Source organism: Pedobacter caeni (genome assembly GCF_900129215.1).
GTDB classification, from domain to species: domain Bacteria; phylum Bacteroidota; class Bacteroidia; order Sphingobacteriales; family Sphingobacteriaceae; genus Pedobacter; species Pedobacter caeni.
The window spans coordinates 346,028-576,713 of record NZ_FQUQ01000002.1 but is presented as its reverse complement, the minus strand read 5'-3'; the positions used below and the strand labels follow the sequence as shown (position 1 = coordinate 576,713).

Sequence of the window (230,686 nt, the reverse complement as noted above, 5' to 3'; positions counted from 1 at the left end):
GTAAGGCAGCAAAGAAGCCATATTTAATGGTTTCCTGTTTGATCTCGTCCACATCAAAGGCAAAGCCGATTGTTCCGGCAGTATCTACAGGGATTTTATAGTCCGTTGTTTTGCCGGCACGGCTCACTGTAAAATCTACAGTTTTTCCTTTGTATTTCTCAACCTGTTCCCTAAGGTCCACATTCCACTTCACAGGAACATTGTTAACCGCCAGGATCTTATCGCCTTTCAACAGTCCTGCTTTAGCGGCAGATTTTCCTGCAATCACACTGTCTACTGTAGTCGTCAATAGCGGTGCTCTGCTGATGAACTCTTCAATTCCCAGATCAGAAACCTTGTTCAGGATGTTATCCGGAACTTTAACATCTAATGTTTTGTTGCCACGAACCAGCGTCAGGGTCGTATTACCAAGTAATACTTTAGAACTGATCAACTCATCAAAACGGATCACTTTTTTACCATTAACAGCAATCACCCTATCTCCTCTTTGCAGACCGATTTCTTTACCAATCACACCGGGATTAATTCCGTTCATTACTGAACTGTTTGGAATATAGGTTTCCCCATATTTGAAGGTCATCATCCAGAAGATGAAAATACCCACTACAATATTGACAATTACACCGCCTAACATGACGATTAAACGTTGCCAGGCTGGTTTAGATCTGAATTCCCATGGTTGTGCAGGTTGTTTCATCGCCTCCGTATCCATAGACTCATCTATCATTCCTGCGATCTTTACATAACCACCAAGAGGCAACCATCCTATTCCATATTCACAATCACCACGTTTGAAACTAAACAATTTGACGCCCCATGCATCAAAAAATAAATAAAACTTCTCTACTTTAATCCCAAAGGCACGCGCCGCCAGAAAATGTCCTAATTCGTGTAAAATTACCAGTATCGATAACCCCAGGAGTAACTGGGCAGCCATAATCAATCCGCTCATATCTTCTATTAAATGTTTTTATTTTGATTGTTAAAATTCTATTTTGTTACTAGTTGGTTGGCAAATATACGGGTATGTACATCCGTTTCTAAATAATTATTCAGCCCTGGATCTTCAATAAAGCCCATCTCTTCCATACATTGCTGAATCACATCACTCATTTGTAAAAAGCCAATCTGATCCTGTAAAAACGCGTTCACCACCACCTCATTTGCAGCATTAATGATGCAAGGCATGTTTCCACCTTTTCTTAATGCAGTGTAAGCCAGATCAAGATTTCTAAAGGTATCATTATCCGCTTTATAAAAGCTAAGTTCAGGATAGTCCAGAAAGTTAAAACGCTTAAAGTCCGAGCTTATTCTATGCGGATAAGCCAGGGCATAATGGATCGGCAACCTCATATCAGGTACCCCCATCTGGGCTTTCATGGAACCGTCTTTAAATTGTGCGATGGAATGGATAATGGACTGTGGGTGTACGATCACATCAATCTGATCGGCCTCCAGGTCAAATAACCATTTCGCTTCGATCACTTCCAGCCCTTTATTCATCAGAGAAGCGGAATCGATCGTGATTTTGGCACCCATTACCCAGTTTGGATGTTTCAGGGCCTGAGCCTTGGTTACATTGGCCAGGAATTCCCGGTCTTTCCCTCTGAAAGGACCACCGGATGCCGTCAGGTAGATTTTTTCTATAGCGTCATTCCCCTCGCCTACCAGACACTGGAAAATCGCAGAATGTTCGGAATCTACAGGAATGATGCTTACCCCATGTTTTTTCGCCAGTCGGGTAATCAGATCTCCCGCTACCACAAGTGTTTCCTTGTTCGCAAGGGCGATGTCTTTTCCTGCCTCAATAGCGGCAATGGTTGGCCGTAAACCTACTGAACCTACAATTGCAGTCAGCACCATATCCACCTGAGCCAAAGACGCAGCTTCACATAAAGCCTCTTCTCCTGCCAGCACACGGATTGCTGTTCCCGACAACGCAGATTTTACCGCCTGATATTGATTTTCATCACCGATCACCACCAAATCCGGCAGGAACGTTAACGCCTGACTGATTAACAATCCGGCATTTGATTGAGCGGTCAGCGCTGAAACCTTGTATAATTCAGGATTTGCCTGAATTACAGCTAAGGCCTGAGTTCCTACAGAACCCGTAGCACCTAGTATTGATATATTTTTCAATTAGATTCTCCCTGTTGTTCGTCTTTATGACGAATTGTAAAACTACTTAAATCATCTGCAATCTTCCTGTCATTTGATAAACGGGGAACTTTATTTTGTCCGCCAAGCTTACCTTGTCCCCTCATATAGCTCACAAATGCATCTTTTTCGAGAGAACGGATGATTAAAGGTTGCAGTATTTTTCCTTCAATGAGGTCAAAATAGTAAATATTCTTCTTTTGCAAAGCCTGATCTACCTTTTTACTAAAAGCCAGAAGATCTTTCGGTGCAGCAGAAAATTCTACAAACCACTCATGGTAAGGCAATTCACCCTGTGGGGTACTCACCTGCGGGGCAACCGTAAATTCGGTGATACCTACCCCTTCTTCATTGGCTACAGATAAAAGTGCATGCTCCACTTCTTCCCCGATCACATGCTCTCCGAAAGCAGAGATGAAATGTTTGATCCTGCCCGTCACCATGATCTTATAAGGATCTTTGGAAACAAACTTAACGGTATCGCCAATGCTATATCCCCATAACCCGGCATTTGTATTCAGGATGAGTGCATAGTTTTTTTCCAGCTCCACTTCCCCCAGACTTAAACGTGTTGGCTCATCATTATAATATTCATCCGCAGGAATAAACTCATAAAACATCCCTGCTTTTGCCAATAACAACAAACTTTTGTCCTGCTGACTATCCTGATAAGCAATAAATCCTTCAGATGCAGGATAGGTTTCAATCGCATCAATCTTTCTTCCGATACTCTCTTCAATCTTGGCGCGGTAAGGTTCGTAATTTACCCCTCCATAAACGAAAAGACTGAATTCCGGAAAGATATCTTTGATCTTTTTTCCGCCGGATTTCTCCGTCAGTTTATCAAAATACATTTGTACCCAGGGCGGAATCCCCGAGATCAAAGTCATGTTCTGATGAAAAGTTTCTGAAACAATTGCATCTACTTTCTCTTCCCAATCTTCAATACAATTGGTTTCATAGGAAGGCAAACGGTTTTTCTGTAAATACTTAGGCACAAGATGGGCAACGATACCCGACAAACGGCCTACATTGATGCCATTCTTTTTATGCATTACCGGACTTCCCTGCAAAAAGATCATCTTTCCATTGATGAACTTTACCTTGCCCGTTTCATGGATATAAGTTAATAAGGCATTTCTGGCGGCTTTAATATGCTCAGGCATAGATTCCTTAGAAATAGGAATGTATTTGACACCAGAGGTTGTACCCGAAGTCTTGGCAAAATATTGCGGTTTACCTTTCCACATCACACCCACCTCACCTTCAACTACCCTGTCGATATAAGACCTTAATCCTTCATAATCCCTGATGGGTACTTTCTTTTTGAAATCTTCATAATTGCGGATATTTCCGAAATCATGGTCCTTACCGAAAGCCGTATCTTTCGCGGAGTCAATGAGCTGTGTCAGAATATTTTGCTGAGCACTTACTGCATTTTTTTTCCATTTATTGATGCCCTTAACAACAAGAGCAGCAAACGGTTTACTTAATGCCGCTTTTAATCCCATAAACGAGTATTAAACTATATTGTGTAAAATGTCCGGATGTTCATCTCCTTTATATTCCTTTACCATTCTGCGGTAAGCCACGGTAACCAAGGCAGTCGAAAACGGAACCACTATGAAGGAACTGAAGATCGCAGTGAATAAAGAAACGTAAGAATAGATTTCATAATTGAAGATGTAGCTGATCAATTGAAAACCACTCACCACCACAATGTAAAAGAACCCAAAGACAATTGCCTGAATCAATACAAATCCACCCAATATAAAGAGCAGTTTCACGAAGTTTCCTTTGGTTGTTGCCAGGCTGAACTTGATCGACTCAAAAGGATGTACATGTTTGTCTATGATAAAGAAAGGAAAGAAAATGATCCTGATGAACGTAAAGAAGATGCTCAAAACAGCGATCGCTACCGCAACGTTGACAATGATTTTTCCGGCATGATAAAAATTATTGATGATTCCCTGGCTAACTGCAAATTTCAGGATCAGGTCCAGGATATACAATACAGGGAGTAAGAGGATACCCACAAAGAAAATACTGATTCCAAAATACACAGTTCCAATCAAAAACCTGATGATCTCTGTTCTTGTAGGCAGCGTATCAATGATACGGATATCTGCATCATCCTGTCTGTCCAGTAACCGAAAGATATATTTCAGCAAAGAAAGGTTCACGATGCAATACAATAAAACGAAGATCAGTAACATCACCACCCTCACTAAAGTAGGTAGCTCTCCCATAAAAAAAGCCATGAAAGTAGAGGTGGATACCGTGATGAAAACCAGGAAACACAAAGTGGCTATAGAGAAGTAATTATCACGCGTTACCGTCCAGGCCTGCATAATTACATCCTTAACTGTAAAAGTACTCTCTTTTAAAAAATTTATCATTGTTGCTTAAATACTATACGCTTAAAAAAATCTTGTATAAACCCTAACCCATAAGCAGTTAGTTGAATAAACGATGCAATTATACTAAAAAATGCAACCTTTAATGACTTTGTAACTTGCCATGCATGAAAAAAGATCATCATAAAGTATACCAGTAATATAATCCTGCTGATATTGCCCAAAGGTACTGATATGAGGTATATTAACGAACCGAATATAACAAAACAGACAAATGCTGCCGGGAAGAAATGTACTAATTTCAACTCGGAAGGAAAATGTTTATAGATATTGATCCTTGCCCTTCCGAAAAAGTGTAATTGTTTGTAAAACTGACCAAAACTCGTTCTTCTTTTATGGAAAACTTTAGCCGCAGGGATCAAACCGATCTTAAATCCATTTTCATGAATCCTGATGCTGTATTCAATATCTTCCCCTAAACGGGTGAGGATAAATCCACCCACCTTTTCATACACTTCGCGGGAAACACCCATATTGAAGCTTCGGGGATGGAATTGTCCGATGTGCTTTTTATTGCCCCTGATTCCACCTGTTGTAAATGGGGAAGTCATGGCATAACTGATTGCTTTTTGTACCGGAGTAAAACTCTCATGCGCCGCATCCGGTCCGCCATAAGCATCCAGCTTATGCTCAAACAGGTAATTTTTCACGATTTCCAGGTAGTCTTCCGGAATCAGGCAATCGGAATCAAAAATGACAAAATAATCGCCTTTGGCCCGTTCAAAGCCGTAGTTCCTGGCAAAGCCCTGCCCTTCATTGGGTTTAAAGAAATATTTTACATCAAGTAACTGCTCATATTTCTGTACAATTGCCTTTGCATCATTGCTGGAACCGTCTTCAATCACGAGTACTTCAAACTGGGTATAGCTCTGATGCGTCAGCGTATTCAGCAACTCATCAATTTCCTGAGGTCGGTTGTATAGTGGTATAATAATAGAAAAAAACATAGATTAAAGAATCTCCTTTTCTATCAGGTAAGCATTTCTTTCAGATGCATTACGTGTAACCAACTCTGCCACAAAACCCGTAAGGAATAGCTGTGAGCCCAATATGATGGCCACTAATGAAATGTAAAACAATGGCTGCTCGGTCACATCTCTTTTATAAGGGATCAGCATAGCAATATGATAGAGTTTCTCTCCAATCAGCCATAAAGCCATAAAAGTTCCCAGAAGGAAGCTGAATACACCCAATGAACCAAAGAAGTGCATTGGTCTTTTACCAAACTTACCTACAAAGAAGATCGACAACAAATCCAGGAAGCCATTGATAAAACGGCTCAGTCCGAATTTAGTCACCCCATATTTTCTGGCCCTGTGTTCTACCACCTGCTCACCGATCTTTTTGAAACCGGCCCATTTGGCGATCACCGGAATATACCGGTGCATTTCTCCATACACTTCAATGGTTTTCACCACATCATGACGGTATGCTTTTAGTCCGCAGTTGAAATCATTCAGTTGAATTCCCGACATCTTTCTCGTCGCGGCATTGAATAATTTGGTAGGAATGGTCTTGGTAATCGGATCGTAGCGTTTCTTTTTCCATCCGGAAATGATGTCCAGCTTCTCCTCTTTGATCCTGCGGAACAATTCCGGAATCTCATCCGGACTATCCTGCAAATCGGCATCCATGGTAATCACCACATCACCCTGTGCCGCTTCGAAAGCAACATTCAAGGCCGCAGATTTGCCGTAATTCCTTCTGAACTTAATGCCCTTTACAGCATCAAACTGAGTTTTTAAGTCCTCAATTACCGCCCATGAGGAATCTGTACTTCCATCATCAACAAACAGGATTTCATAAGAAAAGTTATTTTCTGCCATTACCTTGGCAATCCAGGAAGTCAACTCAGGAAGAGACTCGTCTTCATTATATAAAGGAACTACAATAGAAATATCCATGACTTTAATAACGTGCTACAAAAAAAGCAACGTGCAAATTTCATCAAATAAAATGATAAAACTGCACGTTGGCTATTTATAAATATATTGCCTTGGGGTTAAAATTTCGCTTAACCCGCTTCAAAAGGTCTGTCTTTCTTAAAAATGGCTGCACCAATCAGGCTCACGATCAATCCAACGATGGTATAGGTGATCGCTGTTCCGAAACCAATAAATAAGCCCATATAAGGACGCATCATCTCGATTCCTTTAATTTTCTGTTCATCGCCATCAGCCTGTTCTAATGCAACGTCCATCAATTCCGCTATCGCCGATTTATCAACAAAATAATAGATGATCTGCAAAAGGAAAAGAAAAAAACCAGCATAAGCAGCAGTTCTGAACCCCGCAGAAAATGCACGGGAAAAGGAAATATATCCTCCCAGTTCTTTCTTATGATTGGTCTGTACATAAGCAATGGCCAAAAAGAAAGGAACATAAGACAACAGCTGACTCACTACTTTCGATCCTGTAGATAAGTTCGGGTTTGCCCCGTTAATATTCAGGAATTTAAAAATAAAGATCAGGACAAAAAAGTAGATGGCAAATGCCAGTGCTGCCTGTAAGGCCAGCTTATTCGGTTTCTTCTCTAATTCTAATAAATTCTGTTGCATTGAAAAGCTTTTAAATGGTTAGTTTTTGTTAAAATTAGCAATTAACGTATAAACTGCAACATCGAACTCTTTGTTCGGGCTATATTCCTGTAAATCTGTGATCACTTGTTCACTCTCTTTTGGCTGATGGAAGAAGGCCATGAAAGGAATAAATAATTCTTTCATTTCATCTCCTATTTCAATCATTCCAACATGGCTGCAGATGTCTTCGATACTGCTTTCTACCAGGTTCTGGTTGCTGATCAGGTCTTCATAGATATGGAACTCGTCCTGGAACTCATCTTCTTCTACCAGTAAGAATTCTTTCAGGAAGTCGCCCAGCTCTGGCTTAATGCGCTCATCATGACATTCATTGATGTACAACAACAGATTCAAAAGCTCAGTACCCCTGTCAATCGTCTCCTCTTCAATATCTGCCCACTCATCCGATTCCAGGTAATCTTCTTCCAGTTTCTTCACATCATTGGCGAAGAAATTGATCATCAATAGATCAAAGAATACTTCTCTCAATTCCTCAAAAGCAGGATATTCGTTAAACACCTCATCGAACTCCTCTACTTTTTCAAGGAATCCAAGATCCTTACTAAATACTTCGATCAACCCCTCTTCTAATTTGATGGAATCTTTTCCAGATACCGCAGCAAATTTATCTAACGACGCAATTAGCGCTGTTCTTACATGATTATCCATATGATTGTAATTGTTTGTTGTTATATACCAGTTGAACTTTACCGGTTAGTTTTTTATTCAAAAGCGGCGTATTTGCTGATTTTGACTGATTGTTACCTGTATTGTATTCCCATTCCTTTGCAGGATGATAAACCGTAAAGTTGGCCGTTTCATTTTCTGCAATCACAGGCACAGGAAGCTTTAATAATTTGCGTGGATTGATGGATAGCTTTTCTGCGATCTGACCAGCATCCAGTCCCGCTTTAATCAATAGTGGCAGAACCGTTTGCAAGGCGATGATCCCATAAGAAGCGATTTCAAACTCTACTGCTTTAAATTCGATCTCCTGCGGACGGTGTTGTGAACATACCGCATCAATAGTCCCGTCTTTTAAGCCATTCAATAAAGCCTTGATATCTGATTTACCACGCAAAGGAGGTTTCACCTTATAATTGCTATCGAAATCATTTAAGAGTTCTTCCGTAAATACCAGGTAATGTGCGGCCACATCACAGCTGATCTTCACCCCATCTTTTTTTGCTCTTTTTATCAACGCTACCGATCCGGCAGTAGTGATATTGCTGATGTGCAATGGCGCATCATGATAAGTAGCCAGGAAAATATCCCTGCTGATGTGCATTTCTTCGGCCAATGCAGGAACACCTTTCATACCTAACAACACACTGGTTTTACTCTCATTGATTTGTGATTTACCCGCAATGGATTTATTTTCCGGATGAACCATCATCAGTCCGTTAAAGCCTTTTACATACTGCAACGCACGGCTCATGAATCCATCATCTGTGATCGGCTTGCTGCCATCAGAGAACGCAATGGCCCCGGATTGCTGCATATCGTACATCTCTGCCAGCTCTTTACCTTCCAGATCATGACTTACCGCACCAACCGGCAATACATCTACCAGGTTTCCTTTTGCTTTATTGAGGATATAGGCCACCTCTCCTTTGGAATGAACCACAGGTTTGGTATGTGGCAAAACAGCCAGTCCGGTAAAACCTCCCGACATGGCAGCTTTCGTTGCCGTTTCTATATCTTCCTTCGTTTCGAAACCCGGATCACCGATAGAGCAGTTCAGGTCAAAGAACCCGGGAGATAAGATTGCACCTGTTCCATCAAAAACTTCTTCCTTGTTTGCAGGCTTCAGGTTATTCCCAATAGCAGTAATCTTGCCCTGTTCTACACGTACATCACAAGTTTTTTGATTGAACTGGCTGTTTGGGTCGGCAATAGTTACGCCAGTGATGAGAAGATTCATGGTGTTTGTATGTTTTTTGTTTTATTAAAAAATCGGATCAATAGTATTTCAATGGCTAAAAAAACAACAGCCAAAATTAGGCAAAGTTTCCATAACTCTATGCTGTTATTTTTTGCCTGGATATTTAAAGACAAAGCATCTTTCTGAGAATTGTAAAGGGCAATCTTTTGCTTACCAAATAAGTCAGTCAGGTTCTGATCACTTGCATAATGCATGTCAGACTCTTTCCTGTTGTCATTAAAAGCGACTACAGCCAGTACCGAATCTGCTTTCTTTAAATCATAGAAGCCAGGTTTCCGAACCTGATCTGCAATATATAAGAGCGTCTTTCCTGGTGTTTGTCTGACTTCCGGAATGACTTCTGCCCCATCAGATTTTAAAGTCAGCGACTGGTTCGCCCCTAAAGAAATCTTCTGATGCTCCAGCAGATCACTTTCTCCGGAGGTATAATACAAAGGCTGTTCTTTAACACTTGAAAAGGCGATCTTGTACATCATCGGCACAAATACAGGGTGTCTGGACAAATTCCCGTCTTTAGGATCCAATGAACTGGCCGATAAATATATTTTGCCTGCTCCGGCAGGATACCTTGCAAAAAGGAATTGCCCAAGAGGCAATTGTAAAATCCCTTGTTTTCCTCCTGCATTTCTTTCCAGGTAACTGAAATACCGGGTCACGACAGGAAGGTCCATATTTGCAGGAACCTGATCAAACACATCCTTGAAAACAGGATCTTTCAATTCGATACTGCTCGTAATGGCAGGTCCGGAATTGAGTTGTTTTACAGCAGGTAAAGATAAAGCAGTTAGAAATGGGGTATACACCACACCGTTGGCATCAAGATCAGGAAAGATCACTACGGATCCACCGTTTTGCACATAACTTTTCAGTTGTTGTGCCAATCCTGAAGAAGGTTGTTTCAATCCACTGAGCACAATCAGGCTATACTCCCCAAAGCTGGAATACTTGATATTCGCTTCCGGCATCTCGCTGAGCTTGAAATAAGGATCAGCAGCAAACAAAGAAGAAATGAATTTCTGTGAAGGGTCCCCACTGATGTTTAACACCTTCATTTCTGTATTCACCTGGAAGCTAAAATTCAGGGCATCGTCAAAAGTGAGCGGAAAATCCTTGATAGACAACACTCCTTTTTGCCATCCTTTTTGTAATCCGCTAAAGGACAAAGTATCTTTTACAGATTTACCTGCTGCAACTTTGGTATTGCTGATGGCTTTCTGCTGATTGTTGATCGTTAATTTTATAGGAATATCTGCGGCATCTTCTTCTCCGTAATTGTGGAGCTGAACCACCAGCTGTTCTGCCTGATTGGGTTGATGTACCGGAGAAAGGCTCCATACACTGTCAACCGAAATATTGGGAAGGCTGTTTGCGTTTAATTTAATTAAGGAATAACGGATGTCTTTATCCGCCTGAACCGGTTGTATACCAACAAAGCTTTTCTGGAAATCAGAAAGCAGGTAAGCGATCTGATTCCTGTTTGTGCCACTTTCGCGTTGTAACCTGTTGATGACCTGTTGCAGGCTTCTGCCCGCTGAGGAAATCTTCAGTTCATCCAAAAGCTGTATAAATTCTTCTTTATTGACTGCCCTTTGATGCTTTCCTTCAAAATCATTACTGAGGAGCAGGAACTGATCGTTGAGCTGATAGGCCCCGGCAATTTCCTTAGCCTTCCTTTTGGCCTCATCGAGCAAACTCCCCTCCTTGTTGACCGTCTCCATACTGTAAGAGTTGTCAATATAGATACTGATCAGGTTTCGTTTTCCGGAATCACCTGCAGCCGACAATGGAATAAATGGCCTGGCGAAAGCAAGGACCAAAAACACCACCGCCAGGATCCTGCTGATCAGGACGAGTAAATGCTTTAGCTTTTCCCTGGAGGAGTTCTGTTCTTTGGCTTCCTTTAAGAATTGTACATTACTAAAATATACCTTCTTGAATTTCCTGAAATTAAATAAGTGAATTGCAATAGGAATGGCTATTGCCAGCAGTGCGAAAAGAAAACCTGGGTATAGGAAATTCATTAAAAACCAAAGGTAGAACTTTTACATGAATTTTTTCATAGCCAGCCATAAAGTTTCATCTAAACCATACACATCCGGTCTGAACTGGATGCTTCCGTTCTGCGACCATGCCGTGATGTAGTTGATTATCAGCGGCACAGGCTTTTTTGTTCCAAACCAGGTAGGTTTTAATTTAAATAAATTTACCGTATCTGCTTTCTTGGCAAGTTTCTTTCTGTAAGCATTCATCCTGTTGGTATCCAGTGGAGGAAGGTTCACTTCCATCCTCAGCTGATCGTATTGATATTTATCACGAACCAGGTTCTGCGCAAACTCCAGCGGCTTTTCTACGCGCACACAACCATGACTAATGGCACGGTTGGCTCTGTTAAATCCATTCTTGTTATTGGTATCATGCAGGTAAATGCTGGACCCATTGTCAAAGATAAACTTAAACTTCCCTAAAGCATTTCCGTTTCCTGAGCCTTGTTTAAACTGATAAGGTAAACGCTCTCTTGAATAATTGCTCCATTGAATGGTATCAGGTTCACCCACTATTTTTCCGTTACGGTATACATTAATGTTACTGTTCGAAAGATAATAAGGGTCTTTGCGGGCCATCCAGTAAATTTCATTCCTTGCAATACTCACCGGAATGTTCCAGATCGGATTTACCTGAATAGAATTCAGTTTGCTGTAAAGAATTGGTGTTTCGTGATTCTTAGGTTTATCATCCAGATTTCCGGTTTTTGCATACCTGGCAATCTTCTCAGCATATCCTTCTTCTCTTTTTCCACCCACACATACTTTCATATGGCTCACTGTATCTTCTTTATTAAACCAGGTAAGTGAAAAATCAGGAATGTTCACTTCCACATACTCCTTACCCATCTCGGGCAACTTCCACCTCAAACGTTCCATATTCACCAGAATGGTTTTTGCCTGATCACTTTTGCCCTGACCATCTGCTTTTAAAATATTAAACCTGCGTTGAAGTGCCAGGTATTGTTTGGAAGAAGGCTGAATATCTTTCAGCAGTTTCCCCAGATCTTTGGTGGCCAGCGCAGCAGACATACTGGCACTATCCGGACGTTTTACCGGCACATAGTACCTGGAAAAGATTTTACGTGGGTTAACCACCCCAAAATTCATGTAATTGTCATACTTGATGAGGGCCTCCGCAGCATTGAGCTCCAGATCAGCAATGACCGGATACACTTCTTCAATTTTTTCAAATTTATTCTCAGAAAGTTCCTTTAAAGCCGCTTCCAATTGTTTCTGACGGAAATTATCAGGATTAAAACCATGGTTTTCGCTTTTCCCGATATAAGCTTCCAGTGTATCCAGGGTCCCGACAGGGAAATACTGAGTCACCAGGCGGGGCTCATAATTATGGTTTACATAGAAGTTCTTTACTGTATTCGGGTTAGACAATTTGGCCTTTAACGAGTCATAGTGTTTCCTAAACACTACATTATAGGCAGCAGTATCAAAGTCTTTATATAATTTTCTGTCGAAATGCTCCGAGAGGATTAAACCGACTTCAGGAGTGTCTTTAAACCAGGAACAGCCATTTAACAGTAAACAAAAGGGGATCAATAAGAGTAACGCTTTTTTCAAGATGGTATTTTTTTGCAAAACTAGATGTTAATTATATTTATTGAAGCGATATAATCAAATAAAATGCCATATATATTTTGATTTGTAATTTGTATCTATATATTTGCAGCTCCACAACATGCTAGTCATTGTTGATTAAGGACTTAAATAGAATTATGAATCAAATTTTGAACCATCACTTACATTTGCACCATCGCCTGTCGGCGATGTATATGTAATGTTTTGTACTTCAAAACTTGTTTCGGAACTATCTTCTTGTCCAATAATCAATAAATTTCAACACAGCATAATTGAAAACACTTAAAATTGCTATCCAGAAATCTGGTAGACTAAACGAAAAATCAGTAGAGATTCTTAAAAATTGTGGTTTATCATTTGAGAACTACAAAAGCTCCCTTATATCCACCGTTACCAATTTCCCTTTAGAAATCCTTTTCCTTAGAGATGATGATATTCCTGAGTATGTTCAGGACGGCATCGCCGATCTTGGAATTGTAGGCGAAAATGTCATTGTAGAAGCTGGTGCTGAAGTAACTTACCTTCAGAAATTAGGCTTCGGAAAATGTACCCTTAAGATTGCCATTCCCAATGAAAGCAGAATCACAGAAATTGCACAACTGGAAGGCAAAGCAATCGCCACCTCTTATCCGGTGATCCTGGAGAAATACCTGAAAGAGAATCATGTAAATGCGGATATCAGAACCATCTCCGGTTCTGTAGAAATCGGTCCGGGATTAGGATTGAGTGATGCGATCTGCGATATCGTTTCTACCGGAGGAACCTTAAAAAGCAACGGATTGAAGCCTTTTTCGGAAGTGATGAAATCTGAAGCGGTCCTGATTGGAAGTAAAGGTTCGGAGTTGCTGCCGGAAGTTCAGGAATTGCTGCAGAGAATTCTGTCTGTTTTACGTGCTAAAGAAACCAAATATGTGGTGCTCAATGTGGCGAAAACAAACCTGAAAAAGGTGGTCGACTTATTACCGGGTGTAAAAAGCCCAACCGTAGTTCCATTGTTTGATGAAGAATGGGTGGCCGTTCATTCTGTAATTGCAGAGCACGACTTCTGGGAGAAGATCAACAGCCTGAAAGCTGCCGGTGCACAAGGAATCGTAGTCATGCCAATTGAAAAAATAATCGCCTAAAATCTAATGAAGACCTACAGCTATAAAGACTTATCTAAACAGGAAATCGAAAAGCTCTGCTTAAGACAACTCGAAGACGATAATAGCATCCAGGACCGTGTAAAGAACATTGTGGAACGGGTTAAAACGGAAGGTGATGCCGCCTTGCGCAATTATGCACAACAGTTTGACCAGGTTTCTTTAACACAGCTTTACCTTGGTAAAGAAGAAATTGAAAGCATTGCATCAACTATTCCTACTGCAGAAAAAGCAGCCATTGATACTGCTTACCAAAACATCAGAGCCTTCCACGCTGCACAAGCCAATTCAGAAGCTAAAATAGAAACCATGCCAGGTGTGACCTGCTGGCGCGAATCCAGAGCGATAGAACGTGTAGGACTTTACATTCCTGGTGGAACAGCAGTTTTACCCAGTACCTTCCTCATGCTTGGCATCCCTGCCGTATTAGCGGGTTGTAAGGAAATCGTGGTCTGCTCTCCTCCCCAAAAGGATGGAAAGACCAATTGCTACCTTGCCTATTGTGCATTAAAATTAGGTATAGAAAGAATTTACCTTGTTGGAGGTGCACAGGCTGTTGCGGCAATGGCTTATGGTACGGAAAGCGTTCCTAAAGTATACAAGATATTTGGACCGGGTAACCGCTATGTCACACAGGCCAAGCAACTCATCCAATCTACAACCATGACGGCTATTGACATGCCGGCAGGGCCATCAGAGGTTTTAGTCCTTGCAGATGAAACCGCCAATCCGGCCTACATCGCATCAGACCTTTTGGCTCAGGCGGAACACGGAACAGATAGCCAGACGATTTTAGTGGCTACTTCTCAAACCATCATAGAAAATACATTAAAACAGATTGAGTTACAGATCCGGGAGCTTCCAAGAAAAGACATTGCAGCAAAAGCTATTGAAAACTCCTATGCAGTTCTGGTGGACAGTCTGGAAGAAGGAATGGCCTTCAGCAATGCCTATGCTCCGGAACATCTGATCTTATCCACTACCGGGTTTGAGCCCCTGATCCCCTTGATCTACAATGCCGGATCGGTATTTCTGGGCAACCTGACTCCCGAAAGTGCCGGAGATTATGCTTCGGGAACCAACCATACCCTGCCCACAAGTGGTTTTGCAAAGGCTTATTCAGGAGTATCCCTGGATTCCTTCCTTAAAAAGATCACTTTTCAGCACATTACAGAACAGGGTTTAACCAATATCGGACAAACTGTAGAGGTCCTGGCGCAGGCCGAAGGCTTACAGGCACACAAGAATGCAATCACTATTCGTTTAAAATCATAAGATGGATATCAATAACTTACAACGGGAAAACATCAAAAACTTACGCCCCTACTCTACTGCAAGGGACGAATATAAAGGACAAGCCAGCGTTTTTTTAGATGCAAACGAGAATGGCTATGGCTCTCCGCTTGATCAGAATTACAACAGGTACCCTGATCCGCTGCAACTGGACCTTAAAGATGCACTGAGCAAAATTAAAGGTGTACCTATAGAAAATACCTTCCTTGGAAATGGAAGTGACGAAGCAATTGACCTCCTCTTCCGCGCCTTTTGCGAACCGGGAAAAGACAATGTGATCATTCTTCCTCCAACGTACGGCATGTATGAAGTATCGGCCAATATCAACAATGTTGAAGTCCGCAAAGTAAATCTTCTGCCAAGCTTCCAGCTGGACCTGGAAAAAATAGCTGAAGCCATCGACGAAAACACCAAGCTGATCTTCATCTGCTCCCCAAATAACCCAACCGGAAATTCTATTATCCGCACAGATATAGAAACGGTTCTGGCCAATTTCAATGGACTGGTGGTGATCGATGAAGCCTATATCAATTATGCAAAACAACGAACCTTTATTCCGGAATTAACGGAATATCCAAACCTGGTGATTTTGCAAACATTTTCTAAGGCCTGGGGCCTCGCCGCACTCCGTTTGGGAATGGCATTTGCCGCCCGCCCGGTGATCGATATCCTGAACAAAGTGAAACCTCCATATAACATCAACCAGGCCACACAGGACCTTGCTCTGAAAGCATTGGAAAACATCGGACAGGTGAACGACTGGATCAAGGTAACCGTCTCAGAAAGAGAAAGCCTGAGCCAGGAATTAGCCAGTCTCCCACTCGTAAAAAAAGTTTACCCTTCGGATGCCAATTTCATACTAATTGAAATCATTGATGCGTTGAAAACATATGATGAATTGGTAGAACAAGGCATCATTGTCAGAGACCGCTCTAAAGTAACCTTATGCGAAGGATGCCTTAGAATCACCATAGGAACCACCCAGGAAAATCAGATTCTTTTAGAAGCTTTGAAAGCGCTTAACCAATAAACCATGAAGAAAGTATTATTTATTGACAGAGATGGCACCCTCATTATAGAACCCGCTGATGAGCAGATCGACTCTTTTGAAAAACTGGAGTTCTATCCAGGATCACTGTATTACCTCTCAAAAATAGCGAAAGAGCTGGATTTTGACCTGGTCATGGTGACCAATCAGGATGGACTGGGAACAGACTCCCACCCAGAAGAAAGCTTCTGGCCGGTACACAACTTCGTCATGAAAACCTTTGCCAATGAGGGCGTAGTCTTCAGCGAAGTCATCATCGATAAAACCTTTGCACATCAAAATGCACCAACCAGGAAACCCAATACAGGATTATTACAGCATTTCCTGGAAGAAGGTTACGACCTGAAAAACTCTTTTGTAATCGGCGACAGGATCAATGATGTCGTTCTGGCAAAAAACCTTGGTGCAAAAGCCATCTGGTTGTCTAACAATCTGGACCTTGGCGCAAATGAAAACCTGGATAAAATAGAGACCCTTTCGGAAGTAATCGCTTTGAGGACCCAAAACTGGGAAGACATTTATACCATGTTAAAAGCAGGAACAAGAACGGTTCACCATGAAAGAAACACCAATGAGACTAAAATCAGTATTGATATTGACCTTGATGGCACCGGAAAAGCAGACATCGATACCGGTCTGAACTTCTTTAACCACATGCTGGACCAGATCGCGCGGCATGGCAGCATCGACCTGAAAATCAAAACCAATGGCGACCTTCATATCGATGAACACCATACCATTGAAGATACCGGAATCGCCCTTGGAGAAGCCTTTGCAAAAGCAATCGGCAACAAATTAGGATTGGAACGCTATGGCTTCTGCTTACCTATGGACGATTGCCTGGCCCAGGCAGCAATAGACTTTGGCGGAAGAAACTGGATCGTCTGGGATGCAGAGTTTAAACGTGAAATGGTAGGTGATATGCCGACAGAAATGTTTTTCCATTTCTTTAAATCCTTCAGCGATGCTTCAAAATCCAACCTGAACATCAAAGCGGAAGGAGAAAATGAACACCATAAAATTGAATCCATCTTTAAAGCCTTTGCAAAAGCAATTAAAATGGCCATTAAAAGGGATGCAGAGAAATTAGTCTTACCAAGTACTAAAGGCGTATTGTAATGATAGGAATTGTAAACTACGGTGCCGGCAATATCTTTTCCCTGACTTCGGCCCTGGAAAGACAGCACCTCCCCTATGGAATGGTCAATACCGAAGCTGATCTGGATAAATATACCCACATCATCATTCCCGGTGTGGGCCATGCGGGTGCAGCCATGAAAAAGCTGGAAGATACCGGCCTCGTAGAACCCATCAAAGCATTAAAAAAACCGGTTCTGGGCATCTGTGTAGGTATGCAACTCCTGACTGCCCATTCGGAAGAAGGAGATGCCACGATGATGAACGTTTTTCCTTTACAAACAAGGTTATTCAATAAGGATCAGGGAATTAAAATTCCACATATGGGATGGAATAACATCGATCACAAAAACAATCCCTTGTTCGAAGGTGTTGAAAACCTGACACAATTTTACTTTGTGCATTCGTACTTTATTGAATATAACCCTACTTTTGATATTGCGACTGCAAATTATGGGATGCCATTTTCTGCAGCAATACATAAAGATAATTTCTATGGCGTACAGTTCCACCCGGAAAAATCCGGTATCGCCGGAGAGCATTTATTAAAGAATTTTTCAAACTTAAAACAGTAAGATGTACATTATCCCTGCTATTGATATTTTAGATGGAAAAGTGGTTCGCCTGAGAGAAGGTGACTATAACCAGAAAACTGAATATGATGTTTCCATCGCCGAAATGATCGAAACCTACCGCTCTAATGGTACAGAGTTCATACATATAATTGATTTAAATGGTGCAAAAGGTGATTTCAGCAACCAGAAAGCACTTTTTGAAATCATCAGTAAGACAGATATGCGCGTACAATACGGCGGTGGTATCCGGACAATCGAACAGGTAACGAACTTATTAGATGCCGGAATTCATCGGGTTATTGTAGGTACTCAGGCCATTACCAACCCTGATTTCCTTGCAGAACTGAGCAAAGAAGTAGGCAAGAAGTACGATTACGCAAACAGAATTGTCATCGCTATTGATGTTTTGGACGAAGTGATCAAATACTCCGGATGGATGGAAAGCTCGCCAATCAAACTGATGGATTACGTTGATAAATGTTTACAACTGGGCTTCTTCCGCTTCCTGTGTACAGACATCAACAAAGATGGCAAACTGGGTGGCGCAGCAGTAGACTTATACAAGAAGTTATTGGAGCACTCTCCTTTCATTAAACTGATCGCTTCAGGTGGAATCAGCTCTATGGAAGACATTGAGGAACTGGCCAAATTAGATATCCGTTCTGTGGTTGTAGGTAAAGCCATCTATGAAAACAGGATCTCTATTGATGAGATCAAAGACTGGAACCTAAAGCAAATGACTTCCCTTTAAGCCGATGCTGAGCAAACGTATCATTCCATGTCTGGATGTTAAAGATGGCAGAACGGTTAAAGGCGTAAACTTCATTGACCTTAAGGATGCCGGAGATCCGGTAGAACTGGCCTGGCAATATGCGCAACAGGGAGCAGATGAACTGGTATTCCTGGACATCACAGCCACCCATGAACGTCGTAAAACGATGATCGAAATGGTGAAATCCGTTGCCCGCCAGCTGAACATCCCTTTTACGATCGGAGGAGGAATCACGACGGTTCAGGATGCAGAAGCCTTGCTCAATGCAGGTGCTGATAAGATCAGCATCAACTCCGCAGCAGTCAGAAATCCGGAATTAATCGAAGAACTGGCCAAAAACTTTGGCGTTCAGTTCGTGGTGGTTGCTGTAGACACTAAACTGGTTGAAGGACGCAATATGGTTCACCTGAATGGCGGCCGGCTGATCACAGAACTGGAAACAGAAAACTGGATCCGCAAAGCGGAAAGCCTGGGTGCAGGAGAAATCCTCCTCACCTCGATGGATCATGATGGCACCAAACAAGGCTTCGACTGCGGTTTACTGAATACCATCACTCAAATGATCAACATTCCCGTGATCGCCTCCGGTGGCGCTGGAAAGGTAGAACATTTCATAGAAGTCTTCGAAAAAACAGGCGTAGATGCTGCCCTTGCAGCTTCGGTATTCCACTTCGGTGAGATCCCTATCCCCGACCTGAAACAAAAATTAAAATACCACAATATACCTGTAAGGTTATGAATATAGATTTTGAAAAAACGGATGGGCTGGTCCCTGTAATTATACAGGATGAACAGACCCTGGAAGTTTTAATGCTGGGCTACATGAACCAGGAAGCATGGACAAAAACTCAGGAGGAAGGGAAAGTAACCTTTTTCTCGAGGTCCAAAAACCGCCTGTGGACCAAGGGTGAAGAAAGTGGGAACTTCCTGTTTGTCAAAGAAAGTCATATAGATTGCGACCGCGATACGATCCTGATCAAGGCCAGTCCGGTAGGCCCAACCTGCCATACCGGAAGCAGAAGCTGCTTCAAAACAGATTACAACCAAAACTTCCTTTTTGAACTGGAAAGTATCATCTCAGACCGCTATGAGAATCCTTCAGAAGAATCTTATGTGAACAAACTGCGCCAGAAAGGATTAAACAAAATTGCTCAGAAAGTTGGTGAAGAAGGCGTAGAAACTGTTATTGCTGCGCTTAACGAAACCGATGAGGATTTTGTAAATGAAAGTTCTGACCTGATTTTCCACTTATTGGTTTTACTGAAAGAAAAAGGAAAAAGCCTGACCGAAATCGCACAGAACCTCGAAAAAAGACACCGCAAATAAATTATACATGCTACAACATTTACAGACCCTCAACGGACACCAGAATCCTATTTATGCCCTTGCCAATTCCCCTAAAAAGAACACCTTCTTTAGTGCAGGAAATGATAAAGGAGTAGTAGAATGGTCATTGGAAACCATGAGTTTTGTAAAAGTTCTTGTTCCGGTGCAGAGCTCCGTATATGCTTTGCACCGCTACGAAAACCTGTTGTTCATCGCACAGCGAAGCGGCCTGATCCTGGTATTTAACCTGGATGAGGAAAAAATAACAGCGACCTTAAGCTTTCACCAGAAAGGGGTCTTTGATTTAAAAACCATCCGTTACAAAAATGAGCTGGTCAGTACCGGCGAAGATGGAATGCTTGCCGTTTGGTCTTTAAAGGACTTCTCTTTATTGTATCATTTCCCAATCATCGCACAAACTGTCCGTTCCATTGCCTTGAGCAACGACGAAAAGGAAATTGCCCTGGGTGGCAAAGATGGAATGATCCGGGTTTATCAGTCGGAAGACTATAGCCTGATCCGGGAATGGACCGCTCACAAATTACCAATTACCGCGCTGCAATATTCCCCTGCGGGAGATTACCTCATCTCCGGCAGCCGTGATGCACAACTGAAAGTATGGAGCCTGCCTCAATACGAACTGATCAATAGCATTGCTGCACATATGTTCAGCATCTATGCCATTGCCTTTCACCCTACAAAGCCCTATTTTGCCACCTGCAGTCAGGATAAAGGTATTAAACTCTGGGGAAGTCAGGATTTCAAGCTTTACAAAATTCTGAGCCTCGAAAAGAATACCGAAGGTCATTTCCACTCGATCAATAAAACGATCTGGAGCGAGGACGGCCGTTTTCTGATCTCTACCGGCGACGACAGACAGGTAATGGTCTGGGAATCAAAATAATGCCATTTTCTTTCAAAAAACTAAGAAAAGAAAAGGAAGATTGTTTAATTTGGTGTAAACAACCTACAGATCATGGCTAAAGAACATCAATACAAAACCGCAGTTACCTGGACAGGGAATAAAGGATCCGGAACAATGGATTACCGCTCTTATGATCGGAATTATGTGATTTCAATTGACCATAAAGCCGACCTTTCCGGTTCATCAGATTCTGCATTCTTAGGCGATAAAACCAAACACAATCCTGAAGACCTGCTGGTTTCTTCCCTTTCTTCCTGTCACATGCTTTGGTACCTTCATTTATGCTCACAGAACGACATTATTGTCATGGATTATAAAGACAATGCAGTGGGTATCATGATCGAAGAACCCGATGGAAGTGGCCGTTTTACGGAAGTCACCTTAAATCCTGTAGTGACCATCACCAATAAAGCAGACATCGGCAAAGCCAATTCATTACATGAACAGGCCCATAAAATGTGTTTTATAGCCAATTCATGTAATTTTCCCGTAAAACATCAACCACAGTGTGTGGTGGAAGGGGCATAAGTCTATTTAATTACAATTTTCTTCATTCCCTCCCTGCCATAAAACACAGGGAAATACATCATTTCTGCTTTGGCGGGATTTAAACTATAATTCCCCGAATACCTTGGCATCAGTTCAATATTGAAGGTATACTTCCCTTGCTTGAGTTTTGTACAAAAGATAGAGGTCTTATGTTTAAAATATTCCCTATAGGTTTCTACACCCCAGAAGTTCTGCAGTTTATTTTCATAAGAACAGCCTGCAGGAACAGGGATTTCAATCATCACATAATCGGCATCAGCCCTCACCTCTACTTCTACTTTTAAAGTCGTAGGAATCCCTGCCTTCAGCTTACTCACCGTACTACCCTTCTGATCAAACCATGTTTTTACAGAAAAATCCTTACTTACTTTTTCAGGTTCGGGATTATTGAATTGCTGGTAAGCGGTGAAATATACCGGTGCGCCCCCCTTCTTTTCTAAACTCAATTTCTTTGTACTCAACACCTGATTAAAGGGAAAGACACTGATCTTTTCTCCGCCATTTAAAATGATACTTGCCGGCTCCGGCTTTTTCCCTTCCACCATTAACTCCGGAAGAATCGTCTCCAGGATCAGTGAAGATTCGTAAGTATTTCGCCATTGCCCGTCTTTTCGTTGCTCCAGAAAATAACGATGTATGCGTTCCAGTTCGTTTTTATAATGACCATCAGCCTTCAGCAGTTGATACGCAAGGAGGGTATTTTGAATACTGTTGTCCCAAAACCGGTTGCTTTGATCTCCCCAATATATACTTCCAAACATGGTTTCCTTTTTCATGTTCAGCAACCAGTTCAGATCCACAGTAATCCCCGCCTTTTGTTTTAGTAACATCAACTGAAGCTGTTCATATAATGGCTGTTTCCATTCCGCGGCTTTTAATTGTCCTGCATGCTGTTCCTCTATGGCATGGATCCAATCCTTCAGTTCATATTTATCGTCCATCAATAACAATAACTTCAATCCATAAATCTGGTCAAAGTTTTTAGTGTTACTCATTTTATTCCTTAAGTAACTTCTCAATCTGTTCTTATCCAATTCTACTTCATATCCTTGTTTTTGTGCTTGTAGTAAAGCTTCCACCACGTGTAAACTGATCCAAAATTCTTCGTCACTATTCTTCCACCAGCCCCAGGTTCCCTCTTTACGTCTGTTCTGTGCCAACTTTCTCAGCAGCTCTTTGATGTTTTTTTCTTCTTTAAAACCTTCGCCTAAATACTTTCTGACAGTCTTCTCCATTAACAAAGCTTTTAACTTGGAAGCCAACTGCTCATTACACAGGTACTCGTAACGCCGCAACCGATCCATTTCATCCAATAGCGTTGGAAATACGGAAGCTTCCGCCCGAAGGCTTACTTTACCCAATGCTTCATCAAACAGATAGGTAATACTGGTGTCTTTATTCAACGCATTAAAATACCCTTTGGTTTCCAATACACCTCTTGACAGTAAAGGGATTTTACGAAGTTCTCCATCAGAGTACCCGTTCTCCTGCTGCATGAAGTATTCAAATTTCAGGCTGTCTGCTCCCTTTGCCACAATAGACATCGTATCAATTTTAGCATTCTTAAACTTCACATTGCTTTTCAATAGCACGGCATCATTGAATTTGAAAGTTCTATTGGCCTCTTCTTCCGTATTCCCATAGTTCATTAACTTTCCGATCACCTGGATGCTGTCGCCACTCAAGGCAAATTGAGGGGAGACAAAATTTGCACTAAGTATTTTAAATGACCGGATATTCGTTTCTGTTTGTCCTCCCTGTCTTCTTCCGTTCAGGGCAATCACCCGGGTAGTCCAGCTGGTGATATCGTCAGGAAACTTCACCTTAAAGCTTGCTTTACCTTCTTCATCCGTCACTAAACGGGGCTGCCAAATGGCGTAGTCCGAAAACTTAGACCTTAGGTCCGGTCCCTGAGACAGCGTACCTTCAACGTCTTTATTTAGTCCTTTATTCCCTCCCTTAGTCCTGATGATGATTACCCCATTGGCCGCCCTACTTCCATATATGGCAGTAGCTTCTGCATCCTTCAGGATATTCATATCTTCAATCAACAAGGGATCTACGGACGACAGATCTCCACTGAATGGTAGTCCATCGACAATGACCAATGGCTTTTTATCCGCAGCCAGCGAATTGTAACCCCTGATCATAACTTTAGCTGAGGCCCCGGCATTTTTTCCAATATAGACTCCGGCTACCCGTCCGCTCAATGACAACATCGCTGCAGTGGAATTATTTTTACGCACAGTTCCATAACCAGTAATTACCACCTCACTTAAGGAACGCTGATCTTCTTCCAGCATAACAAATCCGACATTTCCCTGCTGAATCGGGACTTCCTTAGTCATATACCCAATGAAACTAAAAAGTAACCCTCCTCTTACCGGCACCTTAATCCTGAATGTTCCATCAACAGCCGTTGTAGTCCCATAGTTTAATCCCTTAATATTAACCCATACTGCAGGAATTCCCGTTACACCATCAGCTTGAACAACCTTACCCCACATCTCATAAATTAAACCGGAGGGATCAAAAAACTTATAATTTATCTGCTCATTTATTCTGTTTTCTGTCAGGAGTCTCCGGTTTTGCCCATCAGCTGCCCCAATTGATTTTAGCTCCTGATCTATCTGAATACTCATTTTATCTGCTGGTACCACCTTCATCCCCTTCCATTCAAAAAAGTTTTTCCCGCCCTTTTTAATGGCTACCTGTTCGGCTACAAAATAGCTGTTGTCTTTCAACAGGTACATGATGCGGTATTTCCCTTGCTCCAGCGCAGAAAAATAGCTGGTATTTCCCGGGTAAATCTGTAAAAAATCAGCTTGGTCATATCTGGAAATGATGATATTTTTAACGTAAGGCAATTCTGCTTCAAATGAAGTTTCCAGCACCATTTCCAGTGCTCCTTTTTCCGGGCTTTTACCGGACGAATTGTGAAATAATGTTGTAGTACGGCTCCTCAGGTTGAGGTAATCATCCCAGAGACTATCAATTTCCTTTTTATTGGTGGGAAATTGTCTGTAATTGTCATTCTCTCCTTCTGCTTTATCATTGAGCATTCTCTTTAAACCATATAAATAGGATTGATTTTTTTTCCATTTGGCCAGCTCAGCTAAAGTGCCGGGTAATTTAGTATAATCAGATTCATAAGATTGTTGTTTGATCAGTCCTGGTAAAAAAGTATAAGTATATCCCCATTCCTTCAGAAAATTATGTGCGGTACTGCCAGATTCAAAACCAAGGAAGTTCTCATGGAAAGGACCGGCAAGCAAATGTTCTGTACGCTGCACAGAGGAAGGGTTATTCAATAACACAACCCTGTCCTCCGAACTAACGGTTGTTTTCTGTCCGGAAAAATTATCGGCTACCCGGATCATATACTGAGACAGCTGTAAGGTCTCTGCTTCTGTGAGTTTTACCGTTGCAGGTACAACTTTTGCCTGTTGATTTGACTCCTCCGCATTGATGCTTAAAATTGTCTTTTTCCCCTTCTGGAAGTCATAGCCATTCAGGGTAATCAGATGGCTTGCCGTACGAAGTTTCAGGTTATGCTTTCCCGGGCTCAGTTTAAACGCATAACGTTGTACCTGATCTGCCTGACTAAAATACACCGGTACACCATCTACATAAATGACATTTACAGGCTCGATTTCTCCTCCCTTAACGGCAAAAGGGGCAACAAGTGTCATTCCCTCAACACTATCTTCTGCGATGGCATAAATACCTTTGGTCTGGCTGAATTTATAATATTGAATGGTATCCAGTCCCAACTCTTTCCCCCATTTTTCCCAGTTTAACTTTAAATCACCATCAGCGCTGATGTCTTCCGTTTCAAATGAAGCTTTCAATTTGCGTGCAAAGAAGTGTTTCCCATAATCCGGGAGTGAAAAATCCTGACTATTTTTAAACTTTGAAGTATAAGCATAAGCGGTCAGGTCTGTAGAACTTACCGGAAGCCCCAGCTCATCTGTCACTTTCACCTGCATGCTCAGGCGCTGTCCCGGATAGACTACATCGGGTGTGAGGAGTTTCACATTTAGCTGCCCAGGGGTATAAAAAGCACTATTTTCCATACTTTTCTCCTCTCCTCCCCATAGGTAATTCAGTCTGATATGACCGGCTTTAAGATGGGTATGTTTAACCATGGTATCTAAGCGGACGGCATATCCTCTTAGCAGCACCTCATTTCCGGAAAATACCGTGTACCAAAAAGGAATCCGGTGTTCATTGACAACAGATAGCTTAAGAGAATCTTTAGACTGGAATGCAGAAATATTGATGCCAGCTGCAAATTGGTTCATAGATAAACGCTCCTTGAAACCATCTGTTGTTTTCAGGTGATATGCTGTTGCCAAAGGATTAATTCTAAAGGCAGCCGGAAGCTGTATGTAGCTGGAGTCCTGCCTGTAATAACTCTCGTAAGTGGTGTGCAACATCGCTTTCTGAGCAACAGGTTTCCCATCTATAAGGTAATTCAAATACAAACTATCCCCTTTAAACTCGGGTTTCAGTTCTTTTTTTTCCCTGAAATACTTCAGCTCAACTGTGCTTTTTCTGCTTTCATTATTGCTATTGAGAAATGCGAAGTTCAAACTGAAATTGAGATCCGCCTGTGGAAAAATACTATCCGGTAATATGAGTTTAGTCTCGCCTACCGGATCCAGGACAATACTGGTTTTCCATAAAGAATCTTTCACGAAAACCTGTTTGTCACGGTACCTGATCACGGATTGGGTCAGTGCAGTCACTTCGACTCTTCCATCAGGAACGGCCAGGTCATTTTCATCACTTGCCTTTATAAAAGCAGTCACCGGCCTTCCCGGACGGTGTTCCTTCCGGTCTGTCCGTACGGCAAAATTGATGGCTTTCAGCTCATAGTCTTCATATCTAAAGTCTTTTGAATATACATACTCCCAATTCTTTCCTTTTTTTTCCCATAAGGAAATCGTGTAATAGTTATCCAGCTTCAAATCAAGACTGTCGGAAAGTGCAAAACTATATTCATAACCCCCGGCCCGATAAGGTTTCAACATCGTGATCAGTTTCTTATCATTAGCCGATGCGGAAGTTCCGATTTCCACTTTCAGCTGTTTATCATGCAAGTCCCTTCCTTTCTGATCCAGGAGGTATGCTTTAAATTTCAGCGTATCCAGGGGTTTAAACTTAGGCTTATTGAACACCATGTACCCTTGATAATCTGGCTTTTCGTCCTCATCGTCCTCATCATAATCCCCATCGGGGTTAAAAAGTTTTCTCAAGGGCATCCAGGTATATTTTATCGGACTCCGATGTACCAACTTCCTGAAAAAGAGATTGCGGTAATGATAGTTCTCTTCAATGTTATAATTGAAATAATTATTTATGCCCTCATGTCTGATCGTGATCACCCCTTTTCTACCTTGATGACCTGTGCGGTACAACTGATGCAGATGGTCATATTTAACCGTTTTACCTCCATCAATCGTCACTACAGCATGCTCAATCAGACTCCCTTTGGAGTCGGAAACGATAAACTGGAAATCCTTTCTGTTATTAATGAACTGAAGATTCACATTGTAAACAGGAACAACCTGATAGACCAGTTTATTTTTCATGGCCTTCACATGAAGGTAATTCCCAAAAGCCATTTTTTTATCCGGCTGAGGGAGCTTATAATTAGAGATCGAATCTACCAATGTGTGAAAAAAACCATCATTAATCACAGATTTGGATCTTGAAGCAATTTCATAAGTTTCCTTATCGGTTAACTTATAGATATAAGTATAAGCACCCATTGTCGCACTATGGCTTAATTTCCGCTGCGCAAATCCAAAATTGAGGGTAATGAAAACAACGATAACCGAGAGAAAAAGAGACCTCATTAATTTAGCTTTAAAATATAGATTCAGTAAATCACTGATTCCATAAAAATAACAAATTAATCGGCTTAATTTCTTAGGTCTTTATTTTTTTAATCTCTTTCCTGTTTAATTTCACACAGGTTTACCGGGAAGACTTTCTAATCTCTTTTGAAATTCGAAATATTCCTTTTCAAGTCACAAAAATTCCATACGATGAAGGTATTTACCGGCATTTTCGAGTCTTAAATATTAATTTCAGTTTTTCCCTGATAAGTATCTCATTAACCACCATCATCTTCTGGCAGTTGGCTTTCCTTGCCGGAGTACTCAGCGGATGGACAGAGAGAAATCCCGGTAATCGCCGGAATTAAATAAAGCGTTTAATGATTCTCAGGCGGTGGGTATATTTTCCGAGCTCCACATTGTAGATCCCCTGATCATCGATAGGATCTATCCTTACTTTCCCTGAAGCATGAATAATTTCGTTTGCATTCAGCATGATGCCTACATGAGTGATTCTACCTTCTTCATTATCGAAAAAAGCGACATCTCCGGCTGTTGCTTCTGGCAGGAAATTAACATCTTCACCTTGTTCTGCCTGCTGCCAGGCGTCCCTTTTCAGTTGGATCCCGTTTAGCTTAAAGACGATTTGAACAAATCCCGAACAATCCAGTCCGAATAGATTTCTCCCACCCCAGAGGTAAGGTACATTTTGAAAAAATAAGGCATTGGCCACAATGTCATCAGCAGTATAAAAAGTGCTGATTTTTTTGGGGGTGAACATGACCATAAATTTCTGGGAACCCAGGTAACAAAAACCTTCGTCTAATGAAGGAAGGTTGCTGCCCGGCGACAGGAAGTATTTGCTGCCAGCTTCATCAATCACAATACTGGCCAGTTCTGCAGGAACCACATGATCACAATCGTGGTTCTTAACGTACTGTTCAAGGGACAGTTCAGTGAGCTGTCTAAAGTCCATCCAGCCTTCATATCCATCATAGGCATTGTATACACACCACCACTTTTCCTTTTTTTCCAATACCTCTACATGATCTCCAAAAAGCAATTGGGAGCTGATTTCTGCCTTATCAGAGGCTTCAGTCCTTAGGGGAGCAACTGCTACCCGGCAAATTCCGTATTCTTGTTCCATATAAAACGTTAGTGTGGTGCTATAAAATTACGCATAACTGTGTAAATAATACAATTACTGTTCCCTGATTTTTTCCAGATAAGAACAAGCCTTATATCCTTAGTGCTTAACGTATTGGACTCAGCTCATTACTTCCTCTTTTTTTATGCAGCAGAAAGGAAATCTGAATATCATCATCAGCTGTCCTGGCATGAATAGCGGAGAGGTAATCCTGGTACATCCCCTTGACGGGCTGTAAGGCCAGCACCTTTCCTCCGGCGTACAAAACCAGTTTAAAATCTACTAAAGGCAGGATCTCTCTTTTTTCCAGTACTGTTCCTTTCATTTCACTCCATCGTGCTTTCGAATCAGAGGGCTTAGTCCAGTAAAACGCTTTGGCCAGATCAAGCTCCTTGTCATACATCAAATCCGCATAAACGTTTACCTCTTTATTGATGAGCACCTTTCTGAACCTGTTATAGGCCAATACCGCTTCTTTCAATAATTCCTCCTGATTTTCCTTACTCAGGTCTTTGGAATTATCCCAACCTTCCAGCTGGTACGGAACTATTGCTTCAAAGCTTCCTTTAAACTCATAGAATTGTTGTCCGCTACGCAGGTAACCTGCTGTTCCCGCTTTATTTGGGGCCACAAATTCAAAAACGGGTGTAAAGTCTTCCATTGGTCCGTCAAACTTCCGGTACATCACTTTAACGGCTAGTTTAGAGGCATCAACCAGACTTGCAGACCAGCTTCCATCAGAAAGTTGGGGTGGAAACATGCGTATGGTTATGTTTTGTTTTCCGGTAGCCAGAATATGATCATTCACCGGAATGCGCTGTTTGTTCACACTGCCAAACATCAGATACCGTTGTAGTGGTATATCGTTAATCAGAATCTCGTAACCGCAGGCATCCTGACTAAATTCCAGTTCATACCAGGGCTGATCATTAAAGGTTTTTACCTGTTTATAAATATCCAGCATTTTCTGATCCTGATCTTGTTTTTTCAGGGCAGTACCAGAAGTGCTCTTTTCCTGGCAGGCACCGAAACCAGATAGCAACACCATACTTCCCAATATTAATTTTTTCATTTCTCCTGTTTACAACATACTTAAATACCTGTTTGGGCCATATTTCTAATACACCCTCTTCTGTTGATGGATATATCGGTTAATTCTTAATTTTCTTTGATAAAAACCGTTCATGGTTTTTCCTTAAATCATCATTAAATTCCCTGTTTACCAGTTCATCATTGACCTTTCCGTTGCCATTTTTATAGGTTTTATCCATTTCTTTCTCCCCCGCAGCAGCCAGCTGAACAAGATTATTAGCCACAAATCGTCCATTTTCCTTTTTCCTCGGAATGATGAGATTAGGCAAGGATTCCAGATAAATATTCCATTTTCCTGCATCCTTCACCGCATACAATACCTGAACATAATCGACCTCTGCCAGAGGATCTTTATCCTGGTTCAGCAGCAGTAAATATCCACGGTCATTATGGCTATTCAGAAAAACCCGGTCGCCAATCTTCCATTGGCTGGTTTGAAGGAACTGAACGCCTGATATTCCTGCTGAAAGCCATGACCTCAACTCTTGTCCTGCGGCAATTTTAACTTCTTCGCTTCTGACCTTATCCATTTCTATATGCGCTTCAGCAGGCTTGTTTTTCTTTTTATTCCCACAACCGGATGTACTGAACAAAAGTAAAATCAGCGCAGCTATTAAAGTACTATTTTTAGTCATCCCAGCTCGTTAAAATCAGTTATTTCTTCTTTTGGCTCATTTGAATTTCTTTCCCATTCTGAAAAAGGGTAAGCCTTTTTTGCTTGCTAATTTTATCCTCGCTGAACTTTATTTTAGCTTCCACAACCGTATAGAAAAAGGTATCATTAGATTCCGGGTAGATCGCAAATTCACCTTGATTTGTTAGTCTGGCAAATAAGTGATTCCCTTCAGCTCTCACCTGCATATTATAATCAGGATAGTTTTCAAAAAAGTAAGTTCCTTCAAATCCTTTGAGTTCAGCAGCAGCAACCCTGATACTTTTCATTCGGACTGTTTTTTTAGGAATCGATGGCTGTTCGCCATCCAACACTGCAGTCACTGCGGTCATCAATTCATAGACCCCTGTCATATTGCTATAATTACACAACAAGATAATTGTTCTTTTCTCCAGAGTGTACCGGACAATTAAACTGGTATACCCACCAAATCCTCCGGTATGAAACATATCCTTACTTTCTAAAGAATCTGTTCTGATCACCCAGCCAAACCCGAGCGGCATCTCAGGGCTCAAACTAGCGACACCTTTAGAACCTATCAATTTTGTAGGAAGAAAAGCATCTTTTAGCGTTACCGCACTGACCAGTTTCGTCGTGTATAAGGCCTGGTCCCATTTAAACAAATCTTCCACATTGCTACTAATCCCATATGGTCCATTTACACCATCCAGGATATTGGTCATGTGTGCGGGTTGATCATCCGTTTTAACATAGCTGTTTTCTGATGCATCCCAGACATAATCGGACGCATAGTTGCTAATTTTTTCGGCTGTAGAAAGTCTGGAATACACTTTGGTATGGTCCATTCCGGCAGGCAAAAACACATTTTTTTTCATGTAGTTGGAAAAAGTCATTCCCGAAACCTTTTCCACAATAGAAGCCAACAACAGATAATTCGTATTTGAATAGGCTGTTGAGGTTCCAGGAGCAAACTGAGCAGGAGCTATTTTAGACTGAAACCGGTCAATAATGTCCTGATTAAAATTATTTTTGTTCACATCGATGTCCTTGCTACCAAATCCTAAAAATTCAGGTATTCCGGAAGTATGTGTCAGCAAATTTCTAATCGTTACCCCTTTATAAGGCAGGCCTGGGAAAAACTTTTGAAGCGCATCTTCATAACTGAGCAAACCTTTTTCTTTTAACTGCATAATCGCCATTGCGGTAAATTGCTTGGAAATGGAGGCCAGTTCAAACACACTTTTCGTATCCAGCAGTCTTTTTTTCTCCTGGTCAGCATAACCATATGCTTTCATAAAAACAGGTTTCCCTTCCTCTGCAACTAAAACACAGCCATTAAAATTCTGGTCAAGGTACAAGGTATCAAATAGCGCCTTGAGTTTTGCAGATTTATCCTGAGCATAAGCAGGGCATTTTAAAAATAGTAACCCGGCAAAAATTGCAATGGGCAGAAATTTCATTTTCATATAATGAGATATAGTGTGGATATAAATTGCTTCAGAAATATCGGCATTTATCCCAACAAAGCCAACATTGATCATTCCTTTATCTCTGACTTAACAAACAATTCAGGAGCATTCAGGTTATTATTTATATTTCGTATTTTTATATAAACCATAATTTGTAAGATCATGAACCTAAAAAAGATTTTAATTGCTGTCGACAATAGTACCTGTTCTGAAAAGGCGGCCAAAACAGGTTATGAGATCGCAAAGACTTTTGGTGCCGAAGTGGCACTGGTCAACATTATAGAACCTATTCCAGCCAATATCAATCCGGATCTGACCCTAGCACCTGTTTTTTTGGAGACTTACGACAATAGCGAGGAGAACAGCCATATGCTTCTGAAAGAAATAGAATCAAAATATAGCCTGGGCATCCAGACGACCTACCTCAGTGTGATAGACAGCGCTGCACATGGCATCATCCAGCAATCCGATGAATGGGGATCCAACCTGATTGTGATCGGGACTTATGGCCGCACCGGCTTATATCATTTTCTGATGGGAAGTGTGGCAGAGCATGTGGCCAGAAAATCAGCATGTCCTGTACTTATTGTACCCAACAAGTACGAGGACAAAGATTAATCACTTATTTTTTTGTGCATTTGATATCACATCCTGGATTAGCTGCACGAAACTTCGCTTCCACATCACTGGTTCCATCTCCAAGACCGGTGCTACATTGTTTCGAGGTTTTAGTCTCGCCACCTGAGCAGTTTGCAGTACATTCCATACATACTTCTTTCTGTTTTTTACAAGAAAAGGTAAGGAGCACGCTCAGGCTCGCTAATACAGTTAAAATTAATAGTTTCTTTTTCATAGGTGTGTTTTTACATCATAGGTTTCAAAACAAACCTATAGAAATATAAACACAAACACAATACATTTATAGGAAATATAATTTCTCAAAACGCATCCCAAAAAAAGAATGATCAAATAAAAAGAGGATATCTTTTGGACATCCTCTTTTCTTTATCTTCAGTTTAAAGACTAATTTTCCTGATGTAACCAGGCCTTTTTAGCCAATAATTCGTCTTCAGTTTCGCGGATATCTTCATCATCAACACAACAATCCACCGGACATACCGCTGCGCATTGAGGCTCATCATGAAAGCCTTTACATTCTGTACATTTATCGGAAACAATATAATAAACCTCATCAGATACTGCTTCCATCGCAGATTCTGAATCAATTTCTTTACCTCCGAAATCGATAATGCCATTTAAATTGGTACCATCGGAGAATCTCCAGGCCGTGCCTGCGTCATAAATCGCATTATTGGGGCATTCAGGCTCACATGCTCCACAGTTAATACATTCGTCTGTTATTTTAATAGCCATGTCTTCGTCTATATCTAATGCTAAGTTTACCTTTGCAATGCAAATATAACACATAAACTTTAAAATATTTGGAATATGCCAATGCTTACTGCTGAAAAACTAATTATTGCATTCAAAAAACTTAGTTCATTTATTGCCCATCCCGATCCTGAGTTTAAAAATTTAATTTTATCAGCTCCAAACAGCAATGCCTGGTTCACGGTTGAAGAGGTGGAAAAGGCATTAAATGCCCTGAATAAGATGCTCGATGAGGCTGATATCGAAACCTGGTTCAAAGACATTAAGGTGAGCGATACGCCAAAAAAGGTAGGATTAATCTTAGCCGGAAATATCCCTTTAGTGGGCTTTCATGATGTAATTTCGGTATTGGCTACAGGAAATATTGCCTTGATCAAGCTGTCTTCCTCAGACGACAAGCTCCTTCCTGCCCTACTGAAACAACTGATCTCCATAGAACCATTATTAGCCGATCGCATTGTTTATGTGGAACGTCTTAAAGATTTTGATGCAGTAATTGCTACCGGAAGCAACAATACCTCCCGGTATTTTGAATTTTATTTCAGCAAGGTGCCCAATATCATCAGAAAAAACAGAAACAGTGTTGCCGTGCTTACGGGAAAAGAAAGCAGGGAAGAAATCGCCATGCTGGGCCATGACATCTTTGACTATTTTGGTTTAGGCTGCAGAAATGTATCCAAGCTGTACATTCCTGAGGATTACGACATCAAATATTTCTACGAGCCGTTGGAGTCCTTCCAGCCTATCGTAAATCACTTCAAGTACAATAACAATTACGACTACAACAAATCTATCTATCTGGTCAATGCAGCTACGCATTACGATAATGGATTTTTACTGCTAAAAGAAGATGTAAATATGGCTTCGCCATTGGCAGTGCTCTATTATGAGCGTTACCGGAACCTGGAAGAAGTTCAGGAAAGGTTAAATCAGGAGGTGGAGAACATCCAATGTGTCGTTTCAAATGCAGATTTGAACATAAACACAGCGGTACTGGCACCAGGCCAGAGTCAGCATCCAAGGTTATGGGATTATGCAGACAACATCAATACGATCAGCTTCCTGAACGGGATTTAAAAATCGTCCCGAATTTTATAACAATGGACAAAGACACATTTACCGAAATAACAAGGAAGTAAGGTATCCTAAAAATGAGTATATTATAGCTTCAAACAGAAACTACAATTATAGCAGATGAACTACAAACGGATACCAATAAGCACATTAAAAATACTTTGTATAATCTTAATTTCTATTTCGGGTTTATCGTGTCAGCAACACCACAAAGAAGTCGTTATTTTTGGACAATTTCCTTCTGTTGCCAACGCAACAGTCTCATTTTCAAAACAAGATGATTCAGGTGATCCGGTTCAAGTTGTAAATATTAAAAATAACAGGTTTAGTATAAAAACCAATCAGTTAAAAACTGGTTTTTATCACATAAATATTAGCTGGCCAAATCCACATCCCGATACAACATTCACTCGGGGATCCAGGAAAAGATTTATCAACGGCTCCATCATCACTACTATAAATTTATACATAGAACCAGATAAGGCAAATGAGTACGAAATATTACTTACGAATAAGTCATCACCAACAGATTTACTAAAAGACATTACGAATAAAAATGCCTTTTCTAATATTTCTGCTAAAGTCAAATCGGCTTCTGTAAATGGTCAGCTATATGATTTTTTCAACAACAAACACAAGGCCTATAATATTGCTCACCAAAAATTAAGAGATAGTTTATCCCACTTGGCTGACCTTGCTTTAGCAAAAGATGATATGGTTAATTATACCGCCCTGACTAACCAGGCGACCAGTGTATGGGCGAAAGAGTTGTTGCCAAAAATGTTAGTAGAATACCGTGAAAATTATTATAAGAATTTGTCCTCTGTAATCGTGCCTTACTTAATATCCCAAACCACGGATCTGCAAGAACATTATCAGGAATATACTGATATATTAAACAAACTAAGTGGAGAGGCTGCTGAATCAGATTATACCAAAGCATCGTATAAACGATTGGAAGCTTTTAAAGTAACCGGGTTAAAACAAAAACTGCCAAATCCCGTAGGGCATCTGCCCAACGGACAGGAATTTATATACCAGCCCAATCAATCTAAATACACATTGATAGAATTTTGGGCATCATGGTGCGGCCCATGCAGAGCCACTAATCCAGATCTTTTAAAAATTTACAGTGAATTTAAAGATAAGGGATTTAATGTTATTGGAGTTTCTATTGATACTGATAAAAGTAAGTGGTTAGATGCAATTAAAGAGGATAAATTGACCTGGACAAATGTATCAGATTTAAAAAATATGGCCAATAGTGACAATACCAGTAGGTTTAATGTAGTGGAAATTCCTCAAAACTTTTTAGTAGATCACGAGGGGAAGATCGTCGCAATAAATATCTATGAGGATAACCTGCAAAATAAATTGAAAAATTTGTTGTCTAAATAAAGCTGAAGACCAAAAACGATAAAAAACCAGCTCCTGATACGCTTAAAGGATACCAAAGCAACGAAAAAGAGTCTGAGCATTTTATAAAATGCTCAGACTCTTTTTCGTTTAAATCGTTAAAGGATTATACAAGTACACTAAATACGGTAAAAGAATCTATTCTCCATTTTGTTCCATAACCGGATACTTTCACTTCAATGTCATACTCCACTCCACTTACCGCATCTATGACATGCTTTTTAAAGGTATCAAGAATGATTGTTCCTCCTGAATGATTTGCCAGATCCAAAGCGATATTCGTCAGGCCCGTTCCATTAATAGAAACCTTTACGTTATAAGGCGGAGATCCCGGAATGTTATAATTGAGGGTAGCCGTTGCAGTCTGGCTGGTGAACGGAATACTGATGGTCTGTGTTTCTACACCAGGTGGCAGGAAACTAACTTTTGCCTTGGGAACTGCACTTAGTTCTTTTGGGGCGGTAAAACTACTGGCAATCATCACAATTGCTAAAGCACTGCTTAATCGAAAAAAAGTTGACATCTTCATTTTTTTGTTTAGTATAGGGTTTTACATTTTGTTAATTCATCTCAAAAAGCATTTCCGTTCTTCTAACGATGGTTAAAAGAAAGGCCGGCTTCCGGAACGGGAAAATCCGGCCATTTCATATTCAACTAACCTGTTTTTTTAGCATATCCTTCCGGAATGTGTTTATTTTTTGGTGACTTTCAATTTCAACTCATAGATGTATTTTCCTGGTTTATTGATCTTGGTACTGAAACGAATATTCGCACTTACCGCTTCTTTTGTATAAGTACCATAAGGTGTTTGTACTGGCGGGAACCATCTTTTTGTATCTGCAGTATCTATTGATGCGATATATTTATCATACATACGGTAATAACACAGGATACCATTCGTTTTGTCATCCCAATAAGGATCAGGGAACCTTGTGGAAGCAAAATAATCATACAATATTGCGGTATCAGTAACCGTGGTTTTGTAAGCAAATGTCCTCAGGTTATTGAAAAAAGCATTTCCGTTAGGTCTGTTTTCCAACGCTTTTCCTGGAAAAACAGCTCCGTTTTTATCAAGAATTTTCAGGACAACCTGATTTGGAAAATCAGCAACACGCCTGATTTTCAGATCCACAGTTGTTCCTTGTCCGGTCTCAGAGTTGATCCACTGGTCATCAAATGTAAACCTGATTCCTGTTTCTGTTCCTGCCTTAACAGCGATAAAATAAGGTACAGTGGTGTATTCGTAATCTATGGACTTATTCAGTTTGATCGTACATATTCCCATATAGGTTTTGGTTCCATTCGCGTTCTCTACTTCCAGATCGACCAGATAATAACCGGGAGCAATATTTTCTGTTGCATTGGTAATTACAAACTGACCACTGCTTTCCAAAACTGTTAAAGGCGTTTTCAGTACCGTATCACGTTTAGCTTTGATGATGGCCGTCGTAGTATCCGTTAGCGGATTAAAAGCAGATTTCCAGATGGCTACTTTAAACTGCTTAAAAAAGGCTTCTTCCCTCTGCCCGGTAGCCTTGTTCCTGATATTTAACAACCTCACTTTGAGGGGAGGTGTAGAGTTATCGAGCACGACTCCGTTAGTCGTCAGGGTTTGTCCCTGAAAGATGACAAGAGTATCGGCCATATAGCGTAAATTCTCACTCAGATACCCTACAGGTGTTTTTTTACAGGCAATGATACTGGCCGTTCCTATCACCAGGAATATCCAGAATATATTGATATACTTTTTCATTTGATTATATTTTTTTAGCGGTTATGAAGCGATCATCATGGCTTCATTTAATCGTTTAGCTGGTAAAAATTTATTGTTTAAAAGACCAGATATGGTTATTTGCCAGTACATGGACTACTCCGGTATTCGTAATGATTCCGGTGGTCTGACACAGGCCTTTAATATCTTTCAGTTTAACATCTCCACTTGGATCTACTTTCGCGCCATCCTTAAGGATATCTTTTGCACCCAGAATTTTGTTCAGGTAGATGTATTCAGGTCTGTTGGTAATTACGCCATCTACGGTGTACTGGTTTACGACTTCAAGTGAAACATCAAGTTTTTCACCTGGCACGGAAGTCTGGAAAGCCGTACCTGTAGCGTTCAGGTCGCCTCTTACAATACGCTGTGGGAAGAAATAAATCCCCATAGAATCACGGAGCATTTTAGGTGTAAAAAACTTAAACAAAGAATCCAGTGTATAATTCAATCTTTCGTCTTTTTTACGCGCCTGTTCTCTTTTGGCATTTAAGTAGTTGGTAATCGTAAAGTTATTGGGCACAAAAAAGGTCCCCGGACTGTTGATCAGGTCTTTCATCCCGGCCTTATCAATGATCATTAAAGTAGTATCAAACCTTTTGGTATAGTGACTTTTCAGAAAATCATAGGTGGTCATGTCTACTTTCTCATTGCTCAAACCTCCATCTATAATTGCATCTTTCTGACAGGCCATTACCAATAAGGTCATGGTAAAGGCTACGATCAGCAGGTAAGTTGTTTTTATCTTTTTCATCTTTCTAAATATTTGATTGTCCACCTCAGTTAATTGTTTTGCCACCATTGGTTCTGCCCGATAAGTCTGTTTGTGTTTACAATTCCATTGTCAATCGGCCATAAATACCCTTTGTTTCTAAAGCGGTCAAGAGACATCCATGGAGGGAAAAAGGCAACACCACCGGTGCCATAAGTTCTACCTGTTCTGACCATATCAAAATAAGTATGTCCCTCACCAATTAACTCTCTCTCACGTTCCTGGAAGATATCGCGTTTAAGGAACAAGCCTGAATTATTCAGCTCGGCTACCCCAGCTCTTTGTCTGATTTTGTTCAGTTCAATACGGGCCTCTCCATCTCTGTTCAACGCGTTTAAGGCTTCTGCTTTTAAGAGGATGATATCTGCCAGTCTGAAGATAATCAGGTTACTCTCCGCACGCATATCAAAAGTTCCACCGGAGCCAACATTCTGGATATCTTTGTATTTAACCAGATTGGGCTTAACATCAGTGGCATTACGATAACCCACAAATTCAGTTAAACGGGTATCATCTTTAGTGTAAATAGAAGACAACATTGCAGGTACCAGATAATAAGTCGGGTTTATATTAGGCATTCCTTTAATCAGGTCACTGCTGATCGTAATAAATGCAATAGAATTTGCAATGTTCGCATCATAACCACTGGATTCGTTATTACTGTACTTATTGGTGATCACAAAAATGTTCTCTTTTGCATTTGTATTTGCAAAAACATCTCTGATGTTTCCTTTTGGCTGAAGACTGATCAGGTCAGGTCTGCTGGTAATAGAATCGGTATACAATACTGTTTTCTGATAATCGCCATTCCAGGCATAAGCATGCGCCAATAGCGCTAAGGCTGAAGCCTTACTGGCCCTGAAGCGTTGCCCCTCATTTAATCCTTCCCAGGTTAACAATGCTGAGGCTTTTGTGGCATCGCTCAACACCTGTTTCATGATTTCCTTTTCATTAGTTCTGCCAATAAGTATGGCCTGATCAGCTGTAGTCACGGCCTGAAGCTGTAAAGGAAGATCGCCCCAAACCCTGGTCATATAGAAATAAGATAAAGCTCTTAAAAAGTAGGCTTCACCCAACAAATAGTTTTTTCTTCCTGCTGCAAATTTGCTGTCGTCTATTTCTGCTGCTTTTGCCAGGATCAGGTTCGTCTGGCCAACAATCTGGTACCAGTTAGTCCAGTTTTGTGTTCCATTTTCTTTATAAGGGATCCGAAACCTACCGGCATATGGATATTGATCATTTGTTGCATCCGAAGCAAAAAGTCCGGATGGCGCATCTCCCCACAAAAAGAAAGCGTTTTGATTGAACAAGCTTCTTCTCAGCAGTGCATAGCCCCCAAGGGCAGCTCCGTTAATGTCAGATTCAGATTTCCAGTAGGCGCCTTCATAAGTCGCATTTTCCAAATCATTCTCCAATGCCTTTTTGCATGAAAAGTTAAGGCTGATGATCAGCACTAATAATCCTGTTGCTATTGTGCTATATTTTATATTAAAAATTTTCATTCGAAATCAGTTTAAAATCCTACCTGTAAACCCAATGTATATTTTGAAGGAACCGGATAGCCATCTCCATAATCGTATCCTCTGGCATCTACCTGTTCCGCATCGATTCCTGAGAATTTCTGGAAGATGTGTACGTTATCCCAAGTCGCATATAAACGCAAATTGTCAATTTTCGCCCCTCTTAACCAGCCAATCTTTTTGGTATCGAAACTGTAGTTAAGGTTGATGTTTTTGATACGGATATACCACCCTGGCTCTACAAATAAGGTCTGTCCGGCTCTCCAGGCATACAATCCCATATTTGGATTCAAAGCAGGAAAATCTGCATTGTCTCCCGGTTGACGCCAGTAATTATATTTGCTGATATCTGAAATTGATGCTTTCGCGAAATCTTCTGGATTACCGTAAAACAAGCCATTAGACAACCTGCTTGCCAGGGTATTGTTGACAATTGTACGTCCGAAGGTAAATGTGGTCAGGACCTGTAAACCCCAGCCTTTATATTTAAAAAAGTTAGTAAAACCACCAGTAACTTTAGGGTTCGGATCTCCGTAAAATGTTTGGTCATCCCTACCCTGCTCATCTGAAATCTGGTAATCACCATTGGTATCACGCCATTTTGGATAACCCAATACCAGCTTGCCCCATTTGGTTGCACCAATTGCACCGGTAAGCGGATTCACCAGTAAATCACTTTCATTGTTAATTACCCCATCGGTAATGTACATTCTATACATATTTAATGGTTTTCCAACGATGTATACAGAAGAACCATAATATAAGTCACGGTTACCATTTGGCAACGAGGTCACCATATTTCTGTTAAAGGACATATTGAGGGATGGCATCCATGAAAAATCTTTCCCCTTAATTGCCGTTCCGTTCAGACTGATCTCCAGTCCTGAGTTTCTTACCCCGGCAGCATTGCTGAAAGTATTCTGATAACCGGAATACTGAGGAATCATGATGCTCAGCATCTGTCCGGAAGTATTTCTGGTATAAGCATCAATGCTAAAACTCAAACGGTTCTTGAACAAGGTTGCATCAAGGCCTAAGTTCCAGGCATCTGCCTGTTGCCAGGTGATGTTATCATTGGTAATTCCATTGTAATCCGGAATGATAACTGTTCCTCCGCCATAACTGGTTGCACCGGAACCGGTATAACTTCCATTTGAAGTATAGGAATTATAGCGGGAATTGTCGTCAATGCTACTCTCATCTCCTGTGCGTCCCCAGCTTAGTCTTAGCTTAAGTTCATCAATCCAGGTTAATTTTTTGACAAATTCCTCATTTGAAGCCAACCAGCCTACAGCAAGGGAAGGAAAACGTCCCCATTTGTTGTTTTTTCCAAATCTGGATGAAGCATCAGCTCTGAAAACGGCATCAAAAAGGTATCTGCTATCATAGTCATAATGAAGTGAGCCTAAAAATGAAAGTTTTGCATAAGTTGATAAATCTGTAAAACCGAAAAGGTTGCCATTTGGAATTCCATTAACCACCTTAATGTTGTCATTAGGAACTCCTGCTCCCCGGATGTTCGTTCTCTCATTTCTTCTTTGCTCAAATTCCTGAACAAAACTAGCTGTGATGTTGTGAACTTTGTCCAGGGTTTTTATCCATAACAGGTTGTTGGTAATGATATATTTTTGTCTCAGTGTTTCATAAGATTCCGCATAAGCCAGTCCGTTCTTTTCAAGGAAGGATGGAGAGGAGTAGTCCAGTTTGGAAGTGGTATAATTCACTGCACCACGTGTACTTAAGCGAAAGCCATCAAGAAAGGAAAACCTCAACTCTGCACTTCCACTTAAATCATTGTTTACGTTATCGTTTCGTCTGTAATCATAAGGATTTAATACCGCATCCCGATCAACCCCAGTAAAGCTTAATAGCGATGAAGGCATATCGATAGGACTTATTCTGAATACATTTCTGTAATTGTTCGGATCAGGCTTTTCAGATCCCACCAGGCGATTTCCATGAGAAGCCCTTAAGCTGGTTACCAATTCCAGATTTTTACTAAAATTGATCCCTACATTACTGTTAAAGGAATAACGTTTGAAACCGGTATTGATCACCACTCCTTTCTCATCATAAAGCCCACCGCTCAAACGGTAATTGAAGACATCAGAGCCACCGGAAGCAGAAATATCATAGTTATGTATGGCGCCCGACTGGTAAAATATGCCCTGATAATTGTTATTGTTATTGAAAGCCGGATTCAGACTGTCCGTTAACATCTGAGGAACCCTGTCCCGCAATTGGTTATAAGTTCCATAGTTATAAAGCAGGTCCATTTTCTGTCTGCGTTCTGCCGCTCCGATCAGTGTACTCACTTCCTGAGGTTTTTGAGTATAGCCATGGTAAGTATTAAAGCTGATTCTTGGTGCACCGACTTTTCCGCGTTTGGTTTTGATCAGGATCACGCCGTTTGCAGCTCTGGATCCATAAAGCGCTGCCGCAGAAGCATCTTTCAGTACATCGATTGACTCTACATCATTCGGGTTAAGCGTAGCCAGAAAGTTCGTTCCTGTAGCATCGAATGACCTGATTTCGTCATCTCCCAAAGGAATACCGTCCATCACATATAGCGGGCTGCTATATAGAATATCAGGGTTGTAATCATTTGATGATCTTGGGATATTCGTATTACCACGAACCACCAAGGATGTCCTCACCCCAGGCTGACCACTAAAATTCTGAACGTTTACTCCAGGTAGTTTACCTTGTAAAAGGATATCCACACTCGCTGCGGGAAGGTTCTCAATGTCCTTACCGGTAAGACTGGAAACAGAAGAGGTTGATTTCTTACGGTTTAAGGTAGCATAGCCAGTTACAATAACCTCACTCAAATCGTTGAGATCTTCTTTCATCACCACATTCAGGGTGGTCTTTCCTTTAACGGCAACTTCTTTTCTGACGTATCCGATCATACTAAAAACCAGGATATCATTATCATCTACAGTGGCCTTAAAAGCACCGTTCCCGTCAGTACTGCTCACCGCTGATTTTTTACCCTTTATAGAGACCGTAACACCTGGCATAGGTATACCTTTATCATCTTTCACAGTACCCTGTATTACGACAGGTACGAGTAAGGCTGAAATTTCAGGGGACAGGTTATTTTCGGATTTATTGTTTATTTTAAAACCAGGCTTGCCTTCTGAGCTCAGGTGAACGCCCTGTAGCAAGAACAGCGTTATACAAGCCTTTGTAAAAAGCAGATTACACTTCATAGAATCTTAATTTTAAGTTGGTTAGCGGTTTTTTTCTGTTTGAGAATGCGATATTTTTCGGCCAAAACATCCCCGGGACTGTAAAAACAATCCTGTCAGATGAGACAAATCGGCCATAAGCTCTCCCTATGGGCGAAGCTTAACAGTTCTCAGTTTTAAAAAATTAAATGATCTTTTTTTAAGGGATGTAAGTAGCTTTTGCCTAGCTACAATGCTTGTTTAGGGCATTAGTTGAGTCGAAATTTTTGCATAGTTTGGTCGTGGTTAAGTTTAGGTTGTAGTTGAATTATCTCTTATTATTTTATGTCTGTCCTATATTGGTCGATATAGTCAGACACCCCCATTGATCAGCAGCTTATGTCCTGCCTTTCATTAATCTAATGTATTGTTAAAGCAACGTCATTTAACAAATTTTAACAACACAAACGTTTGCATTGCTCCATTATTAACTCTATAGGCACAGTAAAGACCGAAGTTTCAGTAAATCAAAAAGAAAAATATATATCAAAAACCGCAAAAAAAAATCTAAAATAATAACAGCTTAGGTATGGAAAATGCCATTTGAAAAAATGATCACGCCAATGCTACACAAACGGTTGTTTTCCATAAAAAACGCAGTTTTGACTCCTAAATCAATAGAAATCTGCATACTGGACTTATTTAAAGATATTTAGGGAGAAATCAATAAATCCACTAATAATGACAGCGAAACGAGCCAGGTTACACAAAAATTAGGTCAACATGCAGGATCTTCATCATCAGCTTTATTTCATTTCTTTATAAGTAAGAGAGGAACAGCAACAAGGAAAAATTCCAGCCCCATCCCCAACAGTGTACAAATTAGATAAATACGGGAAAGCCCTTCATTTCTCAGTTTGAAATACTATTTTTGAACAAAATGTATGTAATCAAAGTAAAAGGCATTGCCAAAATTCCTGACTATGTGCAGTTGAGGGATGATAAATTCACTTTACTCGCCTATTTCAGGGTCGACAGACCTGATAAATCCCTGGATAAATTAGGTTTAGGCGATAAGCTGCCTTATATTATGAATTTTGTGAATGATTTGCCTTTCGGACAAATTGCTAAATTAGATATTTAAACATGGCAGAAAACGCAGTTATAAATTTAAAGAAGGTAGATGTATTCCAGCAAAAACACCTGGTCTTATCTAATGTAAACCTGAATGTAGATAAGGGAGAGTTTGTTTTTCTTATCGGACAGACAGGATCTGGTAAAAGTAGTTTACTAAAGATCATTTACGGCGACCTTCATATAGGAAATGGTGAAGGACAGATTGCGGGCTTTGATCTAAAAAACCTGGCCATTAAAGATGTTCCTTATCTGCGCAGAAAACTAGGTATTGTATTTCAGGATTTTCAATTGCTGACGGACAGAACAGTAGAGAAAAACCTGGAGTTTGTATTGAAAGCTACCGGATGGAAAGATGCCGCTTTAATTCAGGAGCGTATTAAAGATGTACTGGAGAAAGTAGGACTAAGGTCTAAAATCAGAAAAATGCCGCATGAGCTTTCCGGCGGAGAGCAGCAGCGTGTGGTTATTGCCCGTGCTTTACTGAACAACCCGGAGATTATCCTTGCCGATGAGCCTACAGGAAACCTGGATCCGGATACTTCCGAAGAAATTGTAATGTTGCTGAAACAAATCAGTCAGAGTGGTACCTCGGTATTAATGGCGACCCATGACTACCATATCATCCGTACTTTCCCATCCAGAATCATCAAATGTGAGGGTGGTATTGTGCATGAGGATGCACAAATCGTGTAAACATAATCCTGACAAAAATATTCCTAATCAGCCATTCTGGTCAGTCTTTTCTACTTAAAGCTGACAGCATGGCTGATATTTTTTATTGGCAAACCTTTTGAGTTTAGATCCAAAAATTCTACTATACCATGTTTAGCAAGAAGAAAAAAAACGACATCGAAGATCCTATTGTGGAAAATACTGCTGATGAGCAGGTAACCAGCGAGCAAGCCGAAGAAAGTGCAGATGCCGCTTCAACTGAAGAAGTTCAACCAGAAATCTCAGCTGAGGAAAAATTACAACAAGAAGTTGCTGCTTTAAATGATAAATACCTGCGCCTGTTTGCAGAGTTTGACAATTATAAACGTCGTACTCAAAAAGAACGCGTAGAGCTTTTACAGACTGCAGGTAAAGACGTGATCATCTCCATGCTTCCGGTACTGGATGATTTTGACCGTGCCAATAAGGCCATGGACAATGCAACGGACATCACTCCGATCCGTGAAGGTATTGCTTTGGTTCACCATAAATTAAAAAGCGTATTAGGACAGAAAGGCCTGAAAGAAATGGAAAGCATCAGCACTCCTTTTGATACAGACCTTCATGAAGCGATAACAAAGATCCCTGCTCCGAATGAGGAGTTGAAAGGAAAAGTTATAGACGAATTAGAAAAAGGGTACACTTTAAACGACAAGGTAATACGCTTTGCCAAAGTCGTAGTAGGTAGTTAATATTTTATGAGCAAAAGAGATTATTATGATGTGCTTGGCGTATCCAAGAGTTCATCCGCCGAAGAGATAAAAAAGGCATATCGCAAACTGGCCATCAAGTTTCACCCGGATAAAAATCCGGATGACAAGACGGCTGAGGATAAGTTTAAGGAAGCAGCCGAGGCTTACGAGGTATTAAGTAATCCGGAGAAGAAACAACGTTACGACCATTATGGTCATGCCGGTGTTGGTGGTGCTTCGGGTAACGGCGGCGGATATGGCGGCGGCGGCATGAACATGGAAGATATTTTCAGCCAGTTTGGCGATATCTTTGGCGGCGGCGGCGGCAGTCCATTTGATAGCTTCTTTGGCGGCGGCGGTCAGCAGTCCCGTGGTGGCAGACGTGTAGCAAAAGGTACTAATCTGCGCATTAAAGTAAAACTTACCCTGGAAGAAATTGCCAACGGTACAGAAAAGAAAATTAAAGTCAACAAACAGATCACCTGTAAAACCTGCGATGGATCAGGTGCTAAAGACCGTAATTCGGTAAGCACCTGTCAGACTTGCGGGGGAAGCGGAGCGGTACGCAGGGTTACCAATACGATATTGGGCCAGATGCAAACCACCTCTACCTGCCCTACCTGTAACGGTAGCGGATCACAGATTACCTCTAAATGTACTTCTTGTCATGGTGAAGGCATCGTTCGCGGTGAAGAAACCATTACCATTAACATCCCTGCGGGTGTAAGTGATGGCATGCAGCTGAGCATGAGTGGAAAAGGTAATGCTGCCCCTAACGGAGGAATCCCGGGAGACCTGATCATTCTGATTGAAGAAGTTGCCCATGAAACCCTGAAACGCGAAGGAAACAATGTGGTGTATGACTTACATGTATCGATCATCGATGCAGCCTTAGGTTATAGCGCAGAAGTACCGACCATTGATGGCAAAGCAAAAATCAAAATCGAACCAGGTACCCAAAGTGGTAAATTGTTGCGTTTGAAAGGCAAAGGCCTTCCTGAGATCAATTCTTATCACCGTGGTGATCAGATTATCCACATCAACATCTGGACCCCTAAAGCGTTAAGCTCGGAAGAAAGAAGCATGTTGGAAAAGTTGAGGGAGTCACCGAATTTCAAACCTCAGCCAGGTAAGAATGACAAGAGTTTCTTTGAGAAAATGAAAGAATATTTCGAGTAACATTTACTCCTGAAAATAGAAAGGGTCGTATCATTAAAAAATGACACGGCCCTTTTTTATTGGTCTTTTCTGTAACATTTTAACAAAAACCGATACTAACTTAACGACTAATAAAACTAAAAGATGCTCATTATCAAGAATATTATTAAGCAATACGCGAACCACCGCGCATTGGACGATGTCAGCCTGCAAGTAGAAAAAGGTAAGATCTTCGGTCTGTTAGGCCCAAATGGTGCCGGGAAAACTTCCCTCATCAGGATCATTACCCAAATCACAGGTCCCGATAGCGGAGAGGTCCTGTTCAACGGGGAACGCCTCAATGTGGATCACATTTCCAAGATTGGCTATTTACCGGAAGAAAGAGGTCTATACAAAAAAATGGAAATCGGCGAACAGGTGCTGTACCTCGCCAAACTCAAAGGACTAAGCACTGCGGAGGCCACCAAAAGAATCAGGTATTGGTTTGAGAAGCTGGAAATGGCCGATTGGTGGAGTAAAAAAGTAGAAGACCTGAGTAAAGGAATGCAGCAGAAAGTCCAGTTTGTAGCTACAGTACTGCATAAACCCGAACTCATCATCCTCGATGAGCCCTTTTCCGGTTTCGATCCTGTAAATGCAGACATCATCAAGAATGAAATCCTGGAATTAAACAGAGAAGGTGCCACTTTTATCTTCTCCACTCATAGAATGGAATCTGTGGAAGAGCTTTGCGACAACATTGCCCTCATCCACCGCTCCAAAAAGATACTGGATGGCCCGGTGAAGGACATCAGGGAACAATACCGCAACAATACCTATTGGCTGGAATATGAAGGCGATTATCAATTGGAAAACTCAAAAGAACTCTTTGAAGTTTTACACACTGAACACATCGACGGAAAGACCAAAGTAAAGATCAAAATCCGGGAAACGCAAAACCCTAACCAGGTACTCAGCGCCTTAATTCCCCATGTATCTATCAACCGTCTGGACGAGGTAATCCCTACCATGAACGACATTTTCATTCAAAAAGTAAAACAATCCTAAGCGTCATGAACAAAATCTTACTCATCATACAAAGAGAATACTTATCCAGGGTAAAAAAGAAGTCGTTCATTATCATGACGCTCCTTACCCCGCTCATCATTGCCGGTTTTTATGGACTGATCATTTACTTCTCTATTCAGGGGGTCAAAGGAAGCTTTAACAAAGTAGCTGTTGTAAACCAGAATACTTCATTAACAGAGAAACTCGTTCCCACCAAAAACATAGGCTATACCTATGTGAAGGAATCTCTGGAGCAGATGAAGGCTGATTTAAAAACCACGAAATACGATTACATCCTTTACCTTCCGGAATTTGACATTAAATCCCCGAAGGGCATACAACTCATTGGCAGCAAGCAAGCCGGACTCTCCCTGAGCAACCGGGTATCCGGCGACATCAAAGAACTCATCCGTACCCAGAAACTTAAAGCATCCGGTATTTCCCAGACTGAGCTGGACGGCTTAAAAACGGAAGTAGAGATTGACACTAAAAAGATCGGGGAAACCGGGAAAGAAGAAGATTCCAGTGCAGGTGCCAGCACCATTATTGGTACCGCAGCGGGAATATTCATGTTTATGTTCATCCTGCTCTACGGCATCCAGGTGATGCGTGGGGTGATTGAAGAAAAAACCAGCAGGATCATCGAAATTATGATTTCCTCGGTAAAACCATTCCAGTTGATGATGGGCAAAATCATTGGCATCGCCCTCGTGGGGCTTACCCAGTTTATCCTCTGGATTGTGCTGACCGCTTCGATCTCTACCCTGGCTGTAAAAGCTTTTGTGGGCAAAGATGCCATTGCACAAACGAGCGCTGTAGCCATGAAAGCAAAAGATGGGACAGCGATCTCTCCGGTAGTGAATACTCCTGTAGACAGTCCTGTATTGTCCATGCAGAAAAGTCTGGCCAGTCTGGACCTGACCAAAATCATTCTTGTATTTATTTTCTTCTTTATTGGTGGTTATTTATTCTATAGCGCACTCTATGCCGCCATTGGTTCGGCCGTCGATTCAGAGACGGAAACCCAGCAGTTCATGATGCCCGTAATGATGCCTTTACTGGTTGGTTACGCCCTTTCTTTAAGCGTAGTAACCAACGATCCTTATGGTCCGATTGCTTTTTGGTTGTCGATGATTCCATTTACCTCCCCTATTGCCATGGTGGTTCGTTTACCTTATGGTGTTCCGGACTGGCAATTGGCATTATCTATGCTGATCCTTGTGCTCGGATTTATTGGTACCGTTTGGCTGGCCTCCAGGATTTACAGGGTGGGCATCTTAATGTACGGCAAAAAGACCAGTCTGAAAGAAATGATTAAGTGGTTTACCTATAAAAATTAAAATACATGAAGGTTGCTGTTATAGACCTTGGAACAAATACCTTCCACCTGATCATTGCGGAACTTTCTGCAAAGGAGCCTGAAATATGCTATAAAACCAATCTTCCCGTGAGGCTTGGCGAAGGAAAGATCAACGACAATTTCATCATCCAGGAGGCTTTCGAAAGAGGCCTCCTGGCACTGGAAAAATTTAGCCTGATCATTAAAGAACATCAGGTTGAATTGGTAAAAGCCACGGCAACTTCTGCCATCAGAAGTGCAGAAAACGGAATCAACTTTGTTAAAGCCGCTAAAAATTATGCGGGGATCGACATCAATGTGATCAGTGGTGATGAGGAAGCCGGATACATTTTTAAAGGAGTCAGGGCTACAGGACTGATCAACCAGACCTCCCTCATTATGGACATCGGGGGCGGAAGCACCGAATTTATCATCTGCACTCCAGAAGAATTACTCTGGAAGAAAAGCTATAACATCGGGGCCGCGCGATTGATGCAGGCCTATTTTCATTCCGACCCAATCAATGAAGCCGATCAAAATGCGATTACACGTCATTTAGATAGCGAATTAAGCGATTTAAAGGAAGCATTGAACTTGTACCAACCCAAACATTTAATTGGCTCAGCGGGCGCATTTGAGACCTTTACCGGCATGCTGTACCCGGAGTTGAATCTGAAAGAGATCAAGCACTATGCCATAGACATTCCTGCCTACCAGGCATTGTCGGCAACCTTCATCGCTTCCAGTCATGGGGAAAGGGAAAAGATGCCCGGACTGATCCGTTTAAGGGTGGATATGATTGTCATGGCTTCCATACTGACAGATTACATCTTATCAGCAGGAAACTTTGAACAACTCAGTTTATCTACCTACGACCTGAAGATGGGCGTACTGGCAGACCTGCAGGCTTAAACCAACCAGCTGCTATCAGCTAACGCTTTATACAGCTTTTCTGTAGGCAAGCCCATTACATTGGTATAAGAACCGATGATCTTTTCTACCGCGATCAGGCCAATCCAGTCCTGGATACCATAAGCGCCGGCCTTATCCATTGGGTTGTAGTTTTTGATGTAATAACTGATCTGTTCAGGGCTCAAGGTATTGAAGAACACCTCCGTGGTATCATAAAAAGAACGCATCTTTCCATTGTGGGTTAAACTTACTCCGGTATATACCTGATGGTTGGTACCCGAAAGTTTGGTCAGCATTTCTTTAGCATGGTGTGCATCTTCCGGTTTTCCCAGGATCTCTCCATTATAGGCCACAATCGTATCTGCGGTCACGATGATACTTCCTTTACTGTCTTCATCAAATGCCTTCGCTTTCTTTTCTGCAATGTATACTGCAATTTCGGCAGGAAGGAGTTGCTCCGGGTAACTCTCGTCTACCTCTTTTAAAACGACTTTAAAATCGAGGTTCATGGCGCTTAACAATTCTTGTCTGCGGGGAGATTTGGAGGCCAGGATAATAGGAAGTCTTTGCTGATACATATTTAGATATTTGTGCAAAAATAGCAAAAGCGGCCAAAGGCCGCTTCTGTTATTTGCATTAATTGTCTTTTATTGGTTTCCGGCAGGTTTCTCGCCATCCCCTCTTCCCCCTCTTTTCATTTTATCTTTACGTTCTGCTTTTATGGTTTCGTAAGTTTTTTTCTGATCTTCCGTCAGCAATGCGCTGATTTTTGCATCCGTCTCATCACTTAATTTTTTCATCTCCGCCCTTCTTGCATCTTTATCACCTGAACCGGCTTCGCGTGCTTTGTTTACCGCGTTGGCCTGTTCCAGAAAAATAGCAGTTGCTTTGGTTTTCTGGTCATCATTCAAGCTGAGTTTCTTAGTTAGGTTTTCCGCATTCTTTTGGGCTCTTTCTTCAGGGCTTTTCATTTTACGGCCACCATCTTGTTGTGCTTGTGCGAATGTAATTACACTGAATAACAGTCCGCAAATCATCAATAATCTTTTCATAGGTTTCTAATGTTTTCTTTTTAAAACTGGTGTTATTGTTTTTTAAAGATTAGAGGGGCCGGAAGAGATTTAGTTTAAGCTCCTAAAAGTAACATACATGTTACAAAAGAAAAACAGAAATTATTTCCCGGAATCTGCGGCAGAAGGATTTTCATCAAACCATTTTTCCTGCACCCGGAGTGCTTTTTCGACGATGTCCCTTACGGCAGTTTTACCTCCGGTATAGGGCGATATATATTCAGAAATAGCTTTAATTTCCGGAACAGCATCTGCCGGACAGGTAGGGAGCCCTACCAGTTGCATGACTTTAAGATCAGGGATGTCATCTCCCATGTATAATACTTGTGAAGCATTGACCTGGTATTTCACCAGGAAATTCTGAAAGACCTGTACTTTATCAGAAACGCCCAGAAAGATTTCCTTGATGCCTAAACCTTCAAAGCGTTTTTGCATGGCCTGTCCTTTTCCACCAGAGATGATACAAACATGAAAGCCACGTTTTACCGCCAACTGAAGGGCATAGCCATCTTTAATGTTAAATGTCCGCAAAAACTCCCCCGAATCCGAGGCTAAGATATCACCATTGGTTAACACCCCATCTACATCGAATATAAATGTGTTGATCTCTTTAAGTTTTTGCAGAAACATCAGGCCTAGTCTTGGTTATCTCTCCATTCATAAACCCAGGCAGACTGGATTTGCTCCAGGTGGCCTTCAGTACTTTCCTCTTTGGTTCCTTTAAAATTAGGTAAGGACAATACCCATTCTAATAATTCAGTAAACCTGATACGGTATATTTTGGCTTCATTGAACTCGTCCCCAAATTTCTCATATAACTCCTGAGCGATGTCTTCGTGGTCGTTCCAATAAATTGGTAAAGCAAATTTATCTTGCATATAATGTTTGTTTGTTAATTAATGGCCTAAAAACTCGGACTGATCCGGGATGGTTACTTCAATATCTCCGCTGATCACTACACACTGACAACCCAGTCTGGAGGTAATTCTAGGGCGAACCGCACGGTCAATAAAATCTTCTTCCTTATCGGAAATTTCCTGGATATCGTCCATTCCTTTAGTCACATATACATGACAAGTACTGCAACCGCATACACCCCCGCAGTTGTGTTGTAATTCTATTCCGTGATCATGGCATACATCAAGAACCGATTCTCCTCCTGCTATAGGAAGCTCTATTGGTTCTTTACCCTGCTCTTCAAAATTTATCTTTAATTTAAAAATACTCATAATTAGGTCTCAAAAATAAGCAGCAAAAACCGCAATTACACGATTAATGTGTTTTTTTAATGCTTTTACTTAAAGTTTCATAGATATCCTTCAATTCAGGCATATCTTTCAACAATTCTTTATGTTTTACTATTGTCTGTTCGTCGTTGCGAATGGCCGGCCCGGTCTGTACATCGGCAGGAAAAGCATCCTGTACCTTTTCTGCAGTTTCCATGATCAGGGGCCTTAAAATCTCAAAATCAAGATCGTTTTTTGCCAGGATATCATTGCTAAGGGCATACAGATGGTTTACAAAATTACAGGCAAATACAGCGGATAAATGTAAGATCCTTCTCTTTTCACTATTCACTTCATATACCAGCGGACTCAACATCCGGGCAATGGACTTTAAAGCGTCCAGTGTCTCCTGATCTTTCGCTTCTATACAAAGCGGCACATTTTTAAAGTCAAGGGCCTTTTGTTTGGAGAAGGTTTGCAAGGGATACAATACCCCGAAGTTCATCCCCGACTCCGCGAAAACATTGATGTCTGTAGCGCCAGAGGTATGGGCCACAATTCCCTGTACGGCATTTAATGCCTCTACAACTTCCGGAATCGCATCGTCCTTTACCGCAATGAGGTACAGATCAGCTGTGGGATCAATCTTCTTTAAATCAGAAATTGGCATTGCTCCCGTTGCCTTAGCCAGTTCAGCAGCATGGTTCTGGTTTTTACTCCAGACCTGCATAAGCTCCGCTCCATTTGCTTTAAAAGCATTTGAAAAATGTGTGGCCACATTACCAGAACCAATACAAACTACTTTCATCTCTTTGGGCAATTATTTCTTAAACAGCTTTAACTTCTTTTTGTCTTCTGAGGATGGACAGTAAAAATCCGATCACCATCACGATTGTTCCGGCCCAATACAAATTGATATAAGGGAACTCGATCGATTTAAATACCACCCAGTCTTTTGCCTGCTGAGGCTTTTCAAATACCTGAAGCTCTACTTTTTGCTGATCAGGAAGTACTTTCGTGAACCTGAACCTTAGTCCGAGTTCATCGATGTTGCGTGCAAAATCAAAAGTATTGTTTCCTTTTACCAGGAAGATTGGTTCTGTCTTATAAGTCTTTCCATTCACCACTACTTCCAGTGGCAAACCTACCGCAAGATCACCTTCGGCCAATGCCAGGCTTTTCGCTTTTGGCTGATTGTTTAGTCCTTTAACAGTAATCACCCCACTGCTGGTATGCAAGGTATCACCAGTGCTTACCTGTACAATTCTTGGTGCTTTATAGTTTTCTTCCGGATTGGCATCTTCCTCATGGTTACCCTTCATCTGCTTTTTATCAGGTGCACTGGTGATGTGGGTATACACATCATAAGTCAGGTAATGTTTGGTATCAGGAGAAGCGATCAAGCCCATTTTTTCATTGGCCTGAACATGAGGGTTCAATTCAAAATCTTCTTTCAGCTTTCCTGTTTCTTCATCGTATACCTTAAAATTCAAGGTATATATCGTGTTCGGGGCAACAGTGGTATCTCTGGTATAAGTAACCGTATACCTGCCCATTTTCTTAGGCTCGTTTTTATAGAGTACAATGTTTTCTCCTGGTTTCTCTGCTTTTTCAAAGTCTTTCACCGGAATGAAGTTTGTTGCATTCAGGGAGATCGGTTTATTTGTTGCTGCAGCAACCAGGGCACCAATCAGTAACAAAGCAAAACCCATATGCGCTACTGCTGCGCCTACCAGTTTACGTTTCCCGCCAAATGCCTGTCCGAGGATTCTTGCATTGGCAAGGATCGCAAACACACAGCTAAAAGTAAGCAGGATGTACATTAAGTTTGTATAGATATTGGTCAGGTAAACAAAACCTGCGGTAATGACTATCGCAAAAAGGATAGAAGCAATTAAGCTGCTGTAGAACTTACGGATATCCGTTCTCTTGTATTTCATGAACTGAGAGAAACCGGAGATAATGGTAACCAGGATGGCGAAAGGAGCCTGCCATTGGTTATAATATTTGATGGCATCTATCGGAGGAGCAAATTTAGTTCCGAAGGCCGCATTGAATACAGGCACAGAGGTCGAGAAGATCACCTGGATACAGGCTACGGTAACGACTAAGGCTCCGATAAACATCCAGAATTCTCTGGAATAAGTTTCTTCATCTTTATTTGTGATCGGCAATTCTTTCCATCTGCTGATGAGCAGGTACACCGGCAGGGCCAGGAATACCACATTGTATAAGATCAGGTGGCCAAACATGCCCAGATCGGTGAAAGAGTGAACAGAGGTTTCTCCAAGGATACCGCTTCTGGTCAGGAATGAGGCATACAATACCAGCACAAAGCTGATGATCACCAAAATGATCGCAGTAAAGAAGGAATGTCCTGTATTTTTGAAGGCGATCATGACGTGAACACCTGCAATGAGGGTAAGCCATGGAATGATCGAGGCATTTTCTACCGGATCCCATGCCCAGAATCCACCGAAATTCAGTGCTTCATAGGCCCAGAAAGAGCCCATAATGATTCCTGTACCCAGGATCATCACCGCAAACAGTGCCCATGGCATTGCTGGTTTAACCCATTCTTTATATTTCCTTTGCCATAGACCTGTCACTGCATAGGCGAAAGGAACAATCATACTGGCAAAACCAAGGAATAAGGTTGGTGGATGGATCACCATCCAGTAATTCTGTAATAATGGGTTCAGTCCTCTTCCGTCGGTAATGAACTTCAGGTAGTTTTTATAGTTTTCCGGATCAGCAAATACGACCGGAGCCATATCTTTCAGGTTTACGGCATCCCTTAACAGGATAAAAGGCGAACTTCCGATTCTTTCTCCAAAGATCTCTACACCCAATAACATCGAGGTTAGAAATACCTGTGAGAAAGCCACAATGGTCATTACGCCATTTTCCCAGGTTTTCGCTTTCCAGATCAGCAGTCCGCCAAGCAAAGCCTGCCAGAAAGCCCATAGCCAGAAACTTCCCTCCTGTCCTTCCCAGAAAGCAGAAACGATATAATATACCGGAAGTTCTTTGGAAGAGTGGGAATAAACGTAATAATACTCGTTATTGTGGTTTAAGATGAGGTAGAATAAGGTGATTCCTATGCCCAGGATACTTACCCAGTTGATTAAAAACGCAATCCGGCCTAAACGTGTCCATGATTGATTTTCAAGATCTTTATTCTTTGTTGCAAAAAAATAGGCTATTGCAGAGAGTAAAGAAGCGGCAAACGCTAGAACAATAAAGAATTGGCCGATTTTACCGGGCAGGAGGTTCTCTCCAAAAAATTGTATATCCATTAAGATTAGTTGTATTTTATTACCTGACCGTCCTTTTTCACTTCTACAAGATCATTGTTGTATTTAGAAGGACATTTCATTAATATTTTTGAAGCATAAAAGGTATCATCTTTCATTTTACCGATTAAAACTAATTTTTCTGAACGTTCGAAATCCTGAGGTTTTGTGCCGTTATAAACTACTTTGTTGACCATCCCTTTTTCGTCTTTCATGTAGAAAGCAAAATGATTGGCATCTTTCTGGGCATCATAATACATCCCTTTCGCTTTTTCCCAATATCCCATGACATGGAATTCGCGCGGATCTTTTGCAGCTTCGGAGAAAGTAGAATAGTTGCTTGTGCCGGCATTCAGACTGATTAAGAACCCTACACATAACGCTATTGTAATTAAACCAATAATTGCACTTTTTCTCATGATGCTAATAAAATTTTAGAATGGTACAAAGATAAAAAATATAAGGAGGTAAACTCTTTTAGGGCTGTTCAAATCAGTTTGATGACCATTTATTGATAGTTCTCTGACAAAAACGCTAGGTTTGAAGCAGTTCCTTCCTGAAAAACAGTCGTTTTCCAGGATTTCAGGTACTCAGATTTGATCAATCCGGGCATTTCCCTACGGAGTTTTTCCACTTTTGGCCTGGAGATTTTCCGGATATAGCTATCCCATAAATTACGTTTATAGTAATCCTGGTGTTCCATTTCTGCCGGATAAATGATTTTAAAGGGGAGCAACTCGGTTACGACCTGATTTTTCCCGTAAACTGAGGCTTCCAGCTGGTCAATTACCCGACGAATGGCCCTGTATTCTTCCGGCGAACGAAAAAAAGCGATAGAGCGGTACTCAATTCCCAGATCGGGGCCCTGGCCATCTACCTGGGTAGGATCATGTGCATGAAAGAAGGCTTCACAAAGTTGCTCAAAAGAGATGACCTTTGGATCGTAATAAACCTGAACAGCCTCTGCATGTCCGGCTGTTTTTGACACCACCTTTGCATAGTCCGGATTGGCGCTGGTCCCTCCGGCATAACCACTGATCACCCTGTTTACGCCTTTCAGTTCAATCATCGCTTCCTGTAATGCCCAGAAACAACCTCCGGCAAAGGTAGCCAGTTGTTCTCCTGTTTCAGGCTTTACGATGACTGCAAAACCATTTTTACTTTCCAGTTGCTGTTCAGCCGGACCTGAACTGCAGGCCATGATCAGCATCAGTAACAAAAGAAAGCCTGAGTTCGGTATCCGCATCATTGAAAATCCTCCAGATTGATATCTACAAGATACGGGAATTCAGGGGAAGAAGATTTTCAGTAAAAACAGTATGAAAGAAAAATGACAAAAAAAGAGAGGGTAATAGTTGGCCATTTTTATAGCCAACTATTACCCTCTTCTGTATTATCGTATGGGTATTGCCTACGGCCAGATACCAAGGTTCATATAAGATATTGCGATCTTATCGATTGAACCTACAAATGCAGCTGTTCTTAAAGTCTGAATACCAGGTTTATTCATTAATGTTTCTCTGATCTCATGGTAAGAGTGAATCATGGTATCTTCCAGTCCGGAGTTTACCAATTCCAGCTCCGAAGCACCTTTAACAATCATTAAGCGGTGTTCTGCAGGAATACTTTTACCAGTAAGGCTTTCCAGTGTATTGATCAGGTTTCTGTTAGAGTTTTCAGCATAACGGTTTTCCATACGGCCAAAAGCTACGTGAGAAAGGTTTTTCAACCACTCAAAATAAGATACGGTCACACCACCGGCATTACAGTACATATCAGGAATGATCATACCACCCATTTCGGTGAAGATTTCTTCGGCTTCCGGAGTACAAGGTCCGTTTGCACCTTCAGCAATAATTTTAGCTTTAATATTTCTGATGTTATCAGAAGTGATCTGATTTTCCAATGCTGCAGGAACCAGGATATCACATGGTTGCTCCAGGCCTTCCATAGAATTCTTAAATTCTGTAGCTCCCGGGAAGCCTAAGATTGATCCTGTTAATTTACGATGAGCAAATACTTCGTCGATATTTAAACCATCAGCATTGTAGATCGCTCCTTCAAATTCACAAAGACCAACAATTGTTGCTCCGAATTCAGCTAAGAATTTCGCGGAGTGGTAACCTACGTTACCTAATCCCTGTACAATCACTCTTTTATCACCTAAACCAGCTGTAAGGCCGATTTTCGCCATATCTTCTCCTACACTAACACATTCTCTGATGGCGTAAGCCACACCACGTCCGGTTGCTTCCTTACGTCCGCGGATACCGTGTAATGCAATTGGTTTTCCCGTCACACAACCCAAAGCATCTAACTGACCCGGGTTCATCGTCATATAAGTATCTGCGATCCAGCTCATTTCACGCTCACCAGATCCATAATCAGGAGCAGGAACGTCAATGCCGGGACCAATAAAGTTCTTTTTAATTAATTCTGTAGTATAACGACGGGTGATGTTTTCCAACTCTCCAACGGTGTAGTTTTTCGTTGTAATTTTAATACCCCCTTTAGCACCACCGAAAGGAACGTTGACAATCGCACATTTGTACGTCATTAAAGCAGCCAGAGCCATTACTTCATCTTCGTTTACCATTTCGCTATAGCGAATACCACCTTTTGTAGGACTCATGTGGTGAGAGTGTTCTACACGCCATGCATCAATAACCTCGAAACCATTTCCTCTACGGATAGGGAACTGGAAACGATACACACTGTTACAAGCTTTGATTTGGGTTAACAAACCCTCTGGATGGGAAGTGAATTGGGCGGCATTGTCAAAATTCTTGCAGACATCTGCAAAAAAATTTGTCTCGTTTGCTGTATTAGCCATTAGTTGTTATTTATGAATTGAATATAAGTTCGTATCCTAATTAGGTGCAAAATTGCATTAAAAAAAACCATTAATGCAAATACAGAATTACTTAGTGTAATCGAAACACCACATCATAAAACAAGCAAAAACAGGGCCTAAACGATTTAAAATTAGATTTTAGCCGAAGTTTTCTTTTCTATTTTTTTTAATCTTTTTTCTATCGTAAATAGAAACAAAAGCAAGCCCAGTAAGATTAGCAGTACGACTGCCACTACAACGTATATTTTACCCGATGCATACAGGCTATCTGTAATGGCTGAACCTTGTCCCTGAGCAAACAATTGCATCGTGATCATGAGCATTAAAAAGGTTGCTGTAAATTTTTTCATTAGTATATGATATATATTTATTGTTCAATGGCAATGAAACCGTGAATATTTTATTTAGCGCTGTGCTTTTTCAAGTACACGAAGCCTGTACAGGATGGTATAGATCCAGTAGCCGATCAGGATCCAACCCAAACAGGCAGGATAGAATACCATTCTCATGCGGCTATCCAGGTCGTAAGCATTAAAACCAGGATTTCCTCCATCTCCAGGGTGCAGGGAATCGGATAATCTTGGCAATACAAAAAGTAATACAACCATGATCGGGAAAGCAAATATGTTATAAATGGCGGAGATCTTCGCCCGTTTTTGTTCTTCATCAATGGCATTCCTCAGAACGAGGTAAGCAAAATAGAGCAGGATGGCAATGGCAGCAAAGTTTTGCTTCACATCAAAGCTCCAGGCTTGTCCCCAGGCAAATCTTGCCCAGATCATACCGGTGGTTAATCCCAGAATACCAAAAACTACGCCGGCGTTAACACTCTCAACAGCCTTAATATCGTCATGAGGATTACTGCTGCTCAGGTATTTGATGCTGTAAAAAACCGAGGTACTAAATAATACAATCATGCTGAACCACATCGGAACGTGGAAATAAAGGTTTCTGATGCTTTCACGTATGATAGGTAAATCAGGTGTTTTAATCAAAAAACCTGCAATTGTTGAGTAAATCACCAACACTGCTCCTAATATTTTCCACCAGCTCTTGTACATTGATCTAAAAATTTAATTTTTTCAATTTGATTAAGCGTCAAATGTAAAGAGAAATTTGTCTACTTCTTTATAATTAAGCCAATAAACACAAGGGCTTTAAAGTTCAAATGAACTTAAATGACGGAGACATTACTCAATCTACCCTGATCATCAATCGCTCCTTAAGAAAAAGAGCTGACACAGAAACGAATAATCGTCACAAAAAAGTTGCAAAATTAAAATCAGTTGATTTAACTATATGTAAGCCATAAACATACTAATCATGAAAATAGTCACACACAAAAGGCCAAAAATATTTTAAAACTATATATTTAATAATTATATTAAACTATTAATTACAAACAACGTACTGATAAAAAATATACAACCCTGAATATCTTTAAAAGATTTTAACGCCCAGGTCCCTATTTTCTTTTTCTGCCGCAGAATACTTTCAGATGCTAAAATTAATGTAATAAGTCTTTTCAACAGTTTATTCAGCTTTTCGATAATAAAAACTACAGCCCCGGCTGCAATCCGGAACAAGAAAGCAATACATTGACTAACCAGATTATCCTTATGTTAAAACTGAAAAATGCTCAGACACTGAGCAAAGCTGACGTGAAAAATCTATCAGGAGGCACAGCAAATGCAAGAAAGCTGCCTTGTTTCGATACCTGCGAATTATGCTAAAATTCATCCATTTAAATCTTACAATCATGAAAAAAAACAATTTAAACAAACAAGGAAAAAAACTAAACCGAAATGAGCTTAAAGAGGTAACAGGCGGAATCAGACACAACCCGAACTGTCCTCCATCCTGCATGGATCAGGATCCGGGTGGCTTCCGTTGCCCCGATACCATGGACTGCATAGAATACAGCTGCGGAGAAAATGAATACGGATATTATTGCGCATAAAAACCAATTCAAAAATAAAAACTAAAAGTTATGACATCCCTGAAATCGAACTACCCGGCTAAATTGAGCAGAAATGAGCTGATACGAACCGATTGGAGGAGGCAATGTATGCAGTAACGGGATCTGGGTTTCCACCTGTACCTAACCAGTATTTTTTCAACTAAACTTAAATTTCATGTTAAAAAACAATTCAAAACCACAAAACAATCAAAAATTAAACCGGACCGATCTTAAAAATGTAATGGGCGGAGGAGGTCCTATTAATCACTGTCCGGAAGCCTGTTTTTTTGACGAGAACCTTCCCGGTGGCAGCAGTTGCATTGAACCACTTGAATGTCGTTTTTACCCTTGTGAAAGAGGAGGCACCATGACCTGTCAGTAAAAGAGACAGCCATTATCAAACTATTTTAACGCTCTTTATTCATCAATTTCTCACCAAAAAACATTTTAAAAAACCAATTATTATGTTGACAAACAATTCAAATCCGAAAGGAGCTAAAAAGCTCAGCAGAAACGAACTTAAAAGTATAACCGGAGGAACAGGAGCAGCAGTACAAAATGCATGCGGCTCATCAGGCTGTACTTATCAGGAAGGAGGCATTACAAAATATGGTTGCCCGCAATATTGGACCTGTCTCGTTTACAACTGCAGTAACAATGAAAAAAGGTATAGTTGCAGACTTCAGTAGCGCTCAATTTTAATCCTAAAACCCTAAAAATTAAAACTATACTTAAAAAGAAAGGTTCGCTGCCGGAGTGGCATAGCATAAATAGAAAGTTCATTAGCATTGGAGCTGCTCTGCGAATACTGGTCCTGACCAACTACATTGATGCACTGTAACTCAAAAGACCCGGCGATTTTTTTGGGAGAATATCTCAGGCTGATGTCAAAGAATTCATTTTTAGTTTGCTGCTGAAGGGATTGGTTAAAGTTTACCATACTATAATTAATCTGGTAGAATAACCTGCTATTAACCCTATGGGTCCACTCGGCTCTAACCTTATGACGCTCCACTACAGTTTCCAGCCGTTGATTTAACGACTGCTGGTGATTGATCGTCTGCATAAAATCGTAAATAACTGCGAGGCTGATCCGCGCTGATATTTTTTTTCGCAGGGAACTTCCTGCGTTCAACTGTATCGCTTCAAACGGGTTAACCTCGTTGTTGTAAACAGTATTACCCTTTTGCAGGTTAAGGTTTGCCCGGAATGAAACATTAGTGCCGATAAAAAAAACATATTTAGATAGGTTAGCGCCAAGATTATACTGCTGCATCCTGTTATCAAAGTCTATCGCAATGGCCCTGGTAAGGCCCCTGTCAATCATAAAAGAGCTGATATAGTTTTGTTTTGAAGACAGGTAGCTGAGCTCAATATTGTAAAAAAACATGTTGATCGGCCTCCGGAAAGCATACCTGGCGGACAGGTTCTGATGATCAGTCCTGGGTAGTGGGATATCATTAGAATTGAATTGCCTGAAATTAACCAGCATCAGCCCGGAATACACGTCTTTTATTTCGCCAAATGCCGTTGCCGATGAATAATCCAATTGTAACTGAGAAAACTTTCCTGCATTCATACGAAAGGAAAGCGCAGGGTTTGGGTTGAAGTAATTCTGTTTTGACTCCACTTGCTTAACGTGATCCTGATAAGTGATCAGATTTAAACCAGGAGCTAAAGATAAGTTAAGCGATCCATTTTTAAACTGATAAAGGGCAGACAAATTCCCCTTGAGTTCCAGATGCTGAAAACCAATATCATTGCGAAATTCCGGACCTGGTAAACGCTCCTCTCCTGTCAAACCGGTAACTCCAAGATGACTGAAGAGCCGATTTTTTTCCAGCGCAAGTCCGGCAGAGGCAGAGATGACCAGCTGATCTATTTTTTTCCGCAAAGCAATATTTTGCTCGATAACCAGGTCCTCTGTTAATACCTGCTGAGCCGCTTTTAAATATTCCGCTCCGCCATTTAACAGTTGCTGATGAATTCCCGGCGAGATCAGTAGCTGCTCATCGTTCTTCTGGTGCTGGACTAAACTTCTGTATTCAATAAGGCTTTCCCTCCCTAATGCTTTGACCACAGTAGTCAGATTACTAAGTGAGTGATAGTACGCAGGCTGACGCTGCTCAAAAGGCTGGTCATTTTGAGTGGTCTGACCATTTCTTTTCCACCTCGGCATCTCTAAACTTGTCTGCGAGCGGAAGTAAATATTGCGGCTGTTTTTCTCTAACTGCACCTTGGCATTCCAGCTCTGCTGCCTGTAGGTATTGTCCTGATGTTCATCGTAACTGATGGTATCTGCACTGGCTAAAAAATAAGCCAGGTGGTTGCTGAAACGGTACTTACGTTTGAACTGAGATGAGGAAAGGTTCAAACGCATCGTCCAATCTCTCCCTAATGATAGCAGGGGATTGATACTGCCGGAAAAATCATTATTCATCAGGTAATACTTCTGCTGGACATCAGGAATGATTTCGCTCTGCATGGAAAGGTAACTCTGAGACCTCCTGAGCTTCAGTTCAGCAGATGAGGGCTCCCCGACTTCTTCCATTTCATTCAGCAGATCCAAGCCGATGTTGTTGGCTTTAAATGTGGAGATCGCCTTGCTCTTCTTTTTAAACATCAGGCTTGAAAGCTCGCCAAAGTAAGCCCTGTTTCCTGCACCAAGCTGGGCAGTATTGGTAATGATTGTTCTGGCAGTGTTACTCAAGGTCAGATTTATCGCCACATCATCACTCCTCACATACCCTTTGAGTGCTTTAACCGGCTGATCTGCCTCAATAACCTGCAACTGATCTACTGCACCAGCCGGGATATTTTCAGTTGCCAGTTTATAGTTTCTATCCAAAAGGTTCTCCCCATCGATATAGACTTTGGAAATCCGCTTTCCATTAAAGCTAATCCCACCCTTTTCATCAACCTGAATACCAGGCATTCTTGCGATCACATCAGCAATCACCCGGTCCTGGTTTTCTCTGAAATGGCTCACGTTATATTTTATCGTATCTAAAGATTTACTGACTGGACTCCCGGACTTAATCGTCACCTCCTGCAATCTGGTCACATTGCTCACCAGTTTAACAAATAGTTCTCCCCCTCCGGCATTTTTTAAGGCAAGAAGAAAAGGCTTAAAACCGATGGCAGAAACTTTGATTGATAAGTCAGCTCTTTGGGGGATTCCGATATTGAACCTGCCCTGATCATCCGTTCCGGAAAAGACAACACCGGCACCGCTTTGATCAATAATAGTAACGGATGCGGAGGTAATGGAAACTCCGGTACTATCACTGACCGACCCAAAAATCCTGGACTGCCCAAAACAGAGCGCCATCTGCAGTGAAAGAAATAAAAACAGGGAAAAAGCTCGCTTTAGCATGCTCCTTATTTATCCAGTTCCAGAGGAAAGTTTAACTTGAAGCCACTTTTCGAATGACTTGCAGCCCCCGCATTATTCATCAGCAAGGTAACAGTTGCAGGATCAAAGGCATCCATATCCAGGTTCTCCGTAGAAGCCTTTTCCATGCGGTCATATTGGGCTACAGTGGTTGAGGTAAGCGCTTTAGGCAAATCTATAGAAATTCCTTCCGGAAGCTTTCCAGACAGGGATAGCCCGGTACAGCTAAAGGAGATGCGGCCACTTTGGTCATAGGCCTCCAAGATCAACCCAGGAAGGCCATTGAGTTTCCATGGTCCAAAGGCAGCCGGAATATCGGTAGTAAACCACGCAGTATATACCCGGCCTTTCCACAGGCCGGTAGCTTCCTGACAAGTATGTCCAAGAATCTCTTTGGTTTCAGCAGAAATCTTCCAGTCGATTTTGTCTTTATCTGTGGCAATCAAATAATCGTTACCGTTAAAGTTCTTAACGATGGCCCGTTTATGGTTATCCGCATATATTCGTTCCGGGGTAGTGGGCACAAAAGTACCCATATCGATCTCCTCTCCCTCACGCTCTTCAGCAGCTTTGAGTATTGCGCGGTTCACAGAATCCTGAGTATGTTTGGTCTGGCTTAGGTAGACACTTCGATCAGCATTGAAGGCGAGGAGGAACTCCTCAGTCCAGACATTTGCGCTTCGGGTAGAATCCCTGATATGACTAAACCGGTAATGAGCTATCGAAACGGGCGGTAAATGGGTATCCCTGATGCTACCGGTAAAACCGCAGAGCAGGCAAAATACAATTGCCCATAAACCCAGATTATAATATCTTTTCATATTTACTAAAGTTTTAAAAGGCCATCCTCCTTTTATTTTGATTATGGCCATCCGGAAAAGACTTTGTCTTATCCGGATATCCAGGTTTTTTCCTTAGGCTAATGAATAGCCCTAAGCAAACACCATAAAATTAGTTGCAGTTCTGGTTATTAAAATGGTTCCAGATACCGCTCATTACTCCCGGGGCGTTTACCGCATCGTTGTAAACATGTACAATCACATCACCACAGGACAAATGGAAAATATATGCCGTTGTTCTTCTTCTTAGTTTTGTACTTTTCTCAGTTGCTTTTTTCTCCACCGCTGTTTTTTCTGAAGCGACTTTTTCAAAAGCAATTTTTTCCGGAGCGTTTTTAGATAGATGTAGGGTCTTCGATGGGGTTCCCTCAGATGCCATGGCACTAAAGCCCATTACTGTGCACACTAATGCGATAAATAAATGTTTCATAGTTCTTTTTTTAAGTAAATGATTAAAATTTGTTTTTAAAAAGGCGGATGGCCTTTGTTTTCAAAATCGAATCTCCAAAGAAAACTATCAGTAAAAAATACGGAACCCACATTCGGCTGACTTCAGCTCACATTCGTAAGAGAAAGTGAAAAATTTGCAAAACGAAATAATTGACCTGAACATTCGTCCCGGCTTATTCCCGGAACAGGCGGGTATAGATTCAAACCAGCTGAATATCGAGATAACCTTCCCCATGATCTCAGGGGCGTAACAGGCTAATAAAACTGCTTAACGGTCTCTATGGCTCCATTCCCTTCGTTCACAAACAGGTAAACAAAGCCATTGTCCCGAAATAACGCACAATCTTTAATTTCAAACTGCCCTAAAAAGAATAAAGGCTGACTGTCTTTTATGATCCATTGAGGATTCTGAACCCATTTTGGAGCTTTACCATGGTAGCGAAACATTTCATTGAAACGGGTTTTAACTGCGAGTTTTATTTCCGTTTTAGTCTTCAGGCCTTCCCTGACCGGCAAAATATAGTGTTCAATAAAAGTCATATCGGCATCTACATATTTGGGCTGAGCATCCAGGATCAGGGAATGTATTTCCTCATATTCTTTATAGGCCGAAAAAGAAACGTTCTTTTTTGTTAAAAACAGCTGAAGGAATCCTTGTGCATTATAGCAACCGGCGATGGTTTTAAGGTTTTGTTCTGCGAGATAAAGAAAAGGACTGGTCTCAGAGAGGTAAGTTCCATTCCAATTGATTGAATCATCAGACAGCAAGGTTTCTAAAGCAGGGTTTTCAATCAGTGCAGCTTCCAGTTCAGCACCTTTCAGTTTTCCTTCAACAAAATCTTTTAAGAAAAGCAGCTCTTTTTCCATATTTAAAATCTATCAGACCACAAACCAGACCTCCAAATCAAGGGAATATCAGATACAAACCCCGCCTGCACTCATTCGGCGGAGGTATTAATCTCTCCAGAGGTAAGGAAAAAGAATCAGTGAAACCGCCATCACCAATGCATTGATGATCAGCAACAGACCAATCTCGTCCATACTTACACTCCTATCCAATCCATCTATGGCATTTTTAGTGAGCTTAATCAATACGATCAGGACCGGAATCACCACCGGAAAGCTTAGAATTGCCATCAGCATCCCGCCGTTACCTGCTTTGGACGCAATGGCAGAAACCATAGTAAAGATGGTAGAGAAGCTCAGACTTCCCAACAGGGTTGCCACAATATATAAGCCCAGATCTTCCGGCACATAGTTAAACACCATGGTATAAAAAGCCAGTGCAATCACCGTGAGCAGCATCATCAGCAACACATTATAAATGGTCTTTGAAATGATCAGTGCCAGCGGGCTTGCGATGGTATAAATGTACAGCTGCCTTCCTTTGCTTTCCTGAAGAAAACTTTTGGAGACGGCATTGATCGAAGCAAACAGCATGATGATCCAGAATAAAGCATTCCAGGTAATCTTTTCTACACTTACAAAAGATAAATAGCAGACAAAAACCGTCGACACTACATACAGGAGAACGCCATTTAAAGCATATTTAGAACGCCATTCCAGCAGCAACTCTTTCTTAATTAAAAACTTTACCTGATCTATTAAATTCATGCAGCCGCAAAGATAATTCTTAATCCCCGATCTTTTATCTTTGTAAATTAAATATCCATAATATTGTATTCCTATGAATATTCAGTATTGCAGTATTTTACAAAGCCCGGTTGGTCCGGTCAGCATCTTTGCTGATGAACAATTTGTGCAAAAGATCACCTTCAAGGAAGACCTCATTACTGAGCCGAATGAAAACGAGATTACACGGCTTGCCGAATCCCAGTTAAAGGCCTATTTTGAAGGAGATTTAAAGGTTTTCACTTTGCCGATCAAACAACCGGGAACCACCTTCCAGCAGGAAGTATGGGCCGCTTTGCTGACGATAGATTATGGAATTACCCGCTCCTATTTGCAAATGGCCAAGCAGATGAACAATGTACTTGCCATCAGGGCGATGGCAGCGGCAAATGGGAAAAACGAATTGGCGATAGTAGTCCCTTGTCATAGGGTAATAGGAAGTGATGGTACTTTAGTGGGTTATGCCGGGTCTCTATGGCGTAAAAAATGGCTGCTGGACCATGAACGCGAAGTCAGTCAGCAGGGACAAATGACCTTAAAATTCTAAGCACATGAACCAATACCTCGACATCATACTAAGAAGCCTTGCCGTCTATGCTTTTATGCTGGTGGCCATCCGTTTAACCGGAAAAAAGGAACTGTCTCAACTCAACACGACTGATGTAGTACTCATTCTTTTGATCAGTAACGCTGTTCAGAATGCAATGGTAGGGAACAATACCAGTCTTACCGGAGGCCTTGTTGCCGCCGCCGTTCTGTTTGCCCTTAATTATGCCTTAAAAAAGCTGATGTTCAAAAGTAAAAAGTTCAGGGAGCTTCTTTCGGAAAAACCGGAAATCCTGATTCACAACGGGGATCTTGATTTCGCCACGCTCAGTAAGCTAGACATCAGCAATGAAGAATTACGCGAAGCGATGAGGGAACATGGAGTAGAGAAATATAAAGATGTAAAACTGGCCATGTTCGAAACTGATGGGAATATCAGCATCATCACAGGTTCAGGAGATTTAAAGCAAACTCAATATAAACGCAAGAAGAAACACAAAACCCTGGGTTCGCTGAATTAAGCTCCGCTTACTCCAGAATCAACACCTCCTGCTGAATTACTTATACATTTACCTTCCTTTATTTCTTCAAATTTTCCTTCTAGTAAAAGAATAAAAGCAACGGCATCAAAATCAAGAAAGCGGTCTTTATATTTCAATATCATCTCTTTAAAATATAGAGAAATATCATCACATAGCGCCTTTCTTGTTTCATCTTCTGATAAATCTTCATATTTATCTATGACAAGCATTTGGTCTATAATAAGTTTATCATCCTTCTTAATGTACCTCGAAAACGATTTTAAATTACCTGCTTCAATATTTTTCAGATGAAAAAATCTAAGAATGGTACCAAGTGCAATATGACTATATTTTGGGTCAAGTGTAGTTAATTTGACAGAAATTGAATCTTGCCAAGAGTAGTTATTTAAACCATCAATAATGTAATCTAAAACCTTTTGGTTCGTAAACGCCTTTTCGGCTGTCTTTCCTCCTTGAGAATCATAAGTGATTTTTAAAAAAATTCCCATAATATATTAAATATCAATGATGTGTTTTATTTCGATTCCCTTTTATTCCTGATAAGTAATGTTTTAATAACCTTACTTTTGCCAAACCTCAATTTCAAGCTTTTTATCACATTGCCAAAAAACCACAAAACGATTGTAAAGCTTTCACTTACAATCGTTTTGCATGTTTTTAATCTTTGAAGTGTATTTACTGAAAATTTATTTTAATAATTATACTGCCGCTCCCTCAGGAACAGGAGGATTCAGCACAACAATTTTAGGTCTCCTTACCGTAATCAAAATAAACGTACCTGCAAGGATCACATACCAGCCCCATTTATATTTCACCATTCCCGCAGCCAGGTTCACCAGCTTTTTGAAGTGAAGAAATCCAAAAGAACCATGAGCCTTGAAATAGATTCCAACAAGGGTAATGGCCACCAATACAATTCCAGCCCATCCTGCAAATTTAATCAGTCCGGCTTTTTGAGTAAAAGCACCCAGCAGCCCTATTGCCACCAACACATAAAAAGCGATGGCCAGCGTCTGGTCTAAATCGAAATAGTTCCAGTTGCCGATAATCGGAATGCGCAACAAGGGGCAAATTCCACCAACTGCCATGATCACGGCACCTATAATTCCCTGAGCTCTCATTTCTTATTGTTGTGTATTGATTCCCATTTTATCGGCAAAATGCGCGCAGTAATCGCGCAGATCCTCGATGATCAGTTTTTCTCCTGTCGCTTTAAGGAAGCTATCACCCATGGTTTGCAAGGTCTCATAAAAAAACCTTTTCATTTCGTCTACAGGCATGTCTTTAGTCCATAAATCGATGCGCATAGAGTTCTTATAATTATGATCCCAAAGGGCCAGCATCATAGATTTTACCGGCACTTGCTCCTGGCTTTTCGAGTCTGTAGATTCCCAAAGGATATTGTCAGGTACATTGTTATCATCTAACTGCACCGTAATTTTAATTTCTGCTTGTTTCATTTAATATATGCTGACTTTTATAATAAAAACTAAGATGATGGTGAACACAATAAAGGCACATTCTATGGCCCATATTTTTTTAAGCTCAGGAATAAACTTCCTGAAAATCTGATCGGAGATAAAAGAAACCAGGACAATTAAAAAACTAAACCACATTAATATCTTTGTCAGGTCGATTGTTTTTTCGGATGGTGCAGGTGATTTTTCAAACATCATCAACACAGCAATCACCAGAAAGATCGCAGAAACAATATTAAGCGGTGTCAGTTTTACTTTCAAGTCCTCTTTGTTTACTTCCTTTTTTTGAATTTCTTTGATTTCCAGGCAGGAGTTTTATTTTTATTCTTCTCCCTTTCTGCGGCGGCAATAGCTGCTGCATGTTTTTTCTCATGGAAGGCTCCTTTAAACTCAGGATCATCTTTACGTTTCTGATCATCAATAGCCCTGTTAATGGCCTGACGTTCTTCGTAAGGGGTCTCTTCCACGAAAACTTCCGTTGGCAAAGGTACTACAGGAATCTCCTGTCTGATTAACTTTTGTATTTTCTCAATGTAATATTTTTCCGCTGGTGTGAAAAAGGTCAGGGCATCGCCTTTGGCATAAGCCCTTCCTGTACGACCAATACGATGTACATAATCTTCGATAATGATCGGTACATCAAAATTGATCACATGAGAAACCTCAGAAACGTCAATTCCACGGGAAGCCACATCTGTAGCCACCAATACCCTGACATTTCCTTCTTTAAAACTATTGATGGAGTTGATCCTGGTATTCTGTCCTTTATTTGCATGAATTACCCTTACTGCATCGGCACCGAATTTACGTTCGATGAAGCTAAAGATGTTGTCCGCTACAGTTTTGGTTTTACAGAAAATGATCAGTCTTTTAAACTCCTCATCATTTTTCAGCAGGTGCTGCAACAGGTTGATCTTTGTTTTTAAATTGGGAACCTCATATAAGGTCTGAGTAACGGTTTGAGCAGGTGTGGCCTGTAAACCAACCTCAATAACGGTAGGGTGTTTCAGGAAATCTCCGGCAATTTTTTGTACCAGATCGCTCATTGTAGCAGAGAACAGCAGGTTTTGACGTCTGCGTGGAACTACTTCCAGGATGCGGTGAATAGAGCCGATAAAGCCCATATCCATCATTTTATCCGCCTCATCTAACACCAGGAATTTTAAATACTGGGTATTGATGTGTCCGGCCAGATAAATATCCAGGAACCTTCCGGGAGTGGCGACAATGATATCAACTCCGGCTTTAATCTGTTCGATCTGTGTTTTCGGACCAAGACCACCATAAACCACTACGGTACGGAGGTCTGTATATTTAGAGAAAATTTTGATGTGTTCAGTAATCTGCATCGCCAGCTCTCTTGTAGGAGCCAGGATCAAGGCACGTGCAGCATCTCCCTGCGCGTACTTCAATTGCATTAAGATCGGCAAAACATAGGCTGCAGTCTTTCCTGTTCCGGTTTCAGCAATGCCGAATATATCCTGTCCTGATAAAACAGGCGCAATTGCTTTCTCTTGTATTGGGGTGGCATGAGTAAACCCAGCATCAGCTACAGCATTTAATATCTGGCGATTAAGGTTAAACTCTTCAAATGTTTTGGGCATTTTGCAAATATACTATTATTTACAGGATCAGAAATTACATTTTTACGGAACCTTGTTTAAAGCCCTGATCATGTCCTCTGCATCAGTGACCACCTTGGCGATCAACCCCTTTTTATCGATAATGAGGTGTGTTGGATGTCTTTTGAGATTTCAGCAACCGGGACCACCGGTTTTCCTGCTGTGTTTTGTTGTGCCCGAACGCAAACCCCAACGAACAAGAGCAATAATACCCATGAAAATGCAATGTTTCTTCTCATTTTTGATGCTTATCTTCCATACTAAAGTTACCGATACCAATCTAAGTATTATTTATCATGACAATTCTTTTTGAAAATCATAAAACCAGTACTTTTATATATCTATACAATTGATTATGGATTCACAATCCTAAAACCGGGTTTAAGGCTTCTTAAAACCTCCAAGAATACAAATGATGAAAAAGAATCTCTTCCGCCTGCTGACCACTGGTTTTCCTGCTACCCTTGCGCTGATCATCACTGCCAGCACCACTTTACAAGCTCAGGAATTATACCTTCCCCGAAACATCAAGGCTGCTTACGATAAAGGAAGCCGTTCTAAAGACGGCAAACCGGGAAAACAATACTGGCAGAACCAGGGGAAATACGACATGACCATACAGGTTACCCCGAACACCAAAATGGTGGAGGGAACAGAAATGATAAAATATACCAATCACAGTCCCGACACCCTTCATCAGGTGGCCATCCGTTTTGTAAACAACCTGCACAAGCCCGAGGCACCAAGATCAGGTTATGTGAGTCCGGATTTTCTCAGCGCCGGACTGAACATTAAGTCATTTGAAGTAAACGGTCAAAATTACACAATAGACAGTAAAGACTGGGGTACGGTAGAAGAAGTACCACTTAAGAGCGCCATCCTTCCTGGTCAGACCGCAGTTTTCAACATCAGCTGGTCTTATCCCCTGTCTAAACAGAGTGGAAGAGAAGGACAGCTGGACAGTACCACCTTTTTTGTGGCTTATGCCTTTCCAAGAATCTCCGTATACGATGATTACAATGGCTGGGATATGATTCCTCATACCGACCGCGCAGAGTTTTACAATGATTTCAATGATTACCATCTAACCGTTAAAGCACCAAAAAACTATGTGGTATGGGCTACCGGTGATCTGCTGAATCCGGATGAAGTCCTGCAACCCCTTCCTGCAGAAAGATTAAAGAAATCTTATACCAGCGGGGACATCATTGCCATTGCTACTGCGGAGGAAATGGCAAAAGGACAAGTGACCCAACAACGGGAATGGAACAGCTGGAAATTCAAGGCAGCACATATCACAGACATCACCTTTTCCCTGAGCAACCATTACCTATGGGATGCTTCAAGTGTGGTGGTTGATGCAAAAACCAACAGACGAGCCAGTGTACAAACGGCCTATGATGCAAAAGCGAAAGACTTTGCACAGGCAACCGGCTGGTCAAAACAAGCTTTAGACTGGTTTTCAAATCATTGGCCGGGTATTCCCTACCCTTTCTCAAAGATGACTGCCGTTCAGGGCTTTGCCGACATGGAATATCCGATGATGGTAAACGATTCCAGTACTCCTGATATGGAGTTTTCCCAGTTTGTACTGAACCATGAAATTGCACATACCTATTTCCCTTTTTATATGGGCACTAATGAAACCAGGTATGCCCATATGGACGAAGGCTGGGCAACGACCCTGGAGTACCTGATCGGAACAGCACAACTGGGTAAAAAGAAAGCGGATGATAATTATAAGAAATTCAGGGTAAACCGGTGGATCTATGATCCTGCTACTGAGGAAGACCAACCAATCATTTCCTTATCCACACAGGTATCGGGTACCGGATATGGCAACAATGCCTATGTAAAGCCCTCCCTGGCGTATTTAGCACTGAAAGACATGCTTGGCGATGTGGCCTTCAAAAAGTCGCTCCATGCCTATATGGAACGCTGGAATGGCAAACATCCTATTCCCTGGGATTTTTTCTACACCATCAATGCTGTTTCGGGACAAAACCTGAACTGGTATTGGAACAACTGGTTTTTCAGCAACAATTACATCGATCTGAGTATTGCTAAAGTGAGCAATACAGGCTTAAAATATCAGATTTCGCTTCGCAATACCGGCGGTTTTGCTGTTCCTTTTGATGTTAAACTCAGCTATAATGATGGGACTACTGAAGTGTTTCATCAGACACCCGCCATTTGGAAAGCCAATCAAAAAGCAGCGGTTATTTCTTTAAATGCGAAGAAGGCAGTGTCAGAGATCAACCTTAACGGAGGAATATTTGTAGATGCAAACGATAAGGACAATACCTGGAAAAGTAAATAACAAATTTTTTATTTAAGTTTGAGGTCATGAACACCATTCTGATAAAAGCGGCCTCAGTGGTAAACGAAGGCCAGATCTTTGTTGCTGACGTACTGATTAAAGACGGATTTATTGAAAAAATTGCGCCAAATATCCAGGCGGAAGGAGCAAAAGAAATTAACGCGGAAGGCTTACACCTCTTTCCTGGGATGATTGACGATCAGGTCCATTTCAGGGAACCGGGTTTAACTGATAAAGCAGACATCTTTACGGAAAGCATGGCGGCTGTAGCCGGAGGAATTACCTCCTGGATGGAGATGCCGAATACCGTACCCAATACGTTAACCCAGGAATTACTGGCCGATAAATATAAAATTGCCTCGGAGGTTTCCTTAGCGAATTACTCCTTCTTTATGGGTGCATCAAATGATAACCTTGAAGAAGTATTGAAAACTGATCCGAAGAATGTTTGCGGAATTAAGGTATTCATGGGCTCTTCCACTGGAAACATGCTTGTTGACAATGAGAAGGTGTTGGAAAACATTTTCAAAGACGCCCCCATACTCGTTGCCACCCATTGCGAAGATGAAAAAACCATCCGGGAGAACATGGCAGCTTACAAAGAGAAATATGGAGAAAACATCACCATAGACATGCATCCGCTCATCAGAAGTGCAGAAGCCTGTTACATCTCTTCCTCCATGGCTGTAGAACTTGCAAAAAAATACAATACCCGTTTGCACATCCTGCACATCTCCACAGCAAAGGAAGTAGCCCTTTTTGATGCAATCACCCCATTAAAAGACAAAAGAATTACTGCTGAAGCCTGTATACATCACCTCTGGTTTAGTGATCAGGATTATGCCGCAAAAGGCAACTGGATCAAATGGAACCCTGCGGTAAAAACAGCTCAGGATAGAGATGCCATCCTGAAAGGGGTATTAGATGGCCATATTGACATCATTGCAACTGATCATGCACCACATACCATCGCAGAAAAAGAGCAACCTTACCTGAAAGCCCCTTCGGGAGGCCCATTGGTACAACATGCCCTTTCTGCTTTACTGGAAATGTACCATCAAAAGAAAATTACACTGGAACAGATCGCTGAAAAAACGGCTCATAATGTAGCTACCTGTTTCAATGTAGACAGAAGAGGTTTCATCAGAGAAGGTTACTGGGCGGACCTGGTATTGGTTCACCTGAACGATCCGGTAAAAGTAACCAGAGCCAACCTATGGTACAAATGCGGATGGTCTCCTTTTGAAGGACAAACCTTTCAGGCAGAGATCACCCATACCATCGTTTCCGGAAACCTTGCTTACCAAAAAGGCAAGTTCATGACCAACGAAATTGGAAAAAGATTATCCTTCAACAGGTAATGATATTAAAGGATAAACCGCGAATCAAACAGTTTATCCTGCTGTTCCTCCTGTCGGGATTGATCTATCTCGCCGGGATGAACAGCATTTTTATTGAAAAGGTCTATTCTGAAGGTTTCTATCCTGTAAGTTCGGTCATTCAGCGTTTCATCAGTGCTGTTTTTCCTTTTGCCCTGGGAGATTTCCTGTACTTCCTGCTGGTGCTCTATATGCTGAGGAGCATTTATCTTTTTTTCAAAAGGCTTTCTCAAAAGAAACTACTTGCTGCCGACCGCATCAATGTTCCTTTACAGTTGCTCAATTTCTTTTTGATCTTATACCTGGTCTTTAAAATCCTTTGGGGGCTGAATTATTCCCGTCCCTCCATTTCTAAACAATTGGGGATCGCGAACGAAAAATACACTACTGCAGAGCTGATTTTACTGGGTGAATATTTCATCGATCAGTTGAATTCATTTGAACACCTGAAAAAACAAAGCTACGGTATTGATGAGCTGGAAAGCAAAGCAAAAGCAGCTTACGACCTGATGAAAAATACGCATCCTTTCTTCCAATACCGTAGTCCTTCTGTTAAAGCCGTATTGAACAGTTGGGTGGTGACTAAAATTGGCATAGAAGGCTATTACAATCCCCTTTCGGGAGAAGCCAATGTGAACATGAGGCTGCCTGCCGTTTCCCTGCCTTTTGTGACTTGTCATGAGATTGCACACCAGCTCGGAATCGGAAGAGAAGACGAAGCCAATCTGATCGGTTACCTGACCGCCATCCACAGTACAGATGAAAATTTCCGTTACTCTGCAGCTTACAATATGTTAAGAAGCATTTTATTTGAGATCAGGATCAAATCCCCTGAAGGCTATAAACGTCTTTATGCCACCATCAATCCGGAAACAATTAAAGATTTCAAGACCGAAAGGGCCTTCTGGCAGAAGTATAACAGTGATATGTATGGTTATATGGGAATCGCCCTGGATGGCTTTTTAAAGCTCAACAACCAGCCTAAGGGTACAGACAGCTACCAGGATATCGTGATCTGGTTGTATAATATCCATAAAAAAGAGCTGATTCAAAGACAGAAGCTCAAAACATTACAACCTTAACACAAAAAAACCTTAAAACATTCCTAAATTTGCCAGACTATGGCAAAGATATCCATTAACCTGGCAACAGGCTCCCTGCAACAAGAAGAAATCATCGTCGGCATTGACCTTGGTACCACCAATAGCCTGGTGGCCTTTATTAACCCTGATAAAAAACCTCAGGTAATTAACGATACCGGAAAGGGCTTATTGGTACCTTCAGTGGTATATTTTAATGCCAAAGGAGATGCACTTGTAGGAAATGAAGCCAAAGAGTTTTTAATCACAGATCCTGCAAACACCATTTTTTCTGTAAAAAGATTATTGGGCAGGTCTTATAAAGATGTGGCCGGTCATCAGGATACCTTTTCTTATAAAATCATAGATGATGAAAATGATTCGCTGGTAAAAATTAAAGTCGGTGATAAATTTTATACCCCAATAGAACTTTCTGCCGAGATTCTTAAAGAACTGAAAGCAAGAGCTGAACATGCGTTGAAAACGCCTGTTAACCGTGCCGTAATTACTGTCCCTGCTTATTTTAACGATAGCCAGCGACAAGCAACAAGGGATGCCGGTAAACTGGCAGGTCTGGATGTATTAAGAATCGTGAACGAACCTACTGCAGCCAGTCTCGCCTACGGACTGGGTCTTGATCCCAATCAACAGAAAACAATTGCGGTATATGACCTTGGAGGCGGTACTTTTGATGTCTCGATTCTATCTATACAAAACGGCATTTTTGAAGTCTTATCGACCAATGGAAATACCTTTTTAGGAGGAGATGATTTTGACCGTTCTATCGTTCATTACTGGATAGAGAAAAATAAACTGGATGCAGCAGTTCTGGCTCAGGATTCCGGACTGATGCAGTCCTTAAGGCTAAAAGCAGAAGAAGCAAAGAAAGCACTGAGCAGTCAGAACCTGTTTAATGAGCAGATTGGCGACATCTGGTGTACTTTAGATAAACAGACTTTTGAGCAACTCATTGCGCCAAAAGTTGCCGAAACCCTGAACTCCTGTAAACAAGCTTTAACAGACTCCAAATTAACTGCTGCTGAGATTGATGAAGTGGTGCTTGTGGGCGGTTCGACAAGAACGCCATATGTAAAAGCGCAGGTTGCAGAATTCTTTGGCCGCTATCCGCACGACCAGATCAACCCGGACGAAGTAGTTGCTCTCGGAGCAGCTATCCAGGCCGATATCCTTGCCGGAAACCGCTCCGACATTCTTTTATTGGACGTTACTCCCCTCTCTCTTGGTATTGAGACGATGGGTGGACTGATGGATGTGATTATCCCAAGAAATGCAAAAGTTCCTACAAAAGCAGGAAGACAGTATACCACCTCTATTGACGGACAGGTGAACATGAAGATCTCTGTTTTTCAGGGAGAGCGTGACCTCGTACAGGAAAACAGGAAACTAGCGGAATTTGACCTGAAAGGCATTCCTGCGATGCCTGCCGGATTGCCGAAAGTAGACATCAATTTTATGCTCAATGCTGATGGAATTCTAACCGTCCAGGCAATAGAATTGAGATCAGGTGTAAAACAGGAAATCGACATCACGCCAAGTTATGGACTAACGGACGATACCGTGGAAAAGATGCTGATCGACAGCATCACCCATGCTAAAAGCGATGTGGAACAACGCATGCTGATTGAAGCCAGAAGTGAAGGTGAACAATTGGTATATACTGCAGAGCGCTTTATTGAAAAGCATGGCAGCTTCCTGACCGCAGCAGAAATCGCGGATACCGGAACACATATCAAGGCACTAAAAGCTGCTTTGGCAAAGGCAGAAAAGGACGAGATCCTTAAAAAAGCCGATGAACTGAATGAATTTACCCGTCCATTTGCCGAGCGCGTAATGGATGTGGCAGTATCTTCTGCCATGAAAGGGAAAAGCATAGATAAATAACCAACGGTAGGTTCGTTTATATAGTTTTACAGAGATGAAGTACTTATTTATCTCTGTAATGCTATGTGCGGGAGCCATACTCTGTTGCTCCTGGGGATTCTACGCCCATAAACGAATCAACTATCTCGCAGTATTTACGCTCCATAAAGGCCTCAATACTTTTTACAAGTCGAACATCAGGTACCTCAGTGATCATGCGGTAGACGCCGACAAACGACGCTATGCGGACTCTGCTGAAGCCGCGAGGCATTATCTGGATGTAGAAGTTTATGAAACACATATAGACAGCATCCCCAGAACGTATAAGGATGCGTTAAAAAAATATGGTGCAGCCCGGCTGAACACTCATGGGTCCCTGCCCTGGCAAATTCAAAAATCGTATCATCAGCTGGTCAATGCGTTTAAAAACAGGGATTCATTAAAAATCCTCGTTTACTCTGCATATCTGGGACATTATATCGCAGATGCACATGTACCCCTGCATACCACGGAAAATCATAACGGACAGCTGAGCAACCAACACGGCATTCATGCCTTCTGGGAAAGCCGTTTACCTGAGCTCTTTGCCGAAAAGTACAATTACAGGGTTGGAAAGGCCACATATATAGAAAATCCGCTCCGGGAAGCCTGGAAGATCATCAGTCATAGTCATGGTCTGTTAGATAGTGTGTTGATGCTCGAAGCAAGGCTCAGCAGCAGGCTCCCTGCTCACCGGAAGTACAGCTTCTCAAAAAGGAACCAACAGGTGATCAAACAATATTCGTTAGGCTATTCCTCTGCCTACCATGAGGAGATGAACCATATGGTGGAAAGACAAATGCGGGCTTCCATTCTGGCTACCGGTTCCTACTGGTTTTCGGCATGGATCGATGCCGGACAGCCGGAATTGCGCAACCTGGTCCAAAAAAATGGTCTTCTTCAGACCGGAAAAGGGCTGAAGAAGACCAAAGAAGTTATGATAAAGGACAATTGATCGGGCGTGAGCCTTAGCTCTCGATGACATCCTTAGGTTTAATCCTGCTTTTAATTGCGGCATAAATTACCGGAGCAAAAGTAACTACTGCGATCGTGATGATCACGATAGAGAAGTTATCCCTGATCACCGGAATCTGTCCCAATAAGAAACCTGCAAATAATAAACTGCCAATCCAGCCAATACCACCTACCACATTGTAATAGGTAAATCTACCAAAAGGCATTTTCGCTACTCCTGCAACAAAGGGTGCAATCGTCCTGAAGATGGGAAGAAAGCGACTAAACATGATTGCTTTTCCACCATGCTTCTCAAAGAATTCATGCGATTTATTGTAATATTCGAGCTTCAGAATTTTATTTCCTTCTTTAAACACTTTTACACCAAAAAAGCTTCCGAGCCTGTAATTGAGGCTGTTCCCCAGTATGGCAGCAACAGTTAAGAGCAGGAACATGACCCAGATTTCCAGACCTGTACCTCCTTTGGCAATGAGTGCACCTACTGCAAAAAGCATAGAATCACCAGGCAGGAATGGGGTCACCACAAAACCGGTTTCGGCAAAAATAATTAAGAAAAGAATAAGATAAGTCCATGTTTTATAATCACTTACCAGCTTTACCAAAGCTTTATCGGTGTGTAATATAAAATCTACCAGTTGTGAGAAAATTTCCAATTTGTATAAATTAAGCCCAAAATTAAGAATATCATGGCAATAACCATGCTGTTATTTATTAAGTAATGTAAAATTAATTTGATGTGTAGTAAAAGGCTCTGAGATCGGTAGATGCATTTCCACCCAACCATATGGTATAAATTTTATCCGCTACAATCCCAAAATCAATCTCCGGACTGTTGGTAACTCCTGTTGCTGTGACCGTAAACTTCGTACCTGGAGGTACCTGAAAATAATTGGTAATCTTCCCAAAGCCCAATGCGGGCTCCAATGGAGTAGTGCCTCCGCTAATGCCAATGCTAACAGAATTGTTCAAAAAGCTATTGAAGTGCATAAACCTCACTTTAGCTTTTCCTGTTTCCGGAGCAGTAAGGTTCTCTCCAATTCCATAAGCTGCCGGTTTTTGCTCCAGATCTTTAATCAAAAAGATCGTATAATTACCACCGATTTCGAGGGATCCCGAAGTGCCACCAGTAACTGCATTGGTAGCCTCGTCAGCAAAAACAAAGTTTCTGCCACCCGATTGTACTGTAGATGAAGCAGAAGTCTGCCCGTAAACAATTGATGTCATTCCAAGTTTCTGTCCGTCGACGAAAAAATTCTGAGAAGCAACACCGGAAGCGGCATGTACATACCTCAATTTAGCTTCCCCAACAGGAGCAGGTTTTGGCGTTTTTAAGCAAGAACTTAACACCACGATTAAGCTCAGACCGATAAAGAATATCTTTTTCATAGCAATAACAATTTGATTATAAAGTACTTTACAAAAAGAAGGCTTGGTCAAAAACCAAGCCATTCGAATATATTCTAATTTAATTTTAGTTGTAGTTGTTCAACATTACCGGCATCACCAACATCAGCACATCTTCGTTTTCGTCATTTGTCTGTGGGATCAGTAATCCTGCACGGTTAGGCGTAGAAAGTTCCAGAGTTACTTCTTCACCACTTAAATTGCTCAGCATCTCGATTAAGAAACGGGCATTAAATCCGATTTCCAGATCTTCACCTTCATACTGACAGCTTAAACGCTCGTGTGCCTCATTGGCGAAATCCAAATCCTCAGAAGAGATGTTCAGTTCGCTGCCATTGATTTTTAAACGGACCTGATGCGTCGTTTTATTGGCAAAAATAACCACCCTGCGTAGAGTGTTTAAGAACAAAGCACGGTCAATTACCAGTTTATTCGGATTGTTGGCAGGGATTACGGCTTCATAATCAGGATAACGCTCATCAATTAAACGACAAACCAGGTTGATATTTTCGAACTTAAAAAAGGCACTTGTTGCGTTATAATCCACAGAAACATTTACTTCTGTAGAAGGAAGCGCTGCTTTTAATAAAGTCAATGCTTTTTTTGGAAGGATGAAAGAAGAAGATTTGTCTCCTTTGCTGTCCATTCTTCTGTACCTTACCAGTTTATGTGCATCTGTTGCTACAAAAGTAATGTGTTGTTCAGACAGCTGACAGTATACACCAGTCATTGCCGGGCGTAACTCATCACTGCTCACCGCAAAGATCGTTTTGGTAATTGCTTCAGTTAATACGGAAGCAGGCAGGTTTACAGAAGAAGCATTTTCTACTGTTGGGATTTTAGGGAAATCATCACCATTTTCTCCACTTAGCTTATACTTACCATCACCGGCGCTGATTTCAATAGAAAAGGTATTGTCATCAATATTGAAAGAGATCGGCTGATCAGGTAATGTTTTTAAAGTGTCTAAAAGTATTTTTGCCGGCACAGCTACTTTTCCGCCTTCTTTAGACTCCACCGGTAAAGAGGTCGTCATGCTGGTTTGTAAATCAGTGGCAGATATGGTTAAACTTCCGTCTTTAATTTCAAAGAGGAAATTTTCCAGTATTGGCAATACAGTACTACTGCTTGACGCGCCGTTTACCGTTTGCAAATGTTTTAATAACGTTGATGTGGATACAATAAATCTCATAGTATGATCTTGTCAGTTCTCAAAAATATAAAAATTACCTCGCATACTTATGTTTACGGTAATAATGTTGAAAAATTGCGAACGATATTAACAATAATAAAGGTAAAGCCATATTGATCAGTTGCCATTGCAGCTTTTCTGTACGCAGAGCTGCTTTATCCAATAACCTGATCTTAACCTCCTTATTGCGCAAAGTAATTAAATTATCATCATTTGCGAGGTAATCTGCAATATTTAACAACAATGCTTTATTTCCATAGCTTTTTTGGGTGTACCTGTCGAAACCCAATGGAAATGCAGAGCCATCCTTGGTACTCAGCTGGTTTTTAAAAATATCTCCGTCGCCGATCACGATCATTTTTGTCGGTTTACTGACCGGAGGAAGTGGATAATTTCCGGTAATCCCTGCCGGAACTGCCCGGTTTAAAAAGACAGAAGGGAAAGCACCTTCGATCAGTACACCCAGCGATTGCGGAACACTGGCATAATCGCGTGGATCAGGCTGTTCCGCCACCATTTGCAGAGAAAGTAATTTCGGTGCATTGAATAGCTTATTGAATGGCGAAGAACGGAGGATCACGGTCTTTTTCAAACCTTTCACTCCTATCGTATCTACGGTACTGCTAAACTCCCCTCTTATGGCATCGATGTTCCTGACCAGGTTATGTGCAGTATCCGGCAACAGCAGAGGATAATACACCCATGGTGCCAGTTCTATTTGTCCCTGCTGTCCCATGCTTAGTGGAATCTCGACACAGTTCGCATCAGCGAGCAGGTTATAATTCACACGGGCACCATACATGAACAGCATATCGTCTATATTGAGTTTTTTATTGAAAGCCAGCTGTTCTCCCGAACCTTTTAAGCTGTCCAGGTCTGCACTTACCTGATCTATTGTCCAGACTACCCTGCCCCCTTTCATGACGAAATAGTTGAGCTTATATTTTTCGGCTTCCGTAAATTCCTTTTGTGGTTTTGCAATGAAGAGCACTTTCAATTTATCCAGTCCGCCAGCATCAATGGTGCTCAGGTTTACCCGCCCTACTTCATAGCTTTCTGAAAGGCTGCTGATGGCATCATTTAAGTACAGATCTGATAATTCCCCATTTCCTTCGGTAAAACCGATCCGGGGATGGTCATTGCTCAGTACCTTCTGAATGGAAGAAGTAAACAGGTACTCCAGATTCTGAATGGAATTATTGATATTTTCCTCATAACTTCCCGCAGCATTCAGGTTTTGCAGCAACCTCAGCGGAAGCTGACGTTTTTCTGTCTCCAGCATCGCCATTGGAAAAACCATTTTCTGTGCGAAACCGGCATCATTTTTTATGTTAATCGTAGTAGGTTCAATGCCCGACTGGTATAAATGGCTGATCACCGTATCCTGTTCTTCAATGGAAAGCCCGGAAATGGGGTCCCTGAAAATTACTTTTATTTCTTTCCCTGCATAGGCTTTATAATCCACCAGCAGGTCTCTGGTTGCATTTCTAAGTCTTTTAAAAGGAGCAGGAAGTTCCCCTCCCTCCAAAAACACAGTAATCGTAATTGGTTCGTTAATCTTTCCCAGAATGGCTTTTGACTTTGGGGTAAGGGTAAAGCGTTTTTCCTTTGTAAAGTCGATCCTGGTGTAGCAGTATTGCGCCAGGATATTGAGTAATATCAAACCAGCTATAAAAACGAGTATGCCTTTTTTACCTACCATTTCCGGCCTCCGATCGTTAATTTAGTCAGGCCCAGAAACACCATGATGAAAGTAAGGAAGTAAACCAGATCACGGGTATCCAATACGCCCCTGCTGATCGATTGATAATGTTCGTTTACACTTAAAGACAGCAATATATTTTCAATAGCACGGAAGCCAAAAATCTGGCTCATGGCATCAAAGCCACTATAAGCGATGAAACAGAGGAAAACGGCAATCGCAAATGCGACCACCTGGTTTTTTGTAATCGAAGAAGCAAAAATGCCGACAGACAGGAAAGAAGCGCCCAACAACAATAAACCAAGATAAGAACCAATGATCGCTCCGGTATCAATATTCCCTTTTGGTAAGGCCAATTGGGATATAGAATAACAATAAATCAAGGTAGGAATCAAGGCAAAGAGCACCAAAACAAAGCAGGCCAGGTATTTCGCCCCAATAATCTGCCAGTCTGTAAGCGGCCTCGTGGCTAACAGGATATAGGTACCCTCCCTCCTTTCTTCAGCAAAAGAACGCATGGTAATGGCAGGAATAAGGAAAAGAAATAAAAAAGGAGCTAAATTAAAAAAGCTGCTGAGTTCGGCATATCCGTATTCCAGAATGGAAGTATCCGGAAAAAACCACAACAACAAGCCGGAAGCCAGGAGAAAAACCCCAATAGTAATATAAGCCATTAAGGAGTTCAACAAGCTAAATAATTCCCTTTTAAATACCGCGTACATGCATTTTGATTAACGATGCCGAAGTTAGAAAATTAAAAATTATATCCTGCCCTAATGCCAATAAAAGAACGGGTACTACTGCTTCTTGTCCAGCTTTCATAGCGAATGCCAACATCTACAGCTCCCTCATTCGATACCGGGAAGGATACACCCAATGCAGGCACATAAATAAAAGAAGTCCCTGAACCGTTTCCACTGGCAGTAGAAATGGAAACGCCCAATTCTGCACCACCATAAATGTTTTCGGAAAGAAAATACCTCGCTCCTGCTTTTATCGGGATAAAACCTTCCCTGTATTTAAGGTTTAAAATCGTTTTCTTACCGTTGAGTTGCAGATAGCCCACGTTTCCGGTAATGCTTAAATTTCTGGAGACTGGGTGCTGATACAGGATAGAACCTCCTACCCCAAAATTTGTCTGATCTCTGAAACTTCCCATAGGGAAAGCAAAGTCGGCACCAATCCCGAATTTTGGCGCTGCAGGAGCATCACCAGTTTGCGCTTTTGTAATGGTTAGTGTTGTAAATGAGAGCAAAACAAGGAGTAATCTTTTCATATATGGAATAAAACTGGAAGCCCAAATATATAGGAAAGTTCAATGAAATAAATGATAAAATCCAGCTTAAGTTTGCAAATTTGAACTACTGTTAAGATCATATGATTTGGCGCATGATGAATACGATGATATTGATGCGGCATTAATACCACATTTTGAAATATAGCTTAGATAATTGATTACTAACTAAACAAGATCATGAGGACTTACAAAGTATTGAAAACTGAAACAGAGTACAAAGAAGCACTCGACAGAACCATTAGTATTTTTCATGCTGAACCTGATGCCCCTGAATTTCAGGAACTGGAACTGTTACTTGTTCTGGTAAAAGATTATGAGGACAAAAATATAGTAATTCCTACTTTAAAAGCTATAGAAGTAGTAAAGCTAAAAATGGAGGAAAGGGGGTTAAAGGCCAAAGATCTGGAACCTATTATAGGATCAAAAGGCCATGTATCTTTAGTTTTATCAGGAAAAAGAGAACTCACTTTAAAAATGGCCAGGGCATTACGCACATTTTTGGGGATTCCTCCGGAAGTATTTCTGCCGGAAATGGGCTGATCTTTTTTAAATAAAAAGGGTGATTTGAATAGAATCCAAACCACCCTTTTTATTTTAATCTGGTATTTTGACTACAAACCGAAGTTAAATGCAGCTCTGATTCCAATAAATGAAAGTGAACCATCATTTGACCATCCTTCATAACGGGCACCTAAATCAATCGAAGATTTATCCGCTACTGGAAATTCTACACCAACACCAGGTGAATAAGCAAACATTGTAGAACTACCTTTTTTAGTTCCGAATGCAGCACCTAGCTCACCGTTAATATAAAAATTTTCGGCTAAAAAATATCTTGCACCCACTTTAACTGGCACATACCCCATATTGACAGTCCCACCAATAAACGGTATTTCTTTAGATTTAAAGCTGATGTAACCGGCGTTTGCAGTTAAATTCAAATTCGGGGCAACTGGGTGTTGGTACAATAATGAACCACCAAATCCAAGTTTCCATCCATCTGCAAAATCACCAATTGGGAGTGCGAATTCAGCGCCTATACCTAACTTAGGGCCGTTCATTGCAGCGTCTTTTTGTGCACTAGCATTTGTGAATGCGAAAATACCTGCAATTGCTGTTAGTAAAAATAACTTTTTCATGTGTTTGAGTTTAAAATTTATATTACTGATATAAAATCTAACCCTTAGATACAAAAACTTGGCCAATCGTTACAAGCTCTTGAAAAAAAATTAATCAGGAGGTCAATTTTCGGAAAATATCCTCTAAAGAAGTCATTTTGTGTTCTTTTTTAAGATCAGTTATTGTCGCATTAGCTACAATTTTTCCCTTGTTAATGATGATCACTTCATCACATATCGCTTCTACTTCCTGCATAATATGGGTGGAAAGGATCACTGTTTTATCTTTTCCAAGCAATTTTATCAGCTCTCGGATATCCGTTAGCTGGTTAGGATCCAGCCCTGAAGTTGGTTCATCAAGGATCAATACTTCCGGATTATGGATAATTGCCTGCGCCAATCCGACCCTTTGCCGGTATCCTTTAGACAACATCGAAATCTTTTTATGCTGTTCAGGGGCAAGTCCAACCTTTTCTATCGTTTCTTTTACGCGCAATTTTGCATCTTTCAATTGATAGGTATTCGCAACGAACAATAGAAACTCCTGCACATACATATCTGTATACAGCGGAGTATTTTCAGGTAGATAACCCATCATTTTTCTGACTTCCAGACTTGCGGTCTGTGTATCAAATCCACAAATCTTTGCCCTGCCTGAACTGGGCTTCAGGTATCCCGTCAGCATTTTCATAGTGGTTGACTTCCCAGCTCCATTCGGACCTAAAAAGCCTAAGATCTTTCCTGGTTTAGCTTCGAAGCTAATTTCGTCTACTGCTTTCTGCTGACCATAATGCTTGGCCAATGCGCTTACCTCTATGCTCAATTTACTTTACTTTTTTAATGTGTACAGAACTGATCTTTTTATCTTTTCTGTATTGGTTCAGTTCTTTTCCTGCCATCACAAGGTTATCTGTAGAGATCATATCTGCTCCGCTATTGGCGTACATATAATAATACTTCGTGTTTTTGCGGGCCATTGATCGTTTGTCTAAGTTACCCATTGTCCCCATAATACATGGAATTCCTTCCTGATGTAAGGCCCAAAAATCTTTTTGATCAAATCCCCGGGTTCCAACAAAAGCCACCATTCTATCGTAGGGAACTCCCTTTGATTTTAAGCGTTCCAGGTCGTTGGTATATTTAGCGGAAACAGAAATCATCAGGTCGGGAGCCAGTTTATGGACTTCAACAGCCTGGTTATCATTGTAGGTGATGACGATCGAATTCGATTCAGATTTCGTTTTACGGACTTCTTCGATAATTTTTGCGAAAGGGACTCCTCTCTTCACATCGATGGTAAACAGAACCTTTCCTTTACCCCAGCTTAATACCTCTTTTAAAGTCGGAATCTTGTAAGACGTTAACGTTCCAAAGTTATCTTTCAATTGTAGTTTCTGCAATTCTGCATAGGTATGGTCCCTGATGAAGCCAGTCCCATTACTCGTTCTGTCCAGTTTGTCATCATGCATGATCACCAGTACAGAATCTTTGCTCAATGATACATCAAACTCAATGACTACCGGCTGATAGGTAGTTGCATTTTCGAAAGTTGCAATACAATTTTCAGGAAAACCCTTCATCGGGCCTCCCCTATGCGCGCTGATCAGTGGATATCCAGGTGTCTTTCTATTCAAAAAGGTCCTTAATTCCTGAGCGTTTCCAAAAGAAATGTAGTTTTTTGTTTGTGCAGTGCAGGATACGGCAAGCAAAAGAAAGCCTGCCAGAAGCAGATTAAATGGTTTCATGTTCAAAAGTAGGAAAATTAGGCCTAAGCAAGCCTATCCCAAACATTTTTTATAAGGTTCAGCCTGCATTCGCTTTGCGGTTAAAGAAGCAGAAGACAGCTTGCAGAAAGCCTCGTTTTAAGCTCCATATTTGCTCGTTGCTCACCCGCCTTTAACACGCTTCCGACCGAGTCTGCACCGAGTATAGACCGAGCTTAGACCGAGGTTAGAGCGTGTACAGGTAAAACCGTATTAACACCAGTCCGGAAGCAAAAAAATATTTTGCCCTTTACGGGTATTACGGATATAGGTTTACATAAAAAACCATCCCTATTTTCTGATATTCCTGACAGAGCTTTACATTGGCGACACTTATATATGCAATGTATATACGCTCCGTACATTCTCCGGGGTTGGAAGGTAGTTGAGAGGTAGGTGGAAGATATCTGAGAGGTAGTTCCATAGTTCTTTTGCCTTTCAACTACCTCGCAACTACCTCTCAACCCCCTCCCAACCCAGGGGCTTTCAAGGTGCATTTCCAATTAACAGACATCCATCTTTTCAGGCGAATTATTGTTTTTTGGAATCATCTGATTTCTCGTAGGAGATTTATTTGTTAATCTTCTATATTTGCATCATTATGGCAAAGAACACTAACGACGAACAATTTAAAAATGTAATATCACACGCCAAGGAATACGGTTTTGTATTTCAAAGCAGCGAGATTTATGATGGGCTGAGTGCTGTATACGATTACGGACAGCTAGGTGCTGAATTAAAGAACAACATTAAAACTTATTGGTGGAAATCCATGGTTCAGATGCATGAGAACATTGTAGGAATAGATTCTGCGATCTTTATGCACCCGAAAGTATGGAAAGCCAGCGGACACGTAGATGGATTTAACGATCCTATGATCGATAACAAAGATTCTAAAAAACGCTACCGTGCCGATCAGTTGTTAGAAGATAAAATTGCCCGCTACGAAAAAGACGGAAAAACAGAAAAAGCTGCAAAATTGCAAGCAGATATGGACGAAGCTTTACAGGCAGAAGACCTTCCACGTTTGAAATTATTAATTGAAGAACATGAGATCGCCTGCCCGGTAAGCGGAACTAAAAACTGGACAGAAGTACGTCAGTTTAACCTGATGTTCAGCACTCAGTTTGGCGCCATGGCAGAAGGCTCTGACGAAGTATATTTACGTCCGGAGACTGCACAAGGTATCTTTGTGAACTTCTTAAACGTGCAGAAATCAGGAAGAATGAAAATTCCTTTTGGAATCGCACAAATCGGAAAAGCCTTTAGAAATGAAGTGATTGCCCGTCAGTTCATCATGAGAATGCGCGAATTTGAACAAATGGAAATGCAGTTCTTTGTACGTCCTGGTGAAGATGCCAAATGGTTTGCTTACTGGAAAGAAGCCCGCCTGAAATGGCACCAGGCATTGGGTACCCCTGCAGAGAAATACCGTTACCATGACCATGTGAAACTGGCACATTACGCCAATGCTGCTACGGACATCGAATTTGAATTCCCTTTCGGATTCAAAGAAGTAGAAGGTATTCACAGCCGTACTGATTTTGACCTTACCCAACACCAGAAGTTCTCTAACAAGAAAATGCAATATTTCGATGCAGAACTGAATGAAGAGGGAAAACCTTATGGAAACTATATCCCTTATGTGATCGAAACTTCTATTGGTTTAGACCGCATGTTCCTGTTAACAATGATCAATGCTTTTGAAGAGCAAGACCTGAGTGATGGAGAAAAGCAAGACAGCAGAACTTTACTACGCTTACATCCGTGTTTAGCACCAGTAAAAGTAGCCATCTTCCCATTAACTAAAAAAGATGGATTGCCGGAGAAAGCAAGAGAAATCATGAACAGTTTAAAACTTGATTTCAACTGTATATATGAAGAAAAAGATGCAATTGGAAAACGTTACCGCAGACAAGATGCAATCGGTACTCCTTTCTGTCTGACGATAGATCACCAGACCCTGGAAGACGATACCGTAACCATCCGTCATCGCGACACCATGGAGCAACAACGCATAGACATTAAAGACCTGGAATCATTGATTTCAAGCAAAGTAAGCTGGAGAAATTTATTGCAATAAGCAAAAGGATCTTATTTGATATAAAGGCCGGTGTTCGCAATAACACCGGCCTTTCTTTTTACTTCTTCAGGATCCTGCTCAGCGTATATTCCCAATTCATTCTGGCAATATTCAATACCGAGATATGCTGAGGGCATTCGACCTCACAGGCTTCCGTATTGCTGCAATGGCCAAATGCTTCAATATCCATTTGCGCGACCATTGAAAGCACTCTTTTCCCGGATTCCATTTTACCTTGTGGCAATTTGGCAAGGTGTGCAATTTTTGCAGAAGTAAACAAGGCAGCACTTGAATTTTTACAGGTGGCTACACAGGCACCGCAGCCAATGCAGGCTGCAGAGTCAAAAGCAGATTCGGCCTGTTCATGAGTGATCGGAATGCCATTTGCCTCTGGTGCCTGCCCCGTATTTACAGAGACAAAACCTCCGGCCATAATGATCCTGTCGAATGCAGAGCGGTCCACCCTAAGGTCTCTCTTCACAGGAAAGGCTGCGCCACGGAACGGCTCCACATAAATCGTATCTCCATCTTTAAACTCTCTCATGTGTAACTGACAGGTAGTGAGGTGAGGAATTGGCCCGTGGGCACGTCCATTGATCATCATTCCGCATTGCCCGCAGATGCCTTCCCTGCAATCGTGATCGAACTCTACAGGACGATCGCCATTCAAAATGAGTTGTTCATTCAGCGTGTCCATCATTTCCAGAAAAGACATATGCGGGATCACCTGATCCAGTTCGTAACTCACCAGTTGACCCGGACTCCCGGCATCACTTTGTCTCCATATTTTCAAATAGATTTTCATAGGCCGTTTTAATTACTTGTAACTCCTCACGGTTAGTTCAACATTTTCAAAATGTAATGGTTCCCGAACGAGCAGTTCCTCTTTGTCTGCCCCCTGCCATTTCCAGGCAGATACAAAACAGAATTGTTCATCATTTCGCAATGCCTCCCCTTCCGGAGTCTGGTATTCTTCCCTGAAATGGGCTCCACAGGACTCTTCTCTTGTTAAGGCATCCTGACACATTAATTCTGCGACTTCCAGATAATCACTGATGCGGCCCGCCTTTTCCAGCTCCCCATTCATTTCATCGTCTGTTCCGGGTACTTTGAGGTGCTGATAAAAATCTTCACGTAGCTGTTTGATTTCATGAATCGCATACATCAGGCCTTTCTTACTTCTCGACAAGCCACAATAATCATACAGCAGCTTGCCCAGGATTTTATGGTAATGATCTGCGGTTTTGGTACCGTTAATGGCCAGTAATTTTCCAAGATGTGCCCTCACCTGTACTTCCGCATCCACAAACTCCTGTCCATCTGTAGGCAACCTCTTCGAATTAATTTCGCCTGCAAGGTAATTAGAGATGGTATAAGGGGCAATAAAATAACCATCTACACAAGCCTGTAATAAAGAGTTTGCGCCAAGCCGGTTTGCACCATGGTCTGCGAAATTTGCTTCACCGAGGGCAAACAATCCGGGAATGGTGGTCATCAGTTCATAGTCTACCCACAGGCCTCCCATAGAAAAATGTGCCGCCGGAGAAATCATCATCGGTTCGGTATACGCATCTGTTGCCGTAATTTTACGGTACATATCAAACAGGTTTCCATATTTCTCTTTGATCTTTTCTTTTCCCTGTTCTTTGATCGCTTTGGAGAAATCAAGATATACTGCATTCAGCTGTGGGCCGACCCCAAAGCCTGCATCTATCCGTTCTTTGGCTGCCCTGGAAGAAATATCCCTTGGTGCCAGGTTTCCGAAAGCAGGGTAACGGCGCTCCAGGTAATAATCCCGTTCATCTTCAGGAATGTCATTGGGTTTTCTTTTTTCGGCAGTTTGCAGGGGTACCCAAATCCGTCCGTCATTTCTTAATGATTCTGACATGAGGGTCAGTTTACTTTGGTAATCTCCCGATTGGGGAAGAGAGGTGGGGTGTACCTGAGTCCAGCTCGGGCAGGCCATAAATGCGCCTTTTTTATGTGCCCTCCAGATGGCAGAAGCATTGCAGCCCATCGCTAATGTGGACAAATAATAGATCTTGCCAAAACCTCCTGTTGCCAGAATCACTGTATGCGCACTATGGCGTTCTATTTCCCCTGTATCCAGATTTCTGACAATGATTCCTCTTGCTTTTCCATCAGCAATAACCAGGTCCAGCATTTCATGACGGGTATAAAGTGTGACCGTTTTTGCCGCGGCCTGCCTCATCAATGCCTGATAAGCGCCCAATAACAGTTGTTGTCCGGTTTGCCCCCTTGCATAAAAAGTACGGCTCACCTGAACTCCCCCGAAAGAGCGGTTATTTAAGTATCCGCCATATTCCCTTCCGAAGGGTACCCCCTGAGCAACCGCCTGGTCTATCAATTGAGCAGAGCACTCCGCCAGCCGGTAAACATTAGCCTCCCTTGAGCGAAAATCCCCGCCTTTAATCGTATCATAAAACATACGATATACACTATCCCCATCATTTTTATAATTCTTTGCCGCATTTACACCTCCCTGTGCAGCAACGGAATGTGCCCTTCGCGCAGAATCCTGAAAACAAAATGATTTCACGTTATAGCCCATTTCGGCCAGCGATGCTGCTGCAGCACTTCCGGCAAGTCCGGTACCGACTACGATGACATCCATCTTTTTTCTATTTGCAGGATTCACCAGTCGGGCGTGGTCTTTATAAAAACTCCATTTGTCTTTTAATGGGCCCTGGGGTATTTTAGCATTCAGTTCCATAAAACATGTTGGGTTAAGTAAATATAAATGGGGATGATGGCGAATCCAATGGTAATCGCATAGCTGTAACCGATCGCAAATACCCTGATCCAGGAAACATATTTTGGGTGATAAACACCCAAAGAGCGGGCCGCGCTAAAAAATCCATGCAACAGGTGATAACCCAGTGCAAACATAGAAAGCACATAGAAGAGCACATACCACCAGTCCTGATAAGCAGCGATCACAATGGTGTATAAATCTTTATGACCGGATTCATCCTTAGGCAAACTGCCAAACTTATACTGGTACCAGAAATCTTTAAAATGAAACACCAGGAAAATCAGGATCAGCGTGCCCAGAATTCCCATATTCCGGGAATACCATTTACTGGAGGCCCCTCTTTTGTCTACCGCATATTTACCCGCTGTTTTCCGGTTAGAAAGGGTAATGAGCAAGGCATCCAGGCAATGAATGAGAATTGAAGCGTACAATACATAAGAAATGATCTTAATGAAGATATTTCCCGAGAGCAAATGAGAATAGCTGTTAAAGCTTTCTTTTGCCTGCTCCGGAGGCATGAGCAACTGCAGATTTCCCAGGAGATGAATCACCAGAAAGAAACAGAGAAATAACCCTGTCAAAGCCATCAACGTTTTGCGCAGCAGTGTGGAAAGCACCTGTTTTTTATCCATAATCCCTCCTTAATATATACCGATCACCTTCCACCATAAACCACCAATTCCCATCCAGATGATCAAAAAGACAATACTCAATATAAATCCCCGGGACCACCAGTCTTTTACGTCGACAAAGGTGCTTCCGAAAAATACTGGTGCCGGCCCATGGCCGTAATGGGTTAATGTTCCGAATATGCCCCCGCAAAAGCCAAGAGATAAAGCCAGCAACATGGGTGGAATGCCTACTGCAACCCCTACTCCCAATAAAGCGGCATACATGGATGCCACATGCGCCGTTGCACTCGCAAACAGGTAATGACTGTAATAGTAAACAAGAATAATGATCGGGAAGGCCATGGTCCAGCTCATCCCTCCTATTTTCGCTTTTACCAGGTTGCTGAACCATGGAATCAGGCCCAGCTGATTCAGCGCACTCCCCATCATCACCAATGCAGAAAACCAGACGATCGTGTCCCATGCCCCTTTCTCACTTTTCACATCTTCCCAGGTCAGCACTCTGGAAATTAACAGAAACACCAGGCCGATAAAGGCTGTTGTGGTTGCATCGATTTTAAATAGATCACCCGTAATCCATAAAAACAACAGCACAAAGAAGGCGGTAAGCATGAGCCATTCATTACGTGTCACTGCCCCCATTTCTTTGAGTTTCTCTGTCGCCATTTTTGTAGCTCCATTGGTAGATTTAATTTCAGGGGGATAGATTTTATACAAAATATAAGGAACGGCAATCAGGGAAATGATGCCCGGAACAATTGCCGCCCACATCCAGGACATCCAGCTGATATGGATTCCAAGATCTGCAGCAAATTTCTGACACATGGGGTTGCTGGCTGTCCCGGTGAGGAACATCGCAGAAGTGATCAGATTGATGTTATAGCTGTTGAGTGTAAGGTAAGCTCCTAATTTGCGGTGGGTTTCCGGTTGTTCCGGAACCGAGCCAAAATTTAAGGCCATGGATTTCATGATGGGATAAATAATCCCGCCCCCTCTGGCCGTATTGCTTGGAATTGCCGGTGCAAGTACCAGATCTGCCAAACCAAGTCCATAGCCCAACCCAAGAGAACTACGGCCAAATACCCGGATAAAAAGATAGGCAATGCGGCTTCCCAATCCTGTTTTTATAAAGCCTCTGGCAATAAAGAAAGAAATTCCGATCAGCCAGATGACCTTATCTCCAAAACTACTTAAAGCAAGGGAGATGGACTTTCCCGGATCTCCGGGTGCGAGGACCCCGGACAAGGCTACCGTCGCAATAGCAATCATAGACATCGTCCCCATGGAAGCTGCTTTAAGGATGATCCCCAGGATCGTCCCCAGAAAAATGGCCAGTAAATGCCAGGCTTCAGGCTTCACACCTTCCGGTACCGGCAAAAACCAGATAATTACCCCAAAGGCCAGGGTAACCAGCATCATTTTGTAGTTAATTTCTTGCATAAGATTGGGATTTTAGATTAAAATCTGGCCTGCACCTGGCAGATCACTCTGTTTGTATTGTATTCAATGGTATTTGGAATGCTTTTCTGAAACCTGTCCATCTGTAAGCCTAGCTGCACCCGAATCGCATAAGCCTCAGCAAAAGCGGCGCTCAGCATAGGAATATAGCTTTGTCTGGCGTTCCCGGATTGTTTAAAATCTGCATCCAGGTATTCATAGCGAAAGGCAAATTCCAGGTCTTTCAGTCGTGTATTTTTAAAACTGTAACTCACATTTGGAAGTACATAGATCCCCCTCATGGCATATTTACTAATGGGAATCAATGGTTCCGTTTGCGCAAAGAACTGCTGACTGTTGATGCCTTGTTTATATTCAGAAATAAATTGAATGCCCCATTTTTCGTTGAGCTGCTTTTTATAATCTACATCCACTCCATAGGCCCAGATTTTCTGACCCATATTTTTCCCTGCACCAGCACTCAAACCTAAATGCGTTTGTTTTGTCAGTCCGAAAACCAATCTGGCGGGAAAAATTTTCCCATCGTCGTTATCTACAGTATTCCGGTTATTGCCATTAAACACCCCTATGGAATATTGAATAGGAACAGCTATATCTTTGATCTCTCCAGAGAAACTGGCCCCAATCTGGAAGCTTTGCCAGCTGTTACCACCAAACAGGTAATACTGATTTGAATAATCTATGGACTGTACAAAATCTACAGGGTAATTGTCTTCCTGTCCGAATTGCGGGCGGAATTGCCCGAATTGAAAGTTCACATAATCGTTAACGCTATATTTAATAAAGGCATTTTCGAGCACCTTATTCTGAGGATTACCAGTAAAATCACCAAAGTTGACGAGGATAACGGCATTGATGCGATCGCTGATGGTAGCATTGAGTTGTAATCTTGCCCGTTTGACAGAAAAAGAATTGTGTGCAAACTCTCCCTTTTCCGCATGGTGTAACCCTTTTACATCCACATCGTCGTCCAAAGAATAATTAAACTGACTTTGGAGCATTCCGGAAAAATTAAGCTTGGTTTTGGAAGTGACGGGAATGTCGATCCCCTGTGCCCGGATCATTAAAGGGCTTAGAAATAAAATGAGTGCGATATAAAATACCGGTTGATTAAGCTTCATAGAGGATGATTTCATGTATTCTTGACCAGTCCAATCAAATTAATCAAAAAAAATGAAACTCTAAGCTTATTTCTATTAATTATAAGAAAACAAAATAAGAATAATGTTGCACTATTGACAGTACAGCTCATCTATAAACACAGTAAAAAGACTGAACAGGTATATCCGGAATAGGAAATGACACAAAAGGAAAACGGGGAAGCCTCGTCCGAAGCCTCCCCGTTTAAATTAACGCTCTCACATATATAGACGCTCATCTATTCAGATTATTATATCAAGGCAAAAATATTTTCTATATTTTTCTTACAAACACCATTTGGAACCAGTTAAAACAGGTTTTATAGAATTCAGATCCACCCTATTTAAAATTAATCCAGATAAATTTGTTCTTTCCAAAAGGAGAAAGTACATTTGCCGCCTATTAGATTAAGTCTAAATAATCCAATGAAACACATCTACAAACTACTCAGCTTTACGCTGCTCTTAATTTTATCTGCAAATACCTTTGCACAACTCGCATCAGCCCCGGCAAGGGGAAGCATTACTGGTAAAGTAAGCTCCAAAGATGGCAAACCAGCGGGATACGTTAACGTTCAGATCGTCGAAAATAACAGAAGAACGCTGACAAAAGAAGATGGAACTTTTAGCTTCCACAACCTAAAGACAGGCGAATACACCATAAAAACTTCCTATGTGGGCTTACAGGTACAATCTCAAAAAGTAACAGTCAATGAAGGACAAACTTCTACGGCAGACTTTATCCTTTCTGAAAACTCTTCGGAATTGAATGAGGTGATCATCGCAGGTACGCACAGTCAGAATCTGAAACCAGCTGCTATGGGTAAAATTGCCATTGCACCAAAAGACCTTCCGCAGTCCATTCAGATCATCAGCAGTCAGACGATCACAGATCAGCAGGCGAGCAGGTTGAGTGATGTATTGAAAAATGTAAATGGCATTGCCCTTGGAACAACAAGGGGAACTACCGGAGAAAATTTCTTCGCCAGGGGTTACAGCCTTGGAGCCAACAACTATTTTAAAAACGGAGCCAGGACAAATTCCGGGTCTTTACCTGAAACCAGTACGCTCGAAAGCATAGAAGTGTTAAAAGGTAGTGCCGCATTACTTTATGGAAATGTGAGCAGTGGGGCAGTGATCAATATGGTTACCAAGAAACCCAAATTCGAATACGGTGCTGAAGTTTCTATGCGTGCAGGCAGCTACGACTTTTATAAACCTAGTGCCGATATTTACGGCCCTATCAGTAAAGATGTTGCCTTCAGGGTGATCGGAACCTACGAAAATGCCAAGAGCTTCAGAAATACCGTAAAGTCCGACCGTTATTATATCAACCCTTCTTTACTGTATAACATCAGTGAAAAAACAAGCCTTTTAGTTCAGGGTGATTATCTGGAATACGACCTGACCCCTGATTTCGGTATCGGGTCTCTGGCAGGCAAAATCCCTACTACAATTGGACGTTCTGCCTTTTTCAATACCTCATGGGCCTATAACAAAGGAAAGCAAGCTACCGCATCAGCGGAGTTAAACCATCAGTTTAACGCCAACTGGAAATTAAATGCAATTGGATCTTATCAATCATTCGATAGAAACTACTTTTCTTCAGAGCGGATCCAGGCTTCTGATATCGGTGATTGGGAACGTAAGTTAAGTCGCCAGAAAACAGCGGAAGACTATTATACCGGACAAATCAACTTAAACGGGATATTCAATACCGGTTCGGTAAAACATACTTTATTGGTAGGGGTTGACGGAGACAGGTATATGAACCTAACGAATACCTTTGACTTATCTACCGCTGCCTACGATAAAATCAATACCCTCGACCCTAACAAGTTTGTCCCAAGGACAGACATGCCGGTTACCCAAATCCTTTCCTCATCAAAGACCCCTACTGATCGTGTTGGCCTTTACTTCCAGGATTTAATCACTTTATCAGAAAAATTTAAAGTCCTTGCAGGTCTTCGTTATTCTTATCAGGCAGCAGGAGTTCCGGAAATACATACCGTAGCTACCGGTGAAACAGCCAAATCAACAACAGTTCGTGCAAGATACGAACAGGCTTTCTCACCAAGGGTAGGTCTTGTTTATCAGCCTTTAAAAACCACCTCTGTTTTTGCAAGTTATTCCAATAACTTCTCTCCAAACAGCGGTGTAGACATCAACAATGCCAACATGAAAGCTTCGATCATTGATCAGTACGAAGTAGGTGTTAAAAATGAACTTTTCGATGGAAAAATTACGGCTAACCTCTCTTTATACAAAATCATTAACCATGATTTCGTACAATCAGTAGTGCTGCCGGGTGGCGCCACCTCCCCGGCAAAAGAGTTTGCCGGACAGACCACCAGTGACGGATTGGAAATCGACCTTTCAGGAACCATTGTTTCAGGATTAAATTTCCTTGCCGGCTATAGCTACAACTTTATGCGCTATACCAAAACGCCAGGACTACCTCCAAATAATGTGGTTGGAGAACGTATTGTAGGAAATACTGCACATACAGCAAACGGAACTTTATTTTACACCTTCCATGAAGGAGCAGTTAAAGGCCTTAAACTTGGTGCTTCTGCATTTTATACCGGTAAACGTATGGCAGGATGGAACAATACCTATGCAGACCTGACGAGCCCTACAGGCTCACGCCTGATTCCTGTCGGAGATTTCACCACATTTGATTTCACAGCGGGATATAGTTTCAAAAAACTATCACTTCTGGCTAAGGTTTCCAACATCGGAAATACCTTAAACTATTATGTTCACGAGAACTATAGCATCAACCCTATTCCTCCAAGACAATTCATGACAACAATAAGCTACAGATTTTAAGCGCAGCTTAGCATAAAAGAGAAAAGGATGTCCCCAAAAGACATCCTTTTTCTTTGTCAGGCAATCCTGTACTTCTTTAAATAATAAGATACAAACCATACAAGATGGCCGGTTTTTTGCGTTAAAGCGCTGATGAAAATACTCACACTTACCCTTTGTCTCTTACTTCCTCTGTTCTCTTCCAGTTCTGTTCAGCAATGGGATCCTGATGACAGCTGGACAAAAGAAGAGTTAAGAATGGCAAACACAGCGGGTGATGCAGATTACCTCACTGCTGAAGAAAAGGATATGGTCATTTATCTGAACCTTGCCAGAATGGATGGGGCAAGATTCTTCGACACCTATTTTCAGGAATTCGTAGACCTGCATAACCGCCAGATGCAGCAGTATGGAAATTACGATGAGGTAAAAGTGAGCAGAAACGACAGTTACTACAAAAGTTTACGCAGGGACCTGGAAAATGTTAAGAATTTACCTGTGTTCTGGCCTGATGAAGCGCTAAGTATTGTGGCAAAACAACATGCAAAAGACCTGAACAGAAATAATTTTGCAGGACATACTTCCAAGGATGGACGTACGGTTAACCAGCGGATCGGAAAGATATATCCCAATAAATCCAATGGGGAATGCCTGGCTTTCGGCTTTACTTCCGGCCTCGCAAATGTATGTATGTTACTGCTCGACAAGGGGGTTGCAAACCTGGGCCATAGAAAACTCATCCTCAATACCTCTTCAAAACTAAATACTGTAGGCCTGAGCATTCAGCCGCATAAACGCTACCGGTATTGTGCAGTAATCGACTTTGTATCCCTGCCCGAATAATTATTTACAATTAAATAACCTGGAATTGCTTTGAATTGATGAAAAAGGTGCCGAGCTTTGCCCGATGAAAGCAAGTGAGGGTAAATACATAACTGTATACAGGCGTTTCCGAAGATATGTAAGAGACAACTATGCCTTTGGCTTTGTTTTTCAGAGTACCTGTCGGGACTTTATTCTCTCCGCCCCGAATCTTTCACCATAAGATTTTTGATTCAGGGGCCCGTTCATTTATCAAAATCACCATTTAAATCATACTGAAGGCTGATGACCATTCATTCATTATTCCTGTCAGTCTGATCATTTTTCTTTTATTTATTCTCAATTTATGAAACAAAAAGAACTTCGTTCCTTACTTGGAACAGTATTTCTTTGGATCGCCTTACTAGGCATTGTTGCTTTAATCGTAAACGCATTTTATCAGAAATCTGCGTTCTACCTATTGGTTGCCTTGCCAATTATTCTGGTCACCGCACTGGCTTACGACCGATTTCAGTCGAAACATGCTGTATTACGCAATTATCCGGTGATTGGCCGCTTACGTTATTTCTTTGAATCGATCCGTCCGGAGATGCGTCAGTATTTCTTCGAATCGGAATTGGATGGAAAACCTTTCAACCGTCGCCAGCGCTCTATTGTATATCAAAGAGCAAAAAATGAAAGAGAAACTGTAGCCTTCGGGATGCAGGTAGATCCATATCAGGAAGGATACGAATGGGTTTCTCATAGCATTTACCCTAAAAAATTAGCCAATATGGACCTGAGGGTAAAAGTTGGCGGACAGCATTGTCTGCAACCTTACGACCTGAGCATCCTGAACATCGGCGCAATGAGCTTTGGTGCTTTAAGTAAAACGGCCATCCAGTCTTTAAGCAATGGGGCCAGTCTCAATAAGTTTGCCCACAATACCGGAGAAGGAGGAATCAGTCCATATCACGTTAAAGGTGGCGGCGATCTGATCTGGCAGGTAGGTACAGGATATTTCGGATGCAGAGATGCAGAAGGAAAGTTTGACCCTGCGCTATTCCAGAAAAACTCCAAAAGAGAATATGTAAGAATGATTGAGCTGAAATTATCTCAGGGTGCAAAACCGGGGCATGGTGGTATTTTACCTGCCGCGAAAAACACTCCTGAAATTGCAGAAATCAGAAATGTGGTAGCCGGAACAACCATTCTATCCCCGCCAGCACATAGTACCTTCTCTAATGCAACGGGATTGATGCGCTTTATTCAGCAGCTGCGTGAGCTTTCTGGGGGTAAACCAGTAGGTTTCAAGTTATGTATCGGAAGCAAACAGGAATTTGTGGACATCTGTGAAGCGATGTCGCTGACCAGGATCTCTCCCGATTTTATTACCATTGACGGTGCTGAAGGTGGAACAGGAGCAGCACCTCTTGAATATACGGATTATGTAGGAATGCCTTTACTGGATGCCCTTGCTTTTGTCAACATTACACTTAAGAAATATGGCCTCAGGGATGACATTAAGCTCCTTGCTTCCGGAAAAATCATCACCGGATTTGACATCATGAGGGTCGTTGCCCTTGGAGCGGATGCCTGTTACAGTGCGAGAGGAATGATGATGGCCTTAGGTTGTATTCAGGCCCTGAAATGCGATAGCGGTAAATGTCCGGTAGGTATCGCCACTCAGGATAAGAGCTTGTTTAAAGGAATTGACGTGACCGATAAAAAACACCGGGTGGCCAATTTCCACAAAAACACGGTTCATGCTACGATAGAGTTAATGGAAGCCTGCGGCTTTGATACCCTGTCTGAGATTAAACCGGAACGTTTCAACAGAAGGATTGACACGACAAAAACCTTGAACTTCAAAGACATTTACTTCTCTTAAGTAAATTCCAATCGGTTTAAAAATTATAAAGGGGGCTATTTCTTCAAGAGGAAATAGCCCTTTTGTTTTCTTCCCGCATCTCCGCTTTAACTCATATACATTCCGCATATTAATTAATCATCAATAAATCGTTATCAATACCTAAATTTGCGGTGCTAAAATGAAAACTTTGAAAATAAAAGATACTACAGGGCTGAACCTATATCTGGTACTGGCCTACCGCTTCTTAATATTGCTGTTCCTATATACCCTTTGTAGAATTGGCTTTTATATTTTTAATCAGGGTCTTTTTCAAAACATCACGCTTCCCAAATACCTGTATATCCTTTGGGGTGGACTAAAGTTTGATACTTCTGCCTTAATTTACATCAATATCATTTACATCCTATTGCATGTGATCCCCTTCCCTTTTCGCTATAATGAAGGCTTTCAAAAGTTCTGCAAGTGGCTGTTCCTGATCAGTAACAGCATCGGTATCATCGCCAACCTGATTGATTTCGTCTATTATAAATTCACCCTAAAGAGAACTACGGCAACCGTATTCGGCCAGTTCAGTAATGAGCAGAATAAGATGAAGTTGTTCGGGGACTTCTTAAGAGATTACTGGTACCTGCTGGTTCTTCTTGCAGTATTCATCTGGGGTTTTAGCAAGCTCTATCAATTGGTGAAGGTTAAAAAAACCGTGAAATTTACATGGCCGGTCTATCTTTTACATACCGTATTGATGGTTGCCATTGCTTTAATGTGCCTTACAGGTGTCCGTGGCGGATGGGGCTTTGGCACAAGGCCAATCACACTCAGCAATGCCGGTGAATTTGTAGATACTCCGGATCAAATGGCCCTGGTGCTCAATACGCCTTTCGCAATTATCAGAACCCTTAAGGTAAGCAAGTTAAAACCTTTAAATTATTATGATGAACAAACGTTGAATTCCATTTATACGCCTATTCATCAGCCGGTAGATACCGGTAATTTCAAAAATTTAAATGTCGTCTTTTTGATTATTGAAAGTCTCGGCAAGGAACATGTGGGCAGCCTCAACAAAGATGTATTGAATGGCACATATAAGGGCTATACCCCTTTCCTGGATTCTTTGGTTAGCGAAAGCTTTACTTTTAGCCATACCTTTGCCAATGGACGTAAATCCATTGATGCCCTGCCTTCGGTCATTACCGGAATCCCTTCTATCAATGAGCCATTCGTACTTTCCATTTATTCCAGCAATAAAACGACGAGTGTTGCCCAGCTTTTAGGAGAGAAGGGTTATGAGACTGCATTTTTTCATGGCGCACCAAATGGTTCTATGGGTTTCTCTTCCTATACCCACCTTGCGGGGATTAAAAAATATTTCGGAGAAAATGAGTACCAGAAAAAGGGAGACTCTGACGGTACCTGGGGGATATGGGATGATCCTTTTATGCAGTTTATGGCCGATGAGATCAATACCTTAAAACAACCGTTCTTTGCCAGTTTCTTCTCTTTATCTTCTCATCATCCTTTTCGTGTTCCGGATGAATATAAGGGCAAATTTCCCAAAGGGCCGCTTCCTGTACAGGAACCCCTGGGTTATACCGACATGGCCCTGCGCAATTTCTTCAACAAAGCCGCAAAAATGCCATGGTATAAAAACACGCTGTTTGTGCTCTGTGCAGACCATGCGACAGTATCTTACTTGCCTGAATACCAGAATACTCCGGGATATTTCTCTATACCAATCCTGTTCTACCGTCCGGGAGGAGAGCTAAAAGGAAAAGCAGACCGACTCGTTCAGCAGCTGGACATCATGCCTACCGTATTGAACTACCTGCATTATGATAAACCGTATTTCTCTTTCGGTTTTGATGCATTTGATAAAAAAACGGATAACTTTGTGGTGAACAATAATGACGGTACTTTCAATTTTTATATGGGCGACTATTACCTGGTCAATGACGGAAAGGAAAACCTGGCCTTGTATAATTTAAAAACAGACCGCCTGGTTCAACACAATATTCTAAAGACAGAACCCTTGATTGCAGAAAAACTCGAAAAGAACTTAAAAGCCTTCAAGCAGCAATACAACAACAGGATGATAGAGAATAAATTAACCTACAAATAGGCATGCGCAAAGCATTATTAAGATTAATAGATTTCTTTTATCCTCCTTTTTCCCGCTGGTTATCCTTGCATACGTTCCGGTATCTGGTATCAGGGGGGACAACTGCAGCTTCCGGAATTGTGGTGTACTATATCGCCTATAACTGGATATTACAACAGAAGGATGTCCAATTATCCCTGCCTTACCTGCCCCGGCTAATTACGGCTCCCGTTGCTGCATTGGCTATTGAATCTCTAATTACCTTTTGTATTGGTTTTATCCTCAATAAATACCTGATATTCACAAAATCCAATCTGAAAGGGAGAATCCAGTTGTTCCGTTATGCTTCTGTCTTTACCACCAATATCCTGCTGAATCTTGCCATGCTGAAAGTCCTGGTCGAAGCCTTTGGTTTTTATCCGACAATTTCAAAAATCATCATCACAACGGTGCTCACCGTGTTCAGTTATTTTTCCCAGAAGTACTTTACATTTAAAGTCAGAAAATAATACAACTTGTCTGTTTACCGTTATTTTTATCAAATCTACCTCTGTTTTTTTAGGGGAAGGGATAGATTTTCTTATATTAGGCTCGATACTAAACAACACACGTAATGAGTGATTTTAATGACTTTAACAATCCACAAGTAGCTAAGCTTCCAAAGCATTTAAGGCAATTTATTGTAGAGCAGCATTACGAAAAATATACGCCAATCGATCAGGCTGTTTGGCGCTATGTAATGCGCCAGAACTACAGCTACCTGAAACATGTAGCGTATTATCCTTATATCAAAGGCTTGCAACGTGCAGGTCTGAGTATAGAGTATATCCCAAATTTACAAACCATGAATGATAACCTCGGCAAAATAGGCTGGGGTGCGGTTACCGTAGACGGATTTATCCCTCCTGCAGCATTCATGGAATACCAGGCTTACAAAGTATTGGTGATTGCGGCAGATATCCGTCAGATCAACCATATTGAATATACACCGGCTCCGGATATCATCCATGAGTCGGCAGGACACGCACCGATTATTGCGGATGAAGACTACAACAGTTACCTGAGCTATTTTGGCTCTATAGGTGCTAAAGCGATGTTCTCTTCAAAAGATTTTGAGCTTTACGAGGCCATCCGCAACCTTTCTATCCTGAAAGAATCTGCGGATGCACCTGAACAGGAAATTGCAAAAGCAGAAAAGCACTTACAGATCGTAGCCGAGAATATGGGCGAACCTTCTGAAATGGCATTATTGGGCCGTCTGCATTGGTGGACCGTAGAATACGGCCTGATCGGTACACTGGAAGAACCTAAAATTTATGGCGCAGGCCTGCTTTCTTCTATCGGAGAAAGTTCCAGCTGCATGAAAGATGATGTGGTAAAAAAATGGTATACCATAGATGCGATCAATGCACAGTACGACATCACCAAACCGCAACCACAACTATTTGTGACAGAGACCTTTCAAAACCTGATTGACGTTTTAGAATCTTTTGCAGATACCATGGCCTTCAGACGCGGTGGTGCAGAAAGCCTGGCAAAAGCCATTGAATGTAAAAATCCGGCAACAGCGGTATACAGTTCCGGCTTACAGGTGACCGGTGTTTTCAGCGATATGGGCATGAATGGGGATGATGAGCTTACTTTTATCAAAACCACAGGACCATCAGCCCTGGCAGTAGAGGGCAAACAACTGGAAGGACATGGTAAACTTTACCATAAAGATGGCTTCTCCTCTCCCGTTGGCCGCTTAAATGGCATCGTACTGGAAAACCAGAGTCTTGCTGAACTTCAGGACCTGGGCATTGCCACAGGGAAAGCTGCAGACCTGACTTTTGACAGCGGGATTCACCTGACAGGAACGGTAAAGGAAATTCTCCAGCATGGTGGTAAAACCATACTGATCGCTTTTGAAGGTTGTACGGTTAAAGAAAGTAATGGCAATGTGCTTTTCCAACCGGAATGGGGCACTTATGACATGGCCATAGGAGAAAAAGTAGTTTCTGTATTTAATGGTGCAGCAGATAAAGATGCTTACGAAGAAGTCACTCACATTAGTGATAAACAGACGCATAAAGTTTGTTATGATGAGAAAACTCAAAAGCTCCATGCCATTTATAAAGCGATCCGTACGATCAGACAGGAAAAAAGAGATTACGAACAGTGTATTGCCTTATTTGAAGAACTAAAGACAGAACACCGTTACGACTGGCTTGCTGCTTTAGAGATCCTGGAAATCATTTACCATAAAAAACTGGATACTGAACTTGAAAAAGAACTTCGGGTATACCTGGAACTAAAGGCTGCCAATGAAGCAGATCACCGTAAATTAATCACAGATGGTTTACATGTGATTGAAAACCCGGTGAGCCAATTGATTACTGAAGAAGATTAGATGAATATAGTACTGACAGGTGCAAGCAGTGGAATAGGCTTTGAAGCCGCCCTGGAATTTGCACTGAATAAAGACAACAAAATCGTATGTATTGCCCGCTCTGCGGACAAACTGCGTAAATTACTGGAAATCGCAAAAGGAATCAATCCGGATTGCGTATTACTTCCTGTAGAATTTGACATTGTAAATGATGATTATGCCGCACTGATTCCTTTCTTAAAAGAAAGATTAGGTACGGTAGATATCCTGATCAACAATGCAGGGGCATTGGTCAACAAACCTTTTCTGGAAACCGGTGCAGCCGATTTATACCAGATGTTTGAAAGCAATGTGGTTGGACATTTTAATATGATCCAGAACCTGCTTCCTTTAATGGGTTCAGGGAGCCATATTGTGAATATTGGCAGTATGGGAGGTTTTCAGGGCAGTGTTAAATTCCCTGGCCTTGCGGCCTACTCTTCCAGCAAAAGTGCGTTGCACACCTTGACGGAATGTCTGGCTTTTGAGCTGGCTGAAACCGGCATAAAAATCAATTGCCTGGCCCTGGGTTCTGCGCAGACAGAAATGCTGGAACTGGCATTTCCTGGTTATCAATCGCCGGTAATGGCTTTCGAAATGGGGAAATATGTAGCGGATTTTGCAAGGACAGGACATAAGTTTTTTAATGGAAAAGTGCTTCCTGTAGCCGTAACCACCCCTTAATCATCAAGTTATCAACATTATAAACAGGCTAAGGATATTTTAATATCTTTAGCCCTATAATATGAAGAAAAGCATAATTCTATCCCTATTTCTTTCCGTTAGTGTTTTTGCAGCAAAAGCGCAAAACACGGTAGCCGTTCAATATCAGGAACTGCTTTCCAAAATCATAGAAACTACTCCTGCATTACCTGCTGATAAACCAAAATCCATGAACCTGGTGATGGAATATGCGAAAACCATGATCGGTATTCCTTACCGTTATGCTTCCAGCAATCCCAAAAGAGGTTTTGATTGTTCTGGTTTTGTGAGTTATGTGTTTCAGAAATTCGGTTTTAACGTTCCCCGTTCTTCCAGGGAGTTTGCGGCTAAAGGCGAAGCTAAAAAACTGGAAGATGCACAGGTGGGTGATGTGATCCTGTTTACAGGTAGCAATAGCAGGGTTCGTCGTGTAGGTCATGTGGGTATTGTCTACGCTGTTGAGGGAGATGAGATCAAATTCATCCACTCTTCTTCAGGCCATGCCAAAGGAGTGACCGTAACGAGCTTAAATGATGGCTTTTATAAAAAGCGGTTCATGAAACTGGTTAGTATTTTAGAATAGCTCGATTTAGCGCTATAGCAAAACCACTTTTAGCGCTTCATTCACATTCCCTTCTTTCAACCATTGTTTGGCCAGCTCATGGAGTTCGCGCTCGCGGTTGCCTGCATCGCCAATGGTGGCATCCAGGACTTCTTTTACGGCAGCATGATGCATAATGGCATCGATTTCCTCGGCTGAAGGCAAGTGCTCTACATTTCCAAGCATGCCAAGGTCATTTCCACTCAATACATAGGAATTTCTTACTGCCGAAGGCAAAGCATCCACTCCTATTCCCAATGTCGTTAAAGGTTTTGCAACCTTGAACAGGTTTTCGGGGGTTACCCGGCAATACCAGTCTCCACCCAAACGCGCCACAAGATCAATCTTCGCCTGGTCGATCTTACCATCTGCATCCAGGATTTCTTCTTTAATATGGATCAGTTTTACCTCAGCAAGGATCAGGTTTCCTGCACCCGGATTTTCTCCAAGATGGATCACTTCCCTGATGGTACATTCCATCTGAACAGGCGCTTCGGCTACTCTTGGTGGTTTCACCAATTGAGAAGGCAGCATGGTAAAACCCGACTTCTCAAATTCATTCACTCCCTTTGCATATTCTGTACTGGCCAGGCTCATTTGCTGAACCATCGGATAGTTGACAATATTGATCACACATTCCTTTACTTCCAGCACATTTTCCAGCGTATGTTTAGTGGTATTGTCGCGCACCCTCCTTGCAGGTGAAAAGATACACAGCGGAGGATTGGTACTGAACATATTGAAAAAGCTAAATGGGCTTAAATTGATGTTTCCATCCTTATCAATTGTGGTCGCAAAGCAGATGGGCCTTGGTGCAATTGCATATTGCAAGTAGTTCTGCAACTGGGCAGGAGTTTGTGTGGTTACGTCAATCGTCAGCATAGTCTTTTGTTTTAGCCCGAAGTTTGGGGCTAATTGTAATTTTTTAACCCGATAATTTACCCCGTAAAGAGCGGTACTCCTTACGGGGATGGTTTTATTTTTTCTTTAAAGCAAGGATAGAGAAATCTGTATCCACTTTTTTAATGATATTACTTAAATGTCCGAGGCCGGTCACTTCCATCTCGACCACATCGCCATCCTGCAACCACTGTGGTTTAAAATCAGGATTGTTCAATAGACCGGTTCCGTTTAGTTCCAGGAAGCATCCTGTGCCTACCGTACCTGAGCCAATCACATCACCAGGCAGAATGTCGACACCATAAGCGCAACGCTCTACAATCTCTGCAAAGGTCCAGTCCATATCTGCCATATTTCCGGCCGATACTTCCACGCCATTTACAGTACAGGTCATTTTAAGGTCGTATGCATTTCCGGTATGGCCGGGTTTAGCCGATACTTTATATTGTTCAAGCTCATCGGGAGTAACCAGCCATGGGCCGATTACGGTAGAGAAGTCCTTTCCTTTTGCCGGGCCTAAGTTCAACAGCATTTCCTCCATTTGCAGGGTTCTTGCACTCATGTCGTTCATCACCATATAACCAGCGATATAACCGTCTGCTTCCGCAGCAGTAATATTTCTTCCTTTTTTACCGATCACAATGGCTACTTCCAGTTCAAAATCAAGCTTTTGGAAATGATCGGGCATACATTCGATCTCTCCCGGGCCCTGAATGGCATTATGGTTGGTAAAATAGAAGATGGGATACTGATCGAACTCAGCGATCATATCTACCTTACGGTTTCTTCTTGCTGCAGCTACATGCTGACGGAAGGCGTATCCGTCTCTGCAGGAGGTTGGATGTGGCACCGGAGCAAGGAGTTCGTAGAAAGCTTCCTCTTTAGGTTCAATCGCACCCGACTTAATTTGTGCATCAATCTTTTTTGCACGATCCATCAGTTCCTCTCCGCCCGCTAAGAAAGCATTCATCTCATCCGGCAATTGCTTGTCGCACGAGTTCAGATTATAAATATGTCCGTTTACAAAAACACCCAGGTGTTCTCTGTCTTCTGTTTTATAGGATACCAGCTTCATATGCTCAGTTTTTTATGTAGTTGTTCAAAGCTATATAAAAATACAGCAACGATGGGTATAAAAAAATTTTCTCCATTAAATCTCTTTTATTGTTTGTTCATTACTAGATTATTTCATTAATTTAGCTGACGCAAACAAAATGATACAACACCTCACATATCAGAATCAGGTAGCCAGACAAGCATTGGCCGACTTCCGGTATGCGATGCTTTCGAAGATCATTTTTGCTCAATACTCCATTTAGCTTTTCCCGCTACTTTTATAAAACGTTTTCCGCGTTTTATCGTTATTAATATATATCATTCTAACCAAAATAACCTACTGCTATGCCTATTTATCATACCTTAGGAACCATTCCTGCGAAACGCCATACCGTTTTTAGAAAACCAGATGGCAATTTATACGCAGAAGAACTAGTTTCTACTGAAGGGTTTTCAAGCTTATATTCATTGGTTTACCATTGTCACCCGCCAACCATCGTAAAATCCCTTGGGGAACCTTACTCTGTAGAGCCAAAAATCGCCCGTGAAAAACACCTGCGCCATACCAGTTTAATCGGGTTCAATGTGAAACCGGAAGACGATTACCTGGAAAGCAGGAAACCGGTACTGGTGAACAGTGACCTTCACATTTCCCTGGCCGCACCAAGAAAATCCATGACCGATTATTTCTATAAAAATAGTCAGGCAGACGAGGTGATCTTTATTCATGAAGGCACAGGAACACTAAAAACAGGCTTTGGTAAAATCCGTTTTGCTTATGGCGATTACCTGGTGATTCCAAGGGGAACGATTTACCAGATGGAGTTCGATGATGAGAAAAACAGGCTTTTTATTACAGAAAGTTTCAGTCCGATCCGCACGCCAAAGCGTTACAGGAATGAATACGGGCAGTTAATGGAGCATTCTCCTTATTGTGAGCGTGACATTAAACGTCCGACAGACCTGGAAACAATTGATGAAACAGGTGATTTCAAGGTCCTGATCAAAAAACAAGGGTTGATGTATCCTTATATTTATGGCACTCATCCTTTTGATTTTGTAGGCTGGGACGGATTCCATTACCCATGGGCTTTTTCTATCCATGATTTTGAACCGATTACAGGCCGCCTGCATCAGCCACCTCCCGTACACCAGACCTTTGAAGGGCATAACTTCGTGATCTGTTCCTTCGTTCCACGTAAATACGATTATCACCCACTTTCCATTCCGGCACCTTACAACCATAGCAATGTGGACAGTGACGAGGTATTGTATTATGTAGATGGTGATTTTATGAGCAGAAAAAGTGTGGTAAAAGGACAAATCACCTTACATCCGGGTGGTATTCCTCATGGACCGCACCCTGGAACAGTAGAAAAATCAATCGGTAAGGAAAGCACACAGGAGCTGGCCGTAATGATCGACCCTTTCCGTCCGTTAATGCTGACCGAAGATGCCATTAACATTGAAGATGAAAGCTACCACAAAAGCTGGCAGCACAACGTAGAATAGTCAGATAAAAACGTAGAATAACCAGATAAAAGCGTAATAAAAAACATTTAATCATGAGTACACAAACATTTGCAGAAAAGATTGCTAAAGCACCTGATTTCCTTCCGATTAACGGAACGGATTACATAGAATTCTATGTAGGAAATGCAAAACAGGCTGCACATTATTATAAAACAGCATTTGGTTTTCAGTCCGTAGCTTATGCAGGACCAGAAACAGGAGTTCGCGACCGCGCTTCTTATGTTTTACAACAAGGAAAAATCAGACTGGTACTGACTACTGCCATGAAATCTGACAGCCCGATTGCAGAACATGTGAAAAAACATGGTGATGGGGTAAAAGTTCTTGCCCTTTGGGTGGACGATGCCTACAGCGCATTTGACGAAACCACTAAACGTGGTGCAAAACCTTATATGGAGCCGGTTACCAAAACTGATGAACATGGAGAAGTGAAGATGTCCGGTATTTATACTTATGGCGAGACCATCCACATGTTTATTGAGCGTAAAAACTACACCGGTACTTTCATGCCCGGCTTTACGGAGATGAAAAGCGATTACAACCCAACAGAAACAGGTCTTTTATACATTGACCATTGTGTGGGAAATGTGGGCTGGAACAGGATGAACGATACCGTGAAATGGTATGAGGAAGTGATGGGCTTTGTGAACATTCTTTCTTTTGATGACAAGCAGATCAATACCGAATATTCGGCCCTGATGAGCAAGGTAATGAGCAATGGGAATGGTTTTTCAAAATTCCCGATCAACGAACCTGCCGAAGGAAAGAAAAAATCGCAGATCGAAGAATATTTAGAGTTTTATGAAGGCGAAGGGGTGCAACACATTGCAGTGGCAACAAAAGATATTTTGGCTACTGTAAAGGACTTAAAATCTCGAGGGGTTGAGTTTTTAAGTGCACCCCCTGAAGCCTATTACAATATGATGCCAACGCGAGTAGGCGAAATTGATGAGGAGATTGCGCAATTAAAAGAGCTGGGCATCCTGGTGGATTGTGATGAAGAAGGTTATCTGTTACAGATCTTCACCAAACCGGTAGAGGACCGTCCGACGTTATTCTTTGAGATCATCCAGAGAAAAGGAGCACAATCATTTGGAGCAGGTAATTTCAAAGCCTTATTCGAATCATTGGAGCGTGAGCAGGAACTGAGAGGAAACTTATAAAAAACTGACCATTATTATTCATAAAACGAAGCCAGTCTGGAAACAGTACTGGCTTTTTTACGTGACATCCCCCTCCGATTTAAAAAATTTAGCTATTTTCGGGCCTCAGGCAATCCGGGGGAATGGAAATTAACAGCATCAGCAGAATCTCTTTATTTTGTACACGCTTCAGTACGGCGTTTAAATTGTTCAAAAAGAACGATCCTTTACGTCTTGCAGGGGCAACTGCTTTTTTTGCCAATTTCGCCATCCCTCCTATCCTCATTATCCTGATCCGCCTGTTTGGTTTCTTTATGGATCGGAAAACCCTGGTAAACCACCTGTTTGAGCGCTTAGGCAGTGTGCTGGACGACAGCAGTACCCTGCAGATCCGGCAAACCCTGAGAAATATAAGGGGAATAAAGCATGAGTGGTACGCAACCATACTGAGTTTTATCTTTTTCATCTTTGTGGCCACCACCCTCTTTGCGGTGATCAAGAATTCCATGGACCAGATCTGGTCTATCGGAGTCAAAGGAAAACCAGGTTTCTATTTTAACATGAAACTCCGTGCCCGTTCTTTCGTGATCATTCTACTGGCAGGTCTCTTGTTTTTCGTTGGACTGCTGACCGATAGCGTTCAGGCCATCATTGGAGTTTATATCAATAATGCAGCCCCTACTTTCGGAAAATTCTTTCTATCTATTTTAAATCAGGCGCTGTTTGTTGTGATCGTGACGGTCTGGTTCTCTGTTCTGTTCCGCTTTCTGACCAATGGCCGCCCAACCTGGAAATCAGCCATCCACGGTGGCATCCTGACCGGGATCTTATTTACTGCAGGAAAGTATATTTTAAAGATTATGTTACCCCTGAGCGGGATAGGCAATATTTATGGGACTTCAGGCTCTATTGTCCTGATTATGCTGTTTGTATTTTATTCTTCTTTCATTTTCTATTTTGGCGCCTGCTATGTGAAAGTGCTGAGTGACGACAAAAAGACTCCCATACGCCCAATCAAAGGCACATTTAATTATGAAATTAAAGAGGTAATCAAGGATTCCTAACAAACCTGAGGAGCGGTAATCTTCTCAAATCCCTGCATTTCAAATACAGCCAGCTTACTCAATAAGTTATAATGAAGGGTTCCGAAGAAGTTCACTATTCCCTCTTTATTTTTCCCTTCAATACAGATGCTCTCTTTCACGACATCCTGGTGTTTCATTTTCTGGTCAGACAGGATGACATCTTCGTCCTGAATTCTAACATCAGCGGCCTCAATTGAGAACTGTTTCAAGAGCTCAGAGAAGCTCTTTCCGTTTAATAATAACTCTTTGATATTCATAGTCGTATTATTTAAGTTAGGGAGAATGATACTGTCAATTTTAAAGCCAAAAAAAGGGGTAAACACCTAATGCTCACCCCTTTTCAACAAATTGTTGAAAACTTTTGTTTTTAGAATAACCTGTAGGCTAATCCCAAAGTAAACAAGCCTAATTTTTTAGCATTATAATCGTCCTTTCCAATTTTAGAAAGACCTTGTTCGTATCTTAAGTCGATGCCTAATTTGCTGATGTCTAATCCAGCTCCAAACTGCCATGCAAAATTCTGATCTTTAAAGTTTCCTTTAAGTGCTGAGCTTGTTGCATCACCGATAGACTGGTCTTTATTCAGGATAAAAGAAACTACAGGACCCGTATTTAAGCGAATACCAACACCGGCAGCACCAATTTTAGTACCTACCAGAATCGGAATATCCAAACTGGTAAAGTTCACTTTATTTTCTACACCGGCATCATCTTTTAAAGTTGTATTTTTTCCTGAGATGTAAAGCTCCGGTTGCAGGTGAATTCCGGCAGCACCGATACGCGCCCAGACACCACCATAATATCCTGCTCTATTTTCGCTGTTAAAAGTACCTTTGGTGCTAAATTTTGTAAGGTTGGCACCACCTTTTAGTCCGAATTGGAAGCTAGGCAACACCTGACTAAAAGCCATCATGCTTGAACAAATGAATAAGGCAGATAAGATTATTTTTTTCATAATGTATTGATAAGTTGATATTATACTGTTATGTAAAACTAAGAATATTTTTAATTCATAACTAAATTACGTAGTTTTATATTAACAATCATCAAGTTGGGGGTATATTTGAGGCTTTCTAATGATTGTATTCTCATCTACTTTTTTAAATGGATTTTACATTTAATGCCTACTCTATATTCCTAATATTTTCGGGCATTATTATGCTTTCTTTTGCATGGTTTGCCTACCGAAAGAAGCATGGAGCAGTGCGGGTGTTCAGCTTAATGATGTTGTCCAATGCGATCTGGTCTTTGGCGTATGGCTTTGAGCTGGCCAGTTCCAGTCTGGATCAGGCCAAGTTTTTCATCAACATAGAATATATAGGGATTACGACACTTCCACTTTGCTGGGTATTATTTTGTTTAGAAATTGCAGGCAAGGAAAAATGGTACAGGCATCCGCTATATATTTCCATTTTAACGGTTGTTACGGTGGGAATTACGCTATTGGTCTGGACGAACGACTACCATCACCTGCATTATGCGCAATACTACATGGACACCAATGGATCATTTCCAACGGTGCACATAGTTCCTGGTCCTTCCTATTATTTTTTCACGCTGTATTTCTACATTTTACTGGGATTTGGCAGCTATCTATTAATCGCCACCTTCCGTAAGGCTGATCCGATCTATAAAAGTCAGAACTATAGTGTAGTCATTGCCGCGATTATCCCCTGGCTTACCAATATTACCTATATCCTGGGCTTCCGTCCGGTTGGAAATGTAGACCTTACACCCTTTTCCTTTGCTGCAACAATCTTTTTTATTGCCATTGCCATTTACAGGTTTAAACTTTTTGATGTATTGCCGATTGCCAGAGAAAAAGTACTTGATTTAATCCAGGACGGTTTCCTTGTGATCGATAAAGATAACCGGGTGATTGATTATAACAGTGCCTTCAGAAAATACCTGGATGATCCCAATAGTAAAAAGATCATTGGGACCCAGATTGAAACTTTATTCCCCGGACAGAATGCTTTTTTTGAGTTTCTAAAAACACACCAATCCGGAAAAATAGAACTGCACCTGGAAAGTCATAATGTATCTTTTGATTTAGAGGCCGACATCCTATACCTGGATGAAAACAGGTTGAATAGTGATGCGACCATCATTAAATTACAGGACCTTACCCAGTTCAGACTGGAAGCACTCAAATCGCAGCAGCAAACAGAAGAACTTAAAAAATTAAACCAGTTAAAAGACAGGATCTTTTCCATTATTGCCCATGATCTTCGCGGCCCTCTGGTGAACCTCTCTGAGGTACTTAAAATGATCTCTAATGACCTGATTACAGTAGAAGAGTTCAAGGCTTTGTCGCCGATATTGAATAAAGACATCTTATATACGACAGATTTATTAGAAAACATCCTCCACTGGTCGAGAAGCCAGTTGAAAGGTTATGGCATCAACAAAGAATACTTTGACCTGAAAAACATGATCATCAACGAAGTAAATTACCATTTACCTTCTGCTGCATCAAAAAATGTACGGATCATTCAGGACGTATTTCCAGGAAATATTGTTTATGCAGATATGCTCATGATCCAGATTGTAGTAAGAAACCTGTTGAGCAATGCCATCAAATTTTGTTACGAGGATTGTGAAATCGACATCAGTTCTGTTTATAAAGACGGACAAATGTTACTTTCCATCGCTGATAATGGAACAGGAATTAAGGAAGAAGCCCTGAACAGGCTATTTGGAGGGGAGAATATCTCAACCAGAGGCACAATGAACGAAAAAGGAACAGGTCTTGGGCTGATGGTATGCAAGGAGTTCATGGAAAGGAATGATGGGCGGATTACCGTAGAGAGCGAGTTTGGAAAGGGTACGAAGTTTAACCTGTTTATTCCTATTGAAGCCTGAGTTCCTCCTTTTTCATGACATATTCTCAAAAAAAGCCCCTTGATTTAGCTAAATCAAGGGGTGCTGTATTTCATTGGTTTTCTACGATTAACTCCGGTTAATTACCGGTAGCATCATTAATTGCCTGTCTTTCTTTTAAAGCATCGACATTGTTTTTATCTCCGAAGTTCTGAGTTTTATCTGCAAAATATTGAAGGATTCCCACAATGGTCTCCAGGTTATCTGAAACCCTTTGGTGCATATCCGGTAAATCTTTATCCAGTCTTTTATCGCCCAATTCAATATTGTCTACTTCGATCTTTCCTATCTTCTGAATGATCGCTTGCTGAGAGTGTTGTAAATCTTCCAGCTCCCGGACAATCTTCTCCATTAATTCAAACTTTTTTAAAGTATCCATATGCGCTTACATTAATATTAACATTCTATTTATATCCTAATCAACCAATTAACTTGCCATTATGTTTTCTTTTTCTAAATAAAAAGCAGATTATGTCTTTGAGATTTGGATAATTAAAGCAAAACTAATAACTTAGTTTTCGCTGATTATCGCTTCAACTCTGTTAAATATGGAGCTTTCGGGCTCATAAATACCATAAAACAATATATTCCAATGAAAAAGCTTCTTCCCCTTCTTTTAATTTTTGCAAGCACTCAATTCACACAGGCACAATCTGTTACAGCAATAGACAAAGAAAAATTACTCGATTATTTTCAAACACAGCGGTATGCGGAGGCTGCTCAGTACCTGCAAAGCAGCTATAAGGAAGATACCAAAGATCCAAAAGAGATTGCTCAGCTCGCTTACACTTACCTGATGGCTGGAAAACTGGTGGAAGCGGAAAAGAACTATTTGAAGCTGTACGCCGAAAAACCGGGTGATATCCCGGGATTGTTCCAGCTGGCCAGTATCAATATCAGAAGGGGAAACAACGGGAAAGCAAAAGCATATTACCAGGAGATCATTAAACTGGATAGCAATAATTTTAATGTGTACAAGCAATTGGCCAGAATTGAGAAAGAACAGGGAGAAATCATGCCCATGATCCGCGATCTTAAAAAAGCAAATCAACTCAACCCAACAGACGCGGATGTTGCCTTTGACCTCAGTGAGTTCTATTTTAAAGCCAACATATTTCATAAAGCAGAGGCTGTCCTTGAACCTGCCTTAAAAGCCGACAGCACGAACTTTCAATTGCTCAAAATGAAAATGCCGGTCAGCATTGGTGCAAAAAAATATAAGCAGGCCATTGAAACCGGAGAAAAACTACTCAGCTATGGTGACAGCTCTACCTTTGTACTCAACAACATGGGCAAGAGTCATTTTAAGCTACTGGAATACCAGAAAGCCTTAGACTACTTCCTGAAAGTTAAAAATGCAGCTCTGGACAACGAAACACTATCGTACAACATTGCCTTGAGTTACCGTGGCCTTAAAGATTATAAAAATGCAGTTCCTTATCTGGAAAAAGCCATCAAAGAAGCCATCTCCCCGGGAATAGCCAGCTACTATGGCCTTTTAGGAGATTCTTTCGAGAACATTGACAAAAATGAACAGGCCAATGCCTCCTACAAAAGAGGCCTTTTATTTGACAACAACGGGAGTTTATATTATAACATCGCCCTGGTCTATGAAACCAAGTTCAATGACAAGAAAAATGCGATCAGCTATTACAATCAATATTTAAAAACCATTGATCCTAAGGAACAACCCAAGCTGATCGCATTTATAAAGAATAAAGTCGACGAACTGAAAAGGTAATTACGAACGGCCAACCAGACGGGCTACGTATTTACCAATAATATCAAATTCAATGTTTACAGTATCACCTGGATTTACTTCATGCAGGTTGGTATGGTCAAAGGTATATGGGATGATGAATACTGAAAATTCGTCATCCGCTGAACCAACAACGGTTAAACTGATTCCGTTTACACAAACAGAGCCTTTCTCTACCGTCACGTTTCCATTTTTGGAATCGTATTTAAAGCGGTACTCCCAGCTCCCATCCAGCTCTTCCCTTTTCACACAAACAGCAGTCTGATCCACATGGCCCTGTACAATATGTCCGTCTAAGCGGCCATTCATTTGCATGCAGCGCTCCAGATTCACCTTGCTCCCTACTTTTAAATCGCCGAGGTTGGCCTTTTCCAGGGTTTCCTGAATGGCAGTTACCGTATGGGTATTTTCAGTCAGGGCAACGACGGTTAAGCAAACCCCGTTATGGGACACACTCTGATCGATCTTCAGTTCATTGCTCAATTCAGACTGAACCACAAAGTGAAGATTTGTTCCTTCTTCCCTGATACTTTCTATTTCTCCTAATGTTTCAATTATTCCTGTAAACATCTGCGTATTTAATTATAATTTGTTCTGTTTCTTTTCCAGTTGCTCCCTTGTTCCGTTTGAACCTGGGCAAGTGCCGGTGTACTTGCTTTCCTGTAAGACATCGCACCAACCAGTGCAGCAATGAGTGCCTCATCAGCATCTTCTTCCTTTAAGCGGTCAGGACTAAAATATTTACTTACAAAATGGGTATTGAAATTACCCGATCTGAAGGCTTCGTGCTGCATGACAAATTTACCAAATGCCAGGGTGGTCTTTATCCCCGTAATGTGATATTCATCTATCGCGCGGATCATCCGGTCCATCGCTTCTTCCCTTGTTTTCCCATAGGTGATCAATTTCGCGATCATCGGATCATAATAAATCGGGATTTCCATCCCTTGCTCAAAGCCATCGTCTACCCTAACCCCATTACCTTTAGGTGTTTGATAAGTTTCCAGAACACCGATATCCGGAAGGAAGTTATTTTCAGGATCTTCTGCGTAGATCCTCAATTCCATGGCATGTCCGTTAATCTGAAGGTCTTCCTGGCGATAAGAAAGCTTTTCGCCCCTTGCAATTTTTATTTGCTCCTTTACCAGGTCCAGTCCGGTGATCATCTCCGTTACCGGATGTTCTACCTGCAGCCGGGTATTCATCTCCAGAAAGAAGAAGTCCAGGTTTTCATCCAGGATAAACTCTACAGTTCCTGCACCCACATAATTTACAGAGCGGGCCACATCCACTGCACATTTACCCATTTTCTCCCTGATTTCCGGGGTCAATACACTGGAAGGTGCTTCTTCAACCACCTTCTGGTGCCTGCGTTGAACAGAGCAGTCCCTTTCAAAAAGGTGGACAATATTGCCATGGGTATCTCCCAGAATTTGTATTTCTATATGTCTCGGGGAAGAGACGTAACGTTCAATGAAAACCGAACCATCACCAAAAGCGGAAGTCGCTTCACTTACCGCCAATTGCATTTGTTCTTCAAAATCACCGACATTCTCTACCACCCTCATTCCTTTTCCTCCTCCTCCGGCTGCTGCCTTAATCAGGATTGGAAATCCTACTTCTACCGCTCTGGATTTCGCTTCATCGATATCTGTGATGGCTTCCTCCGTTCCCGGAACCATTGGGATCTGGTATTTCAGGGCTGCTGCTTTTGCAGACAATTTATTGCCCATGATTTCCATGGCTTCAGGAGTGGGCCCGATCAGGGTGAGCCCTGAGGCTTTGACCAGTCTGGCAAAAGCGGCATTCTCCGACAAAAAACCATATCCGGGATGGATGGCTTCGGCGCCCGTAATTTTACAGGCTTCAATGATTTTTTCGCCTAACAGGTAGCTTTGGTTAGAAGCTGCAGGACCAATACAAACTGCCTCATCCGCGTAACGCACATGAAGTGCTTCCCGGTCTGCTTCAGAATATACGGCTACGGTTTTTATGCCCATCTCACGTGCAGAGCGCATGATACGCAATGCAATCTCGCCTCTGTTGGCTATAAGGATTTTCTTCATTTAATAGGTTATTTATGACCCGTTGGGTGCAAATGTATTATGTTTTCTATCGCCATGTCTATCATTTCCGAAGAAATGTCAAGATGTGTCACCAATCTGATATTAGTACCCATCATATTGCAGGCAATTCCTTTTTCAGCCAGAAGATGAATGATGTTTTCTGCTTTAAATCCGCGGGCAACTTCAAAAATGACGATATTGGTTTCCACCGGCATCACCGAAGCTACGTAATCCAGGGGTCTTAATGCCGCTGCAAGGGCCTTGGCATGTTGATGGTCGGTCGCCATACGTTCTATATGGTGATCAAGTGCGTAAATTCCTGCCGCCGCCAGAAAACCCGACTGACGCATCCCCCCGCCAAATGCTTTCCTGATTTTGTTTGCTTTCCTAATGGTTTCTTTGGAGGCAAGGAGTACAGAACCTACCGGAGCACCCAGTCCTTTTGACAGACAAATGGAGATTCCATCGAAGTATTGTCCATAATTTTTAGCATGATCACCGGTAGCCACCAATGCATTAAAAATCCGGGCACCATCCAGATGAAGCTTCAACCCTTTGATATTACATAAAGTATGGATGGGTTCAATCTGCGCCAGGTGATAACAGGCGCCACCACCTTTATTTACGGTATTCTCCAGTACCACCAGACTTGAACTTGGATGATGGATGTTTTCTTCGTTAATTTCCGGCTCAATCAATTCGGGGGTCAGTATCCCGCGATCTCCGTTTAACAGACGGACAGAGGCCATGGAATGATAAGCTATTCCTCCTCCTTCATACCTGTAAACATGTGCAGTCTGATCGCAAATCACTTCGTCCATGGGCTGGGTAAAACATTTGATGGCAATCTGGTTGGTCATCGTTCCGGATGGGCAAAACAATCCGGCTTCCATGTTGAACATCGTTGCAAGCCTGGTTTCCAGTTGGTGAACGGTTTCATCTTCTCCAAACACATCATCGCCCACCTTTGCGCTCATCATTGCAGCGAGCATACCTTCCGTTGGTCTGGTTACGGTATCGCTTCTAAAATCAATTTTTATTGCCATAGTTATTTACGAATGAATACAAATATTAAAAAAATCCGGCGATCTATCTCCTATTTACAAACGAAACCTTTGTGTAAAACTATTGTTAAGTTTCCTGCCCGCTTTTTTAAAATTTATGCCTTTGGAGACAAATTGGCTATAAATGGGTACTAAATCGTTTAATAAATGCCCAATTAAGGTTTTTTTCTATGCTAAAATCTAAGTTTAGCCCAATTTAAAAACCCTTTCTTGTAAATGCTTGATTTTAAATTTGGATTTCAAAATAACAAGCGTATTTTAGCTTAGTGTTTTTTTAACAATATGGTAACCTTAAATCAATAAATAAAATTACAAAAAACGCCGTTTTTGACCATTTAAAGACGGATAATTATTTAAAAACTTAAACTAAAGAATTACATTTATGAAAAAAAACCATACAAAAGTGTTAGGATTATTTACTTTTATCCCGAAAAAAACAAATTAAGATGATAGTTATTGCAGATGGTGGTTCAACCAAAACCAATTGGTGTTTAATTAATGAAGCAGGTAGGAAAATTCATTTTAATACAGAAGGATATAACCCATACTTCTCAGATACAGAATATATTGTTGGTTCGTTAAGAAAATCTCTTCCGGATCATTTAGAAACAGAGAAACTAACCCAGGTCAACTATTACGGTGCGGGTTGCTCCACTGATGCCAAGCGCAAAATTGTAGCAGATGCCATGCAACAGATTTTCCCGAATGCGGAAATCAATATAGGTCATGATTTACTGGCTTCCTGCAGAGCTTTGCTTGGCGATGAAGCAGGTTTTGCGGCCATCCTCGGAACAGGTACCAACTCTTGTTTATATGATGGTAAAGACATCACCCTGAACATCGATTCTCTTGGTTACTTCCTTGGGGATGAAGGTAGCGGATGTTTTATCGGTAAAAGAATCCTGAGTGATTATATGAAAGGTTATATGCCTAAAGGACTTAGAGAGACTTTTTATGACAACTATGCATTAACCAATGAGGATATTTTTGACCATATCTATAATAAGCCTCTTCCAAACCGTTTCTGCGCTGGTTTCAGCAAGTTTTTATACGATTTCAAAGACAATTACGAAGACTATACCTTCTCAACTATTGATTATGCATTTACGGCATTCTTTGAGAATCTTGTGATCCATTATCCAAATTATAAAGAGTATACATTGAACTGTGTAGGATCTGTAGGTTACAGTTTCAGGGATATCCTGAGCATTGTTGCAGACAGGTACGAAATGGGCGTGGGTAAAATCATCCGTTCTCCTATAGACGACCTGGTAGATTACCACATCAGTGCAGTAAATAAATAAGATATCAGAGCAGCTTCCTTAAAAAGCTGCTCTTTTTTTAAATGTATTTTTTTTCAAATGTAAAAGCCCAAAACTAGTTGTTTTGGGCTTTTGTTATTTTTTCCGGTTTGGCAATTGGCCTGGCCGGTTTTCAGTTTTGTTGATTCCTGTTTTTCAATGTAGCGCTTCGCTGATTTTTAGTGTTGTTATTTTCCGGATTAGAAAGAGATCTCTTTTCCAAATAACTTCGCGTATTTGCGTTTATCAAATTTATACAATGTTGCTGCACGGAAAGACACGCCTTTTTGTTTTTCATCCAGGTCTTTCAAGACACCGAAGCTCAGCATCTTTTTCCTGAAGTTTCTTTTATCCAGTTTTTTATTCAAAATGATCTCATACACATTTTGCAACTGGGTAAGTGTAAATTTCTCAGGCAGGAGTTCGAAAGCAATTGGTTGATGTTTGATCCTTCGTTTTATTTTTTCCAGACCTTTATCAAAGATCTGCTGGTGATCAAATGCCAGTTTAGGTAAATCCTTTACATTGATCCAATGTGCCTGCTTGGCATAATTGCTCAAAGGCTTCAAAGCCTTATCGCCTCCTAACCTTAACAGCGCATAATAGGCAATACTGACTACCCTACCCTGAGGATGTCGGTTCACATCGCCGAAGGTATAATACTGCTCCATATAAACATCACCCAGGCCAGTCAGCTCGTGCAAAATCCTGGAAGCACTCTGGTCTAAACTTTCATCCTCAGCAACCAGGTTCCCCGGCAGGGCCCACCAGTCCTTAAATGGTTCTTCATTCCTTTCGATTAAAAGAATTTTCAATTCTCCTTCATCAAATCCAAACAGCACACAGTCAATCGAGAAAGTGGAATTAAATTTTGGTAAGACTTCTTTCAAAATATTAAATTTTATTTTTCAAACTTATTTCTTAAATCGGCCTTTAAATTTATTTAAGGCACCTCATTTTTCTTAGATTATTTATCTTCTCTATCTTTTTTCCCTTTTTTTCCTCCCTTAGTACCGGAGCTAATCTTTTAAAGTTCTTAAATAATATCCTGTTTTAACAAGATTAACAGGATTTAAGTTAAAAACAAAATGAAAAAGAGAATTATAGAAAATTTGTTGCAATTAGTAGCTATAATATTACAGCGCATAAACTGCCTCTCTTGATATTCTGCCAAATTTAATTCTGAATTTTCCCATACTCTTTTATATATTGCAGCTGCTTATCCAGAAATCAGGATTTTCATCTCATTTTCAGGAAAGGGTGACTTTAGCTTTTGCCAGCGCATTGTCAGAATCTGAGAGAAGGGCAAACTGGCTCTGATGAAGCAAAGGCCTATAGGATTAAATGCTGTTTTTCTCTTTTATTCCAAATAATAGCTTAAAACGGGTTTAAAACGCATGTTATAAACTTATTATTCTTTTGAAACTAAAGAAACAGGAACACGGATTTTGTGCTCCAACAGGAAAAATTAAAAATAAATTACTTAGTGTAAAAAATACACGCTATATTCGTAATCATAAATCATGAAACCAAATATTAAAAATATCGCCGTATTAACATCTGGAGGAGATGCTCCCGGAATGAATGCCTGCATCAGAGCAGTAGTACGAACCGGAATATACAATGGTATCAACATGTTTGGGGTTTTGCAGGGATATCAGGGACTGATCAGTAACAACATCATTCCTATGGATGCAAGATCCGTTAGTAACATCATTCACCTTGGTGGTACCATATTAAAGACTGCACGTTGCCTTGAGTTTAAAACGGAAGAGGGAATGGAGCTGGCTTTTCAGAACTTAAAAGCCCGTGACATTGATGGATTAGTTGTAATCGGAGGAGATGGAACCTTTACAGGTGCACAGCGATTCGGCAAAAAATTCGGGATCCGCGTCATCGGAATCCCAGGAACAATTGACAATGATTTATACGGTTCTGATTTTACTTTGGGATACGATACGGCCATAAACACCGTTATTGAAGCAATAGATAAAATCAGAGATACTGCAGATTCTCATGACCGATTATTCTTTATTGAAGTAATGGGCAGAGACTCGGGATGTATCGCTTTAAGAAGTGCCATCGCCAGCGGTGCTGAAGCAGTGTTGTTACCTGAAAAGGAAACCAGCCTGGATGAACTGATTTCTCAGTTGGAAATAGGTGCTTCTACAAAAAAATCTTCCAGCATCGTGATTGTATCTGAAGGCCATAAAGATGGTGGTGCTTACGATGTTGCGAAAAAAGTTAAAGAGAGTTTTAACCACTATGACACGAAAGTAACTATATTAGGACATCTCCAACGTGGCGGTAGTCCAAGTAGTTTCGACCGGATTTTAGGCAGTCGTTTAGGCTTTGCAGCCATCAACGAACTCCTGAAAGGAAATTCCATGCAAATGGTAGGTTTACGTGGTAATGATATAAAAACGACTAGTATAGACGAAGCGTTAACAAGACATACTTTCAAACTGGAAAGTGATTTGTTGGAGATGACTAAAGTTTTATCAATATAATTATGATAGCAGTAGTTTATAGCGGATCAAAAACAGCTTTCTGGAAGATTGCCAGGGATGGGAAAACCATTGCAGAATGCAGTATGCCAGGAATTAATCCATGTTTCAATGATCAGAAATCTATACTTCAGTTTTTAAACAAGAAATCGATCCTGGTGAACCATGCGGAAAGCATTAAGAAAATCTATGTTTTCGCTGCCGGTGCTTCATCAGAAGAAAGAAGAAATGAGCTGGCTGATACCTTAGGGCAATTCTTCAGGTACAGCAAAATTGCGGTTAAGGACGACCTTTATGGTGCAGCACTGGCCTCATGTTACAACAACAGCGGGATTGTCGGGCTCCTGGGAAGCGGTGCAAACTGTGCGTACTTCGATGGTAAAAATCCGGAGAAAAACAATTTTGGACTGGGCTATATTCTGGGTGATGAAGGTTCTGCAAATTACCTTGGCAAAACACTACTGAAGTATTTTGTGCAGGATAAATTACCTGCAGAGCTCCATAAAAAGTTTGAGGTTAAATACAACCTGGACCGTCCGCAGATTTTGGAACGCGTTTATAAGCGCCCTATGGCCCAGCAGTTTTTAAGTTCTTTCTTCGACTTTTTCCTGGAAAACAGAACGGATAAATTCCTTCTGGGCATCATAGAAAAAGGTTTTGAAAGTTATTTTAAGACCTATTTATTGCCAACATTGAAATTACACCCCGGAAAAGAAATACATTTTGTAGGACTTGTTGCGGGAAACTTCCAGGAGGAATTGCGGGCAACTGCAAAAAGACACCAGCTGGAAATTACATCGATTACTAAAGAACCGATATATAATTTACTAAACTACTATTCAAATTAACAAAATGAGCAAAATTGGAATAAACGGCTTTGGCCGTATCGGCAGACTGGTTTTTAGAGCTGCTTTAAAAAGAGGATTAGATATTGTTGCGATCAATGATTTAGTGGAGCCGGATTACATGGCTTATATGTTAAAGTACGACTCTACTCACGGCCGTTTTGATGGTACAATTGCAGTAGAAAACGGACACCTTGTAGTAAACGGAAAAACCATCCGTATCACAGCAGAGAGAGATCCTGCAAATTTAAAATGGGATGAAGTAGGTGTAGAAACTGTAATTGAGTCGACTGGTTTGTTCTTAACTCAGGCTGATGCAGAAAAACACATTCAGGCAGGTGCTAAAAGAGTTGTTCTTTCTGCCCCGGCTAAAGATGATTCGATCCCTACTTATGTAATGGGTGTTAACCACGAACAGTTAACTGCTGATCAGACTGTGGTTTCCAACGCTTCTTGTACCACAAACTGTTTAGCACCAATCGCTAAAGTATTAAACGATAAATTCGGTATCATCGAAGGTTTAATGAGCACAGTACACGCGGTTACTGCAACACAAAAAACAGTAGATGGTCCTTCGGCGAAAGACTGGAGAGGTGGACGTGGAGGTTTCTCTAACATTATCCCTTCTGCAACAGGAGCTGCTAAAGCGGTTACAAAAGTAATCCCTGCTTTAAAAGGAAAATTAACAGGTATGGCTTTCCGTGTACCGGTAGCTGACGTATCTGTAGTTGATTTAACAGTACGCTTAGAAAAAGCGGCGACTTACGAAGAAATTAAAACTGCCATGAAAGAAGCCTCTGAAGGTTACTTGAAAGGTGTATTAGGATATACAGAAGATGAAGTTGTTTCTTCTGACTTTATAGGAGATGATCATGCGTCTATTTTCGATGCAAATGCAGGTATTGCATTAAATGACAACTTCGTAAAAGTGGTTTCCTGGTATGATAACGAATGGGGCTATTCTAATGCATTAGCTAAATTCGTAGAGTACTACGGAAATTTAAAGTAAAACCCGTTCATACAGGTTTATATTTGGTTAGAAAAGGGATGTGTCTGGATGGAACATCCCTTTCTTGTTTCCTGTTATTCCTCTTCCAGGCTGATGCCCAGTTTTGAGGCTAAAGCGACAATGTCCTCTTCTCCGATATCTTCGCTGATCTCCTGACCTGTTTCAATGGACAGGCTTTCCCCTTCATCCGAAATAATGTCGCCATCCTGGACTAAGAAAACCCGGTTCTTATCTCCTTCGAAATAGCTGAAACCATAACTTGCAGAAGTGGTCTGTACCGTAAATGTATATACCGCAGCAGCCAGTTCCTGTGACAATTCCCCGATCAGATCATCCTCCACCACATAAACCATCTCTTCATCTGTTAGTAAGGTCCAGTCATTTTCATACTCCGCTGTTTCCGATAATTCTTCCAGTATTTCCTGATCATCGACTCCGTCAAAATAATTTAAAATTGCTGATACCTTTTCTAAATGATCAAGATGATTTCCTTTAATAGCAATTATCGCTTTTGAAAAACCCATAACTTTAATGATTAAATTCTTTCCCTAATTTTTCCTCAAGATAGAAGAAGTATTCTCATCTACCAAGCAAACTATTTCTTTGTAAAACATCCCATTCTTTTTTATCTTTGCAGAAATTCAATCTTTCTCCTTTATTTACTGGTTATGAAGCTATTATTATTTGCCCTTACTGTGATCACTCTTTCTGTTGGATGCAATAAAAAAGAGGAACAAACGAAAACTTATGTTCCGAGAATTCTAACCAAAAATGAAGGGTTCAATAACTACCCTAAACAAAAATCTGATTCCCTTGCCATTTTTCAAGTAACAAGCAGCAACCGGGAACAATTCAGTGTAAAATTCAGGGACACAACGGTAAGCATTCAAACCGATGCCTCTGGTAAAAACAAAAGCGCAGATAAATTTTCTTCCGCTCAGTTTATCAATACACAAAAAACATGCTTACTGGTTCAACTTGCTGATAGTACCGGTCTGGTTGCCCCATCTTTCCTGATTAGTCTCAAAGGTGATGGATTAGAAGTGATCAGTTTGTACCGTGCCTCCAATGGTCCTCAGGATCTGAAGTATACCACAGGGATCAACAAAGTTAGTGCAGCAGGCTATCTGGTAGACAACGATTTCTTCATTACAAATGTAAATGCCAAGGCTTACCTGATACAAAGACAAAATCCGGCAGAGCGGATTCAGGGCCAGTTTATATTGACTTCTCCGGATAGACAAACGGTGATTTTCCTGGTTAAAAATGCGCTTTATCAGGTGCATTATCCTTCCGGTGAAGTATCAACTGAGCCGTTAAAAGGAGCTGCCCCTAAAGACGTATCAGGGGTATACACATGGATTCAAAACAATTATAGTTTTCAAAAAGGAAAAAAGGGCATTTCATTTTTGAAATACAATGATGACGACAGAATCGTAGACATCAAAGAGTTCAGATAAACCTATACCTTAAACTCGTCTAAGGAATAAGGAAGCTCTTCGCAAAGAAAACCGTTATCCATCAGGATCTGTCTTACCGCCGCTACGCAGGGAACGGAACTCACTACCCTAAGGATCTTATCTACATCCTCAAAGGCAAATGACCAGTTCTTTTCCCCAAACAGGGTGTTCATGATTGGCTTTATTGAGATCAGGTCGTTGATGCCCTGAACTGAAGTTTTAAAGATAATTATATTCATCACTTTAGTATTTAATGTTTCCGAATTCCATCCAATGTTTCCATAAAGATGCAGGATGTATTTAAATAACTAAAGAGCCTCATGGCCGAAGCGGACAAAAATGCCGATGAACGGCGGAAATTTACCGGTAAAAAAAAATCAGAGAACAACATCGCAATTCAACTTGCAGGTCCCATAAGAACCCTCTCCTCTTTTCCAAAAAAATGATAACTTTGCAGCGTTCAAAGCCCATTCATTGAGAAGATCCGTTTGCATAGTGTTACTCCTGGTCATTGCCCTGCAATCCTTTAATAAGGCTGGGATTATGCTTGCGTTTAAACTGAATCAGGATTACATCGCCAATGCCCTTTGTGAAAATAAAGACAAGCCCCAGATGCATTGTAATGGCCGCTGCGTCTTAGCAAAAAAACTAAAACAGGCTGAGCAGAATGAAGAAAAGCAAAGGGCTCAAAGCCAGGAAAAAGCAAATGTGCTCTTCTTTTGTAAAATGAACAGGGTTAAAGTAGAAGAATGTCTGCTTTCTCTTCAAAACAGCGTTTTCAATAGCTTCTACCTGCATTTTAAACCTTCTTCATTTTCCAACGACATTTTCAAACCACCCCAGTTCCGTACCGTTTAATCTTTTTACTTTCTTAAACATTCTCTTTCGATAAAGAAATGCAGCCATTTTTGGCTCGCCTGCTTTAACGCAATGGATTTTACTGAACGATAAAAAGTAGTTATTCCGTTCTGACAGACCTTGTTTTCGTAACCTGGTCTTCCTTATTATTTATAAAAAATCAATTGCAAAAATGAAAATCAAGGTTTTCTCCATTATATTTTTATTTCTCCTGAATGCCAAACTATTCGCGCAATCAGGCACAGGATCATTAACCGGTAACATCGTATCCTTCCAGGAAGAACCGATATCAGGTGCTACCATTCAATTTCAAAATACCGGAATCCGTACAAAAACAGATTCCAGAGGTAATTTTAGCCTTAAAGCTATTCCCGCCGGAACTTATGTATTGATCGTTTCCAATGTCGGGTATACCGCAACTAAGCAAAACCTGATCATCAGCGAAGGAAAAACCTCCATCATCAATCTGCAGCTTTCAAAAAGCAAACAAGAGCTACAGGAAGTTGTGATCAGCAGCATAAAGAACCCATATCAGGTTAAAAACTCCGGTAGTTCTACCCGAATGGATGTACCATTATTAAGTACCCCCCAATCTGTTCAGGTTGTTTCTTCCCAGGCGCTAAAAGACCGTCAGGCCTTCACTTTAAACGAGATTGCCGGCACCTTTACCGGGATGAAAGCGAACAATGGAAATGGTTCTTTCAATATGCGTGGATTTACGGCCTATTCTCCTACAGACGCCAGTTTTCTTTTGTACAATGGCATCAGAGGCAATCTCTTTTTATGGAGCCAGCAACCATTGTTATATAACGTAGAATCGGTAGAGCTTTTGAGAGGCCCTTCAGGTGCTTTATTTAGCGAAGGTGCTCCTGGTGGAGTGGTCAATTTCATCACAAAAAAACCAATGGTACAAAGTAGTTATGGTGTAGAATTATCTTTGGGCAGCTGGAATTTTCGCCGGGCATCCCTGGACCTGACCGGCCCGTTGTCTAAGAACAAAAAACTGCTTTATCGCGCCATTATCGGATACGACAAGTCGAAAAGCTTCCGTGACGACCAGAATAAGGAGAACATCTTTTTTGCTCCTTCCCTGACTTATCTGTTTTCAGATCAAACGGAGCTGAACCTCGAAGTTAATTATGCCTATCAAAAAACGGTACAACAATACGACAATGGGACTTTTATCCGAACCAGGCCCGATGGAACTTTTGACTTTAATTATTATCCGGATCATTTAACCGTTCAAAGTCCGACAGATTATGGAAAGACCCATAATTCATCAGCAACACTCACCTTTAACCATCGCTTCAATGATCGTTTAAAAATGACTGCAGTACAACGGATAGTCAACAATATTCTTGATTATACGGACCATATTCCGGTCGGAAAGATCAAAAATGACTCTATCAGCAGGGGTTACCAGGATTGGGAAACCAATCGTTTCAGCCTTCAAACTACCGCCTATTTAACTTATGAAGCGAAAACAGGACCGCTAAAACATCAATTGATTGGAGGTGCGGACTATAACAGATACGGATGGACTAAAAATGATTATCAATACAAACCGGCCAGCAGAATCTCTATTTTCAATCCCGATTACAGCAATGATCCGCCATCAGCTTCCATTAAAGCAGAAGAATCTGACGACAATAAACGGATTACCAATCTGGTAGGGCTGTATCTGCAGGACCAGATCAGTTTCGGAAAGCAACTAAAGGCTTTGCTTTCCCTGAGGTACGACTCCTACCGCGCAAAAGAAACTCCTTTATCGATAAGAGACAATAAGCAGGGCGATGAATTGCAGGCTTCAGGACTGATTCCAAGAGTTGGATTGGTTTATCTGCCGGCAGAAAACATATCCATTTACGGAACATACCTTAAATCATTCAATCCACAAACCTCCAATAATGTGCTCGCCGGTGGCCCCTTCCCTACCCGCAAAGCAACACAGTATGAAATCGGATATAAAGGTGATTTCTTTAATCAGCAATTATCCACAGCTGTTTCTCTTTATCAGATCAATTATGCCAATATCCTGGCCCCTGCACCTACAGAAGAAAATTCCCACCGTCAGGCTGCAATTGATGGAACCCGAAGCCGGGGGATAGAATTTACGGTAATGGGAACACTGCAAAACTTTAATGTGATTGCAGGATATGCCTACAATGACCATACGATTTTAAGTACCAGCGCTTTTGGAAAAAAAGGAGACCGCTTTAACAATGCACCTAAACATATGGCCAATGTATGGTTAAAATATAACCTGAGGACGGGTATGGTTAAAGGCCTTGGCCTTGCTGCAGGTTTGAGGTATGTGAGTGATCAGGTGGGCCTCATCAGTAATCAAAACTTTATCTTCCCGGAATACACCGTTCTTGATGCCGCCATCAATTACCGGAGAGGACGATACAACCTTCAGTTTAATGCCTATAACTTAACAGACAAACACTATTTCACGGGGAGCAGATCCGGCACCGTAACCGGTGGTTTAGGAGAGCCCTTCAACTACAGAATCGGCTTAAGCTATCAGATCAAATGAGAAAAGTAAATTTCACACGCGTGCTGGCATTCTCCTTACATAGCTGGCTGGGCTTAATTAGCGGTATATTTCTGCTTTTGCTGGGATTGAGTGGTTCTGCACTTGTATTTTTAAAGGAAACCGATCATTTTATCAATGCAGATCTGCTTCAGGTTAGCCCGACAGGCGAACCATTACCTTTGGATACCATTTACAGAAAGATTGGCCGGCAACATCCCAATTTAACCGGAATTGCCTGGTTAAATCCCAATGCAGCAAAGGAGGAAGCATACGAATTCCGTCTGTATCAGAATGATGGAAAAATCAGTACTTATGATTTAGGGATGATGAGTATCAATCCATATTCAGGCCGCATTCTGAGGGATGGCAACCTGAAGGATTTCAACCCAAGTTTCATGAATTGGATATTGCAGTTCCACTGGAGTTTCCAGCTTGGACTACCAGGCTTGTTGCTTGCTACCCTATTTGGTATTACCATGTTGTTATCCACGTTTACGGGCCTGATTATTTACAGAAAATACATCTGGAAAGTTTTCAGTTTTCAGGTAAAGATGAAATGGACAAACTGGAGAACCATCTCTTCTGACCTCCATAGGGTTGTTGGCGTATGGGCCTTGTTTTTTAATGTGGTCATTTTCTTTACCGGATTCTGGATGAACAAGTTCTCTTTTGATACTTCGTACTGGAAAAAGCAAACTGTTTCTGCTCCTGCAAATGTGCTGGCTGATCAATCTGCAGATCAGATGTTTCAGACTGCCCGTAATGCGATGCCTGACCTGATTCCACAAAACGTTTACTTACCAACACAAGCCGAAAAGTCTTTCCGCCTGAGTGGACCATTAAAAGACCAGTCTCCCTTCTTTTATAGCGGCAATACTGTTTCCATCAATCCGGTAACAGGAAAGGTCAGCAAAATGGAAAGGTTAACAGATAAAGGATTTATGGAAAAGGTAGAAGCAACTTTTTTCCCTTTACATGTAGGGAATTTTGGCGGTATTCCTGTTAAAGTTTTGTATGTGATTATCGGCCTTTTACCTGGCTTGCTTTCCATTACAGGAGCTTTACTTTGGTGGAGAAAAGTAAAAAAACGATACAATTGGGCTAATTAAATATTTTGGCATAATTCATGTATAGATAGCAGAAATTAAGATAAAGATATTTAAGAGAAAACCGTTTCATACAGGTTTATATTTGGTTAGAAAAGGGATGTGTCTGGATGGAACATCCCTTTCTTGTTTACCATCTTTTTTTACTAAATTTGTTAGTAATGAAATCCTCCGGAACCGCTGATTTACCATTACATTATGGTTATGTACCCAAATGGCTTGCAGAACGCATGGCACGTTTAGGACTTGCCATTACTGAGGCCATCATCGCTGAATATGGTACTGCTGAAGTGCTGCGCCGGTTGAGCGATCCGTTTTGGTTTCAAAGTTTGGGTTCAGTGATGGGTATGGACTGGCATTCGTCGGGGATCACCACTTCTGTTATGGGCGCTTTAAAGGGAGCCATCAATCCACGCAGCAAAGAACTGGGGATTTATATCTGCGGAGGAAAGGGACTGAAATCCAGGCAAACTCCGAATGAATTGTTAAACCTTGCTGAGCGGACCGGCCTGGATGGAAAAGAACTGGTGAGGTGCAGCAGGCTTAGTGCAAAAGTAGACAATACCGCAATTCAGGATGGTTTTCAGTTGTATACCCATAATTTCATTGTCAATTCGGAGGGTCTGTGGACAGTAGTACAACAAGGAATGCGGAATGACAGTGCGACTGCCCGAAGGTACCATTGGCATTCTTCTGCCCTGCCTTCTTTTGTAGAAGAACCCCATACCGGCATTTGCGGTATTAACCAGGGACAGATCTTAAATCTGGTGGCAAAGGAAGCCCGTTCTTCCCGTAACTCCATGTTATCCATGACTACTGAAAGCCCTGACCGCATCATCAGAGAAGCCAGAAAGCTCATCATGCCCAATCGACATGAACTGAAGTCAAAGGATGTGGACCTTAAACGTCTGGGTGCGATGTTATGGCTGACACAGGAGAAACGTCCTGCAGATTTTGAGGAATTATTGCTGTTGGAAGGTATGGGGCCCAGAACTTTACAATCATTAGCCCTGGTCTCTGAAGTCATATACGGAACGCCTTCCCGCTTTACCGATCCTGCACGTTTTTCCTTTGCCCATGGAGGGAAAGATGGCCATCCTTTTCCTGTACCCCTGAAAGTCTATGACGAAACCATTCAGGTACTGGGAAAAGCCATCCAACAAGCCAAAATAGGTCAGTCAGATAAACAACAAGCCATCTTTAAATTAGGGGAACTGGCAAGGAAAGCGGAAGAAAACTTTATTCCAAATGACAATTTTGAAGCGCTCTTGCAAAAAGAGCGGGATGATTCCTGGAAGTATGGAGGTAAAACAGTGTTCGGTGATGCTAAACCTGCTTTAGAAACTCAACTCAGTCTCTTTTAACTTTCGTAGGTATTAAATTACTTGTTTAAACATCTTTATTTTTTCATCTAATAATTGATATTTCTTAGTCAGGATATTCTTTTATAGGGGATTAATTCCGTTATTTGTTTGATTCAATTTTAGAATTACCAACAAAACATTTTAATGCAGTTTAAACAATTCTCCTGGCAAATTGCCTGGGATTACCCACCATTCAGACTTAAATTTATACTGGGAATCTTTATTCTTGCATTGATTCTGATTTTTATCCCCCATTTCTTCTCTTATGTGGAGAACAGAGAAAAAGGAATTACACTTAACGATTGGTTGTTAGGCAAAATTCCGGCAATAGATGTTTCCTTATACATATTTATTGTGCTCTATGGCATGTCCATATTCTTTCTGATACGCATGTCCAGGAATACCTCCATTTGTCTGACTGCATTATGGGCTTATATATTTCTTTGCGCAGCAAGGATCATCACCATTTCGATTGTTCCGCTTCATCCGCCTAAAGACCTCATTGAATTAATAGATCCCTGTTCTGTGGTTTTCTACGGCTCCAATGTAATCACCAAAGACCTCTTCTTTTCCGGACATACTGCTACGGTCTTTCTGGGTGCCTTATGCCTGGAAAATAAACGGGAGAAAGCGATTGCTTTTATTGCCTCCGGAATTATTGGGGTACTGCTACTGATTCAGCATGTACATTATACAGCCGATGTGCTTGCAGCACCATTCTTTAGCTGGATATGCTGGTATTTCGGAAAATCAATAGAGAAGCTTTAGAGATTTTTAAGAATGAAGTAAACGGAGGCAAATCATTGGATCTACCCCGTTCACGTGCCTGAGAGCATACTTTACGTTCATTTACTAGGAGGTTAACTCCCTGTATTTTAATGTTTTTATCAATCCATTTGTATAGTGAAAATCTTTATCAATATTGATGTTAAAAAGCATCATCCCTCCTTTTAAGCCGTTATCAGGTTGCCATTTAGTCAACTGAATTGCTTCTGCCAATGAAGTGGCCTGATGAAGTCCGGGTTGTACACCAAACAGTAATTTTTTACTGCTCACCAGTCCGGCATACAATTCAAATTGATTGATCATCGTTTCCAACTCCCAGAAATACCCCATCAAGGCGACATAATCAAACAAAGCATTACATTGCTTTAACAACTGCTCATCGGCATAATACTGATAGGTAACATAACTCATCGTCTTTCCTGTTTTGGATCTTGGTCCAAAATATTTAGACAACTGCCATACCACTTCAATAAATGTTTCATTAGGAATATCGCCGCCCATCTCAGGGTCAATATCAATCCCATCCAGGCCCCATGTATTCACCACCAGGTCATAGACATCTGCTGCAAATCCAGCCGGATCACTGATGGTATTCCAGGAGATTTGCGGGTTAGGGCTGCTGATGATCGAAGCCAGAACTTTAACACCTCTGTTTTGCTGTACCCTTACGCCTGCAAGAATACTGGCCCAGGTAATTCCGTTACTGGTGAGGTAAAGGTGCTGTAAGGTATGTTTAGGGTCCAGGTTGATCAGGAACAAATTGATGACGTCTATCCCATTTGGAAGCTCCTCTATGATCATTTTCTGATTCGCATAACCAAGCCAATAAGTAACAAAAAGAGGATCAGGGGCTTTCATATATCAATTAAAAGATTAAAAATGATACATAAAGTTCATCAATTGACAACAACCATATATGCGCTTGATTACCTGAAAATAAAAACAGGTATTTATACCCGTATAAATAACGAGATCGTAACAAATATAAATACCGGGCAAATAATTAATCAGCGTTACAAAAAATGTTTATTTTAGATTAACCAATCTGAGAGGTTCTTTCAGGCTATCAAATTAAATTATCCAACTTAAAACAAAAATTATGGAACATCACGCATCCAAACACGACAAAAGTATTTTCGAGATTCCGCTTACCGAAGCGGAACGACTGACTAAAGCATGGGCAGCTCGTCACAATTTCATCAAAGCTTATCTAATTGACGCACAAGAGCTCAAAGACATGATAGACGAAAGGGGAGCGAGTTATGTACGCGTTTATTTTGGATGGGATAATGAAATGGAAAAAGGCAGGGAACAAAGACTGATTATGGTACCTGCAAATGAATATGGTAACGATATGATCAATGAAGAGGCTAATCGGGCGCAAGATGCAGTAGAAAACAGCAATATCTTCGATTTTACGATGCCTTGTCCTCCTACCTGCTCTCCTGAAGGTCCTCTAAACCAGCTATAGGCATGGCATCCAATCTGCAAAAATTTTATTTATACTTTTCAATGGGCATTGTTTTTTGCCCATTGATTCTTGCTCTTATTAAGGTCAGATCCTATTCTAAGGAGTTAAAACTAATCACCCTGTACCTTTTATCGATTGCAGTTATTGGAATTTACAGCGCTTATTTATGGAAGAATTTACAAAATAATCTTCCTGTACTTCATATATATACCATGATTGAATTTACAACGATCATGCTATTTTATCAGTATATTTTTAAAGACTACATTGCTAAATCCCGGTTTTGGATCTTAATTGCGGTATTTCTTATTTTTTGTCTCCTTAATGCAACGTATATTCAAAAATGGACCATATTCAATACCTATCCACGAACACTGGAAAGCATTATTGTGATCGGTTCCTCCCTTTATTATTATTACAAGATCACAAAACAAAGTCTTTATATACAAATTGAAAAAAGCCCGGTCTTCTGGATCAATACTGCTTTTTTTATCTACTTCTCCGGAAGTTTCCTCCTATTTACAGTTAGTAATTATATCTTACCTTACAGCTTCGAATTCAATATGATGGTCTGGCAATTTCATGCCTTTCTTTCTATTATAAAAGATATTTTAATCTTTATTGGCTTATGGCAGTACAGGAAAGCATAGACATTTATTTTTTTCTATTCACAGGAATGCTCATTATGTTTCTCCTGAGTGCTGCAGTTGTGGTCCTCTTTTTTGTATACCAGAAGAAATTTTACAATCAACAGGTCAAACTAAAGGAAACCGAAGCGGATTATCAGCAAAAGCTAACCCGCAACAACATTGAAAAGATCGAAGAAGAAAGACGGAGGGTAGCAAAAGACCTTCATGATGAGGTGGGTAGCATATTCTCCACGCTGGGTATGAAGATCATACAATTCGAAAAAAAACACAATGCCAGTTCAGGGAGTATTGAACTGATCAAAGAGAGTAAACTTTTAGTGGACAAGGGCATCATGAGCGTGAGAAGAATTTCACACAACATGATTCCAAATGAGTTGGAAATGTTCGGTATTGCTGCTGCCATAGAAGAGTTATGCTTTCAGATAGAAGGCTCTGATGGCCTGGAAGTTGATTTTGACAGTCAGGGTCTTGATAAATGTGGAAATGCGGAAATAGAACTCGCTCTTTACCGGATTACTCAGGAATTGATCAGCAATACGGTGAAACATGCAGCTGCACAAAAAGTAGAAATCCAGCTGATCTGTAATAATGGTGATGTCAGTTATGATTATAAAGATGATGGCATAGGCTTTGATAACCAGCAGGTACGCAGGGGGCTTGGGATGCACAACATTACCAACCGGGTGGAAATGAATGGTGGCCATCTCAGCTACCACACTACAGGAAAGGGTTTTGGAGTTTCCATATACTTTCCTGTTAAAATATAATATATGAACAGATTGATAAGAATAGCAGTTACCGATGATCAGGTAATGTTCAGGGAATGCCTGGTAAATAACATTAAAAGTTTCGGGAACATGGAGGTCATGTTCGAAGCAGGAAATGGATTAGAATTACTCAGTGCCATGAACGACTGCGGTGAATTTAAGCCAGACATTGTACTCATGGACCTGAACATGCCTGAAATGAATGGAATGGAAGCCACCAGGAAATTAAAAGCTTCATTTCCTGATGTAAGGGTAATCGTGTTATCTGTACATGGGGAAGAGAAACACATCACCAGAATGATTCAACAAGGTGTAAATGGCTATATCGCCAAGAATTCAGAATTAAGTGAACTTAAGAATGCAATAGAAACCACCTTTCACAATGGTTTCTATTTTAATGAAATGGTATTAAAGACATTGCAGTCGGGCAAACTGCTCAACAAAGCAAATGTCAGGGGCTTCGATGCAGGTTCCTCACTCACCCAGCGGGAAAAGGAAATCCTCACCCTGATTTGTCAGGAGCTTACCACTGCCGAAATTGCGGAGCAGCTCTCGATCAGCCTGCGGACAGTGGATGGGCATAGAAATAATTTACTGGTAAAAACCGGTGCTAAAAATGTAGCAGGCCTTGTTGTTTTCGCTTTTAAAAATAAAATTATTGATGCCGATTTATAGTGCTGCCCTCAACAATAGGGTTTAGTGTTCCATAAATATTTTTCAACTGATGTAAATGTCGCTGGCTATGGTAGATGACAAAGTAGATGGCTTCCCATCGGGTAAAATAGCCATATCCGGGTAACTCGAATGCAGTACAGGTCCTGGTCAGATCTAAAGTACGGATCACTTCTGTCAATTTACTTTTCACCATTTCCATATCACTGATCAGGGTATTTTTATCGTAGTCTATGGCTTTGGGTAAGACAAAATCTGGCGCTTGCATTTTTGTTCTGAAGTTTAAAAAGTCGGATTTTACAAGTTCGACCTTCTGATCCGCAGGCCGGTTAGTCTCGCTCTCCGGCCCGTTTAATATTTCCAAAAAGCCTGAATTCGATATATTTAGGTGTCGCGCAACCTGCCCGGCTGTCCAACTGCCTTCAAAAGGAAACTTATTGATTTCTTCCTGACTAAAAGTGGAAAGCACTGCTGACCATTCTGTCAGCGTTGCTTTCAGTTCTTCAACTATTTTCTGCTGGTCCATATTTTATTTTTTTTCGCCTTCCATTGGATACCTCATGGCTTTATAACCCAGCAAACGACGCCAAAGGCCAATTTGCCCTATACAATAGGATTCCCGGTGAATAATAAAGAACACCCAATCAAAGAAGGTCATTTCTCCATCCGGCATTGGGATGGTGCTGTCCAGCTTCTCCTGATTCACATTTAGCAACGCAGCTTTTAACAGCGGAGAAATGCGCTCCCAATCTTCTTTGAAGCTTGCCAGTGCCGGATAAGTCAGCTCATCCTGAACCCCCTTATGCCCTTCAAATAATGCTGCCGCCTTTTGTTGCTGATCAATGCCCAAAGCATTGGCCAGGTCAAACCGTTCCTGTACCAGGCTGCCCGTTAGCCAGGCGATGTGATTTGCTTTCGTATTCAGTCTGTTATGCGCATCCTGTTCTGAGATGTTTTCGATTACATTGGCAAACAGTGCAGTATGCAGGTCATACAGCAACATAAACCCTTCGATGAATGCTTTTTTATCTGTTTTTAGCTCTTCCATTTTGTTAGATTTTGAGATTCAAACTATAATTTGATTAGCAATACCTAAGTTAAGGCTAAATCCAGGTCTTAAGGGGTGCTGTAAATGTCAATCCTAGGGGGCATTCAAGACAAAACAATTAAGCCACAAACTGATCACTCAACAGATAATTTTTGGCTTCCTTCAAATCAGGAAATAATTTGTCGGCTATCTGGAGTGCTTCATGTTGTTCCGTATTACTTTGAATTGCAAAACACCGGATTCCTGCAGCTTTCGCTGCTTTTACGCCATTGATGGTGTCTTCAAAAACAATACAGTTTTCTTTAGGCAAACTGAGCAATTCACAGCATTTGTTATAGCTCTCCGGGTCAGGTTTATTATTGACCACCTCTGATCTGGTGATGATCATTTTAAAGTATTTGCTTAAACCATTTCTTTCAAAGATTGCCTCCACATCTTCCCGGGGACTGGAGGTTACAATTGCCAGAATCAATTCCTGTTCATGAAAAAACCGGATGACCTCCAATGCAAAGGGCATCAGATTTACATCTTTGGTTTTTAACCTTTCCAGGGTAAGCGCCTCTCTTCTCTTCACTACTTCCGGTAACGAGGCATCAATTGCATACTTTTCAAGTAAATTTTTCGCGTTGACAGGTAAAGGGATTCCGGCATAATTCTTCAGCCAATCGGGATAAGTTAACCGGACATTATATTCTTCAAGGATCTCATTCCAACATTCATAATGGAAATATTCGGAATCAATCAGTGTCCCGTCTAAATCAAATAAAAGTGCCTTTATGTTCTTCATTTGTTTTTTCTCCTAATATATCCCTTTTATTTTTTGTTACTGAGTTAAAAAGAAAAACCATCAAATCAGATAAAAGAGAATTATAATCATATTTTTAAATATAATTTTGAATATTATTCTGAATTTATATAAATTTATAGAATGATAGTCGAAAGCAACATTAATTTAGATAAGATTGACCTGGCCATTTTAAGGTTAATGCAGGAAAATTCCAGAATCTCGAATGTTCAGATGGCCAAAGAACTGGAGATGGCGCCCTCCGGGGTTTTGGAGCGGGTAAAAAAGCTCGAGCAAAAAAATGTAATTACACAATATACAGCAAGAATCAACCCTGCGGCTGTTGACCTGAAACTGTTGGCATTCATCTCCATGAAAGCCTCTCATAGTTTAGGCTGTACGGATACGGCGAATGCACTGGCAAAGATCGAAGAGGTACAGGAAGTACATATCATTGCAGGCGACGACTGTTATCTTGTCAAGGTCAGGACTACAGATTCTGCTTCCCTGATGGCTTTAATGCGCAATTCATTTAGTAAAATCCCCAACATACTTTCCATCCGAACTACCATTGTACTGGAAACAGTAAAAGAAGCACAACAATTGGTTATCCCTGAAAAATAATCCCCAAAATCATGGCACATGTAAATAAAACAGCCTCCCCCCTTCTTGTCTACCTGGCTTTTGCTACGGTATATATTGTATGGGGCTCTACTTACTTTTTTATCCAGAAAGCCCTTGCAGGCTTCCCACCCTTTATCCTGGGTACGTTTCGATTCCTGGTTGCCGGAGCTTTGCTCATGTCATGGTGTCGTTTTAAAGGGGAGAAAATATTCGATAAGAAAAACATAAAATACGCGGCAATCAGTGGGTTTTTAATGCTTGGTCTTGGAAATGGGATCGTCATCTGGGTAGAACAGTTTATTCCAAGCGGGCTCGTAGCGATCATGGTGGCATCAGCAGCCATCTGGTTTGTCATTTTAGATAAACCCAAATGGAAAGAAAACCTAAGCAGCAAGTCTACCATAGCAGGTTTGATTATTGGTTTTGTCGGAGTTATTCTCCTATTTGCCGAACAGCTATTGCACGCAATGAATACCAATCAAAGCAATATGCAGGTTTTAGGAATGACTTTACTGATCATTGGTCCGATTGCCTGGGCCGGAGGCTCTCTGTTTTCTAAATACAAATCCGATCCTGAGAGTTCAGTGGCCGTAAATACGGCATGGCAAATGATTGCGGCCGGAATTGCATTTATACCAGGCAGTCTGCTGGGCGCTGAGTTTAAAGGTTTTGACTGGAGTAACATTCCATTAGATGCCTGGTTGTCTATCGGCTACCTGATCCTATTTGGTTCCATCGCAGCCTTTAGTGCATACGTATGGCTATTGAGTGTCCGTCCTGCAACACAAGTGAGTACTTATGCTTATGTGAACCCTGTAGTAGCTGTATTGCTCGCCGTTTGCTTTACCAATGAAAAAGTAACCTTCATTCAGATTTTAGGATTGATTGTGATCCTTGCGAGTGTACTTCTGATTAATCTGGTAAAATATAGAAATAACGCAAAAGTCAAATCAGGAAATCCGGAATTACAGATATCTAAAGGTTAAACGCAATCTTTGAAACCCTTCAAAAGATAAAAAATGCTGTTCAGGATCCGATCCTGAACAGCATTGAAATATTGCTTAATTAAGTTTTGTCACTTCTTCTATCTGGTAAGCCTTGATTCCATCAGGCATCTCCCATTGTAGTTTAGCTCCTTTAACATAACCCAACATGGCCACACCTATTGGCGACAAGATGGAAAGGGTCTTGTGTTTATCTCTTGCCTTTCCCGGAGCAACAAGCTTATAGGTGAATTCATTACCTGATTCCAATTCTTTTACGCGGACACATCTGTCAACCGTAACGACATCTTCCGGCAATTCTTTTCTTAATACCTGTCTTGCATAGCGAAGTTCCAGCTTCAACTTTTCTTCATTGAATTTGCTTAGTTTCCTTCTTCGGATATGGTCTTTTAATAAATCAAAAATTCCTGTTGATAAAATAATCGGGGTATTGTCTATTTTTAATGAGGTCGTATTCATGTATGTATGGATTAAATGAGTCAAATAATTTGATTAATCTGCAGCCCCAGTCTGAAACTCAACTGGGGCCAAATCATCAAAATCCCGGCTCCTCCTGATCAGTTTTTTCATTGGAATATATTTGTTTTTTTTCGGGTTATTTATTGATTTTGATATTCCTCTTCCATTTCATCAATAGCGATTGAGCTTCCATTAACACGATAAAAAGGGCTGCAGAAAGGCCAATCCATATTGGTTTCAACATTAAGACAGTGAGCATTAAAACACAAATGTTTAGCAACGAAAGAAACACCAGAACAGCCCCAAAAAGGGATGTCATGCCCGGTTTTTTCATCATAAAAAAGCAAAAAGATAAAAAGGAAAAGAAATTAAGGTAATCATCCCCAGGCCTTCAGAGAGGCTGGGGCTTAATTAATAAAGTCCTTACTACTTTTGAGAAAAGAATCTCCCAGGCGGTATTGCAGGGAGAGGAAACGGCAGAACATAGCGATAGCAATCCGCAATTGTGTTGCGAACTGATTGTTACCTATATTTAGCTGCCTGATAGAATTCATTAAGGCAAAGATAGCCCAAATGCCCGGATATAAAAAATACAGGGCTCAACCCGGATTAATGATATCCGGCTTTTTATCGAGAAATGCAGCAAACTGTACCGCAGCTTTCCTGGTCAGGTCTAAAATCTTATTGGTGACAGGGTTAAAGAACTGGTACTCAAAGCGCACTTTATCCTTTTTGATGGTGCGCTTCCATAAGCCTTTTACCTGTCCATTTACTACGATAACCGGATGAAAAATTCCATTAATGGTAAAAGCTTTCGGATGGTGTTCCAGAGGAAAGCCAGCCGTTCTGTCTTTATAACTGATCAGAAATTCATCAAAAGCCGGCAATAAATGCACCGAAGAGCTCTGTGGAACGATACCTGAAAAATGTATTGGAAACCAGTATTGCTGGCTGGCAATGGTTTCTGCGATGAAATCAGGTTGAATCATCTCCAATGCCCGTTTTGCTGCTGTTACAGAAAGGCCGGACCACCAGATAAAATCATTCAGCGTTGCCGGGCAATGGCTCGAAAAATACTTAAAAGCCAATTTAGCCAGTGCTTCATCCCTGCTGAGTGCTGCAGGTCTGGGAACACGGTCTCCCAGGATCGCATAAGTCTGGTTCTTATCTCTTTTTATTCCACTACACAAAATACCTTCCAGCTCCGCAAAAAAAATAAGGTGAGACAAACGGTCTTTACCAGTGCTCACGTTATTTTTCTCCATCTCGAGATACAACTCTTCCCGGCTGAGGTACTTATTATTGGCAAAAGCAGCTTCTATGACCTGATTGCTTTTCAGACAAACCTCCGGACTTAGGCCCAGTTCTTTAAATCTGGATTTAGATTTCACCATCACATGGGCGGCAGTGAGGTCCAGCATCCACCAGATGTCTTCTGCGGCCACAAAATGCCATGTTGGCCGGAGCAAATGCGTTCTCAGAATTGTGCCATGATCAATTCCCTCCTGAACCATTTTCTCTGTCAGACCAGGCGTTCTTAAACCAATTCCCCAGGTAGCCATTGCATAATCCTGGGCTTGTACAGCACCCATCCAGGACACCAGATCCTTAGCCTGATTAAAGCTCCCTGACTCGATCTGCTGATTAATTAACCTGATATTGGAAATATCTGCCGGATTCATCCTCTAATCTTTCAATTTTATATATTTTTCAATGATCTCTCTATCCACTCCGATCTTTTCGTCCTTTTCCATTCCACGCTGAATCAACGTATCCTGCTTCAGGGTTACCGTAAATGTGAAAGTCTTATTTTCCCATTCTCTGTAATTGCAATACTCCAGGTATTCTGTATATACATTGCCTTTTAAGGTATATTTCCCTCCTCCCGCAACAAATATGGGAGTTGTATCTTTTCCCATCTTCAGGTCATGATTAAGGAAAGCAAAGTGGGTGTCATTAATGATTTTGATTTGTTTCTGGCCCTTACGGTAATCTGTAAAAGTAGTGTCGCCTTTCTGGATGGTAATTCCTGATACCAGGTGCCATGTTCCTTTAATCGGAACATCTTTAGCCTGACTTTCATTAAGGGATTTTAACGCCGGAATCAAAGCCGTAGTTAACAGCAGCATACTAATTTTCAAATTCATTTGGGTTGATTTTAGGGTTTTAAACTATTCCCTAAAATATCAAAAATACTTTTCAGATGTGCTATTATTTTCATCAGAATATATTTGTTTTTTTGGGGTTATTTATTGATTTTGAAATGTTCTCAAAAGCGGGTAAACCCGGTTTAGCGGCTATGAAGCTATCATAAGCATATCCATTGCTGTTTTTAAAAGGTATGCCTATGACGGTTTCATTTGGAACGCTCTTGCTTCCCGTGTTAATGGGCTATGAAGTGTTATATTGCCAGATAAACAAATCCTTTATCCTTGTGCTTATATTTTTTCAGTACAGCAGGTCCGGACACCAACACATATTCATTCAACACCTGGGCTACAAATTCAGCTTTGATTAAATGTCCTCCCCGTTTGCGACATTCCCTGAAAATATCAAATGGCCCCCGTTCTACATTTGTGAAAAATCCCTCAGAGCGCAAGCCTTCCATTTCCGTTTGACAAAGCTTCAAAAGGTATAACTTCTCCCGCTCCGTATATTTCTTTAAGGGATCTTCTTCATTGATCATATATAATAATTCAACAGCATCATCTTCCCTAAGCTGAAACACTTCATATTGAATATAGTCCCCCTTTAAGCTTTGCCGGGACAACAACCTCACTTCATTACCATTTCCTTTCACACTTCTAAAAAATTCGGCAGGTCTGCAATCAAATATTTTAGCCATTACAGACACATCACCCAACCACAACTCCTTATTGGTTTTAAAAGCTTCACGTTCCCCGATAAAGCTATTGCCCCTACCGATTAAAAAGGAAAGCTCTTCCTGAGATAAACCCGCAGCAATCCTTTTGATCTGAATGAAATAGATCAGGTCAAATGTCATAAAGCTAAGTTTTAGCCCTTTTTCTTTTGTTTTAACACTAATTATCATAATTTCTCGTTTTAATTAACCAAAAGTAGAAATAATGGCTTTATTATTTCGGTTGTATAATGTTGTAATTAACAATTATAGGGGTTGTATTATACAATTAGTTTATTCAAGCAATAAAATAATTTAAAAAACAAGTAAACATCATGACTAAGAAACCTCATTTGGGAAAGAATGTAAGCCGCATCCGTAGAGCAAATAACATGAAGCAAGAAACATTAGCGAGAGCGCTGGGAATAAGTCAGCAAGCCGTATCTAAAATGGAACAGAGGCCTGTTATCGGAGATGATTTGTTAAATAAAATCGCCAAGATTCTAATGGTGTCACCCAATGTTCTAAAAATCCATAATCAGGAATTTATCATCGACAAGATCACCAAGCGCAACAAACAGAATTACAGTTTCAAAAAGTTGATTGGTTTGACGATCAGACTCATCATCAGAATAATTAAAAAGCTCTTCAAAGGAAATCAATAATTAAGGAAGTTCCTTCGATCAGAATATAAACTGTAGCAAAAAGTTTTACCGGTCGAAGGAGCTCACCGCTGAAGGAGCCCATAAAAAACACCCGGAAAAAGGAGTTACATTACTAATTTTCGCGTCAGCCTGAACTTAGCGAGGCACCATACGACTCCGAAAGCGATGATCAGCGTAAGTACACAGGATACCAGCACATTTAAACCTGGATGCAGCTCAAAATGAACAGCTATATATCTGAAAATAACCCCTATAAAGAAATAATGAATCAGGAAGATTCCAAAAGAATAATGAGCAATGGTATTGATGATCTTTAGGAATGTCCCTTCTTTAAACTCCAGACCTTCCACCAGTAAGAACACCCCTACGGCCTCCAAAAGAACATTTGGTGAACAATAGTACCATACCATTTCAATATTAGGAATCGAAAAGGGAACACTGATGGTCAGGTAATAAGTAATGCCATATCCGGCTAAAAACAGCAGAGCACCTGTCCAACGTTTAGCTTTATTGCTCCATCCCGGCAGATAGGTATACAGGTAATGGCCCATTAACAGATATCCTATAAAACCAGACAAGTAATAAAAAGAATGAAACTCATTCCAGTCACAAACCCCGAAAGCCAGACCTGTCAGGAATTTCAGGTAAGGAATAAAAGTGGAAAAAATAAAAATTGCCAGTACCATTTCCAGTTCTCTTTTTGTCGCTTTAACCACCCATGGGGATATGATGGGAATGATCAGGTACAATCCGACCAGCATGTACAGATACCAAAGGTGTGGAGAAGCATCTCCAAAACTCAATGGAAGCTTCAGGACATCCATCAATAGCTTATCCAGGGCTTTATGATTCAGTACCAATCCATCAAAAAGAACATACGCTACCCCCCAAAAAAGCAAAGCAGGGATAATTCGCCATAAACGTTTCCTGTAAAACTCCAAAGTGCCCAACTTAGAAGGCAATAACAACACTCCCGAGATCAGTACAAACAAAGGAACGGCAAAACGGTATAGAGAACCAATATAAGTTCCCCATTCAAAATTGAAATTCCCATCCTGATTAAGAATAATACAGTCATTGGCATGAGCTACAATCACCATAAATACGGCAATCACCTTTAATAAATCAAGCCAGTTAATCTTTACCTTATTCTTCATACGATCCATTTCCATTATCAGCAATCCTTCCATTCTATACCTTCTAACACTTTTGGGAGGATAAACCTAAACCATTTAAGGCAAACTACCAAGGATTGCCTGTAAATGTGAATATCTTGCCAAAAAAGCTTAATGATTAGCTATAAGGATAGAACAATAAAAATTCATGCCACCTAACTTAGTAACCGGCTAACCAATAAGCACTAATAGGATATGAAACACTTCAAAAAAATCAGCATCTGTTTCTTTTTATGGATTTTCAGTGGTCACATTTCATTTGCACAAGATATCGACAGATGGGATAAAGAGGCGACTGAAAAAAACAACCCCAATACACTCTGGTTCAAAAACGCCAAATTTGGGATGTTTATTCATTGGGGATTGTACTCAAAACTGGCAGGGGTATGGAAAGACAAGGATTATTATGGCAGTGGGGAATGGTTGATGAACCAGGCTAAAATCCCCGCAGCAGAATATGCAAAAGTTGCCTCCACCTTTAATCCGGTTCAGTTCAATGCTCAGGAATGGGCCGACCTCGCCAAAGATGCTGGAATCCGTTACATGGTCATTACGGCGAAACATCATGAAGGGTTTGCCATGTATGATTCCAAAGTAAGTGATTTCAATATTGTAAAAGCTTCTCCCTATGGCAAGGATCCGATGAAAGCACTGGCAAATGCCACCAGAAAAAATGGCATTCAGTTCGGGTTTTATTATTCTCAGTTTTTAGACTGGCATGAACCCAATGGTGGCGGAAACAAATGGGATTTCAAGGAAGCAGACAAGGATTATCTAAAATATTACAAAGAAAAATCGATCCCCCAGTTAAAGGAGCTGTTAACCAATTACGGCAATCTTGGTATTGTCTGGTTTGATATGCCTGGTGGGCTAAATAAACAACAAACACAGGAACTCGTAGATGAAATGCATGCCCTTCAGCCTAAAAGTTTGTTCAGCAGCCGCGTCGGACAAGGGCTGGGTGACTACCGGACTTTTGGGGATTCAGAAGTCCCTGCAACTCCGATTAAGGGTGCCTGGGAGTCGATCTATACCCATAATGATTCCTGGGGATACATCAGTCATGATATGAATTTCAAATCTCCGCGGGAGATCATTCATCTATTGGCAAATGTAGCTTCAAAGGGCGGAAACCTGATGCTCAATGTAGGCCCCGATGGAGAAGGAAAAATCCCTTATTATTCGGAGAAATTCCTCAGGGAAACCGGTGTATGGTTAAAGGCTAACGGAGAGAGCATTTATGAAAGCACTTATGGATTAATCCCCGCACAACCCTGGGGTGTGAGTACCTCCAAACCCGGAAAACTATTTCTTCATGTGTTACAGCCTTCAGGAAACGGCAAAATCGAAGTACCAGGAGTAAACAGCAAGATCACAAAGGTTTACCGGCTCACTGATAAAGTACCCTTAAAATATTCATTGAAAGACCAGGTGCTCCTGATTGATATGCCGCTTTCAGCTGATCCTCACAATACGGTAATTGCAGTGGAGTATCAGGGAACATTGAATGATGGTTATTTAAACAATATCCCAACAGTTTCTGCTCAATATGACAACAATACGCTGGAGGTAATCAACGCTAAAACCAGTGGTGCCGCAAAGGTCGAAACCCTCACTTACAGTCATTATTTCGGAGATTGGAAACATACCCCCTGTATTGTTAAAATGACCAGACCTGATGACCAGGCTGAATTTAAATTCAACATTACAACACCCGGGGATTACAAAGTATCATTAGAATATTCCTGTCCGGAGGAAAGTTCAAAACAGGAAGGGCTGATGGAATTCAACCACAAAGCATATCAATTCCTGACTTTGAGAACTTCGGAATTCAACTCCGGGAAACCTCTGTTGTTCATTAAACATCCTGTAGCCATAGTATCAGTAGCCAAAGCAGGAATTTATACCATAAAGTTAAGGCCAGAAACGAATGGTAAAGAGTTGTTCAAATTAAAATCTGTCATTTTACAGCCAGTTCTGTGATAAAAAACTTTGTGATCAGGCAGCAACAGCACCTGATCACAAAGTTTTAAATTCAGGAGATTAATCTTCCACAAAGTCCAGGTCTTTATGATGTGTTTCAGGAATGGTTTTAATACAGTAAAATCCGATTGCAAAACAGATCAGGCCGACGATCCCTGCGGCGTACAGTTCCATCACCTGTGGTTTTAAAAAAGTGTAAAATGTGGTCATCAGCACCACAGTGCCCCTTACCATATTCGGAATGGTGGTTGCAGCAGTTGCACGTACATTCGTACCAAACTGTTCTGCACCGATGGTGACAAACATTGCCCAATATCCAATTCCAAACCCTGTCCAGAGGCACATGAGGTATAAACCTGTTGAAGTCTGAATTCCGGCATATAAGAAGATCAGCGTTCCGATGGCTGCGAACAGCATCAATAAAGCTACTGCCTTACGACGGGATTCCAGCCAGTAGCTCAACAGGCCGCTCACCAGGTCGCCTGCTGCGAGGCCTACATAACACCACATCACGGCCAGGCCTGGTTTGATCACTTCAGTGATGTGCAGTGCTTTTCCAATCTCATTGCTAAAGGTGGCCAGAATACCGATTACAAACCAGGTAGGAAGCCCTACTCCAATACATTTCAGGTATAAGATCAACCGGCTTTTTTTTGTAAAAAAAGAAAAGAAGTTTCCTTTACTCAATTGTTCTTTGGCCTTCATCGCATGAAACATTCCTGATTCAAATACCCCAATCCTTAAGAACAACAAGAGAATTCCCATTCCTCCGCCAATAAAGTAAGCATTTCTCCAGCTAAACAATTCTACAGTAAAATAACCAACCACAGCACCGAGAACACCCACTCCGGCCACCAGCGATGTACCCAGCGCCCTTAGGCGTTTCGGCAGGCTCTCGGATACCAGGGTAATCCCCGCTCCCAGTTCTCCTGCAAGGCCCACCCCGGCAATAAAGCGCAAAATCTTATAAATAAACACATCATGTACAAAGCCGCAGGCAAAATTTGCAATGGAATAGGTAATGATCGAACCGAAAAGTACAGAAAGCCGGCCTTTTTTATCACCCAGAACACCCCACAATACACCTCCAAGCAATAAACCTGTCATCTGCCAGTTGAGGATACTTGCGCCTTCTATGGAACGGGCAGCTTCATCAAGCCCCAGTTCAGTTAAACTGGGAATCCGTACAATCCCAAACAAAAGGAGGTCATAGATGTCGACAAAATAGCCCAGGGAAGCTACAATCACTGGTGCGCTCAGCAAATATGCCAGTGCACTCTTTTCTTTGGGTAAGGTGGTCATTTATAAAAACAGGTTTTAGCAGATGAATTCTATTTCTAAAATAGTGATTCCATTCTGATATGGTGCTAATACCCAATATTTTTGTCTGTTTATTTTAGCAGGATCTTCCTGAACCATAAACCCTTTACCGTAAATCACCTGTTTACTGTAAATCATCTGAGATACGACCTCAGCTAATGCTTAGTAAAATCTCCTGAAGAAGTTAAGAAGTAACTGGTGGTTTTACTTCAGTGGTATCCTTTGCAAAGGTAGGCACCTGGTATCCTCCAAAATCAAGAACTGCTTTTGGGAACAACTTCTTCAACCCCTGTTCCTCCGTTTTATTTACCGCAGACTGGTACAAATAAACCTGCTGAAGTTCTTTTAAGCCTTTCAGGCCAATTAACCCTTTAGCCGTCACTTTCGTGCCTGTGAGGTTTAGATATTGTAAGCTGCTTATTGTTTTCAACCGGGAGAGTCCCTGATCGGTAATTCCGGTTTGTGTTAAATTGATCCTGACCAGATTTTTAAGTCCTGCGATCACTTCCATTCCTTTATCGTCAATACTCGTATTGGCCAGATTTAACCAGATCAGCTGGCTGTTCAAAGACTTCAACAGCGTTAATAAGTTGGCAGAAGGCTTAGCTGTTACAAAGCTTACTGATAAATAATTGCTGTTGTTCGTTACCGGAATCACCACCACTCCGGCGGCTTTCAGATCAGCGATCACCTTAGCATCAGCCTTGCCTACTTCCTGAGCAGGGATCTCTAAAATCTTATCTGCAGCCTTCTTTGCCCCTGTCTGAAAGCTCAGCAATACAGGTTTGATCTTTTCATTTTGTTTCAGGTCCTGTACTTTTTTATTGATATCTGCCCCCTCTTTGATCCACCATTCCAATAAAGCCAGCTCCTGAGCAGAAAGCTGGGGCTTTTCTTTTGGCGGCATGTGATCCTCATTGCTGATGGGCAATAACAATCTTTTGATCAATGCACTTTCCTCCGCACTTCCAGGTACCAGAGCCTTTCCCTCTTCACCCCCTTTCAGCATAAACTCCCTGCTGTCGAGACGAAGTTTTCCTTTCTGTTTCTCGCTGCCATGGCAACTATAACAACGGTTTTTCAATAAGGGTTGCACCATATGTGTGTAGACCATTGCCTGCTGTACGTTTACTACCGGAGGAATTGCTGAGGCCCCTTTTTCAGGACTATCTGTTAATGCTGAGGTCAGGTAATCCGATCCATGGGTCAAAGAACCACCATAATGTCCCGTCAGCGTAATCAACAGCAATAATCCTGTTGCCGAGAGGTTTAAAATCAGTTCCCGAACCGCTTTCTGAACCATCAAATAGGAAACCAGGGAAAAAACCGCAGTGCTGATTCCCAGCCATTGGTGAATCCCTACCAGGTTGCCATCATAATCGCCACTTTGGGATAAAAGATAGCCACTCAGACAAGAAAATACAGCTCCAAAGAAACCAAGAAGATAAGTCAATGGGATAGCCCCTTTAATTCCTGAGAACTTAGGGTACCTGCTGAGCAGCTGAAACAAGCAGCCCATTAATAAAATTCCTATCGGAAGGTGTACCAATATGGGATGAAACCTCCCGATAAGGTCGGATATAGACAAAAGCATCATTATGGCCACAAATTATTGATAACGTTTACGCAACAGGTTCATCATATACACATTTATCCCCCACTGATCGGCAACCGGCTGACGTGTAAAAGGCAAGGTTGGCATATAGTCAGGCGGGCCGAATTCAGTCAGGATTGTCATTCGCTCTCCGTTTTTCTTTTTACGGGCGATCACTTTATCCCACCAACTCAAATGCGCCTTTAATGCATTTTCCCATTCCGGTGCCCTTGGATCATTTACCTGAGGACCCTGAGGGTGTCCAACCCGGGAATGAATATGAGAGACCCTTTCCAGCGCCAGATCAATCGTCTCCTGTTGGTCTGCCAGCAGACTTTCATGGACATTACACCAATGAGAAATGTCCAGGGTAAGACGTAATTCCGGATTTCTTTCTATAAACTGCCTGGCCACCGGAGCAGAATATAACATTCTGCCGCGATGGGTTTCGTGATAAACCGGAATTCCGCTTTCTTTTGACTTTTTAGTCGTATAATCAATAATAGCCCTGTTCTCTTCATAGCTGAAATAGTCTTTACCCGAATGGCAATTGATGTAAAGCGGTTTCTGGACACTATTAAGTGCAGCATCCAGATTTTTCATAAATGTTTCCAGGTGAGGTTTTGCTTTGGGTTGACCAGCGCCACAAAGAAAACCTACCTGTAGCTGATGCTTTTTTAAAGCATCGTATAAGGATTGCTGTGCCGCAGGATTGTCTGCAGGCCACCAGACCTCAATTCCTTCATATCCTTCTTTTTTTGCTGCCCGGCAAAACTCATCGGTGTTGCCATTAAAGCCCCAGTCTGTGGCCATAAATAACAATTCGTATCCTGTAGCGGCTTTAATGCCAATCGCATCCTGTGCGATCAGCTCGCTGAGTGGGCTGAATAATCCCGCAGCAGTGGCGGTAGCAGTAGTTTTAATAAAATTCCTTCGGTTTTGCTGCATTGGTTTCTTGTGGTTGTTTGGTTGATTTTAAATTAGGCGATGATGTCCTGGATCACCTTTCCTGCTACATCGGTTAAGCGGAATGGCCTGCCCTGGAAAGGATAAGTAAATTGCTCATGATTAAATCCGAGCTGGTTAAGGATGGTTGCCTGAATATCAAAAGGATCTACTTTTCCACTCAGGGCACTATAACCAATCTCGTCGGTTTCACCGTGTGTAAAACCCTTCTTGATTCCGCCACCAGCCATCCACATCGTGAATGCTTCGGTATGATGGTCCCTTCCGTTATAAGGATTTTGAATTCCATTTCGATTCTCCATCATTGGTGTGCGCCCAAATTCACCTCCCCAGACCACCAGCGTTTCATCCAGCAATCCTCTTTGTTTCAAGTCCAGTAATAAGGCTGTAATTGGTTTATCGGTACTCCGGCATTTATTTTTCAGGCCGATATTGAGGGAATTGTTGGGTCCGTCACCATGCGCATCCCAGCCCCAGTCAAAGAGCTGAACATACCTTACCCCTTTTTCTACCAGCTTTCGGGCAAGTAATACATTATTCGCAAATGAGGATTTTCCGGGTTCTGTACCATACATCTCATGAATATATTGTGGTTCATCATTGATGTTCATCACTTCAGGGGCAGAAATCTGCATCCGGTAGGCCATTTCGTACTGGGAGATCCTGGAAAGGATTTCCGGATCATTATAGTTCGCATATTCCAGTTCATTGGAAGCATTGATGGCATCAATTGAGGCCTTACGTAAGTCCCGGCTCATGCCATGGGGGTCTTTAATAAATAACACCGGATCTCCTTCACTCCGGCATTGCACCCCCTGATAAACGGAAGGTAAAAATCCACTTCCCCAAATGCTTTTACCTGCATCAGGGAAACTTCCTCCACTCGTCAGTACCACATAACCAGGCAGGTTTTGGTTTTCCGTTCCCAGTCCATAAGTGGCCCAGCTTCCAATACTTGGTCTGCCCAGACGCGGACTTCCCGTATGAATCAACAGTTGTGCTGGTGCATGATTAAACTGATCGGTGCTTACTGCTTTCAGGAAACTGACTTCATCTACCATGGTAGAAAAATGAGGCATATTGTCACTTACCCAGGCCCTGCTTTGTCCATGCTGGGCAAATTTTGCCTGTGCGCCCAACATTTTAGGAACTCCCGTAATAAAGGCAAACTTCTTCCCGGCAAGCAATGAAGGCGGACAATCCTGTCCATCCATCTTCATCAGCTCTGGTTTAAAGTCGAAGAGTTCCAGCTGGGAAGGAGCACCGGCCATGTGCAGGTAGATTACGCTTTTAGCCTTCCCGAAAAACGGCGGGGATTTTGGCAATAAGGGGTGTGCCGGATCATATAAAACCGGATTATTACCCTTAGCTCCAAAGCTGCAGCTTCCAAACAACGAGCCCATTGCAATCGCCCCAAGGCCCATTGCACTTTCTTTCAGGAAATGCCGGCGGGTAAAAGACCGGAGTTCAGTTTCCTTAGCTTCTTTCACCAGGCGGTGTGCGTTTAGTTCATCTCTTGTCATGACGTGATTTAATTTTTGGTCACTACTTCATCCAGGTTGAGCATAGCATTGGCGACAATCACCAATGCCGCTTTCTCCGGATTTTTATCTTTATCTGCGGTTCCAAGGATCTCTCCCATTTTTGCAGGGTTCTTTTTATAATCGTTAAAGGCTTGCATATATAGTTTATCCAGGATCTGCAGTTTAGGTGCAGCAATAGGCTTGTACATGACCCATTGATAGCCCTTACTGATCTGCTGTCCGATATTTTTGCCACCTTCCAGTTGCATCCGTTTCGCAAAATGACGTGCCATTTCGATGTAAGCCTCATCATTCAGGGTGACCAAAGCCTGTAAAGGCGTATTCGTTCTGATCCTCCTCGGACTGCAAACCACCCTTTGTGCCCCATCAAATGCAATCATTGAAGGATAAGGGGCTGACCTTTTCCAGTAGGTATAGATTGCCCTTCTGTACTGATCTTCGCCTTTAGAATTCTGCCATTTCGCCCCATTGTAAGGAGAGTTCCAGATCCCTTCCGGCTGCCATGGCATCACGCCATGTCCGTACATTTTTGTACTCAACACCCCACTTGCCATTAAATGCTGATCTCTTAGCTGTTCGGCACTCAGGCGGGTACGCGGACCTCTGGCATAGTAATGATTGAACAAATCTTTTTCTTTCATCTCTTCAGAGAGTTTGGAATCCTGTCTGTAAGTCGCACTCATCACCATTTCCTTCAGCAGGGATTTCACACTCCATTTATACTTATGCATCAGTTCCCATGACAGGTGATCCAGCATTTCTTTGTGTGTGGGATTCATTCCCTGGGTTCCCATATCTTCCAGCGTCTCGACAATTCCGGTTCCGAACAGTTGTTCCCAAAGGCGGTTAACCATGGTACGGGAGAGCAGTGGATTTCTTGGATCGGTTAACCACATGGCCAGTCCCATTCTGTTTTTCGGTGCATTTTTGGGCATGGCATAAGCCAGTGTTTGTGGAACACCTACCTGCACTTCTTTTCCTTTGGAAGTCCAGGCTCCCCTTTCAAACACAAAACTTTTGCGCTGTCTGTTGGCAGGATTTTCTACCATCACCGGAATAGAAGAAGGGTTTGAATTCAGCAAAGTCCAGAACAGTTTCCTGTTTTCCTCATATCCGGGTTTAGCCTTGCCGGGAAAGGAATCAGAGAAGTAAAACCAGTCAAAATATACCGCAAACTGGTCTTTATTTTTGATTCCCGGATTCTGGTAACTGAGGTATAAATCATGCACTCCGTTTTGTGGTTTGAGCTCTACCTCTAAGTTTTGATATTTATCTCCTGAAGGAACTTTCCAGGAGGCAATTACCGGACCATTGGCATGATCTAAACGCAATTGCATATTTCCTCCCGGTACATTTGAAGAATAGCGGTAAATCAATTGTTTTACCCCCTTTAAATCTACTTCCGGAATGCGGGCTACGGCATTGTTCTTGAAAAACAAGGCGATATTATTGTTGCCAATCACGGCATTTTTAAGGCTGTCTGTGGTAGTAGAATTGATGCTCGGTTGTCCGGTTTTAAGAAACTTGTATACTTCTGCGGCCTTTTCCTTTCCGGCATTTTTTACCAGCCAGGAATTTAAATCCTTAAGTTTTGTTTGCAGGGAATCGTCATATTGTCTCAATAACGGATACTCAGACTGCAGGTCTTCATCTCTCGTATTGTTAAAATAAGCCATAAACTTATAAAACTCATCATGCTTAAAAGGATCATAAGGATGGCTATGGCATTGTACACAGGCAAATGTGGTACTCAATAAACCTTCCCAGGTGGTATTCACCCGGTCCATTACCGCAGAAACCCGGAACTCTTCATTGCTCGTCCCCCCTTCATCATTGGTCATGGTATTTCTGTGGAAGGCGGTCGCGATGTATTGCTCATCAGTTGCGTTGGCAAAAAAGTCTCCTGCGATTTGCTCAGTAATAAACTCATTGTAAGGTTTATCCTGATTGAATGCCTTGATTACCCAATCCCTGTATTTCCAGACCTCCCGGCCGCCATCAGATTCATACCCTTTAGTATCCGCATACCTTGCCACATCCAGCCACATAGAAGCCCATTTCTCACCAAAACGAGGAGAAGCCATTAAGGAATCTACCAGAGTTTCATAAGCTTTATCACCATCTTTACTCTGGAGGTATTGCTGCATGACCTTTTCTGAGGGTGCCAGACCAATCAGGTCGAGGCTTACTCTTCTTAACAAAGTTGCTTTATCTGCTTCTGCGGAAGGTTTCATTTCCTTTTCCTCCAGCTTCGCATAAATGAATTTATCGATATCGTTCTTTACCCAGTTGTCCGTTACATCAGGGATTTCCACTTCTTTCACAGGAAGGTAAGCCCAGTGGTCACCCCATTTTGCTCCTTGCTTAATCCAGCGCTTAAAAAGATCGATTTCATCTTCATTTAACGCTTCATGCTGATAGGGCATCCTCAGTTCCGGATCTTTGGACAGCAAACGTTTGATCATTTCACTTCCATCTGGATCACCGGGAATGATGGCAGGTTTTCCGCTTTTAGTTGCGGCCAGTGCTTCTTCATGGAACAAGACACTAAATCCTCCCTGTTTCTTCACCCCACCATGGCAAGAGATACATTTCTTGTTGAGAATCGGCTTGATCTCTGTATTGAAATCCACCCGATCCGAGGAAGGCATCAGGAAGGCCCCCAATACCACCACTACTAAAATAACGAGGATCACAAGCAACTTTTTGTTACGAAATAATTTCATACCGGGAATCATACATTTGGTTAGTTCAGGTAATTGCTACAGGTATCTTTTCTTTACTAAGAACCTGATAACTAATATAGCTTAATTAAAAGATAAAGATAACCTCTCCGGCATTACAAGACTTCACATAGATTCTCCAATACTGACACTATATTGCCCTTCAAATGAATCCCATAGAGAAATACTGCGTAATATTATTAATACATCAGGAAGAAATCACCTATTGGCTTCCCCTCATCCCTCCACGGGCCTGAGCTCCTTATCCGCAGAAAAGGCCTTTCTCCTTATCATCCAGGATATTGCAAAAAAACCAAACGTTTTGATATTTAGATACATATCCTTATATTTGTAAAAAGACAAGAACATGCTTAAGTACCAATATATCCAAATGAACATCAGCAAACCAATGGTTTGTCTGCAGCGGATAGGCATGCATCTTCCTATCCTGTCCGGGATATAACACATCCTCCAAGATATTCAACGATTACCCGAATTAACAATTTAACAGCCTTCCGGAAGCTTGTTCTTCCCGGAACAAAAAAGAAAATTATCCATATGGACATTTTATATACCACTGAAGAGAAATATCTCGAAGCCCTTGACGAGCTGGAGCACGGCGAGCCTCAGAAAGCGCTTCATCTAATGAATGAAATTATTCAGATTGATCCCGAATATGCCAGGGCATATTATCATTTGGGAAACATCTATCAGGATAGGTTCAAAAATTATCAGACTGCCGGATTTTATTACAAGAAATGTATTGGTCTGGAGCCGGAATTTCCTGATGTATACCTCCCTTACCTTCGTTTGCTGACTACTTTGGAAATGCCAAATTTAGCAGAACAGATTTTCCAGAAAGCCCTCCTTATAAAAGGAGTATGCAAATGCTGCATCTATGAACAAATGGGAAACTATGCAGAACAGGACAAAAGATGGGAAGAAGCCAATGAGTTTTATAAGCAAGCCTTGCTAAACAGCACAGGAATTGAAGATAAGAGCGCTTTACACGACAATCTCCAACGATTGAGAGATAAAAAACAACTGACACAACGTGTCATTTATAATTTCGAATAAACATCAGGGGCTGGAAAGAGCCCCTGATTTGTAAATACCCTATTTCAATTTCTCCATCAGTTCTTTCGCCTGTTCGTAGTTGGGATCAGCCGATGGAATCTTGCTCAGCCATACCAGCGCTTCCTTAGGATTCTTTTCCTTCACATAACTCAATCCGACATTGTATAAGGCATCATATTTAAACACTGATGTCCCTTCATATAATTTCAGCAGCACTTTACGGGCTTCCTTTTCCTGGCCGCTTTCCATCAGGGCAATCCCATAATAGTAGGCCACCATTGCCCGTTCCGGATTGGATTGATAAACAGGGGCTAATATTTTTATTGCAGCGGAAAAGTCGCCGGCATTATAAAGTGCGGCAGCATCTTCTATTTTTTCTTCCGCACCCGTTCCACGTTCCGCTACAGACATTTGCCTGCTGATGGCATATTTTTCATATAACCCTCCGGACCATGGTGCCCAAACGAATAGCCCGATCAGCAATACGGCAGCAATGCTGATCCATTTCAAATAGCTATTCAAAACGACGGTTTTTGCCTCAGCTGTAAAATACTGTCCATTCAGTTCCTTCAATCTGTTTTCGACAGCTTTATCCGCCGGATCAGCAGCAATCCTCATCTTTAAAGTTTGATGGATATCCTGATATTCAGTCAACAGCTTCTGTAATTCCGGATCCTGTTTCAATAATCCCTCAAAAGCCTGTAGCTCTCCCGCTTCCATATCCCCTTCCAGGTACCTTGCAACATCAATTATTTTATCCTCGTTAGTCATTATTCTTCCGTTTTAATTGATTGAACCATTTTAATCAACGTAGCCATGCATTCAGATTTCTTTTTACGCAGGTAACCATAGGTTACCCCTAAAGCTTCAGCAACTTTTTCCTGTGCCTCCCCTTTCATACTCCAGGAAATGATCTCCTGACAACGTGCACCAAGCTTTTCAAATGCACTGTAAAACAAATCCGATTGTCTCGCCTGATTTTCCAGCTCATCTGCCTGTGCAAAAGTATCTTCCCCAATAGCTAATAAATCCTCCTCCAAATTTGTTACCGGCAAAATTGATCTTTTTTTGATCTGGTTCAGCCATTTACGTTTACAAACCAATAAGAGGTAAGGTTCAAAGGGACAGGTCAGCTCCAGGGATTTATATTTCCCCTGCCGGTAGATGTCCATTAATGATTCCTGAAAAATATCCGCAGCATCATCTTCACTACCATTATTAAAGGTGATCCATGATTTGATCTTATGGGCACAACGTTTATAAATATCATTGATAATGACGGCATCGTTATTTACCAGTCCGACAATAAAACGTTGATCTGCATGTATGTTTTTGGCCATATACCGGATTAAATAAAAGGAGATACCTCTACGAATTTAAAGTTTCTTTTGACAAGCTGTAAAAAAAATGCAGGAAGGGGGGTAACAATTTTTCAATCCACTTGATCTCTATTCGAATCACACATTTATTTAAACTCTACAGACATGAAAAAGTTCAACCTAATCTCCACATTATTTATTGCAATCGCTTGTTTAACCATTGCATGTAAAAAAGACAAAGGTACCGATGAAGGCATGGTACAAAGCGCTAAAGATTTCACAGCGAAATTTGGTGCGCAGCAGCAAAACCTGCAAATCAATGCTTCCGCATTGCCACAGACTGTTACCCTGGCCGGGGGAACAAAAATCAATTTCCCTGCCGGCTCACTTACTAAAGGAGGTGTAGCAGTAACAGGAATGGTTACTGTTGAGGCGATAGAAGTGCTCAAAAGAAGTACTGTACTATTTACCGGAGCAAATACCAACCACGTATCAGGAGCGCCTCTTGCTTCCGACGGGTTCATCTTCCTGGATGTAAAAGCCAATGGCAGTAGTGTAGACCAGAACCTGGCCGTACCGGTAAAAATAGCCATTCCTGCCAAAAGAGAAGGTTCAACACAGCTTTGGATAGGTGTTGATCAGAATGACAAACCTTTGGTTGCTGCAGGCAATAACCAAATGGCATGGCAGGCACCAAGGCCACAGGCAAATGGTGTAGGTCAGAAAGAAGTAAACGCGGCAAATTCAGCTTTCACCTTCGACTTTGGCGCATTGGGATGGATCAACTGTGATGTATTCTACAGTTATTCCAATCCTAAAACCACCATTACTGTTGAAGTGACCAATAATCCAGGCACAATGGCCAGCTTCCATGCCTATAGCGGAGAAACCTATGTTTTCTTCTGTCCTAAAGGAAGCAATGTTGCCGCTCAGTTGTATACCCCTGCTGGTGCTAACAAAGTAAAAAGTTACGATAACACAATGCCCGTTGGTGTTCAGGGCCGTATGCTTTCTTTCTCTATCAAAAATGGCAGGTTCTATTATGCCGCACAGGAGGTAACGATCAGTGCCGGACAAAACATCGCATTAAGCTTATCCGAAACTACCGAAGCAGCTGTTCAGAATGCCATCAACAGCCTCGACAGTTATTAAATAAACACACGCTCCGATACCTGAAGATAAGGCCCTTAACAGGGCTTTATCTTTTCTGGTTTTTAAGGATTTTATTGTTAAATTTATTAGCTAAGATGAAAAAACTAGTCTGCCTCCTCGCTCTACTCTCCTTTGGACAGGCATTTGCCCAAACGCAAATCGTTCCGGCGGATACCGTTCCTGCCATTGTACATCATCAATCAGGACCCAATGGCATCACATTCAGTTCCACTTTGCGTCCACTGAGACCAATTGCCGGAGCACCCGAACCATTTTACACTTATTTTTGGGAATTTGGCGACGGTAGTTTTTCATTTGAGAAGGATCCCCTTCATCTCTTTCCGGATAGCGGCCTTTATCAGGTACGCCTTTTTGCAACCAACAGTTATGATGATGGAAAACGGCCACCAACACGGCCAAAGCCCCTTAAACCGGGGTCAAGCAGACCCGTACTTGCAGCCAACCCATATAAATCTGAGCCTTCTCTGTTTAAATCAGGCGGATCAATTGAAATGAAAACCAATTGCATGCCCAAACCCGGCGACGACATGATGCTGGTACTTGGATACCGGAATAAAGCCGAAAATGGCATTGCCAGTTTAAATGGCACCATCGCTTTCCTCTACAACGACAAGGAGTTTAATAAAGACAATTTTGAACTTGCTGAAGTCAGGAACTATCATAACGAAAAAAAGTCATCTATGGATAAGTACGGCAGTTTCGCCGCACTAAGACCATCAACAGACGGCTATGCGGCCTCCCTAAACGGTCCGTCTTTTTCTGAGGCCATTGTTCCGGTATTCGATCCGGAAAGCACAAGCCTGATCAAAGAAAAAATGAATGCGTTCAGAAAAGCGGAAAGCTGGAAATTTGAAAACCTGAAATCAGGACAGGAAAACTTTCTTTTTCTTCATTTAAAGACCACTCCTGAAATGATTAAAGATACCAATGCAGTGGTTAAACTGACCGGTATGTTTATTCCTGATGATGCCCTTGCCCCAACAGAATTCTTTACCATGGAATTGCAGATTGTAGCGTCTCATGATCCGAATAAGATGATCCTGAAAAACAGCAGGATGAATTATCGTTTTACCGGAAAAAACAGAAAACTAACCTATAGGGTGAAATTCCAGAACACAGGTAAAGGACCGGCAAAAAAAGTAGATGTAGGTGTAGCCATCCCCCCAAACCTAAACATTGCTTCCATCGAAATCCTGGATTCAAAACCTAAAATTGTAAACTGCGATTCTGCTTATGCCAATCAAAGCTGTATGGATACGGTCAGGACTGCAGATAGCGTTCATTTTGTCTTCAAAAACATATACCTTCCAGGTTTACAGCAGAAAGGGGTAAACGATGCAGACTCTACTATGGGTTATGTAGAATACAGAATTGGCTTTCTGGAAAAGCCTAAAAAACTTCCATTCAGAAGTGGTGCTGCGATCGTATTTGATAAAAATGAACCTATTTATACCAACCGGGCTACAGGAAAATATAAAACAGGACTTTCCCCCGGAATCATTGCCGGTTATGGCTTTCCATTTGAAAATGGCAACAGTCCTTTCTCCGGACAAAAGAACATTACTTTCGGACTCAGCATCGCTCCATATGCTCCACACCGGTATTTCCTGCAGGCAGAGCTGTACATGAACTCCTTTTCCGAAAAAGAGTTCCTCATCAAAAGAACTCCCGGAGATGGAAGGTTTATTTCGGTTCCTAACCGAAAGGAAGAAAGAATAGATTACACCGATAGCACAGCAAAAATCAGGGTGATCACGATGAACATTGTACCCTTACAGTTAAGGCGCAATTTCAATAAATATTTTGGTGCAGGAATTGGGACCATGGTTTCTTTCAACCTGGATAAACAGGCTAAGCCCCTTCGGACCATTTTCCTTGAGGCTACTGCTGCGGGAACCAGCCCTCCGATTAAGGAAAGTTTTCAAAAGATCAGCAGCAGTTTCAATGATTTTCAAAACACCCTCTTTGCAGATATTCAAGTCGGAAAGGTACATGTAGGTCCGGCCATTGGCTTCCGGTATTTATACACTTTACAACAGAGTAACAATAGGTTAATCACTTATTTAACGTGGAAGTTTTAACAAGAAAACGAATGCTGGGCTGCCTTTTTGCCCTGCTTTTCTCTTTTTCAATGATGCTGAACGCGCAAACGGTCGGCAAGCTTCCTGTACCCATCAAAAAAGCACTGGACTCCTTAAAAAAAAACGACAACCTCAGCGAGTGGATCTATTCCCGCATTGATTATACTCAGGCCGATCCGGGGGCAAGTCTACCTTTCCTGATGAACAGCACTAAGGATGCCTGGCGCAAGCCAAAAACCGAAGCAGAAATGCAGGCCTGGGTATTGTTATTGAGTCACCAGGGCTATAATCAAATGTACGCAGGAAATATCCTCAACTCCATCAACTGTTACGAACAGGCCTATAATTATTGGCAGGACCATAACGTTTATACGGACATTTCTGATTTTGTGTTGAAACCCTGGGCCAATAACTATACCCGGCTCGGAGATTATGAAAAGGCCATTTTCATTCAACAAAAAACACTGAGTTTCGCCGTAAAAGAAAATAATGACGCGCTTATTGCCTCTACTTATAACAACCTTGGCATTTCTTACCGTTCTATCGGCGACTTCAATAAAGCATTGCAATGCATTCAACTGGGGAAGCAGAAAGTCAAGCCTGGTTCTGCAATATCCATTCTTTTAAACAATACCCTGGCGGATATTTACAAAGATAAAAATCAACTGAAGGAAGCCGAAGTCACCATTTCGGCAAACATAGCCTTACAACGCAATACCAAACAGAATGAAGACACCGCCTATTGGTTATTGAGTAGTTACATTACTGCAGGAGATGTTCAACTGGCTCAGAAAAAATTCTCTTCCGCGGTAGGTTATTATCAACTGGCATTAAAAACCAATGATCAATACTACCGGGGAAACAGGCTAAGGGAGAAGGCAAATGTCATCACTCAACTGGGGAAAATAAAACTCGGTCAGCGGGAAGGGAAAGCGGCATTATTGTACTTTAACCAAACACTGAGTAGTTTAGGTCTGTTAAACTCCGCCGGACAAGTCGACCAGAACAAGATTTTTGGCGATAACCGTTTACAGGATGTCTTTTACCAGCGTTCAATTGCCTACTCCCTTTCAGGGGCAGAAAAAGAGGCGCTTCAAAACATCAGATGGTCCCTTTTGGCCGGCGATAAAATCCGTTTTGAGCTGGCTGATGTAAAAACAAAACAACGCTTTCAGTCAGAAACCAAACAAATGGCAGAAAAGGCCATTGCCATTGCTTTTCGCTTATTGGAAAAGACCGGACAACACCATTATGCAGAGTTGATCCTGAACCTCATGGAGCAAACCAAGGCCCGGACGTTATTAGACGACATCAGGCGAAATCAACAACAACTGAGTCTTCAGACCAGAGATACGCTGTTTCTCCAAAAACAAAATCTGGAAAGTGCCATCGCTTATCAGGAAAAGCTATCCTTACAAAATGCAAAAGCAAGGTTCAGCGCGGATAAAAATACCGCTGATCTAAAATTTAAACTGGAATACATCAATAAAAAGCTGAGGGAACGTTATCCGGCTTTAGCCTGGAATGGGGAGGCAACAATGAATACACAGACCATACTAAAAAGGCTCCCTGCCAAGGCACATTTCATTGTTTTCTTTTCAGGCATCAGCCATATCTATGCCATTGAGATCCACAACAGACAGGTTAAACAGATCACCAGAATACCAGATGCTATTCGGGTTAAACAGCAGATCAGCAATTTTGTAGAAAGCTATTATAGTAAAGGTCCGGAAGCGATGATGAATGATCCCAAAGCTTTCTTCGACGCTTCTTATCGTTGTTATCACACTTTAATGGGCGATTTCAATTTCCATAAAAATGAGCACCTGATCATTGTGCCCGATGAGGTTCTTGGAAAACTCTCTTTTGAAGGATTGATTACAGCGCCATCTTATCAGCCGTCCATTTCCCGCTGGCCATTTTTCATTAGAAAACAAAACATCTCCTACGCTTTCTCTATACAGACCTGGCTCAACCAGTCAAAGAGAAAGCAAGGCCCTGCTGATGAAAGCATCAAAAGCACAGCACTTACAAACAGCAATGAATTTGCAGGGCTGTTCATCACCCATCAGGGGAAAGACAAAGCCGCAATCCCTGCTGTTGCCTTTGAAGCTGCCGCTTTAAAGAAACTGGTTTCCGGTAATTTCCTGATTGATAAAGACGCAAAAGCTAAAGATTTTTTTAAGGAATTCGAACAGGCAGATGTCCTCCACATCAGCACCCACTCCTACCTTTCAGGCACCCGGAAGGAGCCCACATTAGCCTTTCATGACGAACAGGTCTTTTTATTTGAGTTGTCTGCCCGACAACGTGCGCCGGCACTGGTGGTCCTCAGCGCCTGCAGGACAGCCGATGGAATGATGGCTGATGGCGAGGGAATCATCAGCTTAAGCAGAGGCTTTGCTGCCATCGGTACACAAGGGACCATTGCCAGTCTCTGGAATGTGAATGATGATGCCGCAGCGAAAATAACAGCAGATACTTACAAAAACCTGTTAGAGGGAAAAGAAATCAGCGCCTCCTTACATGAGGCCAAGCTAAACTGGCTAAACAGTCCTCAGCAGCATCCCGCGCAATACCTCCCTTATTATTGGGATGCGCTTATTTTCATCGGTTACGACCAGAGTATGACCCTTCCTCCGGCAGAATGGCCTCTGGGTTACTACATTGCCTTGTTATCTATAGCCGCACTAATTGCCGCTTATGTCTTCTTCCGGTTTAAAAGGTAATTATTTACCCTGTTTTAAAACGATAGCTCCCAGTGGTGGAATGTTCAAACTGATGGAATGTTCCCGTCCATGACAATCTACCTGCTCAGAGATCAGCAATTTTTCATTGTGTTTCCCGCTTCCGAAAAACTCCCTGGCATCCGTATTGAAAATTTCTTTCCATTTTCCTTTAAAGGGTAATCCAACACGGTAGTTTTCACGATAAACTGGTGTCATGTTTAAGATCACGACTAAAGTATCCTTTGCTTTAGTGGATTTCCGAAGGTAGATGTAGACCGAATGTGCTGCATCATCGGCATTGATCCATTCAAATCCTTCATAAGAAAAACTATGCTCGTATAAGGCAGGTTCAGAACGGTATAGATTGTTGATTGCCCTGACCGTCTTCTGCATACCCAAATGAGGAGCATGCTGTAATAAATGCCAGTCCAGCGAGCTTTTAAAATCCCATTCATGGGTCTGCGCAAACTCATTGCCCATAAACAACAATTTCGTACCGGGCTGGGTAAACATATAAGCATATAAAAGACGCAGGTTTGCAAACTTCTGCCATTCATCTCCAGGCATTTTATAAATCATGGAAGACTTGCCATGCACCACTTCATCATGAGAAAAAGGGAGCATAAAATTTTCGCTGAAGGCGTAGGTAATGCTAAAAGTCAGCTGATGGTGATGGAATTTCCGGTTGATGGGATCGTTTTTAAAATATTTCAACGTATCGTTCATCCAGCCCATCATCCACTTCATTCCAAAACCTAAACCACCTGCATGCACAGGATGAGTTACGCCAGGATAAGTACTACTTTCTTCTGCAATGGTCTGTACCCCTTCATAATTGCCATATACCGCTTCATTCAGGTCTTTTAAAAACTGAATCGCCCCAAGGTTTTCACTTCCTCCAAATTCATTGGTAGCTGCATCTTCTTCTTTCCTTGAAAAATTAAAATACAACATAGAAGCAACTGCATCTACGCGAAGTCCATCGGCATGAAATTGATCCAGCCAATATAACGCATTGCTGATGAGGAAGGACCTCACTTCGTTCCTGTCATAATTGAAAATATAGGATTTCCAATCCGGATGGAAGCCTTTACGCATATCCGCGTGTTCATAAAGATGTGTTCCATCAAAATGGTAAAGCCCGTGTGCATCTCCGGGGAAATGCGAAGGCACCCAGTCCAGAATCACTGCAATGTTGTTTTTGTGCAGTTCATCAATCAGGTACATCAGTTCTTCCGGTGTTCCATGTCTGGAGCTTGCTGCAAAATATCCGGTAATCTGGTAGCCCCAGGAAGGGAAATAAGGATATTCCATGATGGGCATCAGCTCCACATGGGTAAAGCCCATATCCAGAATGTAGGGAACAAGACTATTGGCGATCTCTTTATAGGTCAGTACCCGTTTAGGTTCTGCAGGATCTCTTTGCCAGGAACCCAGATGCAGCTCATATACCGACATTGGCTGGTTCAAAGCATTGAGTTTAGGCCGTTTTTTTAACCAGGGTTTATCCCTCCATTTATAATCCGTATCCCAAATTACAGATGCCGTTCGTGGCGGATGTTCCCAACGTGTGGCAAAAGGATCGCCCTTTTGAATGTCTACCCCATCAAAACCTTTGATCGCATACTTATACACTTCTCCCTTTTTCAGTGCAGGTATAAAACCCTCCCAGATACCAGAGGCATCCCAGCGTTTATTTAAATGATGTGCAGTCTGGTCCCATTTGTTAAAGTTACCAACTACACTAACCTCCTGGGCATTGGGTGCCCAGACGGCAAAATAAGCACCATCCGTTTGATCGATGTTCAGGAGATGTGCTCCCATCTTCTCATACAAACGGAAGTGCTTACCTGAAATGAATAATGAAATGTCAAAATCAGTAAATAAGCTATACACCCAAACGCTTTTACTGCGTTCTGTTAAAACAGGATTTTCTTTCTTTTTACCGGCTACTTTCTTACTGGAACTGCTTTTACCTGATGTACTCATTGATTATGATTTTAATTTTTCACATTACTCACCGTATACTTTGATCGTCATAAAATTCTTATTGGATTTAAAACGCAGACAATTGCGTTCATCCATGTGGAAATCCGTTACATCTTTTTCATCTACACTAATCTTGTTCACTTTAAAAGGAAGCCCGATGATGTTATAATTATACAGTTCGTAGTTAGGGGTATAAAGTCCGTCTACGCTCTGCTCAATTGTCAGTCTTTTTTTGTCTCCTTTAACGCTGAATTTCTTTTCAGAATAGATGTCCTGTTCATAAGCAAAGGTATCTCCATGATCCTCATAAAGGAAGGAATTCACTTCGTAGTCAGAATAATAGATATTCAATAATACTTCATCTACATTTTTTTCTCCAACGTATTGCATCACCGGATATTCCGGGATTACTGATCCGGCACGTACAAATAGCGGCATATGATCCAGCGCAGCAGCGATGTTATGCTCACTTTCTCCGTTCAGTACCTCATGTGTCCAGAAGTTATACCATTTTCCTTTAGGAAGGTATACCATACGTGAAGTTGCTCCCTGCTCTAATACCGGACAAACCAGGATTTTATCCCCGAAAGTAAACTCATCCTGACGGAAATGGTTGCTTACATTTTCCTGTTCCAGCATCACTAAAGGTCTGAGGATAGGGAATCCATAACGGTGATGTTCCCAGAAAACAGAGTATAAATAAGGCATCAGACGGTATCTCAATTCGATATAAGTCCTGTTGATACTGGTATAAGGCTCTCCAAAGCTCCATGGTTCTCTTTCAGCAGTATCTCCGGCAGAGTGTGCCCTCATAAAGGGCGAGAAAGTACCCAGCTGAATCCAGCGCGTAAACAATTCTGCATCAGGTTCACCGCTGAAGCCTCCAATATCTGTCCCACAGAACGGAACTCCGGAAACGGACATTCGCTGACATTGGATATTTCCTATTTTCAGGTGTTCCCATGTCGCTACGTTATCACCTGTCCATACACAACCATACCGCTGCATTCCGGAATAACCGGCCCGGGTAATGGTAAAAGGACGTTTATTACGCATCAGCTTTTTCAGGCCGTCGTAAGTGGAGCGCACCATCTGCATCCCATAAACGTTATGCGCTTTACGGTGTGACCCACGATAACCATCAAAATTATGTCTTACATCATTAGGAAACGTTCCCGCACCAAACACGGCAGGCTCATTCATATCATTCCATACACCGGCGACGCCAATATCGACCAACTCTTTATACAAGTTACCCCACCATTCCCTTACTGTAGGATTGGTAAAATCCGGGAACTGGCATCTTCCAGGCCATACATGACCTTCCATGAAATAATCATCACTCCTTCTGCAGAAGTAATTGTTTTCTTTCCCCTCTTTAAATACCCAGTAATTGTCGTCCACTTTAATTCCCGGATCAATCATAACCACGGTTTTAAAACCATCATTGGCCAGTTCCTTGATCATTCTTTTGGGATCAGGGAAATAATTTTTGTTCCAGGTGAAGCAACGGTAGCCATCCATATAGTCGATGTCCAGATAAATGGCATCACAAGGAATATTTCTGGACCTGAAACCATCGGCAATTTCTTTTACCTTCTTTTCAGGATAATAACTCCAGCGGCATTGATGATACCCCAAAGCCCATTTTGGAGGCATAGGGTGAGTACCCGTAAGGGTTTGATATCTTTTCACCACGTCCATCATATGCGGACCATGGATATAATAGTATTGCAATTCTCCGCCATCCGCCCAGAAGCTGGTCTTTTGGTTGTCTTCCTTTCCGAAATCAAAATAAGAACGGAAGGTATTGTCAAAGAAAATCCCGTAAGCGGCCTGTTGGTGTACTCCCAGGTAAAAAGGAATGGTCCGGTATAGCGGATCCTGGTCCCATCCAAATGAATAGGCATCTGTATTCCAGTTCTGGAAATGACGGCCTCTCAGGTTCATGTTACCCGATTTATCTCCCAGACCGAAGAAATTCTCTTCGGGCAAACATTTTTTAGTGGCATACACATAATACCCACCAAACTCTATATTTTCTTCCCAGTGCATCGGCGACTCATCTTCGCTCATCACCATCTGGGTTAACTTTTCTGTGAAAGAGATGTGAAAATCTTCTTTTCTGATTTTACAGGTAATGGTATTGGTGGAAATCGCATAATGGTCTTCCTGCTCTTCCATTTTAAAGGTCGTGACCTTCTGGTCTACTACCGGAACGGCATAAGAGAAATCATCTAAGAAAACACCATGTGGTGCCAGTCTGACCCTGATGATCTCATCGCTCACCACCCTGATTTCTACCCTTGCATCGCCATCAGAAAAGTAAAATTTATTCCCCTCTTTCTTAACCTTTTGCACTGCAGAGAGGTATTTCTTAACAATAGGCTTCAGGTCGGTAACAGGATTATTCAAATGTTGTACTGTCTCTTCAACAATTTCCTGAATTATGCCATCGTTCTTTATTTCTTTCCCGTGTTCGTTTTGTTCTTCCATGAAAATCGTTTAAGTAATAATAGCAGATCAATAGATCGTGTAATCTGTACAACTAAGGTGTTAAAATTTATATGAAAAGCAAAGGATTATTTTGCAGCTTTTCCTCTGGAAGCGATGGTTTTATCCACAAAAAAGCCCCGGTTTGAAGGCCGGGGCTTTTATCGTTTGCAGAGAGATCCCTAAGGATTAAAAGTATAAGACACATAGTACAGTGCCCCTACAGAAGGGTTACCGTATGAGGTGAAATAATATTTGTTCAACACGTTTGATCCTCCGATTTTGATCATCGAGTTTACAGAAGGTACTTTCAGGTTGACCTGTGCATCAAGTGTACTGTATGCAGGTACTTCTCCTGAAGCAAAAGAAGAGTTCCAGTAGAACTTATCCTGCCAGCGCCATGCCACATTGAAACCTACATTTTTGATGATTTCTTTATTTCCTAATCCAAGGTTATAACGGTATTTAGGGGTGTTGAAATCATTGATATAACCTGTAGGAAGATCACCGATCTCATTATAAGATACGTTACCGCTTACATTGAATTTACCCAATAAATAGTCGACTCCTAAAGCAGCACCATAAGCTTTCACCTCTCCGGTTGCGTTCACAGGAACACCGAATTTAGTGAAAGAACCATCATCACCACGCTGATAAACATCTACAGCGGTAATGAAGTTTTTATACATGTTGTAATAAGCATAAGCATCAATCAGAAACTTAGGTCCTAACAATCCTTTGTAACCCACTTCATAAGCCTGAACACTTTCCGGAACTACTCCTTTGGCATCAAAATTATATTGCTGCAACAATCCCGGGTTTGGTGTACCTGCAGAAGCAGAAGCCAGGAAGGCACGGTAGCTGACATCCGTGAATGGCTTATTTGTATAAAGGCTATAATTATTCAGGCTTTGAGGCAAACCACCAATTAACCTTTGTGAACCACCACCAACAGATAAATCTATATATTGATTCTGTGTAGTCGGGTTTCTATATCCTGTCTGATAAGATAAACGGATATTGTTATTAGGAGCAACAGTAAATACACCCGTTACTCTTGGTGTAAAGCGGCCTTCAAAATTTTTGCTTTTATCATAACGTCCGGAAACAGTTAGTTTCAGTACATCATTAAATAATTTCTTACCCAACTGAGCGAAAGCACCATATTCATTGATGTCGATTTTATCATTAAGGTCATTAAAAATTGTACCACCAGACCTTAGCTGAAAGATACGGTAAGAAGCACCGAGTTGGAATTCTACCGCATTGTTCAGGAGATTACTGAAATTGTACATCCCCTCATAATGATATAAATTGGTTTTATCATTGAATTTAGCCCCATAAATACCCTTTTTAAAATCAGTACTGGCAATGGTGGTATTCATGATCTGATCTTTAGCCGCTTCAAATGCTGCAGATCCGGGTACAAATCTTCCCACATCGGCTGCCTTTCTTGCCGCAGCATGTGCCCCTGCTTCATCTAATCCTGCATTACGGGCACCAACAAAATTGGCTACATACTGAGGAAACCAGTCTGTTGATCTCTTAGATTTCTCATTGATATAACTACCCAGAATGGAAGAGATATAGGAGTCTCCGGAACGTTCCTGAGTAGTATATCCTTTTAGGAAGAAATCCCGTCCTTTTAGTTCCAGTTTGTATTGCCCGATACTGAAATTACGCAAAGAATAACGATCCGAACCAGTGTATACAGAAGTTCCTGTTCCCCAGTTGGCCTGAGCGATTGCTTCAATAGTAGGCGTAAAGCGATAGTGCAAAGCACCTGAAGTTTTTAAAGACTGAGTTTTATAATCTACTAAGTTTACTTCTTCATATCCTGTTCTGGAAACACTCTGATCCGGAAGGAGTGCAGGGTTTTTGAAACCCAGGGTAAATGCGCTGAACCGGGGATCTGTAGTTAAAAAATTAGTCAATGCAGGACCTCGCAGTGGGTGGGCCCTGAAATCAGCAATCTGAGCAGCTGTTGGAGGAGCTGTCAAACCTAAAGCTTGCTGAACAAAACCAGATGTACCTGCATTAAGTGCGGCCTGCGCCACATTTTTCATATTCTGACTCACCTCATCACCATAGCTGTTGATTCCATCATAGTTAGGATCAGAACTCCTGTCGCCCGGCTTGGCCTGACGTGCAGCACGGTCAAAATTGCTGAAATTGTTTGCATGCCAGTCTTCCGCCTGCATAAAAGAGAAAGTACCTTTAAATGCGAATTTATTGTTCCATGCTTTTGCTACACGAACATCCAGTTGATTAAATGGCTGGGTTTCGCTGCTATTGTCGTTCACATGGTTGATTCCTCTTTTGTACTGGAAACTTGCACCCTGGTAATCAAAAGGACTTTTTGAAGTGATCAGCATGGTACCGCTAATCCCTCCCGCACCGTATAAAGCAGAAGATGCTCCCGGCAGCAGCTCAACATTGTCTACATCCAGGTCATTTACCCCAACGATGTTACCAACAGAGAAGTTCAGTCCCGGAGCCTGGTTGTCCATCCCATCCACATACTGATTGAACCTCGTGTTTCCATTGGAGTTAAAACCTCTGGTATTGATGGATTTGAACGTTAAACTCTGGGTGCTGATTTCCACCCCTTTCATATTGTTCAATGCATCATAAAAAGAAGGTGCTGCCACCTCTTTAATTGCTGCAGCGCCCATCCGCTCTACAGACACCGGTGATTCCAGGATCTTTTCCGGCGTTCTGGAAGCAGAGATCACCACTTCCTGTCCTAAAAGTGCGGTTTGTTCGAGTTCAACATCCAGATTGGACGTATTGCCCGTAATTTGTTTTTCCACCGAAGTATAACCTAAGTAAGAAATCACCAGTGTAAATGGAGCCTTCTGTGATGTACTAAAGTTATATTTCCCGGCGTTATCAGTAGCCGTGCCTGCAGTAGTGCCTTTAACGGTAATCCCAACACCTGGTATTGGTTCTTTAGTGAGTTTATCGATCACCGACCCACTAATGACGACGTTTTGTGCCTGTGCTACTGCAGCAGTAACAAAGAACAATAAAAACGTGAAGATTGCTTTTGTAAAAGTTTTGCTCATAGGTAACAATTTTATATTTGGTTAATTTTATCTTAAATTTAATACAATTTTTTAATTATCCAAACCGTATTCTGTGGAATATTTAATTGACAAAATCTAATTTTCATTTTAAACGAATTAAGTTTTGTGTTAAATTGCAGAAGCCAAAAAATTAGCAATTAATTGATAAGATAAAGCGTACCTTTAATTCAATTATGATGAATAAAATAAAAGCCCTGATTTGCATTGTAATCCCGATCCTGTTAGCATATGCATTGAATACAAAGTTCGGAAATACTCCCCCCCTGCTCAAATTTCTTAACCCCTTTACCGGGTTCTGGCAAAACGCAGAAAATGCAACGGTGAAAGCACGTAAGAGTCTCGTTTTAAAAGAAACCCTTGAAAACGTGGACATTGCTTTTGACGATCGCATGATCCCACACATCTTCGCACAGAATGACCATGATCTTTATTATGCCCAGGGTTATGTTACCGCCAAACACAGGTTATGGCAAATGGACTTCCAAACCCGTTATGCGGCTGGCCGTTTATCCGAAGTTGTAGGAAAGAAAGCCATTGAAGTAGACCGGTACCAACGGAGAATGGGAATGGTTTACGGAGCAGAGAAATCCTTTGAAGGAATGATGGCTGACCCTAAATCCAAAGAAATGATCCTTGCTTATACTGCCGGAATCAATGCCTATATCCACTCTTTATCCCCTTCAAAATTACCCATTGAATATAAAATATTAGATTTCAAACCCGAAGACTGGACCCCGATCAAATGTGCCTTGTTGTTAAAGCAAATGTCGGCCGTTCTGGCGATGGGTTCTGACGAGTTTTACATGACCAATATCAGAAAGAAATTCGGCACTGAGGTGGTAAAAGACCTGTTCCCGGATTACCCTTTCAAAGAAGACCCGATCATTCCGGTAGGAACGAAATGGGATTTCCAGCCACTTCCTATTCCAACAGCACCGGCTTCTTTCACAGAAATGATGACCGGATCAGTAAAAACCAAACAAAAAGAAGAAGGAATCGGAAGTAACAACTGGGCATTATCCGGCTCAAAGACCCTTTCAGGTTCCCCTATTTTATCCAATGATCCACATCTTGACCTGACCCTGCCTTCGATCTGGTACCAGATCCAACTGCATGCTCCGGGTGTGAATTCCTATGGCGTCTCTCTTCCGGGAGCCCCGGGTATCATTATCGGATTTAACCAGAACATTGCCTGGGGTGTAACCAATGTTGCTGCTGATGTGCTTGACTTCTATCAGATTAAATTCAAAGACAATACCCATAAAAGCTATTGGTACAATAACGAATGGAAGAATACCAGTACGCGTCTGGAAAAAATCCAGATCAGGGGAGATAAAGCAGAAACCGACACCGTTTTTTATACGCATCACGGTCCGGTAGTCTACCTTCAAAAGCCACAAGGCTATGCCAAAGCAGGAAATGTCCCGGTAGGTAACGCCCTTCGCTGGATTGCACATGAAAAGTCAAATGAGCTTAAAACATTCTACCTTTTGAACCGTGGCAAAAACTACGACGATTACCGTAAAGCTTTAACATATTATACTGCCCCGGCACAGAATTTTGTATTCGCTTCTGCTGATAATGACATTGCCATCACCGCTAACGGTAAATTCCCCTTAAAATGGAAAGATCAGGGCAAATTTATACTGGATGGAACAGATCCAAAGAACGACTGGCAGGGATGGATTCCGGCAGCACACAATCCTACTGTAAAAAATCCGCCAAGAGGTTTTGTCAGCTCAGCAAACCAATCCTCAACAGATCCGAGTTACCCTTATTACATCAATTGGGAATTTAGTCCTTATGAACGTGGGAAAAGGATCAACGACCGCCTGACCGCGATGACGAAAGCCACTGCTGACAGCATCCGCATCATGCAAACCGATACCTATAGCATCTTTGCTCAAAACATTCTGCCTGCCATTCTAGGTCTGGTAGACAACAGCAAATTGAACGCAACACAAAAAGAAGCACTCCGGATCACTTCGGAATGGAATAAATATTACGAAGGAACCTCTCTTGCAGCAAGTATTTTTGACCTATGGACCAAAAGGCTGCAATCGAATATTTGGACTGATGAGTTTACAGTAGATTCCGTACCAATGCGTTTCCCTTCCCGCGACCGTTCCCTGCAGCTGGTTTTAAAAGAGCCTAACTCCAAATGGATTGACAACATCAATACCCCTGAAAAAGAAACACTGAGTGACCTGGTCAACGAAGCTTTTAAATATTCATGCGACAGCCTGGAGCGTAAATATGGCGCGATCGGTAAGAAGTGGGAATGGGCCAATGTAAAACATACCAATGTACCCCACCTGGCAAAAATTCCCGGTTTCGGATCAAAAACCCTCATGATTGGTGGTGGCAAAATGACCATCGATGCCCTTAGTGAAAGTAATGGACCTTCCTGGAGAATGGTCATCGAGCTTGGTAAAACTCCTAAAGGACATGGCGTATTTCCAGGCGGACAATCGGGAAATCCCGGCAGCCGTTTCTATGACGACATGATCGATACCTGGGCAAGCGGAAAATTGTATGATCTTTATTTCATGCAATCCCCAAATGACCCTAATGCCAAAATAATTTCTCAATTAAAAATAACCAAAAAATAATAGAATGGTTTTTATAGTCATACTTATCGCTTCCTTTTTACTGCAAATGGTACTGCCCTGGTGGGTGATCGTTGCGATTTCTTTTGCAACCTGCGGATTAATCGGCAAAACGGCAAAAATCTCCCTTTGGTCCCCTTTCTTTGCCATCCTTTTGCTGTGGTTGGGAATGGCCTTATTTAAAAGTATCCCTAACCAGCATCTTCTGGCTTCAAGGGTTGCTGAAATGATCGGTGTAAAGTCCTGGTGGATCATATTGGTCCTGAGCACGCTATTGGGTGCTTTCGTCGCTGCAGTCAGTGGCTTTTGCGGATATCACTTCAGAAAAGCAGTGTTATCTAAAAAAACCAATGATTAAACTAAAACATTCTTGCGTATTTTTGCCGGGTGAAGGATTTAATAAAGCAAATATTTTCTATAAGCAACAACGGGCAGTTTGAGGAAACCTGCCTGAACGTATTCCGGCATCAGGCAGAGCACTGTCGCATTTACAAAGAATATATCTCACATCTCAGGGTTAAACCTGAGGAGATCAGTTCCTCCGTACAGATTCCTTACCTGCCGATCAGTTTTTTCAAAACGCATGAAATACTCAGCAGCAAAGCAGCTCCTGAAATTACATTCAGCAGTTCAGGCACTACAGGGATGATCCAAAGCAGGCACCTGATTACCGATCTGTCTGTTTATGATCAAAGTTTTACCCTTGCTTTTGAGCAGTTTTACGGGAAGATCGAAAACACCTGTTTCCTGGCTCTGCTTCCATCCTATCTGGAAAGGGAGGGTTCTTCCTTAATCTATATGGTGGATGCCCTGATCAGAGACAGCAAACATCCTGATAGCGGATATTTCCTGCACAACCATGAAGAATTACATCAAAAATTAACTCAGCTGAAAGCAATAGGCCAGAAAACCATTTTAATTGGGGTTACCTATGCCTTACTCGATTTCATTGAACAATACCAGATCGATTTTCCGGAACTGGTGGTGATGGAAACCGGTGGAATGAAAGGAAAAAGAAAAGAAATGGTCAGGGAGGAATTGCATCAGCTTTTACAAGATGGCTTTGGGGTGAATGATATTCATAGTGAATATGGCATGACCGAACTCCTTTCCCAGGCTTACTCTAAAGGATCCGGAATTTTTGAATGTCCGCCATGGATGAGAATCCACCTGAGAGATACCAACGACCCGCTGACTCTACTGAGCAAAAACCGCAGCGGAGGCATCAATGTCATCGATCTGGCAAATGTCAATTCCTGTTCTTTTATAGCCACTCAGGACCTTGGAAGGCTATTTCCTGATCACTCCTTTGAAGTATTGGGGCGCTTTGACAATGCTGATATCAGGGGTTGTAATCTCCTGGTTCAATAAGCTCCCTGAAAAAAACCATATTCATAAAAAAATCCCGGCCTGGACCGGGATTTCTGTTTTAATATTTTATGCTTATCTGGCGATCAGCAGGAAGTAGTTTTTCTTTCCTTTCTGAACAATAATGAACTGATCATTCAACAGATGATCTGCAGAGATGAGCTCTGCTGCATCTTTTAATTTCTCCTTATTCACAGACACACCACCACCCTGAATCAATTTCTTCGCTTCTCCTTTAGATGGGAATACCGAAGATTTTTCGGCTAGTAAAGTTGCCGCATCAATTCCTGAATTCAATTCTTCTTTTGAAACCTGGAACTGAGGAATCCCTTCAAAGATCTCCAAAACCTGTGTTTCAGTTAAGGTTTTGAAGAAATCCAGTGAACCATTTCCAAATAAGAATTCTGAAGTTTTGATGGCCGTTTCCAGTGCCTCCAAAGAATGTGTTCTTACAGTAATGTCCTCAGCAAGGGCTTTTTGCAAAATGCGTAAATGAGGTGCTTCATCATGTGCAGTTTCCAGCTTTTCAATTTCTTCTTTAGCTTTTAACGTAAAGATCCTGATCCACTTCTTGGTATCATCATCAGAAGCATTTAACCAAAACTGATAGAACTTATAAGGCGAAGTTTTCTCAGGATCTAACCAAACGGCACCACTTTCAGTTTTGCCAAATTTAGTTCCGTCTGCTTTTTTAATCAATTGAGTGGTAATCGCAAAGGCAGTACCTGCGTCTTTACGTCTGATCAGCTCAGTACCCGTAACGATGTTACCCCACTGATCTGAACCGCCCATTTGAATGAGGCAATTATGGTGTTTCCATAAATAGTAAAAGTCAAAACCCTGAATCAACTGGTAGCAGAACTCCGTAAAAGACAATCCGGAATCACCATCCAAACGTCTTTTTACGCTATCCTTAGCCATCATATAGTTGACGGTAATGTGTTTTCCGACATCCCTGATAAAAGTAAACAGGTTCATGTCTTTAAACCAGTCGTTGTTGTTCACCATGACTGCTCCATTACCGGCATCTTCAAACTTGAGGAATTTAGAAAGTTGTTTCTTCATTCCGGCAAGGTTATGTTCTACCATAGCCTCTGTCTGAAGGTTTCTTTCGTCGGATTTACCGGAAGGATCACCGACCATTCCTGTTGCGCCACCTACCAGAGCATAAGGCTTATGTCCTGCACGTTGAAAATGAATAAGTGTCATGATCTGGGTCAGGTGTCCCACATGCAGTGAATCTGCAGTCGGATCAAAGCCAATATACCCGGATGTCATTCCCTCATTTAATTTTTCTTCAGTACCAGGCATGATATCCTGCAACATGCCTCTCCAGCGTAATTCTTCAACAAAATTGGTCATTATTATATCCTTTTGGCGCAAATATAGGAAAAGCACTGAACAAAAATGGTTACTTTTAAAGCGATGAACTTTCTATCCCACTTCTATTTTGAACGAGACAACTATGATGAAAACATGGTCATCGGTGTCATTTTGCCTGATTTAGTCAAAAATGCACAGAAAGACAGCAACCTGTATCCATTAAAAGAAAAACATCTTTTTGAAGGTGATGCCCTTCAATTATCGCTACTGAAAGGTTGGGAAAGACATCTGGAAGTAGACCGGATTTTCCATTCTTCAGAATTCTTCAAAACACAAACGAATGCCTTGAAACAACTCATTTTGCCGGTATTTGAAAACAGCCCGGTAAAACCATTTTTTCTCGCGCACATCGGATTGGAATTGGTTCTGGACCATTTACTCACCGTAAAGGGAACGGTCAGCATTCCTACATTTTATGAACGCCTGACCCTGGCCGACAAGCCTGCGCTGGATATTTTCTTAAAAAACTGTGGCGTAGCAGACACCAGCGTATTCTTTAAGTTCCTGGACAGTTTCATCTCCAGCAGGTATCTTTTCAGTTATCAAAAGATGGAAAACATCTCCTATGCCCTGAACCGCATCTGTATGCGCTTATGGGAAAACCCGTTTACCGAAGCCCAACTGTCCATGCTTACTGAAAGACTGGAACAATATAAGGAATCCATTGCCCCCGATTACCTGGAGATTTTTGACCGCATAGAAGGTATGCTTCCTCCTTTATTCTGATTTATTCTATATTTGTCTTATGCCACTTATGGAGATAAAAGACAAAATGGAAGCCTTGGTTAAGGAGCTTAACCAACACAGTTATAATTATTATGTTCTGGCAATGCCTACCATTGCAGATTACGAATTTGACAAGAAGTTAGAAGAGCTGGATAAACTGGAAAAAGAACATCCGGAATTTGCTGACCCCGACTCTCCAACCTTAAAAGTCGGAGGTGACATTACCAAAGCCTTTACCACCGTTCAACACCGCTGGCCCATGCTTTCCTTAGGCAATACCTATAATGAGCAGGACCTGCGTGATTTTGATGAACGTGTTAGAAAAACGATCGGAGAGCAGTTTCAATACGTTTGTGAGCTAAAATTTGATGGTCTGTCCATCAGTCTGACTTATGAGGATGCTAAACTGGTAAGAGCCGTTACCCGTGGCGATGGCAGCAAGGGCGATGATGTGACCACCAATATTAAAACCATCCGTAACATTCCTCATAAATTAAAAAACGCAGATGTCCCTCCTCTTTTTGAAATCAGAGGAGAGATATTCATGCACCGTGCAGCCTTTGACCGCCTCAATAAGGAACGCGAAGAGCTTGGAGAGGTACAATATGCCAATCCGAGAAATTTTGCCGCAGGGACCGTTAAAATGCAGGATTCAAAAGAAGTGTCTAAACGTCCGCTGGATTGTTTCCTTTATTCTTTGAATACAGATAAAAACTATTTCAAAACACATTGGGAAAGCTTGGAAAACCTTAAAGAATGGGGTTTCAACGTTTGTGAACATACCAAACTCAGCAACAATATGGATGAGGTTCTCGCCTTTATTCAATATTGGGAGGAAGCACGTTTTAAGTTATCTTATGAGATAGACGGGATTGTAATTAAAGTCAACAGTTATGCGCAGCAACAGGAATTGGGCTTTACCTCCAAATCTCCCCGCTGGGCCATCTCTTATAAATATAAGGCTCAGGAAGTAGAAACGATTCTGGAAAAGGTAACATACCAGGTAGGACGTACCGGTGCAGTTACCCCTGTTGCCAACCTGAAGCCGGTTCAGCTGGCCGGGACAACGGTAAAAAGGGCTACTTTACACAATGCCAATGAAATCGAAAGACTGGACCTTCATGAGGGCGATAGTGTATTTGTAGAGAAAGGCGGAGAAATTATTCCTAAGATCATCAATGTTAACCTGGACAAACGTAAACCCGGAGCGGTCAAAGTAAACTATCCGACGCTTTGTCCGGAGTGTAGTACGGGACTGATCAGAAAAGAAGGAGAAGTTGCTTTCTATTGCCCGAATGATGAAGCTTGTCCGCCACAGATTGTTGGAAAAATGCAGCATTTTATCAGTCGCAAGGCGATGAACATCGACGGACTGGGAGATGAGACTATCGAAACGTTTTATCAGCGGGACCTGGTTGCCCATATCAGCGACCTTTACACCTTACATGAAAAGTCCGATCAGTTGAAAACCCTGGAGCGCTTTGGGGAACGTTCCATTGAAAACATGCTCAAAGGAATAGAGCTATCCAAACAAATGCCTTTCGAAAAAGTACTTTTTGGACTTGGAATAAGGTATGTTGGTGAAACTGTAGCCCGAAAACTAGCCGTTGGAACGAAAAATATCGACAAACTGACCAGCGCAAGCCTGGAAGAGCTGGTAGCTATTGATGAAATTGGCCAGAGAATCGCAGAAAGCATCATTGAATACTTCGGAAAACCAGAACATTTACAACAAATTGAGCTATTAAAAGCTTATGGCCTGCAATTCGAAGTGGTAGAAAAAGAAATTACACTGGAAAGTGACAAATTAACTGGAAAAACATTTGTAATTTCGGGAGTTTTTGAGAATTACAGTAGAGAAGAGCTCAAAGAAATGATAGAAAACAATGGGGGCAAGATACTAAGTGGTATTTCTGCAAAGCTGAATTACCTTGTGGCAGGTGATAACATGGGTCCTTCTAAATTAGAGAAGGCAAACAAGCTAAATGTCCCCCTGATTTCTGTAGACGACCTATTAGAGTTATTGAAGTAAACATAAAAGATGAATAAATTTCACGGAACAGGTGTAGCAGTGGTTACACCATTTAATGCAGACGGAACAGTAGATTATGACGGACTTAAAAGCCTCATCAATTACTTAGTCGAAGGAAAGGTAGAATACCTGGTATCCTTAGGTACCACAGGAGAAGCATCAACCCTGAATAAGAGTGAGAAGAAGAAGATCTGGGAATTTACTGCTGAAATAAACAATGGCCGTTTACCGCTTGTTGCAGGTATCGGCGGAAATGATACTGCAGAAGTTGCACAAAGTATAAAAGATTTTGAAGCGAATGGTTATGATGCAATTTTATCAGCCAGTCCATATTATAATAAGCCAAGCCAGGAAGGAATTTATCAGCATTATAAAGCAGTGGCAGAAGCGAGTGCTTTACCTGTTTTATTGTATAATGTACCTGGACGTACCGCAAGTAATGTAAGTCCTGAAACCACCTGTCGTCTGGCAAATGATTTTAAGAACATCATTGGAACAAAGGAAGCCTCCGGGAATTTCGATCAGTTTAACCAGATCATGAGAGATAAACCAGCTGATTTCATGCTGATCTCCGGAGATGACCCAGTAGCTTTACCTATGATTTCCCTGGGTGCTGTAGGTGTGATTTCTGTGATTGGAAACGCTTTACCGAAGCAATTGTCTGACATGATCAGACTGGCTTTAAAAGGTGATTTCAAGGCTGCGGCCCCATTGCACCTGAACCTGATTGAATTTACCAGACAGATGTTTGCCGAGGGGAATCCTGCAGGCGTTAAAGCTGCCCTGAAACAATTGGGTGTTTGTGATGACCATGTACGTTTACCATTGGTAAAAGTATCAGATGAATTACGTCAGGCCATCGTTGCAGAGACAAAAAGAATCACTGCTTAAAAAAGCTTCTCCATAAAAAAAGCGTCCCGGTTTCCTGGACGCTTTTTTTTTGAATCAAAAAGCTTATTTAGTGGCTTTGTTTTTGGTGTCCTGAACTTCCAAACGAATGGCTTGGGCCAGGTTTTTAAGGTCTTGCATACCTTTACGTACGCGGGTTCCTGCAGCACTATTGGCTTTGTTGTAGAATTTGTCTGCATCGGCTTCTAAAGCGGCAACAAGTTCTTTTGCTTCATTAAATTTTTTCATCGTTAATTTACTCCTTTTAGTTTTTAATGGTTTGATTGATACTCTATTACTAAAGTAAGATGTTTATTTTAATAAAAAAAGAGTTTGAGACAATAAATAGGGCTAAATGAGAACTATTTTCAGCCTTTTCTGAGCCGCTATACCGCCTTTATTTCGAAAAGGAAACAGATTTATCCTTTAAATAAAAAAGAGGCTGTTTAATTAAAAACAGCCTCTTTTCATCAATTGTCAGAATGGTTATGCCATGGAGAACTGATTCTCTTTGTAATAACCACTTTTAAGTTTTTCAGACACTTCACTAAAAGCATCTAAGGTGCGCTGTACATCTTCCAAAGTGTGTGCCGCGGTAGGAATCAACCTCAACTCGATTAATCCCTTAGGAATCACCGGATACACCACAATCGAACAGAAGATACCATAGTTCTCACGAAGGTCCATCGTTAGTGCCGTAGCTTCCAGCAATTCTCCCTTTAAGAATACAGGCGTTACCATTGTATTGGTTACCCCTAAATCGAATCCACGCTCCCTTAAACCTTTCTGAAGGGTAGTTGCGATATTCCATAAACGCTCCCTTAACTCAGGACTGTTTTTAAGCAGTTCCAGACGCTTCAGCAAACCAATTACCATCGGCATTGGCAAAGCCTTTGCAAAAGTCTGTGAACGCATGTTATAACGGAAGAAGTTAGTCAGCTCCTCAGTAGAAGCCACAAAGGCACCAATTCCGGCCATTGACTTCGCAAAAGTACCGAAGTAAACGTCTACACCATCAATACAATCCTGTGCTTCGTGTGTTCCCGCTCCTGTTGGGCCCATGGTACCGAAACCATGCGCATCATCAATCAGTAAACGGAAGTCAAAATCTTTCTTTAATTCAATCAGTTCTTTCAGTTTACCCTGTGCTCCGGACATACCGAAAACACCTTCAGTAATCAGAAGAATACCTCCACCGGTTTGCTCCACCAGTTTAGTGGCACGTTCCAGTTGCTTACGGGCACTTTCAATATCATTATGCTGATACACAAACCGTTTCCCCATGTGTAAACGTAAACCGTCGATGATACAGGCATGAGATTCCGCATCGTAAACGATCACATCATTTCTATCTACCAGACAGTCGATGATCGATACCATTCCCTGGTAACCGTAGTTCAACAAAAATGCATCAGGTTTTCCAACAAAAGCTGCCAGTTCCTGCTCCATTTGTTCATGGTATTTAGAGTTTCCTGACATCATCCTTGCGCCCATAGGATAGGCCATACCGAAATCCGTTGCCCCTTGCTGATCTGCTGCTCTAACTTCAGGATGGTTTGCTAAGCCTAAATAATTGTTTAAACTCCAAACTAAATGCTCTTTGCCACGAAAATTCATATGAGGCGCGATATCTCCTTCTAATTTAGGAAAAGAGAAATATCCATGTGACCATTTTTGGTGCTGACCAATTGGGCCCATGCGTTTTGCTACTTTATCAAAAATATCCAATGTGTATCTATTTAAATTATATGTCTTATTTTTTGCAAATTTAAGGTTATTATGCTTTAATAGCAATTATACCCGTTTATCGGCCTAATGAGCGATTATTATGCCAAAAAAGCCTTAGCAACGAAATTGCTAAGGCTTTTAAATATTCAGATGATCAGATTAATCAACGTTGTCGTGTAAGAAAGAGTTGTTAGGTCTGATCTCTGTAGATCCGTCCTCATCATTACTCAATGTAAATCTTGAAACCTGAGACTCAGAAGAATGTTGTACCTGTTGCAATTGCATTTGCTTGCGTTTGTAAGCCGGTTCATTCTCCAATTCCTGTAAACCGTTGCTGGTTCTCAGTTTCATACTTAAGTCTTTCAGTCTCAAAATCCTTTCTTTGGATTTTTTCAACTGATCTTCGATAGACTCATCGCTTTTATCATCATCAGCACCTGCCTCAATAACTTCTTCTTTCTGAGGTTCTACATCATTGTTAAACACAGACTCTGGTTTTTCAAAAACGAAGTCAGTCTCAGCAACTTTGATTTCAAACTCAAACGAAGGTTCCTGGCTTTCCGCAGCCGAAGCTTCTTCTTCTACCAGGGTATGTCTTACGATCCCGTTTTCAGGATCTTCCATTTTTCTTTTGTTGTTTCCGTAAAGGTCACCGAAAAGATCAGATTGTTTGATTTCTTCTTTTGCTTTCATCACCGGCTCATTAGAAAGTGATTCAGGTTTAGGGGCAATAAAAGAATTGACCGCTTCTATAGGTTTTACCAGGGGAGCCTCCTCAGGCGTCAGCAAAGAAATCTTTTTCACATTCTTTTTCTCTTCATCACGCTGCTCTGTAGTCTGGAATCCGGTAGCAATAATCGTCACCGACAATTTATCTTCCAGGTTCTCATCAATACAGTTACCCCAGATCAGGTCTGCAGAAAGTCCTGCTTTGTCCTGAATATAATCTGTAATGATCGTTACCTCGTCCATGGTTACTTCACGTAAACCTGAACTGATATTTAATAAAATATATCTGGCACCTTCAATCTCGTTGTCTTTCAGTAATGGAGAAGCCAAAGCGCCTTCCACGGCATTTAAAGCACGGTTCTCTCCATCGCAGGCAAAACTACCCATGATCGATACCCCACTGTCTTTCATCACCGTACGCACATCTTTAAAATCCACGTTGATGTATCCCGGTACAGTAATGATTTCTGCGATTCCTTTTGCAGCGGTAGTTAAGATATCGTCGGCCTGTGCGAAAGCGGAACCCAGGGTAAGGTTACCAAAGATCTCCCGTAACCTGTCGTTCGAAATCACAAGGTACGAATCCACATATTTCTTCAGCTCATCCAAACCATCATTGGCCTGCATCTTACGTCTCTTCCCTTCAAAGGCAAAAGGCGTAGTCACGATGGCTACGGTTAATATGTCTAATTCTTTGGCTGCTTTAGCAATGATCGGGCTTGCACCTGTTCCGGTACCACCACCCATTCCGGCTGTGATAAACAACATCTTTGTCGTGCTTCCCAGCATTTGTTTGATGTCATCTATATTTTCAATAGCAGAGTTTTTTCCAACCTCGGGGATTGAGCCTGCACCCATTCCTTCCGTAAGGCTTGCGCCCAATTGTACCTTATTGGGAATCGGACTAAACTCCAATGCCTGCGCATCTGTATTACAAATAATAAAGTCTACTCCTGTAATTCCCTGACGGTACATATGGTTTACCGCATTACCACCACCGCCACCAACACCAATTACCTTGATGATTGATGACTTATCTTTTAACATTTCGAACTGCATATCTTTATGAATCAGTTATTTAAAAATTCGTTTTTCCTGTTCATCTACCTATGTAATAATACACACTTTTTAACAGGCGTTTCCCACAAGTGTTTAAAATGTGGAAAAATCGTTTATTGTGGATAAATATTATGATTTAATATAATCTTCGTCACTTACGTTCATATCATCCTTGACAAAATCCTTTGCTTTAGCCAATAACTTGTCAAACAAGCCACCACCGGAGTTTTTGGTTTTATCTTTTCCATCCTTAGGTTTTTCCACATACACTCCGGGTTGTTTCATTTCTTCAATCAACTCTTCCGCTTTCTGGATCCCTTTGATCAGCAAGCCAACACTCGTGGCATACATCGGACTTTTCAGGTCGTCATAAATCGTCTTAGGCATGTCTTCATATTTCGACAAATGCTCATTTGGATAACCTACGCGGCAATCTAAACCAGTCACATATTCTACCAGTTGAGAAAGGTGTTTCAACAAGGCACCACCACCGGTAATGACCACACCACCGATTAGTTTTTTCTCATATCCTGAAGATTTGATCTCATAATAAACATGCTCAATGATTTCTTCCATACGGGCCTGGATCACATAAGCTAAGTTTTTCACGGAAATCTCTTTTGGTTCTCTTCCTCTTAGTCCGGGAACACAAATGATTTCATTTTCTTTATTTTCTTCAGCCAGGGCAGAACCGAAACGGGTCTTCAACAGTTCAGCCTGGTTTCTCATTACAGAACAACCTTCACGGATATCTTCCGTTACGCTATTACCCCCAAATGGGATGACAGCAGTATGGCGGATGATACCTTCATGAAAAATAGCAATATCAGTAGTACCACCACCGATATCCACTAAAGCGATACCTGCTTCCTTCTCTTCCTCGCTCAACACCGATTCAGAAGAAGCAAGAGGCTCCAAAATTAATTCCTGAGTTTGTAACCCGGCATTGGTTACGCACCTCATGATATTCTTGACAGCAGTAACCTGTCCTGAAATGATGTGAAAGTTCGCTTCTAAACGCACTCCTGCCATTCCGATAGGGTCTTTTACTCCGGGCTCATTATCGATCGTAAATTCCTGAGGCAAAACATGAATGATTTCTTCTCCCGGGGGCATTACCAGTTTGAACATATCATCAATCAATTTGTCTATATCTTTTTTACCGATTTCATTGTTCAGCTCTCTTCTGGTAAGGATTCCACGGTGCTGCAAACTCTTGATATGCTGACCAGCAATACCAACGTTTACCACGCGGATTTCCACATTCGATTGCCCACTGGCCACTTCCACAGCCTGTGCGATTCCCTGCACCGTTTTTTGGATGTTGGAAACTACCCCACGGGTAACCCCGGAAGACTCCGCTTTCCCTATGCCCAGTACTTCGATTTTTGAGTGCTGCGTGCGCCGGCCTACGATCACGCAGATCTTTGTAGTACCAATATCCAATCCTACTACGATTGGAGACTGCACGATAGATTTTTCTTTGCCCATAACTATATCGATTTGTTGAGTTTTATACTATTTGTTCTTCTTGGTATCTGTTTTACTATTGTCTTTTGCTGCCGGCTTCTTTGCAGCGGTTTTTACCGGTTTTGTTGTCGCCGGTTTAGCCGTCTTTTTTGCTACCGGTTTAGCCGGTGGCTTTACTGTTGCCTTCTTTACAGGCGGGGCTATCTTTTTCTTTACCGGTGTAGCTGCTGCAGGTTTCTTCGCCTTCGCAGTTGCAGGCTTTACCGTTGCTGGTTTTGCCATTGCCGGTTTTGTACTTACAACCGGCTTAACCGTTGTTGCCGGAACTGCTGCTGCGCCATCAGGCTGGTCAGGATCATCTCCGTCATTTTTCATTTCCATGGCAATTTGCTGCATCACCAGTTGATCAACCACCGCTTTGTTTGCTTTCACAGTATCCACAATTTTCGGTCGCTTTACCCCGTTAACAATTATAGAATCCGGTTTACTTTTCACACAAACTACCTGATTGGTATATTTGATATTGATCGTTTTATACGTATCCCAGCCTACCTTAGGCATGGCTTGTTTGTAAAAGGCAAGCAGGTTTCTCATCTTCACCTGTAAAGAATCTGCGGAGCCCAGAATAATGCGTTGATTGCCTACTCTTGGGATCAGCTCAATATCTTCTTTATCATTTACAAACAGCTGTTCGATCTGTGCATCCCACAAAGTATCCTTCTTGATAAACAATGCAGTCTCATACAAATCCCTGGCCAGTTTAGTGATCAGTGTATCCACTCTTCCGGTAAAATGTTCCATCAGGTTTCCATTCGCCACCAGCACATCGGCCGTGAAGTTTGGAGATACCGGCATTTTCAATCCATTCCGGTCTATGTAATAGTCCTGACCATTCGCATTGATCACCCTTAAAATGGGCTGACGCTGCTTAATTTCAATATGAATCACCCCATCCATGTCCGCATATACGGTTGCCATTGCGATGTAAGGATTCGATTTAATCTTCTTCTCTATGTCCTGAAGGTTAATCTGCTCCAGCTTACGACCAATTAAAGAACCCTGGCTCTGCTTTAGAACCGCATCGATCTCTTCTCTTTCAATAAAGTTATCCGCACCTGGAATTAATATTTTGACATTCGTAATGGTCACCGTATTTTTCTTGCTGCTTACGAAACTCATAAGCACCACCAGGCCGCTCAGACAAAATATCCAGGCAAACTTGTTAAATACCGATTTCCAGTTGATGTCTTTAAACATTAGTGAAATTAGCTTTAAGTGGTTGTATTAACGTATCTATATCCCCTGCACCCACTGTCAACAGCAATTCAGGGTTCTTATTTTTAATGTGCTCCGGCACCAGGCCTTTCGCAATGATCTCTTTATTTTTAAGGCTGATTTTGTTCAATAAAAAAGCAGCATCAATTCCTTCCAATGGCAATTCTCTTGCTGGATAGATTTCCAGTAAAACCAGTTCGTCCACCGTGCTGAGTACCTTGGCAAAATCGTCTGCAAAATCACGGGTCCTGCTAAACAGGTGTGGCTGGAAAATCACCGTTAACTTCTTCTCCGGATACAGTTGTCTGACTGCGTCAAAACAAGCCCTTAATTCTTCCGGATGATGGGCATAATCGTCAATATAAATATGACCATCTCCGTTAACAATATATTCAAACCTTCTTTTTACTCCTTTAAAATTGGCAATAGCGACCTTTATTTTGTCCGCATCAATGCCCAGCTTTAAGGCCACTGCAATGGCAGCAACTGCATTTTCTACATTATGTTTGCCAGGCAGCATCAGCTGAAAATCCTTTATCAGTGTATCTCCATCTGCATAATCAAAGACAAACTTCGAACCTTCCACACGGATGTTCTGCCCTTTGATCGAAGAAGCTGCACCTGCACTATAAGTGATTCCTTCCTTCAAAGGCAATCCGGCTTTCACAAACAAGGTTCCTTCCGGTTTCAATTGTCCGGCAAACAATCGGAATGACTCTTCCAGCTGCCCCGCATCACCGTAGATATCCAGGTGATCTGCATCCATTGAAGTAATCACAGAAAGATCAGGATGTAAGGTCAGAAATGACCGGTCATACTCATCTGCTTCCACCACAACCACATGGTTATCACCCAGTAAAAAGTTACTGTTATAATTAGTTGCTATACCTCCTAAAAAGGCAGTACAGCCAAAACCCGTATCCGTCAATACATGCGCAATGATGGAAGAGGTGGTCGTCTTTCCATGTGTTCCCGCAACGGCGATACAGAACTGACCTTTACTAATGATTCCCAACACTTCAGAACGCTTTTTCAATACAAAGGCACTCTCCCTGAAATGGTTCAGCAAAATGCTGTTTTTTGGAATCGCAGGCGTATACACGATCAGTGTATCCACATCAGGTCTGGCAAAATCAGCAGGCAATTCAGTCAGCTCATCCACATAAGAAACCGGAATTCCTTCTCCCTCCAGGGCAATCGTCAGATTCGTTCTTGTCTTGTCATAACCACATACCACACAACCGCGGTTTTTGAAGTAACGCGCAAGGGCACTCATTCCTATCCCACCAATTCCTACGAAATAAACCCGCTTAATTGTTTCTAACTCCATCATGACCTCCTTTCCTCGCTAAAATCATTACTTCTTCTGCAATTATGTTATCGGAATCAGGCAGAGCCATCTTCCCTATATTTTCGGAAAACATTTTACTGCGTTCCTTATCATTCAATAAACTCAAAGCCTCTTTTACCAGCGTATCCTCCGCAGAGCGGTCGGCGATTAACAATGCAGCATTATGTTTTACCAGCGCCATTGCATTTTTTGTCTGGTGATCTTCTGCCACATTTGGTGAAGGCACCAGGATCACCGGTTTTTTAATCAGGCAAAGCTCTGCAATTGTACCCGCTCCTGCCCTTGAAATGATCAGGTCTGCAGCAGCATAGGCCATGTCCATTTTATTCAGGAATTCCAGGATCCTGATGTTCGGATGGAAATCCAGCCCTACCCGTTCCACGATCCCTTTATAATAAAACTTACCCGTTTGCCAGATGACCTGTACATCAGCATCAATCAATTCCTGCAGGTGTTTTTCAATGCTTTTATTCAATGTTCCTGCACCCAGGCTACCCCCTGTTACCAGGATGGTTTTCTTTAAAGGATCCAGCTTCAGTAATTCTGCACCTGCATGGTGTTTTTGTGCGATATCCACCACATCTTTCCTCACCGGATTCCCTGTTTTAAGGATATTACCTGTTGGGAAAAACTGATCCATATCGTCAAAAGCCACACAAATTTTAGCGGCTTTTTTACCCAGCCATTTGTTGGTGATCCCCGCATAGGAGTTTTGCTCCTGAATCAGGTAGGGTACATTTTTCAATGATGCAGCAAACAGGATTGGTCCGGAAGCATAGCCACCCACACCAACCACTACATCCGGTTTAAAATCAGCAATTAACTGCAAGGCCTTGCGCATGCTTCCAAGCAATTTAAATGGCAAACTTAAATTTTTCGCAATAGAGCCTCTTTGTATACCGCTGATATTTAAACCTATGATCTTATATCCGGCAGCAGGAACTTTTTCCATTTCCATTCTGCCGGTAGCGCCGACAAATAAAATTTCGCAGCCCGGCTCCATGCGTTTTAAGGCATTCGCTATTGATATCGCCGGAAAGATATGTCCGCCGGTACCACCACCTGAAATAATTATTCTCGTTGCTCTCTTCATCTTATATTATGCCATTGCAGGTATTTCACCTACAACTACTTTTTTACTACCTTTTTCTTCTACATCCCTGCTCACACTCAGGATAATCCCGAAAGCGATACTGGTAAAAATCATTGACGTTCCTCCCATGCTCACCAATGGCAGCGGAACCCCTGTTACCGGACCCAATCCTACTGCTACGGCCATGTTAGCAAAAGCCTGGATCGTCAGACTAAAACTAAGGCCCGCAGCCAGCAAAGCCCCAAAGGCCTTAGGACTTTGGGTTACAATCCGGACACATCGGTAGAGCAGGACGAGGTACAAAACAATCACCGTCAATGCTCCTAACAAACCGTATTCCTCCACAATAATTGCGAAGATAAAATCCGAATATGGATGGGGTAAGAAATTCCTTTGCGTACTGTTCCCCGGTCCTTTTCCAAATACCCCACCTGTTGCCAGGGCTATTTTTGATTGATCTGCCTGATACGTTTTATCTGAGTTCTGCTTCTCCGGATGCAGGAATGCGTTTACCCTCGATTTATAAGTTCCGGACCTCGGCCCTAAAAATACAATGAGTAACAGCAATACTGCCCCGCCTGCACATACAATGGAGATCTGCTTGATGCTGATCCTGCCAATGATGAGCAAGAGTATGCTTACCCCAAACAGCATGATCGCAGTAGATAAGTTCGCCCATGCAATCAAAGCAAAAACCACACATACCGATCCCATAATTGGAATAAAGGCTTCTTTTACATCCTTAATGTTTTCCTGCTTCTTCGTCAGCATTCTTGCCAGGAAGGTAATCAGGGCCAGTTTTGCCAAATCGGAAGTCTGGAAAGTCAGTCCGATTACAGGAATTTTCACCCAACGGGAAGCCTCATTGATGCTCGCCCCGAATATTGCCGTATAAAACAGCAATGGGATCGTGATGATCATCAGGATTTTCGAAATCCCTGCGTAATATTTGTAATCCAATAAATGCGCGACATAGATCATCCCTACCCCTATAATCACAAAGATCAGGTGCTTGGTCAATAAAACTTTCTCTACTGTTTTACCCACTTTATAAGCATAGGTTCCCGTCGCACTATACACGGTAAGTATAGAGATCAGAGACAAAAGGATAATGATCAGCCATATCCAGCGATCTCCTTTTGTTTTGTCTAAAATCTTATTTATTGCGATCATAATCTATAATTCTTTCACCGCCATCTTAAATTGATTCCCACGGTCTTCATAATTCTTAAACAAGTCAAAACTGGCACAGGCAGGTGATAACAATACGGTATTTCCTTTTTTAGCCAGGTGGTAAGCCACCTGTACGGCTTCATTTGCAGAAAACGTATTTACAATCACCTCCACATCATCTTCAAAAGCTTCGTGAATTCTCTTATTGTCTTTTCCCAAACATACAATAGCCCTGACCTTCTGACGAACCAGGTCTTTCAGCATGTCGTAATCATTTCCTTTATCTACCCCACCCATGATCAGGATCACATCTGTATTTACGCTTTCCAGGGCATACCAGGTAGAGTTTACATTGGTAGCTTTAGAATCATTGATGTATTCTACACCAGAGATTCTGGCCACATGCTCCAGTCTGTGCTCGATATTCCTGAAGTCCCCCATGCTTTCACGAATGGTAGCATTTCTGATCTCTAATACTTTTGCCACTATGCCCGAAGCCATAGAGTTATAAATATTATGCTTGCCTTGTAACGCTAGTTCTATGATGGACATGGTTAATGGGTCTTTATGGTTTATATTGATATGCATGTTGTTACTTTCCAGGTATGCTCCTTCTTCGATTTGCTTTCGAATAGAAAAGGGGTACATTTTTGAATTAAACCTGATATGTTTCATTGCCTTTATCGTCTCTTCATCATCGGCACAATAGATGAAAGTGTCATTACTACCCTGGTTTTGGGCGATGCGCATTTTCGATGCTGCATAGTTCCCTAATTTATAATCGTACCGGTCCAGATGATCCGGGGTGATGTTCAACAAAACAGCAATATCTGCTCTGAAATCGTACATATCATCCAGCATAAAGCTCGAGATCTCCAATACATACCAGTCAAAATCAGCCGTAGCCACTAAAGCAGCAAAGCTATTTCCGATATTCCCTGCCAATCCCACATTCAAACCTGCTTTCTTCAGAATGTGGTAAGTCAGCATACTTGTTGTTGTCTTACCATTAGATCCCGTAATGCAGATCGTTTTGGCATTGGTATATCTCTTTGCAAACTCAATTTCAGAGATCACGGGAACCTGTTTCTTTTTCAGTGCCACAATGATCGGGGCCTTATCGGGAATTCCCGGGCTCTTGATCACTTCCAGCGCATTCAGAATCTCTTCTGTGGTATGTTGTTTCTCTTCAAAAGCGATATTCAGCTCTTCCAAACGCTCCTTATATTGAGGGGCAATGGCACCAAAATCAGACACAAACACATCAAAACCATGTTTCTGTGCCAGCATTGCTGCACCTACACCGCTTTCTCCGGCACCTAAAACAACTATCCTCTTATTCTCCATTATCGTAGTTTTAAAGTGATGATGGTAATAATTGCCAATAGGATTCCAATGATCCAGAAACGGGTAACGATCTTAGCTTCATGGTATCCTTTTTTCTGATAGTGGTGGTGTAAAGGCGACATCAGGAATACCCTTCTGCCTTCTCCAAAACGTTTTTTAGTATATTTAAAATAGCTCACCTGGATAATTACCGATAGGTTTTCTATCAGGAATACACCACATAAAACCGGGATCAACAACTCTTTACGGATCATGATCGCAAACGCAGCAATGATCCCTCCGATGGCAAGACTTCCGGTATCTCCCATAAACACCTGTGCAGGGTAGGAATTGTACCATAAGAAGCCCACACAAGCACCCACAAAGGCACCCGCAAAAATCATCAGCTCTCCCGAATTGGGGATATACATGATGTTCAGGTAATCGGCGATCACGGTATTACCCGATACATAAGCCAGTAAGCCCAGTGTAAGTCCGATAATGGCCGAGGTCCCCGTTGCCAGGCCATCTATCCCATCTGTAATATTTGCTCCATTGGAGACTGCGGTTACGATAATCACCACAAACAACAGGAATACAAATACCGCATATTTCTCATAGCCATCGCCCAGGAATTTCAGGACTTTAGCATAATCAAACTCATTGTTTTTATAGAAAGGCACATTCGTCAGGGTAGATTTCACATCCTGCGTATAGTAAAAGCTTTCTCCTTTTTGTCTCAACACCATTGGCGCAGTAGTTTTCGATATTCCCGACTCATCTACCGTTTGTCTCACCACAATGTTCGGGTTGAAATACATCGTCCATCCAATGATTAAAGCCAGACCAACCTGCCCTACAATTTTAAACCTTCCGGCTAAACCTTCTTTATTTTTCTTGAAGACCTTGATATAATCATCCACGAAACCGATGATCCCCATCCATATGGTGGTAATGATCATCAGGATTACATAAATATTCGAAAGGTTGGCCAGCAACAGTGTAGGCACCAGAATCCCCAACAGGATCATGATTCCACCCATTGTTGGTGTTCCCTGCTTTTGCATTTGTCCTTCCAGACCCAGGTTCCTTACCGTTTCACCCACCTGCATTTTTTGCAGGTAATCAATAATTCTACGGCCATACACCGTGGTAATGATCAGGGAAATAATCACTGCTAATGAAGTCCGGAAAGTGATGTATTGAAACAACCTCAATCCCGGGAAATCGTAATGCTGATTTAGATATTCATACAGATAGTACAACATTAGCTGATTAAGTTTAATTGTTCCGTTAATATTTCCTTATCATCAAAATGATACCTCACTCCATTGATCTCCTGATACTTCTCATGCCCTTTACCGGCAAGCAGGATGATATCTCCTGGTCTTGCTAAATGGCAAGCCGTTTTTATCGCCTCTCTTCTATCCACTATACTCAACGTCTTACGTTTGTTTGTTGGCGACACGCCCTTTTCCATTTCCTCTACAATCGTTTGTGGGTTCTCTGATCTCGGATTATCCGAAGTCAGGATCACCTTATCACTCCAGTCGCAGGCCACTTGTGCCATTACCGGGCGTTTTGTTTTATCTCTGTCACCACCACAACCGATGATGGTAATCACTTGTTCCGTTCCTTTTCTGATGTCATGAATCGTACTCAACACATTCTGAACTGCATCAGGCGTATGCGCATAATCCACTATCCCAATGATATTCTGACTGGAGGTGATGTAATCAAATCTTCCTTCCGCACCTGTCAGGTTGCTCAAGGCTGTCAATACCGTCAGTTTATCCTGATCCAGCAATACTGCTGTTCCATAAACTGCCAGCAGGTTATACGCATTGAAAGAACCTACCAGTTTAAAGAACACATCTGAATGGTCGATATCCAGGTGTAAACCATTGAAACTGTTCTCTACTACTTTCGCTTTAAAGTCTGCCAGCTGTTTCAAGGCATAAGTTTGTTTTGTTGCTTTTGTATTCTGCAACATCACCATCCCATTTCTATCGTCCAGATTGGTCAATGCAAAAGCACTTGCCGGAAGCGCATCAAAAAATGCTTTCTTCGCTTTAATATAATTGTCGAAAGTTTTGTGAAAGTCAAGGTGATCATGGGTAATGTTGGAGAACACCCCACCTCTGAAAGTCAGCCCTTCAATCCTGTGCTGAACCACTGCATGGGAACTTACCTCCATAAAGCAGTATTCACAACCTTCATCCACCATATTCTGCAACAGCTCATTTAAAGCAATTGGATTAGGTGTGGTATGTGTTGCAGGAATCACCGCATCATTGATGTGGTTCTGCACAGTGGAGATTAATCCCACATTAAAACCCAGCTCACGGAACAATTTAAATAATATTGTCGCGATGGTGGTCTTACCATTTGTCCCTGTAATCCCGATCAACTTCAATTTTGAAGATGGGTTCTGGTAAAAATTAGCTGCCATTGCCCCTAAGGCAACAGAAGTATTTTCTACCTGAATGTAAGTTACCTCTGCATGGGTAAGCTCAGGGATCTGCTCGCAAACCACCACTGAAGCACCTGCATTAATGGTATCTGCGATATATTTATGTCCATCGGACAAACTTCCTTTAATTGCAAAAAATACAGCGTCCTTAATGATTTGACGGGAATCAAAAGCAAGCGCAGTCACCTCCCTGTTGGTTACACCAACCAGGTTTGTTATTGCTATTCCATATAAAACATCTTGTAACTGCATACTATCTTAATTCTAATTGCACTGCTAATCCTTTACCTATTTTACTTCCGGAAGGGATCGACTGACTAAACACCTTTCCACTTCCGATCACTTTCGTTTTCAATCCTACATTCCCCAAAAGATACAATGCATCTTTTAAGCCCATTCCATTTACGTTTGGCATAATCCCTTTGATCGAATTATACTCTTCATACACCACTCCATTATTGGTATCAATGCTATTGAAGTAGGTAGATTTTGCTGCATATAATGATTTAATTCCTAAAGCATTGTACACCTTTTTAACTGCTTTGCTCTGACCAGCTTTGGCTTCCGGGTTTTTCGTATTCCCTACCAAATGGTCTTTTACATTGTTATACATCTGCATATCACTTGCGTAAATGCGGTCTGCAATCTCTTTAAATACCGGACCTGCCACTGTAGCGCCATAATATCCGTTCTTAGGGCCATTGATTGCCACCATGATCGAGTATTTAGGTTTATCTGCAGGGAAATAACCACAGAAAGAAGCCTGATAGCTTCTCTTTGCCTTATACCCTTTATTGCCATCTGCCACCTGTGCTGTTCCTGTTTTTCCAGCTACCCTGTAAAACGGAGAGCCCATTAGCTTACCTGTTCCTTTGGTTACTACAGACTCTAACATGGCCTGTAATTTTTTAATCGTTTTCTCTGAACAGATCCGGTCGCTAATTACCCTGGCGTTAAACTGCTCAATCGGGTTTCCCAGTCTCCTGATCTCTTTCACAAAGATTGGAGCAATGTATTTCCCATCATTTGCTACTGCATTATAAAAGGTCAGCATCTGAAGAGGCGTAATCTGCATTTCATAACCATAAGCCATTTGTGGCAGGGTCATGTTTTTATTCCAGCTCCTGTTGGAAGGATTTTTAATCACTGGTTTTGCTTCTCCGGGGATTTGTAAGATCGATTTCTCGTTCATATGGATATCATATAGATGATCCGTAAACTGCGAAGGGTTGTCCTTGTAATGGTTATTGACCAATTTCGCAATCGCTGTATTTGCCGATTGCTCAAAAGCCTTCATCACTGTTACTACCCCAATCCCACCATGTGAATCTTTGATCGTATGTCCGGGAATTCTGTAAAAACCATCTCCGGTATCTACCAAAGTATTCGTATCTACTTTTTTATCTTCTAAAAGCGCCATATACGAAGCCAGTTTAAACGTAGATCCGGGATCCTGGCTACCACCGATAGCATAGTTAAACTTCTCTTCGTAAACTCCTTTAGACACTCTGGTATAATTAGCTACCGCACGCACTTCACCCGTATTTACTTCCATCAGAATCACCGTACCATGATCTGCATCACTTACGATCAATTGTCTTTCCAGGGCAGTCTGCGCAAGATCCTGCATATTGATATCGATGGTGGAGATAATGTCAGCACCTTCTTTAGGGGCAACTTCTGCTTCATCGTTTACCGGCATCCAAACTCCACCTGCAATCCTTTGAACCAATCTTTTACCACTTTCACCGTTGATATAGTTTCCGTAAGCACCTTCCAGTCCTACCCCATTGGCAACGTTCTCGTTTTTATACCCGATTGTTCTGGAAGCCAGAAATTTGAAAGGCTTGATTCTTTTGTTCTGTTGAACAGCAATCAGACCACCTGAATATTTTCCAATGTTATACAAAGGGAATGTTCTGATCGTTTTCAGTTCCTGATAACCGATCTTACGTTTGATCAGCAGGTAACGGGCACTGTCCTGTCTTGCCGAACGCAGGTAACGCGAATATTCTTTAGGCGTTTTATCTTTAAAGAACTGAGACAACCTGAGCGCTAAAGAATCTACTTTTCCATAGAACACTTTATCATCATCGATTCCACCGGCAAACAAATCCATCCTCAGTTCATACTCAGGAATAGAGGTTGCCAGCAGACTTCCGTCTGATGAATAGATATTTCCACGTGCAGCTTCCACATTGATATACTTAGTAGAGAGGCTATCGGCCATGGCACGCCATTTATGCCCCTCTACAAATTGTACATCGCATAGTCTGACCAATACTGCCACGGCAAGCAGTACAATCAGTCCGAAAGACAGATAAACACGCAATAATATGTTTGCTCTAATGTTCATTCGTATTTATTACAATTTTTTTAGGAGGTTCGGTTAATTCCTTAATCCCCAATGTATCTACCTTTTTAGCAACTTCAGTTAATTTGCTTTTAAACATTAAGTCTGCTTTCAGCGACTTATATTCCCAGCTTAACTCCTTTACTTCTTTATTTAATTTATCAATACTTCTAATGTTCTTTACCGCCATATGGCTGTTTGCAATGTACAGCATACACAAAACAGACAAAAACAGCAAAAACGGTAACATGTCTGTTGCCGCTTCCTTAGTTACTACACCCTCGGTAAATAACTTTTTAAAGAACGCTTTTTCACCTTCAGGCTCCCTTTCTTTCCTCCGTGGTTTCTTGATCTGAATTTCTTCAGGTTCCAAATCCTCCTCTTCTATATGATGCCTGAACTCGTTATTCATAGCTTTTCTCCAATCCGGAGTTTGGCACTCCTTGCCCTGCTATTGCGTTCCAGCTCTTCAGCATCCGCAATCACTGCTTTTCTGGTGATGATTTTAAAGGGTTTTTGTTCGTTCCCATAAAAATCTTTTTCTACCTCACCTTTAAATTTCCCCTTTGCTATAAAATTTTTAACCGGTCTGTCTTCCAGAGAATGGTAAGACATCACCACCAAACGGCCTCCTGTTTTCAACACATCAGCAGTTTGCATTAAAAAATTCTCCAGCACTTCTATTTCTGCGTTGACCTCAATGCGTAAAGCCTGAAACACCTGAGCCATATACTTATGCTCTTTTCCTTTCGGAATATGCGCACCTGCAGCTCTTTTAAAATCAGCAAGTGTTTTAATCGGTTGTTCCACACGGCCGGTAACGATGGCACGGGCCAGTGATTTAGCATTTTTCACTTCACCATAGATTCCGAAAATTTTATGAAGTTTATCTTCTGTATAGGTATTCAAAACCTCAGCAGCTGTTAAAGCGCCTTGTTTGTCCATACGCATATCCAGGTCAGATTCAAACCTGGTAGAAAAACCTCTTTCCGGCACATCAAACTGATGAGAAGAAACGCCAAGGTCGGCCAGAATTCCATCTACGGCTTTATAACCCAGCAAGCGCAGGTTATTTTTGATGAAGGCAAAATTCTGGTCTACAAAAATAAAACGTGGGTCATCAATCTTATTCCTTTGGGCATCAGGATCCTGATCGAAGGCGATCAACACTCCGTCTTTACCTAAATGCTTCAGGATTTCTCTTGAATGTCCGCCACCACCAAAGGTCACGTCCACATATACACCATCAGGCTTGATACTCAAACCATCGATACATTCTTTCAACATTACGGGGATGTGGTAATTATTCTCCATCATTCCTCCTGTTCTTATTGCCCATTACTTCTTCTGCAAGCATTGCAAAGTTTTCAGGCTCTTTATCAAACAAAGCATCATACGCTTTTTTGGACCAGATTTCGATCTTGTCAAACTGACAGGCCAATACCAGTTCAGCACTGATCTCAATGCCTACAGATTCCAATAAAGACTTAGGTAAATTCACCCTTCCGGTCGCATCCAGAGTCAATTCCGTCGCGCCGCGGGTAAAATATCGAATAAATTCTCTGTTTTTTTGTTCGTACGGATTCAACTTACTTAACTCTTCCACGATTCCCTCCCATACTTTTTTCGGATAGATCACCAGGTGCTTTTCAAAGCCTCTGTTAATCACAAGTCCCTCTTGCTCAACGTTGGGCAATTGTTTTTTCAGAGACGAAGGAACCATCAAGCGGCCTTTCGCATCCAATTTACAATCAAATTCTCCTAACAGTTGAACCATTTTTATATGTGCACTTTTTATGTAGGGTAAAAATAGATATTTCTACCACTTTTTACCACATTCTACCACAAAAAATTATCAACATATTTCGTACCAAGATTTTTGCCCCTTTAAAGTGCTAAAAAGGCCTAAATCAAGGTGGTAAAAAAAACAGGCGTTTCGTCAAAAACGAAACGCCTGTCCTAAATTTAGTCACAAATGTTACACATTGATGGCTTTTACTCCCGGCAATTCTTTGCCTTCCATATATTCTAACAATGCACCACCACCGGTAGATACATAACTTACTTTATCTTCTAAATTAAACTTGGCAATTGCCGCAGCAGAATCACCGCCACCGATTAATGAAAAAGCGCTATTATCCTGAGTAGCAGCAACAACCGCATCCGCAACAGCACGGGTACCATGCTCAAAATTAGCCATTTCAAAAACACCCATCGGACCATTCCAAAGTAAGGTTTTTGACTCTTTAATCACTTTAGAAAATAGCTCAACAGTTTTCGGACCGATGTCCAGTCCCATCCAGTCTGCAGGGATATGACCAGTATCTACATCCTTTTTCTCTGCATCATTTGCAAATTTATCAGCGATGGTGGTATCAAGTGGGAGATATAAATTTACCCCTTTGGCTTTTGCTTTTTCCAGCAACTCCAGACAAAGTGCCATTCTGTCTTCTTCCAATAATGAAGTACCGATTTCACCACCTTGAGCTTTTGCAAACGTATAAGCCATTCCACCACCAATGATCAGGTTATCTACTTTGTCCAATAAGCTCTCGATCAATAAAATTTTATCAGAAACCTTGGCACCACCCATAATTGCGGTGAAAGGCTTCACTGCACCATGGTTTACTTTTTCTGCATTTTTCAATTCTTCGGCCATCAGATAACCGAAGTATTTATCGTTAGGGAAAAATTCAGCAATAATTGAAGTAGAGGCATGTGCACGGTGTGCAGTACCAAAAGCATCATTCACATATACATTTCCAAGCTTAGACAGCTTTTCTGCGAAATCACGGTCTCCTTTTTCTTCTTCTTTATAGAAACGCAGATTCTCCAATAACAATACTTGGCCCGGCTCCAGGTTTCTGGCTTTATCTACAGCCGATGTACCGATACAATCGTCAGCAAACTTCACTTCTAAATCCAACATTCTGGAAAGGTCACCTAAGATGTGTTTCAAAGAATATTTATCTTCAGGCCCGCCTTTCGGACGGCCCAGGTGAGACATCAGAATCACTGAACCACCGTCATTCAATATTTTAGTAATGGTAGGTAATGCAGCACGCATTCTTTTATCATCGGTAATGTTAAATTCCGCATCCAGAGGGACATTAAAATCTACTCTGATTAAGGCTTTCTTATCTTTGAAATTACACTGGTCTATTGTCTTCATTATGTTATTGTTTAGAATTATTGGTTTAACGGGCATTGCACCAAATATAAGCAGCATTAACGGATGTCAGCCCATCAATTTCAAAATATTTAGCCCTTTACCTGCTCAATTTTTTGAATCAAATCCACCAGTCTGGCAGAATATCCCGATTCGTTGTCATACCACCCTACCACTTTAACCATATCCCCCACAATAGAGGTAAGCTGTGCATCAAAAATGCAAGAGTGTGGATTGTCTAAAATATCAACGGAAACAATCGGATCTTCTGTATATTCCACTAAAGCTTTCATCTCATTTTCTGAAGCTTTTTTAAACGCTGCATTAATTTCTGCAATGCTTGCAGGGGATTTCAAAAGACAGGTAAAATCAGTTAAAGACCCATTCAGCACCGGAACTCTGATCCCTGCTCCTCCTAATTTACCTTCCAGATGAGGAAAAATATTGGTGATTGCTTTTGCAGCACCTGTACTTGTCGGAATGATAGAAGCAGAAGCTGCCCTTGCCCTTCTCAAATCTTTATGCGGACCATCATGGAGGTTCTGATCCCCTGTCATGGAGTGAACAGTGGTAATGTATCCTTCCAGCACGCCCCAGTTGTCATCTAATATTTTTACCATTGGTGCCACATTGTTTGTGGTACAGGAAGCATTGGAAAGGATGGAACTTTTTAAATCGATGGCTTCATCATTTACCCCAAGCACCACCATAGGAATGTCTTTATCCGAGGCCGGTGCAGAGATCAACACTTGTCTGGCACCTGCCTGTAAATGTTTGCCTGCTCCTGCCCTGCTGATAAATTTTCCTGTAGATTCCAGAACCAGGTCAATTCCCAGTTCTCCCCATGGAAGTTCTTCAGGATTCGCTTTTGAATACACCTGAATTTTCTTTCCATTAATAATTAAGGCATCCGATTCAAAAGAAATTTCTCCTTTAAACCCTCTGTGTACCGTATCATATTTAAACAGGTGTGCCAGCGTTGCCGGATCACCTAAATCATTGATGGCAACAACATTGATGTTTTTCTCAATCGCCCTACGTAAGAATATACGGCCAATTCTACCAAAACCATTAATTGCTATATTCATTTCTATCTGTTGTTTTGTTGGTTCTGCAATTCAGAATGCCCCTCGGCCTTTTAAATTACGGCGCAAAAGTACCTATATTCTTTATAGGAGCAGTACAAATTCCGGATAGAATATTAAAAATTACGCAACGATTAACTTCCTCTGATATTCAGGGTATCCCTAAGCAGGACATCCCTTAAGCGGTATTTTTTATCAGCCATTTTCCGGATCAGAAAAGTGAGCAGTCCATTTGACAAAATACAAATCAAAAACAACAGAAAGATCAGTGTAAAACTACCAAGATGCCGGAGCAGTAAGGTCAGTCCCAACATACTGACATTAAAAGCAAATAAGCAAAGGACCACCTGCCGGTCTGTATATCCTAATAATTTCAGACGATGATGGACATGATTTCTATCCCCTTTAAAAGGAGGCTTTCGATGCAATAAGCGGATCAAAAAGACCCGCAGACCATCGAATACCGGAACGATCAGTACCGAAATCGCTATCGCCATCGCTGCATCAGCAGTAAGAAGAACAATACCTCCTGAATTTAGCAGCTTCATGAACCTTAATGCCATCAATCCGGAAATCAACCCGGTTACCATGGCCATTGCATCTCCCATAAATATTCTTGCCGGAGAGAAGTTGTATAACAGGAAACCTGCGAGTGATCCGGACAGGGTAAAGGCGATTGCAGCATAAGTATGGTCTTGTCCGATGAAGAGTATCACACCAAAGAAAAGATTTACAAAAACACCTAAAGTTGCAGCCAGACCGTCCAGACCATCGATCAGGTTAAAGACATTCATGAGCAATACCAGGAAGAAAACGAGAAAAGCCAAATCCGGGCGAAAGCCCGGATCCAGATCAACCATCACAGGTTCATTATGCCCCCCGTATAAAACCAGCGTCACTGCACATAACAATTGCACAAAAAACTTCAGAAGCGGACTGATTCCGCAAACATCATCACTCAAACCGAGCATAAACAAAAGGAAGCAGGAAGCCAGAAAGAAAAGCATTTTCAGATCTGCCTTTAAACCCAGAAACAACAATACAGGAATAAATACCCCTGTGAAAATGGCGATCCCCCCAAGCCTTGATATCTGTTGTTCATGCTTTTTCCGGTAAGCATCAAGCTCATCAAACAGGCCTAACAGAGCAGATAAACGAATCACGACCGGCAACAATAGCACTACAAGCAAGAAACTGAAGATAAAATAGCCAATACATTCCATGTGCATCCAATTAAAAAAACTGTCTTACTTTTCTGAGCTTTTTCAGCAGCAGTACGAAAAAAGGATAAGGGATTTTATGGGCAGCTAAAGCCTTATAATCATAAACTGCTGCACGGCTTATTTTCCGGAAAGACCCGTTACTCAATCCACCAAGCCTCATATTTACCAGAACCTTATTCAGAAATACGGCTTCAATCCGGTTGCGGTAGAAATACCTCAATATCAACTCATAATCCGCGCAGGTGCCATAATCCAGGGAATATCCCCCTAAGGAACAAAACAGGGCTCTTTTTAAAAAAAGGGAAGGATGTGCGGGCATCCATCCATACCTCAGGTCTTTCCTTTGATAAGCTTTAGAAACCCATTTCCTTCGCAACTCAGAGGGCCAGCGCCTCTGTATGAAATTCACATTTCCATAGACCCCCTCACACTGATGTTTTTTAAAGCAGGCTGCCACTTCAGTAAGGATGCCCGCATCGGGAAAATAGTCATCCGCGTGCAATACCCCTACAACCTCTCCGGTAGTTAGTGCAATCCCCTTATTTAAGGCATCATACAGGCCCCTGTCTTTTTCAGAACAGAAATAAGAAATGTGCTTCAGATGCTTATTGATGACAGAAACCGTCCCATCCGTTGATCCCCCGTCAACTACAACATACTCTATAGAAAGATAGTCCTGAGCAGCCACCGATAAGATACATTGTTCAATAAACTCCACGTTATTAAAAACAACTGTAACCACACTTATTTTCATTATTCTTTAATATATATAAAACCAAATATACTTAAAATAATCAACAGTTAATTAATATCACTAATAAATAATTAAATATTTAAACCACAGCTTAACAAAAGTATGCCGGCACAAAAAAAACCGGAAAAAAATTCCGGCAGACACATGAAAAACGGCCTGAAAGAATAACTTCCGGGCCGCTTTTCATTACATAGGTATGAAGATTAATTGTCTTCCGATTTCAGGAAAGACCTCATCTGTGTTTCCAGCTCTGCGTGTTCAGTCAGCCATTTTTCAACAGCAGCCTTCTCCTCATTGCTACTTTCCATAGCAGCCATTAATGAACCCAATTCAGCATCATCCAACTGAAAATTTCTAAAGAATGCCGTCACCTGAGGGTTTGCGGTTACAAAATCCTTATTCGCTACCGTCTGTATAGATTCCACTGCACCAAAAACACCTTTAGGATCATTCAGGAATTTAAGTTTATAAGTACTGAAAATATAGTGTGGCGCCCAACCGGTAATCACGATAGGTTGTTTTGCATCAATGCTTTTCTTCAATATCGCCAGCATCGCCGCCTCACTTGCAGACTGCAGTTCCAGTTTCAAACCATAATCCTTAACCGCAGCTTCGGCCTTATTCATGATTCCTGCACCAGCATCGATGCCCACAATCTTACCATCAAACATCGCTGCATTGGCATTTAGTTCCGCTATGCTATTGATCTTTACATAGTCGGGAACCACCAGACCGATTCTTGCGTTTTTAAAATTGGTGCCCAGCATTTCCAGCTTAGCCCCAAATTTATCCAGATATTCTTTGTGCGTTACCGGCATCCAGGTATCCAGAAACACATCAGCATCCCCTCCTGCTACTGCAGCAAACACTGGTGCTACATCTGCATTTTTCAAGTCTACAGTATATCCTTCTCTTTCCAGCAGGACTTTAGACAAATGCGTCATCGCTACTCCCTCTGCCCAGTTTACATAGGCTATGGTTACTTTTTTATCATTTACAGTATTTCCACAGGAGTAAACCATCCCGATGGTCAATGCGATTAATATTCCGCTGATTATTTTTTTCATGGTATGTTGTTTTTTATTTGTTGATGATCAATTTATACGCTGACCAGCCTACGCGTTTATCTTTTTCACTGGCCCGAAAGATTGAGTAATACGGTCGAGGATTACTGCGAGAATTACAACTGCAATCCCACCTTCAAAGCCTAAACCGATTTTCAGTTGCGTGATCCCTTTAAGTACCACTTCACCTAAGCCACCTGCAGCAATCATGGCAGAAATCACCACCATAGAAAGCGCCATCATAATGGTTTGATTTACTCCTGCCAGGATGGTCGGTAATGCCAGAGGCAATTCTACTTTAAACAGCAATTGTCGGGGTGTTGCCCCGAAAGAGCGCGTCGCTTCCACGATATCTTTTGGCACCTGACTGATGCCCAGTGTAGTTAAACGTACTGCCGGAGGCATTGCAAAGATCACGGTAGCAAAGGCTCCCGGAACCTTTCCAAGTCCAAAGAACAGTACAGCAGGAATCAGGTAAACGAAAGCTGGCATGGTTTGCATCAAATCGAGCACTGGTCTGATCAGTTTTCCCGCCATGGGTGTTTTTGCCGCCCATATCCCCAAGGGAATGCCCATTAACAAGGCTATAAAAGCCGCAGATAAGATCAATGCCAATGTTGCCATGGTTTGTGCCCAATACCCCATTCCCCAGATCAGGGTTAAGCCCAAAAGCGTAAACAACATCAGTCCCCATCCTGTCCTTTTCCAGGCCAGAAATGCAATTAATGCAATGACCACATAAAATGGGGGGAACATCAGGGTCCACTCCACAGCATTCACTACAGACTCTACCACTACTTTGATGACCTGAAATAAAGCGCCAAAATGAAGGGTAAGCCAGTTTATAAATTGTTCTATATAAGTTCCTATATGTATCATACTATATTATTTCTTTTTGAAGGTTATCAATTGTGTTTCCTGTAACATTTTCCCAGCTCGCTCCTGTAGTTTCGATCAGTAAAGAAGTCTGCGCAACGATCCCGATCAATTTGTTTGTCTCGATATCCACAATCGGAACTGCTCTTCCATTTTCTGCAATGAAAGGGAGCATCTGTTCTACGGTCGTTTCCGGATAAGCCACTGGAATATCTTTAATGATGGCCTTTTCGATGGTATGTTCTCCTTTGGCTTTCAGTTCGAGGATATCTTTCAGGTATACAAAACCCAGAAAATGTTTATCCACCGAAACCGCCGGTAAAGAGGTAAGTCCGGAAGAACGCATCTTGCGCAAGCTTCCTTCCACCCCATCTTTTCGCAGAATAGCTACCGTTGGCTTTTCAAACATCAGACTGGCCGCTGTAATGATCGACTTACGGTCTACCTTCTCTACAAATGAAGACACATAATCCGTTGCCGGGTTCGTTAATATATCTTCAGGGGTCCCTATTTGTATCACTTCTCCATCTTTCATGATTGCTATGCGATCTCCAAGACGAATGGCCTCATCGAGATCATGTGTAATAAAAACAATAGTCCGGTGCATTTTTTCCTGCAATTCAATCAGCTCGTCCTGCATTTGCGTGCGGATTAAGGGATCCAGTGCTGAAAAAGCCTCATCCATTAACAGAATTTCCGGGTCATTTGCCAATGCCCTTGCCAGGCCTACACGCTGTTGCATTCCTCCAGACAGTTCGCCCGTGTGTTGATTTTCATATCCATTCAGGCTGACCAGATCGATCACAGTTTTTGCCTTTTCTTCACGTTCCTTTTGAGGGATATCCTGCAATTCCAGTCCGAAAGCCACATTTTCAAGCACCGTACGGTGAGGCAAGAGTCCGAAATTCTGGAATACCATGGCCATTTCTTTACGGCGGACTTCCTGTAACTCTTTATCTCCCAAACTTGTGATGTTCCGTTGATTTAAGATCACATTTCCTGATGTTGGCTCTATTAATCGGTTCAGGCAACGTAATAAGCTGGACTTACCACTTCCTGATAATCCCATGATCACAAAGAATTCTCCTTGTTCAATATCAAAACTGGCATTTTTTACTGCTACAGTACAGCCTGTTTCTTTAAGGATCTCCGCTTTGGTTTTCCCTTGCTTCAATAATGAAAGTGCCTCCTCTTTTTCCTTTCCGAATATGAGTGTGAGGTCTTCTATCTTAAGTTTAGACATGTCTTTATATGTTAGATGTTAGATGTTAGAAATAATAGCCGATATTGATGTTAAACCGGCTATGCCATTTTGAGTCTGCATTGCCCGAGGACAATCCATTTTGCCATTCCGGGCCTAACCAGGGTTGATTGTTCCCTGCTGCCCAGTCTATATAAGTCACCAGATTGCCGGCAGTGACCATTCCACCCAATACATTCATTTGGGAATCGGTATATCCGGCCTGTGGCTTACTCATGTAAGAATAGTTTTCATAAAAGGTAACCCCTGTCACCGGACCCAATTTTAAAGGTACCGTATAGGCAAAAGATGCGGTATGCAACCAGGCTTTAGTGGCTACTTCATACGCCGACCCATAAGCAGCAAGGCTGAGTACATCTTTATACTGTGCGGAATCCGCCAAATGATATTGGTAATACATCGACTGAAGTTTCACATTCAGTTTCCCAAAGTTGAGGTCTGTATGTATCGCCGCGGCCCATCTTGAACCCATTTGCCCTGTAGGAATGTTATATACTCCTCCAAGCATTCCGGAGATGCCAATGCGTTTATTGTCCGACAGCAGGTATTCTGTTTTCAGGTTTCCCTGATTTACTTCTTTGTTTCTGCCGGCAACATCGTAGGAATATCTGGAAGGATCAATTTCCGTTTTATCGCCAAAATCCAGCTCCATTGCATTTTTGAAGAAGGCAAGATCATAAGACCATCGTTTGCTGTGTTGGTGAAACCTTATTCCCATGGAGGCTTTATCTTCAAAGCCGAGGTAATAAGGCAGGTTAAAAAACCAGTTGTGAGAGTTATAAGTGGTATTACCGAAGGGATTCTGAACGAGTCCGATGGCCAGATTGGTACTGTCGTTGAAATGATAGGTTAAATAACCGTCCTTTAAAAAGCTTCCTCCTGAGGATTTGGCATAAAACCGATATTCTGCATGAAAATCAAGTTTTTTATACGAGGCGTCTGCATTGACCCGGAACATATCGAGTCCGAAATCTCCTCCTCTTTTTACCTGCTCTTTCTTCCAGGAAGAGAGGTTATAGTTGAACCGCAATGCACCTCCGATCCTGAGGCTGGGTTGGTCTGACCGTATGGGGACCGACACTGTGTCGGGTATTGTTCTTACCGTATCCTGGGCTAAAGTTGTGGCTAATGGGACAACTATAAATAGCACTAAACAGCCTATAAGCTGTGTGAATTTTACCATAATAAAGTTTAATACAGGCCCGCTTAATTGCTGCTTGTAATAAAATGCTTTAAATAAAACATTATAATGAATTCCAGGGAGTCAATTCCCTTAGGCATTTAAACAGATATTGTGCTGTTTTCTTAAAAAGAAAATAACGCGCAGATGGCGTAAGAACAGCAAAGGTTTAAATTAAAAACAATGCAAAGGTAAGAAAAAATAAGCAATAAACCAAGTTTCTATCAGAAATGGCACTCCGGAGAGGGCCTTCTTACCATATAAAATACTACTTTTGCAATGCTTAAACATCAAATGTAATCACATGAATTTAGAGCACCTGGCCAAACAACTGGCCTTCATCCACGAAATCGACAAACTCAAGTACATTCAACGCAAAACCCGCCTTTTTAACAGTCAGCGGAACGAAAACGATGCAGAGCATAGCTGGCATCTCGCCATGATGGCCATGGTCCTGGCCGAACATGCCAACGAAAAAGTAGACATTCAGAAAGTCGTAAAAATGCTGCTCATCCATGACATTGTAGAAATTGATTCGGGAGATGTCTTTTTATATGATACCACGGCAAATCATACCAATACTGAAGCAGAAAGAATTGCTGCCGAAAGAATTTTCGGCCTTTTACCAGATCAACAGAAAGAAGAATTTATTTCAGTCTGGGAAGAATTCGAAGCAGGAGAAACCGCTGAAGCCCGGTTTGCCAAATCAATGGACAGACTGGAACCGATCCTTCAAAATGTATCCAACGAGGGAGGCACCTGGGCAGAATACGATGTAAAGTACGAAACCGTCATTAAGAAATCCAGCGGGATTCAGCGTGGCTCCCAGATACTATGGAATCACACACAGGTACTTTTCGAAGAAAGCATTGAGAAGGGAATATTAAAGAAGAGTTAACAATCCCTTATAAATCCACCCATCCCAGGTCCTGATATATTCTTTGAAAATATTATTTTTGACAGAAATATTGAGTAAAATCTTAAATTAAAAACACATGCAAGAGAGCAATTCACTAAATCAGGTAGCAGAATTTCATAAAACATTTAAACATCCGATTAAAGATGTTCCCGGTATCCCTGCTAAAGAAAGATGCAACCTAAGGGTTTCTCTTCTCGCTGAAGAGTTGAATGAATTGAAACAGGCGGTTGAAGAAAATAACCTGGTTGAAATCGCAGATGCCTTATGTGACCTGCAATATGTGTTATCAGGAGCCATTTTAGAATTCGGACTGGCAGATAAATTTAAAGCACTTTTTGATGAGGTTCACCGTTCAAACATGAGCAAGGCCTGCAAATCGGAAGAAGAGGCGAATGAGACGATCCAACATTACAGGAACAATCATCAATGTAATGCTTATCATAAAGAAGAAGATTCCTTATTCCTGGTCTACAGATCCAATGACGATAAGACCTTAAAGTCTATTAATTATTCTCCGGCGGATCTTAAAAGCATCATTTATTAAAAACCGTTCAGGCAGGAAACCAAAAACTTTCTGATCAAACCTTGATAAAGAAGCAGGATCTTTTAAAAAAGATCCTGCTTCTTTATTTTCAGGTCTGGCATAGACTTCAGACTTATTCGAATAATAACCGGTTCTCCACAAACAATCCCTGATTACAGACGGATATTAAAATGCCCCGGAAAACCTAAAAAATAGATTGTAATTTAAAATCCGCAACCAAAATTCAGATCAGATGTTAAGAATACTTTTTTGCTGCTTGTTATTAAACCTGTTTTCCACTCAGTCCTTTTCTCAAAAGTTATTTCTCAAAAAGATGCCTCCAAAGGAAACAGCGGCCATCAGTTTTTCTGAGCCCGTAAATAGTCTGATATTTTTCGGATCAGATGATGGCAGCAGTAAATATCAGAAACACAAAAAGCACCGTAAAGAAGTACACGCTTATTTTGGGGCGGTCTACTCCAGCTTACCAATATTCAACATTGATGAACAGAAAGTCGTAGCTTATCACAATCAATCAGGACCGTTTTTCTTTTATCGTCCCAATACAAAAAAAGCCTACGGAATGCTGATCTCAAATGGAAAAGATCAGCCAATTCTGGTGACTCAACCAGACCAGTATATGAAAACAATAAAAACCTACCTGAACATCAGCTCTGCTGATGACCTCGTTCCGAAAACGCTGGATCGCAAAAACAGCATCGGTTTACAGGAAGAAATAAAACAGATTCTGGCATCAAAATTCCTACCCGACGGGAATTATGCAGCTCAACTGATTAAAAACGCCAATACGATCCATTATTTAAGCCAGTCCAAAAAATATATCCAATGCAATTGTCCGGAAAGAATTACAGAGATGTTCAAGGATAGCCTGATGAAAGAGAAGATGCCTAACCATAGTACATACCGCTATAACGATAAAAATCAGGTATTGGAAATGAACCATTTTTATGAAGGAAAATTGAGTTATAGCCTAAAATACAGCATAGACAACTCAGGCCTGATCAGGAAACTGGTATCCAGCGATGGGTCAACCAGCTCAATCACTCAGTTTGTTTACGAAAAAGACAGGTATCATACCGTACAAATTGAAAACGGCCAGCCTTATAGTTTTGAAACCTTTTACTTCAACGACCAGAAACAATGTGTCAGGAGATTTTCCAGAGGAGCTGACCCTACTTCAAGCAGCAATACAGATTATATCTTTGATAAACACGGACGCCTCATCAGAGAAAGCAGCACAAGCTCAGAAACCATTTATCAGTATAAAAACGAAACAGACGATCTTTACAGCAGATCCGATTTTTATAGCCTGAATCCAAAAACACTGAATTCGCAAAATGAGCTCATCTGGGAAAGCCCTGAGCGGCAAATCTATCTGGGAAGAGACAAAGATCAGCAGCAATTATTTAAACAGGTAACCATTACAGGAAAAGATGGTAGTCTTAAATCTTATTTTTATGATAAAAATGATCAGCTAACCTCAGTTACCATCATTTCCTGCAAACCATGACCATAACAAGTTAAAGTTCTACTTTATATTTTCCCGGAGTAACTCCATATTTCTTTTTAAAGGCGGTGGTAAAATGCGTGCAATTTTTATAGCCGGCGTATTCACTGATTTCTGAAATGCTCTTCTCTCCTTCCGACAACAGGCGTTTTGCCTCTTCCATCTTCAGATCGCTCAACATTCCAAATACCGTAGTCCCGAACACTTCTTTGAAGCCTTTTTTGAGCGTAAACTCATTGGTCCCGATTTCAAGTGCCAGCCGGCGCAGGGAATGTACTTCATTTGCCCTGGTAAAAATAATGTCCCTGGCATGGTGCATTTTCTCCATGTCCGCAGGTTTTAAGGAACAAAAGGAGTTGCAATCATGAAAGGCAAACTGCTCCAGTTGGAGCAGCAACAACTCTACAACCTTAGCTTCCAGGTACATTCTTTTATACATTCCTTCTTTCTTACAATCCAGCATACTGCGGATCAGAGAAACCATTGCCGGTGTAATCGGCATATTGTGCCGCCCCAGCATTGCAGGATTCTGCTGATTGATCTCCTGAATAAAGTTTGTAAAGATCTCCGTATCTGCAATGAACTTCTTAAACAGCGGGATCGACAGATTTATTTCCAGCACCTGGGTACTCATGGTATTAAAATGCAGGTTTCCTTTAATCCCGGGAACGTAAATGATGTTATGATGATTGCTATTGAACTCGTAACGCATGCGATTACTTCCAGAAATATTGGTCAGCGTATTTCCTGACAGGTCAAAATGCATCTCTACGGTTTCAAAATCACTTTCAAAATTAAGGATCGTCTGCTGCTTTAACCTCAGGTCCCCATATGCAATATGAACACCTTCAAAAAAGATCTCCCGGTAGCTGCCTGTTCCACCAAAGCATTCCAGCGAGGTTGTCCGCTCTACAATCGGTTCACCAAGATAGTGGTAGTTGTCTGGAAAGGCATGCTCCATTGTCATATCCTGGAGGTCGGAAAAATTCAATGTGATCTTCATAATTTATTCCTTTTAGCGTCATTTTTATTCCCGAAATCGTAATCCCCAACGAGAACAGGAAAGTAGTTTTGCGCCATAAAACTACACTTATTTAGAATCAATCTAAAACATATGATTAAAAAAGTACTCGTATTCAGCTTATTTATTTTTTGTTTATCCCGGGCCAATGCCCAAAAGGGGGGAGAAATCAATGGATACATCCATACTGAAGACAATCAGGCTGTTGCCGGAGCAATTATACAAATTAAAGAATTAAAACTGGAACGAAGCAGTGACAAAAACGGCCGCTTTTCTTTCAATCTTATGCCTGGAAGCTATACCATCTTTGCCATCCACATGGGCTACCATACTGAAAGTTATAAAATTTCCGTTAAAGCAGGAGAAACCGCTCAGCTGGACATCAACTGTAAACATCAGCCGATACAATTAGATGCAGTCACCGTTACTGCCGAAAAACGCGAAAACCTCTTACAGAAGGTACCAATGGCGGTTTCTGCTTTAAGCGGGAAACAGATTCAGGAAAGAAACATCAGGGAAATGGGGGATCTCGTTCTCGCAGTCCCGAATCTGATGTCAATGAACATCGGCTCTCCTTCGCTCAATATCATGTCTATCCGTGGCGTGCTGACCTTTTCTCAGGATCCTGTAGTTGGAGTTTACATAGATGGAGTTCCTATGTTTGATGGCTATTCTGCCAGTGTTCAAATGCAGGATATCGAGCGTGTAGAAGTACTCAGAGGTCCACAAAGCACACTTTATGGAAGAAACGGGCTCGGTGGAGTCATCAACCTCATTACCCGCAAGCCAGACAATAATTTTCATGGTTTTGCAGAAGCAGGGATTGGCAATTACAACGCTCAACGCTACAATATTGGCTTATCCGGCCCCTTGATTAAAGATAAACTCTTTGCAGGAATCTCAGGTTTATATGATACACGTAAAGGCTATTTCCACAACCAGTATGATGGCAGAAAGTTCGACAGGCCCGAAACCTATAATGGCAACTTCTACCTGAAGTATCTGGCCAGCGACAAGCTTTCTTTCACCTTCAATGCAAAGGTAGAGCATAACGATGTCCCCGGAGCTTTCCCCTATGTTCCAGGAGCAGAAAAAGCCCTGAAAAACCCTTATGTCATCAATCAGAACGGAACAAACCTGGAGAAAAGAAAATTGGTTACCTCCTCATTGCAAGCCTTATACCGGACCAATGGTATAGAATTGTCTTCCGTAACAGGCTATACCTATCTCAGCGATACCTATAAAGACTATGATATTGATTATGACACCTACAATGCCATGTCATTTGAGGTACCCAGAGCACCGCAAAACACCCTTACTCAGGAATTTAAAATCGTAACGGACAGCAGGAAAGCATTAAAATTCACAGGAGGCATATTTGGCTTTATAGATCGGAAAGAAGGCAATACCATTTACCTCACCGGTCCTGACATGCCACCCTCAAAAGATCCAAACGCCCCGCTTCCGCCATACGATTCGGCGACAGATACCGACCGGAAAATTTATGGTATTGCGGCCTATACCAACCTTTCCTATGCCTTGAGTAGTCAATGGGAACTAACAGCAGGTCTGAGGTATGATTACGAAAAGAGAAACATGAGTTATATCCAGGGCTTTTTTAAGGCCCCAAACCCATGGATGTATCAGCCTGAAGCAAAAATAAAAGGTCATAATGGTGCTTTTTCTCCCAAGCTGAGCATTTCCTATAACCCCGAAACAGACCTGTTGCTTTATGCCACTTATTCCCGTGGTTACCGTTCCGGTGGATTTAATGCCTACACGCTTGATGCCAGCAGGTTAAACTATAAACCCGAATACACCAACAATTATGAAATCGGTTTTAAATCAGAATGGCTGGATAAACGCCTGAGGGCCAATGTTGCACTCTTCTACACACGTTGGAAAGATCAGCAACAAACGCTTACTGTACCCGAAAACCTGATAGACAACATCGGCGAGTTGACAAACAAGGGTGGAGAACTTGAATTAACAGCACTTCCTGTAAAAGGACTGGAAGTCAACTACAATATCGGTGTGGTCCATACCCGTTATGAAAAACTACTACTTCCTGTTTCGAAGACAGAAAACAAGGACTTTGTTGGCAACAAACAGATTTTCACTCCAAGTTTCACTTCTTCATTATCTGCCACCTATCGTTACTATGCAAATGACCAGACCAGTTTTTATGTCATCCCTGAATGGAAATATTTCGGAAAGCAATACATGACCTACTATAACGACCTGACTCAAAATGCTTTCAGCCTGATCAACATTTCTGCAGGCATTAAATACAGGAAGTTTGAGTTGAGCTTATGGGCCAAAAACATAGGGGAAGCAAAATATCTTTCTTTTGCTTACGCCACTCAAACCGCAGCAACTACCCCGGTATTAATCGGCAATCCAAGGACTTACGGAAGTTCCCTAAAAGTAAGGTTCTAAGTATAGAAATCAGCAAATCACCTTTTAAAAAGAAACAAAATGCAACTTAATATAGAGAACCTTACCAAAACCTATTCCAACGGAAAACAGGCTTTAAAGAATGTGTCGCTCCAAATAGGGACCGGCATGTTCGGCCTCCTTGGTCAGAATGGTGCAGGTAAATCAACCTTGATGCGAACGATTGCTACTTTACAGGATGCAGACTCAGGAAGCATCCATCTGGATGATATTGATGTCTTAAAGGATCCTGCTGCAATGCGTAGAATTCTGGGCTACCTTCCCCAGGATTTTGGCGTATACCCCAATGTATCCGCAGTAGAAATGCTCAATCATATTGCAGAGATGAAAGGACTGAACAATGCGGCAGAAAGAACAACATCAGTAAATGAATTGCTCCACAGGGTGAACCTCTATGAGGTCCGAAAGAAAAAACTCAGCACTTATTCCGGAGGAATGAAGCAACGCTTTGGCATTGCCCAGGCTTTACTTGGCAACCCAAAAATCATTATTGTCGATGAGCCTACTGCTGGTCTCGATCCATTGGAGCGCAACCGCTTCTACAACCTGCTCAGTGAAATCGGAGAAAACACCATCGTAATCCTCTCCACCCACATCGTGGAAGATGTTTCTACCCTTTGCAACGACATGGCCATCATCGGAAATGGAGAAGTGATCAAATCCGGTAAGCCCTCCGACATAGAAAATGAACTTAGTGGCCGCCTTTGGGAAAAACAGATTGAGAAACAGGAACTCCCGTTTTATCAAAAAGCAATGAACATCATTTCCAACCGCTTCCATTCCGGAAAACTCATCATTACGGTACTGGCGGATTCGCCTCCGGACCTAAGTTTTGAACCAAAAAAGCCTTCCCTGGAAGACAATTATTTTCAATTGATCGCTAGTGATTTCACCCCGCAAAACGTATAAAATATGTTCTCTACTATTTTCAGTTTCGAGCTGAAGCAACATTTCAAAAAGCCCTTTACCTGGATTTTCTTATTGTTGATGATTGCACAGGGCCTTTATTACATGAGGCATACCGGAGAGTTCTTTGGTGCGGATAAAACCTATGCAAATGCCCCGGCCATCCTCTATACCGTTTTGGCAGGAATCGGTTATATCGGCTTCATCGTAACCGCTATTCTGGGAGGAACGGCACTTGCCAAAGACCTGGATTACCGTACTTCTTCCCTGCTTTATACCACCAGGGCCAGTCAGCAGTCCTTCTTTTGGGGAAGATACCTTGGCTCGATCACCATACTCCTGTTGTTAAATGCAGGCTACCTGCTTGGGATCATTTTATACAGTTATCTTCCTGTTGCCAATCTCGGTCCCTTATCATGGAATGCGATACTGAAAGCGGTATTGTTTGTTTTTCTACCCAATATCTTTGTGATCTATAGCTTATGTTTTTCCGTTTCCGTTTTTACGCGGAGTGCAAAAACCGCCTACGGAATTTCTCTTACGGCGATGCTGTTGATGATTTTCGCGGAGACTTCCTTTAACAACAATGCCAGTGTTGTCCTGGCTGATCCCACTGCCTTTTCAGTTTTACATGCCCAGTTAGAGCATTTCTCTCCTGCTCAGAAGAACAATTATTCACCGGGTTTTTCTGGTTATCTGTTTTACAACAGGTTGATCTGGATCAGCATTGGAATGCTTTCTCTTTTGATTGCTGCAAGAAAATATTCTTTCAATAAGTTCGGGGCAAAGAATGAGGGTAAAAGTAAAACAAAGATACAGGATGTCCCCCGGCTTCTTACAACACCTGTTTTACATACAGAACCCCTCTCTAAGGTCAGTCAACACTTCTCTCTTTCTTCAGCAATCGGCAAAGCCTTTTCACTTTCCTGGCTGGAATTTAAGAGTGTAGTAAGGCCATTGGGATTTAAGATCTTCCTCGGCATGTTGCTGATTATTTATGTGTGTTATATCGCCGTCTGGCAGCAACAATACTATTCCGCTGCCCCAACCCTACCCGTCACCATTGAAATTACCGGGGTTACCCTCCCGCTCTCTTTTTATTTTCTGATGTTTATCATCATCAATACAACAGAATTACTGTTTAAAAACCAGAGCACCGGTTTCTGGCAGATTGGCGATGCGCTTCCCCTGCCCACATGGGTTACTGTGACCTCCAAAATCATGGCAATGCTGGGGGTGGCATTACTCGTTACCACCTGCTTAATGTTATTCGGGATGCTCGTTCAGGCCTTAAAAGGCTATCATCATTTTGAGCTTGAGGTATACTTCAACGACCTCTTTATCCGCTGGATTCCCAAATACCTCACTTACATTTTTCTATGTGTCTTTGTGGCCGGAATCACTGCAAACCGATATGCCACACACTGGATCAGTATTTTGATCCTCATCATTAGCGTGATTTTACATGAAATAGAAGTGATTGAACAAAACAGGTTGAATTTTATGTTCTCACCCGGATCAGCGATGAATACAGACATGAACGGCAATGGCATTTTTTCGCTTTCCCATGCCTGGTTCATGACTTACTGGACCTCATTCGGCCTTGCGATTTTCTCTATCGGGCTATGGCTATGGCAACGTGGTACCCCTTCCGGTCTGGGAAAAAGAATATTAAAAAAAGGAAAATTCAGCCCTGTTCTTTTATTGCTTTTCGTCCTCGGATGTGCAGGTTTCTTTTACTGTCACCATATCATTTACCAGACCGTAAATATAGAGAACAAGTTTCAGGCGAAAGCAGAGGAACGCAACGAGCAGGCGCTTTATGAAAAGACCTATCTGCGTTACCGGTCATCTCCTCAGCCAAAAATCCTGAATCTGGAACTTCAGCTGGAGCTATATCTGGAAAAAAGAAGTTTAACCTACAACAGCAGTTTAAAATTAAACAATCCAACCCATCAGCCCATAGACACCTTACACATAGAATGGATGGATTTCTCGGTCATTGACCAGCTCAGTATTCCAGGTTATACACTTAAGCTGGTTAAAGCAGATCAGGAACTAAGGCACAACAGCTATCTTTTGAGCCATCCCCTTCTGCCGGGTGATCAAATGACATTAAACATCAAGGGGAGCCTGCATTATCAGGGATTCACGAATGATGATCCACAAAAAGAATTAACCTTCAACGGAACATTTCTTTCTCAGGACCTCATTCCTTATTTTGGTTATGATGACCGAAGAGCATTAAAGCTCAACAAATACCGGGTCGAGAACGACCTGAAAAAAATCAGCTCCCGTTTGCCGGAAGTCAAGGACCCTCTTGCTGCAACACAGTCGTTTGCATCCACACAGGCAGATCGTATGAATTATACCTTAAACATCAGCACCACTGCTGATCAGACGATAGTGGCACCAGGTTTATTGAAAAAAGAATGGAAAAGGGACGGTCGTCATCATTATCAGTTTGTTTCTGAAAAACCTGATGTTTTCAGTTTTCATATCCTGTCGGCAAAATATGCTCAAAAGAAAGAAACGATACAGATCGCAGGGAAGACGCTTAACATAGAAATCTCTTACCATCCTGACCATGCTTACAATGTAAATCACCTGATGCAATCTGCAAAGGAAGCCCTTCAGTTTTTAAATAAAACCCTGGGGGCTTATCCTTATCAAACCCTTAAGATCGCAGAAAGGCCGCGTTATGACCAGGATCTTTTCTCCAGCGGCAACCTCATTATTCTGCCTGAAAACCATGGTTGGATCGCGGATATCCGCAGACAGGAGGACTTAGACTACCTGCGCTATATTACTGCAAAACTCATTGCACAACAATATATGCAACAAGCAAATATCAGTCGCACCCAGGGTTTTCCTGTGATTACCCAGTCTATTCCCGGCTACCTGGCTTATCAGCAATTACAACATTTCTACGGTGCAGCTTCTCTTGAAAAACATCTGGAGAAAAGCCACGACCTCTACCTCAAGGGAAGGGCAAAAGAACAAAACACAGAACCGGTCTTAATCAAATCCGATGAAGATGCGGGCTATGTATCCAGTCAGAAAGGAAGTGATGCGCTATATAAGCTCAGCAAACTTACCGGAGAACAGGCCATGAATCAGGCCATCAGTACTTTCCTTAAAGAGAGTAAGGATGCAGCGAAACCAGTTAATGCCTGGTTATTTTATGATTTGTTAAAAACAAGCGTCTCCGGAAAGGACAAACCGATGCTGGTTAAAACTTTTGAAAGCACAGCGGAATAATCAGCTGTGCTTCCATTTTCAATAAAAAGAACGCTCATTTCGAATAAAAAAAACCCGATCAATTATGCAGAACGAAAAAGAAAAACATTTTATCCTGAACGGAAATTTAAAAACAATCCTATGGAGACTCTCCTGGCCTTCGGTTCTGGCGATGGTATTGTATGGTCTCAATAGTTTTCTGGATGGCGTTTTTGTTGGTCGTTTAATGAATAAAGAAGCTTTAGCAGGTGTTGGAATCGCTTATCCCCTGGCTCAGATCACCCTTGGTTTGGGCAGCCTGATCGGCACCGGTGCAGGAACAGCTTTGAGCATCTGGCTGGGCGCAAATGAAAAAGAAAAACTGCAAAAATTAATCGGGACGGTGAACGGAATGAGCGTTCTGCTCTCTCTGCTCGTTTGTCTGCCTTTATATCTTCTTGCGGAACCTCTGGTCCGTCTAATGGGTGGTGCAGGCGATGTGCTGACCTATGGGACTGCTTATTTCAGGATAACCACGATTGGCGCATTGTTCTGGATTCATGGCCTTGCCCTGAACATGGTAATCCGTGGAGAGGGAAAGATGAAAACTGCTGCCTGGATGATTGCCCTCGGCTTAATACTGGACGTCATCCTTAAACCCATCTTTATTAAAAATTTTGGTTGGGGTGTTTCTGGTGCAGCATGGGCAACCAATACAGGAATGCTCTTATATTCTGTCATTGGCCTATGGTATTTTGCCAGGAGAAAATCTTCTTTTATCAGCAAATGGAACAGCCTGAAAATAGATGTACCTATCGCTAAAGAGCTCTTGAAACTCGGTTTACCAGGAATGATATTGACCATCATGACAGTCGTACAAAGTGCAGTGGTATTAAATGCAGTCACCAGATACGGAACATCAGCCGATTTACCTTTTTACACGGTCTGTAACAGAATCCTTTTATTTATGATGATGCCTATCATAGGACTAATGCGTGCTTTACAGCCGGTAAGCGGAATGAATTATGGAGCAGGGCAATACGACAGAGTGATTCGTTCCTATTGGTTATTTGTCTTTTATGGCTTTTGCATCATTGCACCCTTCTGGTTATTTATGACTTTTTTCCCGGCCACGGTGATACTGAGTATGCTTCCAAACTTCGTCATCAGTCCGCAGCAACTGGTTGATTTCAGGGTGTATCTGGCAGTATTGCCTTTCTTACCTATTGTATTTATGTGTTTAGTGACACTTCCTTCCATACAAAGAGCAAAGGAAACTTCATTGATTGCCATGCTCAGACAGGTGTTTTTATATTTCCCACTGATGATCTTTTTGCCAGGGTATTTTGGAATAAGCGCAATTTACTGGGGCAGTACAGCGATTGACATGGTCATGATTGTTCTTGCACTGGTAATTTTAAATCGTTGTTTTAAGCGTTTGCCATTAACCATTCAGACAACGAACTGACCAAACAGGTCAATACACTTTTCCTACGGTTGAACCTGTAATCTATACAGCTCGTCCCTTTTTTCAAGGTGGTCCTATGCCGTTTAGATATTTTCGTCTCATTAAATATCTAAATGGCATGAAAATAACATTCATTTTTCTCTTCAGTTTTCTCAGTTCCTTTCCTCTTATTTTATCCGCACAACAGCGCATCACGATAAGCGGTACGGTAAAAGACGGAGCAACGGGAGAAACACTGATCGGGGCAACCGTTAAACTGCAAAACGCGACTCAAAACATTGGCCTTGCTACAAATGCTTATGGCTTCTATTCTATCACTACAGCTGCAGGAGAATATAACCTGACCGTTAGTTATAGTGGTTATCAGATTTCAACCCAAAAAATCTCACTCAGCAAAGCATTGACCATCAATGTAGCGCTTTCCTCTGCATCCACCTTACAGGAAGTCCAGATCAGTGCCGGAGACCTGAAGAATGAAAATGTAAAAAATCCGCAGATGGGTTTAAACAAGATCAATATGAAGGACCTGGACAATGTACCTGTGTTATTGGGTGAAAAGGATGTGTTGAAAGCTATACAATTTCTGCCGGGAGTAAAATCCGGAGGAGAAGGTAATACCGGATTTTTTGTCCGCGGTGGTGCTGCTGACCAAAACCTGATCTTACTGGACGAGGCTACAGTTTACAATTCTGCGCATTTACTGGGTTTCTTCTCCACTTTTAATGCCGACGCAATAAAGGATGTGAGTCTGTATAAGGGTGGGATGCCGGCACAATATGGAGGCCGTTTGTCTTCCGTACTGGATGTTAAAATGCAGGACGGTAACGACAAAAAGTTTGGTGTAGAGGGTGGTATTGGCCTCATTGCTTCACGCATCAAAGCTGAAGGCCCGCTGGTCCAAAATAAAAGCTCTTTCATGATCAGTGCAAGAAGGACCTATATCGATCTCCTGTTGAAAGCTTTTGGCGACTCCGCTTTGAAAAAAAACACCCTTAATTTCTATGACATCAATGCGAAAGTGAATTACAAATTTGATGATAAAAATACCCTTTACCTTTCCGGTTATTTTGGTCAGGACAATATTGGAATTAAAGATTTATTTGCCAACGATTGGGGCAATACGACTGCCACCATGCGTTTTAACCATATTTTTAACAACAGGTTATTTTCCAACACCTCCTTAATTTACAACCGCTACAGCTATGCCGTCGAACTGATCGATGAACAAAGCAATGCCAAAGTGAAATCGCTCATCAGGGATTTAAACTTTAAACAGGATTTTCAGTACTTCAGCAGCAACCACTTGCTAAGATTTGGATTACAAGGCACACATCATCAAATCACACCTTCTGACATTACTGCTTCAGGTAATTCCAGTATCAATCCCCTTTCTATAGAAAAACGCTATGGTGTGGAGTTCGGCGCATATGTATCCGATGAATGGAAGCTGAGCGAAAAATTCAATTTGTTAATTGGCTTACGCCTGAGCCAGTTTTCCTTGCTCGGCCCGGGAAAAATCAACACTTACAACCCTGCAGCTGAAGTCATTTCATCTAAAACGTATAGCAGTGGAGAGTTTGTTAAAAACTATTTCAACCTGGAGCCCCGTTTTTCAGCAAGCTATACCTTAAATGATAAAAACTCAATCAAAGCTTCCTATAACCGTAATACTCAAAATATTCATATCCTGAGTAATTCAGGAACAAGCGCTCCTACCGACCAGTATGTGATGAGCAGCAACAACATCAAACCCGAAATCGGGGATCAGATTGCTCTTGGATATTTTAAAAACACGGAAGACAATGGTTACGAGTTTTCTGCAGAGGTATATTACAAATGGTTGCAAAACCAGATCGATTATAAAGATGGTGCAGATCTGACGGCTAATGCCGAGGTAGAATCACTCCTCTTATATGGAAAGGGCCGTGCTTATGGAGTAGAGCTTTATGGAAAAAAGACCAAAGGCAGGCTGACCGGATGGATCAGTTATACGCTTTCAAAAACCGAACGGCAGTTTGATGGCATCAACCAGGGAACTTATTTCCCTGCCAGACAAGACCGTACACATGACCTGTCATTGGTGGCCATGTATAATCTTAGCAAACGTTGGTCTGTTTCTGCCAACTATATTTTCAATACCGGAAATGCGGTAACCTATCCGGCAGGCAAGTATAATGTAGGCGGGTTGACTACCTACTATTATACAGATAGAAATGCCAACCGGATGCCGAATACTTCAAGACTGGATATTGGGGCTACCCTCAAAGCTAAAGAAACCCGCAGGTTCCAGAGCAGCTGGACATTCAGTATATACAATGTGCTCAATACTAAAAATCCTTATGCCATCAGGTTCAGAGATAAAGAAAATGATCCGAGCCGCACGGAAGCTGTGCAAACCAGCCTTTTTGGAATCATCCCTTCTGTAACTTATAACTTCAAATTCTAATGACCATGTTAAAACAAATTAAATATATAGCCATACTTTTTACCGGGTCCATCGCATGGAGTTCTTGTGAAAAGGTGATTGATGTGAAGCTCGACAATGCAGAAAGCCAGCTGGTGATAGAAGGCACCATTACGGATCAACCGGGGCAGCAACTGATCAAAATCAGCAAATCCGTACCTTATACGGAAAACAACACCTACCCTCCGGTTAGCGGGGCAGTGGTTCTTGTTACAGACGACAATGGGCATTCCTGGACCTTTTCTGAAACGACTCCCGGGTTTTATACTTTTCCTGCTCTGAAAGGAGAAACCGGACGTACCTATACGCTTAAGGCCACCGTAAATAATGTGGTGTATACCGCCAGTTCCAGCATGCCTGCTCCGGTAGCGATTGATTTCCTGGATGTAAAAGTTTTCAATTTTGGTGGTGATGATCAGAAACAGGCCCAGGTACATTATAAAGATCCTGCCGGCATTGCCAATCAATATCGTTTTGTAATGAAAGTGAATGGGATTCAATCGAAACAGGTATATGCAGAAAATGACCGCCTGAGCGATGGCAATGATGTTCCGAGTGTATTATTCTTTACCGGGAATAATGACGATCAGGATCAGTTGAGAACAGGGGATGTGGTGGATATTGAAATGCAATGTATAGATAAAAACGTATTTCTTTATTGGTATACGCTAAGCCAGCAATCCTCAAATGGCCCCTCTGGCGGAACTACTCCCGGAAACCCGCCTTCAAACATCAACAACAAAGCCCTGGGTTACTTCAGCGTACATACCGTAAGTAAAAAGCAATTGACCGTTCAGTAATCTGAGTTACAATGATCATTCTTGCATTGGTTATTTTCTTAAAGCGTTGTTTCAAGCGATTGGAACAACGCTGATTGATCATGTACCTGCTTTATTTCAAGGTCATCACCTTCTCCAACAATCTCGGCAAGCCATTTCTATTGACGTTATCGCTGTCCCAGAAGCTCATTATACAACTGATGAAACCATTTTTTACCGGACTGGCTACCGCATAAACCGTTAAAGTTTTCGCTCCGTCCATTTTTATCAATAAGGAGTTTATCCCCTTGAGGCCATAAACCATCTTTTTTGCAATAGCTTCCCTCCCTTCAAAAACAACATTGACTGTAGTATCTGATAGCGATTTCCCACCTTTCTGCTCCCTGATTAATTTCCATTGGTCATTTACGGTCTGGCTGGCATCTTCCAGTGTTTTATGAATACTCCAGCTCATTTGTCCATTGGAAGGACATTGAACATTATTCACGCCCATATACCTGCATCCCTCTCCCAGAGCTATTTTTCTACCTGCAAAATTGAGGCTGTCCGGATTCATAGAGTTGAATACGCTGTTCGGAATCGCATTGTTCTTAATTAACGTCACAAAACTTCTTTCAAATGCTTTATCGTCCTTGTTCATGGTGGAAAAACTAATTCCAACCAGCTTTTTATCGGGACTTTCAATAAAGTAATAATGATGATTAAAAACAATCCCTTTCACCTTCTCCTCAGATCGACCTACATATAGATTATCAAATTTCAACAGGGAATCTGTCTTATTTAAATCAGCTTCTCTGATACCGGATTTTTTGAAATTCTTAACAATGTTTTTCTTTGAAAATTCAACATCAAATTTCTGACTGGAGATCTCAAACCCATCGACATTATAAAATTCAATTTTCTGATTATAAAGTCCCTGCAACCGGGACAGTAAACCGTCATCAGCCTGTCCAAAGACATGAATACTCATGAACAGAAAAAAAAGGGAGGTAAAGATGAGCTTCATTTTATTCCTATATCCAAATATTTTCATTGAAGATACTCAATTGTAATGAAAAATTTAATCCCGAAAATTATAACATTAAGCCACTTGAAGCACTGATAAAAACTATTAAGGGGCTCAATCTGGATGGAAAAGGATGTTAAGCCGAAATCTATTGAGCTTCTTTCTTGTGTTAAGGTCATATAGAATGGTTTAACATTGCCTTAATTAAGGTGGTCAGGGGTAGGCTGACGGTAGGGGTTGAAAGGGCCTGATAGGACTTATCCCCCTTTCAAAGCCATTTGATCGGGAGCTGTACTCGACTTGAAAACAAAATCACTATGCGCTATGTTAAAAACATGAATACTGAGATATATCAGAAACAAAATTTATTTAATTCTGCTTTAAGTCGGCTGATGGAAAGCGGATTTCCAATAGTGTATATCTCGGCAACCTGAACGAACGAAAACTGGAACACCTTCCAGGGAACCCCGGTTAAGAAAGATTCAGAATTCCCAAAAAGACAAATAATTTCCCATCCCCCCTCCTCTTCGCTTAAAAAGCGAGGAATGGGGCGGGTATGGGAAATATTTCAGAAAACAATTGTGAAACCGTTCGGTTACACTTACATTTGTAACCGAACGGTTTCATATAAACAAAAAATAAGTTGAGAAGAGATGTTTTTCAGGCCATAGCCGACCCTACGAGAAGAGAAATTATTGACTTAATTTCTCAGCAATCCTTAAACCTGAATGCTGTCGCAGACCATTTCGACATGAGCAGGCCTGCGGTTTCCAAACACATTAAGATCTTAATGGAATGTGGGTTGATAATGATCAGGCAGGATGGCAGAGAACGTTATTGTGAACCGCAGCTCCAAAAAATCAGGGAAGTAGCTGCATGGGCAGAAAAATACAAGACCTTCTGGTCGCAAAAACTGGATGCGCTGGAATCCTTTCTTGAGGAGGAAAATCAGCCTAAATCATAAATTTAAATCTACAACACAATGAAAGCAGAACCACTTGTACTTGAAAGAACATTGAATGCGCCGGTATCGCGTGTATGGGATGCATTAACGAACAATTCAAAAATGAAAAAATGGTATTTTGACATTGCTGACTTTAAGCCTGAAATAGGTTTTGAATTCCAGTTTTATGGTTCAAAAGACGACACCAGATACCTTCACCTCTGTAAAATCACCGAACTCATTCCGAAAAAGAAACTGACCTATACCTGGAAATATGAGAACCTACCCGGCGAATCCGCAGTCAGCTTTGAATTGTTTAATGAAGCAGGAAAAACCAGGTTAAAGCTGACTCATACAGGGTTGGAAAGTTTTGTCACAGACAATCTTGATTTTGCACCGTCCTCATTTAATGCAGGCTGGACGCATATCATTGGTACTTCATTGAAAAACTTCGTGGAAGAAGGCCAGGGTATTTCAATATAAGGATTACCCGGAACAGGTGGATTAAGGTAAGCTAACAGCCACCTTAATTACCACCCTTGTTTGTTCCTTCATCCCCCCGGATTAGTTTCTTTAAGAAGCGTCTTCTGTTCCTGCAAAAATAAAAAACCGATATGAAACCATCATAAGCGTACCGCTTAAAAACAGTTATCAATATGCTTATGATCGCTTCATAACCGATAAAAACAAATATATACTGATGAAAATAAAATAGCAAGCGAACGAATAGATTAAAAAATATATCTTGCGGGTTCAAACCCACAACAACTTTTATGGCTTCTTCACGAAAGGCAGCGTTAAGCTTCATTTTCATCACGATGTTATTGGATGTGATTGGCATAGGCCTGATTATTCCGGTATTCCCTCAATTGATCGAACAATTGATCCATGGAAATATTAGCCAGGCTTCCCAATGGAGTGGTTTTCTGATGTTTGCCTATGCGATTATGCAATTTGTTTGTGCACCAATTATTGGAAATCTGAGCGACCAATATGGCAGAAGACCTGTTTTATTGTTGTCTCTTTTGGGATTTGGAATTGATTATATTTTCCTTGCACTGGCACCAAATATCTGGTGGTTATTCCTTGGAAGAGTCATTGCCGGTGTTTTTGGTGCAAGTATGACCACTGCCACAGCTTATATTGCAGACATCAGTACAAAAGAAAACAGGGCACAAAATTTCGGAATGATCGGTGCTGCTTTCGGTTTAGGCTTTGTAATTGGCCCGGCCTTAGGTGGCTTATTGGGACAACTGGGACCAAGGGTGCCATTTATTGCTGCCGCAATCCTGACGCTGATCAATGTACTTTACGGCTATTTTGTTTTACCGGAATCTTTATCAAAAGAACACCGCCGGCCTTTTGAATGGTCAAGAGCAAATCCAATGGGTTCTTTATTGTGCCTGAGGAAATACAAGGGAGTTGGTGGATTAATCGTTGCCTTAATTTTTATTTATATCGCCGGACATGCTTTACAAAGTACCTGGACCTTTATTAATATTGAACGTTTCAACTGGAATACCTTTTTAGTAGGCATCTCGCTCGCTACTGCGGGAATATTGGTCGCACTTGTACAAGGTGGTTTGATCCGCTATACCAGTCCGAGGTTAGGGAATGAAAAAAGCATTTATATTGGTCTTGGGCTTTCGGCTTTTGGAATGGTCTTATTTGCTTTTGCCAATCAAAGCTGGATGATGTTTGCTTTCCTCGTTCCTTATTGCTTAGGTGGAATCGCAGGGCCGGCCTTGCAGGCCACGATCTCAGGCAATGTCCCACAGAACGAACAGGGAGAGTTACAAGGGGCACTCACCAGTCTGATGAGTGCGACAACCATTGTAGGTCCATTGTTAATGACCAATCTTTTTGCCTGGTTTACCAGGCCAAATGCCCCTGTTAAATTCTCCGGTGCTCCATTTTTAGCTGCTGCAGTTTTAATGATCATCAGTGTATGGATTTGCAGCAGGACCATGAAAAAAGAGTCTTTTATCAATAGAAAATAAGCTAATTGTTTTCCCTGATCAGAAGGATTGACGGAGAAGACACACCTGCAATATCGGACAGTGCTGATTCCTGCTGACGGAATCCATATTGCTCATAAAAAGCAATCCGGTCTTTCTCATCTGCTTTCTCAGTAAGCGTGACCGCATCATAAGCTTTGCAAATCATGATGCATTTTTCCATCAGACGGTCTTTAGCTTCTCCTTCATTAAAAGCATTCAGCACTTCGAAATCCTGCAGATGAAAAACACGCTGATCAGCAAGATGTTCAGGAACGCTCCCCTTTCCGGTAAGAAAAGCATAACCTGCAGGCTTTTCATCTACATAAACGACCACCAGCTGATTAGAAAAAGTATTTAAATTACTGATGATGGTATCCCTGTTATACTTTTCGAACAGATAATCGGCCATCTGTTTTTCATTGAGCAAGGCACCATATTTCTCATGCCCTCTGGTTTCTCCAAGATATTGTAAATCCGCTATTCCTTCTTCTGAAGCTACGGTAAATTTTGTTTTAATGCGATTGTCCATATAATAATGATAATCCTCAAAATTAAGGTCTTTAAAGAAAGAGACAGGTCCAGAATATGAAAATCAAAGGGGTACAGTTCCAAGGGAAAGCAATAGGATCAGCCCAATAAATCCTGCGCAGTTTTACCCGCAAGTTTTAACACTTCTTCTCTTTGTCCGGTGTATTTACTGGCGAAGATGATTCTGAAATGCTGCTCAAAAACAGAACTGAAAGAAAAGGCAGAGCCTGGCGTGAAACGAACACCTATTTGCTCACAATGTTTGTAAAACATTTTCATATCCAGCTTCTTTTCCATTTTAAGCCAGATGCTATAGCCTCCCTTCGGCTGACTGATGCGGGTACTTACAGGAAAATATTCAGAAATGAGGTTAATGGTCTGGTAAGACTGAGCCGCCAGCTGCATCCTGAATTTCCTGACATGCCTGTCGTAACTACTGGTCGACAGTAATTTGGCAATGGTTTCCTGATAGATTGGAGATACGGTACTTCCCAGAGAAAACTTAAGTTGCTCCGCCTGTTTAAAAAACCTCCCTGGGGAGAGCCAACCTAATCTGATTCCGGGAGCAAGGGTCTTGGAAAAAGAAGAGAAGGTCATGACCAGGCCGCTATTGTCCATAGACTGGATATTTGAAGGACGGCTACCCGAGAAATGAAGATCACCAAAAACGTCATTTTCGATTATTGGAATGCCTTTAGATTGGGCAATCGTAAGCAGTTCCAGTTTATCCGCATCTGAAAGAACAGCACCGGTAGGATTATGGAAATTGGGTGTCAGCGCAATTGCCTTTAAAGGGATGTGTTCTGTTGCCCTTTTCAGAAAGGCAACATCAAATCCGGAACCCCGATGTACCGGAATTTCTATAACTTTCAGTCTTAAGTTCTTTAGTACCTCCAGCATAGAAAAGATACAGGGACTTTCAATTGCCACCACATCTCCCGGGTTTGTAACCGACGCTAATGCAATGTAAAAAGCCTGAACAGCACCATCTGTGATGATCAGTTCTTCTGCATTAAACCGGCTATGATACCCTGTTGCCCGGCTGGCAAGCTGATCTTTCAAAAATTCCGACCCATTGGAAGGATAATACTTCAGCAAGCTGATCCCCTTCTCCCGGATCACCTGCTGCATTGTTCTCAACAGAAGCTTCTGGGGAATAAAAAGGTCTCCGGGAGCAGCTACATTAAATTCGCTGAGGCTATGTTTCTTTTGTGAATCGGGGTTGGTCGTGATGACCGATAAATTATTTTCGAAAACAGCATCCCTGATCAAAATGGCTTCTGGCCTCTTAACAGCCTGCTCTTTCTCTTTTTTTCCGGCTACATAATAACCGGATTTAGGAATACTTTCTACGAGGCCTTTTATAATCAGATCGTCGTAGGCACGCTGTACCGTACTTAAACCAATATTGTATTTTAGTTTGAGGATTCTGACAGAAGGAAGCTTATGCCCTGGTTTTAACCGGCCAGCCACAATATTGGCTTCCATCTCTTCTGCGATTTCTTCGTATCTGTATTTCTCCATAACGCCTGCTGATGAGCTGCTGGTCCCGGCAAAGATATGATATAAGCAGCGATCTTCCGGTTTATTGAATCCGGGACATTGCTAAACACAAAACGACCGTTGATCGCAACGGCCGTTTTATGTTTATATTTTAGCAAAAAAACACTCTTTATTTGAAGCTACCTTCTTTATCCAGAAGTTTAAAATAAGCATCTAAATTTGTTCCCAATGAGGCTTCAAATGCTGCTTTCAGGTCTTCCGGCTGTGGATGTTTATTTTTCCATAAGCTGAAATAATGCTGAAAAGCTTTATCCATTTTTTCCCGTCCTACTTCATTTTCCAGCAAGTGTAACCATAAGGCTGTTTTCACATAAGAAATCAGGCCGTATTCATCAGAGCTGGAGAATTTATCTGCTGGTGTTTCTATAGCTGATTTCATGGGAATTGAGCCCATCACCTGGTAAATCCGCGAAGAAAACTCCGGCTCCGGCAATTGTTTAACCTGTTCAGGAATGGCATCTCCGAATAAAGAGTTGGACCTGTATTTCTCTGCTTCATATCTGAATTGAAAATAACTGTTCAATCCTTCATCCAGCCAGGTATGTTTTCTTTCGTTACTTCCGAGCATGCTCATAAACCAGTTGTGCCCTACTTCATGGGCAATTACTGCGTCAAGAGATTCCTTTTTAGCATCCGGACTGGTGATTAAAGTGATCGTTGGATATTCCATTCCACCACTTGAATTATTTGCAGGCCCCTCTACCACCTGAACTACCGGATATTCGTACTCCCCGATCCACTTGCTATAATGCTTTACCGCATCTTTTGCATAGTCGATACTGTTGTTCCACAAGGTCTCTTTTTTATTGTGGTAATACGTAAAGGCATCTACAGATTTCCCTGAGGCCAGTTTGGCTGTATCGTATTGGATCACAAAGTTCTTCGCTGCAAACCAGGCAAAGTCAGGAACATTGTTGATTTCGTAGGTTAATTTCTTCGTTGCATTTTTATTTAATGGTTGATAAAGCACTGGTGTTCCGGTTCTGTTCGCTGCATTTTTAGCGCCTATTGTCTTATAAGCAGTAAGCTCATCAGCATTCTGCAATACACCTGTTGCTCCAACAACATAGTCTGAAGGTAGGGTAATGTTTACTTTAAAGGAAGCATATTCACTATAGAACTCCCCCATATCAAGGTAAGGAAACTCATGCCAGCCATCCTTATCATATACTGCCGGTTTCGGATACCATTGACAAACCATAAACTCTCCATCCGCAAAGCCTGATCTGGAGAAGTACGAAGGAAGTTTAACATTGAAATCCGTAGCGATATTTACAGATGCTCCGGGTTTTAGCGGCGTAGCCAGTTTCACTTTAATGATGTCAATATACTGGGGATTGGGATGTGCTTCCGTAATTGCCTTTTTGCCATTTACTTTGAAATTTAAGCCGTCTATACTACCATAGGTGTATTTTTCCATTTTCTTTGCTCTGGTAGTATCATTTTTCAATTGCTGGAACAAAGCGGTGGATTCCTGCTTATATGCATTTGGCCAGATGTGGAACCAGATAAAATCAAGCGTATTCGGGGAATTGTTTTTATAAACTAGCTGTTCTGAGCCTTTAAGCGTCTTTGCCTGATCGTTCAGGGCTACATCAATCGTGTAACTGACTTCTTGTTGCCAATATTTTTCCTGTGCAAAAGTGCTGCTGCTAAAGCATACAAAAAGGATTACCAAGCATTTTTTCATTAGCATATATTTCTTTTTAATGGTCATGATCTCATTATTGTAATTTGTTTGTTATTGGCGCTGAAGCCGTCATTTTTTATTATTTTTATTGTACCCGTCTGAAGACATGAATTTGTTCTCAAGACAAATATCGCGCCCGGATCCCCAACTATAACAAATTAAACGGCTTTAATAAAACCTGCTACATAAAATTAACACATTTTAACACTTTCAGGTCATCAGTCAGAAAATTTTTAACTTAAATTTGATATACCTT

General features: G+C 41.6%; 203 protein-coding genes (1 of these 203 only partly in view). 86 read left to right on the top strand and 117 right to left on the bottom strand.

Annotation, left to right across the window (positions count from 1 at the left end; genetic code table 11):
- From rseP to BUC20_RS09825, 11 genes are all read right to left on the bottom strand, one after another.
- A protein-coding gene (gene rseP, locus BUC20_RS09875) for an RIP metalloprotease RseP (protein ID WP_073230460.1) crosses the window boundary here: on the bottom strand, positions 1–952 show its 5' portion. It extends 383 nt beyond the left edge of the window; the window shows 952 of its 1,335 coding nt (coding positions 1–952); the start codon lies at positions 950–952; its stop codon lies beyond the left edge, outside the window.
- A 38-nt stretch (positions 953–990) separates the two neighbouring features.
- Entirely contained in the window at positions 991–2,142 is a 1,152-nt protein-coding gene (locus BUC20_RS09870) for a 1-deoxy-D-xylulose-5-phosphate reductoisomerase (protein ID WP_073230458.1), read from the bottom strand.
- Positions 2,139–3,671, bottom strand: a complete 1,533-nt coding sequence (locus BUC20_RS09865) for a GH3 auxin-responsive promoter family protein (protein ID WP_073230457.1) — start codon at positions 3,669–3,671, stop codon at positions 2,139–2,141. The genes BUC20_RS09870 and BUC20_RS09865 overlap by 4 nt, the downstream gene beginning before the upstream one ends.
- A gap of 9 nt (positions 3,672–3,680) precedes the next feature.
- Positions 3,681–4,559 carry a hypothetical protein gene (locus tag BUC20_RS09860; RefSeq protein WP_073230455.1) on the bottom strand — a complete coding sequence of 293 codons (879 nt, stop codon included), beginning with the start codon at positions 4,557–4,559 and terminating at the stop codon, positions 3,681–3,683.
- Positions 4,556–5,524 (bottom strand): glycosyltransferase family 2 protein, encoded by a 969-nt coding sequence (locus tag BUC20_RS09855; protein ID WP_073230453.1) that lies wholly within the window; start codon positions 5,522–5,524, stop codon positions 4,556–4,558. The genes BUC20_RS09860 and BUC20_RS09855 overlap by 4 nt, the downstream gene beginning before the upstream one ends.
- 3 nt (positions 5,525–5,527) lie before the next feature.
- The gene (locus tag BUC20_RS09850) at positions 5,528–6,481 is read right to left on the bottom strand and encodes a glycosyltransferase family 2 protein (RefSeq protein ID WP_073230451.1); all 954 of its coding nucleotides are present in this window, start codon (positions 6,479–6,481) and stop codon (positions 5,528–5,530) included.
- 110 nt (positions 6,482–6,591) lie between these two features.
- Complete coding sequence (locus BUC20_RS09845; protein ID WP_073230450.1) at positions 6,592–7,134, bottom strand: DUF4199 domain-containing protein; 543 nt, start codon at positions 7,132–7,134, stop codon at positions 6,592–6,594.
- A gap of 18 nt (positions 7,135–7,152) precedes the next feature.
- Entirely contained in the window at positions 7,153–7,824 is a 672-nt protein-coding gene (locus BUC20_RS09840; protein ID WP_073230448.1) for a hypothetical protein, read from the bottom strand.
- Positions 7,817–9,079 (bottom strand): dihydroorotase, encoded by a 1,263-nt coding sequence (locus tag BUC20_RS09835; protein WP_073230446.1) that lies wholly within the window; start codon positions 9,077–9,079, stop codon positions 7,817–7,819. Before BUC20_RS09835 ends, BUC20_RS09840 begins: the two co-directional genes overlap by 8 nt.
- Positions 9,076–11,121: a vWA domain-containing protein gene (locus tag BUC20_RS09830; protein ID WP_073230444.1), complete on the bottom strand. Its 2,046-nt coding sequence runs from the start codon at positions 11,119–11,121 to the stop codon at positions 9,076–9,078. Before BUC20_RS09830 ends, BUC20_RS09835 begins: the two co-directional genes overlap by 4 nt.
- Positions 11,122–11,142: 21 nt before the next feature.
- Positions 11,143–12,720, bottom strand: coding sequence for a L,D-transpeptidase family protein (locus BUC20_RS09825; RefSeq protein WP_234994493.1), 1,578 nt, complete (start codon positions 12,718–12,720; stop codon positions 11,143–11,145).
- 290 nt (positions 12,721–13,010) lie between these two features.
- On the opposite strand from BUC20_RS09825, the gene hisG reads away from it, so the two are divergent.
- The 10 genes from hisG (at position 13,011) to BUC20_RS09775 (ending at position 21,484) form a co-directional block, all read left to right on the top strand.
- A complete protein-coding gene (gene hisG / locus BUC20_RS09820; RefSeq protein WP_073230442.1) occupies positions 13,011–13,862 on the top strand; it encodes an ATP phosphoribosyltransferase in 852 nt (283 codons plus the stop codon).
- Between the two features lie 6 nt (positions 13,863–13,868).
- Positions 13,869–15,155, top strand: a complete 1,287-nt coding sequence (hisD, locus tag BUC20_RS09815) for a histidinol dehydrogenase (RefSeq protein ID WP_073230440.1) — start codon at positions 13,869–13,871, stop codon at positions 15,153–15,155.
- A gap of 1 nt (position 15,156) precedes the next feature.
- A complete protein-coding gene (gene hisC, locus BUC20_RS09810) occupies positions 15,157–16,203 on the top strand; it encodes a histidinol-phosphate transaminase (protein WP_073230438.1) in 1,047 nt (348 codons plus the stop codon).
- 3 nt (positions 16,204–16,206) lie between these two features.
- Positions 16,207–17,340, top strand: coding sequence for a bifunctional histidinol-phosphatase/imidazoleglycerol-phosphate dehydratase HisB (gene hisB, locus BUC20_RS09805; RefSeq protein ID WP_073230436.1), 1,134 nt, complete (start codon positions 16,207–16,209; stop codon positions 17,338–17,340).
- A complete protein-coding gene (hisH, locus tag BUC20_RS09800) occupies positions 17,340–17,933 on the top strand; it encodes an imidazole glycerol phosphate synthase subunit HisH (RefSeq protein WP_073230435.1) in 594 nt (197 codons plus the stop codon). The genes hisB and hisH overlap by 1 nt, the downstream gene beginning before the upstream one ends.
- Before the next feature lies 1 nt (position 17,934).
- Positions 17,935–18,684, top strand: coding sequence for a 1-(5-phosphoribosyl)-5-[(5-phosphoribosylamino)methylideneamino]imidazole-4-carboxamide isomerase (hisA, locus tag BUC20_RS09795; RefSeq protein ID WP_069380020.1), 750 nt, complete (start codon positions 17,935–17,937; stop codon positions 18,682–18,684).
- A gap of 4 nt (positions 18,685–18,688) precedes the next feature.
- On the top strand, positions 18,689–19,444 hold the full coding sequence (hisF, locus tag BUC20_RS09790; RefSeq protein WP_073230433.1) for an imidazole glycerol phosphate synthase subunit HisF: 756 nt from the start codon (positions 18,689–18,691) through the stop codon (positions 19,442–19,444).
- Positions 19,441–20,031: a bifunctional phosphoribosyl-AMP cyclohydrolase/phosphoribosyl-ATP diphosphatase HisIE gene (hisIE, locus tag BUC20_RS09785; protein WP_073230432.1), complete on the top strand. Its 591-nt coding sequence runs from the start codon at positions 19,441–19,443 to the stop codon at positions 20,029–20,031. Before hisF ends, hisIE begins: the two co-directional genes overlap by 4 nt.
- Before the next feature lie 7 nt (positions 20,032–20,038).
- On the top strand, positions 20,039–20,935 hold the full coding sequence (locus tag BUC20_RS09780; protein ID WP_073230430.1) for a WD40 repeat domain-containing protein: 897 nt from the start codon (positions 20,039–20,041) through the stop codon (positions 20,933–20,935).
- Between the two features lie 72 nt (positions 20,936–21,007).
- Entirely contained in the window at positions 21,008–21,484 is a 477-nt protein-coding gene (locus tag BUC20_RS09775; RefSeq protein WP_073230429.1) for an OsmC family protein, read from the top strand.
- A gap of 2 nt (positions 21,485–21,486) precedes the next feature.
- Here the strand turns inward: BUC20_RS09775 and BUC20_RS09770 are convergent, their stop codons facing one another.
- From BUC20_RS09770 to BUC20_RS09750, 5 genes are all read right to left on the bottom strand, one after another.
- Complete coding sequence (locus BUC20_RS09770) at positions 21,487–27,369, bottom strand: alpha-2-macroglobulin family protein (RefSeq protein WP_084528727.1); 5,883 nt, start codon at positions 27,367–27,369, stop codon at positions 21,487–21,489.
- Between the two features lie 346 nt (positions 27,370–27,715).
- Entirely contained in the window at positions 27,716–28,498 is a 783-nt protein-coding gene (locus BUC20_RS09765) for a C40 family peptidase (protein ID WP_073230425.1), read from the bottom strand.
- 106 nt (positions 28,499–28,604) lie between these two features.
- Positions 28,605–29,570 carry a hypothetical protein gene (locus BUC20_RS09760; RefSeq protein WP_073230424.1) on the bottom strand — a complete coding sequence of 322 codons (966 nt, stop codon included), beginning with the start codon at positions 29,568–29,570 and terminating at the stop codon, positions 28,605–28,607.
- Positions 29,571–29,649: 79 nt separating this feature from the next.
- On the bottom strand, positions 29,650–30,225 hold the full coding sequence (locus BUC20_RS09755) for a hypothetical protein (protein ID WP_073230422.1): 576 nt from the start codon (positions 30,223–30,225) through the stop codon (positions 29,650–29,652).
- Positions 30,226–30,244: 19 nt separating this feature from the next.
- Positions 30,245–31,690, bottom strand: a complete 1,446-nt coding sequence (locus BUC20_RS09750; RefSeq protein WP_159441084.1) for a serine hydrolase — start codon at positions 31,688–31,690, stop codon at positions 30,245–30,247.
- 165 nt (positions 31,691–31,855) lie between these two features.
- On the opposite strand from BUC20_RS09750, the gene BUC20_RS09745 reads away from it, so the two are divergent.
- Positions 31,856–32,311 (top strand): universal stress protein, encoded by a 456-nt coding sequence (locus BUC20_RS09745; protein WP_073230419.1) that lies wholly within the window; start codon positions 31,856–31,858, stop codon positions 32,309–32,311.
- Between the two features lie 4 nt (positions 32,312–32,315).
- Here the strand turns inward: BUC20_RS09745 and BUC20_RS09740 are convergent, their stop codons facing one another.
- A complete protein-coding gene (locus BUC20_RS09740) occupies positions 32,316–32,546 on the bottom strand; it encodes a hypothetical protein (protein WP_073230418.1) in 231 nt (76 codons plus the stop codon).
- Between the two features lie 170 nt (positions 32,547–32,716).
- Positions 32,717–33,067 carry a 4Fe-4S dicluster domain-containing protein gene (locus tag BUC20_RS09735; RefSeq protein WP_073231753.1) on the bottom strand — a complete coding sequence of 117 codons (351 nt, stop codon included), beginning with the start codon at positions 33,065–33,067 and terminating at the stop codon, positions 32,717–32,719.
- Between the two features lie 75 nt (positions 33,068–33,142).
- Here BUC20_RS09735 and BUC20_RS09730 point away from each other — a divergent pair, with 75 nt between their 5' ends.
- Together BUC20_RS09730 and BUC20_RS09725 are read left to right on the top strand one after the other, a co-directional pair.
- Complete coding sequence (locus BUC20_RS09730) at positions 33,143–34,162, top strand: acyl-CoA reductase (RefSeq protein ID WP_073230416.1); 1,020 nt, start codon at positions 33,143–33,145, stop codon at positions 34,160–34,162.
- Positions 34,163–34,279: 117 nt separating this feature from the next.
- Positions 34,280–35,557 carry a TlpA family protein disulfide reductase gene (locus tag BUC20_RS09725; protein ID WP_073230414.1) on the top strand — a complete coding sequence of 426 codons (1,278 nt, stop codon included), beginning with the start codon at positions 34,280–34,282 and terminating at the stop codon, positions 35,555–35,557.
- Positions 35,558–35,681: 124 nt separating this feature from the next.
- Here the strand turns inward: BUC20_RS09725 and BUC20_RS09720 are convergent, their stop codons facing one another.
- The 5 genes from BUC20_RS09720 to BUC20_RS09700 all read right to left on the bottom strand — a co-directional run bounded on the left by BUC20_RS09720 (position 35,682) and on the right by BUC20_RS09700 (position 42,853).
- Positions 35,682–36,098 carry a hypothetical protein gene (locus tag BUC20_RS09720; RefSeq protein ID WP_143166755.1) on the bottom strand — a complete coding sequence of 139 codons (417 nt, stop codon included), beginning with the start codon at positions 36,096–36,098 and terminating at the stop codon, positions 35,682–35,684.
- Between the two features lie 168 nt (positions 36,099–36,266).
- Positions 36,267–37,328 (bottom strand): DUF5007 domain-containing protein, encoded by a 1,062-nt coding sequence (locus BUC20_RS09715; protein WP_073230411.1) that lies wholly within the window; start codon positions 37,326–37,328, stop codon positions 36,267–36,269.
- A 70-nt stretch (positions 37,329–37,398) separates the two neighbouring features.
- Positions 37,399–38,100, bottom strand: a complete 702-nt coding sequence (locus BUC20_RS09710; protein ID WP_234994492.1) for a hypothetical protein — start codon at positions 38,098–38,100, stop codon at positions 37,399–37,401.
- Positions 38,101–38,129: 29 nt separating this feature from the next.
- Positions 38,130–39,620 carry a RagB/SusD family nutrient uptake outer membrane protein gene (locus tag BUC20_RS09705; protein WP_073230409.1) on the bottom strand — a complete coding sequence of 497 codons (1,491 nt, stop codon included), beginning with the start codon at positions 39,618–39,620 and terminating at the stop codon, positions 38,130–38,132.
- 11 nt (positions 39,621–39,631) lie between these two features.
- Positions 39,632–42,853: a SusC/RagA family TonB-linked outer membrane protein gene (locus tag BUC20_RS09700; protein ID WP_084528725.1), complete on the bottom strand. Its 3,222-nt coding sequence runs from the start codon at positions 42,851–42,853 to the stop codon at positions 39,632–39,634.
- 898 nt (positions 42,854–43,751) lie between these two features.
- Here BUC20_RS09700 and BUC20_RS09695 point away from each other — a divergent pair.
- The 7 genes from BUC20_RS09695 to BUC20_RS09665 all read left to right on the top strand — a co-directional run bounded on the left by BUC20_RS09695 (position 43,752) and on the right by BUC20_RS09665 (position 49,807).
- On the top strand, positions 43,752–43,955 hold the full coding sequence (locus BUC20_RS09695) for a fructose-6-phosphate aldolase (RefSeq protein WP_069379999.1): 204 nt from the start codon (positions 43,752–43,754) through the stop codon (positions 43,953–43,955).
- A 2-nt stretch (positions 43,956–43,957) separates the two neighbouring features.
- A complete protein-coding gene (locus BUC20_RS09690) occupies positions 43,958–44,641 on the top strand; it encodes a cell division ATP-binding protein FtsE (protein ID WP_073230405.1) in 684 nt (227 codons plus the stop codon).
- Between the two features lie 128 nt (positions 44,642–44,769).
- Positions 44,770–45,351, top strand: coding sequence for a nucleotide exchange factor GrpE (locus BUC20_RS09685; RefSeq protein WP_073230403.1), 582 nt, complete (start codon positions 44,770–44,772; stop codon positions 45,349–45,351).
- Between the two features lie 6 nt (positions 45,352–45,357).
- The gene (dnaJ, locus tag BUC20_RS09680; protein ID WP_073230401.1) at positions 45,358–46,530 is read left to right on the top strand and encodes a molecular chaperone DnaJ; all 1,173 of its coding nucleotides are present in this window, start codon (positions 45,358–45,360) and stop codon (positions 46,528–46,530) included.
- A 123-nt stretch (positions 46,531–46,653) separates the two neighbouring features.
- The gene (locus tag BUC20_RS09675; RefSeq protein ID WP_073230399.1) at positions 46,654–47,556 is read left to right on the top strand and encodes an ABC transporter ATP-binding protein; all 903 of its coding nucleotides are present in this window, start codon (positions 46,654–46,656) and stop codon (positions 47,554–47,556) included.
- A 5-nt stretch (positions 47,557–47,561) separates the two neighbouring features.
- Entirely contained in the window at positions 47,562–48,896 is a 1,335-nt protein-coding gene (locus tag BUC20_RS09670) for an ABC transporter permease (RefSeq protein ID WP_073230398.1), read from the top strand.
- A gap of 5 nt (positions 48,897–48,901) precedes the next feature.
- Entirely contained in the window at positions 48,902–49,807 is a 906-nt protein-coding gene (locus tag BUC20_RS09665; RefSeq protein ID WP_073230396.1) for a Ppx/GppA phosphatase family protein, read from the top strand.
- Here BUC20_RS09665 and BUC20_RS09660 read toward each other — a convergent pair.
- The 12 genes from BUC20_RS09660 to ccsA all read right to left on the bottom strand — a co-directional run bounded on the left by BUC20_RS09660 (position 49,804) and on the right by ccsA (position 59,314).
- Complete coding sequence (locus BUC20_RS09660) at positions 49,804–50,385, bottom strand: Maf family nucleotide pyrophosphatase (protein ID WP_073230395.1); 582 nt, start codon at positions 50,383–50,385, stop codon at positions 49,804–49,806. The genes BUC20_RS09665 and BUC20_RS09660 overlap by 4 nt on opposite strands.
- 69 nt (positions 50,386–50,454) lie before the next feature.
- Positions 50,455–50,859, bottom strand: coding sequence for a hypothetical protein (locus BUC20_RS09655; RefSeq protein WP_073230393.1), 405 nt, complete (start codon positions 50,857–50,859; stop codon positions 50,455–50,457).
- Positions 50,860–50,979: 120 nt separating this feature from the next.
- On the bottom strand, positions 50,980–51,507 hold the full coding sequence (locus BUC20_RS09650) for a KdsC family phosphatase (RefSeq protein ID WP_073230391.1): 528 nt from the start codon (positions 51,505–51,507) through the stop codon (positions 50,980–50,982).
- Between the two features lie 5 nt (positions 51,508–51,512).
- Entirely contained in the window at positions 51,513–51,755 is a 243-nt protein-coding gene (iscX, locus tag BUC20_RS09645; RefSeq protein ID WP_073230390.1) for a Fe-S cluster assembly protein IscX, read from the bottom strand.
- 18 nt (positions 51,756–51,773) lie between these two features.
- Positions 51,774–52,106: a 2Fe-2S iron-sulfur cluster-binding protein gene (locus BUC20_RS09640; protein ID WP_073230388.1), complete on the bottom strand. Its 333-nt coding sequence runs from the start codon at positions 52,104–52,106 to the stop codon at positions 51,774–51,776.
- Between the two features lie 43 nt (positions 52,107–52,149).
- Positions 52,150–52,911, bottom strand: coding sequence for a Rossmann-like and DUF2520 domain-containing protein (locus BUC20_RS09635; RefSeq protein ID WP_073230387.1), 762 nt, complete (start codon positions 52,909–52,911; stop codon positions 52,150–52,152).
- A 19-nt stretch (positions 52,912–52,930) separates the two neighbouring features.
- Positions 52,931–55,402 carry a heme lyase CcmF/NrfE family subunit gene (locus BUC20_RS09630; RefSeq protein ID WP_073230385.1) on the bottom strand — a complete coding sequence of 824 codons (2,472 nt, stop codon included), beginning with the start codon at positions 55,400–55,402 and terminating at the stop codon, positions 52,931–52,933.
- A 5-nt stretch (positions 55,403–55,407) separates the two neighbouring features.
- A complete protein-coding gene (locus BUC20_RS09625) occupies positions 55,408–55,818 on the bottom strand; it encodes a cytochrome c maturation protein CcmE domain-containing protein (protein WP_073230384.1) in 411 nt (136 codons plus the stop codon).
- Between the two features lie 89 nt (positions 55,819–55,907).
- The gene (gene msrA / locus BUC20_RS09620) at positions 55,908–56,648 is read right to left on the bottom strand and encodes a peptide-methionine (S)-S-oxide reductase MsrA (protein WP_084528723.1); all 741 of its coding nucleotides are present in this window, start codon (positions 56,646–56,648) and stop codon (positions 55,908–55,910) included.
- Between the two features lie 162 nt (positions 56,649–56,810).
- Positions 56,811–58,232, bottom strand: coding sequence for a Glu/Leu/Phe/Val family dehydrogenase (locus BUC20_RS09615; protein ID WP_073230380.1), 1,422 nt, complete (start codon positions 58,230–58,232; stop codon positions 56,811–56,813).
- Between the two features lie 152 nt (positions 58,233–58,384).
- A complete protein-coding gene (locus BUC20_RS09610; RefSeq protein WP_073230378.1) occupies positions 58,385–58,603 on the bottom strand; it encodes a CcmD family protein in 219 nt (72 codons plus the stop codon).
- 54 nt (positions 58,604–58,657) lie between these two features.
- A complete protein-coding gene (gene ccsA, locus BUC20_RS09605) occupies positions 58,658–59,314 on the bottom strand; it encodes a cytochrome c biogenesis protein CcsA (RefSeq protein ID WP_073230377.1) in 657 nt (218 codons plus the stop codon).
- Positions 59,315–60,012: 698 nt separating this feature from the next.
- Between ccsA and BUC20_RS09595 the strand changes: the two genes are divergently transcribed.
- The 3 genes from BUC20_RS09595 (at position 60,013) to BUC20_RS09585 (ending at position 60,902) form a co-directional block, all read left to right on the top strand.
- Positions 60,013–60,213: a hypothetical protein gene (locus BUC20_RS09595; RefSeq protein WP_143166754.1), complete on the top strand. Its 201-nt coding sequence runs from the start codon at positions 60,013–60,015 to the stop codon at positions 60,211–60,213.
- Between the two features lie 175 nt (positions 60,214–60,388).
- The gene (locus tag BUC20_RS09590; RefSeq protein WP_073230372.1) at positions 60,389–60,595 is read left to right on the top strand and encodes a hypothetical protein; all 207 of its coding nucleotides are present in this window, start codon (positions 60,389–60,391) and stop codon (positions 60,593–60,595) included.
- A gap of 82 nt (positions 60,596–60,677) precedes the next feature.
- Positions 60,678–60,902 (top strand): bacteriocin-like protein, encoded by a 225-nt coding sequence (locus BUC20_RS09585; RefSeq protein WP_073230370.1) that lies wholly within the window; start codon positions 60,678–60,680, stop codon positions 60,900–60,902.
- Positions 60,903–60,925: 23 nt separating this feature from the next.
- On the opposite strand, the gene BUC20_RS09580 is transcribed toward BUC20_RS09585, so the two are convergent.
- Complete coding sequence (locus BUC20_RS09580; protein ID WP_084528720.1) at positions 60,926–63,589, bottom strand: carboxypeptidase-like regulatory domain-containing protein; 2,664 nt, start codon at positions 63,587–63,589, stop codon at positions 60,926–60,928.
- Positions 63,590–63,594: 5 nt separating this feature from the next.
- A complete protein-coding gene (locus BUC20_RS09575; RefSeq protein ID WP_159441083.1) occupies positions 63,595–64,428 on the bottom strand; it encodes a GLPGLI family protein in 834 nt (277 codons plus the stop codon).
- A gap of 215 nt (positions 64,429–64,643) precedes the next feature.
- Between BUC20_RS09575 and BUC20_RS34440 the strand changes: the two genes are divergently transcribed.
- Positions 64,644–64,898 (top strand): pentapeptide repeat-containing protein, encoded by a 255-nt coding sequence (locus BUC20_RS34440; RefSeq protein WP_159441110.1) that lies wholly within the window; start codon positions 64,644–64,646, stop codon positions 64,896–64,898.
- Between the two features lie 253 nt (positions 64,899–65,151).
- On the opposite strand, the gene BUC20_RS09565 is transcribed toward BUC20_RS34440, so the two are convergent.
- Both BUC20_RS09565 and BUC20_RS09560 read right to left on the bottom strand, forming a co-directional pair.
- A complete protein-coding gene (locus BUC20_RS09565) occupies positions 65,152–65,763 on the bottom strand; it encodes a hypothetical protein (protein ID WP_073230363.1) in 612 nt (203 codons plus the stop codon).
- Positions 65,764–65,850: 87 nt separating this feature from the next.
- Complete coding sequence (locus tag BUC20_RS09560; RefSeq protein ID WP_073230361.1) at positions 65,851–66,510, bottom strand: heme exporter protein CcmB; 660 nt, start codon at positions 66,508–66,510, stop codon at positions 65,851–65,853.
- Between the two features lie 73 nt (positions 66,511–66,583).
- Here BUC20_RS09560 and BUC20_RS09555 point away from each other — a divergent pair, with 73 nt between their 5' ends.
- Complete coding sequence (locus BUC20_RS09555) at positions 66,584–67,075, top strand: methylated-DNA--[protein]-cysteine S-methyltransferase (protein ID WP_073230359.1); 492 nt, start codon at positions 66,584–66,586, stop codon at positions 67,073–67,075.
- A 4-nt stretch (positions 67,076–67,079) separates the two neighbouring features.
- Positions 67,080–67,595, top strand: coding sequence for a DUF421 domain-containing protein (locus BUC20_RS09550; RefSeq protein ID WP_073230358.1), 516 nt, complete (start codon positions 67,080–67,082; stop codon positions 67,593–67,595).
- On the opposite strand, the gene BUC20_RS09545 is transcribed toward BUC20_RS09550, so the two are convergent.
- The 5 genes from BUC20_RS09545 to BUC20_RS09525 all read right to left on the bottom strand — a co-directional run bounded on the left by BUC20_RS09545 (position 67,592) and on the right by BUC20_RS09525 (position 70,698).
- Positions 67,592–68,104, bottom strand: a complete 513-nt coding sequence (locus BUC20_RS09545; protein ID WP_073230356.1) for a hypothetical protein — start codon at positions 68,102–68,104, stop codon at positions 67,592–67,594. The two genes, BUC20_RS09550 and BUC20_RS09545, sit on opposite strands and share 4 nt — an antisense overlap.
- Positions 68,105–68,314: 210 nt before the next feature.
- The gene (locus tag BUC20_RS09540; protein ID WP_073230354.1) at positions 68,315–68,737 is read right to left on the bottom strand and encodes a hypothetical protein; all 423 of its coding nucleotides are present in this window, start codon (positions 68,735–68,737) and stop codon (positions 68,315–68,317) included.
- A 3-nt stretch (positions 68,738–68,740) separates the two neighbouring features.
- Positions 68,741–69,076 carry a gliding motility protein GldC gene (gene gldC, locus BUC20_RS09535; RefSeq protein ID WP_073230352.1) on the bottom strand — a complete coding sequence of 112 codons (336 nt, stop codon included), beginning with the start codon at positions 69,074–69,076 and terminating at the stop codon, positions 68,741–68,743.
- Positions 69,077–69,355 carry a hypothetical protein gene (locus BUC20_RS09530; RefSeq protein ID WP_234994491.1) on the bottom strand — a complete coding sequence of 93 codons (279 nt, stop codon included), beginning with the start codon at positions 69,353–69,355 and terminating at the stop codon, positions 69,077–69,079.
- Between the two features lie 11 nt (positions 69,356–69,366).
- The gene (locus tag BUC20_RS09525) at positions 69,367–70,698 is read right to left on the bottom strand and encodes a DEAD/DEAH box helicase (protein ID WP_073230349.1); all 1,332 of its coding nucleotides are present in this window, start codon (positions 70,696–70,698) and stop codon (positions 69,367–69,369) included.
- A 430-nt stretch (positions 70,699–71,128) separates the two neighbouring features.
- Between BUC20_RS09525 and BUC20_RS09520 the strand changes: the two genes are divergently transcribed.
- Genes BUC20_RS09520 through BUC20_RS09500 form a run of 5 tightly spaced genes read left to right on the top strand, consistent with a single transcriptional unit; the run spans position 71,129 to position 78,369 of the window.
- A complete protein-coding gene (locus BUC20_RS09520) occupies positions 71,129–73,036 on the top strand; it encodes a M1 family metallopeptidase (RefSeq protein ID WP_234994490.1) in 1,908 nt (635 codons plus the stop codon).
- Between the two features lie 26 nt (positions 73,037–73,062).
- Entirely contained in the window at positions 73,063–74,397 is a 1,335-nt protein-coding gene (locus BUC20_RS09515) for a dihydroorotase (protein ID WP_073230347.1), read from the top strand.
- Positions 74,397–75,497, top strand: coding sequence for a DUF3810 domain-containing protein (locus BUC20_RS09510; protein ID WP_073230345.1), 1,101 nt, complete (start codon positions 74,397–74,399; stop codon positions 75,495–75,497). Before BUC20_RS09515 ends, BUC20_RS09510 begins: the two co-directional genes overlap by 1 nt.
- A 39-nt stretch (positions 75,498–75,536) precedes the next feature.
- Positions 75,537–77,396 carry a molecular chaperone DnaK gene (gene dnaK, locus BUC20_RS09505; RefSeq protein ID WP_073230343.1) on the top strand — a complete coding sequence of 620 codons (1,860 nt, stop codon included), beginning with the start codon at positions 75,537–75,539 and terminating at the stop codon, positions 77,394–77,396.
- A 34-nt stretch (positions 77,397–77,430) separates the two neighbouring features.
- A complete protein-coding gene (locus BUC20_RS09500) occupies positions 77,431–78,369 on the top strand; it encodes a zinc dependent phospholipase C family protein (protein WP_234994489.1) in 939 nt (312 codons plus the stop codon).
- Between the two features lie 13 nt (positions 78,370–78,382).
- Here the strand turns inward: BUC20_RS09500 and BUC20_RS09495 are convergent, their stop codons facing one another.
- The 6 genes from BUC20_RS09495 to BUC20_RS09470 all read right to left on the bottom strand — a co-directional run bounded on the left by BUC20_RS09495 (position 78,383) and on the right by BUC20_RS09470 (position 83,963).
- Entirely contained in the window at positions 78,383–79,042 is a 660-nt protein-coding gene (locus BUC20_RS09495) for a VTT domain-containing protein (RefSeq protein WP_073230342.1), read from the bottom strand.
- Positions 79,043–79,115: 73 nt separating this feature from the next.
- Complete coding sequence (locus BUC20_RS09490; protein WP_159441082.1) at positions 79,116–79,775, bottom strand: DUF4397 domain-containing protein; 660 nt, start codon at positions 79,773–79,775, stop codon at positions 79,116–79,118.
- Positions 79,776–79,860: 85 nt separating this feature from the next.
- Positions 79,861–80,985, bottom strand: a complete 1,125-nt coding sequence (gene dnaN, locus BUC20_RS09485) for a DNA polymerase III subunit beta (protein WP_069379966.1) — start codon at positions 80,983–80,985, stop codon at positions 79,861–79,863.
- A 34-nt stretch (positions 80,986–81,019) separates the two neighbouring features.
- A complete protein-coding gene (gldG, locus tag BUC20_RS09480; RefSeq protein WP_073230339.1) occupies positions 81,020–82,687 on the bottom strand; it encodes a gliding motility-associated ABC transporter substrate-binding protein GldG in 1,668 nt (555 codons plus the stop codon).
- Positions 82,681–83,409, bottom strand: coding sequence for a gliding motility-associated ABC transporter permease subunit GldF (gldF, locus tag BUC20_RS09475; protein ID WP_073230337.1), 729 nt, complete (start codon positions 83,407–83,409; stop codon positions 82,681–82,683). The genes gldG and gldF overlap by 7 nt, the downstream gene beginning before the upstream one ends.
- 32 nt (positions 83,410–83,441) lie before the next feature.
- The gene (locus tag BUC20_RS09470; protein ID WP_073230335.1) at positions 83,442–83,963 is read right to left on the bottom strand and encodes an outer membrane beta-barrel protein; all 522 of its coding nucleotides are present in this window, start codon (positions 83,961–83,963) and stop codon (positions 83,442–83,444) included.
- 198 nt (positions 83,964–84,161) lie between these two features.
- Here BUC20_RS09470 and BUC20_RS09465 point away from each other — a divergent pair, with 198 nt between their 5' ends.
- Complete coding sequence (locus BUC20_RS09465) at positions 84,162–84,524, top strand: helix-turn-helix domain-containing protein (protein ID WP_073230333.1); 363 nt, start codon at positions 84,162–84,164, stop codon at positions 84,522–84,524.
- 71 nt (positions 84,525–84,595) lie between these two features.
- On the opposite strand, the gene BUC20_RS09460 is transcribed toward BUC20_RS09465, so the two are convergent.
- The 3 genes from BUC20_RS09460 to BUC20_RS09450 all read right to left on the bottom strand — a co-directional run bounded on the left by BUC20_RS09460 (position 84,596) and on the right by BUC20_RS09450 (position 86,847).
- A complete protein-coding gene (locus BUC20_RS09460) occupies positions 84,596–85,123 on the bottom strand; it encodes an outer membrane beta-barrel protein (protein WP_073230331.1) in 528 nt (175 codons plus the stop codon).
- Positions 85,124–85,217: 94 nt separating this feature from the next.
- The gene (locus BUC20_RS09455) at positions 85,218–85,925 is read right to left on the bottom strand and encodes an ATP-binding cassette domain-containing protein (RefSeq protein WP_073230329.1); all 708 of its coding nucleotides are present in this window, start codon (positions 85,923–85,925) and stop codon (positions 85,218–85,220) included.
- A 1-nt stretch (position 85,926) separates the two neighbouring features.
- Positions 85,927–86,847, bottom strand: coding sequence for a glycerophosphodiester phosphodiesterase family protein (locus tag BUC20_RS09450; protein ID WP_143166752.1), 921 nt, complete (start codon positions 86,845–86,847; stop codon positions 85,927–85,929).
- Between the two features lie 619 nt (positions 86,848–87,466).
- Here BUC20_RS09450 and BUC20_RS09445 point away from each other — a divergent pair.
- Entirely contained in the window at positions 87,467–88,948 is a 1,482-nt protein-coding gene (locus BUC20_RS09445) for a glycine--tRNA ligase (protein ID WP_073230325.1), read from the top strand.
- 58 nt (positions 88,949–89,006) lie between these two features.
- Here BUC20_RS09445 and BUC20_RS09440 read toward each other — a convergent pair whose 3' ends face one another.
- The 5 genes from BUC20_RS09440 to BUC20_RS09420 are packed head-to-tail and all read right to left on the bottom strand — an operon-like array spanning position 89,007 to position 94,935.
- Positions 89,007–89,753 (bottom strand): succinate dehydrogenase/fumarate reductase iron-sulfur subunit, encoded by a 747-nt coding sequence (locus BUC20_RS09440; protein WP_073230323.1) that lies wholly within the window; start codon positions 89,751–89,753, stop codon positions 89,007–89,009.
- A gap of 12 nt (positions 89,754–89,765) precedes the next feature.
- The gene (locus BUC20_RS09435) at positions 89,766–91,682 is read right to left on the bottom strand and encodes a fumarate reductase/succinate dehydrogenase flavoprotein subunit (protein ID WP_073230321.1); all 1,917 of its coding nucleotides are present in this window, start codon (positions 91,680–91,682) and stop codon (positions 89,766–89,768) included.
- On the bottom strand, positions 91,673–92,356 hold the full coding sequence (locus BUC20_RS09430; protein ID WP_073230320.1) for a succinate dehydrogenase cytochrome b subunit: 684 nt from the start codon (positions 92,354–92,356) through the stop codon (positions 91,673–91,675). The genes BUC20_RS09435 and BUC20_RS09430 overlap by 10 nt, the downstream gene beginning before the upstream one ends.
- Before the next feature lie 9 nt (positions 92,357–92,365).
- A complete protein-coding gene (locus tag BUC20_RS09425; protein ID WP_073230318.1) occupies positions 92,366–93,796 on the bottom strand; it encodes an anion permease in 1,431 nt (476 codons plus the stop codon).
- 17 nt (positions 93,797–93,813) lie between these two features.
- The gene (locus BUC20_RS09420; RefSeq protein ID WP_159441081.1) at positions 93,814–94,935 is read right to left on the bottom strand and encodes a porin; all 1,122 of its coding nucleotides are present in this window, start codon (positions 94,933–94,935) and stop codon (positions 93,814–93,816) included.
- 444 nt (positions 94,936–95,379) lie between these two features.
- On the opposite strand from BUC20_RS09420, the gene BUC20_RS09415 reads away from it, so the two are divergent.
- The 8 genes from BUC20_RS09415 (at position 95,380) to BUC20_RS09380 (ending at position 106,228) form a co-directional block, all read left to right on the top strand.
- Positions 95,380–97,785 carry a TonB-dependent receptor gene (locus BUC20_RS09415; RefSeq protein WP_073230316.1) on the top strand — a complete coding sequence of 802 codons (2,406 nt, stop codon included), beginning with the start codon at positions 95,380–95,382 and terminating at the stop codon, positions 97,783–97,785.
- A 132-nt stretch (positions 97,786–97,917) separates the two neighbouring features.
- A complete protein-coding gene (locus tag BUC20_RS09410; RefSeq protein ID WP_073230314.1) occupies positions 97,918–98,607 on the top strand; it encodes a CAP domain-containing protein in 690 nt (229 codons plus the stop codon).
- A 325-nt stretch (positions 98,608–98,932) separates the two neighbouring features.
- Positions 98,933–100,456 carry an FMN-binding glutamate synthase family protein gene (locus BUC20_RS09405; RefSeq protein WP_073230313.1) on the top strand — a complete coding sequence of 508 codons (1,524 nt, stop codon included), beginning with the start codon at positions 98,933–98,935 and terminating at the stop codon, positions 100,454–100,456.
- 160 nt (positions 100,457–100,616) lie between these two features.
- Positions 100,617–102,554, top strand: a complete 1,938-nt coding sequence (locus tag BUC20_RS09400) for an LTA synthase family protein (protein ID WP_073230311.1) — start codon at positions 100,617–100,619, stop codon at positions 102,552–102,554.
- Between the two features lie 2 nt (positions 102,555–102,556).
- Positions 102,557–103,042, top strand: coding sequence for a GtrA family protein (locus tag BUC20_RS09395; RefSeq protein WP_073230309.1), 486 nt, complete (start codon positions 102,557–102,559; stop codon positions 103,040–103,042).
- 104 nt (positions 103,043–103,146) lie between these two features.
- On the top strand, positions 103,147–104,925 hold the full coding sequence (locus BUC20_RS09390) for an aromatic amino acid hydroxylase (protein ID WP_073230308.1): 1,779 nt from the start codon (positions 103,147–103,149) through the stop codon (positions 104,923–104,925).
- A complete protein-coding gene (locus BUC20_RS09385) occupies positions 104,926–105,627 on the top strand; it encodes an SDR family oxidoreductase (RefSeq protein ID WP_073230306.1) in 702 nt (233 codons plus the stop codon). It begins immediately after the preceding gene.
- 61 nt (positions 105,628–105,688) lie between these two features.
- A complete protein-coding gene (locus BUC20_RS09380; protein ID WP_073230303.1) occupies positions 105,689–106,228 on the top strand; it encodes a C40 family peptidase in 540 nt (179 codons plus the stop codon).
- A gap of 12 nt (positions 106,229–106,240) precedes the next feature.
- Here the strand turns inward: BUC20_RS09380 and BUC20_RS09375 are convergent, their stop codons facing one another.
- Positions 106,241–107,128, bottom strand: coding sequence for a flavin reductase family protein (locus tag BUC20_RS09375; protein ID WP_073230301.1), 888 nt, complete (start codon positions 107,126–107,128; stop codon positions 106,241–106,243).
- A 94-nt stretch (positions 107,129–107,222) separates the two neighbouring features.
- Entirely contained in the window at positions 107,223–108,221 is a 999-nt protein-coding gene (locus tag BUC20_RS09370; protein ID WP_073230300.1) for a fumarylacetoacetate hydrolase family protein, read from the bottom strand.
- A gap of 326 nt (positions 108,222–108,547) precedes the next feature.
- Here BUC20_RS09370 and BUC20_RS09365 point away from each other — a divergent pair, with 326 nt between their 5' ends.
- The 3 genes from BUC20_RS09365 to BUC20_RS09355 all read left to right on the top strand — a co-directional run bounded on the left by BUC20_RS09365 (position 108,548) and on the right by BUC20_RS09355 (position 111,941).
- Positions 108,548–109,714 carry a homogentisate 1,2-dioxygenase gene (locus tag BUC20_RS09365; protein WP_073230297.1) on the top strand — a complete coding sequence of 389 codons (1,167 nt, stop codon included), beginning with the start codon at positions 108,548–108,550 and terminating at the stop codon, positions 109,712–109,714.
- Positions 109,715–109,767: 53 nt separating this feature from the next.
- Positions 109,768–110,898: a 4-hydroxyphenylpyruvate dioxygenase gene (gene hppD, locus BUC20_RS09360; protein WP_073230293.1), complete on the top strand. Its 1,131-nt coding sequence runs from the start codon at positions 109,768–109,770 to the stop codon at positions 110,896–110,898.
- Positions 110,899–111,020: 122 nt separating this feature from the next.
- Positions 111,021–111,941: a YihY/virulence factor BrkB family protein gene (locus BUC20_RS09355; protein ID WP_073230291.1), complete on the top strand. Its 921-nt coding sequence runs from the start codon at positions 111,021–111,023 to the stop codon at positions 111,939–111,941.
- Here BUC20_RS09355 and BUC20_RS09350 read toward each other — a convergent pair.
- Both BUC20_RS09350 and BUC20_RS09345 read right to left on the bottom strand, forming a co-directional pair.
- Entirely contained in the window at positions 111,938–112,219 is a 282-nt protein-coding gene (locus BUC20_RS09350; protein WP_073231750.1) for a hypothetical protein, read from the bottom strand. The genes BUC20_RS09355 and BUC20_RS09350 overlap by 4 nt on opposite strands.
- 110 nt (positions 112,220–112,329) lie before the next feature.
- The gene (locus tag BUC20_RS09345) at positions 112,330–112,917 is read right to left on the bottom strand and encodes a porin family protein (RefSeq protein ID WP_073230289.1); all 588 of its coding nucleotides are present in this window, start codon (positions 112,915–112,917) and stop codon (positions 112,330–112,332) included.
- Positions 112,918–113,066: 149 nt separating this feature from the next.
- Between BUC20_RS09345 and BUC20_RS09340 the strand changes: the two genes are divergently transcribed.
- Positions 113,067–114,827, top strand: coding sequence for a sensor histidine kinase (locus BUC20_RS09340; RefSeq protein ID WP_073230287.1), 1,761 nt, complete (start codon positions 113,067–113,069; stop codon positions 114,825–114,827).
- Between the two features lie 97 nt (positions 114,828–114,924).
- Here the strand turns inward: BUC20_RS09340 and BUC20_RS09335 are convergent, their stop codons facing one another.
- Positions 114,925–115,224, bottom strand: coding sequence for a hypothetical protein (locus tag BUC20_RS09335; RefSeq protein ID WP_073230282.1), 300 nt, complete (start codon positions 115,222–115,224; stop codon positions 114,925–114,927).
- Between the two features lie 213 nt (positions 115,225–115,437).
- Here BUC20_RS09335 and BUC20_RS09330 point away from each other — a divergent pair, with 213 nt between their 5' ends.
- Positions 115,438–116,586, top strand: a complete 1,149-nt coding sequence (locus tag BUC20_RS09330) for a tetratricopeptide repeat protein (RefSeq protein ID WP_073230274.1) — start codon at positions 115,438–115,440, stop codon at positions 116,584–116,586.
- Here the strand turns inward: BUC20_RS09330 and BUC20_RS09325 are convergent, their stop codons facing one another.
- From BUC20_RS09325 to BUC20_RS09315, 3 genes are read right to left on the bottom strand one after another with little or no spacing between them, the layout of a single operon-like run.
- Positions 116,587–117,174, bottom strand: a complete 588-nt coding sequence (locus BUC20_RS09325) for a riboflavin synthase (protein ID WP_073230264.1) — start codon at positions 117,172–117,174, stop codon at positions 116,587–116,589. It abuts the gene before it with no gap.
- Positions 117,175–117,182: 8 nt separating this feature from the next.
- Positions 117,183–118,670, bottom strand: a complete 1,488-nt coding sequence (gene accC / locus BUC20_RS09320; protein WP_073230262.1) for an acetyl-CoA carboxylase biotin carboxylase subunit — start codon at positions 118,668–118,670, stop codon at positions 117,183–117,185.
- Between the two features lie 8 nt (positions 118,671–118,678).
- Entirely contained in the window at positions 118,679–119,716 is a 1,038-nt protein-coding gene (locus BUC20_RS09315; protein WP_073230260.1) for a threonine aldolase family protein, read from the bottom strand.
- A 464-nt stretch (positions 119,717–120,180) separates the two neighbouring features.
- Between BUC20_RS09315 and BUC20_RS09310 the strand changes: the two genes are divergently transcribed.
- Complete coding sequence (locus BUC20_RS09310; RefSeq protein WP_073230258.1) at positions 120,181–121,038, top strand: N-acetylglucosamine kinase; 858 nt, start codon at positions 120,181–120,183, stop codon at positions 121,036–121,038.
- A 197-nt stretch (positions 121,039–121,235) separates the two neighbouring features.
- Here the strand turns inward: BUC20_RS09310 and BUC20_RS09305 are convergent, their stop codons facing one another.
- Positions 121,236–121,925: an NUDIX hydrolase gene (locus BUC20_RS09305; protein ID WP_069379214.1), complete on the bottom strand. Its 690-nt coding sequence runs from the start codon at positions 121,923–121,925 to the stop codon at positions 121,236–121,238.
- Positions 121,926–122,558: 633 nt separating this feature from the next.
- On the opposite strand from BUC20_RS09305, the gene pfkA reads away from it, so the two are divergent.
- From pfkA to gap (BUC20_RS09290), 3 genes are read left to right on the top strand one after another with little or no spacing between them, the layout of a single operon-like run.
- Positions 122,559–123,545: a 6-phosphofructokinase gene (gene pfkA, locus BUC20_RS09300; protein WP_073230256.1), complete on the top strand. Its 987-nt coding sequence runs from the start codon at positions 122,559–122,561 to the stop codon at positions 123,543–123,545.
- A 2-nt stretch (positions 123,546–123,547) separates the two neighbouring features.
- On the top strand, positions 123,548–124,390 hold the full coding sequence (locus tag BUC20_RS09295; RefSeq protein ID WP_073230254.1) for a hypothetical protein: 843 nt from the start codon (positions 123,548–123,550) through the stop codon (positions 124,388–124,390).
- Positions 124,391–124,394: 4 nt separating this feature from the next.
- The gene (gap, locus tag BUC20_RS09290) at positions 124,395–125,396 is read left to right on the top strand and encodes a type I glyceraldehyde-3-phosphate dehydrogenase (protein ID WP_073230252.1); all 1,002 of its coding nucleotides are present in this window, start codon (positions 124,395–124,397) and stop codon (positions 125,394–125,396) included.
- 74 nt (positions 125,397–125,470) lie between these two features.
- Here gap (BUC20_RS09290) and BUC20_RS09285 read toward each other — a convergent pair whose 3' ends face one another.
- Positions 125,471–125,920, bottom strand: coding sequence for a hypothetical protein (locus BUC20_RS09285; protein ID WP_073230250.1), 450 nt, complete (start codon positions 125,918–125,920; stop codon positions 125,471–125,473).
- 144 nt (positions 125,921–126,064) lie between these two features.
- Between BUC20_RS09285 and BUC20_RS09280 the strand changes: the two genes are divergently transcribed.
- Positions 126,065–126,856, top strand: a complete 792-nt coding sequence (locus tag BUC20_RS09280; protein WP_073230248.1) for a hypothetical protein — start codon at positions 126,065–126,067, stop codon at positions 126,854–126,856.
- Positions 126,857–126,858: 2 nt separating this feature from the next.
- On the opposite strand, the gene BUC20_RS09275 is transcribed toward BUC20_RS09280, so the two are convergent.
- Positions 126,859–127,095 (bottom strand): hypothetical protein, encoded by a 237-nt coding sequence (locus BUC20_RS09275; RefSeq protein ID WP_073230233.1) that lies wholly within the window; start codon positions 127,093–127,095, stop codon positions 126,859–126,861.
- A gap of 304 nt (positions 127,096–127,399) precedes the next feature.
- On the opposite strand from BUC20_RS09275, the gene BUC20_RS09270 reads away from it, so the two are divergent.
- The 5 genes from BUC20_RS09270 (at position 127,400) to BUC20_RS09250 (ending at position 133,491) form a co-directional block, all read left to right on the top strand.
- Complete coding sequence (locus BUC20_RS09270; RefSeq protein WP_143166751.1) at positions 127,400–127,714, top strand: hypothetical protein; 315 nt, start codon at positions 127,400–127,402, stop codon at positions 127,712–127,714.
- A 172-nt stretch (positions 127,715–127,886) separates the two neighbouring features.
- Positions 127,887–130,253 carry a TonB-dependent receptor gene (locus BUC20_RS09265; protein ID WP_073230230.1) on the top strand — a complete coding sequence of 789 codons (2,367 nt, stop codon included), beginning with the start codon at positions 127,887–127,889 and terminating at the stop codon, positions 130,251–130,253.
- Positions 130,250–131,362, top strand: coding sequence for a PepSY-associated TM helix domain-containing protein (locus BUC20_RS09260; protein ID WP_073230228.1), 1,113 nt, complete (start codon positions 130,250–130,252; stop codon positions 131,360–131,362). Before BUC20_RS09265 ends, BUC20_RS09260 begins: the two co-directional genes overlap by 4 nt.
- Before the next feature lie 158 nt (positions 131,363–131,520).
- Positions 131,521–132,723 carry a DUF763 domain-containing protein gene (locus tag BUC20_RS09255; protein WP_073230226.1) on the top strand — a complete coding sequence of 401 codons (1,203 nt, stop codon included), beginning with the start codon at positions 131,521–131,523 and terminating at the stop codon, positions 132,721–132,723.
- A 144-nt stretch (positions 132,724–132,867) separates the two neighbouring features.
- Positions 132,868–133,491, top strand: a complete 624-nt coding sequence (locus BUC20_RS09250; protein WP_073230224.1) for a phosphatase PAP2-related protein — start codon at positions 132,868–132,870, stop codon at positions 133,489–133,491.
- Positions 133,492–133,575: 84 nt separating this feature from the next.
- On the opposite strand, the gene BUC20_RS09245 is transcribed toward BUC20_RS09250, so the two are convergent.
- The gene (locus BUC20_RS09245; protein WP_073230222.1) at positions 133,576–134,367 is read right to left on the bottom strand and encodes an EndoS/ChiA family endoglycosidase; all 792 of its coding nucleotides are present in this window, start codon (positions 134,365–134,367) and stop codon (positions 133,576–133,578) included.
- A gap of 241 nt (positions 134,368–134,608) precedes the next feature.
- On the opposite strand from BUC20_RS09245, the gene BUC20_RS09240 reads away from it, so the two are divergent.
- The 4 genes from BUC20_RS09240 (at position 134,609) to BUC20_RS09225 (ending at position 137,072) form a co-directional block, all read left to right on the top strand.
- Entirely contained in the window at positions 134,609–134,980 is a 372-nt protein-coding gene (locus tag BUC20_RS09240; RefSeq protein WP_073230220.1) for a hypothetical protein, read from the top strand.
- A gap of 212 nt (positions 134,981–135,192) precedes the next feature.
- Positions 135,193–135,630 (top strand): hypothetical protein, encoded by a 438-nt coding sequence (locus BUC20_RS09235; RefSeq protein ID WP_143166750.1) that lies wholly within the window; start codon positions 135,193–135,195, stop codon positions 135,628–135,630.
- Positions 135,609–136,397 carry a sensor histidine kinase gene (locus BUC20_RS09230; protein ID WP_073230216.1) on the top strand — a complete coding sequence of 263 codons (789 nt, stop codon included), beginning with the start codon at positions 135,609–135,611 and terminating at the stop codon, positions 136,395–136,397. The genes BUC20_RS09235 and BUC20_RS09230 overlap by 22 nt, the downstream gene beginning before the upstream one ends.
- Positions 136,398–136,400: 3 nt before the next feature.
- Complete coding sequence (locus BUC20_RS09225) at positions 136,401–137,072, top strand: response regulator transcription factor (RefSeq protein WP_073230214.1); 672 nt, start codon at positions 136,401–136,403, stop codon at positions 137,070–137,072.
- Here BUC20_RS09225 and BUC20_RS09220 read toward each other — a convergent pair.
- The 3 genes from BUC20_RS09220 to BUC20_RS09210 form a co-directional block, all read right to left on the bottom strand.
- Positions 137,053–137,595 carry a DinB family protein gene (locus tag BUC20_RS09220; RefSeq protein ID WP_073230212.1) on the bottom strand — a complete coding sequence of 181 codons (543 nt, stop codon included), beginning with the start codon at positions 137,593–137,595 and terminating at the stop codon, positions 137,053–137,055. The two genes, BUC20_RS09225 and BUC20_RS09220, sit on opposite strands and share 20 nt — an antisense overlap.
- Before the next feature lie 3 nt (positions 137,596–137,598).
- Positions 137,599–138,117 carry a DinB family protein gene (locus BUC20_RS09215; RefSeq protein WP_073230210.1) on the bottom strand — a complete coding sequence of 173 codons (519 nt, stop codon included), beginning with the start codon at positions 138,115–138,117 and terminating at the stop codon, positions 137,599–137,601.
- A gap of 118 nt (positions 138,118–138,235) precedes the next feature.
- The gene (locus tag BUC20_RS09210; RefSeq protein WP_073230208.1) at positions 138,236–138,904 is read right to left on the bottom strand and encodes an HAD family hydrolase; all 669 of its coding nucleotides are present in this window, start codon (positions 138,902–138,904) and stop codon (positions 138,236–138,238) included.
- 141 nt (positions 138,905–139,045) lie between these two features.
- Here BUC20_RS09210 and BUC20_RS09205 point away from each other — a divergent pair, with 141 nt between their 5' ends.
- The gene (locus BUC20_RS09205; RefSeq protein WP_073230206.1) at positions 139,046–139,525 is read left to right on the top strand and encodes an Lrp/AsnC family transcriptional regulator; all 480 of its coding nucleotides are present in this window, start codon (positions 139,046–139,048) and stop codon (positions 139,523–139,525) included.
- A gap of 11 nt (positions 139,526–139,536) precedes the next feature.
- Positions 139,537–140,511: an EamA family transporter gene (locus tag BUC20_RS09200; protein ID WP_073230204.1), complete on the top strand. Its 975-nt coding sequence runs from the start codon at positions 139,537–139,539 to the stop codon at positions 140,509–140,511.
- A gap of 75 nt (positions 140,512–140,586) precedes the next feature.
- Here BUC20_RS09200 and BUC20_RS09195 read toward each other — a convergent pair whose 3' ends face one another.
- The 4 genes from BUC20_RS09195 to BUC20_RS09175 form a co-directional block, all read right to left on the bottom strand.
- The gene (locus tag BUC20_RS09195; RefSeq protein ID WP_073230202.1) at positions 140,587–140,988 is read right to left on the bottom strand and encodes a GreA/GreB family elongation factor; all 402 of its coding nucleotides are present in this window, start codon (positions 140,986–140,988) and stop codon (positions 140,587–140,589) included.
- Positions 140,989–141,587: 599 nt separating this feature from the next.
- Positions 141,588–142,670: a winged helix DNA-binding domain-containing protein gene (locus BUC20_RS09185; protein WP_073230199.1), complete on the bottom strand. Its 1,083-nt coding sequence runs from the start codon at positions 142,668–142,670 to the stop codon at positions 141,588–141,590.
- Positions 142,671–142,673: 3 nt separating this feature from the next.
- Positions 142,674–143,135: a hypothetical protein gene (locus BUC20_RS09180; RefSeq protein ID WP_073230197.1), complete on the bottom strand. Its 462-nt coding sequence runs from the start codon at positions 143,133–143,135 to the stop codon at positions 142,674–142,676.
- A gap of 254 nt (positions 143,136–143,389) precedes the next feature.
- Positions 143,390–144,040, bottom strand: coding sequence for a hypothetical protein (locus tag BUC20_RS09175; RefSeq protein WP_073230195.1), 651 nt, complete (start codon positions 144,038–144,040; stop codon positions 143,390–143,392).
- 143 nt (positions 144,041–144,183) lie between these two features.
- Between BUC20_RS09175 and BUC20_RS09170 the strand changes: the two genes are divergently transcribed.
- Positions 144,184–144,513 (top strand): helix-turn-helix domain-containing protein, encoded by a 330-nt coding sequence (locus BUC20_RS09170; RefSeq protein WP_073230193.1) that lies wholly within the window; start codon positions 144,184–144,186, stop codon positions 144,511–144,513.
- A 104-nt stretch (positions 144,514–144,617) separates the two neighbouring features.
- Here the strand turns inward: BUC20_RS09170 and BUC20_RS09165 are convergent, their stop codons facing one another.
- Positions 144,618–145,670, bottom strand: coding sequence for an acyltransferase (locus tag BUC20_RS09165; RefSeq protein ID WP_159441080.1), 1,053 nt, complete (start codon positions 145,668–145,670; stop codon positions 144,618–144,620).
- Between the two features lie 213 nt (positions 145,671–145,883).
- Here BUC20_RS09165 and BUC20_RS09160 point away from each other — a divergent pair, with 213 nt between their 5' ends.
- Positions 145,884–147,671, top strand: coding sequence for an alpha-L-fucosidase (locus tag BUC20_RS09160; RefSeq protein ID WP_073230189.1), 1,788 nt, complete (start codon positions 145,884–145,886; stop codon positions 147,669–147,671).
- A 60-nt stretch (positions 147,672–147,731) separates the two neighbouring features.
- Here BUC20_RS09160 and BUC20_RS09155 read toward each other — a convergent pair whose 3' ends face one another.
- From BUC20_RS09155 to BUC20_RS09135, 5 genes are all read right to left on the bottom strand, one after another.
- Complete coding sequence (locus BUC20_RS09155; protein WP_073230187.1) at positions 147,732–148,973, bottom strand: MFS transporter; 1,242 nt, start codon at positions 148,971–148,973, stop codon at positions 147,732–147,734.
- A 202-nt stretch (positions 148,974–149,175) separates the two neighbouring features.
- Positions 149,176–150,510: a c-type cytochrome domain-containing protein gene (locus BUC20_RS09150; RefSeq protein WP_234994487.1), complete on the bottom strand. Its 1,335-nt coding sequence runs from the start codon at positions 150,508–150,510 to the stop codon at positions 149,176–149,178.
- A 90-nt stretch (positions 150,511–150,600) separates the two neighbouring features.
- Entirely contained in the window at positions 150,601–151,533 is a 933-nt protein-coding gene (locus BUC20_RS09145; protein ID WP_143166749.1) for a sugar phosphate isomerase/epimerase family protein, read from the bottom strand.
- 32 nt (positions 151,534–151,565) lie between these two features.
- Positions 151,566–153,074: a DUF1501 domain-containing protein gene (locus tag BUC20_RS09140; protein ID WP_073230183.1), complete on the bottom strand. Its 1,509-nt coding sequence runs from the start codon at positions 153,072–153,074 to the stop codon at positions 151,566–151,568.
- Between the two features lie 8 nt (positions 153,075–153,082).
- The gene (locus tag BUC20_RS09135) at positions 153,083–155,821 is read right to left on the bottom strand and encodes a DUF1553 domain-containing protein (protein ID WP_073231748.1); all 2,739 of its coding nucleotides are present in this window, start codon (positions 155,819–155,821) and stop codon (positions 153,083–153,085) included.
- 555 nt (positions 155,822–156,376) lie between these two features.
- Between BUC20_RS09135 and BUC20_RS09130 the strand changes: the two genes are divergently transcribed.
- Positions 156,377–156,895 (top strand): hypothetical protein, encoded by a 519-nt coding sequence (locus BUC20_RS09130; RefSeq protein WP_073230181.1) that lies wholly within the window; start codon positions 156,377–156,379, stop codon positions 156,893–156,895.
- 39 nt (positions 156,896–156,934) lie between these two features.
- Here the strand turns inward: BUC20_RS09130 and BUC20_RS09125 are convergent, their stop codons facing one another.
- Positions 156,935–157,666: a tetratricopeptide repeat protein gene (locus BUC20_RS09125; RefSeq protein ID WP_073230179.1), complete on the bottom strand. Its 732-nt coding sequence runs from the start codon at positions 157,664–157,666 to the stop codon at positions 156,935–156,937.
- The gene (locus BUC20_RS09120) at positions 157,666–158,235 is read right to left on the bottom strand and encodes an RNA polymerase sigma factor (protein WP_073230178.1); all 570 of its coding nucleotides are present in this window, start codon (positions 158,233–158,235) and stop codon (positions 157,666–157,668) included. Before BUC20_RS09120 ends, BUC20_RS09125 begins: the two co-directional genes overlap by 1 nt.
- Before the next feature lie 144 nt (positions 158,236–158,379).
- Here BUC20_RS09120 and BUC20_RS09115 point away from each other — a divergent pair, with 144 nt between their 5' ends.
- The 3 genes from BUC20_RS09115 to BUC20_RS09105 all read left to right on the top strand — a co-directional run bounded on the left by BUC20_RS09115 (position 158,380) and on the right by BUC20_RS09105 (position 164,197).
- Complete coding sequence (locus BUC20_RS09115; protein WP_073230176.1) at positions 158,380–159,366, top strand: hypothetical protein; 987 nt, start codon at positions 158,380–158,382, stop codon at positions 159,364–159,366.
- Positions 159,367–159,461: 95 nt separating this feature from the next.
- Positions 159,462–161,468 carry a PKD domain-containing protein gene (locus BUC20_RS09110; RefSeq protein WP_073230174.1) on the top strand — a complete coding sequence of 669 codons (2,007 nt, stop codon included), beginning with the start codon at positions 159,462–159,464 and terminating at the stop codon, positions 161,466–161,468.
- A gap of 11 nt (positions 161,469–161,479) precedes the next feature.
- Positions 161,480–164,197: a CHAT domain-containing protein gene (locus BUC20_RS09105; protein ID WP_073230172.1), complete on the top strand. Its 2,718-nt coding sequence runs from the start codon at positions 161,480–161,482 to the stop codon at positions 164,195–164,197.
- On the opposite strand, the gene glgB is transcribed toward BUC20_RS09105, so the two are convergent.
- The 3 genes from glgB to BUC20_RS09090 form a co-directional block, all read right to left on the bottom strand.
- Positions 164,198–166,186: a 1,4-alpha-glucan branching protein GlgB gene (gene glgB, locus BUC20_RS09100; RefSeq protein ID WP_073230170.1), complete on the bottom strand. Its 1,989-nt coding sequence runs from the start codon at positions 166,184–166,186 to the stop codon at positions 164,198–164,200.
- Positions 166,187–166,210: 24 nt separating this feature from the next.
- On the bottom strand, positions 166,211–168,682 hold the full coding sequence (locus BUC20_RS09095) for a glycoside hydrolase family 31 protein (protein WP_073230168.1): 2,472 nt from the start codon (positions 168,680–168,682) through the stop codon (positions 166,211–166,213).
- A 179-nt stretch (positions 168,683–168,861) separates the two neighbouring features.
- Positions 168,862–171,747: a TonB-dependent receptor gene (locus BUC20_RS09090; RefSeq protein ID WP_073230166.1), complete on the bottom strand. Its 2,886-nt coding sequence runs from the start codon at positions 171,745–171,747 to the stop codon at positions 168,862–168,864.
- Positions 171,748–171,941: 194 nt separating this feature from the next.
- On the opposite strand from BUC20_RS09090, the gene BUC20_RS09085 reads away from it, so the two are divergent.
- The 3 genes from BUC20_RS09085 to BUC20_RS09075 are packed head-to-tail and all read left to right on the top strand — an operon-like array spanning position 171,942 to position 175,748.
- Positions 171,942–174,380, top strand: coding sequence for a penicillin acylase family protein (locus BUC20_RS09085; protein WP_317042772.1), 2,439 nt, complete (start codon positions 171,942–171,944; stop codon positions 174,378–174,380).
- 4 nt (positions 174,381–174,384) lie between these two features.
- On the top strand, positions 174,385–174,735 hold the full coding sequence (locus BUC20_RS09080; protein ID WP_073230164.1) for a hypothetical protein: 351 nt from the start codon (positions 174,385–174,387) through the stop codon (positions 174,733–174,735).
- A 29-nt stretch (positions 174,736–174,764) separates the two neighbouring features.
- Positions 174,765–175,748 (top strand): LuxE/PaaK family acyltransferase, encoded by a 984-nt coding sequence (locus BUC20_RS09075; protein ID WP_073230162.1) that lies wholly within the window; start codon positions 174,765–174,767, stop codon positions 175,746–175,748.
- Between the two features lie 72 nt (positions 175,749–175,820).
- Here BUC20_RS09075 and tyrS read toward each other — a convergent pair whose 3' ends face one another.
- Positions 175,821–177,107: a tyrosine--tRNA ligase gene (gene tyrS / locus BUC20_RS09070; RefSeq protein WP_073230161.1), complete on the bottom strand. Its 1,287-nt coding sequence runs from the start codon at positions 177,105–177,107 to the stop codon at positions 175,821–175,823.
- A gap of 45 nt (positions 177,108–177,152) precedes the next feature.
- Here tyrS and BUC20_RS09065 point away from each other — a divergent pair, with 45 nt between their 5' ends.
- The 3 genes from BUC20_RS09065 to dapA are packed head-to-tail and all read left to right on the top strand — an operon-like array spanning position 177,153 to position 180,777.
- Positions 177,153–177,854: an ACP phosphodiesterase gene (locus tag BUC20_RS09065; RefSeq protein WP_234994486.1), complete on the top strand. Its 702-nt coding sequence runs from the start codon at positions 177,153–177,155 to the stop codon at positions 177,852–177,854.
- Positions 177,855–177,873: 19 nt separating this feature from the next.
- Entirely contained in the window at positions 177,874–179,886 is a 2,013-nt protein-coding gene (gene ligA, locus BUC20_RS09060) for an NAD-dependent DNA ligase LigA (protein WP_073230159.1), read from the top strand.
- Between the two features lie 9 nt (positions 179,887–179,895).
- Positions 179,896–180,777, top strand: a complete 882-nt coding sequence (gene dapA, locus BUC20_RS09055; protein ID WP_073230157.1) for a 4-hydroxy-tetrahydrodipicolinate synthase — start codon at positions 179,896–179,898, stop codon at positions 180,775–180,777.
- A gap of 63 nt (positions 180,778–180,840) precedes the next feature.
- Here dapA and BUC20_RS09050 read toward each other — a convergent pair whose 3' ends face one another.
- The 23 genes from BUC20_RS09050 to BUC20_RS08940 all read right to left on the bottom strand — a co-directional run bounded on the left by BUC20_RS09050 (position 180,841) and on the right by BUC20_RS08940 (position 207,419).
- A complete protein-coding gene (locus BUC20_RS09050) occupies positions 180,841–181,023 on the bottom strand; it encodes a histone H1 (protein ID WP_073230155.1) in 183 nt (60 codons plus the stop codon).
- Between the two features lie 237 nt (positions 181,024–181,260).
- Positions 181,261–182,502 (bottom strand): aminotransferase class I/II-fold pyridoxal phosphate-dependent enzyme, encoded by a 1,242-nt coding sequence (locus tag BUC20_RS09045; RefSeq protein WP_073230153.1) that lies wholly within the window; start codon positions 182,500–182,502, stop codon positions 181,261–181,263.
- A 159-nt stretch (positions 182,503–182,661) separates the two neighbouring features.
- Positions 182,662–184,290: a cell division protein FtsZ gene (gene ftsZ / locus BUC20_RS09040; protein WP_073230152.1), complete on the bottom strand. Its 1,629-nt coding sequence runs from the start codon at positions 184,288–184,290 to the stop codon at positions 182,662–182,664.
- 129 nt (positions 184,291–184,419) lie between these two features.
- Positions 184,420–185,781, bottom strand: coding sequence for a cell division protein FtsA (gene ftsA, locus BUC20_RS09035; protein ID WP_073230150.1), 1,362 nt, complete (start codon positions 185,779–185,781; stop codon positions 184,420–184,422).
- Between the two features lie 27 nt (positions 185,782–185,808).
- Positions 185,809–187,017, bottom strand: coding sequence for a cell division protein FtsQ/DivIB (locus BUC20_RS09030; protein WP_234994485.1), 1,209 nt, complete (start codon positions 187,015–187,017; stop codon positions 185,809–185,811).
- Positions 187,010–188,365 (bottom strand): UDP-N-acetylmuramate--L-alanine ligase, encoded by a 1,356-nt coding sequence (murC, locus tag BUC20_RS09025; protein ID WP_073231745.1) that lies wholly within the window; start codon positions 188,363–188,365, stop codon positions 187,010–187,012. Before murC ends, BUC20_RS09030 begins: the two co-directional genes overlap by 8 nt.
- Positions 188,346–189,479, bottom strand: coding sequence for an undecaprenyldiphospho-muramoylpentapeptide beta-N-acetylglucosaminyltransferase (gene murG, locus BUC20_RS09020; RefSeq protein ID WP_073230148.1), 1,134 nt, complete (start codon positions 189,477–189,479; stop codon positions 188,346–188,348). The genes murC and murG overlap by 20 nt, the downstream gene beginning before the upstream one ends.
- A gap of 6 nt (positions 189,480–189,485) precedes the next feature.
- Entirely contained in the window at positions 189,486–190,652 is a 1,167-nt protein-coding gene (locus tag BUC20_RS09015) for an FtsW/RodA/SpoVE family cell cycle protein (protein WP_200800916.1), read from the bottom strand.
- A gap of 3 nt (positions 190,653–190,655) precedes the next feature.
- Positions 190,656–191,999, bottom strand: a complete 1,344-nt coding sequence (gene murD, locus BUC20_RS09010; protein WP_073230146.1) for a UDP-N-acetylmuramoyl-L-alanine--D-glutamate ligase — start codon at positions 191,997–191,999, stop codon at positions 190,656–190,658.
- Positions 191,999–193,246, bottom strand: coding sequence for a phospho-N-acetylmuramoyl-pentapeptide-transferase (mraY, locus tag BUC20_RS09005; protein ID WP_073230144.1), 1,248 nt, complete (start codon positions 193,244–193,246; stop codon positions 191,999–192,001). The genes murD and mraY overlap by 1 nt, the downstream gene beginning before the upstream one ends.
- Positions 193,246–194,703 carry a UDP-N-acetylmuramoyl-L-alanyl-D-glutamate--2,6-diaminopimelate ligase gene (locus tag BUC20_RS09000; RefSeq protein WP_073230142.1) on the bottom strand — a complete coding sequence of 486 codons (1,458 nt, stop codon included), beginning with the start codon at positions 194,701–194,703 and terminating at the stop codon, positions 193,246–193,248. The genes mraY and BUC20_RS09000 overlap by 1 nt, the downstream gene beginning before the upstream one ends.
- A 1-nt stretch (position 194,704) precedes the next feature.
- Positions 194,705–196,807, bottom strand: a complete 2,103-nt coding sequence (locus BUC20_RS08995; RefSeq protein WP_073230140.1) for a penicillin-binding protein — start codon at positions 196,805–196,807, stop codon at positions 194,705–194,707.
- A complete protein-coding gene (locus tag BUC20_RS08990; protein WP_073230138.1) occupies positions 196,797–197,216 on the bottom strand; it encodes an FtsL-like putative cell division protein in 420 nt (139 codons plus the stop codon). Before BUC20_RS08990 ends, BUC20_RS08995 begins: the two co-directional genes overlap by 11 nt.
- Positions 197,213–198,118 carry a 16S rRNA (cytosine(1402)-N(4))-methyltransferase RsmH gene (rsmH, locus tag BUC20_RS08985; RefSeq protein WP_073231743.1) on the bottom strand — a complete coding sequence of 302 codons (906 nt, stop codon included), beginning with the start codon at positions 198,116–198,118 and terminating at the stop codon, positions 197,213–197,215. The genes BUC20_RS08990 and rsmH overlap by 4 nt, the downstream gene beginning before the upstream one ends.
- A complete protein-coding gene (gene mraZ / locus BUC20_RS08980; protein ID WP_069379157.1) occupies positions 198,108–198,581 on the bottom strand; it encodes a division/cell wall cluster transcriptional repressor MraZ in 474 nt (157 codons plus the stop codon). Before mraZ ends, rsmH begins: the two co-directional genes overlap by 11 nt.
- A gap of 201 nt (positions 198,582–198,782) precedes the next feature.
- Positions 198,783–199,976 carry a phosphoglycerate kinase gene (locus BUC20_RS08975; RefSeq protein ID WP_073231742.1) on the bottom strand — a complete coding sequence of 398 codons (1,194 nt, stop codon included), beginning with the start codon at positions 199,974–199,976 and terminating at the stop codon, positions 198,783–198,785.
- 89 nt (positions 199,977–200,065) lie between these two features.
- A complete protein-coding gene (gene gap / locus BUC20_RS08970) occupies positions 200,066–201,061 on the bottom strand; it encodes a type I glyceraldehyde-3-phosphate dehydrogenase (RefSeq protein WP_073230136.1) in 996 nt (331 codons plus the stop codon).
- A 131-nt stretch (positions 201,062–201,192) separates the two neighbouring features.
- The gene (locus BUC20_RS08965; protein ID WP_159441079.1) at positions 201,193–202,281 is read right to left on the bottom strand and encodes an MraY family glycosyltransferase; all 1,089 of its coding nucleotides are present in this window, start codon (positions 202,279–202,281) and stop codon (positions 201,193–201,195) included.
- A gap of 10 nt (positions 202,282–202,291) precedes the next feature.
- On the bottom strand, positions 202,292–203,035 hold the full coding sequence (locus BUC20_RS08960; RefSeq protein WP_073230135.1) for a glycosyltransferase family 2 protein: 744 nt from the start codon (positions 203,033–203,035) through the stop codon (positions 202,292–202,294).
- A gap of 203 nt (positions 203,036–203,238) precedes the next feature.
- Complete coding sequence (locus BUC20_RS08955; protein WP_073230133.1) at positions 203,239–204,102, bottom strand: glycine betaine ABC transporter substrate-binding protein; 864 nt, start codon at positions 204,100–204,102, stop codon at positions 203,239–203,241.
- A 48-nt stretch (positions 204,103–204,150) separates the two neighbouring features.
- Positions 204,151–204,978, bottom strand: coding sequence for an ABC transporter permease (locus BUC20_RS08950; protein ID WP_073230131.1), 828 nt, complete (start codon positions 204,976–204,978; stop codon positions 204,151–204,153).
- Position 204,979: 1 nt separating this feature from the next.
- Complete coding sequence (locus BUC20_RS08945; protein ID WP_073230129.1) at positions 204,980–206,218, bottom strand: quaternary amine ABC transporter ATP-binding protein; 1,239 nt, start codon at positions 206,216–206,218, stop codon at positions 204,980–204,982.
- Between the two features lie 25 nt (positions 206,219–206,243).
- Positions 206,244–207,419: a hypothetical protein gene (locus tag BUC20_RS08940; protein WP_084528712.1), complete on the bottom strand. Its 1,176-nt coding sequence runs from the start codon at positions 207,417–207,419 to the stop codon at positions 206,244–206,246.
- Between the two features lie 301 nt (positions 207,420–207,720).
- Here BUC20_RS08940 and BUC20_RS08935 point away from each other — a divergent pair, with 301 nt between their 5' ends.
- From BUC20_RS08935 to BUC20_RS08925, 3 genes are all read left to right on the top strand, one after another.
- Positions 207,721–208,314, top strand: coding sequence for an HD domain-containing protein (locus tag BUC20_RS08935; protein ID WP_073230128.1), 594 nt, complete (start codon positions 207,721–207,723; stop codon positions 208,312–208,314).
- Positions 208,315–208,411: 97 nt separating this feature from the next.
- Entirely contained in the window at positions 208,412–208,879 is a 468-nt protein-coding gene (locus BUC20_RS08930; RefSeq protein ID WP_073230126.1) for a pyrophosphohydrolase domain-containing protein, read from the top strand.
- Positions 208,880–209,111: 232 nt separating this feature from the next.
- On the top strand, positions 209,112–210,389 hold the full coding sequence (locus BUC20_RS08925; protein WP_143166748.1) for a hypothetical protein: 1,278 nt from the start codon (positions 209,112–209,114) through the stop codon (positions 210,387–210,389).
- A gap of 10 nt (positions 210,390–210,399) precedes the next feature.
- Here BUC20_RS08925 and BUC20_RS08920 read toward each other — a convergent pair whose 3' ends face one another.
- Positions 210,400–211,389: a helix-turn-helix domain-containing protein gene (locus BUC20_RS08920; protein ID WP_084528709.1), complete on the bottom strand. Its 990-nt coding sequence runs from the start codon at positions 211,387–211,389 to the stop codon at positions 210,400–210,402.
- A 111-nt stretch (positions 211,390–211,500) separates the two neighbouring features.
- Between BUC20_RS08920 and BUC20_RS08915 the strand changes: the two genes are divergently transcribed.
- From BUC20_RS08915 to BUC20_RS08890, 6 genes are all read left to right on the top strand, one after another.
- The gene (locus BUC20_RS08915) at positions 211,501–213,846 is read left to right on the top strand and encodes a TonB-dependent receptor (RefSeq protein WP_073230122.1); all 2,346 of its coding nucleotides are present in this window, start codon (positions 211,501–211,503) and stop codon (positions 213,844–213,846) included.
- A 39-nt stretch (positions 213,847–213,885) separates the two neighbouring features.
- Entirely contained in the window at positions 213,886–214,773 is an 888-nt protein-coding gene (locus tag BUC20_RS08910; protein WP_073230120.1) for an ABC transporter ATP-binding protein, read from the top strand.
- Positions 214,774–214,776: 3 nt separating this feature from the next.
- The gene (locus tag BUC20_RS08905) at positions 214,777–218,031 is read left to right on the top strand and encodes a hypothetical protein (protein ID WP_073230118.1); all 3,255 of its coding nucleotides are present in this window, start codon (positions 214,777–214,779) and stop codon (positions 218,029–218,031) included.
- Positions 218,032–218,095: 64 nt separating this feature from the next.
- Complete coding sequence (locus BUC20_RS08900) at positions 218,096–219,457, top strand: MATE family efflux transporter (protein WP_073230116.1); 1,362 nt, start codon at positions 218,096–218,098, stop codon at positions 219,455–219,457.
- A gap of 118 nt (positions 219,458–219,575) precedes the next feature.
- The gene (locus BUC20_RS08895; RefSeq protein WP_073230114.1) at positions 219,576–221,903 is read left to right on the top strand and encodes a TonB-dependent receptor; all 2,328 of its coding nucleotides are present in this window, start codon (positions 219,576–219,578) and stop codon (positions 221,901–221,903) included.
- 5 nt (positions 221,904–221,908) lie between these two features.
- Positions 221,909–222,721 (top strand): DUF4249 domain-containing protein, encoded by an 813-nt coding sequence (locus tag BUC20_RS08890; protein WP_073231738.1) that lies wholly within the window; start codon positions 221,909–221,911, stop codon positions 222,719–222,721.
- 91 nt (positions 222,722–222,812) lie between these two features.
- Here BUC20_RS08890 and BUC20_RS08885 read toward each other — a convergent pair whose 3' ends face one another.
- Positions 222,813–223,733 (bottom strand): hypothetical protein, encoded by a 921-nt coding sequence (locus BUC20_RS08885; protein ID WP_073230112.1) that lies wholly within the window; start codon positions 223,731–223,733, stop codon positions 222,813–222,815.
- A gap of 616 nt (positions 223,734–224,349) precedes the next feature.
- Between BUC20_RS08885 and BUC20_RS08880 the strand changes: the two genes are divergently transcribed.
- The 3 genes from BUC20_RS08880 (at position 224,350) to BUC20_RS08870 (ending at position 226,649) form a co-directional block, all read left to right on the top strand.
- Complete coding sequence (locus tag BUC20_RS08880; RefSeq protein ID WP_073230110.1) at positions 224,350–224,670, top strand: ArsR/SmtB family transcription factor; 321 nt, start codon at positions 224,350–224,352, stop codon at positions 224,668–224,670.
- An 18-nt stretch (positions 224,671–224,688) separates the two neighbouring features.
- Entirely contained in the window at positions 224,689–225,132 is a 444-nt protein-coding gene (locus tag BUC20_RS08875) for an SRPBCC family protein (RefSeq protein WP_073230108.1), read from the top strand.
- Positions 225,133–225,422: 290 nt separating this feature from the next.
- On the top strand, positions 225,423–226,649 hold the full coding sequence (locus BUC20_RS08870) for a TCR/Tet family MFS transporter (protein ID WP_073230106.1): 1,227 nt from the start codon (positions 225,423–225,425) through the stop codon (positions 226,647–226,649).
- A gap of 1 nt (position 226,650) precedes the next feature.
- Here BUC20_RS08870 and BUC20_RS08865 read toward each other — a convergent pair whose 3' ends face one another.
- From BUC20_RS08865 to BUC20_RS08855, 3 genes are all read right to left on the bottom strand, one after another.
- On the bottom strand, positions 226,651–227,178 hold the full coding sequence (locus BUC20_RS08865; protein WP_073230104.1) for a GNAT family N-acetyltransferase: 528 nt from the start codon (positions 227,176–227,178) through the stop codon (positions 226,651–226,653).
- A 98-nt stretch (positions 227,179–227,276) separates the two neighbouring features.
- Positions 227,277–228,701, bottom strand: a complete 1,425-nt coding sequence (locus BUC20_RS08860) for an aminotransferase-like domain-containing protein (RefSeq protein WP_073230103.1) — start codon at positions 228,699–228,701, stop codon at positions 227,277–227,279.
- A gap of 148 nt (positions 228,702–228,849) precedes the next feature.
- Positions 228,850–230,430 (bottom strand): M1 family metallopeptidase, encoded by a 1,581-nt coding sequence (locus BUC20_RS08855; protein WP_073231737.1) that lies wholly within the window; start codon positions 230,428–230,430, stop codon positions 228,850–228,852.
- Positions 230,431–230,686 lie beyond the last annotated feature (256 nt).

Bases quoted from the DNA above. Each gene is read 5' to 3' on its own strand.
- BUC20_RS09345 (WP_073230289.1), bottom strand. From the start codon at position 112,917: ATGAAAAAAATAATCTTATCTGCCTTATTCATTTGTTCAAGCATGATG.
- hisF (WP_073230433.1), top strand. From the start codon at position 18,689: ATGCTGAGCAAACGTATCATTCCATGTCTGGATGTTAAAGATGGCAGA.
- BUC20_RS09460 (WP_073230331.1), bottom strand. From the start codon at position 85,123: ATGAAAAAGTTATTTTTACTAACAGCAATTGCAGGTATTTTCGCATTC.
- dapA (WP_073230157.1), top strand. From the start codon at position 179,896: ATGAATAAATTTCACGGAACAGGTGTAGCAGTGGTTACACCATTTAAT.
- BUC20_RS09265 (WP_073230230.1), top strand. From the start codon at position 127,887: ATGAAAATCAAGGTTTTCTCCATTATATTTTTATTTCTCCTGAATGCC.
- BUC20_RS09285 (WP_073230250.1), bottom strand. From the start codon at position 125,920: ATGGGTTTTTCAAAAGCGATAATTGCTATTAAAGGAAATCATCTTGAT.
- BUC20_RS09685 (WP_073230403.1), top strand. From the start codon at position 44,770: ATGTTTAGCAAGAAGAAAAAAAACGACATCGAAGATCCTATTGTGGAA.
- BUC20_RS09275 (WP_073230233.1), bottom strand. From the start codon at position 127,095: ATGAATATAATTATCTTTAAAACTTCAGTTCAGGGCATCAACGACCTG.
- BUC20_RS09295 (WP_073230254.1), top strand. From the start codon at position 123,548: ATGATAGCAGTAGTTTATAGCGGATCAAAAACAGCTTTCTGGAAGATT.
- BUC20_RS09135 (WP_073231748.1), bottom strand. From the start codon at position 155,821: ATGAAATTATTTCGTAACAAAAAGTTGCTTGTGATCCTCGTTATTTTA.
- BUC20_RS09705 (WP_073230409.1), bottom strand. From the start codon at position 39,620: ATGAAAATTTTTAATATAAAATATAGCACAATAGCAACAGGATTATTA.
- mraY (WP_073230144.1), bottom strand. From the start codon at position 193,246: ATGTTGTACTATCTGTATGAATATCTAAATCAGCATTACGATTTCCCG.
- BUC20_RS09515 (WP_073230347.1), top strand. From the start codon at position 73,063: ATGAACACCATTCTGATAAAAGCGGCCTCAGTGGTAAACGAAGGCCAG.
- ligA (WP_073230159.1), top strand. From the start codon at position 177,874: ATGCCACTTATGGAGATAAAAGACAAAATGGAAGCCTTGGTTAAGGAG.
- BUC20_RS09085 (WP_317042772.1), top strand. From the start codon at position 171,942: ATGATGAATAAAATAAAAGCCCTGATTTGCATTGTAATCCCGATCCTG.
- BUC20_RS09310 (WP_073230258.1), top strand. From the start codon at position 120,181: ATGATAGTTATTGCAGATGGTGGTTCAACCAAAACCAATTGGTGTTTA.
- BUC20_RS09465 (WP_073230333.1), top strand. From the start codon at position 84,162: ATGAGGACTTACAAAGTATTGAAAACTGAAACAGAGTACAAAGAAGCA.
- glgB (WP_073230170.1), bottom strand. From the start codon at position 166,186: ATGAGTACATCAGGTAAAAGCAGTTCCAGTAAGAAAGTAGCCGGTAAA.
- BUC20_RS09195 (WP_073230202.1), bottom strand. From the start codon at position 140,988: ATGAATACGACCTCATTAAAAATAGACAATACCCCGATTATTTTATCA.
- hisH (WP_073230435.1), top strand. From the start codon at position 17,340: ATGATAGGAATTGTAAACTACGGTGCCGGCAATATCTTTTCCCTGACT.
- BUC20_RS09110 (WP_073230174.1), top strand. From the start codon at position 159,462: ATGAAAAAACTAGTCTGCCTCCTCGCTCTACTCTCCTTTGGACAGGCA.
- BUC20_RS09740 (WP_073230418.1), bottom strand. From the start codon at position 32,546: ATGAAAAAGAAACTATTAATTTTAACTGTATTAGCGAGCCTGAGCGTG.
- BUC20_RS08905 (WP_073230118.1), top strand. From the start codon at position 214,777: ATGTTCTCTACTATTTTCAGTTTCGAGCTGAAGCAACATTTCAAAAAG.
- accC (WP_073230262.1), bottom strand. From the start codon at position 118,670: ATGAAGAAAATCCTTATAGCCAACAGAGGCGAGATTGCATTGCGTATC.
- BUC20_RS09590 (WP_073230372.1), top strand. From the start codon at position 60,389: ATGTTAAAAAACAATTCAAAACCACAAAACAATCAAAAATTAAACCGG.
- BUC20_RS08925 (WP_143166748.1), top strand. From the start codon at position 209,112: ATGTTAAGAATACTTTTTTGCTGCTTGTTATTAAACCTGTTTTCCACT.
- BUC20_RS09095 (WP_073230168.1), bottom strand. From the start codon at position 168,682: ATGGAAGAACAAAACGAACACGGGAAAGAAATAAAGAACGATGGCATA.
- BUC20_RS08865 (WP_073230104.1), bottom strand. From the start codon at position 227,178: ATGGACAATCGCATTAAAACAAAATTTACCGTAGCTTCAGAAGAAGGA.
- gldG (WP_073230339.1), bottom strand. From the start codon at position 82,687: ATGGTAGGTAAAAAAGGCATACTCGTTTTTATAGCTGGTTTGATATTA.
- BUC20_RS09720 (WP_143166755.1), bottom strand. From the start codon at position 36,098: ATGTCAACTTTTTTTCGATTAAGCAGTGCTTTAGCAATTGTGATGATT.
- BUC20_RS09165 (WP_159441080.1), bottom strand. From the start codon at position 145,670: ATGAAGAATAAGGTAAAGATTAACTGGCTTGATTTATTAAAGGTGATT.
- BUC20_RS09660 (WP_073230395.1), bottom strand. From the start codon at position 50,385: ATGTATCAGCAAAGACTTCCTATTATCCTGGCCTCCAAATCTCCCCGC.
- BUC20_RS08940 (WP_084528712.1), bottom strand. From the start codon at position 207,419: ATGGTAAAATTCACACAGCTTATAGGCTGTTTAGTGCTATTTATAGTT.
- BUC20_RS09410 (WP_073230314.1), top strand. From the start codon at position 97,918: ATGAAAATACTCACACTTACCCTTTGTCTCTTACTTCCTCTGTTCTCT.
- BUC20_RS08935 (WP_073230128.1), top strand. From the start codon at position 207,721: ATGAATTTAGAGCACCTGGCCAAACAACTGGCCTTCATCCACGAAATC.
- BUC20_RS09750 (WP_159441084.1), bottom strand. From the start codon at position 31,690: ATGAAAATGAAATTTCTGCCCATTGCAATTTTTGCCGGGTTACTATTT.
- BUC20_RS09840 (WP_073230448.1), bottom strand. From the start codon at position 7,824: ATGGATAATCATGTAAGAACAGCGCTAATTGCGTCGTTAGATAAATTT.
- BUC20_RS08960 (WP_073230135.1), bottom strand. From the start codon at position 203,035: ATGAAAATAAGTGTGGTTACAGTTGTTTTTAATAACGTGGAGTTTATT.
- BUC20_RS09105 (WP_073230172.1), top strand. From the start codon at position 161,480: ATGCTGGGCTGCCTTTTTGCCCTGCTTTTCTCTTTTTCAATGATGCTG.
- BUC20_RS09140 (WP_073230183.1), bottom strand. From the start codon at position 153,074: ATGACAAGAGATGAACTAAACGCACACCGCCTGGTGAAAGAAGCTAAG.
- BUC20_RS09080 (WP_073230164.1), top strand. From the start codon at position 174,385: ATGGTTTTTATAGTCATACTTATCGCTTCCTTTTTACTGCAAATGGTA.
- BUC20_RS09775 (WP_073230429.1), top strand. From the start codon at position 21,008: ATGGCTAAAGAACATCAATACAAAACCGCAGTTACCTGGACAGGGAAT.
- BUC20_RS09445 (WP_073230325.1), top strand. From the start codon at position 87,467: ATGGCAAAGAACACTAACGACGAACAATTTAAAAATGTAATATCACAC.
- BUC20_RS09500 (WP_234994489.1), top strand. From the start codon at position 77,431: ATGAAGTACTTATTTATCTCTGTAATGCTATGTGCGGGAGCCATACTC.
- BUC20_RS09115 (WP_073230176.1), top strand. From the start codon at position 158,380: ATGAAAAAGTTCAACCTAATCTCCACATTATTTATTGCAATCGCTTGT.
- BUC20_RS09675 (WP_073230399.1), top strand. From the start codon at position 46,654: ATGCTCATTATCAAGAATATTATTAAGCAATACGCGAACCACCGCGCA.
- BUC20_RS09225 (WP_073230214.1), top strand. From the start codon at position 136,401: ATGAACAGATTGATAAGAATAGCAGTTACCGATGATCAGGTAATGTTC.
- BUC20_RS08870 (WP_073230106.1), top strand. From the start codon at position 225,423: ATGGCTTCTTCACGAAAGGCAGCGTTAAGCTTCATTTTCATCACGATG.
- BUC20_RS09280 (WP_073230248.1), top strand. From the start codon at position 126,065: ATGAAGCTATTATTATTTGCCCTTACTGTGATCACTCTTTCTGTTGGA.
- BUC20_RS09725 (WP_073230414.1), top strand. From the start codon at position 34,280: ATGAACTACAAACGGATACCAATAAGCACATTAAAAATACTTTGTATA.
- BUC20_RS09390 (WP_073230308.1), top strand. From the start codon at position 103,147: ATGAGTGATTTTAATGACTTTAACAATCCACAAGTAGCTAAGCTTCCA.
- dnaK (WP_073230343.1), top strand. From the start codon at position 75,537: ATGGCAAAGATATCCATTAACCTGGCAACAGGCTCCCTGCAACAAGAA.
- BUC20_RS09700 (WP_084528725.1), bottom strand. From the start codon at position 42,853: ATGAAGTGTAATCTGCTTTTTACAAAGGCTTGTATAACGCTGTTCTTG.
- BUC20_RS09845 (WP_073230450.1), bottom strand. From the start codon at position 7,134: ATGCAACAGAATTTATTAGAATTAGAGAAGAAACCGAATAAGCTGGCC.
- BUC20_RS09325 (WP_073230264.1), bottom strand. From the start codon at position 117,174: ATGTTTACAGGAATAATTGAAACATTAGGAGAAATAGAAAGTATCAGG.
- BUC20_RS09440 (WP_073230323.1), bottom strand. From the start codon at position 89,753: ATGAAAATCTATTTGAAAATATGGAGACAAAGTGATGCCGGGAGTCCG.
- BUC20_RS09365 (WP_073230297.1), top strand. From the start codon at position 108,548: ATGCCTATTTATCATACCTTAGGAACCATTCCTGCGAAACGCCATACC.
- BUC20_RS09555 (WP_073230359.1), top strand. From the start codon at position 66,584: ATGAATATTCAGTATTGCAGTATTTTACAAAGCCCGGTTGGTCCGGTC.
- BUC20_RS09215 (WP_073230210.1), bottom strand. From the start codon at position 138,117: ATGGAAGAGCTAAAAACAGATAAAAAAGCATTCATCGAAGGGTTTATG.
- BUC20_RS09770 (WP_084528727.1), bottom strand. From the start codon at position 27,369: ATGAGGTCTCTTTTTCTCTCGGTTATCGTTGTTTTCATTACCCTCAAT.
- BUC20_RS09525 (WP_073230349.1), bottom strand. From the start codon at position 70,698: ATGCCCAAAACATTTGAAGAGTTTAACCTTAATCGCCAGATATTAAAT.
- BUC20_RS08975 (WP_073231742.1), bottom strand. From the start codon at position 199,976: ATGAAGACAATAGACCAGTGTAATTTCAAAGATAAGAAAGCCTTAATC.
- BUC20_RS08895 (WP_073230114.1), top strand. From the start codon at position 219,576: ATGAAAATAACATTCATTTTTCTCTTCAGTTTTCTCAGTTCCTTTCCT.
- BUC20_RS08930 (WP_073230126.1), top strand. From the start codon at position 208,412: ATGCAAGAGAGCAATTCACTAAATCAGGTAGCAGAATTTCATAAAACA.
- ccsA (WP_073230377.1), bottom strand. From the start codon at position 59,314: ATGTACAAGAGCTGGTGGAAAATATTAGGAGCAGTGTTGGTGATTTAC.
- BUC20_RS09160 (WP_073230189.1), top strand. From the start codon at position 145,884: ATGAAACACTTCAAAAAAATCAGCATCTGTTTCTTTTTATGGATTTTC.
- BUC20_RS09220 (WP_073230212.1), bottom strand. From the start codon at position 137,595: ATGGACCAGCAGAAAATAGTTGAAGAACTGAAAGCAACGCTGACAGAA.
- ftsA (WP_073230150.1), bottom strand. From the start codon at position 185,781: ATGGGCAAAGAAAAATCTATCGTGCAGTCTCCAATCGTAGTAGGATTG.
- BUC20_RS09695 (WP_069379999.1), top strand. From the start codon at position 43,752: ATGTATGTAATCAAAGTAAAAGGCATTGCCAAAATTCCTGACTATGTG.
- BUC20_RS09000 (WP_073230142.1), bottom strand. From the start codon at position 194,703: ATGCAGTTACAAGATGTTTTATATGGAATAGCAATAACAAACCTGGTT.
- BUC20_RS09580 (WP_084528720.1), bottom strand. From the start codon at position 63,589: ATGCTAAAGCGAGCTTTTTCCCTGTTTTTATTTCTTTCACTGCAGATG.
- BUC20_RS09655 (WP_073230393.1), bottom strand. From the start codon at position 50,859: ATGAAAAGATTATTGATGATTTGCGGACTGTTATTCAGTGTAATTACA.
- BUC20_RS09200 (WP_073230204.1), top strand. From the start codon at position 139,537: ATGGCACATGTAAATAAAACAGCCTCCCCCCTTCTTGTCTACCTGGCT.
- BUC20_RS09235 (WP_143166750.1), top strand. From the start codon at position 135,193: ATGATTGAATTTACAACGATCATGCTATTTTATCAGTATATTTTTAAA.
- BUC20_RS09745 (WP_073230419.1), top strand. From the start codon at position 31,856: ATGAACCTAAAAAAGATTTTAATTGCTGTCGACAATAGTACCTGTTCT.
- BUC20_RS09830 (WP_073230444.1), bottom strand. From the start codon at position 11,121: ATGAATTTCCTATACCCAGGTTTTCTTTTCGCACTGCTGGCAATAGCC.
- hppD (WP_073230293.1), top strand. From the start codon at position 109,768: ATGAGTACACAAACATTTGCAGAAAAGATTGCTAAAGCACCTGATTTC.
- BUC20_RS09145 (WP_143166749.1), bottom strand. From the start codon at position 151,533: ATGCAGCAAAACCGAAGGAATTTTATTAAAACTACTGCTACCGCCACT.
- dnaJ (WP_073230401.1), top strand. From the start codon at position 45,358: ATGAGCAAAAGAGATTATTATGATGTGCTTGGCGTATCCAAGAGTTCA.
- BUC20_RS09330 (WP_073230274.1), top strand. From the start codon at position 115,438: ATGAAAAAGCTTCTTCCCCTTCTTTTAATTTTTGCAAGCACTCAATTC.
- BUC20_RS09150 (WP_234994487.1), bottom strand. From the start codon at position 150,510: ATGGGCTGCTTGTTTCAGCTGCTCAGCAGGTACCCTAAGTTCTCAGGA.
- BUC20_RS09565 (WP_073230363.1), bottom strand. From the start codon at position 65,763: ATGGAAAAAGAGCTGCTTTTCTTAAAAGATTTTGTTGAAGGAAAACTG.
- BUC20_RS09860 (WP_073230455.1), bottom strand. From the start codon at position 4,559: ATGATAAATTTTTTAAAAGAGAGTACTTTTACAGTTAAGGATGTAATT.
- BUC20_RS08860 (WP_073230103.1), bottom strand. From the start codon at position 228,701: ATGGAGAAATACAGATACGAAGAAATCGCAGAAGAGATGGAAGCCAAT.
- BUC20_RS09550 (WP_073230358.1), top strand. From the start codon at position 67,080: ATGAACCAATACCTCGACATCATACTAAGAAGCCTTGCCGTCTATGCT.
- BUC20_RS09230 (WP_073230216.1), top strand. From the start codon at position 135,609: ATGGCAGTACAGGAAAGCATAGACATTTATTTTTTTCTATTCACAGGA.
- BUC20_RS09735 (WP_073231753.1), bottom strand. From the start codon at position 33,067: ATGGCTATTAAAATAACAGACGAATGTATTAACTGTGGAGCATGTGAG.
- BUC20_RS09630 (WP_073230385.1), bottom strand. From the start codon at position 55,402: ATGGATATACAATTTTTTGGAGAGAACCTCCTGCCCGGTAAAATCGGC.
- BUC20_RS09240 (WP_073230220.1), top strand. From the start codon at position 134,609: ATGGAACATCACGCATCCAAACACGACAAAAGTATTTTCGAGATTCCG.
- BUC20_RS09120 (WP_073230178.1), bottom strand. From the start codon at position 158,235: ATGGCCAAAAACATACATGCAGATCAACGTTTTATTGTCGGACTGGTA.
- BUC20_RS09755 (WP_073230422.1), bottom strand. From the start codon at position 30,225: ATGACTAAAAATAGTACTTTAATAGCTGCGCTGATTTTACTTTTGTTC.
- BUC20_RS09030 (WP_234994485.1), bottom strand. From the start codon at position 187,017: ATGTTTAAAGACATCAACTGGAAATCGGTATTTAACAAGTTTGCCTGG.
- murC (WP_073231745.1), bottom strand. From the start codon at position 188,365: ATGGAGTTAGAAACAATTAAGCGGGTTTATTTCGTAGGAATTGGTGGG.
- dnaN (WP_069379966.1), bottom strand. From the start codon at position 80,985: ATGAGATTTATTGTATCCACATCAACGTTATTAAAACATTTGCAAACG.
- BUC20_RS09595 (WP_143166754.1), top strand. From the start codon at position 60,013: ATGAAAAAAAACAATTTAAACAAACAAGGAAAAAAACTAAACCGAAAT.
- BUC20_RS09130 (WP_073230181.1), top strand. From the start codon at position 156,377: ATGGACATTTTATATACCACTGAAGAGAAATATCTCGAAGCCCTTGAC.
- iscX (WP_073230390.1), bottom strand. From the start codon at position 51,755: ATGCAAGATAAATTTGCTTTACCAATTTATTGGAACGACCACGAAGAC.
- BUC20_RS09855 (WP_073230453.1), bottom strand. From the start codon at position 5,524: ATGTTTTTTTCTATTATTATACCACTATACAACCGACCTCAGGAAATT.
- hisC (WP_073230438.1), top strand. From the start codon at position 15,157: ATGGATATCAATAACTTACAACGGGAAAACATCAAAAACTTACGCCCC.
- BUC20_RS09175 (WP_073230195.1), bottom strand. From the start codon at position 144,040: ATGATAATTAGTGTTAAAACAAAAGAAAAAGGGCTAAAACTTAGCTTT.
- BUC20_RS09355 (WP_073230291.1), top strand. From the start codon at position 111,021: ATGGAAATTAACAGCATCAGCAGAATCTCTTTATTTTGTACACGCTTC.
- BUC20_RS09690 (WP_073230405.1), top strand. From the start codon at position 43,958: ATGGCAGAAAACGCAGTTATAAATTTAAAGAAGGTAGATGTATTCCAG.
- BUC20_RS09370 (WP_073230300.1), bottom strand. From the start codon at position 108,221: ATGAAGCTGGTATCCTATAAAACAGAAGACAGAGAACACCTGGGTGTT.
- BUC20_RS09780 (WP_073230430.1), top strand. From the start codon at position 20,039: ATGCTACAACATTTACAGACCCTCAACGGACACCAGAATCCTATTTAT.
- BUC20_RS09665 (WP_073230396.1), top strand. From the start codon at position 48,902: ATGAAGGTTGCTGTTATAGACCTTGGAACAAATACCTTCCACCTGATC.
- BUC20_RS09375 (WP_073230301.1), bottom strand. From the start codon at position 107,128: ATGCTGACGATTGACGTAACCACACAAACTCCTGCCCAGTTGCAGAAC.
- BUC20_RS09765 (WP_073230425.1), bottom strand. From the start codon at position 28,498: ATGGAACAAGAATACGGAATTTGCCGGGTAGCAGTTGCTCCCCTAAGG.
- BUC20_RS08900 (WP_073230116.1), top strand. From the start codon at position 218,096: ATGCAGAACGAAAAAGAAAAACATTTTATCCTGAACGGAAATTTAAAA.
- BUC20_RS08950 (WP_073230131.1), bottom strand. From the start codon at position 204,978: ATGATACATATAGGAACTTATATAGAACAATTTATAAACTGGCTTACC.
- BUC20_RS08955 (WP_073230133.1), bottom strand. From the start codon at position 204,102: ATGAAAAAAATAATCAGCGGAATATTAATCGCATTGACCATCGGGATG.
- BUC20_RS08885 (WP_073230112.1), bottom strand. From the start codon at position 223,733: ATGAAAATATTTGGATATAGGAATAAAATGAAGCTCATCTTTACCTCC.
- gap (WP_073230252.1), top strand. From the start codon at position 124,395: ATGAGCAAAATTGGAATAAACGGCTTTGGCCGTATCGGCAGACTGGTT.
- BUC20_RS09615 (WP_073230380.1), bottom strand. From the start codon at position 58,232: ATGGCTAATACAGCAAACGAGACAAATTTTTTTGCAGATGTCTGCAAG.
- BUC20_RS09425 (WP_073230318.1), bottom strand. From the start codon at position 93,796: ATGCAAGAAATTAACTACAAAATGATGCTGGTTACCCTGGCCTTTGGG.
- BUC20_RS09380 (WP_073230303.1), top strand. From the start codon at position 105,689: ATGAAGAAAAGCATAATTCTATCCCTATTTCTTTCCGTTAGTGTTTTT.
- hisIE (WP_073230432.1), top strand. From the start codon at position 19,441: ATGAATATAGATTTTGAAAAAACGGATGGGCTGGTCCCTGTAATTATA.
- BUC20_RS09835 (WP_073230446.1), bottom strand. From the start codon at position 9,079: ATGAATCTTCTCATCACTGGCGTAACTATTGCCGACCCAAACAGCCAG.
- gldC (WP_073230352.1), bottom strand. From the start codon at position 69,076: ATGAAACAAGCAGAAATTAAAATTACGGTGCAGTTAGATGATAACAAT.
- BUC20_RS09760 (WP_073230424.1), bottom strand. From the start codon at position 29,570: ATGAAAAAATTAATATTGGGAAGTATGGTGTTGCTATCTGGTTTCGGT.
- BUC20_RS09575 (WP_159441083.1), bottom strand. From the start codon at position 64,428: ATGAAAAGATATTATAATCTGGGTTTATGGGCAATTGTATTTTGCCTG.
- BUC20_RS09585 (WP_073230370.1), top strand. From the start codon at position 60,678: ATGTTGACAAACAATTCAAATCCGAAAGGAGCTAAAAAGCTCAGCAGA.
- BUC20_RS09155 (WP_073230187.1), bottom strand. From the start codon at position 148,973: ATGACCACCTTACCCAAAGAAAAGAGTGCACTGGCATATTTGCTGAGC.
- BUC20_RS09050 (WP_073230155.1), bottom strand. From the start codon at position 181,023: ATGAAAAAATTTAATGAAGCAAAAGAACTTGTTGCCGCTTTAGAAGCC.
- BUC20_RS08915 (WP_073230122.1), top strand. From the start codon at position 211,501: ATGATTAAAAAAGTACTCGTATTCAGCTTATTTATTTTTTGTTTATCC.
- BUC20_RS09435 (WP_073230321.1), bottom strand. From the start codon at position 91,682: ATGGAACTGAATGCTAAAATACCCCAGGGCCCATTAAAAGACAAATGG.
- BUC20_RS09520 (WP_234994490.1), top strand. From the start codon at position 71,129: ATGATGAAAAAGAATCTCTTCCGCCTGCTGACCACTGGTTTTCCTGCT.
- BUC20_RS09015 (WP_200800916.1), bottom strand. From the start codon at position 190,652: ATGATCGCAATAAATAAGATTTTAGACAAAACAAAAGGAGATCGCTGG.
- BUC20_RS09255 (WP_073230226.1), top strand. From the start codon at position 131,521: ATGAAATCCTCCGGAACCGCTGATTTACCATTACATTATGGTTATGTA.
- BUC20_RS09560 (WP_073230361.1), bottom strand. From the start codon at position 66,510: ATGAATTTAATAGATCAGGTAAAGTTTTTAATTAAGAAAGAGTTGCTG.
- hisD (WP_073230440.1), top strand. From the start codon at position 13,869: ATGAAGACCTACAGCTATAAAGACTTATCTAAACAGGAAATCGAAAAG.
- msrA (WP_084528723.1), bottom strand. From the start codon at position 56,648: ATGATGCGGATACCGAACTCAGGCTTTCTTTTGTTACTGATGCTGATC.
- murG (WP_073230148.1), bottom strand. From the start codon at position 189,479: ATGAAGAGAGCAACGAGAATAATTATTTCAGGTGGTGGTACCGGCGGA.
- BUC20_RS08995 (WP_073230140.1), bottom strand. From the start codon at position 196,807: ATGAACATTAGAGCAAACATATTATTGCGTGTTTATCTGTCTTTCGGA.
- BUC20_RS09540 (WP_073230354.1), bottom strand. From the start codon at position 68,737: ATGAGAGCTCAGGGAATTATAGGTGCCGTGATCATGGCAGTTGGTGGA.
- hisA (WP_069380020.1), top strand. From the start codon at position 17,935: ATGTACATTATCCCTGCTATTGATATTTTAGATGGAAAAGTGGTTCGC.
- BUC20_RS09180 (WP_073230197.1), bottom strand. From the start codon at position 143,135: ATGAATTTGAAAATTAGTATGCTGCTGTTAACTACGGCTTTGATTCCG.
- BUC20_RS08890 (WP_073231738.1), top strand. From the start codon at position 221,909: ATGTTAAAACAAATTAAATATATAGCCATACTTTTTACCGGGTCCATC.
- BUC20_RS09610 (WP_073230378.1), bottom strand. From the start codon at position 58,603: ATGAAAAAATTTACAGCAACCTTTTTAATGCTCATGATCACGATGCAA.
- BUC20_RS09205 (WP_073230206.1), top strand. From the start codon at position 139,046: ATGATAGTCGAAAGCAACATTAATTTAGATAAGATTGACCTGGCCATT.
- BUC20_RS09490 (WP_159441082.1), bottom strand. From the start codon at position 79,775: ATGAAAAAGATATTCTTTATCGGTCTGAGCTTAATCGTGGTGTTAAGT.
- BUC20_RS09250 (WP_073230224.1), top strand. From the start codon at position 132,868: ATGCAGTTTAAACAATTCTCCTGGCAAATTGCCTGGGATTACCCACCA.
- murD (WP_073230146.1), bottom strand. From the start codon at position 191,999: ATGGAGAATAAGAGGATAGTTGTTTTAGGTGCCGGAGAAAGCGGTGTA.
- BUC20_RS09315 (WP_073230260.1), bottom strand. From the start codon at position 119,716: ATGGCAATAAAAATTGATTTTAGAAGCGATACCGTAACCAGACCAACG.
- ftsZ (WP_073230152.1), bottom strand. From the start codon at position 184,290: ATGCAGTTCGAAATGTTAAAAGATAAGTCATCAATCATCAAGGTAATT.
- BUC20_RS09185 (WP_073230199.1), bottom strand. From the start codon at position 142,670: ATGAATCCGGCAGATATTTCCAATATCAGGTTAATTAATCAGCAGATC.
- mraZ (WP_069379157.1), bottom strand. From the start codon at position 198,581: ATGGTTCAACTGTTAGGAGAATTTGATTGTAAATTGGATGCGAAAGGC.
- BUC20_RS09270 (WP_143166751.1), top strand. From the start codon at position 127,400: ATGCTTGCGTTTAAACTGAATCAGGATTACATCGCCAATGCCCTTTGT.
- BUC20_RS09420 (WP_159441081.1), bottom strand. From the start codon at position 94,935: ATGAAGCTTAATCAACCGGTATTTTATATCGCACTCATTTTATTTCTA.
- BUC20_RS09335 (WP_073230282.1), bottom strand. From the start codon at position 115,224: ATGGATACTTTAAAAAAGTTTGAATTAATGGAGAAGATTGTCCGGGAG.
- BUC20_RS09545 (WP_073230356.1), bottom strand. From the start codon at position 68,104: ATGGGAATTTTTTTAAAAATCACTTATGATTCTCAAGGAGGAAAGACA.
- BUC20_RS09640 (WP_073230388.1), bottom strand. From the start codon at position 52,106: ATGAGTATTTTTAAATTAAAGATAAATTTTGAAGAGCAGGGTAAAGAA.
- gap (WP_073230136.1), bottom strand. From the start codon at position 201,061: ATGAATATAGCAATTAATGGTTTTGGTAGAATTGGCCGTATATTCTTA.
- BUC20_RS08875 (WP_073230108.1), top strand. From the start codon at position 224,689: ATGAAAGCAGAACCACTTGTACTTGAAAGAACATTGAATGCGCCGGTA.
- BUC20_RS09850 (WP_073230451.1), bottom strand. From the start codon at position 6,481: ATGGATATTTCTATTGTAGTTCCTTTATATAATGAAGACGAGTCTCTT.
- BUC20_RS08945 (WP_073230129.1), bottom strand. From the start codon at position 206,218: ATGTCTAAACTTAAGATAGAAGACCTCACACTCATATTCGGAAAGGAA.
- pfkA (WP_073230256.1), top strand. From the start codon at position 122,559: ATGAAACCAAATATTAAAAATATCGCCGTATTAACATCTGGAGGAGAT.
- BUC20_RS09710 (WP_234994492.1), bottom strand. From the start codon at position 38,100: ATGAAAAAGATAAAAACAACTTACCTGCTGATCGTAGCCTTTACCATG.
- BUC20_RS08990 (WP_073230138.1), bottom strand. From the start codon at position 197,216: ATGAATAACGAGTTCAGGCATCATATAGAAGAGGAGGATTTGGAACCT.
- BUC20_RS09650 (WP_073230391.1), bottom strand. From the start codon at position 51,507: ATGTTTCTGCAAAAACTTAAAGAGATCAACACATTTATATTCGATGTA.
- BUC20_RS09170 (WP_073230193.1), top strand. From the start codon at position 144,184: ATGACTAAGAAACCTCATTTGGGAAAGAATGTAAGCCGCATCCGTAGA.
- BUC20_RS08920 (WP_084528709.1), bottom strand. From the start codon at position 211,389: ATGAAGATCACATTGAATTTTTCCGACCTCCAGGATATGACAATGGAG.
- BUC20_RS09260 (WP_073230228.1), top strand. From the start codon at position 130,250: ATGAGAAAAGTAAATTTCACACGCGTGCTGGCATTCTCCTTACATAGC.
- BUC20_RS09400 (WP_073230311.1), top strand. From the start codon at position 100,617: ATGAAAACTTTGAAAATAAAAGATACTACAGGGCTGAACCTATATCTG.
- BUC20_RS09415 (WP_073230316.1), top strand. From the start codon at position 95,380: ATGAAACACATCTACAAACTACTCAGCTTTACGCTGCTCTTAATTTTA.
- BUC20_RS09730 (WP_073230416.1), top strand. From the start codon at position 33,143: ATGCCAATGCTTACTGCTGAAAAACTAATTATTGCATTCAAAAAACTT.
- BUC20_RS09715 (WP_073230411.1), bottom strand. From the start codon at position 37,328: ATGAAAAAGTATATCAATATATTCTGGATATTCCTGGTGATAGGAACG.
- BUC20_RS09865 (WP_073230457.1), bottom strand. From the start codon at position 3,671: ATGGGATTAAAAGCGGCATTAAGTAAACCGTTTGCTGCTCTTGTTGTT.
- BUC20_RS08910 (WP_073230120.1), top strand. From the start codon at position 213,886: ATGCAACTTAATATAGAGAACCTTACCAAAACCTATTCCAACGGAAAA.
- BUC20_RS09450 (WP_143166752.1), bottom strand. From the start codon at position 86,847: ATGAAACCATTTAATCTGCTTCTGGCAGGCTTTCTTTTGCTTGCCGTA.
- BUC20_RS09340 (WP_073230287.1), top strand. From the start codon at position 113,067: ATGGATTTTACATTTAATGCCTACTCTATATTCCTAATATTTTCGGGC.
- BUC20_RS09405 (WP_073230313.1), top strand. From the start codon at position 98,933: ATGAAACAAAAAGAACTTCGTTCCTTACTTGGAACAGTATTTCTTTGG.
- BUC20_RS08855 (WP_073231737.1), bottom strand. From the start codon at position 230,430: ATGAAAAAATGCTTGGTAATCCTTTTTGTATGCTTTAGCAGCAGCACT.
- tyrS (WP_073230161.1), bottom strand. From the start codon at position 177,107: ATGACCAATTTTGTTGAAGAATTACGCTGGAGAGGCATGTTGCAGGAT.
- BUC20_RS09125 (WP_073230179.1), bottom strand. From the start codon at position 157,666: ATGACTAACGAGGATAAAATAATTGATGTTGCAAGGTACCTGGAAGGG.
- rsmH (WP_073231743.1), bottom strand. From the start codon at position 198,118: ATGGAGAATAATTACCACATCCCCGTAATGTTGAAAGAATGTATCGAT.
- BUC20_RS09210 (WP_073230208.1), bottom strand. From the start codon at position 138,904: ATGAAGAACATAAAGGCACTTTTATTTGATTTAGACGGGACACTGATT.
- BUC20_RS09510 (WP_073230345.1), top strand. From the start codon at position 74,397: ATGATATTAAAGGATAAACCGCGAATCAAACAGTTTATCCTGCTGTTC.
- BUC20_RS09065 (WP_234994486.1), top strand. From the start codon at position 177,153: ATGGTTACTTTTAAAGCGATGAACTTTCTATCCCACTTCTATTTTGAA.
- BUC20_RS09625 (WP_073230384.1), bottom strand. From the start codon at position 55,818: ATGAGAAAAAGTGCAATTATTGGTTTAATTACAATAGCGTTATGTGTA.
- BUC20_RS09090 (WP_073230166.1), bottom strand. From the start codon at position 171,747: ATGAGCAAAACTTTTACAAAAGCAATCTTCACGTTTTTATTGTTCTTT.
- BUC20_RS08965 (WP_159441079.1), bottom strand. From the start codon at position 202,281: ATGGAATGTATTGGCTATTTTATCTTCAGTTTCTTGCTTGTAGTGCTA.
- BUC20_RS09470 (WP_073230335.1), bottom strand. From the start codon at position 83,963: ATGAAAAGATTACTCCTTGTTTTGCTCTCATTTACAACACTAACCATT.
- BUC20_RS09670 (WP_073230398.1), top strand. From the start codon at position 47,562: ATGAACAAAATCTTACTCATCATACAAAGAGAATACTTATCCAGGGTA.
- hisB (WP_073230436.1), top strand. From the start codon at position 16,207: ATGAAGAAAGTATTATTTATTGACAGAGATGGCACCCTCATTATAGAA.
- BUC20_RS09430 (WP_073230320.1), bottom strand. From the start codon at position 92,356: ATGGATAAAAAACAGGTGCTTTCCACACTGCTGCGCAAAACGTTGATG.
- BUC20_RS09245 (WP_073230222.1), bottom strand. From the start codon at position 134,367: ATGAAAGCCCCTGATCCTCTTTTTGTTACTTATTGGCTTGGTTATGCG.
- BUC20_RS09385 (WP_073230306.1), top strand. From the start codon at position 104,926: ATGAATATAGTACTGACAGGTGCAAGCAGTGGAATAGGCTTTGAAGCC.
- BUC20_RS09395 (WP_073230309.1), top strand. From the start codon at position 102,557: ATGCGCAAAGCATTATTAAGATTAATAGATTTCTTTTATCCTCCTTTT.
- gldF (WP_073230337.1), bottom strand. From the start codon at position 83,409: ATGTACGCGGTATTTAAAAGGGAATTATTTAGCTTGTTGAACTCCTTA.
- BUC20_RS09635 (WP_073230387.1), bottom strand. From the start codon at position 52,911: ATGAAAGTAGTTTGTATTGGTTCTGGTAATGTGGCCACACATTTTTCA.
- BUC20_RS09350 (WP_073231750.1), bottom strand. From the start codon at position 112,219: ATGAATATCAAAGAGTTATTATTAAACGGAAAGAGCTTCTCTGAGCTC.